A 226115-nucleotide genomic window follows, 5' to 3' on the forward strand; every position below is an offset into this window, starting at 1 on the left:
TGCGTTATCTGGCCCAGTAATCCAGCACCAGCGATTTGGCGAGAGAAGGCTTGAGCATCTCGACAAAGCGCTGGTGCGCCGGATGCACGAGATAGGCGTCGCGGTCTTCGGCTTGAGCGAACGTCAACGTGAAGCAGTGCGTGAAGCCGTCGTTCAGGCCTTCCGGGCTCACGTTCGTGCCCCATTCGTAGGCCGTGATGCCGGGGATGGCCGCAGGCAGGGCGGCGAAGCCGGTCACGATGGCGTCGACGTCGTCGTACGAGGCGTCGTCCTTGAACGCGAACAGGACGACGTGGCGGAGCAGTTGGCTGGACATGGGGTGGTCGGATAAGTTGACGAGGCGTCATCTTACATCAGGGCGCGAGGGCGATCACATCGTCGCCCGGCAGCGGCTCGCAGCCCGGCCCCAGTGGTTCCCAGCCGCGGTGCACGACGATGTGGCGCTCGTCGTGGCACAGTTCCACGCGGCGCGTATGCGGGGACTCCCGCCGTACGAAATCCTCGATCGCCGTCGGCACGCTGATGTGCAGCGCGAGCGCGTGGATGTCGTCGAGCGGATGGTCGCCCACGTGCACGAGGGGCACGAACTGGCCGGCGAACATCAGCCAGTGCGACGGGATGCGGACGGGCGTGTCCGCATAGCCTTGCGCGCGCAGCCACGCCTGTGCGCGCGCGCGCGCGGGATCGGCCGGATCGAGGCGGCCCCACGCGAATGCGATCAGCTCCGCCACCCACTGGTTGCAGTTCTGGTAGCGCGTGCCGAACGCGTACGCGTTGGCGCTGTAGCGTGTGCCCAGCAGCGCGAGGGCCAGCGGCTTGTCGAGCGCGGCCCGTTCAAGCAGCGCGCTGTCCTGCTCGGGCGGGAACAGCAGGGCGACGTGGCCATGCGTGGGCGCGTCGGCGCCGAGCACGAAGCCGGACATGCCCTGGTCGAACAGGCGCGGACGCGATTCGTCGCACGCGTAATACAGCTGGCGCACGGCCCACGGCCCGCCGGGATTGTTTTTCAGCGCGATGCCCGCGTGCGAATACAGCAGGCCGAAGCGGGAGAGGTCCAGGCCCGCGCGCGCGACGAGGGCGAGACTGCTGCCGGAACGCGCCAATTCATCCTTCACCGCGGCGGCGAAGCGCAGCACGCGGTCCTGGTCCGCGGCCGTGACCTTGCCGGCGCGGTCGCAGAAGGTCGGGATGCCGGCCGATGCCCCCGCGCTCGCGCACAGCAGCAGCGCGGCCGCGAGGAACCGCCGGAACATCAGATCGTCACTTTGCGCGACGCGAGGTCGCGGTACCAGTCGTCCTGCAGCGCGAGGAAGAACGGTTTCTTCGTGTCGCCGTACGCGAATTCGTAGCCGTACACGCGCTCGTTCACTTGCACGACTTCATCCTTGGCGACGCGGCGCTCGGCCAGCGCGCGGTCGGGTACGTCGACCCAGAACTGGGTGGCGGCATCGCCCGCGACGGCGCGCAGCGTGATACGCGTTCTTGCTTCCTTGCCCGCCTTGGCCGGTGCCACGGCGACGTCGATCACGCGGTACGGGCCGGTCTCCGCGCGCTTGTTGTCGCCGCTCGAGCTGTTGCTGGAGCCGCCGATCGAATCGGAGATGCTGCCCGACGATGCGGAACCCGCGCTGGACGCGGACGACGCGAAGCTGTCGGCTTGAGCGGGTACGGACACCACGGCGGCGGCGGCCAGCGCCAGGGCGAGCGCACGGGTGAAATTCGTGTAGGTCATTGCGAAATCTTTCTTAAGCACATTGGATAACGCAATGGTACAAGTGCCGTGTGCCGCTGAGAAGGCGAACGTGGTTTTGTTACAAACGACCCGCCGCGGCGGGATCAGTCGATTTCGGTGACGAACTGGTCGAGCGGGCGGCGCACCTTCGGCAGGTTGACCAGCCAGTCCTGCTCGGCCTTGCGGTAGCCCAGCGGCAGCATGACGACGCTGCGCAGGTGTTGCTCGCGCAGCTTCAGGATGGCGTCGACGGCGGCCGGGTCGAAGCCTTCCATCGGCGTCGCGTCGACTTGCTCGAACGCCGCCGCGATGACGGCCGCGCCGAAGCCGATGTAGGCCTGGCGTGCGGCATGCTCGAAGTTCACCTGCGCGCCGCGGCCCGGATAGGTCGACAGCAGTTGCTGGCGGTACGCTTCCCAGCCTTCGTTGCGGAAGCCGCGCACTTCGTTGGTCAGGTCGAACATGTGGTTGATGCGTTCCGGCGTGTAGTCGTCCCAGGCGGCGAACACCAGCAGGTGCGACGCATCCGTGACCTGTGCCTGGTTCCACGCCACTTCACGGATCTGCGCGCGCAGTGCCGGATTCTTGATGACCAGGATCTCGTAGGGCTGCAGGCCGGACGACGTCGGCGCCAGGCGGGCGGCCTCGATGATGCGGTCGATCTTGTCCTGGGCGACCGGACGGGTCGGATCCATTGCCTTGGTGGCGTAGCGCCATTGCAATTTATTCAGTAATTCCATGAGTGACCTTATGAGTGGTGAGTGGTGACATTGTATTTTCTCCTCGCGGTGCAATAAACTAGGCGATCAGCAAATGATTTGTTCGCGAAAGGTGAAGATGGCCCGCAAGTTCGATCACTTGTCGGATGTGGAGGTGTTGCTCAGCGTGATCGAACACGGGTCATTCAGCGCCGCGGCCGTGGTGCTGTCGACCACGGCGTCGGTACTGAGCCGCGCCATCTCGCGGCTGGAAACCCGCCTGGGCGCGCAGTTGCTGCGGCGTAGCACGCGCAGCCTGAGCCTGACCGATGCCGGCCGCCGCTACGCCGAGGAGGTGCGCGGCGCGTTCGCGCAGATCGAGCAGGCGGAACGCACGATCCGCAGCACGACGGTGCAACTGAGCGGCAAGGTGCGCATGAGCGTGCCCACCAGCTACGGCAGGCAACGCCTGCCCGCGCTGCTCGCCGCCTATGCGCGCGCCTATCCGCTGGTCGAACTGGAGGTCGACATCAGTAACCGCAACGTCGACCTGGTGGCGGAAGGGTTCGACCTGGCCATCCGTTCCGGCCCGCTCCCCAGCAGCAGCATGGTGGCGCGTCCGCTCGAAGTGTCGCCGCTGTGCCTGGTCGCCGCGCCGGACTACCTGGAGGCGGCGGGACCGTTGTGCGGCCTCGCCGACCTGGCGCGCCAGCGTTGCATCGCCTTCATCCGTCCCAGCACCGGACGCGTGATCCCGTGGCATTTGCGCGACGACGGGCGCGACATCGACTGGATGCCGCCGGCCGCCGTCACGGTGGCGACGGACGTCATGGGCGTCGTGTGGTTCGCGGAGCAGGGGATGGGCATCGCGCTGTGCCCGCGCATCTTTGCCGAGGATAGCCTGGCCGCAGGCCGCCTGACCGAGGTGTTGCCCGGCCTGGGCGGGCGCACGCGGACATTCTCTCTGGTCTATCCGGCCCACCGCAGCCTGTCGGCCGCCTCGCGCGCGCTGATCGACATGCTGGTGGCGGGCCACACAGGAATTTCTTGAGGGATCAGGCCGGATACAGCGCGCCGAGGATGCGCGGCCCGGCGGCGCCCGTCACGGCCGGCAGGTTGCCCGGCTGGCGGCGCAGGAAGCGGTAGCCGAGCCAAGCGAACGCGAGGGCTTCCACGCGGTTCGGCGCGACGCCCAGCGTCGCCGTCGACGCGACCGGGATAGTACCGCCGAGCGCGTCGGCGAGGTCGCGCAGCAGCACGCCGTTATAGGCGCCGCCGCCGCACACGTAGACGGCTTGCGCGTCGGCCTCCGCCTGGATGGCGCGGGCGATCGTCACGGCCGTCAGGCGCGTCAGGGTGGCCTGCACGTCGGCGGGTGAGGCTCCCGGCCGCTGCGCCAGCTTCGCATCGAGCCACGCCGCGTGGAACAGGTCGCGGCCCGTGCTCTTGGGCGGCGGCTGGCGGAAATAGGGTTCATCCAACAGCAGGTCGAGCAGGGGCGCGTCGACGGTGCCCGTCGCGGCCCAGGCGCCGTCCTGGTCGTAGGCCTTGCCCTGGTGGCGTGCGATCCACAAGTCCATCAGCACGTTGCCGGGGCCGGTGTCGTAGCCGCTCACGCGGCCGTCGCCGTGCAACACGCTGATGTTGCCGATGCCGCCGATGTTGACGACGGCGCGCACCTGGTCGCGCTTGCCGAACCGGGCTTCGTGGAACGCGGGGACGAGCGGGGCGCCCTGGCCGCCGGCGGCGACGTCGCGGCTGCGGAAGTCGGCGATGACGTCGATGCCGGTGAGCTCGGCCAGCAGCGCCGGATTATTGGTCTGGCGGGTAAAACCCAGTTCGGGGCGGTGGCGGATCGTCTGGCCGTGCACGGCGACGGCGCGGACCGGGCCCGGCGCCGCGGCGGCCAGCGTCTTGACGCACTCGGCGTAGCAACGGGCCAGCGCGTTGGCGGCGAGCGCTTCACGCTCCAGTTCGTTGGCGCTGGCGGCCTGCAAGGCCATCAGTTCGGCGCGCAGGTCGGCCGGGAAGGGCGTGAAGGCAGCGTCCAGCGTGCGGATGCCGCGGCCGTTGAAATCGGCCAGCACGCCGTCGACGCCGTCCAGGCTGGTGCCGGACATCAGCCCGATGTAGAGAGTGGATGCCATTATCGACTCCTGAAAGCAAAACGCCTTGCACGCATGTCGACGTGCAAGGCGTTCGTTGAACGACGCTGAAGGATCAGCGCGCAGCCATCGCGTTACCGGCCGGCGACAGCAGCGAGAAGCGGTGCGACATCTCGGCCGCGGCCATTTTGAAGCGGGTCATTTCGCCCGGCGTCAGCGGCTGCTGCTGCAGGTTCTTCATTGCCATCGGGTCGGTGGCGCGGCCGCCGATGCGGAATTCGTAGTGCAGGTGCGGGCCCGTTGCCCAGCCCGTCGTGCCCACGTAGCCGATCACGTCGCCCTGCGACACTTTCTGGCCGCGGTGCAGGCCGCTGGCGAAGCGGCTCATGTGGCCGTACGCGGTACTGTAGTTGGACCAGTGCTTGAGCACGACAAAGTTGCCGTAGCCGTTCTGGGTGCCGACGAATTCGACGACGCCGTCGCCCGATGCCTTGATCGGGGTACCCATCGGTGCGGCCATGTCGACGCCTTCGTGCTTCTTCCAGGTGCCGAACACCGGGTGCACGCGCATCGAGAAGCCCGACGAGATGCGGTTGAACGCCACCGGCGACTTCAGGAATGCCTTCTTCAGCGACTTGCCGTCCAGGCTGTAGTAACCGCCCTGGTGGGTGACGGGGTCTTCGTACCAGACGGACTGGTAGGCGACGCCGCGGTTGACGAATTCGCCGGCCAGGATGCGGCCCGTGCGCACCATCTCGCCATCCAGCCAGAAGGTTTCGTAGACGACGTTGAAACGGTCGCCGCGCTTCAGGTCCGAGCGGAAGTCGATGCTCGTCGAGAACATCTCGATGATCTGGTTGACGACGGAATCGGGGATCTGGCTGCCGTCGACGGCATCGTCGGTGGCGGCGTACAGCGAGCTGGTGATGTTGCGCGAACGCATCTCAACGCGGCGCTCGAGCTGTGCAGGCGCGGAATTCGATACGAATTTGTCGCCCTTGCGCGTGATGGTGACGGTCTTGAACTGGTCCTTGTCGGCGATCGTCGCGTGCAGGGTCAGCAGCAGGCCGTTCTCGTCGGTCTCGGCCTGGATGCGCTTGCCGGTCTTGAGCGAGAGGATGGAGCGGGCGGTCTTGTCGCTGCGGACGAAGGCCTGGGCTTGCTGGTCTTCGATGCCGAGGCGGTTGAACACGGTGCCGAGCGAGTCGCCGGCACGGATGCGTTCTTCGTGGATGAATTGCTGCTGGTCTTGCTGGAGGGCGGCGATCTGGTCTGCCAGGTTCGGCAGTTGCAGGTCTTGCGCGACTGATTTGACCGGCATGTCCGACGCGTCCGGAGCGATCGGGGCGACTGCGGTGGCGCCGAAGGCGCACAGTGCCAGGGCTGCGGCACCCCCGGCTACGATGCGGGTTTTGCGGCTCGTTTCAGCCAGACCAAACCAGCGCTTGCCGGCGATTTTCTGTAATGGGTTCATGCAATCAGTTAAAATTTACCGCTTGAACAGCCCAAGACACCGTGATTTTTTTGTCGTTGTTATTAGTGTTGTCGTTGAAACTTTTCGTGCGGCAAGATTGACGGGATCGCGAATTATATCAAAATACCGGGTCTTACAACCGCTTTAGTCCTTTTCCTACAAATTTTTTATGACTTCTCCAGAAATTTCTGGTAATGCAAAAATTGCAACGCCAGCAGCCGGTCCGGCTCCTCTGCCCCTGAGCGACGCCGTCCAGGAAGCCCTCGCCATCACCAAACGCGGTGTGGACGAGCTGCTGATCGAGAGCGAATTTGCCCAGAAACTGGCCCGTTCGGAGCAGAGCGGCACCCCGCTGCGCATCAAGCTGGGCCTGGACCCGACGGCGCCCGACCTCCACCTGGGCCACACGGTGGTGCTGAACAAGCTGCGCCAGCTGCAGGACCTGGGCCACCAGGTGATCTTCCTGATCGGCGATTTCACGTCGATGATCGGCGACCCGTCGGGCCGCAACGCGACCCGTCCGCCGCTGACCCGCGAGCAGATCGAAGCGAACGCCACCACCTATTTCAAGCAGGCGTCGCTCGTGCTCGACCCGGCGCGCACGGAAATCCGCTACAACTCCGAATGGTGCGACGCCCTCGGCGCGCGCGGCATGATCCAGCTCGCCTCGCGCTACACCGTGGCCCGCATGATGGAGCGCGACGACTTTACCAAGCGCTACAAGAGTGGGACTCCCATCTCGGTCCACGAGTTCCTCTATCCTTTGATGCAGGGCTATGATTCCGTCGCTTTGAAAGCGGATCTTGAGCTGGGTGGAACGGACCAGAAATTTAATCTGCTGGTCGGCCGTGAACTGCAGAAAGATTACGGCCAGGAACCTCAGTGCATCCTGACGATGCCGCTGCTGGAAGGCCTGGACGGCGTCGAGAAGATGTCCAAGTCCAAGAACAACTACATCGGCATCACGGAACCGGCCAACACGATGTTCGGCAAGCTGATGAGCATCTCGGACGTGATGATGTGGAAGTACTACGAGCTGCTGTCGTTCCGTTCGATCCAGGACCTGGCCGCGTTGAAGGCCGAAGTCGAGGGCGGCCGCAACCCGCGCGATGCGAAGGTGGCGCTGGCCCAGGAAATCGTGGCCCGCTTCCACTCGCAGCAGGCGGCCGAGGATGCGCTGGCCGACTTCGTCAACCGCTCCAAGGGCGGCATTCCGGACGACGTGCCGGAAGTGGCCGTCTCGGGCGCACCGCTGGGCCTGCCGCAACTGCTGCGCCAGACGGCCTTGTGCGCCTCCAGCTCGGAAGCGATGCGCATGATCGACCAGGGCGGCGTGCGCATCGACGGCACGGTCGTCTCCGACAAGGCGCTGCAGGTGCAGGCCGGCACGTTCGTGCTGCAGGTCGGCAAGCGCAAGTTCGCCCGCGTGACGTTGAGCGCATGATCGGCCTGCTGCAACGGGTCGGCGAGGCCAGCGTCACGGTCGACGGCGAGGTCACGGGTGCGATCGGGCGCGGCCTGATGGTGCTCGTGTGCGCGGAAAAGGGCGACACCGAGCGGGAAGCCGACGCGCTGCTCGCGAAACTGCTGACCTACCGCGTGTTTGCCGACGACGCCGGCAAGATGAACCGCAGCGTGACGGACGTGGCGGGCGGCCTGCTGCTCGTGCCGCAGTTCACGCTGGCGGCGGACACCCGCTCCGGCACCCGCCCGTCGTTTTCGCCCGCCGCCGCGCCCGAGGACGGACGCCGGCTGTTCGACCATGTCGTGCGCCAGGCGCGCGAGCGTCACGGTATCGTCGAAACCGGCCGTTTCGGCGCCGACATGAAGGTGGCGCTGATCAATGACGGACCGGTGACGTTCTGGCTGCGCATTGATCCACCCCGTGTCGCGCACTGAAACCGGAAACCGCGCGCCGCGGCGAGAGTCTGAGGCTAAGGATGCAGGGAGAAAGAACATGAAGATCTGGAGCGATTCCTTTACCGAGGGCGACATGATTCCGCCCAGATGTGCGTTCGCCGAGATGGACCCCGGCAACCACATCAAGCTGTCGACCAACCGCAGCCCGCACATCGCCTGGGACGACGTGCCGGCCGGTACGCAGTCGCTGGTCCTGCTCGTGCACGACATCGACGTGCCGACGGACGGCACGGACGTGAACAAGGAGGGCCGGAGCGTGCCCGATGCGCTGCCGCGCACGGACTTCTATCACTGGTCCCTCGTCGACATTCCCGTGTGCCTGAAATCCTTCGCCGAGGGCAAGTTCTCGGACATGGTCACGCCGGGCGGCAAGAGCGGGCCGCTGGTGCCGTTCACGATCAAGAACGGCACGGAACACCAGCTGCGCCACGGCGTCAACGATTACACGGGCTGGTTCGCGAACGATCCCGACATGGCGGGCGAATACTATGGCTACGACGGCCCGTGCCCCCCATGGAACGACGAACGCGTGCACACCTATGTCTTTACGCTGTACGCCCTCGACATCCCGCGCCTGCCGCTGGCAGGCCGCTTCACGGGCAAGGAAGTGCGCCTGGCGATCACGGGGCACATCCTGGACGAGGCGAAGATCTTCGGCGTGTACTCGCTGAACCCGGACGTGACGGGCAACCTGATCGGCCAGCCTTCCTGATTTTTTTGACAAGCTACGCTTGAATGATCGCTCCGCGGTGCGGAGCGGCGCATCCGCATGACGACAACGAACGCATCCGCAGCACCCACCGACATCCTCCTGATCCGTCACGGCGAAACGGCCTGGAACGCCGAACGCCGCCTGCAAGGCCACCTGGACATTCCACTGAACGACGAAGGCGAGCGCCAGGCCGCACTGCTGGCGGGCGCGCTCGCGGGCGAGCCTCTCGACCTCATCGTCGCGAGCGACTTGCGCCGGGCGCACCAGACCGCCCAGGCCGTGGCCGACCACCGCGGACTGACGGTGGCCATCGACCCGGCGCTGCGCGAGCGCGGCTATGGCGGCTTCGAAGGCTTGCTGTACAGCGAGATCGAAGAACGTTTCCCACGTGAATTCGCCGCCTGGCAGGCGCGCGACGTCGATGCGCAACTGCCGCCGGGCCGCAACGTGGGCGAGAGCTTCCGGTCGTTCTTCGACCGCGCGACCGGCGCCATCCTCGCGCTGGCGGCGGACCATCCCGGCAAGACGATCGCGCTCGTCGCGCATGGCGGCGTGCTGGAATGTGCCTACCGCCTGGCGCGCGGGCTGCCGCTGGAGACGCCGCGCGACTTCAAGGTCTACAACGCCAGCATCAACCGTTTCCGCTTCGACCCGGCCGATCGCAGCCTCGTCCTGGGTAGCTGGGGCGAGGTCGATCACCTGCGTCCGGCCGTGCTCGACGAGCTTCCCTAAAAGGCATGCTGGTGGGGTTGGCAAGCGTTTTCTGGCGCGTGCGCAACAATCCCATAAAAAAATGTGCTGATAAATTGAGCAGCGCTTCGGGTAAAATAGCGAGTTCCCGTCGCTTCCCGTGAATTTTCTGCCGTGCAAATTGGTCCTTATACGCTGCGTAACAATGTCTTCGTCGCCCCGATGGCCGGGGTGACCGATCGTCCGTTCCGCCAGTTGTGCAAGACGCTGGGCGCGGGCTATGCGGTGTCCGAGATGGCCGCGTCGAATCCGCGCCTGTGGGCCAGCGAGAAATCGTCGCGGCGCACGGACCACGCGGGCGAGATGGAGCCGAAGGCCGTGCAGATCGCCGGTGCCGACCCGCACGACCTGGCCGAATGCGCCAGGTTCAACGTCGAGCGCGGCGCCCAGATCATCGACATCAATATGGGGTGCCCGGTCAAGAAGGTGTGCAATAACTGGTGCGGTTCGGCGCTGCTGCAGCACGAAGACCTCGTGCAGCGCATCCTGGACGCCGTCGTGAACGCCGTCGACGTGCCCGTCACCCTGAAATTCCGCACCGGCTGGGATCGCCAAAACAAGAACGCGCTGACGATCGCCCGCATGGCCGAGGAGGCCGGCATCGCGATGCTGACCCTGCACGGCCGCACCCGCGCCGACGGCTACAAGGGCGATGCGGAGTACGACACCATCGCCGCCGTCAAGGCCGCCGTGAAGCTACCCGTCGTGGCCAACGGCGACATCACGACGCCGGACAAGGCGAAGTTCGTGCTGGATTACACCGGCGCCGATGCGGTGATGATCGGCCGCGCCGCCCAGGGCCGTCCCTGGATCTGTCGCGAAATCGATTACTTCCTGCGCACGGGGGCGTACCTGCCGCCGCCGCTGGTCGAAGAGGTGCGCGAGCTGATGCACGAACACCTGCCGGCCCACTACGCCTTTTACGGCGAATACCTGGGCGTGCGCACGGCGCGCAAGCACATCGGCTGGTATGTCGAAGACCTGCCCGGCGGCGAAGAATTCCGCCAGCGCATGAACCGTTTGGAATCGACCGCTGAACAATTATCCGCCGTCGATGAGTTTTTTAAATCGCAACACCGGTATGGCGACCGGTTACAATACCGGCCCGCGCATCCTGACGATGACGCGATTGCCGCCTAAAAGGAGGCCCGTAAACCTGCTGCGCGTTGCAATTTGGTCCTGCGATGCTCGCTGTACTGGCGTACAGCTGTGCTTCTCGAACAAAATTACTGCCGCTCGCGACGGTTTCCGAGACTCCTTTAAACAACAATTAGAAGAACGTCGGAGACAAACGCTGCCAAAAGCAGCATTTAACCAGGATGAAGCTGTAAACCATGAGCAAAGAAAGTATCCAGGAAGTCGTTCAAAAAAGCCTCGAAGACTATTTCAACGACCTGGGCGAGCAGAAACCGACGAACATCTACGACATGATGCTCCTGACCGTCGAAAAACCGATCCTGCAAGTGGTGATGACGCGGGCGGAGGGCAATCAGTCGCATGCCGCCCAGATGCTGGGCATTAATCGCAATACATTACGCAAGAAGTTGCAGGAGCACGGGCTGCTGTAAGCGCCGGCGGAGGGGCCGGGGCGTGCAGGCGTGCGTCGGGCCCTTTGTCCGGCGTGCGCGAGCCCGTCCAGATTTTTTTCAACAGGCCACTCCCATGATCAAACAAGCACTCATCTCCGTTTCCGACAAAACCGGCGTCCTCGATTTCGCGCGTGCGCTGTCCGCCCTCGGCGTGAACATCCTGTCCACTGGCGGTACCGCTAAACTGCTGCAGGACAATGGCGTGCCGGTCACCGAAGTCGCAGACTACACTGGCTTCCCGGAAATGCTCGATGGCCGCGTGAAGACGCTGCATCCGAAGGTCCACGGCGGCATCCTGGCCCGCCGCGACTTCCCGGAACACGTTGCCAAGCTGGAAGAGCACGGCATCCCGCAGATCGACATGGTGGTGGTCAACCTGTACCCGTTCCAGGCCACCGTCGCCAAGGAGCAATGCTCGCTGGAAGACGCGATCGAGAACATCGATATCGGCGGCCCGACCATGCTGCGCTCGGCGGCCAAGAACCACCGCGACGTCGTCGTCATCGTCGACCCGGCCGACTACGGTCCGGTGCTGGCCGAGATGAAAGGTACCGGCGAAGCGGCCGGCAGCGTCGGCTACGAGACGAAATTCCGCCTGGCCAAGAAAGTGTTCGCGCACACGGCGCAATACGACGCCGCCATCACGAACTACCTGACGAGCCTTGGCCCGGACAAGGATCACACGAACCGCGCCGCCTACCCGCAGACGCTGAACCTGCACTTCGAAAAAGTCCAGGACATGCGCTACGGCGAAAACCCGCACCAGACGGCCGCGTTCTACCGCGACCTCGTGCCGGCCGCCGGCAGCCTGGCCAACTACCGCCAGCTGCAGGGCAAGGAACTGTCGTACAACAATATCGCCGACGCGGACGCGGCCTGGGAATGCGTCAAGTCGCTGGGCGGCTTCAACATGCCGGCCGGCTGCGTGATCATCAAGCACGCGAACCCGTGCGGCGTCGCGATCGGCGCCGACGCGCTGGACGCTTACCAGCGCGCCCTCAAGACCGACCCGACGTCGGCCTTCGGCGGCATCATCGCCTTCAACGTGCCGGTCGACGGCCCGGCGGCGGAAGCCATCGCCAAGCTGTTCGTGGAAGTCCTGATCGCCCCGGCGTTCACGGCCGAAGCGCTGCAGATCATGTCGGCCAAGCAGAACGTGCGCCTGCTGGAAATCGCCCTGGGCGACGGCCAGAACGTGTACGACGTCAAGCGCGTGGGTGGCGGCCTGCTCGTGCAGTCGCCGGACGCGAAGAACGTCGGCATGGGCGACCTGCGCGTCGTGTCGAAAAAGCAGCCGACTCCGCAGCAGATGCAGGACCTGATGTTCGCGTGGCGCGTGGCCAAGTACGTGAAATCGAACGCGATCGTGTTCTGCGCCGGCGGCATGACCCTCGGCGTGGGCGCCGGCCAGATGAGCCGCATCGACTCCGCACGCATCGCCTCGATCAAGGCGCAGAACGCCGGGCTGTCGCTGGTGGGCTCGGCCGTGGCGTCGGATGCGTTCTTCCCGTTCCGCGACGGTCTCGATGTCGTCGTTGACGCGGGCGCGACCTGCGTCATCCACCCGGGCGGCTCGATGCGCGACCAGGAAGTGATCGACGCGGCGGATGAACGTGGCGTGGTCATGCTCTATACTGGTACGCGTCACTTCCGCCACTGATTTGCCGACGTTGGCATTGCGTTGACGTTCGCGTGGGCTCGGGGAGCCCACCCTACGCCGGTGAGTGATCGTAGTTCGCGTGGGCTCGGGGAGCTCACCCTACGCCGGTGGGTGATCGTAGGGTGGGCACCCTGTGCCCACGCGATGGTTTTGCCATCGACCTGTGTTTTTGCACAGTATTTTTCCCACGAAACACCCGCGCCGGTATAACATTCGATAATGATTATTCTCGGCATCGACCCGGGCCTGCGTACGACAGGGTTCGGCGTCATTGAAAAGCAAGGCAACCGGTTGCGCTACATCGCGTCCGGTACCATCAAGACGGGCACCGAGGGCGCGCTGCCGCCGCGGCTGAAAGTCATCCTGACCGGCGTCAGCGAAATCGTCGCCACCTACCAGCCGGCCTGCGCGGCCATCGAAAAAGTCTTCGTCAACGTCAATCCGCAGTCGACCCTGCTGCTCGGCCAGGCGCGCGGCGCCGCGATCACGGCCCTCGTCGGCGCCGACCTCGACGTGGCGGAGTACACGCCCACGCAGGTCAAGCAAGCTGTTGTCGGCACGGGCAAGGCCGTCAAGGCGCAGGTGCAGGACATGGTTGCGCGCCTGCTCAAGCTGCCGGGCCTGCCGGGCGCGGATGCGGCCGACGCGCTCGGCATTGCCATCTGCCATGCCAACAGCCAGGATGCGCTGGCACTGATCGGCACGCTCGCACCTGGCAATCCGAAAAAGCCGACGCTGCACATGAAGCGCGGCCGCCTCGTCTAATTATTGAAAGGTCACCATGATCGGTCGTCTCTCCGGAGTCCTGCTGGAAAAGAACCCGCCGCAAGTGCTCGTCGATTGCCAGGGCGTCGGCTATGAAGTCGACGTACCGATGAGCACGTTCTACAACCTGCCGCACACGGGTGAGAAGGTCACGCTGTTCACGCATTACGTCGTGCGCGAGGATGCGCACCTGCTGTTCGGCTTCGGGTCGGCGAACGAGCGCGCCGTGTTCCGCCAGCTGATCAAGATCACCGGCGTCGGCGCGCGCACGGCGTTGTCCATCCTGTCCGGCATGACTGTGAACGATCTCGCCCAGGCCGTGACGTTGCAGGAAGCAGGGCGCCTGGTCAAGGTGCCGGGCATCGGCAAGAAGACGGCCGAGCGCCTGCTGCTGGAACTGAAGGGCAAGCTGGGCGCCGACATCGGCGTCGCGGCCGGCACGCCGCACGACGATGCGCAGGCAGACGTGCTCAATGCGCTGCTGGCTTTGGGGTATTCTGACAAGGAAGCCCTCATCGCCATCAAGAACATGCCGGCCGGGACCAGCGTGTCCGACGGCATCAAGCTGGCGTTGAAGGCGTTGTCCAAGGCGTAATTTGGCAGGGGGCACCACGTGCCCACGCGGACGTCCGCGGTCCGCAAACGTAACGCGTGGGCGGAGGCCGCCCACCCTACGTGACACCGGCACCATTTAAGATAATGTAATGAGCATCCAGACCGACAATTTCACCGAGCAGCGCATCATCGACGCCGCGCCGGCCTCGCCCAACGAGGAGGCGATCGAGCGCGCGTTGCGTCCCAAGCATCTGGACGAATACGTCGGCCAGGAAAAGATCCGCGACCAGCTCGAAATCTTCATCCACGCGGCCAGGAAGCGCCGCGAGGCGCTCGACCACACGCTGCTGTTCGGCCCGCCGGGCCTCGGCAAGACGACGCTGGCGCACATCATCGCGCGCGAGATGGGCGTCAACCTGCGTCAGACGTCCGGCCCCGTGCTGGAGCGCCCCGGCGACCTGGCCGCGCTGCTGACGAACCTGGAAGCGAACGACGTCCTGTTCATCGACGAGATTCACCGCCTGTCGCCCGTGGTCGAGGAGATCCTGTACCCGGCGCTGGAAGACTACCAGATCGACATCATGATCGGCGAAGGCCCGGCCGCGCGTTCCGTGAAGCTCGACCTGCAGCCGTTCACGCTCGTCGGCGCCACGACGCGCGCGGGCATGCTGACGAATCCGCTGCGCGACCGCTTCGGCATCGTCGCCCGGCTGGAATTCTACAACGTCGAGGAATTGACGAAGATCGTCGCCCGCAGCGCCGCGCTGCTGGAGGCGCCGACCGACGAAGAGGGCGCGCGCGAAGTCGCCAAGCGCGCCCGCGGCACGCCCCGCATCGCCAACCGCCTGCTGCGCCGCGTGCGCGATTATGCGGAAGTGAAGGGCAATGGCGAGATCACGCGCGAGATGGCCGACCGCGCGCTGCGCATGCTCGACGTGGATACGGTCGGCTTCGACGTGATGGACCGGAAGCTGCTGGAAGCGGTGCTGTTCAAGTTCGCCGGCGGCCCGGTGGGCATCGGCAACCTGGCGGCCGCCATCGGCGAAGCGGCGGATACCATCGAGGACGTGCTGGAACCGTTCCTGATCCAGCAGGGTTATCTGCAGCGCACGCCGCGCGGGCGCATCGCCACGCCGCTGGCCTACCGGCATTTCGGCGTCGCCGCGCCGCGCATCAGCCCGACCGGCGACCTGTGGGACAACCTCCCGCCTGCCTAGTTCACGTCAGGGCAGCGCCGGCTCCTGCCGGTCGCGCTTGCGCATGGGGCGCTGGCTTTCAGGGAAGCCCGGGAAGACGAAGCTGATGAACATCAGCACCGCGGCCGCGAGCAGCGCGCCGCCGGCCAACAGCATCTCTTCCTGGGTACGCGTCAGGAGGACGGCAATGCTGGCGGCCATCGGCAGCAGCAGCAGCAGGCCACCCAGGATGCGCAGGATGATGGACCGGCGCATGCGCGACCCCAGCAGGGCGATGTACAGGAAGCTGCCGGAAACGAGGCTCATGCCGAACAGGCCGCCCAGCACGGGCCAGCCGGGCATGCCGCGGGTGCTGACATCGGAGAGCACGAGGGGCAGCGCCATCGGGATGACAATGCCGATCAGGAACGACAGGAGCCGCAGGAAGATCATGTGAATGCCAATTGGTTGAATGAAACATTCATCAGATTAGCATAGCGGCACTGGACGTGGCGCGCACGACACGTCCTGTTGTATTTACGAATGTCGTTATTCCTGGCGCAGCCAGACCTGCGACCGCCCGAACATCGGCACGCCCACATAGCCCCGCACTTCGAGCTTCTTGCCGCCTTCGTGGACGCTCAGCTTGCTCTTGTAGACCTTGCCGTTCTTCGGGTCGAGGATCTCGCCGCCCGTGTACTCGTCGCCGTTCTTGCGCAGGCCCGACACGATGGTCATGCCGACGATCGGCTGGTCCTTGCGTGCGCCCTGGCACAGCGTGCATTTCGGGTTCTGGTCCTCTTCCGGCGTGCGGAACAGTTTTTCGATCTTCCCCTGCAGTTCGCCCTGGTTGTCCGTGATACGGATCAGGGCGGTCGGCTTGCCGGAGGCATCGTCGATGGTCTTCCACAGTCCGACGGGAGAAGCGTCCTGGGCCCAGGCGAGCGGGGCGGCGAGAGCGGCGGCAAACGTAAGGATGGCGGCGTGGGCGAGATGGCGCATTGTGTCTCCTGTTGGAATATGGTTGCGTGCTCTGCCAGTGTAGCAAACTGCACGGTCGTTCGGTAAACGACAGCGTGGCCTCAGGAGCCGTTTTGCCGGGCTTTCAGGCCGGCGATCGTCGAGGTGGCTTCGGGCGGCAGTGCCGCGCCGAGGCGGTGCAGGACGAACGGCGTCTTGTCCGGGCCCGTGCACGTGAAGGAGGGCGCGGACGCGTCGTAGCGGCAGGTCATCGCGACGTCCGTCGCCGGCGCGCCTTTCGGCAGGTAGGGCCGCAGCAGCAGCGTGTCGCCGTCCAGCGCCGCGCGGACCGGGAAGCCAATGATGGGGCGCGCGTTGCCTGCCTCCGTGGCCGGCGGTGCGGAGCCGGCCATCAGGCCATCGCCGTCGGCCTGCAGGTACATGACGGTTTGCGCCGCGCCCCAGCTGCCGGCGACGTGGGCAGGCAGGGGATCGGCCGCGTGGGCGGACACATGCCATGCAAAGGCGAACAACAGCGGGATCCGGCGTTTCATGCGTCCTCTCGATGGATGAAGTCCGGACGAGTATAGCGAAGCGCGTGCGCTGTATTGACTCACATTGTCACATCGGGCGGCAACCGCAGCCGGACGGTTCCGTAAGGACGCTTGTAAATCGATATGCGAAGTGTCGTTTTTTTCGTTTTACAAAAAAATTTCCGTGCGGCACCAAAAAAATTGCGCTAATGTTCCGATTCTCGTCGTTTCTGCAAAGCAGGAAACTGGCATCAGGCTACACATGCGCAGCGGGTTTTCCATCGCGCGCTTCACTACATCGTAATGCGAGGAGTCTCCATGAAACACCCTCTCGACCGAGTGCCGGGCACGGAAACCCGGGCGATACTCGCCCTCGCGGACGGCAGCATCTTTCGCGGACATGGCATCGGCGCAACCGGTCACACCACTGGCGAGGTCGTCTTCAACACCGCGATGACTGGCTACCAGGAAATCTTGACCGATCCCAGCTACATGCGCCAGATCGTCACGCTGACCTATCCGCACATCGGCAACACCGGCGTCAATCCGGAAGACGGTGAATCGTCCAATGGTCCCGCAGCGCGGGTCCACGCCGCGGGCCTGGTCATCAAGGATCTGCCGCTGCTGGCATCGAACTTTCGCTCGACCCAGGCACTCTCGGATTACCTGAAGGCCCAGGGCGTGGTCGCCATCGCCGGCATCGACACCCGCAAGCTCACGCGCATCCTGCGCAGCAAGGGGGCGCAGAACGGCGCCATCGCCGTCGGCTTGTCCGCCGAGGAAACGGTCGCGCTGGCCCGTGGCTTCGAAGGCCTGGGGGGCATGGACCTGGCCAGGGTCGCCAGTGTCCGTGAGCGCTACGAGTGGCGCGAAACGGAATGGCGCCTTGGCGCAGGTCATGGTGTCCAGGATGCGCCGCGCTTCCACGTGGTGGCGTACGACTTCGGCATCAAGGCCAACATCCTGCGCATGCTGGCCCAACGCGGCTGCCGCGTGACCGTGGTGCCGGCGCAAACCGGTGCCGCCGAGGTATTGGCGCTCGATCCGGACGGCGTGTTCCTGTCGAACGGCCCCGGCGATCCGGCCCCGTGCGACTATGCGATCGCCGCGTCGCGCGACATCATCGAGCGGGGCGTGCCGACCTTCGGCATCTGCCTCGGCCACCAGATCATGGCGCTCGCTTCGGGCGCGCAGACCGTCAAGATGAAGTTCGGCCACCACGGCGCCAATCACCCCGTGCAGGACCTGGCCAGCGGCCGGGTCATGATCACCTCCCAGAACCACGGTTTCGCGGTCGACGCGGCCACGCTGCCGCCCAATTGCCGGGTAACCCACGTGTCGCTGTTCGACGGTTCGTTGCAAGGCTTCGAGCGTACCGACAGGCCGGCCTTCTGTTTCCAGGGCCACCCCGAGGCCTCCCCCGGTCCGCACGACCTGGGCACCCTTTTCGACCGTTTCATCTCGCTGATGGAGGCAGGCCATGCCCAAGCGCACTGATATCAACAGCATCCTGATCATCGGCGCCGGTCCGATCGTGATCGGCCAGGCGTGCGAATTCGACTACTCGGGCGCCCAGGCCTGCAAGGCCTTGCGCGAGGAGGGCTACAAGGTCATCCTGGTCAACAGCAATCCCGCCACGATCATGACCGACCCCGACATGGCCGACGTCACGTACATCGAGCCGATCCAGTGGGAAGTCGTGGCGCGCATCATCGCCACCGAAAGACCGGACGCCGTCCTGCCCACGATGGGCGGCCAGACGGCGCTCAACTGCGCGCTCGACCTGCATCGCCACGGCGTGCTGGCCGAGCATGGCGTGGAACTGATCGGCGCGACGCCAGACGCCATCGACAAGGCCGAGGATCGCTCCCGGTTCAAGGAGGCGATGACGAAGATCGGCCTGGGCTCGGCCCGTTCGGGCGTGGCCCACGACATGGCCGAGGCCTGGGCCGAGCAGGCCAAGCTGGGCTTCCCCGTCATCATCCGCCCGTCGTTCACGATGGGAGGAAGCGGCGGCGGCATCGCGCACGACGCGCGTGAATTCAACGCCATCTGTGCGCGCGGCCTGGAACTGTCGCCCACCTCCGAACTGCTGATCGAGGAATCGCTCGTCGGCTGGAAGGAATACGAGATGGAGGTCGTCCGCGACAAGAAGGACAACTGCATCATCGTTTGCTCGATCGAGAACCTGGACCCGATGGGCGTGCACACGGGCGACTCGATCACCGTCGCGCCGGCGCAGACGCTGACGGACAAGGAATACCAGATCATGCGCAACGCGTCGCTCGCCGTGCTGCGCGAGATCGGCGTCGACACGGGCGGCTCGAACGTGCAGTTCGCGGTCAACCCGGCCGATGGCCGCATGATCGTCATCGAGATGAATCCGCGCGTGTCGCGTTCGTCGGCGCTCGCTTCCAAGGCCACCGGCTTTCCGATCGCCCGCGTGGCGGCCAAGCTGGCCGTCGGCTTCACGCTCGACGAACTGCGCAACGAGATCACTGGCGGCGCGACCCCGGCCTCGTTCGAGCCGGCTATCGATTACGTGGTCACCAAGATTCCGCGCTTCGCTTTCGAAAAATTCCCCGGTGCCGACACAGGCCTGACCACGCAGATGAAATCCGTGGGCGAAGTGATGGCGATGGGCCGCACCTTCCAGGAGTCGTTCCAGAAAGCGTTGCGCGGCCTGGACATCGGCGTCGATGGGCTGCGCCGCAGGAAATCGTACAGCGAGGTGATCGATGCGGAACTCGCGGCGCCCGGTCCGGAGCGAATCTGGTTCGTGGGCGACGCGTTCGCCCAGGGATATTCGCTGGACGACGTGCATCGTCTGTCGCGCATCGATCCGTGGTTCCTGGCGCAGATCCAGGACCTGGTCGAGGTCGAACTGTGGCTGGAGACCCAGCGCCTCGGCGCCCTGAACGAACCCATCCTGCGCAGGCTGAAGCAACAGGGTTTCTCGGATCGCCGCCTGGCGGCGCTGCTGAAGACCCACGAAGACGAGGTCCGGGCGCGCCGCCACCAGCTGGGCGTGCGCCCCGTGTACAAGCGCGTCGACACCTGCGCCGCCGAATTCGCCACCCGCACCGCGTACCTGTATTCGACCTACGACGACGAGTGCGAAGCCGAACCCACCGACAAGCGCAAGATCATGGTGCTGGGCGGCGGCCCGAACCGCATCGGCCAAGGCATCGAATTCGACTACTGCTGCGTCCATGCCGCCATGGCGCTGCGCGAAGACGGTTACGAGACCATCATGGTCAACTGCAATCCGGAGACCGTCTCGACCGACTACGATACGTCGGACCGCCTGTACTTCGAATCGCTCACCCTGGAAGACGTGCTGGAAATCGTTGCCCTGGAAAAGCCGGAAGGCGTGATCGTCCAGTACGGCGGGCAGACGCCGCTGAAGCTGGCACTGGCGCTGGAGGCCAACGGCGTGCCGATCATCGGCACGTCGCCCGACATGATCGACGCGGCCGAAGACCGCGAGCGCTTCCAGCAGCTGCTGAACAGGCTGGAACTGCGCCAGCCGCTGAACCGCACCGCGCGTACCGAGCTTGACGCCGTGCGCATGGCGGAGGAAATCGGCTATCCGCTGGTGGTGCGCCCATCGTACGTGCTGGGCGGGCGCGCGATGGAGATCGTGCATGAACAGGCCGACCTCGAACGCTACATGCGCGAAGCCGTCAAGGTGTCGCATGATTCGCCGGTGTTGCTGGACCGCTTCCTGAACGACGCCATCGAGTGCGACGTCGACTGCGTCGCGGACGGCACTGACGTCGTGATCGGCGGCGTGATGGAACATATCGAGCAGGCGGGCATCCATTCGGGCGACTCGGCCTGTTCGCTGCCGCCGTATTCGCTGGCGCCGGAGACGATCGCGGAACTCAAGCGCCAGACCTCGCGGATGGCACGCGGCCTGAACGTCGTCGGCCTGATGAACGTGCAGTTCGCGATCCAGCAGGTCAAGGTGGACGGCAGGCTGCGCGACCATGTCTACGTCCTGGAAGTGAACCCGCGCGCCTCGCGCACGGTGCCGTTCGTGTCGAAGGCCACGGGACTGCAACTGGCCAAGATCGCGGCGCGCTGCATGGCGGGGCAGTCGCTGGCGAGCCAGGGCGTGACGGCAGAAGCTGTCCCGTCCCGCTTCTGCGTCAAGGAATCCGTGTTCCCGTTCGCGAAATTCCCCGGCGTCGATACCATCCTCGGCCCGGAAATGAAATCGACGGGCGAAGTGATGGGCGTGGGAGCCACGTTCGGCGAAGCGTTCCACAAGGCGCAACTGGCGGCCAACGTACGCCTGCCGCGCGCAGGCCGGGTCTTCATGCGCGTCAAGCGCGGCGACCAGGCGCGCGCCGTGGCGCTGGCCCGTCAGTTGCACGCGGCCGGTTTCACGCTGTGCGCCAGCCACGTCACCGCGACCGTGATCGCGGCGGCCGACATTCCCGTCGCGACCGTGGACGACGCCGAGGTGCTCGATCTGATGCGCGCTCGCGAGATCGCCCTGGTCGTGTTGACCGTGGACGAGAAGCGCGCCGCCATCTACGCGTCGAGCGCGCTGCGCGTGGCCGCGCTGGCATGCGGTGCGCCGTGCTACACCACCATCGCCGGCGCCGAAGCGGCGCTGGAGGGAATCCGCCACATCGACAACTATGGCCTGTATTCCTTGCGTACGCTGCACGGCGAGACCCCCGCGACGCCGTCCGCGCGCGGCCGCCTGGCGCCGACCGAGTCCGACCTGGCGGCGGCCGCGGCCACGATTCCCGAGCGCCGCCGGCACGAGCGCAAGCGCGTGGCGGGTGCCGAGCCGCTGAAGGTGTTCATCCGCCAGCCGTTCACCGAATCGGACGCGCGGCAGCAGCGCATGATCAGCGACATCATGCACCTGATCGACAGCGCCAACGGGGCACCGTATGCGTTCGATTACCTGACCGGCACGCAGGCCGAAAGCGCCCTCACGTTCAAGCACTCCTTCGAACGCGAGCAGCACATGCCGTTCACGCCCCGGAACTTCCGCAATCACCGCCTGGGATTGCTGGACCACGCGGACGTGATGGTCAACATCCGCGTCGGCATGAGCGAAAGCAGTGCCTTCGAACTGAGTTACCACATCTTCAAGGGACGGCGCACCCCGGTGCTGTTCCTTGTGTGGAAAGGCGCACCGATCAAGACGACCCTGATCCGCGAACTCGAGGACCTGGTCGACGTGACGTACGTCGAATTCGACGAGGTGGAGGAGCTGCGCGCGTCCATCCACCAGTTTTTCAACAGCCGCCGCTTCGATGGCGTATCGAGCCGCGCGCTAAACGATTAAGAACGCCGAGGAATGAAAATGTTAAATAATATGAAGATTAAGACGCTCGTCGTGACGGCATTGAGCTTGCTCGTCGCGATGATGCTGGTGATTGGTGTCATGGGCTTGTACGGCGCGGACCGGTCGGTCGGCCTGATCCGCCACGTGATCCTGGCGGACCAGAAAAGCGCGTACGACCAAAAGTCGATCCGCCTCGACATGGAGCTGGCGCGCAGCCAGATCCTCCAGGCCTTGCAGCATAACCCGACGCTGTCCTGGTCGCAGCTGCATGACCACGCGCTGACCGTGCATTTCTCCCAGATCGACGCCCTGGCGAACGCCACGAACGAGAAGTGGACGAAGTACAGCGGGTCGATCGGCAATGCCGCGGAAAAGCGCCTGGCCGACGAATGGTTCGCCAAGAGCGATAATCTGGGCGTGGCGCATATCAAGGCGGCGGCCGACGCGATCCGGGCGGGTGACTGGGACGGTGCGGAAGCCATCCTGATCAAGAAGATCAATCCGTCGTACCGGGTCGGTGACGAAGCCATGGCGGCGCTCACGCGCGCGTCGAAGGCGCGCGCGGCCGCCAACGAGGCGGACGTCGCCGACAGCCTGCGCCACACCGCGTATTTTGCGGGGGGCGTGCTGTTGCTGGCCGCGCTGGTCGGCGTCGCCGTGGGCGCGGCGATGATCCGCGGGATCTCGGCGCCGCTTGGCGAAGCGACCGCCATCGCGTCCCGCGTTGCCGCGGGCGACCTGACCGGACGGATCGAGGTGCGCGGCAACAACGAAATCGGCACCTTGCTGGCGGCGCTATCGCAGATGAAAGCCAACCTGGCCGGTATCGTCGCGGAAGTGCGCACCAGTACTCACACCATTTCCAGCGCCTCCTCCCAGATCGCGGCCGGCAACATGGACCTGTCGGAACGTACTTGTGGCCAGGCCAGTTCGCTGGAACAGACCGCCGCGTCGATGGAAGAGCTGACCGGCACGGTACGCCAGAACGCCGACAACGCGCGCCAGGCCAATCAGTTGGCGGTATCGGCGTCGGAAGTGGCGGTGCGCGGCGGCGGCCTCGTGGCGCAAGTGGTCGACACGATGGGTTCGATCAACGAGTCCTCGCGCAAGATCGTGGACATCATCGGCGTCATCGACGGGATCGCGTTCCAGACCAATATCCTCGCGCTGAACGCGGCGGTGGAGGCGGCCCGGGCCGGCGAGCAGGGCCGTGGCTTCGCCGTCGTCGCGTCCGAGGTGCGCAACCTGGCCCAGCGCTCGGCCGGCGCCGCGAAGGAAATCAAACAACTGATCGGCGATTCCGTCAGCAAGGTGGACAGCGGCGCGCGCCTGGTCGACGAGGCCGGTGTCACCATGAAAGAGATCGTCAGCGGCATCCAGCGCGTGACGGACATCATGGGCGAAATCACCCAGGCGAGCCAGGAACAGACTTCCGGGCTCGACCAGATCAACGAGGCGATCGGCCAGATGGATTCGATCACGCAGCAGAACGTGGCCCTGGTCGAGGAAGCCACTGCCGCCGCCACTTCGCTGCTGGACCAGGTCGGTGCGCTGAGCGGAGTCGTGGACGTGTTCGTGCTGGACGAGGTGCCGGGCCAGCGGGATCTTCATCGTGCGTCCGCCACGCGTCCGGGAACGAAGCCGGACGCCCCGGTGCGCGCACTGTCCGCGCCCGCGCGGCGCGCGACCGGCGCGGGTGCGCCGTCCGCCGTGAAGCGGACGACCGCGGTGGAGGACGAGGCGTGGGAAACGTTCTGATGGCGTAGGTGCGCGCAGGTTATGCGGCGAGCATCAATATGCCGCCGCAGCGCATTCTTGCACTGCTTGCGTGGACGGCCGTCGGCCGTCGCACGTTCGATTTTCCCGGGACTGGCCGGACTGCCGCCGCGTAAGCGCCATCCGCGTCAAGCCACGTCCGGCAACAGCAGGAGGATGTCCGTCGGACCGACGTCGATGCCCATCTGCGAGAACAGCGTCGTGGCCTGGCCCCGGTGATGCGTCTGGTGGTTGAACACGTGCAGCAGGACGTCGCCCAGTCGCTTCGTGCTCGCGATGCCCTTCATCGACGTCCACGTGAACGCGCCGTCCAGGTGGGCGGGCGTCACTTCGGCGCTGAACGCGAGGATGGCGGCGTCCAGTTGCCTGCGCAACGCGTCCAGTTCGGGCAAGGTCGCGCATAGGCGCGCGTCCAGCGACGCCGGCCGGGGCAGCTCCTCCAGGCACTGCAGCGATGCCAGGCCCGGCACGCCGGCCGCGATGCGCTTGAACCAGATGCGGTCCGCGATCACGAGGTGGTTCAGCGTCCCGAAGACCGACCCGAAGAACGCGCCCCGGTCCTCATGCAGGCGCTCCGCCGGCAGCGCGGCGGCCGCGGCGTACAGCTTCCGGTTCATCCATTCGTTGTAGGTGGCCAGTTGTGCGAAGTGGGAAATCGTCATGAGCGTGATCCGATAAAAAAAAACGCGCCGGTGTCGAGCCGGCGCGTCGTTCATGGAAGAGCGTGCGACATCATGCCGGCGGCAGCTTGGCGAACTGCTCGTTCAGCTTGGCCAGGGTGGCACTGAAGTTGTCCAGGCGCTCGCGTTCCTGCGCGACGACGGCTGCCGGTGCGCGGGCGACGAAGCTTTCGCTGGACAGCTTGCCATTCGCCTTGGCGATCTCGCCTTCGATGCGCGCGATCTCCTTTTTCAGGCGCTCGCGCTCGGCGGCGACGTCGATCTCCACCTTCAACATCAGCTTGGTCGTGCCGACGATGGCGACGGCGGCCGGCGAATCCGGCAGCGCGTCGACGATCTGCACTTCCGACAGCTTGGCCAGCAGCGCGACGTACGGCGCGAAGCCTTGTGCGGCCGCGCGGTCGGCATCGTTCGCCGGTTCGACGATCAGCGGCACGCGCACGGACGGCGACAGCTTCATTTCACCGCGCAGGTTGCGGGTCGCGTCGGTGACCTTCTTGAACTGCTCCATCCAGCTTTCCGCATCCGCGTCGATCAGCGACTCGTCGGCGATCGGGTACGGCTGCAGCATGATGGTGTCGCGATTGTCGCCCGATCCTTTGCCGGCCAGCGGCGCGACGGCCTGCCACAGCGCTTCGGTGACGAACGGGATGATCGGATGCGCGAGGCGCAGCACGACTTCCAGCACGCGCAGCAAGGTGTGGCGGGTGGCGCGCTGCTGCGCTTCCGTGCCCTGCTGGACCTGCACCTTCGCCAGTTCCAGGTACCAGTCGCAGTACTCGTCCCAGACGAAGCTGTAGATGCTGTTCGCGATGTTGTCGAAGCGGTAGTCCTCGAAGCCCTTCGCGACGTCGAGCTCGACGCGGTTCAGGCGCGAGATGATCCAGCGGTCGGCCTGCGAGTAGTCGGCGGCATCCGGCTTGCCGCAGTCCTTTCCTTCCGTGTTCATCAGCACGAAGCGGGTCGCGTTCCACAGCTTGTTGCAGAAGTTGCGGTAGCCTTCGCAGCGGCCCAGGTCGAAGTTGATGTTGCGGCCGAGGGACGCGTAGCTCGCCATCGTGAAGCGCACGGCGTCCGTGCCGAAGGCCGGGATCCCGTCCGGGAATTCCTTGCGCGTCGCCTTGGCGATCTTCTCGGCGGCCTTCGGGTTCATCAGGCCCGTCGTGCGCTTGGCGACGAGCGATTCCACGTCGATGCCGTCGATCAGGTCGATCGGGTCGAGCGTGTTGCCTTTCGATTTCGACATCTTCTGGCCCGACGAATCGCGCACGAGGCCGTGCACGTACACGGTCTTGAACGGGACCTTGCCGGTGAAGTGCGCCGTCATCATGACCATGCGCGCGACCCAGAAGAAGATGATGTCGAAGCCGGTGACGAGCACGGAGGAGGGCAGGAACATCTCCATGTCCTTCGTCTGTTCCGGCCAGCCGACCGTCGAGAACGGGACGAGCGCGGACGAGAACCACGTGTCCAGCACGTCGTCGTCGCGCTTCAGTTCACCCTGGACGCCGGCGGCAAGCGCCTTCTGCCGCGCTTCTTCCTCGTTGCGGGCGACGACGACTTCGCCGTTCGGGCCGTACCAGGCCGGGATGCGGTGGCCCCACCACAGCTGGCGCGAGATGCACCAGTCCTGGATGTTGTTCAGCCACTGGTTGTACGTGGTCGTCCAGTTCTCCGGGACGAACTTGATCTCGCCGCTCGCGACCTTTTCCAGCGCCACGTCGGTGATCGACTTGCCCGGGTTGTGCGTGCCTTCCGGCGCCGGCTTGCTCATCGCGACGAACCACTGGTCCGTCAGCATCGGCTCGATCACGACGCCCGTGCGGTCGCCGCGCGGCACCTGCAGCTTGTGCGGTTTGACTTGTTCCAGCAGGCCTTGCGCTTCGAGGTCGGCGACGATCTTCTTGCGCGCTTCGAAGCGGTCCAGGCCGCGGTAGGCTGCCGGCGCGTCGTCCGTGATCTTCGCCTCGAGCGTCATGATCGACGGCATCGGCAGGTTATGGCGCTGGCCGACGGCGTAGTCGTTGAAGTCGTGCGCCGGCGTGATCTTCACGCAGCCGGTGCCGAACGCTTTATCCACGTAGGAATCGGCGATGACGGGGATCTCGCGGCCGACGAGCGGCAGCTTGAGCATCTTGCCGTGCAAGTGCGTGTAGCGTTCGTCGGTCGGGTCGACGGCGACGGCGACGTCGCCCAGCATCGTTTCCGGACGCGTCGTCGCGACCGTCAGGTGGCCGCTGCCGTCCGCCAGCGGGTACTGGATGTACCACATCGAGCCGTCTTCTTCTTCCGACACCACTTCGAGGTCGGAGACGGCCGTGCCCAGCACCGGGTCCCAGTTGACGAGGCGCTTGCCGCGGTAGATCAGGCCTTGCTCGAACAGGCGCACGAACACTTCGGTCACGGTCTTCGAGCGCGGCTCGTCCATCGTGAAGTATTCGCGGTTCCAGTCGGCCGAGGCGCCCAGGCGGCGCATCTGGCCCGTGATGGTGCTGCCCGATTTTTCCTTCCACTCCCAGACCTTCTCGACGAAGGCTTCGCGGCCCAGGTCGTGGCGCGAGATCTTCTGCGCGTCGAGCTGGCGCTCCACGACGATCTGGGTGGCGATGCCGGCGTGGTCAGTGCCCGGGATCCACGCCGTGTTGAAGCCACGCATGCGGTAGTACCGGGTCAGGCCATCCATGACGGTCTGGTTGAAGGCGTGGCCCATGTGCAGGGTGCCCGTCACGTTCGGCGGCGGCAGCTGGATGCTGAACGACGGCTTGCCGTCGTCCATTGACGCGGCGAAGTAACCGCGCTGTTCCCATTCCGTGCGCCAGAATTGTTCGATGTCGACTGGCTCGAAAGACTTGGCTAATTCCATGATGTGGCTGTAGTGGCTGTATGGGCTGAAAATGCGAAAACGACCATTATAGATGACGGCGAACGGCCTGCGCCGGCAGAGCCGGCGAGAATTTGTAGGGTGGGCGGCCCGCCGCCCACGCGGACGCTCGCATCTTGCATAGCTGAGCGTGGGCTCGGTGAGCCCACCCTACGACAAACGGGCGCTGCATGCAGCGCCCGTTTGTCGTGGCATATGAGACGCGAATGATGGGCTATTTACCGCAGCCCAGCGCCTTGATGCGATCGTACGCCGCCTTGGCCTGCACGAGACCGTAGCCGTACTTCGTGTCGCGGCCGGCCGTGCCCAGGTCGAGCGCGCTGTTGTCCAGCGACGTACGGATCTGAGCGCCCGTGCAGGTCGGGAAGTAGCTCCACACCAGTGCGGCGACGGCCGACACGTGCGGCGTGGCCATCGAGGTGCCGTCGAAGTAGGCGTAGTTCGATGCCTTCACGGCCACCGTCGCGCTACTACCCAGCTGGGCCTTCATCGCGGCGCCGTCCGTGTCGGAGGCGGTCAGCGACGGGATCGTCGTGACGGTCGTGCCCAGCGTGCCGCCGAATGCGCCCGCCACGTTGTTGTAGACGATCGCGCCCACGCCGCCGCTGTTCTGGCAGTTGGCGACCTTGGTCGCGAAGTCGACGGTGCCGCGCTGGATCAGGCAGACCTTGCCGGAGACGGACGAGTTGACGGTGTCGCCGATGCCGAAGTCGGCCAGCGGCGCCGTCGCGGTCTTGACGGGCGAGCCTTCCATCGCCGACGAGGCGTAGTTCGTCGAGCCGACCGTCAGCGCGGTGTCGACGCCGGTGCCCATCGGGACGGTCGACAGCACGGCCACACCGGGACCGGCGATCTCGACATCCTTGTTGTATTGCGAGAACGAGGCGACGACCTTGTTCTCGTCCACGGCCGCCACCGACATCACGCTCGTGTAGCCGGCCGGGTACGACGTCGTCGAATTGCCGTCGTTGCCCGCCGCCGCGATCGAGAGGACGCCCTTGGTCTGCAGGTTGTCGAACGCGCGCTGCTCGGTGATGCTCCTGGCACCGCCGCCCAGCGACATCGTGATGACGTTCGCGCCCGCCGCGCCGCATTTATTCGCCGCGTTGGCCAGGGTCGAAGAATACGTCCACGCGCCATCCTTGCCGAACACTTTCACGATGTGCAGCTTGAGCTGCTTGTTCGGGTTCACGCCGACGACACCCAGGCCGTTGTTCACGCCGGCGATGGTGCCGAACACGTGGGTGCCGTGGTGGGTTTCGTCCGTGTACCACCAGCCCGTGCCGGAATCGTATTCGCCGGTGACGTTGGCGCCGTTGTTCTTCAGGTCTTCATGGCTGAAATCGACACCGGAGTCGATGATGCAGATCTTGCGGTTGCTCGTGTTCGCATCGGACAGCTGGTCGGCCTGCACCTGCTTGATGCCGTACGGCACCAGCTGGCCGGACGTGTACGGTACGCCGGTCGACGGTGTCGTCAGCGCGAACGGTTTGCGGATCACGTCTTCCTCGACGTACTCGACGTTCGGATTGTGCTGCAGGCCCTGCAGCGCGGCCGTCGGCACTTCGATGGCCATCGCGTTCATGTTGAAGATGTCCTGCTTGACCGTGCCCCGGGCGGCCGCGACGGCGGACTTAATGTTGGCAGCCGCGCCGGGTTTGAAGGCGACGATCACGCGGGTCGTGTCGGGCGCGGCCGACACACTGCCCGAGAACGCGACGGCCAGGGCCGCCACGCACAGCCCGAGGACCGGGACCATCTTCGATGCGCGAGTGATTTTCTGATTCATCGGTGTTTTCTCCGTCTAAGAAAATATCGTTATCGCAGCTGGCCTTGTGGGCCGCCGCTTATTGGTCGTACTCCTTTAACTACCGATACATCTTCGCTACCCGCTTTGGGTAGCGAAAATCAGTTTATTTTGAGAAGTTATACATATGCAATCGGATTTCAATCGTGCGCAACAGTTGTTGCGTAAGCGCAGAGATTGTGAATTTCTTTGACGAGACGGCTTGTCAACGTGCTATATTTTTGGCGCGCCGCAGGCGCCCATGCGACCGCGCGCCGCAACGGTCGCGTGCAACCTCTCGCTGCGAGAACCATAACAATGAGCGCGTACCCGCCTCCCCGCCGGCTGATCCTGCTGGTCGACGACGATCCCCTCCTGCTCGATTACCTGAAAACCGTACTGGACCATTCCGGTTACGAGACGATGACGGCCGAATCGGCCGCCGAAGCGCTGCAGCGCGTGGCCGAACGCGAAGCCGACATCGCGCTGGCCCTGCTCGACATCAGCATGCCCGGCATGTCCGGCCTCGACCTGGCGCGCCGCCTCAGGGAGCACACGTCGGTCGCGTTCATGTTCCTGTCGTCGGTCGACGATGCCGAGACGGCGCGCCAGGCCGCCAGCCACGGGGCCGTCGGCTTCGTCGTGAAGCCGGTCGATGCCGCGCGCCTGATTCCCGCGTTCGAATCCGCGCTGGCCCGCGCCGACGAGATCCGCCAGTTGCGCCGCACCGAAGCGAACCTGAACGCCGCGCTGGCGGCGGGTCGCGAGACGAGCCTGGCGGTGGGGCTGCTGATGGCGCGCTACCAGACGGACCGCAACACGGCGTTCGAGGTGCTGCGCGACCATGCGCGCTCGAGCCGGCGCAAGGTCAACGAAGTGGCGGAGCAGCTCGTGGCGGCGGAGGAATTACTTAACGGCCTGCACGGGGCGTTCGCGGGACGGTTGAAGGGAAAGTAGGTTTTGTGCCGGCTTGGTATCATGCCGATCATTCTTTCATCATCTTCCAGGGACCGTAAACATGAAAACCAGGGCCGCGATTGCATGGCAGGCAGGGAAACCGCTGACGATCGAAGAGGTCGAACTCGAGGGCCCGAAGGCGGGCGAGGTGCTCGTCGAAGTCAAGGCGACGGGCATCTGCCATACCGACTACTACACACTGTCCGGCGCCGACCCGGAAGGCATCTTCCCGGCCATCCTGGGCCATGAGGGCGCGGGCGTCGTCGTCGACGTCGGCCCGGGCGTGACGAGCCTCCGTAAAGACGACCACGTCATCCCGTTGTACACGCCGGAATGCCGCCAATGCAAATTCTGCCTGTCGCAAAAGACGAACCTGTGCCAGGCCATCCGCTCGACGCAGGGCCGCGGCCTGATGCCGGATGCGACGTCGCGCTTCTCGCTGGACGGCAAGCCGATCTACCACTACATGGGCACGTCCACCTTCTCGAACTACATCGTGGTGCCGGAAATCGCGCTGGCGAAAGTCCGTTCGGACGCCCCGTTCGACAAGATCTGCTACATCGGCTGCGGCGTCACGACGGGCATCGGCGCCGTGATCTTCACGGCGAAGGTCGAGGCGGGCGCGAACGTCGTCGTGTTCGGCCTGGGCGGCATCGGCCTGAACGTGATCCAGGCGGCGAAGATGGTCGGCGCCGATAAAATCATCGGCGTGGACCTCAACCCGGGCCGCGAAGAGATGGCCCGTAAATTCGGCATGACGCACTTCGTCAATCCGAAGGAAGTCGAGAACGTCGTCGACACCATCGTCCAGCTGACGGACGGCGGCGCGGACTACTCGTTCGAATGCATCGGCAACGTCACGACGATGCGCCAGGCGCTGGAGTGCTGCCACAAGGGCTGGGGCCAATCGATCATCATCGGCGTGGCGGAAGCGGGCAAGGAAATCGCGACGCGTCCGTTCCAGCTCGTTACGGGCCGCGTGTGGAAAGGCTCGGCGTTCGGCGGCGCGCGCGGCCGTACGGACGTGCCGAAGATCGTCGACTGGTACATGGAAAACAAGATCAATATCGATGATCTCATCACCCATCACCTGACGCTCGACCAGATCAACGATGGCTTCGACCTGATGAAGAAGGGCGAGTCGATCCGGTCGGTCGTGGTGTTCTGATCCCGCCAACGTCCGCGTGGGCGGCAGCGCCCACGTTTCTTCCGTCTGTTCCGCGTTTCGTGCGGCCGGTATGTCGTGCGGGATCCCGCCGTCCAGGCTGCGCACCATGCCGATCACGCCGTCCGGCAAGCCGTCGATGAAGACGGTCGCGCCGCGGCGCGGATCTCGTCCAGGAAATCCGTCGGCGTAATGTCGGCATCGTCGAAGCGCATGCCGTCCAGGCCGAAGCGTTCGACCCAGCGGCACATCGTATCGACCAGGTAGCGGCGCAGGTCGGGATTGCTGAAATCGAAGCCGGCAAAATACTCGCGGTGCGGCACGGCATACATCACCTTGCCTGCGCGGTCGCGCTGGAACCAGCCGGGGTGAGTCACCGTCAGCGGATGGTCGACGCTGCTGCGGTTCAGCGTCCAGTCGAACACGATGCGCATGCCGCGCGCGTGGATCGCGTCCACCAGCCGCCGCAGGCCGTCTTCGTCGCCGAGCGCCGGGTCGATGGCCTCGAAGTCGCGCACCGCATACGGGTCACCCAGGCTGCCGCGCCGGCAGGCCACGCCGATCGGGTGGATCGGCATCATCCAGATCGTGTTCACGCCCAGGTCGGCAAGGTGGCCGAGGCGCGCACGCACGCCGTCGAAGTCGCCGCCGAACGCGCGTACCGACAGCTGGTAGACCACGGCGTCGGGCAGCCACGCGAGGCTCGTCAACGCTTGATGATTCCGGTACAGCGCGCCCGGCGCTTCCGCACGCAGGCCGCGCCGGCGCAGGAACACGGTGCCGTCCAGGCAGACGGTGACGCAGGAATTGCCCTGCCCATCTTCGGACATCCACGGGTTGGCGGGATCGGCGATCCAGTGCGTATCGTCCAGCACGAATTTGTACAGGTGGCGGCCGGGCGGCAGCGGCAGGGTGCAGGTCCAGCGGGTCGGCGTCACGCGTTCGAGCATGCGGGCATCGCCCACCCAGCTGTTGAAGGTGCCGGCCAGCGCGACGGCGCGCAAGTCGGCCGGGCCATCGAAGACGAAGCGCACGCCGCCGGCGGCGAGAGCGGGGAGCAGGGCGGGATCGGCGTCGCGGGCGATGTGCATCGGGCATTCTTGGTGTTGTTCTTGTTATTGAACTACATAATTGATGCTTAGTAAACAGTAGCAATACTACATTTTCATTTCCTGTAAATATTCTGGAACTTTTCCCTCGCCCCGTTCAAATAAAAGAAAAGAACGAACGAACCCGACGTGAACGAGACCGACGACTTACAACTGCTGCGCGCGATCCGACAGGGCGACGAGGCCGCATTCCAGACCCTGTACCGGCGCCACCGCAGCGGCTTGTACAGTTTCGCGCTGCTGCACAGCGGCGCGCCGGACGTGGCGGCGGACGTCGTACAGGACGTGTTCATGGGCCTCCTGAACGACATTTATGGCTTCGATCCGTTGAAAGGCATGCTCGCCAATTTCCTGTACGGCGTGGCCCGCAACCTCGTGCTGAGCCATGCGCGCCAGAACAGCCGTTGGGTGCAGGCCGCGGGCGACGGCGACGAGGACGACGGCTGGGAGGTGGCCGATCCGGCGGCGGGGCCGCTGGGCAAGCTGCTCGACGACGAAGCGGTCGAGCAGCTGCGGCGCGGACTGGCCGTGCTGGCGCCGCATTACCGCGACGTGGTGATCTTGTTCGAGCTGCACGAAAAGTCGTACCAGGAAATTGCCCAGATCTGCCAGCTGGAGATCGGCACCGTGAGATCGCGCCTGGCGCGCGGCCGTGCCGCGCTGGCGCAGGCGCTCGCGCCGTACCGGGCCATCGCAAAGGACATCGCATGAACAGGTTGGAATTCGAAGACGGGAATGGCAAGGCTCCGGCGCCGGCATGGCGGGACGCGCGCCGCGTGCTCGCGCAGGCGGCGCCGCCGGACCGTGTGGAACAGGCGCTGCTGCGCGCTTTCAGGCAACGCCACGCGCCGCGGCCGTGGTATCGCCGGTGGAGCGCCGATGCGGTCGCGTCCTGGGCCGGCATCGGCGCGGCGGCGTGTGCGCTGGCCATTGCCGGCATGAGTTTGCTGCCCACGGCAGCGCCATCGCCCCGCGTGGTGCGCGTGCTGGCGGCGGCCGACGTCGGGTTCGTGCCGCTCGTGCCGCCGGAGCGCATGGCGGCCGCGCCGAATCCGCAATTGAAGCAGGCGAACCTGCCGCGCGCGGCCCTCGTGCAGATGGGGATTCCGATCGTGGCGGACGCACCGCAGGAACTGGTCCACGCGGAACTGCTGGTGGCGGGGACGGGCGAACCGCTGGCGATACGGCTGGCCGTGAACTGAAGTTTTTTCCAAGGAGGAGTGATGAAACGGACTTTCCTGTCCGCCGGCCTCGCTTTGCTTGCGCTGGCGCCGCTGGCCCATGCGCAGCAGGGCGGGGCGGCGAATGAAGCGCTGGAATTGATGCTGCTGCAGACCAGCGCGTCGACCCGCTGTACCGACGATTGCACGGTGCGCAGCCTGCCGTATTCCGCCGAGCGCGTGACGGAAACGGTCAAGGTGCTGGCCGACGGCAACCGCATCGTCCGGCGCAACACGGAGAAGCTGTACCGCGACAGCGATGGACGCACCCGGGTCGAATCGGAATGGAATGGCAAGCCGCTCGTGCAGATCCAGGATCCGGTCGGGGGCATGAGCTACCGCCTGTATCCGGACACGAAGACGGGCTACCGGATGGCCATCGCGGCGCCCGCCGGTCCGGCGGCATCCGTGCCCGGTGCCGCGAAGGTGGCCGAGCAACTGGCGCCGGCGCTGAACGTCGACGCGGCGGGCACGGTAGCCCAGTCGCGTTCGCTCGGCACGAAGCAGATCGAGGGATTGACGGCCACCGGCACCCACACGACCGTGACCGTGCCGGCGGGGGCGAGCGGCAACGTCAAGCCGATGATCAGCACGACGGAAGTGTGGATCGCGCGCGACCTGTGGATTCCCCTCGAGATGAGGATGTCCAACCCGTTCATGGGGGACAGCGTGATGCGCGTGCGGAACCTCTACCGCCTCGAACCGCCGACGGCCCTGTTTGCCGTGCCGGCCGACTATACGGTGCGCGAAATCGTGCGCCGCTGATTGCTTACCAACGAAAGGGAAGACCATGAAAGTTTCCGCAATCCTGTTCAGCCTGCTGGTCGCGTGCCAGATCCTGCCCGCCGCTGCCCAGACTGGCGACATGACGCGGCCCGACGTCACCGGCATCATGCAGGCGCATCATGCCGATCAATTCAGCCCCCAACGCCTCCGCGTCGAGTACAACGCTGCCGTCGCCAGGCTCAGGATCCTTGCCGGCGCCGGCAAGCCGCTGGCGTACACCTACGATTACGTGACGGACACGAGCATCGCGCTCGCCGGCGGCAATGCGCAAAAGTCGCAAACGAAGACGTCGTATGCTTACGACAAGGATGGCCGCTCGCGTACGGTGTCGTCGTCGTTCGGGCTGGCGCGCATCGTCATCGCCGATCCGACGCAACATGCGGTCTACCTCGTCTGCCCGGAGCGCAAGGAAGTCCTGCGCCTGCAGGGGGCCGCGCTGGACGAAGCGGCGCCCGTACAGCCGCCCGTCGCGCCGGGCGCGACGACCGACCTGGGCGAGAAGGTGATCGCCGGCGTCAAGGCGAACGGCAGCCGTTCGGAATTCACCGTGCCCGCCGGCGCCCAGGGCAACGAGAAGCCCCTGGTGCACAAGGTCGAAACGTGGTTTTCGACCGATCTGGCGACCGTCGTGTACCTCCAGTTGAACATGCCGGAGTTTGGCGACATCGTCTCGCATGTCGACAACCTCAAGTTCGGCGACGTCCCGGCGTCCACGTTCGCCTTGCCGGAGGGTTACGCGATCCGCGATATCGCATTGCATGAATGATCACAGCATGGCAGCATGAGGGGTCATTCTTACCAGGAATATTCATGCGCTTGTCCCTTCGTCTTGCCGTCTGTGCCGTCCTGGCCGGATGCGCCTCCATCGCCACCGCCCAGACGCCGGCCGAGCGTCCCGCCACGTCGTTCCCGTACACGCCGGGCCTGGACGTGAACTCGATGGACCGCAGCGCCGACCCATGCGTCGATTTTTACCAGTACGCGTGCGGCGGCTGGATCAGGAACAATCCGATCCCCGCCGACCAGGCGCGCTGGTCCGTGTACGGCAAGCTGGCGCTGGACAACCGCCGCTACCTGTGGGGCATCCTCGAAGACCTCGCGCAGCGCCAGGATGGCCGTAACGCGAACCAGCAAAAGATCGGCGATTACTTCGGCGCCTGCATGGACGAGAAGGCGATCGAAGCGCGCGGCGCCGCGCCGCTGACGCCGTATTTCGACGAGATCGCGACCATCCAGTCGAACCGCGACCTGCCGCGCGTGCTCGCGCGCCTGCAACTGGCGCTCGCGGATCCGGGCCTGTTCTTCGGTTTCTCGTCGAGCCAGGATTTCGCGGACTCCTCGCGCGTGATCGCGTTCGCCGTCGCGGGCGGCCTGGGCCTGCCGGACCGCGACTCTTACCTCAAGACCGACGCCAAGTCGAAGGAAATCCGCGCCAAATATGTCGCGCACATCGCGAACACGTTCAAGCTGCTGGGCGATACGCCCGCGGCGGCGCAACGCAACGCGGCGCGCGTGATGCGGATGGAGACGACGCTGGCGAAGGCATCGCTGTCGGCCGTCGACAAGCGCGACCCGCATAAACTGTTCCACAAGGTCGACGCACAAGGCCTGCAGGCGTTGACGCCGGGCTTCGACTGGCACGCCTACCTCGACGAGCTGGGCGAGGGCAGCCTGGGCACGTTCAACGTCACCGAACCCGCGTTCTTCAAGGCGCTCGGCAAGATGTGGAAGACGAACGGCGCGGACGCCACCCGCACCTACCTGCGCTGGCACGTGGCGCGCAACATGTCGCCGGTGCTGGCGTCGAACTTCGACAACGAGCACTTCGATTTCTTCAGCAGGACGCTGCGCGGCGTGCAGCAGCAGCAACCGCGCTGGAAGCGCTGCGTGGCGCTCGTCGACCACCAGCTGGGCGAGGCGCTGGGCCAGGAATTCGTCGGCCGCGCATTCGCGCCCGAGCTGAAGGACAAGGCGCTGCACATGACGCGCCAGATCGAAGACGCGATGAAGAAGGACATCGACGAACTCGACTGGATGAGCGCGGAGACGAAACGGCAGGCGCAGAATAAACTGGCCGCGATCGTCAACAAGATCGGCTACCCGGACAAGTGGCGCGACTACAGCGCCTACGTCGTGAAGGCGGGCGATTTCGCCGGCAACGTCGAGCGCGGCAACCGGTTCGAGGCACGGCGCCAGCTGGCCAAGATCGGCAAGCCGCTCGACCGTTCGGAGTGGGGCATGACGCCGCCGACGGTGAACGCGTACTTCGATCCGCAGATGAACGACATCAACTTCCCGGCCGGCGTGCTGCAGCCGCCGCTGTTCGATCCGAAGATGGACGACGCACCGAACTACGGCAACACGGGCGGCACCATCGGCCATGAACTGACGCACGCCTTCGACGACGAAGGCCGCCAGTTCGACGCCGACGGCAACCTGAAGGATTGGTGGACGAAGAAGGATGCCAAGGCGTTCGAGGAGCGCGCCCAGTGCATCGTCGACCAGTACGCGCAGTACACGGTCGTCGACGACATCAAGATCAACAGCAAGCTCACGCTGGGCGAGGATGTCGCCGACCTGGGCGGGCTGATCCTCGGCTGGATGGCGTGGCAAACGGAGATGGCGGCGATGCCGCAGAAGGCGCAACCGCAGCCGTTGCGCGACGGCCTCACGCCGGAGCAGCGTTTCTTTGTCGGCTACGCGCAATGGGCTTGCGAAAACAATCGTCCGGAAAACCTGCGCGTGAGCGCGATGACGGACCCGCACTCGCCGGGACGTTACCGCGTCAACGGGCTGATGGTCAATATGCCGCAGTTCCAGCAGGCGTTCCAGTGCAAGGCGGGGCAGCCGATGGTGAAGGAAAAGCGCTGCAGGGTTTGGTAAATATTGTTGGCTTAAGCACGTCGTCCCCGCGCAGGCGGGGACCCAAGTACTGAGCGGGCTTGCACATAAATTAGGCCCCCGCCTTCGCGGGGGCGACGACGCTAGCGCCGCGAGGCCTGATCGCTCAGCTGCGCCTGCATATGCACGAGATTGGCCTCGAAGGCCTGCATCTCCAGCCCGATCGACGTCAGGTCGAGCGCGGCCTGCTTGAGTTCGGGGAACAGCTGTTCTTCTTCCTGGCGGATATGGCTCAGGACGGCATCGATGAGTTCGCGTACCAGCGGCTCGGTGCGGGCTTCGTCCAGCGACATGCCTTGCAGCGTGGCCAGCAGGTCGTCGACGGCGAGGTGGTCTTCCTCGAAGCGGGCGATCAGGTTCGGGTCCACCCGGCGCACGCCGGGATAGAACACGCCTTCCTCGAGGCGCGAGTGCATGTGGATCGCCTGGATCAGCTGGGTCGCCGCCTGCTTCCGGACGTCGGCGCTTTGCGTGTTCCGGTACGCGTCGGCGAGCTTGCGTACCAGGTCGTGGTCGCGCAGCAGGGCCTGAACGGGATTGTCGACGGGGAACGCGTCCTGCGTCCTCGACCGTACGGGGTCGTCTGTCGTTGCCATGGGTTTCTCCTCAACGGTTGCCCGGCATATTCCGATATGCCGTCAGGGTTTCATCCTACTCCCCGGTCGCCCATGTACCGTGTTAGGTAACGCACCGTCGGTCGTGTCCGCAACGTCCGCCTGCCAAAAAAAAAGCGCCGCCCGGCGGGCGGCGCTCATGAGAGGCGTCGTGCTCAGTGCTGCGCGATGCTGCCGCGCCATGCGCCCGTTTCCTTGCCGCGCTTCTCGAGCAGGTCCTTGAACTTCTGCAGGTTGCCGCGGGCTTCCAGGCGGACGGCGCCGAGGGCGTCGCCGATCTTCTCGATCGGACCTTCCGGCTCATAATCCATCTGCAGGGTGATGCGTGTGGCGTCGTCGGACAGCTTGTGGAAGGTCACCACGCCGCCGTTCGGCACGCCGCTCGTGCTGCGCCAGGCGATGCGCTTGTCCGGGATCTGTTCCGTGATCTCGGCATCCCATTCCTTTTCCTCGCCGGCCACGTTGGCCTTCCAGTGCAGCCGCTTGTCGTCCAGCTGGCGGATCTCGTGGACGCTGCCCATGAACTGCGGGAAGTCCTCGAACTGGGTCCACTGGTTGTAGGCGGTACGCACGGGGACGTTGACCTCGATGGTTTCGATGATCGACGAGCCCATGCCCGATTTATTGCCTTTGAGTTTTTTGGACAGCATCATGCCGCCGACGGCCAGCGCGGCGACCGTCACTACACGGTTCAGCATTTGTTACCTCCTTATGCCATAGCGTTCGCTTGCGTTACACAAAACCGGTCCATGCCCGCATCCGGAGCTGGACCGCATCTGTCGTCAAAAGTACGTCAAAAGTGATGAACACGGCGCTCGCGAGCCTTGCGGAAACAGTGACACTGTATATATCATCAGTAAAAATCCTGCCGCGGCGATGCCGAGGGCGTCCCGACGTTTTATAATGTCCGCATGAATCTCCTCGACAATCTGAACCCCGAACAACTGGCGGCCGTTACGCTGCCGTCCCAGAGCGCCCTCATTCTCGCGGGCGCCGGGTCCGGCAAGACGCGGGTGTTGACCACCCGCATCGCCTGGCTGATCCAGACCGGGCAGGTGTCCCCGGCCGGCATCATGGCCGTGACCTTCACGAACAAGGCCGCCAAGGAGATGCTCACGCGCCTCTCGGCGATGCTGCCGGTGAATACGCGCGGCATGTGGATCGGCACGTTCCACGGCCTGTGCAACCGCCTGCTGCGCACGCACCACCGCGACGCCGCGCTGCCGCAGACGTTCCAGATCCTCGATTCGCAAGACCAGCTGTCGATGATCAAGCGCATGCTGAAGGCGCTGAACGTGGACGACGAGAAGTACCCGGCCAAGGACCTGATGTACTTCATCAACAACGCCAAGGACCGGGGCCAGCGCGCGCACGAGGTCGAGGCATACGACCACGTGCAGAAGCGCATGGCCGAGCTGTACGACTTGTACGACCAGCAATGCCAGCGCGAAGGCGTCGTCGACTTCGCCGAGCTGCTGCTGCGCGCTTATGAGCTGCTGCAGCGCAATCACCCGCTGCGCCAGCATTACCAGATGCGCTTCCGCCACATCCTCGTCGACGAGTTCCAGGATACCAACGACCTGCAATACAACCTGTTGAAGCTGCTGGCGGGCCACGGCGAGCAGCGCGGCGGCGCCCTGTTCGCCGTCGGCGACGACGACCAGAGCATCTACGCGTTCCGCGGTGCGAACGTGGGCAACATGCAGGCGTTCGAACGCGACTTCGAGGTGAAGAACCTGATCAAGCTGGAGCAGAACTACCGCTCGCACGGCAATATCCTCGACAGCGCCAACCACCTCATCTCGAACAACGCGAAACGCCTCGGCAAGAACCTGCGCACGGACGCGGGGCTGGGCGAGCCGGTGCGCATCTACGAAGCGTCGTCCGACCTGGAAGAGGCGCAGTGGATCATCGACGAAGCCAAGAGCCTGATGGCCGAAGGCGTGTCGAAAAGCGAGATCGCCGTGCTGTACCGCTCCAACGCGCAGAGCCGCGTGATCGAGCACGCGCTGTTCGCGGCCGGCCTCCCGTACACCGTGTACGGCGGCCTGCGCTACTTCCAGCGTGCCGAGGTCAAGCACGCCATCGCCTACCTGCAGTTGATGGACAACCCGCACAACGACTCGGCATTCCTGCGCGTCGTGAACTTCCCCACGCGCGGCATCGGCGCCCGCTCGATCGAGCAGCTGCAGATGGCGGCGGAGTCGTACCGCGTGTCGCTGTACGCGGCGGTCCCGTACATGACGGGCAAGGCCGGCACGGCGCTCGGCAACTTCGTGAAGCTGATCGAGAGCGCGCGCTTCGAGACCCAGCAATTGCCGCTGCCGGAAATGGTGCGCGTCGTGCTCGAGCGTAGTACCTTGCTCGCGCACTATGGCAACGAGAAAGAGGGCCAGGAACGCATCGAGAACTTGCAGCAGATGGTCGGTGCGGCCACGCAGTTCGTGCAGGAAGAAGGCTTCGGCACGCATGCGCCTGCCCACCTCGGCCCGCAGGCGGTCGCGGCGAGCGGCACGGCGATCGTCGACGGCGACGGCGTCGAGGTACTCGATGGCGATGCGCCGCTGGCGGCGGTGATGTCGCCGCTGTCCGCCTTCCTCGCGCACGCGTCGCTGGAAGCCGGTGATGCCCAGGCGCAGGCCGGCCAGGAAGCGATCCAGCTGATGACCGTGCACTCGGCGAAGGGGTTGGAATTCGACGCCGTGTTCATCACGGGCCTGGAAGAGGGCCTGTTCCCGCACGAGAGCAGCGCGCGCGAGATGGATGGCGTGGACGAGGAACGCCGCCTGATGTACGTGGCGATCACGCGCGCGCGCCGGCGCCTGTACATGAGCTTTACGCAGCAGCGCATGCTGCACGGCCAGACGCGCTTCAACATGAAGTCGCGCTTCTTCGACGAGCTGCCGGAGCACGCGCTGAAATGGCTGACGCCGCGCGTGCAGACGAACTGGTTCGCGGGCCGCAAGTCGACGACGGCGTGGGACGATGCCGAGTTCCGCGAAGGCGGCAGCGACAATCATATCGCCAGGCAGATCGCGCAAAAGTCGGCCGGCGGCAACGGCACCGGCTGGCGCATCGGCGAATCGGTCAGCCACGCGCGCTTCGGCGAGGGCGTGATCGTCAACATCGAAGGCGGCGGCAGCAACGCGCGCGCGCAGATCAATTTTGGCGCGGCGGGGATGAAGGTGCTCGACCTGTCGGTGGCCAAGCTGGAACGGATCGGCCGATAACCGGTCGTTGGGTGGGGTTATCGATGCCGGGGGCATCGATCACGTGCCCACGCGGACGTATGCGGCGTGCAAACGTCCGCGTGGGCGGAGGCCGCCCACCCTACGGCTACCTGATCGCCATTTTAGCCGTAGGGTGGGCTCCCCGAGCCCACGCGAACGTATCACGCAGGCTGCGGTGCCTTTTCCATCGGCTTGCCGAAAATGGTGCGGTAGCCGGCATACATCGCGCACTGCAGCAGCAGCATGAACAGGAAGATCAGCCACATCAGCACGACGCGGCCCAGCGCCGCGTCGCCGAATACCAGCGCGGCGACGATGCACACGCCGAAGAAGATGCCGAACCACGCCGCCAGCAGCACGAGGAACGGGCGCGCCGTGCGGATGACGGCGAAGAAGCTGTAGAACGTGGCCTTGCCCGGTCCCATGTGCTTCCAGTAGGTGAGCGGGGCGGCGAAGCACAGCGTCACCAGCACGGCCACGTCCAGCAAAAAGACGCCGAACAGGGCCAGCATGTGCGACGTCTGCACGTTCGGCGGCGTCTTGGCGTCCGGCCGCGGCATCATCTGCATGATCACCTCGGGCGGAATCGCCAGCCGGGTGATCACCATCATCAGCAGCGACACGGCCAGGTAGACGAGCCCCAGCTTGCACAGCGCGGCCAGCGCCGGCTGGCGGAAGCCCGTCAGCAGCACGGCCGGCGTGACCCGGTCGCCGTTCTCGATCATCAGGCACGCCTGCATGAACGCCATCGTGAACGACGGAATCAATACGACCGCAAGTACCGAACCCAGGATCGGCACGGCCGACAGGCCGATGCTGAACAGGATATTGGCGAAGAGAAGCGTCGTCAGGGCGGCAGGCTGTTTGCGGAACAGGCCCATGCCTTGTTTCAGCCACTCCCATCCGGTACGTGCGGGTAAATCGTTCATGCTGTGAGGTCGGGGGCGCCTAGCGCGATGCGCTCGCGCAGGACGCGTTCGAAGTGGGTCGGATCGTGCGGCGTGAGCATCTCGGCTTCGCGCGGACGGTGATAATCATACAGGCGCGACAGCCAGAAACGCAGCGCCGCTGCGCGCAGCATCGGCAGCCATGCCGCGTGGTCGGCCGCCGTGAATGGACGGACCGCGTGGTAGGCGCGCGTCAGCGCCACGACGCGTGCCTCGTCGAGGCGGCCGGTGTCCAGGTCGATGCACCAGTCGTTGACGGTGACGGCAAGGTCGAACAGCCAAGTGTCCCAGCCGGCAAAATAAAAGTCGAAGCAGCCGGACAGGCGTTCGCCGACGAACATCACGTTGTTGCGGAACAGGTCGGCATGGACGGGGCCGCGCTCGAGCTCGGCATACGTCGAGCCAGCCGCGAAGTCGCGCTGGAATGCGAGTTCGGATTGCAACAGCGCGGCCGTCTCCGCGTCGAGGAACGGCAGGACCTTCGGCACCGTCTCGACCCACCAGTCCAGCCCGCGCAGGTTCGGCTGGCGCAGCGCAAAGTCGCGGCCGGCCAGGTGCATCTTCGCGAGGATCGTGCCCACTTCGGCGCAGTGGACGGGCTGCGGATCCATCTGCGAGCTACCGTCGAGCTTGCTGACGATGGCGGCCGGCTTGCCGTGCAATGCCACGACGAGCTCGCCGGCGTCGTTCGCCACCGGCGCCGGCACGGGAATGCCGCGCTCGGCCAGGTGGCGCATCAGCTGCACGTAGAAGGGCAGTTGCTCGAAGCTCAGGTTTTCGAAGATGGTGAGGACGTACTCGCCGCGTTCCGTCGTCAGGAAGAAATTACTGTTTTCGATACCGCTCGCGATGCCCTTGAGCGCGAGCGCTTTGCCAAGAGGAAATTGCTTGATCCACTGGGAGAGGTCATCCAGCGTGACCGGGGTGAAGACTGCCATTGTGTAAGTAGGAAAAGTCGCGGGTGCGGTCGCCGCGGGCGACCGGGCTGGTTACTTCTTCTCTGGCTCGGCGGTAGCCGGCATGGGAGGAGGAGGCGGCGCGTCGGCCGTCGTCGGGGCGTTGGTACCGGATTCGCTCGTGGCTTTCCGCTTGCCCGACAGGTCGAATTCACCCACCTTCCACTGCGGCGCGCGGATCGAATTGGTCTGCGCGTTGCCGGGCTGGGTGTTCGGTTTCATGTAGTAATGGCTGCCACCGGGCGTGGTGACTTCGACTTCGGTGACCTGGCCGCCGTCGCGCGTTTCCTTGATCTGGGTGCCGCGCTTCGGCGGAATCGTGGTCGCGGGGACGTCGCTGCCCGGCTCGATACGCTCGAGTTTCGGCGGTGCCGGGCTCGGGGTCGGCTGCGTGGTCTGCTGCTGGGCCACGGCCAATCCTGCCTGGCAAGTCAGGAACAGCGCGAAAGTGGCGAGGTGGATAGGGGTACGCGGCATGATGATCACCTTTGTCGTTTAGTTCATTGTAACAAACGGCGCCACTTCTCTGTGAAAAGTGTGGCTTCGTCCCCATCTGGATGACATCGCCTGCCCAGCTTTTCTCCATTCCCGATTCTGCGATAATGGCGCACGTTTTGCCGTGCCGCCGCGGCCCACTTTTTACTCTGCCCTATGGACAACACCCTGCTTCTCGTCGACGGTTCCAGCTATCTCTACCGCGCTTTCCACGCACTGCCCGACCTGCGCAGCCCGGACGGCTACCCGACCGGCGCGATGCACGGCATGGTCAACATGCTGCGCCGCCTGCGCGCGGACTTCCCGGCCGCGTACATCGCCTGCGTGTTCGACGCGAAGGGCAAGACCTTCCGCGACGACCTGTATCCCGAATACAAGGCGACGCGCGCCTCGATGCCGGAAGACCTGGCCAGGCAGATCGAGCCGATCCACGAAGTCGTGCGCCACATGGGCTGGCCGATCCTGATGGTGGAGGGCGTCGAAGCGGACGACGTCATCGGCACGCTCGCGGCGCAGGCGACGGCACGCGGCCTGAACACCGTCGTCTCGACGGGCGACAAGGACCTCGCCCAGCTCGTCAACGACAAGGTCATGCTGATCAACACGATGAGCAACGAAAAGCTCGACGAAGCGGGCGTGCTGGCCAAGTTCGGCGTGCCGCCGAACCGCATCATCGACTACCTGACCCTCATCGGCGACACCGTCGACAACGTCCCCGGCGTCACCAAGTGCGGCCCGAAGACGGCCCTCAAGTGGCTGACCCTGCACGGCTCGCTGGACGGCGTCATCGAGAACGCGGCGTCGATCACGGGCGCCGTCGGCGAGAACCTGCGCGCCGCGCTGGACTGGCTGCCGAAAGGCCGCGAACTGATCACCGTGAAGACGGACTGCGACCTGGCGGGTCACGTGGTGTCGATCGAAGAGACCCTCATCGGCCGTCCCGAGGACAAGGACGCGCTGCGTGACTTCTTCCAGCGCTACGGTTTCAAAACGATGCTGCGCGAGATCGGCCCCGGCAACGCGGGCAAGTACGGCATGCCCGGCGCGTCCGGTGCGCCGGCGCTGAATTCGCCGGAAGGCGCGGCGGGTACCCAACCGGGCATGCCGATCATCAAAGGCGAGTACGAGACGGTGACCACGCAGGAGCAGTTCGAGCGCTGGCTGGCGCTGATCGATAAAGCCGAGCTGACGTCGGTCGACACGGAGACGACGTCGCTCGACCCGATGACGGCCGAGATGGTCGGCATCTCGCTGTCGGTGGAGGCGGGCAAGGGTGCGTACATCCCCCTCGCGCACCGCTACGCCGGCGTGCCGGAGCAGCTGAACCGCGAAGAGGTCCTCGAGCGCATGAAGCCGTGGCTGGAAAATCCGGACAAGCCGAAGCTGGGCCAGAACCTCAAGTACGACAGCCACATCTTCGAAAACCACGGGGTGAAACTGCGCGGCATCGTGCACGACACCCTGCTGCAGTCGTACGTGTTCGAATCGCACAAGCCGCACGACATGGACACGATGGCGCTGCGCCACCTGGGCTACACGACGATTCCCTTCGTCGACGTGTGCGGCAAGGGCGTGAACCAGATCTGCTTCGACCAGGTGGAGCTGGGCCGCGCGACGGAGTACGCGGCCGAGGACTCCGACATCACCCTGCGCCTGCACCACGCGATGATCGGCCACGTGGAAAGCGACAAGGGCCTGGACTATATCTACCGCAGCATCGAGCTGCCGACGTCCGTCGTGCTGCAGAAGATCGAGCGCAATGGCGTGCTGGTCGACGCGGACAAGCTGGCGGCGCAGTCGAACGAGCTGGCGGCGCGCATCATGGAACTGGAGCAGCAGGCCTACGAACTGGCCGGCGGCCCGTTCAACCTCGGCTCGCCCAAGCAGATCGGCGAGATCTTCTTCGGCAAGCTGCAGCTGCCCGTCATCAAGAAGACGGCGACCGGCGCGCCGTCCACCGACGAAGAAGTGCTGCAAAAGCTGGCGGAAGACTATCCGCTGCCAAAGATCCTGCTGGAGCACCGCGGCCTCTCCAAGCTGAAGTCGACGTACACCGACAAGCTGCCGAAGATGGTGAACCCGAAGACGGGCCGCGTGCACACGAACTACGCGCAGGCCGTCGCCATCACGGGCCGCCTCGCGTCGAACGATCCGAACCTGCAGAACATCCCCGTGCGCACGAGCGAAGGCCGGCGCATCCGCGAAGCGTTCGTGGCGCCGGCGGGCAGCGTGATCGTGTCGGCCGACTATTCGCAGATCGAGCTGCGCATCATGGCCCACATCTCGGAAGACGAGGCGATGCTGCGCGCGTTCGCGGCCGGCGAGGACATCCACCGCGCCACCGCCGCCGAGATCTTCGGCCTGCCGCCGGAAGAAGTGCAGGGCGAGCAGCGGCGCTACGCGAAGGTCATCAACTTCGGCCTCATCTACGGCATGAGCGCGTTCGGCCTCGCGCAGAACCTGGGCATCGAACGGGGCGCCGCGAGCAACTACATCGAGCGCTACTTCCAGCGCTTCGCTGGTGTCAAGCGCTACATGGACGAGACCCGCCTGCTCGCGAAGGAGCGGGGCTATGTGGAAACGGTGTTCGGCCGCCGCCTGTGGCTCCCGGAGATCAACTCGCCGAACGGCCCGCGCCGCGCCGGCGCCGAACGCGCCGCGATCAATGCGCCGATGCAGGGCACCGCCGCGGACCTGATCAAGCTGGCGATGATCGCCGTGCAGGACTGGATCGAGAAAGACGCCCTGCGCACCCGCATGGTGATGCAGGTGCACGACGAACTGGTGCTGGAAGTGCCGCAGGAGGAGCTGGAACTCGTCAAGCGCAAGCTGCCGGAACTGATGGGCGGCGTGGCCACTCTGAAGGTGCCGCTGGTGGCCGAAACCGGTGTTGGAACGAACTGGGAAGAGGCCCACTAGTAGGGTGGGCACCCCGTGCCCACGCGTGACGCTGGCATATCGCCAGTGTTCGCGTGGGCGGAGGGCCGCCCACCCTACGCGTCCAAAAATTCCTCGGCCAGTTGGGCGACCGCCGTCGTCGCCAGCAGGTTGTAGTGCGTCGTCCCCGGCACGATGGCCAGCCGGGCGGCGGCGCGCAATGACCCATCCAGCCCCGCGTCGCGCTGCCCGCCGCCGAGCGCCTTGTAGAACCCGGCGATGTGTTCCAGCGTGATCGCATCCGCATCCGCGAACACCAGCATCGTCCGCGCCTGGATGTCACTCACCTGCGGCATCCAGTCGTAGTCGCGGCTCTGCAATTCTCCCATCTTGCGGAAAGCCGTTTCCCAGTTCACGGCCGGATACAGCTTGCCCAGCGGCGACTGCGCAACGTGCGCGCCGATCTGCGCGGCCTGCGTGTCCATGTGGTCGAAGGCCGTGCGCACTTCCGGATAAAAACCGTCGCGGCTGGCTGCCGCCGACACGACGATCAGCCGGTCGACGACGTCGGGATGCCGGATCGCCGTCTGCAGCGCGACGCCGCCGCCGAACGAATACCCCAGCAGATCGGCCTTGCCCAGGCCGAGTTCCAGGATCACGCCCGCGACGTCGTCCGCCAGCGTTTCGAAACGCAGCGGGCGGTCCACGTCCGGCGTGTGGCCGTGGCCTTGCAGGTGGATGGCGATCACGCGGCGGCCCTCGGCCAGCGCGGCGATGTTCGGGCCGAACGCTTCGCTGGCCATGATCCCGCCGTGCAGCAACACGAGCGGCTTGCCGCTGCCGCGTTCTTCCACGTGGATCTGCATGCCGTTGACGGTGATGGAAGTATTCATGGTGGTTCTCGCAAGTGGGTGAGTGCCATGCAGAATACTCAGCCATATTATGTTGTCAAACATATCTGGAAGCGTGGCGTCACACGGGGTTTTTTCCTCGCTGCTAAGATAGCAAGCCTTTCAAGACCCAACGAAGGAAGGCGATGAACGACAACGCAAGCGGCTTCGCGGCGGCCGCCCAACCCATCGCGGCGCAGTCCGTGATCCACACCGAGTCCGACGGCCTGGCCGTCGGCACCATTCGCCTGGCCGTCGGCGGCCAGGCAGTGCCCGTCTATGTCGCCCGTCCGGCGGGGCAGGACAAGCTCCCGGTGATGATCGTCGTGTCCGAGATCTTCGGCCTGCACGAACACATCGTCGACGTCGCGCGCCGCTTTGCCAAACAAGGCTATCTCGCGCTGGCCCCCGACTTCTTCATCCGCCAGGGCGATCCGTCCACGCTCCCCGACATGGCCACGATCCTGGCAAAAATCATCCGCAAGGTGACGGACGCCCAGGTGATGGGCGACATCGACGCCTGCGTCGCGTGGGCCGGCGAGAACGGCGGCGATATCGACCGGCTCGGCGTCAACGGCTTTTGCTGGGGTGGGCGCATCACGTGGCTGTACGCGGCGCACAACCCGCGCGTGACGGCAGCCGTGGCGTGGTACGGCAAGCTGGTGGCCGATCCGAATCCGCCGGGCCAGCCGAAGCACCCGATCCACGTCGCGTCCACGCTCACCGTGCCCGTGCTCGGCCTGTACGGCGCGAAGGACACGGGCATCCCGGTCGCCACGGTCGAACGGATGACGGCCGCGCTGGGTGAGGGGACCAGCGATTCCGCGATCGTCGTCTACCCGGACGCGGGCCACGCCTTCTACGCCGACTATCGCCCGAGCTACAACGCGAAGGATGCCCGCGACGGCTTCGCGCGCGCGCTGGCCTGGTTCCGCGAACACGGCGTCGGCTGACGGCGGCACGCCCGTCGGGTTACAATCAACGGTTTGCGCCCGGGGCGTGTGCGTCCGCACGCCCCCAGAAAAAGAAGAGGCTTCCAGATCGACCCGATTCTCATCTCCATCCTGCTGGCCACCGGCCTGGCGGGCGTGGTCAGCATCACGGCCGCCGCGGTGTTTTCCTTTACGCTGCTGTCGAAGGTCGTCGAACGCATGGTCAGCCTGTCGGTCGGCATCATGCTGTCGACGTCGCTGCTGCATGCGTTGCCGGAAGCGTTCGAGTCGAAGGCCGACACGCATGCGCTGTTCGCCACCCTGCTGGGCGGCCTGCTCGCGTTCTTCCTGCTGGAGAAGGTGGCGCTGCTGCGCCATTCGCACCACCACGAGGGCGATGGGCACCATCACGCGCATGGCCACGACGCGCGCCAGGCCGGCCGCGCGGGCTGGATGATCCTGATCGGCGACGGCATGCACAACTTCACGGACGGCATCCTGATCGCGGCCGCCTTCCTCGCCAATCCGCAACTGGGCATCGTCACGGGCGTGGCCATCATCGCCCACGAGATCCCGCAGGAGATCGGCGACTTCATCGTGCTGCTGAACGCCGGCTTCTCGCGCGTGCGCGCCTACGTGTTCAACCTGTTGTGCAGCCTGCTGGCCGTGCTGGGCGGGATACTCGGGTATGCGACGCTGGACCGCGCCAGCGACCTGATTCCCTACGTGCTGGTGTTCGCGTCGTCCGGCTTCATCTACATTGCCGTGAGCGACCTGATGCCGCAGATGCAGCGCCGGGCCACCGTGCGCGAATCCATTCCGCAGGTCCTGCTGATCGGCCTGGGCGTCGTCATCGTGCTGGTCCTGACGCACGGCCATTAAGATACTAAACGCTGCGCCCTGCGGTTGACAGGGCGATTCCTTGCGACCTATGCTGGGCCGTTAGCTGAACGGAGGCCGGTATGGCGAAGCTCTTGAGTGAATGGATTGCAGCATTGCGCGACAAGCCGTCGCGCTTCGCCTACGTGGTCGTGGCCCTCGTGCTGTCGGTCGTGTTGTTCACGCTGGCGGACTTTTTGCCCGCCCCGTACGACTTCAGTCATTAATTGACGCGGCCCATGAACGTCGCCCCTGCGAAGGCAGGGGCCCGATTTTGCAAGCGCTGCCACTACGCGTGAAACTTGGGTTCCCGCCTTCGCGGGAACGACGGCTTAGCTGAACATTCAGGCCGTCTCCGTCGCCACCGCCCGCCGCGGATCCGCCGTCCACTCGCTCCACGATCCCGGATACAGCGCCGCACCCGGCATCCCGGCCACTTCCAGCGCCAGCAGGTTGTGGCACGCGGTCACGCCGGAACCGCATTGCATGATGGCGTCCTGCGGATCGCCCACCGCCACTTTCAATTCCGCTTTCAGCTGATCCGGCGCCTTGAAGCGGCCGTCCGCCTGCAGGTTGTCCTTGAAGAAGCGGTTCTTCGCGCCCGGGATGTGGCCGCCGACCGGGTCGATCGTTTCGTTCTCGCCGCGGAAGCGGTCGGGCGCGCGCGCGTCGACGATCGTCTTGCCGCCGTGTTCCACGTTGTGCAGGATCGCGTTCACGTCGACCGTCGTCACGAGGGCCGGACGGGAAGCGATGCTGCCGCGGGCGCGCGCGACCGGCGCGTCGGTGACGACGGGCTGGCCCGCCGCCTGCCAGGCGGGCAGGCCCCCATCCAGCACGGCGACGGCGCCATGGCCGACCCAGCGCAGCATCCACCACAGGCGCGCGGCGTACATGCCGCCGTGCGCGTCGTACGCGACGACCTGCGTGTCGTCGTCCACGCCCCAGCCCCGCAGCAGCTCGATGAACGCGTCCTGTTCCGGCAGCGGATGGCGGCCACGGAAATTGCCGGCGGCGTCGCGCCTGGCGCCCGACAGTTGCGTTTCCATGTCGGCGAAGACGGCGCCCGGGATGTGGCCGGCCGCATAGGCGTCCCGGCCGGCGGCGAGGTTCATCAAGTCGTGGCGGCAGTCGACGACGACCCACTTCGAGTCGTTCATGTGTGCGGCCAGTGCGGCGGGTTCGATCAGGGTCGTGAAGCTGGACATGGCACTCCTTTATTCGCTGGCGATGGGATCGGTTTCCTTGACGACGGCGCCGCGCGCCGTGCGCGTCGTATTGTAGAACGTCGCGGCGATTCCCGAGACGAGGATCACGCCCATGCCCAGCCAGACATGCCAGTCGAACACGTCGCCCCACAGCATCATGCCCCACAGGCTGGAAAAGACGATGCCCGTGTACTGCAGGTTGGCGACGACGAGCACCTTGCCGATGCGGTAGGCGCGCGTCATCGCGATCTGGGCGCCCAGGCCGCTGGCGGCGATCGCCAGCAGCAGGCCCATGCCGTGCCACGATTGCGGGCGGAACGTATTCATGCCGTTGCCGAGCAGCGAGCCGACGAGGCCCGCCAGGCCCATCGTGACGGAAAAATAGAACACGACGCGGTATTCCGGCTCGCCCATCTGGCCGAGGCGGCGCACCTGCATATAGGCCATCGCGGCGATCACGGACGAGCCGATGGCGACGAGGCCGCCGACCCATTCATGCGTCTCGACGGCCGGCCGCAGCACGAGCGTCACGCCGACGAAGCTCATGGCGATGGCGAGGGCCAGCGGCCATTCGGGCAAGCCCTTGCCGCGCCACCAGCCGGTGACGAACATGTAGGCGGCAAGCCAGATCGGCGCCATGTAGTTGAGGGTGACGGCGGTGGCCAGCGGCAGCTTGGCGATCGCGTAGAACCACATCCACAGCGAGACCACGCCGACGACGCTGCGCCACAGGTGTTCTTTCGGGAAGGCGGTCCTGAACGAACCGCCCTGCAGGCGGATCATCGGGAACAGCAGCAGGGCGCCGATGAGACCCCGGTACATCACGATTTCCGAGGTCGAGTAGAGCGAGGAAGCCAGCTTCACTGCCGCGCCCATGGCGGCGAACAGGAAGCTGGCGAACAACATCCAGAGTGGGGCCATCAGCGACTAACCATCACATCCCCGGAGGAATATTGTCGATCTTGCTGCGATACCACTCGTGGAAGTGCTGCATGCCGTCTTCCATCGGCGACTGGTACGGGCCCGCCTCGGTCACCCCGCGCTCCATCAGCGCCTTGCGGCCGGCGTCCATGCGCAGGGCGATCTCGTCGTCCTCGACGCACGTCTCCATGTAGGCGGCGCGTTCCGCGTCCACGAAGCCGCGCTCGAACAGCACGAATTCTTCCGGGTAGTAGAACTCGACGACGTTGCGCGTCTTCTGCGGACCCAGCGGCCACAGGGTCGACACGACCAGCACGTTCGGATACCACTCGACCATGATGTTCGGATACAGGGTCAGCCAGATCGCGCCGTATTTCGGTGCCTGGCCGTTGTTGAACTTCAAGACCTGTTCCTGCCATGCCTTGTAGGCCGGCGAGCCGGACTTCTGCAGGCCGCGATGCACGCCCACGGTCTGGACGCTGTAGTCCGGACCGAATTCCCAGCGCAGGTCGTCGCAGCTGACGAAGTTGCCCAGGCCAGGGTGGAACGGCTCGACGTGGTAATCCTCCAGGTAGACCTCGATGAAGGTCTTCCAGTTGTAGTCGCAGTCGTGCACCTCGACGTGGTCGAACATGTAGCCCGAGAAATCCAGGTCCTTCGTCACGGACATGTGCTTCAGCTTGTCCATCACGTCGTAGCCGTTCTGTTCGAACAGCAGGCCGTTCCAGTTCTGCAGCGGCGTCCTGGACAGGTTCAGGCAGGGCGTGTCCGCGAAATGCGGTGCGCCGATCAGCTCGCCCTTGAGGTCATAGGTCCAGCGGTGCAACGGGCAGACGATGTTCTTGGCGTTCCCCCGGCCATTGAACATCAGCGCCTGGCGGTGGCGGCAGACGTTCGACATCAACTCGATGCCCTGTGCGTTGCGCACCAGCATGCGACCCTCGTTCTCCGATTTCAGGGTCGCGAAATCGCCCTTCTCGGGAACCATCAACTCGTGCCCGACGTAGCGGGGCCCCTTGAGAAACAATTGCTGCAATTCACGCTGCAACAGCGCGTCGTCGAAGTAGACATTTACCGGAAGCTGGGCGAGCGAACGCGCCAGCTTGGCGTGGGTAGCCAGATCGGACATCCCAACCCCCCTTTACAGAATTTCAGCCAAAGAAGAGAAAGAATCCGAGAACCAGTATTTTTAGGGGAGCATCGAGATTTCCAGGGCGAGCAGCAACGTGGTCGAGCGGGCGCGCTCGAGGCGTCGCATCCCGACCAACAGTGCTGCCGCAAATTCGGAGTTCTCGCTCCTTTAAAGAGCGGAATACGGTATTTCGGAGACAGAACCGGAGATTATAGCCTGTAAACGCCCCTCCAGTCCCGGGCCGGCTCGTGGTTGTGGTACGTGGGTGTTCAAAAATTGCCTAAACGGCATCGTTTTCATGAATCCCGGGGCGCTTTGCGATAAAATGTATCCTTGCTTGCAAGTTGGCGGCGACAGGCGCACCGTTCATGTCGAAACAGGATTGTTTAGAATAAGCGATTAGACTGGCATGCCGCGCACGGGTTGCGTATGGTGTCGCCCAGCCCCGAATCGATCAAACTCATTATGCCAAATAAAACAAACGCGGAGAGCGCCGCACCACCGGCCGCCGCGATGAGCGCAGCGGCGCCCGCACCTCCGGAGTCCTTCGAGCAGGCGATGGCCGAACTGGCCCAACTCGTGACGCAAATGGAAAGTGGGCAATTGCCCCTGGAAGCCTCGGTCGCTGCCTATGCACGCGGGTCCGAGCTCGTGCGCTATTGCGCGGCCCAGCTGGAAAAAGTCGAATCCCAGGTGAAGGTCCTGGAAGGCGAGATGCTCAAGCCGTTCAGCGCCGACGGCGAGGACGACGTATGAGCGCGCCGCCGGATTTCCAGGCCTGGGTGAAGGCCGTGCAGGCCGACGCGGAGTCTGCCCTCGACCGCTTCCTGCCGGCTGAGAGCCAGGTGCCGGCCAAGCTGCACGAAGCGATGCGCTACACGGCGCTGGGCGGCGGCAAGCGCGTGCGTCCGCTGCTCGTGCATGCGAGCGGCGCGCTGTTCGGCGCGGATGCGGATGCGCTCGCGCGCGCCGCCAGCGCCGTCGAGATGATCCACGTGTATTCCCTCGTGCACGACGACATGCCGTGCATGGACGACGACGCCCTGCGCCGCGGCAAGCCGACGGTGCACGTGGCGTACGACGAAGCGACGGCGCTGCTCGTGGGCGACGCGCTGCAGGCGCAGGCCTTCGAGGTGCTGGCCGGCACGACGACCGTCCCGGCCGCGCGCACCGTCACGATGCTGCGCCTGCTGGCCGAAGCGGCCGGCAGCAAGGGCATGTGCGGCGGCCAGGCGATCGACCTGGACAGCGTCGGCCTCAGCCTCACGCTCGAGCAGCTGGAACGCATGCACCAGCTCAAGACGGGCGCCATGCTGCGCGTGTCCGTGCTGCTGGGCGCGCTGGCCGGCCGCGACCTCGCATCGCACGAGCAGGAAGCCTTGGGCGCGTACTCGCGCGCCATCGGCCTCGCGTTCCAGGTCGTGGACGATATCCTCGACGCGACCGCCGACTCGGCCACGCTGGGCAAGACGGCCGGCAAGGACGCCGCCGACAACAAGCCGACCTATGTGTCGATCCTTGGGCTGGCGCCGTCGAAGGCGCTGGCCGAACAATTGCGGCAGCAGGCGCACGACGCGCTCGCGCCGTTCGGAGAACAAGCACTGCGGCTGCGCGAGATCGCGGACCTGATCGTGCAGCGGAAGGCATAAATGAAACTGCTAGATACCATCAACGACCCGGCCGACCTGCGCAAGCTGCCGCGCACCCAGCTCACGCCGCTGGCCCATGAACTGCGCCAGTTCCTGCTCGATTCCGTGTCGAAGACGGGCGGCCATCTGTCGTCCAACCTCGGCACCGTCGAGCTGACGATCGCGCTGCACTACGTGTTCAACACGCCGGAAGACCGCATCGTGTGGGACGTCGGCCACCAGACCTATTCGCACAAGATCCTCACGGGCCGGCGCGAGCGCATGCCGAGCCTGCGCCAGCTGAACGGCCTGTCCGGCTTCCCCAAGCGCGACGAAAGCGAGTACGACACGTTCGGCACCGCGCACTCGTCGACGTCGATCTCGGCGGCCCTGGGCATGGCGACGGCCGCGAAGATCAAGGGTGAGAAACGCAAGGCCATCGCCGTCATCGGCGACGGCTCCATGACCGCCGGCATGGCGTTCGAGGCGCTGAACAACGCGGGCGTCGAGGACGACGTCGACCTGCTCGTCGTCCTGAACGACAACGACATGTCGATCTCGCCGCCGGTCGGCGCATTGAACCGCTACCTGGCGCGCCTGATGTCGGGCCAGTTCTACGCGGCCGCGAAAAACGTCGGCAAGACGATGCTGCCCGCGCCGATGCTGGAACTGGCGAAGAAGCTGGAAGAACACGCGAAGGGCATGGTCGTCCCGGCCACGATGTTCGAGGAATTCGGTTTCAATTACATCGGCCCGATCGACGGCCATGACCTCGATTCGCTGATCCCGACGCTGGAAAACATCAAGAAGCTCAAGGGCCCGCAATTCCTGCACGTCGTGACGAAGAAGGGGCAGGGCTACAAGCTGGCCGAAGCCGAGCCGATCCTGTACCACGGCACGGGTAAATTCAATCCGAGCGAAGGCATCAAGCCCGCCAAGGCGACCAGGATCACGTACACCGAGGTGTTCGGCAACTGGCTGTGCGACATGGCGCATGTCGACAAGCGCCTGGTCGGCATCACGCCGGCGATGCGCGAAGGCTCGGGCATGGTCCGCTTCAACCAGGAATATCCGGACCGCTACTTCGACGTCGGCATCGCCGAGCAGCATTCGGTGACGTTCGCGGGCGGCCTGGCAACGGAAGGCATGAAGCCCGTCGTCGCGATCTACTCGACGTTCCTGCAGCGCGCCTACGACCAGCTGATTCACGACGTGGCGCTGCAGAACCTGGACGTGACGTTCGCGCTGGACCGCGCGGGCCTCGTCGGCGCCGACGGCGCCACGCACGCCGGCAACTACGACATCGCCTACCTGCGCTGCATCCCGAACATGGTCGTGATGGCGCCGTCGGACGAGAACGAGTGCCGCAAGATGCTGACGACGGCCTACCGTTTCGACGGCCCGGCCGCCGTGCGTTATCCGCGCGGTGCGGGTATCGGCGCGGCCATCGAGCCGGCGCTGGACGTCATCGAGATCGGCAAGGGCGTCGTGCGGCGCGAAGGCAAGGGCGTCGCGATCCTGGCCTTCGGTTCGATGGTGGCGCCGAGCATCAAAGCGGCCGACGGCCTGAACGCGACCGTCGCCGACATGCGCTTCGTGAAGCCGCTGGACGTGGAACTGGTGAAGCAGCTGGCGCAGAACCACGACTACCTGGTGACGGTGGAAGAGGGCTGCACGATGGGCGGCGCCGGTTCCGCCGTGGCCGAGGCGCTGGCGGAGGCGGGCATCGCCAAGCCGCTGCTGATCCTGGGCCTGCCCGACCGTTTCATCGACCACGGCGACCCGGCGCTGCTGCTGGCGTCCGTCGGCCTGGATGCGCACGGCATAGCCTTGTCGATCCGCGAACGCTTCAGCATCGGCGAACCGCGCCTGGTGGTCAACAACACCTGACCCTGCGCAGTTTGCCCCTCTGAAAAACGCCATCCCGGCCCGTCCGGCGGTGGCGTTTTTTTCTATGGCGAATCGGCCGACGCGTCCGTTGCGGGAAGCCTATAATTCCGCTTCATCGACTTCCGAAAGCACCGTTCATGCTTTCCCCCGCCCTGTTCGAAGCCGTCTTCACTCATTCCCCGAGCGGGCATTACCTGCTGTCGCCCACGCCGGAGGCCACCATCCTCGCCGTCAACGACGCGTTTTTGAAAGCGTCGGGGCGCACGCGCGAGGAGCTGGTCGGCGTCAGCCTGTTCGAAGCCTTTCCGCGCAACCCCGACGACCCGGCCGACACCGGCGAAACGGTCTTGCGCCGTTCGCTCGCCCGCGTCGTGGCGACGGGCCAGCCGGACCGGCTGCCGGCCCAGCGCTACCCGATTCCCGTCGTCCTGCCGAACGGCGAGACGGGCTACGAGGAACGGTTCTGGACCGCTGTCAGCACGCCGGTCTTCGGCACGGACGGCGCCATCCTGTGCATCTCGCACACGACCAACGACGTGACCGAGCAGGTGCGTTCGGAAGCCGCACTCCGCGAGAGCGAAGCACGCTACCGGGCATTGACGAATGCGACGGCGGACGTCGTGTACCGCATGAGCCCCGACTGGAGCCAGCTGCGCCAGCTCGATGGCCGCGGGTTCCTGAAGGACACGGCCGACGCGAGCCGCTACTGGGTCGACGACTACATCCCGGCGGAAGACCAGGCGCGCGTTCACCAGGCGATCGCCGCGGCGACCCGCGCCAAGTCCACGTTCGAGCTGGAACACCGCGTGCGCCGCCTGAACGGCAGCGTGGGCTGGACGTATTCGCGCGCGGTGCCGATGCTCGACGCGCGCGGCGACATCGAGGAATGGATCGGCGCCGCCAGCGACATCACGGAACGCAAGCTGGCCGAGGAAAAGCTGAAGGAATCCGACCGCCGCAAGGACGAGTTCCTCGCGATGCTGGCGCACGAGCTCAGGAACCCGCTGGCGCCCATCGGCGCGGCCGCCGCGCTGCTGCAGCGCGCGCGGCTGGACGAAGGTCTCGTGCGCAAGACGAGCGAGATCATCGGCCGCCAGGTCGCCCACATGACGGAGCTGATCGACGACCTGCTGGACGTGTCGCGCGTCACCCGCGGGCAGGTCGAGCTGGACGAGGCAGCGCTGGACATGCGCGACATCGTGGCCGACGCGGTGGAGCAGGCGATGCCGCTCGTCCGTACCCGGCACCAGCAGCTGGACGTGGACGTCCCCGCGCAGTCCATGCCGGTGATGGGCGATGCGAAACGCCTCGTGCAGATCCTCGCCAACCTGCTCAACAACGCCGCCAAGTACACGCAGGAGGGCGGCCGGCTGCGGCTCGCGGCCAGGGTGCGGGGCAACGAGGTCGTGGTGGACGTCGTCGACAACGGCATCGGCATGGCACCGGAACTGGCGGCGCGCGCGTTCGACCTGTTCGCCCAGGCCGAGCGCACGTCGGACCGCGCCTCCGGTGGCCTGGGACTGGGCCTGGCGCTCGTGCGGAGCCTCGTCGAGCTGCACGGCGGCACCGTCTCGTGCGCGAGTGCGGGGCCGGGCCAGGGCAGCCGGTTCACCGTGACCCTGCCGCTCCTCGCGGCAGGCGCCGCGCCGGCCGCGCCGTGCGACGAGGCGCAGGCGGCGCAGGAACGCGGCCTGTCGATCATGGTCGTGGACGACAACGTCGACGCGGCCGAGACGCTCGGCCTGCTGCTGGAAGCGTCCGGACACCGCGTGAGCATCGAGCACGATCCGCTGCACGCGCTGGAGCGGTCGCGCACGGAGGCGCCGCAGGTATGCCTGCTCGACATCGGCCTGCCGGGCATGGATGGCTATGAACTGGCGCGGCAGCTGCGCGCGCAACCTTCCACCGCGCACGCGTTCCTCGTCGCCATCACCGGCTACGGCCAGGACAGCGACCGCCGGCTCGCCGCGGAGGCAGGTTTCGACAGGCACCTCGTCAAGCCGATCGATCTCGAGTCGCTGCGGGACGCGCTGGCCGGCGCGTCCCGCCCTACTTGAACAGGTCCTCGGCGCGGCGGTACAGGATCCACGACGTGGCCACGACCTTGTCGCCGCTCGTCGCGACGTGGCCCTTGTGCGTGTGGGTAAAGCCGGCCGGGGCGATGACCAGCCGGCCCTGGCGCGCCTCGACCTTGCGGCCCTGGTACAGGAATGCCGTCTCGCCGCCCTCCGCCACGTCGTTCAGGTAGAACTGGAACAGCAGCACGCGGTGCAGGGTTTCGCAGCTCGCGTTCTGCGGATAGATCTCGGAATGCCAGTGGTGGTAGCCGCCGCTGCCGCGCAGGTACTTCTGCAGGTTGATGGCGCCGAGACGGTACATCGCCTGGACCAGCGCATCGAGGTGCGGGCGGCCGCATTCGTCGAAGTTGTCCAGCGAGAGCGCCACCGGCTGGCCCGTGGCGGGATGCGCGACGGTCGGCGCGAGGGCGCCCAGCAGCAGGGCGCGGTAACGGTCCATGTACTCGACCAGGTGGCGCCGCACGGCCGTCGCCATCAGGTTGCACACGTCGTGCCATTCCTTGTGCTGGCTGATGGTGATGTCCCAGCTGTCCTTCTTTGCCACGTCCACGCCCATGCCCGTGCGGCCGCGCTGGTGCTTGTCGCTGGCCTCGAAGCGGTCGAGGATGTGGGCGCATTGCCCGGGCGTGAGGGCGCCGTCGTAGATGCCGATGAAATTGTCGCTCATGTGGTTTGCTCCGCAGGCACGTGGAGCGAGCGGGCCAGCAGGTGGCCGGCCAGCCAGCCGCCGATCAGCCCGCCGATGTGGGCCGCGTTGTCCGTGTGCGGATACAAAAAGCCTGCCGCCAGGTTGAACGCCAGGAACGGCAGCAGCGTGCCGCGCAGGTCGTTGACGACGGTGGGCGGGATGCCGCTGTTCTCGCGCCGCATGAACGCGAACAGGCCGCCGACGATGCCGAAGATGGCGCCGGACGCGCCCACGCTGTTCACGTGCGGATTCCACATCACGCTGGCGATGCCGCCGCACAGGCCGGCGACCAGGTACAGCGCGCTGAAGCGCAGGCTGCCGAACAGGCGCTCGACGAGCTGGCCCACCTGCCACAGCGCGATCATGTTGAATGCGAGGTGCAGCAGGCTGCCGTGCAGGAACAGCGACGTGAAGAGGCGCCACGGTTCGCCGTGCAGCGTCCTGTCGCCCAGGTTCGAGCCCCAGTTGACGAGTTGGGCCGAGCGCAGGACCGCATCGTAGTTCGAATTCCAGCCCCAGCCCAGCATCGATCCCATCACGCCGCCGGGCAGGCTGCTGCGCACGAGCCACATGAGGAAGTAGATGCCGATGTTCAGCGCCAGCAAGGTCCAGATCACGGGCGTCGACGGACTCCAGTAATCGATCCGGTCGTGGAATTCCTCGCGCTCGGCGTGGGCGATGGCGAAGTCCTCGGTGCGACGTTGCGGCAGCAGGGCCGCGAGCCGCACCGCCGCCGCCGCGTCCTTCATGGCAAAGCCGATGACGAGATTCTCGCGCACGCCCAGCACGTGGAACATCACGTTTTCGCCGTCCGTCTGGACGTTGACGATGTCGACCATGCGCAGCCGGTGTTCCGCACGCTTGGCCAGGCGGAACGATCTGTGGATCTTGCCGCGCACGAGCACGAAGTCGGGTTCGACGACGACCCGGCCCTTGCCCCGGAAGTGGAACGAATTCGCGTGGAAGCGGACGTCGAAGGCTGCCGTCATCCGCACTCCGTCAGGTGCGCTTGCGTTCGTGCTGCCACAGCACGTCGCTGCCGCCCGCGTGGCGGTTCAGCACGCGCGCCAGCACGAACATCAGGTCCGACAGGCGGTTCACGTACTGGCGCGGCTGCGCGTTGATCGTTTCGAGCTTCGACAGCGTCACGATGGCGCGCTCGGCGCGGCGGCACACGGTGCGGCACACGTGCGCGAGCGACGCGGCGCGCGAGCCGGCCGGCAGGATGAATTCCTTCAGGACCGGCAGGTCGGCGTTGTACTTTTCCAGCAGCGCGTCCAGGCGCGCCACCTGCTCGTCCTTGATCAGCTGGTAGCCCGGGATGCACAGCTCGCCGCCCAGGTCGAACAGGTCGTGCTGGATCGTGACGAGTTCCTCGCGCAGCTCGCCCGGCATTTCCTCGCACAGCAGCAGGCCGACGAAGGAATTCAGCTCGTCGACGTCGCCCAGCGCCGCGATGCGCGCGCTGTCTTTACCGGTGCGGCTGCCGTCGCCGAGGCCGGTGCTGCCATCGTCGCCCGTGCGGGTCGCGATCTTCGAAAGTCGATTGCCCATGCTGATATCCTGCCCACGAAAAAAGATAGCCGGAGCATACGCCAAATCCTTGGGATTGTGCTTACAATCGTTCCATGATTCCCTCGATTCCAGTCGACCCCGGGCGGAGGCGGCAGGTGGCCGCCGCACTGCGTGCCGTCCTGCCCGCACGCGCCGTCCTCGCCGATCCCGAGGACACCCGTCCTTACGAATGCGACGGCCTGGCCGCCTACCGCCAGCTGCCGATGGTCGTGACGCTCCCCGACGACGAGGCGCAGGTGCTCGCGATCCTGAAGGTATGCCGCGACCTGGGCGTGCCCATCGTTCCGCGCGGCGCGGGCACGGGCCTGTCCGGCGGTGCGCAGCCGCTGGCGGACGGCGTCGTGATCTCGACGGCGCGGCTCAACCGCATCCTGCGCGTGGAGCCGTATGCGCGCACGGCCGTCGTGCAGCCGGGCGTACGCAATCTCGCCATCTCGGAAGCGGCCGCGCCGTTCGACCTGTACTACGCGCCGGACCCGTCGTCGCAGATCGCCTGCACCATCGGCGGCAACGTGGCCGAGAACTCGGGCGGCGTGCACTGCCTCAAATACGGCCTCACCGTGCACAACGTGCTGCGCGTGCGCGTCTGTACGATCGAAGGCGACGTCATCGAGCTCGGTGGCGCATCCCTCGACGCGCCCGGCCTCGACCTGCTGGCCGTGTTCATCGGCTCGGAAGGCATGCTGGGCATCGTCACCGAAGTGACCGTGAAACTCGTGCCGAAGCCGGCGCAGGCGCAGGTGATCATGGCGTCGTTCGACGACGTGGCGACGGGCGGCAACGCGGTCGCCAGCGTGATCGCGGCCGGCATCATCCCGGCCGGCCTGGAGATGATGGACCGGACGTCCTCGCGCATGGTCGAGCCGTTCGTGAAGGCGGGCTACGACCTGGACGCGGCGGCCATCCTCCTGTGCGAGGCGGACGGCACGGCGCTCGAAGTGGCGGAAGAAATCGCGCGCATGACGGAGGTGCTGCGCGAGGCCGGCGCCAGCGCGATCACGGTGTCGCAGACCGAGTCCGAGCGCCTGCGCTTCTGGTCCGGCCGCAAGAACGCGTTCCCGGCCGCCGGCCGCATCTCGCCCGACTACTACTGCATGGACGGGACGATCCCGCGCAAGCAGCTCGCGCACGTGCTGGCGCGCATCGAGGAGATGGAGACGACGTTCGGCCTGCGCTGCGCGAACGTTTTTCATGCGGGCGACGGCAACATGCACCCGCTGATCCTGTTCGACGCCAACCAGCCGGGCGAGCTCGATCGCGCGGAAGCCTTCGGCGCCGCCATCCTCGCGCTGTGCGTGGAAGTGGGCGGCACCATCACGGGCGAACACGGCGTCGGCGTCGAGAAGATCGATTCGATGTGCGTGCAGTTCGGCGCCAGGGAGCTCGACGCATTCTTCACGGTGAAGCGCGCGTTCGATCCGGGCATGCTCCTCAATCCCAACAAGGCCATTCCAACACTCCACCGCTGCGCGGAACTGGGCCGCATGCGCGTCAGCGGCGGCGTGCTGCCGTTTTCCGATCTGCCGCGCTTCTGATCATGCAGAATCTCGTCGAACACTTTCAGGAACTGGTGCGCAACGGGCGCCCCTTGCGCATCCGCGGCGGCGGCACCAAGGACTGGTACGGGCAGCGGCTCGAAGGCGACGTCCTCGATACGCGCGACTACACCGGCATCGTCGACTACGAGCCGACGGAACTCGTGATCACGGCGCGCTGCGGCACGCCGCTGGCCGAGATCGAAGCGGCCCTTGCGGAGCGTGGGCAGATGCTGGCGTTCGAGCCGCCGCATTTCGGCGCGCAAGCCACATTGGGCGGCGCGATCGCGAGCGGTTTATCGGGACCGCGCCGCGCGAACAGCGGCGCCGTGCGCGACTTCGTCCTCGGCTGCAAGCTCCTGGACGGCAAGGGCGACGTGCTGTCGTTCGGCGGCCGGGTGATGAAGAACGTGGCCGGCTACGACGTGTCGCGCCTGCTGGCCGGGTCGCTCGGCACCCTGGGCCTGCTGCTGGAAGTGTCGATAAAAGTGCTGCCGCGCGCGCCGCGCGAAGCGACGCTCGTGTTCGAGGGCGTGAACGAGGTCGACGCGATCCGCAGCCTGAACGAATGGGCCGGCCAGCCGCTTCCGGTCTCCGCCAGCTGCTGGCACGACGGCATGCTGGCGCTGCGGCTGTCCGGCGCGAATGCCGCCGTCGACAATGCCATCCGCACGCTCGGCGGCGACGTGATGCCGGACTGCGCCCGCTTTTGGGCCAGCCTGCGCGAACAGCAGCACGCATTCTTTGAAGGGAACATGCCGCTGTGGCGCCTGTCCGTGCCGTCGACGGTCGGCGCCATCGTGCCGGGCAGCCCGCAACTGATCGAGTGGGGCGGGGCGCAGCGCTGGCTGCGCGCGCCGGGTGACGCGGCGACGGCGGAACGCATCCGTGCGGTCGTCGCGGCGTGCGGCGGCCACGCGACCTTGTTCCGCGGCGGCGACGGGCGTGCAGGCGTGTTCCAGCCGCTGGCGCCGGCCATCGCCCGCATCCACGAGCGCCTGAAAGCCGGGTTCGACCCGGCCGGCATCTTCAATCCCGGCCGGATGTATTGAGAGACCATGCAAACGAATCTCGCCGATTTCATCAAGGACACGCCCGAGGGCATCGAGGCCGATGCGATCCTGCGCGCCTGCGTGCACTGCGGCTTCTGCACCGCCACGTGTCCGACCTATCAGCTGCTGGGCGACGAGCTGGATGGCCCGCGCGGCCGCATCTACCTGATCAAGCAGGTGCTGGAGGGCGAGACGCCCACGCGCAAGACGCAGTTGCACCTCGACCGCTGCCTCACGTGCCGCAATTGCGAGACCACGTGCCCGTCCGGCGTGAAGTACGGGCGCCTCGTCGACATCGGCCGCAAGGTGGTCGAGGAACGCGTGGCGCGTCCGTTGGCGGACAGGGTGAAACGCGCGACGCTGAAGGAATTCCTGCCGCGTACCGGTCTGTTCAAGCCCGCGTTCAGGGCGGGGCAGATGGTGCGCCCGCTGCTGCCGTCCGCGTTGCAGGACAAGCTGCAGCCGGCGCGCGCGCCCGGCCGCTGGCCCGTGCGCGACCACGCGCGCAGGATGCTCGTGCTGGCGGGCTGCGTGCAGCCGGCGATGGCGCCGAACGTGAATGCCGCGACGGCGCGCGTGCTCGACGCGCTCGGCATCCAGCTCGTCGAAGCGCCGCGAGCCGGCTGCTGCGGCGCCGTGCGCTTCCACCTGAACGACCAGGACGGGGGACTGGCCGACATGCGCCGCAACGTCGACGCTTGGTGGCCGTACGTGGAGCAGGGCGGGGTCGAGGCCATCGTGATGACGGCATCCGGCTGCGGCGTGACGGTCAAGGACTACGGCCACCTGCTCGCGCACGATGCGGCGTATGCGGCAAAGGCGGCGCGCATCTCGGCGCTGACGAAGGACCTGTCCGAGATCATGTGCGACTTCGAGGGCGAGATCGCGCGGCTTCTTTCGGGCCGCATCCATGAGCGCGTCGCGTTCCACCCGCCGTGCACCCTGCAGCACGGCCAGCAGATCCGCGGCAAGGTCGAGGGCGTGCTGCGCGCGGCCGGCGTCGATGTCGTGCCGTGCGCGGAAAGCCATCTGTGCTGCGGCTCGGCCGGCACGTATTCCGTGCTGCATCCCGAGCTTGCGCACGCCCTGCGCGACCGCAAGCTCGCCAACCTGGAAGCGACGGGCGCGCGGGAATACGTCTCGGCCAACGTCGGCTGCATCGCGCACCTGCAGTCCGGGACGGCGACGCCGGTGACGCACTGGATCGAGCTCGTGGACCGGGCGCTGTCGGGCCGGTGATTCGTCCTATAATGGTCTTGCCGTTGCGTTCATCCAGAGCGCATTCTTTCAGGACGTATCCGCATGGCCGAACCGCTTCCATCCTGCCGCACTTCACGCAAACCCGCGTACCGCGTCTCCACCGGGGTACCCGGGCTGGACGACATCCTCGGCGGCGGCCTGACCGGGGAGCGGGTGTACCTCGTCGAAGGCACTCCCGGCACGGGCAAGACGACCCTGGGCATGCAGTTCCTGCTCGACGGCGTTGCCAAGGGGGAAGCCGGGCTATACATCACCCTGTCGGAAACGGCGGATGAGCTCGATGCCGTCGCGGAAAGCCATGGCTGGTCGCTGGACCAGCTGGCGATCTTCGAACTGGCCAGCGACGGGGCGCTCGATCCGGAGGCGCAGCAGTCGATCCTGCACCCGGCCGAGATCGAGCTGGGCGAAACGGCGCGGGGCGTGATGGAAGAAGTCGACCGCATCAATCCGGTGCGCGTCGTGTTCGACAGCCTGTCGGAAATGCGCCTGCTGGCGCAGAATCCACTGCGTTACCGGCGCCAGATCCTTGCACTCAAACAATTTTTTGCGTCGCGCGCGTGCACTGTGCTGATGCTGGACGACAAGACCAACCAGTCGGACCAGCACCTGCACAGCATCGCACATGGCGTCATCAGCCTGGAACAGATCGCGAAGGAGTTCGGCAAGGAACGCCGCCGCGTCAATATCATGAAGATGCGGGGCATCAAGTTCCGCGGCGGTTACCACGACTACATCCTCGACACGGGCGGCCTCCGGATCTTCCCCCGGCTCGTCGCGGCGGAACACTTCACGAAGTTCACGCCGGTGACGCGCTCCACGGGATCCGATGGACTCGACATGCTGCTGGGCGGCGGCCTTGTTGCCGGGACCAATACGCTGTTCGTCGGGCCGTCGGGCGTCGGCAAGACGACCGTCGTGGTCCGCTGCATGCTGGCGGCGCTGGAGCGGGGCGAGAAGGCCTCGTACTACCTGTTCGACGAAGGCATGGGGACGTTCTTCACGCGCGCGGCCACCCTCGGTCTGGACCTGGCGCCGCACCTGGAGTCCGGGCTGCTGACGGTGCGCCATGTCGATCCGGCCGAGCTGGCGCCGGGCCAGTTCGCCCAGATGCTGCGCGACGCGGTCGAAATCGACGGTGCCGCCTTCATCGCCATCGACAGCCTCAACGCCTACCTGCAGGCGATGCCCGGCGAGCAATTCCTGCTGCTGCAGATGCACGAGCTGCTCGCCTACCTGAACCAGCAGGGCGTAACGACGGCGCTGATCCTCGCCGAGCATGGCGTCGTCGGCGAGGGCGCCCGCGACGTCGACCTCAGCTACCTGAGCGATGCGGCGATCCTGCTGCGTTACTTCGAATCCGGCGGCAAGCTGCGCCGCGCGATCACCGTGTCCAAGAGCCGGACAGCGCACCATGCGCTGACCATCCACGAGCTCCAGCTCGGTCCTGACGGCGTCGACGTGGGTGCCGCGCTCGAAGGCTTCGAAGGCGTGTTGACGGGCTTGCCCACCTACCGCGGCTCGACGCCCATGATGGCCGCATCCGACGCCAATGCCTGATCATCGCGAACAGCGCGTCCTGGTCCTCGCCCCGCACGGGCGCGACGCCGACGTGATCGCCGGCGTCGTCGAGCGCGACGGCGTCGGGTGCGAAGTCATTCCCGGTGCCGATGCGCTGGTCGACGCGATCGGGCAGGGCGCGGCGGCGGCCATCGTGGCGGAAGAGGCGCTGTCGGCGCGCACCCTGGCGCGCATCGCCGGGTGGCTCGCGCAACAGGAACCGTGGTCGGATTTTCCATTCGTCGTCCTGCTGGCCAAACGGTACGGCGCCGCGCCGGCGCAACTGAAGGCGACCTTCGCCGCCCTCGGCAACGTCCTCCTGCTCGAACGGCCGTTGAGCGCGGACACGCTGGCCACGGCGGCAGGGGCCGCGCTGCGCGCGCGCCGGCGCCAGTACGAGGCGCGCGAGGTGCTGGCGCAGCTCGAGTCGCTGAACGCGAACCTCGAGGCGCGCGTCGAGGAGCGCACGCGGGCGCTGGCGCAGGCCAACGACCGGCTCACGGCCGAAATCATGGAGCGCGAACGCGCGCAGCAGGCGATGGCGCAGGCGCAGAAACTCGAATTCCTCGGGCGCTTCACCGGCGGCGTCGCGCACGACTTCAACAACCTGCTGAACGTCATCCAGGGGAACATGGAGCTCATCGGCATGTTCTCGCGCGAAGAATCGACGCTGGCCCGCGCGAAGACGGCGCAGGCGGCGTGCCGGCGCGGCGCCAAGCTCACGGGCCAGCTGCTGACGTTCGCGCGCGACCAGTCGCTGGACCTGCGCCCGCTGCTGGTGCGGACACTGTTCGAGAGCGTCGAGGAGCTCGCGCGTCCGGTGCTGGGGGCGGGTGTCGAGCTCGTGCTGTCGGTCGACGACGACGTGGACAGCGTGCTGGCCGACGCGAGCCAGATGGAAATGGCCCTGCTCAACCTGATGATCAACGCGCGCGACGCCATGAGCGGACGGGGACGTATCCGCCTGCAGGCGTCGTGCGCGCAACCGCCCGCCGGGACGCTGGCGACGGGCGACTACGTCCGCGTCGCGGTGTCCGACAACGGCCCTGGCATGTCGCCGGAAGTGGCGGCGAAAGTCTTCGAGCCGTTTTTCACGACCAAGGCCGTGGGCAAGGGCACGGGCCTGGGCCTCAGCCAGGTGTATGGCATGGCCCAGCAATCGGGCGGCGCGGCGTTCGTGCACAGCGTCCCGGGCGAGGGCGCGACGATCGAGATCTGGATGCCCGCCGCGCATGACGCCACGGCGTCGGAACGGCCCGCCGCGGTCGACCGCCGCAAGCTGGCCGGCCTGCGCGTGCTCGTCGTCGAGGACGACGAATCCGTGCGCGCGGGGATCGTCGATGCCCTGCTGGCCCTCGGCTGCAACGTGTCGCAGGCGGGCGACGGCGGGGAAGGGTTGGCGGCACTGGAGGGAGACCGGCCCGGCCTGCTGCTGACGGACTACCTGATGCCAGACATGACGGGCGTCGACCTGGCGGTGCGCGCCCGCGCGCTGTTCCCGAGCCTGCCCGTGCTGGTGGCGACGGGGTACGCGGACATGGGCGCGATCGAACACGCGATCGGCAGCGATGCCGTGCTGCGCAAGCCGTTCCAGCTCGCCGAGCTGGGCGCGGCCGTCGCCCGCGTGGCCAACCTTGGCTAGGGTCTGTCTGACTGAGTGAACGAAATTTTGTTTGGTTGGTCAGATGGCGATGAGCCGAACTGATCTAACTGAACAGCAATGGCGGCAGCTGGAGCCACATTTGCCGCCCAATCCACGTCACGGTCATGCGTATGTCGGGCATCGACATGTGATCAACGGGATCTTGTGGCGATTGCGAACTGGCGCGCCCTGGCGCGACATTCCGCCTCGCTACGGTCCCTGGCAGACCTGCTACGACAGGTTTGTGCGCTGGTCGCGCAACGGTACATGGCACCGCCTTCTCAAGATCATGCAAGCGGCAGCGGATGCGTCTGGCCGCATCGACTGGGATGGCGCTGCGCTTGACGCGACCCATGTGAAGGCGCAACGAAGTGCGGCCGGCGCCCGGAAGACGCTTCCTTCGTCAGAAAAAAGGGGGATGTAACTGACGAGTGGCTGGGACATTCGCGTGGTGGCCTCACCAGCAAAATCCATCTCTGCGTAGACGGGCATGGCTTGCCTTTATCTTTCGTAGTCACAGCCGGGCAATGCAGCGACGCGGCGAACATCGGCACCGTCCTTGATGCCATCTCCGTGCCCCGATCGGGACGAGGGCGTCCGCGCAAACGCCCGACGTGCCTACGTGTCGACCGGGCATATGGCGCGCGTCATTATCGGCGAGAGATCCAGCAGCGGGGAATTCGCTGCGTCTGCCCGGAACGACTCGATGCACAGAAAAACCGGCTGCGCAAAGGGCGTCGGGGCGGATCGCCACCGCGCTTCGACGCTGAAGCGTACAAGGGGCGTAACGTCGTCGAGCGCGCCATCAACCGATTAAAAGACTTCCGCGCCGTCGCAACGCGATACGATAAACGCGGCCATAACTTCTTCACCGCCGTGCTTGTGGCGACAATTGTTTTATGGCTGCTCTGAGGTCAGTCAGACACGCCCTAGCGCAATCGGTGGTATAGTCCATCGACCACGCAGTTCATCTCCGATGCCTCTCGGTCGGCGCAAGACTTTCATAGCCCGACCCGACCAGGAGCCACCGATGATTCCCCAATCCCATGCCGTCCATCTCGGCCAGTTGGTGCGCGACCACCAGGCGGCGTTGTGCGCCGCGTGGCTGGAACGCGCCGGCGCGCCGTCCGTCCCTGCGCACTGCGAGCGCTTCCTGCAGGCCTTCGCCGAGGCGGTCGACGATCCGCAGGCCGGCAACATCGAAGGCCGCGCCTGGCGCGCCATGCGCGACACGCTCGACGACATCACGACGGCCCGGGCCGGGCGCGGCTCGACGGCGGCCGCGGCCGTGGCCTTCGTGTTCGCGGTCAAGCAGCCGCTGGCCGACCTGCTGCGGACGCACCACGCTGCCGCGCCCGCGGCGCTGCGGGCCGTCGACACGTGGGTGGACCAGATGGGCATGTATGCGCTCGACGCCTTCCAGCGCAGCCGCGAGCAGATCATCGCGCGCCAGCAACGGGAATTGCTGGAGCTGTCGACGCCGGTCATCAGCCTGTGGGAGGGCGTGCTGGCCTTGCCCCTGATCGGCACGCTCGACAGCGTCCGCGCGCAAGTCGTGATGGAAAGCCTGCTCGACCGGATCGCCGCGACCCATGTCCATACGGCCATCATCGACATCACGGGCGTCCCCACCGTGGACACGATGGTTGCGCAACACCTGATGAAGACCATCGCGGCGGCCCGCCTGATGGGCGCCGACTGCATCCTCAGCGGCATCCGGCCGCAGATCGCCCAGACCATCGTGCATCTCGGCGTGAACCTCGCCGGCGTCGTCACGAAAGCGACGCTGGCCGACGCGTTTCTGCACGCGACCGGGACGGCGGCCAACTGAAAAAGGCGGGCCGTGGTAGCATCGGCGCCCTGTTTCAGTGATCGATGGAGGACCCGGTGAGTTTCGTGTTTCGGCTGATATCCCAGGACGAGGATGCGGCGCCGTCCGTCGCCTTCCAGGACAGCATCAGTCCCGGCTACGTCCCGCTGTGGGAAGAGGTCGGCGTGTACGACGCCTTGTACAACAGCGACGGCCGCGAGGCCCGCGACATCTCGCGCGCGATCGCGTACGGCGTCGACCGCATCGCCGGCGACGAATCGCTGGGCCGCATGCTGCCGTCCTCGTGCCGCCAGGAGGAAGCGCTGCGTTTCCTGGAAAACGTGCACCGGGGCTGCACGATCCACGTGTCGGCGCGTGTCGAGACGCGCTGATTCCATGTCCCGCACCACCGTTACCCTGAGCGGCGAACAGGTCGGCCGCGCACGCATCGACGCCCTGCTGGCGGAAGACACGCTGCTCGTGCTCGAAGACTGCGACCTCGCCGGCGCGGACCTGTCGCGCCTGAACCTGCAGGATTGCGCATTCATCCGCTGTGCCGTATCCGAGACGTCGTTCTATGCCGCGAACCTGGCGCGCACGCGCTGGCAGCGCTGCCGCGGCGGCCATGCGGATTTCGAATCGGCCGACCTGGTCGATGCGAAGTTCGACGGCTGCGACTTGAACAACGCCGGATGGCGCCGCACGAAGCTGGCATCCGTGGCGTTCCGCGGCTGCAAGCTGACGGGCGCGCGCTTCGAGGAGGTGAGCCAGCTGGGTCTCTCGTTCGAAGACTGCCTGCTGGTCGGCGCCGACCTGCGCCGGATGTCGTTCCGCAAGGCGGTGCTGCGCGGGCTGGATTTCGCCGATGCCGATCTGTCGGGCTGCGACTTCCGCGAGGCCGTGTTCGAAGAAGGCTGCAGCCTGCGCGAGGCCCACATCAAGGACACGCGCTTCGATGCGGCCGATCTGCGCGAGGCGGATCTGGGCGGCCTGAAGCTGTCGAATGCCAAGCAGTTCGCGGGCGCGACGATCTCCACGCGGCAGGCGGCGGAGCTGGTGCGGGGGCTGGGATTACACGTGGGCTGAACTGACCGGGCTACGCGCGTCAGGCGGGACGCGCAACCTGGCCATGAAAACGGCGGCCGTCCAGTGCGCAAATCCAGTCGAGCCGCACCGTCGGCCCGCCACGCAGCCGCAGATATTCGGCGCCGGTGTCGGCGTAGACATCCTCGATCACGCCTGCCAGCTTCTCGAACGTGCCATCGGGACGTTCCACGTCCAGCGTGCACGGGCGGCGCAAGGTGGCCAGCGCCAGCAGTTCGTCATGGCGCTCGCAGTCGATCGGGATGTAGGGCTGGTCCATGTCTTACTCCAGTGCCGTGCCGCCGAGGATCCTCGACGAGATACGGGGTTCATTGGCCACGATGGCGTCCAGCAGGCTGAAGAGATCCGGAATCACCCCGTCTTCCAGCAGCTCCTTGCGCGTGAGTACCTTACCCAGGGATGCGCTGCCACCCCAAGGGGCCTGTTCGGGGTCCAGCACCGTATAGATCAGCTGTTCCCCATCGCCGCGGCCGGACACTACTGCAAGGCCGGCGACGTTTCCACCGTGCTCGTCCAGCGCGCAGATGCCGATCGTGAAGCGGGATTCGTGTCCCTCGGCCCAGCGGTAGCCATAGTGCGCCAGTTCACGGCTGTCGGATTCCAGGACGCCTTCGCCCTCGTAGACAGGTCGTCCACAGCACGGACACGCACTCTCCTGTTCAGCGGTGATTGCCGTCGTCGACACCGATACGTCGTCCATGGGTGTTCCATCCAGTCCATTGCCAACGCTCAGTGTACCAGCGTACCAAACCGCAGAGCTGTGTAGTAATATTACATTTCAATTCTCGAGCCGGCCTGACGTACCGCCCAGTTGACAGGAGTGTAAAGATGCGTGTCCATTCCCTCGTGCTTGCCGCGATGTTTCTAAGCTACATGGCGGCCCCGACCACCAGGGCGCAAACCGTCGTGGCCACGGCCAGCTCGCCGGGCGGCGTGCTGACCGTCGACGTCCAGCTCGACGACATGGGCAAGCTGGCCTACGACATCAAGCGCAAGGGCAAGGAGATCATCGCCCCGTCGCATCTCGGCTTCAACCTCGCCAATGCGCCCAAGATGGACGACGGTTTCACGGTGAAGGACAAGCACGTCAGCGAGCATGACGACACATGGGAACAGCCGTGGGGCGAGCGCCGCTACGTGCGCAACCATTACCGCGAGCTGCGCGTCGACGTCGAGCAGACGAACCGCTCGAACCGCCGGCTCGCCATCGTCTTCCGCATCTACGACGACGGCATCGGTTTCCGCTACGAATTCCCCGACCAGCCGCAGCTGCGCGACGTCGCCATCACGGACGAGCTGACGGAATTCGTCGTCGCCCGGCCCGCGACGGCGTGGTGGATCCCGGCCGGTGAGTTGTCGGGCCTGGAGCAGATCGTCGAGAAGGCGCCCCTGGCCGAGATCGGCACGGCCAACACGCCGCTGACGCTGCGCCTGGACGACGGCACGCACATCGCCCTCCACGAAGCGGCGCTGGTCGACTACGCGACGATGTGGGTGCGCAAGGTCGCGGGCCAGAAGCTGCGCGCGCAGCTGGCGCCGTCCACGACCGGGGCGGCCGTCGTGCGCCATGGCGCGTTCACGACGCCGTGGCGCACCCTGCGCATCGCGGACGATGCGCCCGGCCTGTACATGTCGGACCTCGAGCTGAACCTGAACGAGCCGAACAAGCTGGGCGACGTGTCGTGGGTCCACCCGTCGAAATTCGTCGGCGTGTGGTGGGAAATGCACCTGAACAAAGGAACGTGGAACGCGGGGCCGAAGCATGCCGCGAACACGGCCAACGTCAAGCGCTACATCGACTTCGCGGCCGCCAACGGCTTTCGCGGCGTGCTGGTGGAGGGCTGGAACCGCGGCTGGGAAAGCGACTGGGGCCACGGCGGCGCGGACTTCAGTTTTACGCAGCCTTACCCCGACTTCGACCTGCCCGCGCTCGCCGCGTACGCGAAGCAGAAGGGCGTGCGCCTGATCGGCCACCACGAGACGGGCGGCAACGTCGCGGCCTACGAAAAGCAGATGGATGCGGCCTATAAACTGTATGCGAAGCTGGGCGTGGACAGCGTCAAGTCGGGCTATGTGCACGAAGCGGGCACGATGCAGTTCCCCGGCCCGGACGGCAAGGTCCACTACGGGAACTACGATTCGCAGGAAGGCGTGCGGCATTTCGTGAAGGCCGTGACGGAGGCGGCGCGCTACCGCATCGCCATCGACACGCACGAACCCGTGAAGGACACGGGCCTGCGCCGCACGTACCCGAACTGGCTCGCGCGCGAGGGCGCACGGGGCGTCGAGTACAACGCGTGGGGCGAGCCGCCGAACGCCGCCGACCATGAAGCGAAGCTCGTGTTCACGCGCATGCTGAGTGGCCCGATGGATTACACGCCCGGCGTGCCCAGCCTCGTCGGCGCGGGCGGCAAGACGTTCAATTCGACGCAGGCCAAGCAGCTCGCCAACTACGTCGTCATCTATTCGCCGCTCGCGATGGCGGCCGACCTGCCGGAGAACTACGCGAAGTATCCGGCCGCCTTCAAGTTCATCCGCGACGTGCCGACCGACTGGGCCGACACGCGCGTGCTGAACGGCGCCGTCGGCGAGTACGCGACCATCGCGCGCAAGGACCGCCGTTCGGACGCCTGGTACGTGGGCGCCGTCACGGACGGCACGGCGCGCACGGTGGCCGTGCCGCTGGCTTTCCTCGCCCCGGGCAGGCAGTACGTGGCCGAGATCTACCGCGACGGCGAGCAGGCCGATTACCGCAACGAGCACCGGTTCGATCTCGTGACGGAGACGAGGACCGTGGCGGCGAAGGACGTACTCGACGTGCGGCTGGCGCCGGGCGGCGGGCTGGCGGTGCGGATCGTGCCGAAACAGTGATTTTTCGATAGGCTGCGAGGGCGCCGTTCGTGGGATGATCACGTCCATGAACAAACACTTACTCGCATTCTTCGGCGGCATCCTGCTCGCCGCCTCGGCGGCCCACGCCGCGCCCGTAGTGCAGCAGGAACCGCTGGAATTCGGCAAGGCCGCCGCCACGCGCTTCACGGTGCAGCGCGACGGCGCGCCCGCCATCCGCTACGTCATCTCGCAACCCGCGCACAAGGCGCCGCTCGTGCTGTTCGTGCAGGGTTCCGGCTGCACGCCGCCGTTCGTCGGCCTGGGCACGCCGAACCGTTACTCGACCGTCTTCAATTTCGTGCCGCTGGCGCAGCGGGGCGACTACGCCGTGATGGTGGTCGACAAGCCGTACCAGCCGGAGGCCCCGCCCCAAGCGCCGCCGGGCGTGGCGACGGGATGTCCGGCCGCGTTCAACGCCAACTTTTCCTACGACAGCTGGCTGGACACGCTGCGCGGCGCGCTGCGCCATGCGCTGGCCTTGCCGTGGGTCGACGGCAGCCGCGTGCTGGTGTTCGGCGTGTCGGAAGGCGCCGTGATGGCAGCGGGCCTCGCGCGCGCGTTGCCCGAGGTGACGCACGTGGCGCTGATCGGCGGCACCGGCACGAGCCAGTTGTTCGACTTCGCCGCCAACGCCTATCGTGCGGGGACGAACGACGACGACACGCTCGCGCGCCTGCGCGACATCGACGCGACCGTCGACGCCATCAACGCGGACCCGCGCAGCAGCGTGAAATTCGCGTGGGGCCACACCTATCTGCGCTGGAGTTCCTTCTTCGCGCAGGCGCCCGGCGAGAACCTGGTCCAGTCGAAGGCGCGGGTCTGGCTGGCCAGCGGCATGCGCGACGACAGCGTACCGGTCCTGTCGACCGAGGTCGCGTACGCGCGCCTGCGCGCGCTCGGGCGCGACGTCACGTTCCGGCGCCTGCCGCGCGCGGGCCACAACCTGATGGCGGAAGGGGGCTCGATGGCGGACGTGCAGAAGGAATACGACGCCGTCATGGCGTGGTTCGACCGCCGCTGAGCGTTGTCGCTTACGGCTGCAGTGCCTTCTCGATATCGCCCGCGATCTCTTCCGGCTTGGTCTGCGGCGCGTAGCGATGCAGCACGGTGCCGTCGCGGCCGACGAGGAACTTGGTGAAGTTCCACTTGATGCCCTCGGTGCCCAGCACGCCCGGCGCCGCGTTCTTCAGGTATTTCCACAGCGGGTGCGCCGCATCGCCGTTGACGTCGACCTTGGCGAACAGCGGGAACGACACGCCGTAGTTCTTTTCGCAGAACGCGCCGATCTCCGATTCCGTGCCCGGCTCCTGGCTGCCGAACTGGTTGCAGGGGAAGCCCAGCACTTCCAGGCCGCGCGCGTGCAGTTCGCGGTACAGGGCCTCGAGGCCCTGGTATTGCGGCGTGAAGCCGCATTTGCTGGCGGTGTTGACGATGAGGAGGACCTTGCCGCGGTACTGGGCCAGGTCGACCGGCTTGCCGTCGAGGGAGGTGGCCTGGAAGTCGAACACGTTCATCGTTGGCTCCTGTAAGCTTGGGTTGATTCGAAGGCAACAGTGTAAGGCAAAGGAGACATCGATGCAGTCCACCGTGAACATTCCCCTGGCCGCGGGCGCGCTGCTCAGCGCCGTCGCCGCGCTGCTCCACCTGGGCATCGTCGCGGGCGGTCCGGCGTGGTACCGCTTCTTCGGCGCGGGCGAACGGTTCGCGCGGGCGGCCGCGCAAGGGCGCCGGTATCCGGCCCTCGTCACGCTGGGGATCGCCGCCGTGCTGTTCACGTGGTCCGCGTATGCGCTGGCGGGCGCCGGTGTCATCGGCGGGCTGCCGTTCCTGAAGGCGGCGCTGGTCGCCATCACGGCCGTCTATCTCGTGCGCGGGGCGGCGTTCGCGCCGCTCGTTCTCGCCAGGGGCGGCGCGATCACGCCGTTCGTCGTGTGGAGTTCGGTGATCTGCTTCGGCTTCGGCGTGGTGCACCTCGTCGGTCTCGTGCAGCGCTGGGCGGCGCTGTAGCCGAAGCGGATCAGAGGAGACCGAGCGTCTCGGTGCCCGCGGAGAAATCGCGGTTCTTCGCGTGCTTGCTATTGAGCTTGATGTTCAGGCGCAGGTCGTTCACGGAGTCCGCGTTGCGCAGCGCATCCTCGTAGGTGATCTTGTCCGCCTCGTACAGGTCGAACAGGGCCTGGTCGAAGGTCTGCATGCCCAGTTCGCGCGACTTCTTCATGATCTCCTTGATCTCGTGGACCTCGCCCTTGAAGATCAGGTCCGAGATCAGCGGCGAATTCAGCATGATCTCCATCGCGACCACGCGTCCCTTCGCTTCCTTCTTCGGAATCAGGCGTTGCGAGATCAGGCCCTTCATGTTCAGCGACAGGTCCATCAGCAGCTGCTGGCGGCGCTCTTCGGGGAAGAAGTTGATGATGCGGTCCAGCGCCTGGTTGGAGCTGTTCGCGTGCAGGGTGGCGAGGCACAGGTGGCCGGTTTCGGCGAACGCGATCGCGTGTTCCATCGTCTCGCGGTCGCGGATTTCTCCGATCTGGATCACGTCCGGCGCCTGGCGCAGGGAGTTCTTCAGCGCTGCCTCGAAGCTGTCCGTGTCGACGCCGACCTCGCGCTGCGTGATCACGCAGTTCTTGTGCGGGTGGACGAATTCGACGGGATCCTCGATCGTGATGATGTGGCCGTAGCTGTTTTCGTTGCGGTAGCCGACCATCGTCGCGAGCGTCGTCGACTTGCCGGAACCCGTGGCGCCGACCATGATCACGAGGCCGCGCTTGGTCATGATCACGTCCTTCAGCACCTCCGGCAGGTCGAGGTCCTCGAACTTCGGGATCGTCGTCGTGATCACGCGCAGCACCATGCCCACGGCGCCCATCTGCATGAAGGCGGAAACGCGGAAGCGTCCCAGGTCGCCGGGGCTGATGGCGAAGTTGGCTTCCTTCGAGAGCTCGAAGCCGGCGGCCTGCTTGTCGTTCATGATGGCGCGCGCCAGGTCGGCCGTGTGCGAGGCCGTGAGGGCCTGGCTGGACACGGGCGTCATGCGGCCGTCGATCTTCATCGCGGGCGGGAAGCCGGACGTGATGAACAGGTCGGAACCGCCCTTGCTGACCATCAGGCGCAGCAGGTCGAACATGAATTTGGAGGCCTGGTCGCGTTCCATGTGAATCCTTAGCCCGGGAAGTTTTCAGGGATCTTGGCGGCAGAGCGTGCAGCCGCGGACGAGATCACGTTGCGGCGCACGAGGTCCGTCAGGTTCTGGTCCAGGGTCTGCATGCCGACGTTGGAGCCGGTCTGGATCGCGGAATACATCTGCGCGATCTTCGCTTCGCGGATCAGGTTGCGGATGGCCGGCGTGCCGATCATGATCTCGTGCGCGGCCACGCGGCCGGCGCCGTCCTTCGTTTTCAGCAGGGTCTGCGAGATCACGGCCTGCAGCGATTCCGACAGCATCGCGCGCACCATCTCCTTTTCCTCCGCCGGGAACACGTCGACGATACGGTCGATGGTCTTCGCGGCCGACGACGTGTGCAGGGTGCCGAACACGAGGTGGCCGGTCTCGGCGGCGGACAGTGCGAGGCGGATCGTCTCCAGGTCGCGCAGCTCGCCGACGAGGATCGCGTCCGGGTCTTCGCGCAGCGCCGAGCGCAGCGCGTTGTTGAACGACAGCGTGTGCGGACCGACTTCGCGCTGGTTGATCAGGCACTTCTTCGAGTCGTGCACGAACTCGATCGGGTCCTCGATGGTGAGGATGTGACCGTACTCGTTCTCGTTCAGGTGGTTGACCATCGCGGCGAGGGTCGTCGACTTGCCGGAGCCCGTCGGACCCGTCACGAGCACGAGGCCGCGCGGCTTCAATGCGAGGTCGGCGAAGATCTTCGGCGCGTTCAGTTCTTCCAGCGACAGGATCTTGGACGGAATCGTCCGCAGCACGGCGGACGCACCCCGTTCCTGGTTGTACGCGTTGACGCGGAAGCGCGCGAGGCCGGGGATCGCGAACGAGAAGTCGCACTCCAGCATCTCTTCGTACTGCTTGCGCTGGCCGTCGTTCATGATGTCATAGATCATGCCGTGCACGTCCTTGTGCTCCAGCGGCGGCAGGTTGATGCGGCGTACGTCGCCATGCACGCGGATCATCGGCGGCAGGCCGGCCGACAGGTGCAGGTCGGAGGCTTTGTTCTTGACCGAGAAAGCGAGCAGTTCGGAGATGTCCATTTATAATGATCCTTTGACGCGGAGCTAGAACACCGTCGTTCCCGCGCAGGCGGGAACCCAATTGCTGCGTGCATGCAGGCTGAGCTTGGATCCCCGCCTGCGCGGGGGTGACGATGAGATATCGCACCGCCAGGCTAGAAAAATATTTCCTGAAGAAAACCATTATGTCCACAATCGCAGCCAACTTGCAAGCTGTCGAAGCGACAATCCAGGCCGCTTGCGAGGCCGCGAACCGGCCCCGTTCCACGGTCCAGTTGCTGGCCGTTTCGAAGACGTTTCCGGCGGAAGCCGTGCTGGAAGCGATCGAAGCGGGCCAGCGCGCGTTCGGCGAAAACTATGTGCAGGAAGGCGTCGACAAGATCGCCGCTGTGGCAAAAGCGCGACCGGGCCTGATGCTTGAATGGCATTTCATCGGCCCGATCCAGAGCAACAAGACGCGGCCCATCGCGACCAGCTTCCAATGGGTGCACACGGTCGAACGTTTAAAGATCGCGCAGCGGCTATCGGAACAGCGCCCGGCCGAACTGGGCCCGCTGGACATCTGCCTGCAAGTGAACATCAGCGGCGAGGCCACCAAAAGTGGCGTCAAGCCGGAGGAGTTGCTGGACCTGGCGAAGGCCGTCGTCCAGCTGCCGAACCTGCGCCTGCGCGGGCTGATGGCGATCCCGGAACCGCAGGCCGATCCGGCCCTGCAACGCGCCCCGTTCGCACGCCTGCGCGCGCTCGCGCAAGACACCGTCAAAGCCGGCATCCACCTCGACACGCTGTCGATGGGCATGTCCGGCGACCTGCAATCGGCCGTGCGGGAAGGCGCGACCATCGTACGCATCGGCAGCGCGATTTTCGGCGCGCGCCATTATGAGTGAATGAAAAAGCGCGCATCACGCGCGCCTAACCCCGGGACTCTCATGAAAATCAGTTTCATCGGCGGCGGCAACATGGCCACCGCCCTCATCGCCGGCCTGGCCGGCAAGGTCGCGCAGGCGGCGGACATCCACGTCGTCGACCCGAACGCGGACGCGCTCGAGCGCCTGCGCACGCAATACGGCGTGACGACGTCGCCGGACATCGGCGCGGCCGTCGCCGCCAGCGACGTCATCGTGCTCGCGGTGAAGCCGCAGCAGATGCGCGACGTCACGGTGCACCTGCAGTCGCAGCTCGCGAACAAGCCGCTGCTGCTGTCGATCGCGGCGGGCATCCGCGGCGCCGATCTGTCGCGCTGGCTCGGCGGCTACGGCGCCATCGTGCGCACGATGCCGAATACGCCGGCACTGATCGGGCAGGGCATCACGGGCATGGTGGCGATGGCCGGCGTCGGCGCCGCGCAAAAGGACGCCGCCGACAGCATCATGCGCGCCGTCGGCCAGACCGTCTGGCTCGATGAAGAAAGCCTGATCGATCCGGTGACGGCGGTGTCGGGCAGCGGCCCCGCCTACGTGTTCTACTTCCTCGAAGCGATGCAGCAGGCGGCCGCGGAAATGGGGCTGTCGGCGGAGCAGGGCAAGGCGCTCGCGCTGGCCACGTTCACGGGCGCGGCCCAGTTGGCGGCGCAATCGGACGAACCCGTCGACGTGCTGCGCCAGCGCGTGACTTCGAAGGGCGGCACCACGCATGCGGCCATCACGAGCATGGAGGCGGCCGGCGTCAAGCAGGCCATCGTCGAGGCCATGAAGGCGGCGGCGGCGCGCGGGCGGGAGCTCGGCGAGGAACTGGGCAAGGACGCCTGACAACCGCCGATGATGCCTGCGATGCCGCGCCCGCCGCTCGTCCTGATGCTTGCCGTAAGCCTGATGGCGAGCGGGCCGATGCCGTGCATGGCTCAGTCGCGGCCGGCGATCGACGGGATCGTCCTGGAGGGCGGCAAACCGGTTGCTGGCGTGGCGCTCTTCCTTGGCAAGTTTCCGGGCAAGAATGAGCCTTGCACCGACGTGGGGGAGGTCATTCCCGTGGCGGCGGACGGCGGCTTTTCATGGACGCCGCCGCGGGAACGCGAACGCACGGATGCGCCGGCCGATGCGGGGGCGGCGATCGCCACGCTGACGGCTTTCTGCATCCGTCATCCGGTGAAAGGTGTGCTGATCGGGGCGATGTTGTTCATGGGGCGGCAGGAACCCGTCGCGATCCGCCTCGATTGCGACGTGGCGCGCCCGCACCGCGGCGGCAACGGACCGCATACAGTGTCGTCGATGCTCGGGCAGCCCCAGTACTGCGCCGTTGCGCCGGCGAACTAGCGGTTTTGCCAGACCCACTTCAAGCCGCGCATATAGCCTTCGGCCTTGCTGGTGCCATGGCCCATTCCCTCGATCGTCACACTCTGCAGTTGCAAGCCCTGGTACTGGTGCGATGCCAGCTGCTTTTCGAATTGCTCGATCGCGCCGCGATACTGGGCCTGTTCGATCGAGCCGACGGAAATGAACATGCGTGCCTTCAAGGGCCGGTTCTGCCTGGCCAGCGCTTCCTCGAGCTTGAACACGGCACCGCCGTCCCAGACGACGGTGGGACTCAGCGCGATATAGCCCGTGAAAAAGTCCGGCGTCTTCATGGCGGCGCCCAGCGTGAACAGGCCGCCCAGCGAGGCACCGGCCAGTGTGCGGTTGTCCTTGTCGCCGTGGTACTTCGATTCGATCAGCGGCGCGACTTCCTTTTCCAGGAAATTCAGGAATTGATCGCCTTTGCCCGAGCCGGGCGCCATCCACATCGACGTATAGGTGTAATCGCGCACGCTGGCGCTGCCGTAGTCCGTGCCGTCCGGGTACGACAGGCCGACCATGATGAACTCCGGCGCCATCTTGTCGTACACCAGGTTGCCGTAGGCGCCGGCGAGCAGCGGCGTGTCCCAGTAGCCGTCCGTGAAATACAGGACCGGATATTTCTTGTTCGGATTGCTCCAGTAGCTGTCAGGGTAGACGATGATCAGTTCGTGGGTCTGGCGGTATAGGCCGACTTCACGGACACGATGTCCGAATTACCGAACACGAATTTCTTCGACGTTGGCTCGGCGAGTGCGGCGGACGCCAGGCCAACGGACAGCAGCAGGACGAGCAGCGCTTTTTTCACGGACGCCCTTCGAGTTGCGGTGGTTGTGCCGGCCGCTTGCCCAGCAGCGCCCAGAGCGAATAGACGCCGATCGCGGTACCGAACGGGAAGTTGAGCAGCCCGAGCACGCTGAATATGATCGTGAACACCCGTCCCGTCGGCGATCCTTTCAGCAGCGCGATCCCGGCGATGGCTTCCGCCGCCAGCAGCAGCGCGAAGAATCCCGCCACTACCGCACCGAAGCCGAAGAAGAAGTTCGCCACGGCGCCGTCGCTGCCGGCCGAGTCGGCGATGAAGTGGCCGATCCAGTTGGTGCCGAGTGCGAAGATCAGCATCATGCCGGCGCCCAGCACGCCGATGACGATGTGAAGCGCGGCGGTAATGCGGGTGTGAATGTCCATGGCGTGCCCATTGATAAAGGCGCTTAGTGTATTTCGTTTTCACCCCGCATAAATACGCACAAAGTCACATCAGGGCGTTGGCGCCTTCAGCCGGAACGAGACATCCCGGTCGCGGTCGACCTCGAGCCGGCCATCCTTGAACACCAGCTCCGCCACCTGGATGACCGTGCGCTGGTGCCAGCGCGCATCCGTCGCCGCTTCCGGTTCGTTTTCCTGATGGACGAAGTAATAGATGAACGCGCGGTCGCCATCGACGACGACGTCCGCGTGCTGTCCCTTGGCCCGGTCGGTGGCCTTGTGGCCCGGTTCGCCGAGGATGTAGCCTTTCTGTTCCGTCCAGGTACGCGCATCGTCGGACCGCAGCACCATCAGGCCCTTCCACACGTCGACGACCATCCAGTAATAGCCCTTGAAGCGGAACACCTTCGGTCCCTCGCCCGTGGTCGGATTGACCGGCTCGTCGCTCACCTTCTTCCACGTGCGCAGGTCCTGGCTGTCGGCGGCCAGGATCTTGCTGCCGGCGCGCTCGTCCTTGTACCACATCCGGTAACCCTGTCCGAGCTTGATGACGGTCGGGTCGATCATGCGGCCGGTGTCCAGCTTCACGGTGCCTTCGCACTGCCATTTGGACAGGTCCGTGCTGGTCAGGTGCTCGATGCGGCCATCCGCGCCGGGGCCGCCCCACCGGTGGAAGATACCCGGGACGATCGTGAGCCACATGTGGTACGTGCCGTTTTCATAGTAGATCTCGGGCGCCCAGAGCGTCACGTCCGTACACGCCTTGGGAAACTCGGCCGTGCCCTGGTAGCGCCAGTGCATGCCGTCCGGGGACGTCGCGATGCCGATGGCCGTGCCGTGCACCCACTCGACGTCCTTCGGGTCGGGCAGCTTCATCGTCGCCCGGCGATTGGTATAGAACATCTTCCACAGCTTGGCGGCGCGGTCGTACACGATCGACACATCCGCGGCGCCGTCGTACACGGGGTCGCGGTACACCGGTTTCGGTGCGACGTCGGCCGCGCTGGCCGCCAGCGGCAGCACAAGGGCCAGGGTGGCGAGGAACGATTTCATGGGATCTCCGGTGGACTCAGAACTTGATCGATAGCGGTTTGCCGGCATACGTGACCGACTTCGTCGCGCCCGCCGGTTCGATGGCGGTCGCGTTGTCCCGGCCGACGACGACGACATTCAGCTTGCGCGTCCCGACCAGGCCCTTGAACGTGCCCTTGCGGGCGCCGATGGTCAGGGTGCGCGCGGCGTCGTTCCATGCCAGGTCGTACGTGGCGTACTTGCCCTTTTCGTAGTCGTACGTTTCGTTGTCGTCTTCATAGACCGTGAACTTGCCGTCGGCGCCCGGATAGACGCGGATCTCGTACGGCGCATCCGGCCGCTCGGTCGCGTACTGGACGACGGGACCCATCGGCACGATCGCGCCGGCGCGCACGTACAGCGGGAAGACGTCGAGCGGCACGTCCTTCGCGACGGTCGTGCCGCCGTGGAAACGCTCGTGCGTCCAGAAGTCGTACCAGTCGGTGCCGGCGGGCAGGTAGGTCTGCATCGTCGTGTCCGGCTTGCCCGACGGTTGCGCCTGCGCGGCCAGCTGCGATGGCGTGCGCCATGCCAGGCGCAGGCTGCGCTCCGACGTGGCATTGAAATACTCGAGGGTGATGGGGAGGCTCTGGCCCTTTTTCAGCACGACCTTGGTGCCGGCGTAGCGCTTGCCGCCGTTTTTCCAGTCCTCGACGGCGAGCTTGCCGTCGACGTACAGGCGGTAGCCGTCGTCGCCTTCCGCACCCAGCTCGTATTCGCCGTCTTCCGGCGCCACGACGGCGCCCGTCCAGCGCGCGGAGAAGTTGTCGAGGCTCGCCAGGCCGGCCGGCATGTCGGCCAGCGGCGGGCCGGGCCACTGGAAGTCGATGGTGGCATCGACGGTCTTGCCGTGCGGCGTCTCGAAATTGGTGCCCGCGAAGTATTGACCGGCCAGTCCGGGCTTGCCGTCGGGCGTGCGCAGCGCGGTCGCCGGGATGGTGGCGGGCGGCGGCGGCTGGAAACGGTACATCTGGCGCGTGACCGGATGGACGAGGAGGGACGGGCCGAACTGGAAGGCGTCGTTGATGTCGCGGACGCGCGGGTCGTCCGGGAAATCCATCGGCAGGGCGCGCATCAGCGTGTAGCCGTCGCGGGTGACTTTCCCGGCCAGGCTGTACGTGTAGGGCAGCAGCCGGTAGCGCAGGCGCACGGCATCGTACAGCGCCTTGTACATCTCGGGATCCGTCTGCTTGAAGAGGTAGGGCTCGCGCTCGATGTCGGTGCCGTGGATGCGCATCAGCGGATTGAAGGCGGCGTATTGCAGCCAGCGGGCATACAGTTCGCGGTACGACGCATTCTTTTCGCCGCCCGGGAATTCACCGCCGATGAAGAAACCGGCGGTATCCTGCGTCCAGTACGGGTTGCCCGTGATGGTGACGTTGACGCCGCCGTTGATCTGCTCGAGCAGGGTTTTCCAGCTCGCCCGCGTATCGCCCGACCACGAGGCCGCCGCGGTCCGTTGCGCGCCGGCCCAGGCCGAGCGCGTCAGCGTGAACACGCGCTTGTTGCTGGTCGCGCGTTGGCCTTCATAGGTGCCGAGCGTCGTCATCAGCGAGTACGGATTGAGGTAGCGGGCGAAGTCGCCCATCGCGTTGTTGCCGAGTCCCTTGATGTCGCGCTCGTTGTCGGCGGCGTTGTGCGCGGCCGTGCCGACTTCGACCTCGGTGCCGTCCATCCACAGCGCGTCCACGCCCACGTCGAGCAGGCCCTTCTTGACGTGCTTGAAGTAGATCTTGCGGCCTTCGGGGCTGAAGGCGTCGTAGATGCGCGCCTTTTTCGAAATCCAGTGCAGCGGCTCGAAGCGCAGCTTGTGTTCGTCGAGCTCGTGCGCCAGCGCGGTGTCGTTGCCGATCGACGGCCAGATCGACACCATGAGCTTCAGGTGCATGTCGTGGATGGCCTTCGTCATGCCTTTCGGATCGGGGAAGCGCTCGCGGTTCCACGTCATGCCGCTCCAGGTACCGTCCTTGTCGCTGCCCCAGTACTGCCAGTCCTGCACGATGTAGTCGAGCGGGAACTGCTCCTTGCGGAAGGTGCGTGCCACCTCGACGAGGCGGTCCTGCGTCTGGTAGCGCTCCTTGCTCATGAACAGGCCGAACGCCTGCTTCGGCACCATCGGCGCCGCGCCGGTGAGGTCGCGGTAGCCGGCCACGACGTCGTCCAGCGTGGCGCCGGCCATGAAGTAGTAATCGACGCCGCCCGGCGCGCTTTCCGCCCACAGCGACGCGCCGTCGGCGTTATCCGTGAAGCGCATCTTCGAATACGTGTCCCACAGGATGCCGTAGCGTTCCGTCGACACCATGACGGGGATGATGATGCCGACATTCGTCTGCACCAGCAGCAGGTCCTTGTTGCGGCGGTTGATGTCGCCTTCGCCCACGAAGCCGAACCCGTAGATGCCCTCGCCGGGCTTCAGGGTGAACGTGTTGCGCGCTTCATAGGTCGGCGCGCCGGCCAGCTCGATTTTCTTCAGCGTCTGCGGCGCGCTGCGCTTTTCCTGCGTGTAGATCTTGCCCTGCGCATCCTGGAACGTGATGGCGCCGGTCGACTTGTCGATCACGATGCGCAGCCGTTTGCTTTCCAGCGTGAGGGAGTCGGCGCCGTCGCGCGTCGTGAAGGCGACGGGCGCGGGCGCGTGCGTCACGACGATGCTCGGATGACGCCAGTAGTTTTCGCCGAGCGTCGTGTTCACGCGCACCGTCGCCGGGCCGTAGAAGATCACGTTCTTGGTCACGCCGCCGACGCGGACCTGCACGCCGTGCGCGATGGGCGCATACGAAAAGGCCGACGTCGCGGCGGCGACCGGCAGCAGGTGGCCGTTGGCGTCGAGGCCGGCGAGCGGCGCCGCATGCGCGCTCCCGGCAAGCATGGCGAGCAGCGTGAGCGCCGGCAGTGCGGTGTAGGTTTTCATGACATTCCTGATCTGGATGGCTGAGGTTAACGCGAGACGTTAGCAGAATAATTTGTTCGGTGATATTACAAATTTTCACTAAAACCATAACGAAAACGGCATGGCACAGCCCGCGTATGTGCCCCGAGACGATGAGATAGCGCTATCATCGAACGTTGATCCCTATAACAACAACGGAGACTTCAATGAAAAAGCTGCTCATCACATCCATCTACGCCCTGGCGCTGAGCGTCGCCGTCCCGGCCTGGGCACAGCAGCCCGCCACCCAGGCGCCCGAGCGTCACTTCGTGCTGGAGAACACGCAGATCATCCCCGTGCAGTCGCAGTCGACGGGCAGGGCGCACGAGCTGGTCGTCGTGCTGCCGTCCAGCTACGCGGCGCATCCGGAAAAGCGCTATCCCGTGCTGTACTACCTCGACGCGTACTGGGACACGCCGCTGCTGACCGCCACCTACGGCAACCTGATCTACGATAACCAGGTCCCCGAGTTCATCATGGTGGGCCTGTCGTATCCATCCGGCGCCAACTACGACGTCGAGCGCCGCCGCGACTACACCATCACCGCGACGGACGCCGATTCCGGCAAGGCCGACGCCTTCCTCGGCTTCATCACGAAGGAAGTCGCGCCGCTGATCGAGAGCCGCTTCCGCGCCGAGAAGACGGACCGCGTGATCTCCGGCAGCTCGCTGGGCGGCCTGTTCGCCATCGCGGCCGCGTACAAGGCGCCGGGCTTCTTCGCGGGCCATATCGCGATCAGCCCCGCGGCCGGCTGGGACCACGGCGCGCTCGGCAAGCTCGATGCCGCCTACGCCCGCGACCACAAGGCACTGTCCACGCGCATGTTCATCTCGCACGGCAGCATCGAATATCCCGCATTCCAGCAGCCCATCGCGGCGTTCCAGAAGCAGCTGGGCAACCGCAACTACCGGGGCCTGGCGCTGCAGACCTGGACGATGGAAGGGCTCGATCACACGGCCGTGAAAGGCGACGGCTACGTGCGCGGCCTGATGTGGGTATGGAAGCCGAAGAAGCCGGCCGGGCCGAGCGGGCTGACGAAGGCGATGCAGCAGCAGGGCGAGTAGGGTGCCGGTCAGCGTCCGCGGAAGTGCGACGCCTGCAGGAAGCGCAGGCCGGCGAGCACCTGGTCCACGCGTTCGCTGGACAGCCGGCCGATGCGTGTCCCTAGCCGTGCTTTCGGGATTGCGCTGATCTGCGAAGGCAGGACGACGCTGCGCTTCTCGAGTCCGCCCTCGCCGGGTTCCAGCGGCACGCAACCGGGCTCGCTTGCCCGCCTGAGGTTCGTCGTCAGGGCGCAGACGATCACGGTGTCGATGCGCGAATGATTGAACAGGTCATCCTGCACGACGAGGTGCGGATGGGGATACCCGGGCACCGAGCCGCGCGTGCCGTCCGGCGCCACCCAGTAGAGCTCACCCCTGTCGATGCGCCGCGCGGGCGTGTGGTCGTTGTCCATGTGGTTTCCAATCAGTGGAATGATAGGATAGCGCTTTACGCACCATCCAGAGGAAGCCATGACCATATTCGCCATGCCCGTATTCGACGCCACCGTCATCTACGAAGGCAACGAGCTGTTCAAGGGCCAGGGCGCGGCGCGCGGCTGGGCCGAGAAGCTGGCCAGGGAAATCGAGACGCCCGTCACGGTCGAGAAGATCGGCACCGGCTGGGCGCTGTGCGCGCAGCTGGACGGCGTCGCTTGCCGCTGGGGCATCCTGGGCCAGCGACTGAAGCGGCTGGACTGATGGCCGCGTTGACGGTCTCGCGGATCCTGCATGCGGGCTACGTGTTCGCATGCGAGGGTATGCGCATCGCCTTCGACACTATCTTCGAAAACCCGTTCAGCCGCAACTGCCACGCGTTCCCGGACGTGCGCTTCGACGCAGCGCTGATCCGGCGCCAGCGCTTCGACGCCGTTTTCATCTCCCACTTCCACGACGACCACTGCTCGCTCGAGAGCCTGGACCTGCTGGACCGCGCGACGCCGCTGTACATCTACTGCCTGTTCGACGAATTGTTCGACATGGTGCGCGAACTGGGTTTTACGCGCGTCCACGCGCTGCAGCTTGACGTGCCCGTGGACGTCGGCCCGTTCCAGGTCGTGCCGCGCGAAGCGATGGATGCCGAGGTCGACTCGATGTTCCAGGTTCGTGCCGCCGGCCTGAACGTCCTGAACGTGGTCGACTCGTGGATCGACGATGCGGCGCTCGCACGCCTCGTCGCCGAAAAGCCATGGGACCTCGTGCTGTTTCCGTTCCAGACGATGCGCGAGATCGAGGTGCTGGCCCCGACGCGCGCCGAACCCGCGCCGCCGGCGCTGCCGGAGGAATGGCTGGAGCAGTTGCAGGCCCTGGACCCGCGCTTCGTCGTGCCGAGTTCATGCCAGTTCCAGCTCGAACCCTGGTCGTGGTACAACCGCGCGTTCTTCCCGATCTCGTATGCCCGTTTCACCGCCGAGGTGCAGGCGGTGCTGCCGCGGGCGCGCGTCGTGCGCATGGATCCGTCGGTCTCGATGCAGCTCGATGCGGACGGATTGCGCGCGGCGCCGCCGCTGGACTGGGTCATTCCCGTCGGCGCACAGGACGTCGACTACATGTATGAGGGCAATGCCGACGCGCCGCCCACGGCCGACATCGCCCGCCACTTCCCTGCGCTGACGGCGGACCAGTGGACGCGCGTGCTGGACTTTTGCCGCACGGGCCTGGCGGACCGGTATGCCGCGCTGGATGACGAGAGCGAGTATTTCGACGGGCCGCGCGTCTGGCAGCTGTCGATCCACGATCATGCCGGCGAGGTGACGCGCTTCCGCTACCGGCTGTCGCCAGGCAGCGCGGACCCTGTCGACGATGATGGGCCACTGGGCTGGACCACCGGGATCCCGGCCGCGAAACTGTACGCGGCGCTGGAACTGGGCGAGTCGCTGACGTCGCTGTACATGCGCATCAACGATGCCGTGTTCGATGCGGACACGGAGCGTGACCTGGCGCAGGCCGACGTGATCGAGGATCCGCTGATCCGCTGCCTGTTCAGCGAGGGCTTCGGCGCCTACCAGCGGGCGCAATTGCGGCGGCTGCTCGCGCGCTAGCCCGGCCCGAAGTCCAGTTGTGATTGTTCCGGCGGATACGTGATCCGCAGGCCCTCGACGTGCGCGAAGGGCGTCAGCTTGTGCGGCTTGCGCTGGCGCGCATCGATGATGTCGTCGACGGGCACGCCGCGCACCAGCAGCGCATCGGCGACGAGCGAGCGGTGGCAGCGCCACGGCACCGCTTCAGCGCACATCAGCGCGCAGGGCCGGGTCTGCGCGAGTTCGATGACCGCATCGACGTTGGCCGCGAATTCGTCGGTCTGCATGTAGTCCGCGTAGCCGCGGAACGACGTGTTGCGCCAGGCGGCATTCGGTGAATCCTTGAGCGGGCGGCGCAGGCCGCCGAGGCCTTTCATGTATCGGTATTCGATGCCGGCATCGAGCAGCGAGGCCGCGAGTTCATCCTGCCCGAACTGCGGATTGTGGCGCGATTTGGGGACGGTCCGGATATCGAGCAGGCAGGCGATGCCGTTCTGCCAGAGCAGTCCGATGAACTCCTCGATCGTACGGTTCGAATGCCCGATGGTGCAGACGGGTGCGGGTGTCATGACGCTATTCTGGCACGGCCGCGCGGGGCGGGGCGCCCGCTTCCTTACAGACTGAAACGTCTCTTACAGCGACCGAACAGAGCGTTTCTGGCGCGCGCGCTACGATGAAGTCATCCACTTCAATCGGGAGAACAAAATGACACTCAATAATCGCCCCCTCCTGCGCATCGCCGTCATCCTGGCCTTGAGCGCCGCCACCACGTCCGCGTTCGCGCAGAGCGCCGAATATCGCCGCGGCTATGACGACGGCTATGCCGCCGGCCTGCGCGAAGCCGGCGGCGGTCGCGGTGAAGGCCGCGGCTCGCGCATCTTCGTCGAAGACGCGGAATACGGCACGCATTTCGCGTCCTGCGACGCACGCCGCGCCGTGCGCTATCAGGTCGAACGCAATCGCGGCGCCGTCCGCGCGGATAACCAGCTGTGCGGCGATCCGGCGCGCGGGGAGCCGAAGCGGTTGCGCATCGTGTATCGGTGCGGTGACAGCGAAGCCGTCCGCGTCGTTGCGCGCGAGAATGAGACGGTGCGGTTGAGCTGCAGGCGCTGAGTGGGTGCGCACGGTGTACAATGTTGCAACATTGACACCATTGCGTACCATCATGACGAGTATCTTGCGGCCCCTCGGCCTGTCCCTGCTGCTGGCCACCTCGATCGCGAACGCCGCCGACGCGCCGTTCTACTTCATCGACATTGCCAACACGGGCAAGGCCGTCCTGTACAGCGAGTCCCAAACCGCACCGAAGGGCGACCTGTCGTATGCGCTGGTCGAGCAGGTCGGCATGGGATGCTGTTTCAGGGCTACCGGACGCAAGCCCGCCCGCAAAGGGGATGACGACACGGCCAGGTTCGTGGCGGACGACGACAAGCCCATCTTCAGCCACGCCGTCCAGTTCAGCAGCGCAAAGAAGCCCGAACTGGAACAGGCCTACGGTTTCGAAGGCATGCAAACGGTAACGAAGAAAGGTCGCGACACCTACCAGGTCACGCTGCAGGCCGGCGACCCGGTGTTCGTTCGCACCTGCTACTCGGGCGAAGGGCTGCGGGTGCGGCTGTTCCGCCGGCTGGCCGACCGGAAGCCGTACGCGAGCTATTACTACTATCTCGGATACGACGTGGAGCCGACCTGCCGCTAGTGCGCCGCCAGCGTCAGCGCAATCCCCATTTCCCGATATGGCCGCAACACTTCCTCGCCAGTCGTTGCCGGCACCACGAGCCCACTGATCTCGGCCAGCCCGACGATCCGGTACGGCGACGCGGTGGTCAGCTTCTCCGACGACGCCAGCACGACGGTCTCCGCCGCCGCATGGCATAGCGCCCGCTTGATGCAGGCTTCCTCGTAATCGCCGGTCGACAGCCCGCTCTCGGGATGCACGCTCGTCACGCCCATGAAGTACGTGTCGGCGCGGATTTGCGCGATGGCTTCCAGCGTCGCCGCACCCACGCCGACGGCCGAGTGGCGGAACAGGCGGCCCCCGAGCATGATGACTTCGATGTCCGGATGGTCCATCAGCTCCATCGCGATGGACGGGCTGTGCGTGACGACCGTCGCTTTCAGGCGCCGCGGCAGCGCGCGCACGAGTTGCGCGCACGTGGTGCCGCCGTCGACGAACACGACCTGGCCCGGCTGCACGAGCGCGGCGGCGGCGCGGCCGATGGCGGCCTTGTCGTCGGTGGCGATGCTGTGGCGCGTCGCGAAGTCCGCCAGCACCGGGCTGGCGGGCAGGGCGCCGCCGTGCACCCGCTGCAGCAGGCCTTCCTTCGCCAGCTCGCGCAGGTCGCGCCGGACCGTGTCCTCCGAAACGCCCAGTTCCGCGCTCATCTTCGTGGCGACGATCTGGCCGTCGCGGCGCAACATCACTCGCTTGTGGGATGCGTTCATGAGCCCCGGCAGCGTGACGGAGCGCCTGCACTTCTTCGTGGCCGAGTACGAGGCGCGCGACCGCGTGGGACCCGGCGGCGGCGTGGCGGCCGAGGGCGAACGTCTGGACGTGCTGGAACTGGACATCGACGCGGCGCTGGTCATGATCGGCACGGGCATCGTCGACGGCAAGACGATCATGCTGCTGCAGTACGCGCGCTCGCACCTGTTCGCGCCGCGCGGGATGATGATCCTGGTCGCGGGCCCGTACCGGTCGGGCACGGACGGTGATCCGGACCGTATCGCGGCTAACGTCGCGGCGATGGAAGCGTGCGTGATGCCGCTGTACGACGCCGGGCACCTGCCCGTGCTGGGCGAATGGCTCGCGTTGCCGACGGTGCGCCTGGCCGGATCGCAGGCGCCGGGGGACGCCGTGTTCGACGCCCTGTTCCACCCGCATGCGCAGCGCCTGCTGGAGCGGTGCGACGCCGTCCTGCGTATCGGGGGCGCGTCGGAAGGGGCGGACCTGATGGTGGCGACGGCGCAGAAGCTGGGCAAGCGTGTGTTCGCGTCTATGGAAGAGATTCCACCCGCGCCCAGCCTTGGTACAATCACATCACCATGAACAAGACTGCCATCTCCCTCGTGCTGGGCGCGACGCTGGTCGCATCGCTGTCCGCCTGCAGCAGCAAGACGTCGGCCAACGAAAAGAACTTCGGCCTCACCGTCTCCCAGTATTTCGACAAGAAAGGCGACCTGTGCCTGGATCCCATCAAATGGCCGGTCGACGTGTATGAAACCGACATCCGCCAGCAGAAGATGTACCCGGACGGCGTGGCCGGCCAGATGTCGGCGCTGGAATCCGTCGGCCTCGCCAGGAGCGAGGACGTGGAATTACCCGGCGCCATCGTCAATGGCAAGGCGAGCGGGGTGAAGGTCAAGCGCTACACGATGGCCGATGCCGCGAAGCCCTACCTGCACGCGAACGCCGGGAAGCAGCCGCGCATCTGCTGGGGCCGCAAGTCGCTGAGCAAGGTGCTCCGCTGGGCGGACCCGGCCAAGGTCGGCGACCACGAGGAAACCAGCGTGATCTACACCTATCAGCTGTCGAACGTGGCCGAGTGGGCCCGGAAGCCGCAGGTCAAGGAAGCGTTCCCCGAAGTCGGGCGGAACGTCGACGGCGAGCGCTCCCAGAAGGAAAAACTGTACGTCAAGCTGACGCCGAATGGCTGGGAAGCGCTCGGCCTCAACGACTAGCGGCGCAGCTGCGCGAGAATGCCCAGCGCGCCGCGCGCCATCTTCACCGCCGACAGGGCCGACGTGACGAGCCCGGCCAGGCGCTTGCGGCGCATGAGGACGAGCCCCAGCACGGCACCGGCCGCGCCCAGCACGAGCTTGCGGTTGGCGGCGACATAGCCCATGACCGGATGCCCGGCCAGTGCATTCGACGGACGCAGCGCCTTCAGCTCGTAGGCGAGGCCCACGCGCTGTTCGGCGCATTGTTCGATCAGGGCCGCGCGGCGGGTGGCGAGATCAGGCTTGTTCATCGGTTGCCTCCGCATGATGTTGGGCCAGGCCATGGCGCAGGTAGTCGACGTCGTTGCGCAGTTCGGCCAGCGTGGCCGAGAGCAGCGGCGCTTCCGCGGTCATGCTGGCGCGGACTTTCATGAGGATGATGCCGGCCAGCGCGCCGAACAGGACGGCCATGCCGCCGACGGCCTGCAGGCGGTACGTGTCCCAGAAGATGGCGATGACGAACAGCGCGGCCAGCAGGAGGGCGCCGGCCGCGAGGAACACGGCCAGCAGGGTCCACGCGAGGTGGCCCAGCAGGCGGCGTGCGTCTTCCTGGAATTCGAGCGCGGCCAGTTCCAGCCGCGTGCCCGCCATCGCGACGAGAGTCGCACCGATCCGGCCTGCCGCCGCGAAGACGCCAGCCATCATTACTTACGGGCGATCAGCATGCCGATCACGACACCGACTGCGGTGCCCAGGCCGACGGCCTTCCACGGATTCTCCTTGACGTATTCGTCGGTGGCCTTGGCGGCGACCTTGGCTTTTTCGACCGCGGCTTCTTCCAGGCGGACGATGTCTTCCTTGGCCTTGACCAGGGTGCGCTCGAACTTGACCTTGGCGGCCTTGAATTCTTCGCCGGTCAGGTGGCCGCTGTGGCGCAGCCACGCTTCCGCGTCCTGGACGACGGTCTTCAGGTCGGACAGCAACTGGTCGCGGGCGCCGGACTGGGTCGGGATTTTTTCCATCATTGGGGGAACCTCTCGTTATGGGTTATTCAAGGGACAATATTATCCTAATGCATAGTCTAACGCGACGCCAGCAAACACGGCCGCACCCAACCAATTGTTGTGGTTGAACGCGGCAAAACACTTCATGCGGTCGCGGCCGCGGATCAGGGTGTAGTGGTAGACGGCCATCCCGGCCGCGACGGCGATGCCCGCCACGAACCACCAGCGCAGGCCCAGCGACCAGCCGCACACGAGGTCGATGAGGAGCGTGGCCGCGTAGCTCACCATGATCGCGGCGACGTCGTAGCGGCCGAACGTGATGGCGGACGTGCGGATGCCGATGACGAGGTCGTCGTCGCGGTCGACCATGGCGTATTCGGTGTCGTAGGCCAGCGACCAGAACACGTTGGCGACCAGCAGCCACCACGCGACGGCCGGGACGTGGTCCTGCACGGCTGCGAACGCCATCGGGATGCCGAAGCCGAACGCGATGCCGAGGTAGGCCTGCGGCAGCGCGAAGAAGCGCTTGAAATACGGATAGCTGCCCGCGACGATCACGGCCACGACGGAGAGCTGCTTCGTCAGCGTGTTCAGCGGCAGGATCAGCAGGAACGAGACGACCGCGAGCACGGCCGCCACCATCAGCGCTTCCCAGCCCTTGATGCGTCCGCTCGTCAGCGGGCGGTCGACCGTGCGCTTGACGTGGCGGTCGAAGTCGCGGTCGGCGTAGTCGTTGATCGCGCAGCCGCTTGATCGCATCAGCGCCGTGCCCACGATGAAGATGGCGAGGATCATCGGATCGGGATGGCCGTTCGATGCCATCCACAAGGCCCACAGCGTGGGCCACAGCAGCAGCAGGATGCCGATGGGCTTGTGGGCCCGGACCAGGCGGAAATAAAGCGCCAGCTTGTTCATTGTGCGTTCGAATTGAAAATCTGCAAGGTCAGGATTGTAGCCTGTCGGGGCGCGCCCGGCTGTACGGCGCAGGACGATACGCGGCGATCATGCGCACGTCGACGATGCACAAGGCATGGCGCACGGGCGCGCTCTACGATGCCGGCTTCGGATCAAGGAGAATGCATATGCGATGCGTAACCATGGTGGTGGCCGGAATCGGACTTGGAAGCTGCCTGCTCGCGCAGGCCGGCGGGCAGGAGCAGGGCGCGTGGACGGAGGCGCGGTCGCTGCGCGAGCTCCCGGCCGGCATCCAGGCGCTGCTGGGCGTGGGACTCGGGCTCGCGGGCATCGCCGACCGGGGCGGCGATTTCAGCGAGACCGACGCCAGCGACGACAGCATGCCGCGCCGCCGCTTCGTGCTCGGGGTCGTGAACGGCGGCACGGCGCTGATCGCGCTGGAGCAGGGCGGCCGCGTCTATGCCGTGCGCGCCGTCGAATTCAAACAGGAAGGCAGCACGTGGGATGCGGTGCGGTGCGCGCCGCTGGTGTCGGTGCCGCAGCGGGGCGCGGAACTGGTCGGCGCGCTGTCCGGAAAGCAGGCGGGGCCCTGCGGCGGCATCGGCATCCGGACGGACGATGCGGACGCGGCACCCCCTGTGGCCGCGCCGGTCCTGCCCGCGCGCGTCAGGCCGCGGCCTGGAGCGTGACCATCTCGACGCCGGGCAGCCCGCAGTCGGCCACGGCCTTGACGACGGCATCGATGGCGGCGCGGCGCGTAAAACTCTTGCGCCATACGATCACGACGCGGCGCGACGGGACCGGATCCTGGAACGGGACGAAGGTCAGCATGCCGTTCGGATCCTTCATGTCCGGCACGGAGGCGCGCGGCAGCACGGTCAGGCCGATGCCGCTCGCGACCATGTGCCGGATCGTCTCCAGCGACGAGCCCTCGAAGGTGCGCTGCATGCCGTTGCCCGGCGACGAAGAAAAGCGCGCCATCTCCGGGCAGACTTCGAGCACCTGGTCGCGGAAGCAGTGGCCGGCGCCCAGCAGCAGCATCGTCTCGCTCTTGAGGTCCTCGGCCGCGATCTCGGTGCGAGTCGACCACGGGTGGTTCTTCGGCATCGCGACGACGAACGGTTCGTCGTACAGCGCCTGCACGGCCATGCCGTGTTCCGGCAGCGGCAGGGCCATGATCGCGGCGTCCAGCTCGCCCTGGCGCAGCAGGTCGAGCAGTTTTACCGTGAAATTCTCCTGCAGCACGAGCGGCATCTGCGGCACGTTCGCGATCAGGTTTTTCACGAGCGGCGGCAGCAGGTACGGACCGATGGTGTAGATCACACCGAGGCGCAGCGGGCCGGACAGCGGATCCTTGTTCTGCTTGGCCAATTCCTTGATGGCGGCCGTCTGCTCGAGCACGCGCTCGGCCTGGGCGACGATCTGCGCGCCCAGCGGCGTCACGGACACTTCCGAGCCGCCCCGTTCGAACAGCGTGACGCCGAGTTCGTCCTCGAGTTTTTTGATCGCGACGGACAGCGTGGGCTGGGCGACGAAGCAGGCTTCGGCCGCATGCCCGAAATGGCGGGCGCGTGCGACGGCGACGATGTATTTCAGTTCGGTCAGTGTCATGGGATCGGAGTTGATTGAACGGCCGTGTTCTCGAAGACACGTTTGCCTGCCTTTTAAGCAGTCTGTCACTATTTTACCGGTAAAGCCATGGATATAATGGCCGGGCAGGCGATGTTGCCTTGCGTTAATAGGAAGACATCCATGTCCTCGACCTTCGGCCCGGCGGAAGCCCAGGCTTATATGCACAAGCTGCTCGCGGTCATGCACCAGCAGGGCGGCTCCGACCTGTTCATCTCGGCCGACTTTCCGCCCAGCATGAAGCATCAGGGCGCCATGAAACCCCTGAGCCAGCAGCGCCTGACGGGCGACATCACGCGCGCGCTGTCCCTCTCCCTCATGAACGAGCGGCAGCGGGCCGAGTTCGAAGCCGAGATGGAATGCAATTTCGCGATTTCCCTGCCGGGCGTGTGCCGGTTCCGCGTGAACGTGTTCGTGCAGCAGCAGAGCGTGGGCATGGTCGTGCGGACCATCGCATCCGAAATCCCGAACTTCGAAAAACTCGACCTGCCCGAGGTCTTGAAAGACGTCGTGATGACGAAGCGGGGCCTCGTGCTCGTCGTCGGCGGCACGGGTTCCGGCAAGTCGACGACCTTGGCGGCGATGATCGATTACCGCAACAGCAACTCGGCCGGCCACATCATCACGGTCGAGGATCCCGTCGAATACGTTCACAAGAACAAGAGCTGCCTGATCACGCACCGCGAGGTGGGCGTCGACACGCTGTCGTGGCACAACGCGCTGAAGAACACGCTGCGCCAGGCGCCGGACGTGATCCTGATCGGTGAGATCCGCGACACGGAAACGATGGAACACGCGATCGCGTTCGCCGAAACGGGTCATTTGTGCCTCGGCACGCTGCACGCGAACAACGCGAACCAGACGATGGACCGCATCATCAACTTCTTCCCGGAAGAGCGGAGGAATCAATTGCTGATGGACTTGTCGTCGAACCTGCGCGCCATCGTCTCGCAGCGCCTCGTCCGCACGGAAGATGGCAAGGGGCGCAAGGCTGCCATCGAGATCCTGCTGAACACGCCGACGATCGGCGAGATGATCCTGAAGGGCAACTTCCAGAGCATCAAGGAGATCATGCACAAGTCGCGCGAGCTGGGCATGTGCACGTTCGACCAGGCGCTCTTCGAACTCTACAACAAGGGCTACATCAGCTACGACGAAGCCATCCGCAACGCCGATTCCGCGAACGGCCTGCGCCTCCAGATCAAGCTGTCGGGAGAAAGAAAAGCGCCGGGGGAGGGCGGCGGTGCCGCGAAGCCGGCCGAGCTGTCCATGTTGATCGACGAGCCGGAAGAGGAACCGCCGGCCGCAAGTTAAAATGCACGCCATGGCTACCTTCGAACAAAAACTCTGCACCCGCGCCACCTTGCCGCAACGCATCGCCGAACTGCCGAAACCCGTCGTGCTGACGAACGGCGTGTTCGACATTTTGCACCGCGGCCACGTGACGTATCTCGCCCAGGCCCGCGAACTGGGCGCGTCGCTCGTCGTCGCCGTCAACACGGACGCGTCCGTGAAACGCCTGGGTAAAGGTGACGACCGCCCGCTAAACACGCTGGCCGACCGCATGGCCGTGCTCGCCGCGCTGGAATCCGTCAGCCTCGTCGTGGAATTCGACGAGGACACGGCGCTGGAAGTCGTCCAGGAAGCCCGTCCGGACATCTATGCCAAGGGCGGCGACTACGTGATGAGCGCCATTCCGGAAGGGAAGGAAGTGATCGCCTACGGCGGCAAGGCCGTCGCGATCGATTTCGCGCACGACCGCTCGACGACGAAGCTCGTCGCGAAGATTCGGCAGTTCGGCTGATCGGGAATTAGCCGCGTCCCGCATGGTCGAATGAGTATTCCGACGGGATACTCATGACGACGATGTTCGCCGTCTTACCGGAAGAGCGCCAGGCCATGAGGGCCAGGCTAGGCCGGCATGCCCACGGAAGAGCGCGAACGGCATCTACAAATGATGCAGCAGATGTGTCACTGATCGGCATCATCGGCAGGCCGATGCGCTGGGTTGTTGCGACCAGCGGCACTCTCTATCGCGCCGATGAAACGCCCAGATAATTTCCGAGTAAACCAACAATCATCGACGCCCGCCGGGCTGTAAATCGCGCGGCAGTGGATCGAGAGGCAGAGCCCTACGGGCTACAGGTCTGCCGATGTCATTCAACTTTCTCCAATTACCAATAGTTCTGGCGTTCTGGCGCCTCTTCGGCATTTCCTGGCTGGGTTTCGCTCTGCATCATTAATTTGATCCGGCAAACTGCGTTCGCTGTTTTATCGATCGGCCCAAGCATTAAAAATATTGATAATTCTCGCCCCTGATTTCTAACGCAATGTAACTTCTTGATCGCTTTTTCACCAAGATTTTTATGCTGATGTTTATCGTGTGCTACTGGACAAGACACAGATGCTGTTGTTAAACTTTCCGCCGTTAAATTTATATAACTTGAACAAATCAAATTGCGCGGACGAATATTCGACCTGATTGCAGACTAACTGCCATTGCCGGCAATTAGTTAATTTGAGTTTTCAGATTGCAATAAATAGAGAAATTTTGCAACATTAGTTTAGATTACTTCAATGCGAAAAGGCAGGGTGCCACGTTTCGGCAGGGGCATATGGCGTCTTGTTCGACTCCTCGATCTCACCGCAGTATTCGCGGTTATTTTCTCGTGACGACGGCCCAAAAGCTCAATTCATGCCCAATAAGCATGGGGCCACAGAATAATTGTCATGCGATTTCGAGTGCGGTGTCGAGTTACTGTCTGACGATCCTGATATCGCTCTAAAGGGGATGCAGAGCAAGCTGCTGAATAATGGACTAACTAGCAGAATGATTGAGATATCGCCCCCGATGTCGACCTTTACGCGCTTTACCTGCGTTGCCTCCAATCCTACCAATCGATACCGTTGACATGAACTCGCGCGATCTCGCCGGAGCGTTCCTAAGTGCGCTCACCCAAACCAACCGCCCGATTCGTCTTCGTCTGGAAGGCGAGCGAAAGCTCCTGGATGATGTACTGCTGGTCAAGCGCGTTGTCGGGAACGAGTCCATGTGCGGGGGCTTCGAATATCGCCTGCAATGCGTATCAGCCCAGTCCGGACTGGCATTGAAGGATTTCATCGCACTGCCGATTGAACTGCAACTGGTCACCGACCGGGGTGAATTGCGCTCTGTCTGCGGCGTCGTCACGCATGCGTTCGCGGGACAAAGCGACGGCGGGTTGGCCACGTATCAGCTGGTTGCACGTGATGCGCTCGCAATCATGGAACAACGCGTCAACACACGAGTTTTCCGAAACAAGAACGAAGTCGACGTTGCACTGGCGATTCTCGACGAATGGAAGCAGACGAACGCTGTCCTCGCGAAAGCATTCGATGTTGACACGGCCCAGTTACGGGGGAGTTACCCGGCCCGCGAATTCATCATGCAGCACAATGAATCGGACGCTGCCTTTCTGCGTCGTTTGTGGAAGCGCCAAGGCATTGCGTGGTTCATGCGGCCGGGGCGGGCAAGCCAGGACGACAGCAACGACATGCCGGCCCACACGCTGGTGTTATTCGACGACGCAACCGGGCTGGCTCAGAATTCCGCCGGCATCGTGCGCTACCACCGCGATCACGCTACCGAATCACGGGACAGTATCACTACCTGGACCGCCATGCGTAGCCTGAAACCCGGAGGCGTTACGCGCCACAGCTGGGACTACGCAAGCGTCCGTCTCATGGAAACGCAGGCGCTGACGACCATGCAGCAAGGACCGATGGGGGACCAGCTCGCTGCCGGCATCGACGAATACGTGGTCGATGTGCCTCACGCTGGCGACGACATGAACGATTACCGCCGTTTGGGCGACCTTCGCATGCGTCGACACGAGTACGAAGCGAAGTGCTTCCACGGCGAAAGCGGCGTACGTGACCTGTGCGTCGGCGAATGGATTGGACTGTCCGGCCACCCGGAAATCGACACGCATCCGAGCGATGAGAGACAGTTCGTGATTACCGAGCTCTCGGTCCTGGCTGACAGTAACTTGCCCAAAGCGGTCGACGAGAAAATCCAACGGCTGTTCTCAGCCAATGGATGGCAAACGGAACTGTCAACCTCTACTCTGCTCCAGGCCAATGAAGAACGCGAAGTACGCTACAGCAATCGGTTCACGTGCGTACGTCGCGGCATTCCGATTGTGCCGTCGTTCGATCCTCGCACTGATCTGCCGGTAGCAACGTTACAGAGCGCGTTGGTTGTCGGTCCGGACGGCGAGGAAGTGCATTGCGACGCAATGGGTCGGGTCAAGATCCGTTTTCCGGCAACCCGGCAACAAGACCACGCAGGCGCCGGCGCGAGCGACACCGACAGCGATTCCGCCTGGGTGCGGGTCGTCAGCACGTGGGCGGGTGGTCAGCGCGGTGCATTCACACTGCCGCGGGTTGGCGATGAAGTGATCGTCGATTTCCTCGGTGGCGATCCTGACAAGCCGCTTATTGTTGGCCAGGTCTACAACGGCGCGGCATTGCCGCCCAAATTCAACCATACCGGCACCCTACCGGAGAACAAATATCTATCCGGTATCAAGAGCAAGGAAGTGCAAGGGGGCCGCCTGAACCAGCTTCGTCTGGACGATACGCCCGAGCAAATCAGCGCACAGCTTGCGAGCGAGCACGGCTACAGCGAGTTGAACCTGGGCTGGCTGACACACCCACGGCAGGGCGGCAAAGCCCGTCCCCGAGGTGAAGGAGCAGAACTGCGCAGTGATAACTCGGTCGTCATCCGCTCGGCCCAGATGTTGCTGTTGACGACGCAGGCCATGCTGCGAGCACAGGGCGATCAACTGGAACGCGGCATGCTTCAAGGACTGCTTGAGAGCTCGCAGGCACTCCTGAAGGAGTTGGGGGAGTTTGCTGAACAGAATCAGGCCATGGCCGTGGACCAGGAACCACACAAGGACCTGAACGAGAACTTGCGGAATGCCGAGAAAGGCACCAACACGCAGAGCGGCGGGGAAGTCGACACCGCTTCGCCGCTTATCGCGCAATACGCACACGGCGGTTTCCTCAGCGCAACCCCTTATTCTTCCGTTAGCTATAGCGGCCAACAGCACAATGTGATCGCACAACAGAACATCCAGGCGGTCGCGGGTGAGCGCGTCAACATTAATGCTCGACAGGGTATCTCACTCTTCTCGCAGAAGAACGGGATGAAGTACATCGCGCACACCGGAAAAGTCGACATCCAGGCACAACACGACAGCATTGGTATTGCCGCGGGAAACGACATGACGATTACCGCGAGTGAAGGCGAGATTACGATTGCTGCCCAAAAGAGCATCAGTCTGATTTGTGGTGGCGCATACATCAAGATAGCGGACGGCAAAATCGAACTGGGTTGCAGTGGCGATTTCACTGTCAAGGCAGGCATGCACAAATGGGATGGCCCAGGCCGGATGTCGTTCGATCTACCGCACTTCTCTGGTGAAGGAAAACCGCCGGCACAATGGATCGGTCTGGACTATCGGGATGCCGACACCGGAGAGGGAGTCGATGGAGCGGAATACGAAATCCATTTCGACAAGGGACCCGTCTTGAATGGAACGCTGGACGCAAACGGCAAGACCCGACGGGAAAACGTCGCCAACAAGCCCGTGAAAAAAGTGATTTATAAGCCGCGCACGGCGGGAACGGATAAGCCAGCAGCACCGCTGAGCGATTTGTTGCAAGAATAAAGCATAACGAATATCGACAATATTGGTAGCGAGCATACTGAATGGCTGAAGTCAATACAACACAAATGCGCGACGCCTTGGCATGGGCGACAAATGACAGGGAAAAAGCCAAGGAGCCGAGTACGAATCCAATCGTATGGTTCTGGGAGGCGATCGAGGGCGACTTCAACGAAGATCGATCGACCGCCCAACTGCTCACCGACGCGGCAATTTCGATGATTCCGTTAGTCGATCAAATTTGCGACCTACGCGATCTCATAGCAAACTGCAAAAAGCTCAGTCATGATTACAAGGACAAGGCGGCATGGCTGGCTTTGGTCCTGACCCTTATTGGCCTGTTTCCGACACTCGGCTCATTGCTCAAGGGTGTACTCAAAATCATCTTTGCGCACGTCAGGCGTGCCGGCATCGACCAGGCGGCAAAGGCTGTCGAAAGGGGAATGTCGTGGGTGATCGTATATTTGCGAAGGGAAGAGGTTCAAAAATACATCAAGGCCCGCAAAATCGATCGCCTGTTTGCATGGCTTGCAACTGGCGTTAAAGAACTTCGCGGTCGGGTAAATACCAAGGCGCTGCTCGCCGCATTTGATACGGGAATTTCTGCGCTTGAGGGGATGGTTAACAAGGTCAGGCTTGTACCGACCATCTATCGCAAAGCCAAGGCTGCATTGGAGCAGGCCAAAGCGATACGGTTGGCGGCTAACCAGCACATGGAAGAGACGCTGAAACCTGTCCACGATATATTGACCACGATTATATTGAACCTGGAGCGCCGAACTCTCGAGAGAGAGCATGCAATCTTAAATGCGAGCAATATTCACTTCTGTGGTGCGCTTCCGGAAGCGGATGCGATCACCTTGATGCGGCAACATCAGCCGCCATGGTTAAGTAAAACCGGTGATAAGTTTATTGATCCAGCACAGGTCATAGATTATCAAGGCAAGGTAGACAACCTTTCAGCGAAACTTGACGCAGCTGGCAATCCTCGGCCGAAAGAAGATATTTTTCCTCACTTATCCGAGCAAAATATCCGGTCCTTCCATACTCTACAGGCGCACACAATCAAAGGTCCTGCTCGTCTGTATCGCATCCTTGCTCCGAACAGTCGTGGCATGAGCGATTGTTGGGTGTCAGAAGAGGTCTTCAATAAATTGCAGAATTCTCCTAATCCAAAGGAGGCTTGGCGTCGATATTTGGCCGTTTGGCCGGATTGGAACGTCAACGGGCAATTCGTCATCTACGATGTAAAAGCAGGCGAATCATTGAATGTCTGGCGTGGTCCGGCTTCAAGCCAAAAAAAGGATGGGCTTGTAGGTAACTTCCTCGAGGGCGGTTGGGAGCAAATTGTTTTTAAGATCGAACGTAGCGACCCGGGCAACGACACGATGATGTATTATGAGTTGCTGAAAAGTCCCAAAGGTACGACACTGGGCCCGCCACTGACCCAGGCTCACATCAACCACGTTACGGCATCGATGAATAAGTCTGAAAAAGATAAATTTCTTGCCCGGCACATTGGGCTGCGCCTGCAAATTAATCATCCAAACATTAGTGGACCGTTTGATACCGGATGGGGATACACAGAATTCGACGGAGTCTGGACGTCAGACAAAATTGGCCTGCCGGCTCTGCCTGGACAGACAACTGCAATTGCTAAGAGGGCGATATGAGCACACCAAGAGATCAATTTTCGTTATCGGCATGGCACAAGGCTCAGGCGGCCATGCTTTACCATTACGCCTCGCTGGACTACTTGAAAGGCTTGCACCAAATGGTGAGTGAACTAATGGATGGCGAGATTGATCCGTTAATCAATCTAGCGAGGGCGCAGGGACGGGATGCCGTATTGATGGATGCACGGTGGGGTAACAGGAATACCGTGCAGAATTGGGCAAACAGTGCGTGGCCTTTTTTAAGCGATTTTCGACAATCGCTTACAAGAGACATCGCGATGCGCACCACGGACCAATATAAAATCACTGGTGCCAACCAATGCTTACGCGGCTTGAATGAGTTCTCAATGAATTGGGCAACACCAGATGAAGAGGCGAAGGTTCAGTCAATATTGCAAAAAATAGGTCGTTACGCAAATAAAATTGACGATACGTTAAATGATTGGCCAACTAGTCGATGGCGCGATTTCAACTTTGCATATTATTATTCAGAATTTTCGGCGCAGTTTCCACGCATTCCGAAGTTTCGCGTTCGTACGGATGTGACGGCGGAAAGTTCCAAGACGCCGCCACGCACTGGAGTTTACGTTTCATCAGATGATCCCAATGCCGCGTTACAATTTGCGTGGAACGGAGGCGGGGGTGGAAAACTTCGTCCAGCGTCTACGTTCAATCAGATCGGTCTGGATGCTCTCCAGCAGGTCGGCCGAAGAGATCTTTGGTTCGATGAAGGGAAGATGCTCGCGTTTGTCCAATCGCAGAAATATGCACCGTTATTCGCAAACGAGATAGTGATTGACGGCAAGCCGGCCCCATCCCTTGCTTCACCGGCAGTAGCACGGTCCGCTTTTACCGCGGCCCCTTCGCATTGGTATTTCGTCGAAATCATCAATGACGAATTCGAAGACATCGCCGTTGTCAGCGAAGATGATAGCCGCACCATAAACACTCCAGAACGTTTGCGCGTCGAAGGAGGTCATACCTGCGCGCGTGCTGGATATTGGTTCACGCCAGCAAAAGCAGGATCACGTCGTTACTTCAAGGACGGTGAAATCATGCCAGCCTTCGGCACGGATTACGGCGTTACATTCTGGCAATGGGACGAGAATCAGCAATAAAGTTATTCGTCACTAGAGCGTGTTAAATGTTAGTCCCATTTGATCGGAAATGCGTTAATTAATCATTCTGTGCGCTGCTTCTGCCATTCCTTGAGGGCCGGGATAGGCGTTTTTGCGTCGAGCGCACTTTGCGGATGTGGCGGTAGTACGGCTCAAATAGTTCATCAAGGTCGCTTCCAGGTCGGCCTTGCTGTCGAAGCGGGTCTGCTGTAGCAGTTCGTTGATGCGACCATCAAGGCGTTCAACCATACCGTCCGTTTGTGGATGACGGCAATACCAAGCGACGTTCGACGGCGATCGAGGCGTAGCTTCGTCGAAGGCGTGCTTGCCGCTGGGTTTCTTGTCTTCGGTGGCGAAACAGTCGGTGACTTGCGAGCCGTCATCGGTCAACATCCTGTTGTCTACCGATCCAAGGGCGACATGTCTTCGCGCTTGAGTCACTTCGCGTCCGTCGTCCGCATGATGCCGAAGACCTTCTCCGTATGACGATTCGACAGGCCAGAGTACTTGATTTCCTGCCGGACTTTCGGGGTTGTGTTTGATACCGGATGGAGTTACACAGAATTTGACGAAGTCTGGAGGTCGGACAAAATAAGCTTGCCAGCGCTGCCTGGGCAAGTGACAGCAATTGCAAAGGGGGCGATGTGAGCACACCAGGAAATCAACTTTCATTATCGGCATGGCACAAGGTTCAGGCGGCCATGCTTTATCATTACGCCTCGCTGGACTACTTGAAAGGCTTGCATCAAATGGTGAGCGAATTAATGGATGGTGAGATTGATCCATTAATAAATCTAGCGAGGGCGCAGGGACGGGATGCCGTATTGAGGGATACACGGTGGGGCGACAGAAATACCGTGCAGAACTGGGCAAACGGCGCGTGGCCTTTTTTAAGAGATTTTCAACAATCGCTCACAAGAGACATCGCTTTGCGCACCATAGATCAATATAAAATCACTGGCGCCAATCAGTGCCTACGTGGCCTGGATGAATTCTCAATGAACTGGGCAACACCGGATGAAGAAGAGAAAATTCAGTCAGTATTAAAAGAGATAAGTCGTTATGCAATGAATATAGACTATACCATGGATGATTGGCCAAAAAGCCGGTGGGACGATTACGGCTTCGCATATAACTATCCTGAATTTTCGGTTCAGTTTCCACGCATCCCGAAATTTCGGGTGCGTACCGACGTGACGGCGGAAAGTTCCAAAGCTCCCCCCCGTACTGGAGTTTACGTCTCTTCAGATGATCCCCATGCCGCGTTGCAATTTGCATGGACCGGTGGCGGGGGCGGCAAACTTCGTCCCGCATCCACGTTCAACGAGATCGGCCTTGATGCCCTCCAGTACGTCGGCCGAAAGGATCTTTGGTTTGATCAAGCAAAGATGTTGGCATTTGTCCAATCGCAGAAGTACGCGCCGTTGCTTGCCCGTGAGGTGGTGATTGATGGCAAGCCGAATCCATACCTTGCTCCCTCAGCGGTGGCATGTTCCGCCTTTACTGATATCCCTTCAAATTGGTATTTCGTCGAAATCATCAATGACGAATTCGAAGACATCGCCGTTGTCAGCGAAGATGATAGCCGCACCATAAACACTCAAGAACGTTTGCGCGTCGAAGGAGGTCACGCCTTTGTGCGTGCCGGATATTGGTTCACGCCAGCAAAAGCAGGATCACGTCGTTACTTCAAGGACGGTGAAATCATGCCAGCCTTCGGCACGGATTACGGCGTTACGTTCTGGCAGTGGGACGAGAATCAGCTATAAAGTTATTCGTTACTAGAAAGTTAAATGTCCAGTCCCATTTGATCGGAAATGCGATTGACCAATCATTCTGTGCGCTGTTTCTGCCATTCCTTGAGGGGCGGAGTAGGGGTTTTTGCGTCGAGATTACGGTGCGGAATGTGGTGGTAGTACGGCTTCAAATAGTTCATCAAGGTCGCTTCCAGGTCGGCCTCGCTGTCGTAGCGGGTCTGCTGTAGCCGTTCGTTGATGCGACCATCAAGGCGTTCAACCATACCGTCCGTTTGTGGATGACGGCAATGTCAAGCGGCGTTCGACGGTGATTGAGGCGCAGCCTCGTCGAAGGCGTGCTTGCCGCTGGGTTTCTTGTCTTCGGTGGCGAAACAGTCGGTGACTTGCGAGCCGTCATCGGTCAACGTCCTGTTGTCTACCGATCCAAGGGCGACATGTCTTCGCGCTGGAGTCACTTCCGTCCGTCGTCCGCATGATACCGAAGACCTTCTCCGCATGACGATCCGACAGGCCAGAGTACTTGATTTCCTGCCGGACTTTCGGCGTTGTGTTTGATACCGGATGGAGTTACACAGAATTTTACGAAGTCTGGAGGTCGGACAAAGTAAGCTTGCCGGCTCTGCCTGGGCAGACAACTGCAATTGCAAAGGGGGCGATGTGAGCACACCAGGAAATCAACTTTCATTATCGGCATGGCACAAGGTTCAGGCGGCCATGCTTTATCATTACGCCTCGCTGGACTACTTGAAAGGCTTGCATCAAATGGTGAGCGAACTAATGGATGGCGAGATTGATCCATTAATAAATCTGGCGAGGGTGCAGGGACGGGATGCTGTATTAAGGGATGCACGGTGGGGCGACAGGAATACCGTGCAGAATTGGACAAACAGCGCGTGGCCTTTTTTAAGCGATTTTCGACAATCCCTCACAAGAGACATCGCCTTACGCACTATGGAACATTATGAAGTCACTGGCGCCAATGAGTGCCTGCGTGGTTTGAATGAATTCTCAATGAATTGGGCAGCGCCGGATGAAGAAGAGAAAATTCAGACAGTATTAAAAGAGATAAGTAATTACGCTAGAAACATAGACTACACAATGGATGATCGGTCGCGCAGCCGATGGACTGATTTTAACTTTGCATATAACTATCCTGAATTTTCGAAACGGTTTCCATGCATCCCGAAATTTTGGGTGCGTACCGACGTGACGGCAGAAAGTTCCAAAGCTCCCCCCCGTACTGGAGTTTACGTCTCATCTGACGATCCCAATGCCGCGTTACAATTTGCATGGACCGGCGGTGGCGGTGGCAAACTTCGTCCCGCATCCACGTTCAATGAGATCGGCCTCGATGCCCTCCAGCAAGTTGGTCGAAAGGACCTTTGGTTTGATGGCGCGAAAATGTTCGCGTTTGTTCAATCGCAGAAATATGCATCGTTCTTCGCAGGCAAGATGATTATTCCTGGCAAGCCGGATCCATACCTCGCCCCCTCACTGGTGGCACGTTCCGCCTTTACTGAAATCTCTTCGAATTGGTATTTCGTCGAAATCATCAATGACGAATTCGAAGACATCGCCGTTGTCAGCGAAGATGATAGCCGCACCATGAACGCCCAAAAACGTTCGCGGGCCGAAGGAGGTCATGCCTGTGTGCGTGCCGGATATTGGTTCACGCCAGCAAAAGCAGGATCACGTCGTTACTTCAAGGACGGTGAAATCATGCCAGCCTTCGGCACGGATTACGGCGTTACGTTCTGGCAGTGGGACGAGAATCAGATGTAAAAGTATTTACGACAAAGACCTACTAAACTGCACAGGAGAACGTCCATGAAAGGCGTGATTCGATTGGGCGATCTGACCAGTCACGGTGGCAAGGTTGTGATCGCATCCGCCACCTCTTTGGTCAACGGCCTTGCCGTTGCACGGCAAGGTGACGCATGTGTCTGCCCCATCCCCGGGCATTCGATATGCGTGATCATTGAGGGTGACCCGTCCGTGTTGATCGGCGGGGTTCCGGTTGCCTTTCACGGCCACAGGACGTCATGCGGTGCAAGCCTTATCTCTTCCGCCTTCACCTCGGGAACACCGTAAATCACGCGTATGGGAGAGTGTCGGGTAAAGACGGCCCGACGGTCCAGCCGCCTTAGCCCCCGCCGGCGTACCCGTTCTGGCGCCACGCCTCGTAGACGACGACGGCCACCGTGTTCGACAGGTTCAGGCTGCGGTTGCCCGGCATCATCGGCAGGCGAATGCGCTGGGCCGGCGGGAACGATTCGCGCAAGGCCGGGTCCAGGCCGCGCGATTCGGCGCCGAACACGAATACGTCGCCCGGGCGGAACGCGGCATCCGCGAACGGCGACGAACCGTGCGTCGTCATCGCGAACATGCGCGTGCGGTCCGGCTGTGCGTCGGCCAGGAAGGCGTCCCAGTTCTTGTGGACCTTCATCGTGGCGTAATCGTGGTAGTCGAGACCGGCGCGGCGCATCTTGGCGTCGTCCAGCGGGAAGCCGAGCGGCTCGACCAGGTGCAGCTGCGCCCCCGTGTTCGCGCACAGGCGGATGATGTTGCCCGTGTTGGGCGGGATCTCGGGTTCGACCAGTACGACGTGAAACAAAATCAATCTCCTCAATTTTGTCATTGCCTCCGCGGCAAATGACTCCCCGGGTAGGCGGGGATCCAGGTTATTTATGGGGCGGCGTGCGCGCAAATACAAAATTCGTCACGCGCGCCGCGCCGAACCGTTTAAAAGTGGCGGCCAGTTCGCCCAGCGTGTGGCCGCTCGTCATCACGTCGTCGACGAGGCCGACGTGGCGGCCTTCGACGAGGTCCGGATCCTCCACGGCGAACGCGCCGTGCACATTCTTCGCCCGCACGCTCGGCGCGACGCCCGACTGCGCCGGCGTGTCGAGCGTGCGCAGCGCCAGCGCCGGATGACATGCTACCCCGAGCGCCGCCGCCAGGGGCCGCGCGATTTCCAGCGCCTGGTTGAAGCCGCGTTCGACGAGCCGGCCCGGCCCCAGCGGGACCGGGCACAGCAAATCGGGCAGCGGCAGGCCGGGGCGGGCCAGCACGGCATCGCGGATCTGGCGCGCGAACCAGGGCGCGAGCGCGAGGCGGGCGCCGAATTTTAATTGAAGCACGAGCTGGTCGAGTGGAATTGCGTAATCGACGGCGGCGATCGTGGCGTCGAAGGCCGGTGGGTCGCGCAGGCAGGAGCCGCAAATGTTATCGTCGTGCTCGCGCTTATCAACGTCGTCCCCGCGCAGGCGGGGATCCAATTTTTCATGCGTCGTCGGCAGCGCGAAATCGGGCTCCCGCCTGCGCGGGAGCGACGGTTCTTGTGCCGCATGTAGCGCAAACCCCGGCATCGGGTTCGCACACTGCCCGCAACGCACCCGCCGCACCCCCGCATACGCATCCCGGCACGCAGTACATACGACGTCGTCGCTGCCGCTCCCGCACAGGGCGCACATCGACGGCATCAGCACGCGCAGCCAATGCCGCAGGGACAAATAACGGGCCGTCATCGTAAGTTCCACCCATCATGTACACTCCCGCCATTATCCCATTCACCGCAGCCCCATCATGGTTTCACCCCAAGCCCCGTCGAAGATGAGCGCCCCGATCGATCCGGTCCGTGTGCGCCAGCTGTTCGCCGACCCCGTCCGGGTCGCCCCTTCCGATTTCCTGCGGCGCGAGATCGCCACCCGCATGTTCGACCGCCTGACGCTCGTCAAGACGGCGCCGCGCCAGGTGCTCGACGCCGGCTGCGGCGCCGGCGTCGATATCGCCGAATTGCAGAAACGCTATCCGGCTGCGCAGGTGCTCGGCCTGGACGCCGTGGCGGCCATGCTGGCGACCGCCACGGCCGCCACGTCGGCGCCGCGCTCCTTGTTGAGTCGTTTGCTGCCGGCCAAAGCCGGCATCGATCTCGTTTGCGGCGACTTCGGCAACCTGCCGTTCGGGCCGAACTCGCTCGACCTGGTCTGGTCGAACCTGGCATTGCACTGGCATCCCCAACCCGACCGCGTGTTCGCCGAGTGGCGTCGCGTGCTGCGCGTGGATGGCCTGCTGATGTTCTCGAATTTCGGTCCGGACACGTTCCGCGAACTGCGTGCCGCGTTCGCGGCGATGGACGAGACCCCGCACACGTTGCCGTTCGTCGACATGCACGACTTCGGCGACCAGCTCGTGGAAGCGGGGTTCACGACGCCCGTCATGGACATGGAACAGATCACGGTGACGTACGACACGGCCGACAAGCTGCTGGCCGACGTGCGCGCGTTCGGCGGCAACCCGCTGGCCACGCGCCGCCGCGGCCTCGTCGGCCGGGCGGCGTGGCAACGCATGCGCGACGCGCTGGAAGCGGGCCGCCGCGCGGACGGCAAGCTGGCGCTGACGTTCGAGGTCATCTACGGCCACGCGTTCCGGCCGGCACCGAAGACGACGGCCGCGGGCGAGGCGATCGTCCGCTTCCAGCCGCCCAAGCCGCGGTAAGACCCATGCATCCTGTATACGATCGCGGTAATTTTCCTTGAATAAAAATTACCGCTTTCAGTATAATCAAACACACTTTTTTCGACTGGATCAAAAAAGCGCTAAAAAATTAAGCATAAAGGCGTCAAGTCGAGGGTTGGAGCATCACCCGGGGATACAAGGCAGCGTATCGGGTATCCCCCGCAAGCAAGGTTTGAAGACATCGTTCATCGAGGATGCCAGACGGCATCCGGCTGGACGGTGTCGAGTCCCGAAGCGCCCGCCGGCGCGACGGGAAGTGGTTGCGTTTAGTTTAAAAAGGATTTCAGAACGGAAGTTGTCTTCCGTGGTTCCTCCATGGCGAGCCAGAGGAGGGCCGCTTCCGTTCTAGAAATTTCTCTTCTAAAGGTGGTTGGGGACAACATGACATATGCAAAACGATTCAAAGCGTTGATGCTCGGTCTCGCAGTAGCGGCCAGCATCCCGGCGATGGCGGCTACCGAGCCCGTCATTACCGGTCGTCCGGTGGAACATCAGCTCAACATGCAGGCGCCCGTGACGGGCATTGCGGCTTATATCTATAGCCTGCATAACTGGATGATGGTGGTCTGCCTGGTCATCTTCATCGGCGTGTTCGGCGTCATGTTCTATTCGGTGTTCAAGCACCGCAAGTCCCTCGGCCACAAACCGGCCACCTTCCACGAATCCACCACGGTCGAGATCGCCTGGACCGTCGTACCGTTCCTGATCGTCATCGGCATGGCCCTGCCGGCCACGCACGCCGTCGTGCAGATGAAGGACACGTCCAACCCGGACCTGACCATCAAGGTCACCGGCATGCAGTGGAAGTGGGGCTATGACTACCTGAAGGGCGAGGGCGAAGGCATCTCGTTCCTGTCGAACCTGGCCACGCCGCGCACGCAGGTGGGCGAGCCGGGCATCGCACCGACCGAGAAGCGCACCGAGAACTACCTGCTCGAGGTCGACAATCCCGTCGTCGTCCCGGTCGGCAAGAAGGTCCGCCTCGTGCTGACCGCCAACGACGTGATCCATTCGTGGACCATCCCCGCGTTCGCCGTCAAGCAGGATGCCATTCCCGGCTTCGTGCGCGACACGTGGTTCAAGGCCGAACAGGTGGGCACCTACCGCGGCAACTGCGTCGAGCTGTGCGGCAAGGAACACGCGTTCATGCCGATCGTCGTGAAAGTCGTCTCGGCCGAGGACTACACGGCGTGGGTGGGCGGCGAGAAGAAACGCATGGCCGCGCTGGCCGACGACCCGAACAAGGTCTGGACCATCGACGAGCTCAAGACGAAGGGCGAGAAAGTCTACGCGGCCAACTGCGTGGCCTGCCACCAGGCCAACGGCCAGGGCGTGCCGAGCGCATTCGCACCGCTGGTCGGTTCGCCCGTCGTACTCGGCCACAAGGCCGAACAGATCGCCGTGCTGCTGAATGGCAAGCACAGCGGTAAGTATCCGTCGGCAATGCCGTCGTGGAAGCAGCTGTCGGATTCCGAGATCGCTTCCGTCATCACTTATACCCGCAACAACTGGACCAACAAGGCCGACGAGAACATCGTCCAGCCTTCCGAAGTCCTGGCTGCCCGCGGCAAATAAGACAAGACAAGCAACAAGCGTTTGGATTACAGGGACCGGGCCGTCACCGCGTCACCGCACCACGGCCTTGCTGTCCCGCACGACTAGGATACTGACATGACTTCCCCTACTATCGATCACACTCATACCGGAACAAATGAGCATGGCCACGACCACGCGCACGACCATCCGGTCGGCGCGCGCCGCTGGCTCTTTGCCACCAACCACAAGGACATCGGTACGCTGTACATGTGGTTCGCGTTCATCATGCTGCTCTCGGGCGGCGTGCTGGCGCTGATGATCCGCACCGAGCTGTTCCAGCCCGGCCTGCAGTTCTTCCGTCCCGAATTCTTCAACCAGCTGACCACCATGCACGGCATCGTGATGGTGTTCGGCGCGATCATGCCGGCCTTCGTCGGCTTCGCCAACTGGATGATCCCGCTGCAGATCGGCGCATCCGACATGGCGTTCGCCCGCATGAACAACTTCTCGTTCTGGCTTCTGCCGCCGGCCGCGATCCTGCTGGCGACGTCGTTCTTCGTCCCGGGCGGCGCCACCGCCGCCGGCTGGACGCTGTACGCGCCGCTGTCGACGCAGATGGGCCCGGGCATGGACATGGCGATCTTCGCCCTGCACATCATGGGCGCCTCGTCGATCATGGGTTCCATCAACATCATCGTCACGATCCTGAACATGCGCGCGCCGGGCCTGACGCTGATGAAGATGCCGATGTTCTGCTGGACCTGGCTGATCACCGCCTACCTGCTGATCGCCGTGATGCCGGTTCTCGCGGGCGCCATCACGATGACCCTGACCGACCGTCACTTCGGCACCTCGTTCTTCAACGCGGCCGGCGGCGGCGACCCGGTCATGTACCAGCACATCTTCTGGTTCTTCGGCCACCCCGAGGTCTACATCATGATCCTGCCGGCCTTCGGCATCGTCTCGCAGATCATCCCGGCCTTCGCCCGCAAGCCGCTGTTCGGCTACGCATCGATGGTGTATGCAACCGCTTCCATCGCGATCCTGTCGTTCATCGTGTGGGCGCACCACATGTTCACCACCGGCATGCCGGTGACGAGCCAGCTGTTCTTCATGTACGCGACGATGCTGATCGCGGTGCCGACCGGCGTGAAGGTCTTTAACTGGGTCGCCACGATGTGGAAGGGCTCGATGACGTTCGAGACCCCGATGCTGTTTGCCGTCGGCTTCATCTTCGTGTTCACGATGGGCGGCTTCACGGGCCTGATCCTGGCCGTGACCCCGATCGACATCCAGGTGCAGGACACCTATTACGTCGTCGCCCACTTCCACTACGTGCTGGTCGCCGGCTCGCTGTTCGCCCTGTTCGCCGGCTTCTACTACTGGGCACCGAAGTGGACCGGCCACATGTATCCGGAAGGCCGCGGCAAGACGCACTTCTGGCTGTCGCTGATCACCTTCAACGTCACGTTCTTCCCGATGCACTTCCTGGGCCTGGCCGGCATGCCGCGTCGTTACGCCGACTATGCCGTGCAGTTCACGGACTTCAACCAGATCGTGTCGATCGGCGCGTTCGGCTTCGGCCTGTCGCAGGTGTACTTCCTGTTCTTCGTCGTGCTGCCGACCATCCGTGGCGGCAAGCCGGCCGAAGCCAAGCCGTGGGAAGGCGCCGAAGGCCTGGAGTGGACCGTGCCGAGCCCGGCGCCGTTCCACACCTTCGAAACGCCGCCGCTGGTGAAGTGAGAGCGCGATGAACGATGATCGTTCGCAGCAGATCAGGAAGAACAACCGGCGCACGGCCCTGTGGCTGGCCGGGCTCGCGCTGTTCTTCTTCGTCGTGCTGTTCGTCAAGCGCCTGTGGCTGAACTGAGGCTGTCATGCAAGCGGAAACGAATGCGGGCCGCCACGAGGACAGTGGCCGCCTGCGTCTGAACCGGACCACCCTCATCAAACTGGTGGTGGTCGCCGGCATCATGTTCGGCTTCGGCTATGCGCTGGTGCCGATCTACCGCCAGGTGTGCGAGGCGCTCGGCATCAACGTGCTCACGCAGAAGGACGGCACGGTGGCTCGGCCTGCCAACACCCAGGTCGACCTCGCGCGCACGATCACGGTGGAACTGGACGGCAACGCCCAGGGCCCGTGGCGCTTCCGCCCGACGCAGCGCAGCATCGACGTGCACCCGGGCGAGATGGCGACCGTCGTCTACGAAGTGGTGAACACACAGGACCGCACGGTGAAGGCGCAGGCCATCCCGAGCTACGCGCCGCAGTCCGCGACGCCGCATTTTAAAAAGGTCGAGTGCTTCTGCTTCAAGGAACAGATCCTGAAGCCGCACGAGGCGCGCCAGATGCCGGTCGTGTTCTTCATCGACCCGGAGCTGCCGCGCGAAGTGAAGAACATCACGCTGTCGTACACGTTCTTTGAAATCGGTGGCGCCGTGACGGCGCAAAAATAATGGCCAACGACGATCCACGCGAACCCGTAAAAACCGCGTCGTTCGGCGCCACGATGAAGGCCGTGTTCTGGTCGTTCTTCGGCGTGCGCAAGCGCCGCGACTACGAGCACGACGCGGCCAACCTGAACCCGATCCACGTGATCGTGGGCGGGCTGATCGGGGTGGCGCTGTTCATCGGCATCCTGGTGTTCGTCGTGCGCATGGTCGTCGCCAAGAGTTAAAACTATATAAGCAACACGAAAGCAGGGAAGCGCAGTACCCCGGAATTCGAAACAATGCTTGATTGAGGAGATATACATGAGTTCACCCCATACCGCGCCGTACTATTTTGTCCCCGGTCCCTCCAGGTGGCCGCTGGCAGCCGGCATCTCGATGCTGGTCACGATGGCCGGCGCGTCCGGCTGGGTCAACGGGGCCGCCTGGGGACCCGGCGTGTGCACGGCCGGCATCGTCGCGATGCTGATCGTGCTGTACAACTGGTTCGGCGACGCCATCGGCGAGTCGGAATCCGGCAAGTACGGCGAGCGCATCGACCTGTCCTACCGCTGGTCGATGAGCTGGTTCATCTTTTCCGAGGTGATGTTCTTCGGTGCCTTCTTCGGCGCGCTGTTCTACGCCCGTGCGATCTCGATGCCGTGGCTGTCCGACCTCGACCACAAGGTCATCTGGCCGGATTATTCGGGCCACTGGGGCAACATCGGCCCGGCCGGTACCGTGGAGCAGTTCAGCACCATGGGCCCGTTCCCGATCCCGACCATCAACACGGCACTGCTGCTGACGTCGGGCGTGACGCTGACGATCGCCCACCATGCCCTGCGCGCCGGCCACCGTGCCCGCACCGCGCTGTTCCTGTTCGCGACGATCCTGCTGGGCGCCATCTTCATGGGCTTCCAGGCCTACGAATACCACCACGCGTACAGCGAACTGAACCTGAAGCTGACCTCGGGCATCTACGGCTCGACGTTCTTCATGCTCACGGGCTTCCACGGCTTCCACGTGACGATGGGCGCGATCATGCTGTCGGTCGTGCTGTACCGCGTGCTGCGCGGCCACTTCACGCCGGAACATCACTTCGCGTTCGAAGGTGCGGCGTGGTATTGGCACTTCGTCGACGTGGTGTGGCTGGGGCTGTACGTCGTCGTGTACTGGCTGTAGGGTGGGGCATTCAAGCCGGGGGCTTGAATGCGTGCCCACGCGTGACGTTGGCATCAGGTTGGCGTAACGCGTGGGCGGAGGCCGCCCACCCTACGCATCCATGAAGCGTCGTTCCCGCGAAAGCGCGAACGACGTTTTTAATGCAGTCCCTTCGGCTGGATCCACCCCATCTTGTACGAGAACAGCACCAACAGGAACAGCGTGATCGACAGCCCGACCCGCATCGCCAGCGCCTGCACGGTGCGGTTGCTGCGGCCCTTGTCGCGCATCAGGAAGAACAGGGCGGACGCGAGGCTGCCGATGATGAGCACGAAGGCGATGGCGACGACGGTTTTCATGGGCGGCCAGTAGAGAGTTGTTTGGGTTGTACGATCATTGTATGCGACTGCGCTTCCGTTTCAGAACCATTCCTTTCCTCGCGACGCTCGTGCTGGTCGCGGTCGGCATCCTGCTCGGTAACTGGCAGGTGCGCCGCGCCGCGGAGAAGACCGCGCTGCAGGCCCGGCTCACGCAGCGCGCTGCGTTGCCGCCGCTCGTGCTGGACGGGAAGCCGGTCGATCCCGCCGCCATCGAATATCGCCGTGTGATTGTGACCGGGGAATTCGTCACCCACTGGCCGCTGTTCCTCGACAACCGGCCATTCGAAGGCCGTACCGGATTCGTTTTGCTGATGCCGTTTAGAATAGCGGGTGCCGACGCGGGTGCAAGCGATGTTGTCCTCGTCGCGCGCGGCTGGGTTCCGCGCGATCCGGCCGTGCACGACCGCGTACCGCAGGTGGCAACGCCAAGCGGCCGCACGACCATCGAAGGCCTGGCGATCCTGCATCCGGCGCGCGTGATGGAACTCGGCAAGGCGCCGCCGCCCCGGCCCGGCGCCATCGTCCAGAATGTCGATCCGGCGGGCTTCGCCCAGGCCAGCGGCCTGCGCACGCTGCCCGTGCTGGTCGAGCAGACGAGTGCGGACGACACCGGAGCCGCCGGGCTCATCCGCAAATGGCCTGCCCCCGCGGTCGACGTCGACCGCAACAAGGGCTATGCATTCCAGTGGTATGCGCTGGCGGCGATGGCCTTTCTATTTTTTGTGATAACAGGATTTCGAAGTGGAACCAAACAAGCTGGCTGAACCGGCAATCGACCCGAAGAGCGCCCGCAAGCGCGGCCGCTGGATGCTGTGGCTGGTGCTGCTCGTGTGCGCGTCGCCGATGATCGCGTCGTACTTCACCTATTACGTCATCAAGCCCGAAAAGCGCAACAACTACGGCACCCTGATCGACCAGCGCGCCCATCCGGTCCCCGCGATGGCGACGACCACGCTGGACGGCCGTCCGCAGGCGCTGAAACAGTTCAAGGGCAAGTGGGTCATGTTGATGGTCGGGCCGGGTGCATGCCCGGACTCTTGCCGGAAGCAGCTGTTCGCGCTGCGCCAGCTGCGCCTGATGCAGGGGAAGGAAGCGGACCGCATCGAGCGCGTCTGGCTCATCACCGACCAGGAACCGCTGGACACGCTGATCATCCGCGAATACGACGGCACGCACATGCTGCGCGCCGACGCCGCGACGGTGACGCAGTGGCTGCCGGTCGATGGCGGCACGACGCCGGCCGACCACATCTACCTGATCGACCCGCTGGGCCACCTGATGATGCGTTTCCCGAAGGATCCGCAGCTGCAGGAAGTGCGCAAGGTGTACAAGGACATCAACAAGTTGTTGAAGGCATCGGCCGTCGGGTAACGCGCAATGGAAGTCTCGAATTTCATCCTGCTGGCCCTGACCGGCATCCTGGCGGCCAGCGTGCCGCTCGCGCTCGTGTGGACGGCGACGGGCACCCACAAATACCGCAAGCTGGCGTGGGTGATCGCGTTCTTCACGTTCGACCTGATCGTGTTCGGCGGTTTTACGCGCCTGACGGACTCCGGCCTCGGCTGCCCCGACTGGCCCGGCTGCTACGGCGAAGCGAACCCGTTCCTCGCGCATGAACACATCGCCGCGGCCGAGGCGCTGATGCCCACTGGACCCGTGACGAAGGTGAAGGCCTGGATCGAGATGATCCACCGCTTCCTCGCGATGGGCATCGGCTTCCTGATCATCGGGTTGATGGTGGCGTCGTGGCTGGAATGGCGCCGTGCGCGGGCACGCGGTGTGCGGCCCACGCATGGCCCGGCGTTGCCGACACTCCTTTTCCTGTGGGTGTGCGTGCAGGGCGCGTTCGGCGCGTGGACCGTCACCCTGAAACTGCAGCCGGTCATCGTCACGCTGCACCTGCTGTTCGGCCTGACCCTGCTGGCGCTGGCCGTGTGGCTGGCCGGACGCGAAGACAACCTGCTGGCCCCGCCGCCGGCCGTCCCGCCCACCGTGCTACGCAAGCTGCGTCCGCTGGCCTGGCTGTCGGGCGCCGTGCTGCTTGTCCAATTGGCATTGGGCGGGTGGGTGAGTACCAATTACGCGACACTCGCGTGCAGCGATTTCCCGCTTTGTAATGGACAAATTGTCCCAGAGATGGATTGGCAACATGGTTTCACCTTGTGGCGCGAGCTGGGCAAGACGGCGGCCGGGCATTACCTGCCGTTTTCCGCGCTGACGGCGATCCACTGGGTGCACCGCAACTTCGCACTCGTCGTCGTCCTCGTACTGGGCTATACGGCGTGGCGCACCTGGCGTTTGCCGGGCCTGCACGGCACGGCGCGCAACCTGGCGCTGGTGCTTGTCGCCCAGGCAACGACCGGCATCGCGACGGTGTTCCTGAACTTTCCGTTGCCGATTGCCGTGCTCCACAACGCGGGGGCGGCTGGCCTCGTCCTTCTGGTGACCATGTTAAACTACAAGGTACAGTATCAACTCGAGCTGGCGCTGCGCAGTCCACGACGTGAGGCGGCGACGTCCGCGAGCCACCCATGATTACGCAAACCGCCATCCACAAACCGCCCAGCCGCGTCACGCAATATTGGGCGCTGACCAAGCCGCGCGTCACGCAGCTGGCCGTCTTCTGCGCCGTGATCGGCATGTTCCTCGCCACCGACGGCTTTCCGGGCTGGCACGTGCTCGTCTGGGGCACGATCGGCATCTGGCTGCTGGCCGGCGCCGCGTTCGCCGTCAACTGCCTGATCGAGGCGGAAGTCGATGCCCGCATGGCCCGCACGGCGCGCCGCGCCACCGCGATGGGCGAGCTGTCGACCACGCAGGTCCTGATTTTTTCCGCGATCATCGGCGGTGCCGGCATGGGCATCCTGTACACGATGATCAATCCGCTGACGATGTGGCTGACGTTCGTCACCTTCGTCGGCTATGCGCTGATCTACACGGTCCTGCTGAAACCGAACACACCGCAGAACATCGTCATCGGCGGCCTGTCGGGTGCGATGCCGCCGGCCCTCGGCTGGGCCGCCGTCGCGAATACGGTGCCGATGGAAGCCTGGCTGCTCGTATTGATCATCTTCGTCTGGACCCCGCCGCATTTCTGGGCCCTGGCGATGTACCGCCGCGACGACTACGTGCGTTCCGGCCTGCCGATGCTCCCCGTCACGCACGGCATGCAGTACACGGGCCAGCAGGTGTGGCTGTACTCCGTCGCGCTGGCGGCCTGCACGCTGTTCCCGTTCGCCGTCGGCATGAGCGGCGTCGTGTACCTGGCGGCGGCCATCGTGCTGAACGCGATCTTCCTGCGCCATGGCTGGCTGATCCACAAGCACTACAGCGACCAGGTCGCGCGCAAGGCCTTCGCCTGGTCCATCGTCTACCTGTCGCTGCTGTTCGCGGCGCTGCTCGTCGACCACTACGTCAAACAATACCTGCCGATCTGATGATGAAAAAACTGCTGCCCGTCCTCGTCGCCGCCTGCGCGCTGACCGTCTCCCTCGCCGCATGCGACAAGCTGCCGGGCAAGCAGAAGGAATCGTTCCAGAACACCGACGTCACCGGCCTCGATTACGCGAAAGGCTTCACGCTGACCGACCACACCGGCAAGCCGCGCACGCTGGCCGACTTCAAGGGCAAGGCCGTCGTCGTCTTCTTCGGCTACACGCAATGCCCGGACGTGTGCCCGACCACGATGGCGGAAATGGCCGCCGTGATGCAGAAACTCGGGCCGCTGGCCGACCAGGTGCAGGTGCTGTTCGTCACCCTCGACCCCGAGCGCGACACGCAGGAACTGCTGGCCAACTACGTGCCCGCGTTCGACAAACGCTTCCTCGGCCTGCGCGGCACGCCCGAGCAGACGGCGAAGACGGCCAAGGAATTCAAGGTGTTCTACTCGAAGGTGCCGGGCACGGACCCGGGTAGCTACACGATCGACCACACGGCCGGCAGCTACGTCTTCGACCGCGACGGCCGCCTGCGCCTGTTCATCCGCCATGGCCAGGGCCCCGATCCTATCGTGCACGATCTGCGTGAGTTATTATCCTGACATCGTAAACACCCGATGATCAGGCTGAATGGACAAACGACCAGGTAGAAACTACACGCGTGCCGCCGTCGTCATCCTGCTGACGCTCGGCTGCCTCTACGTCCTGCAACCCTTCCTGGCCGCGATCCTGTTCGCGGCCGCCGTCGTCATCTCGTCCTGGCCCCTGTACCAGCGCCTGCTGCTGCGCCTGCGCGGCCGGCGCACGCTCACTGCGCTGACGATGACGCTCTCCCTCACGCTGCTCGTGATCATCCCGCTGGCGCTCGTCGCGTACAACCTCGCGGACAACGTCGCGTCGTCGTTCGACCAGATCCGCGCCGCTTTGAACCAGGGCGAGCTGCTGCCGCCCAAGTGGATCCGCGACATCCCGCTCGTCGGCGACCAGCTCGACAACTACCTGCGCCAGCTCGTCGCCAGCCGTGACCGCATGATGGAACTCGCGCGGCGCATGGTCGAACCGGCACGCCACGCGCTGCTGTCCGGCGGGATAATGCTGGGGGCGGGCGTCGCGCAGATGAGCCTCGCGGCATTCGTCAGCTTCTTTTTCTATCGCGACGGCGAAGCGCTGATGGCCGTCATCAGGGCCGCCATGCACCGCATCATGGACGAGGAGGCGGAATCGGTCGCGGAGACCGTCAGCCAGACCGTGCGCGGCGTGATGTACGGCCTGCTCGGCACGGCGCTGGCGCAGGCGCTCGTCGCCGCGCTGGGCTTCTTCATCGCGGGCGTGCCCGCGGTGCCGCTGCTGTCCGTGCTCGTGTTCGTGTCGTCGCTGATTCCCGTCGGGCCGCCGATCGTGTGGGGCGGGGCGGCCATCTGGCTGTTCGCGCAGGGCGAGACGGGATGGGCCATCTTCATGCTCGTGTGGGGCTTCTTCCTGATCAGCGGCGTCGACAACGTCGTGCGCCCGATGCTGATCAGCCGCGGCTCCAGCCTGCCGTTCCTGCTGACCTTGTTGGGCGTGCTGGGCGGCGTGATCGCGTTCGGCTTCGTCGGCATGTTCATCGGACCCACGCTGCTCGCGGTAGGTTATTCGCTGATGAGCGGGTGGACCCATACGAAGGATCCGATCGTCAGGCAGAACGGCAACGGCGTCTAAAGTGATATTTCGTTAGTTTCTTTGGTGATTAATGGACTATTAACGTTCGTCTCCTGAATGCACAATTGTTCGATCCACTACGAACAAAAACGGAGACGACGATGCAATTGAAAAAAACGCTGGCCCTGACGCTGGGTCTGCTGGTCTCGCTCGGCGCGAACGCCGAGACCTACCGCTGGGACAACGTTGCAATGGGCAGCGGCGGTTTTGTCAGCGGAATCATCCCAAGTAAACTCGAGCGCGGCGTGATCTACGCCCGCACCGACGTGGGCGGTTCCTACCGTTGGGATGCCCATAACGAACGCTGGGTCGCGCTGACGGACTGGATCAGCGAAAGCGATACCGGCCTGATGGGCGTCGAGTCGATCGCGGTCGACCCGCGCAACCCGGGCACCGTCTACATGCTGGCCGGCACCAGCTACTTCAGCAACGGCAAGACCGTGATCATGCGCTCCACCGACTACGGCCAGCATTTCGACCTGGTCGATGTGACGGCCCAGTTCAAGGCCCACGGCAATGGCATGGGCCGCTCGAACGGCGAACGACTGCAGGTCGACCCGGGTTCGAGCAACGTCCTGTTCGTCGGTACGCGCGACAACGGCCTGTTCAAGAGCGTCGATTCAGGCGCGACCTGGACTCACGTGAACGGGCTGAACGTGGCCTCGACGCCCAACGGCAACGGCATCAGCTTCGTGCTGCTCGATCCGACCAGCGTCAGCGGCGGGACGGCCAAGCGCATTTTCGTCGGCGTATCGCGTTACGGCTCGGTCGGACCGAACCTGTACATGAGCAAGGACGGCGGCATCACCTTCGCCCCGGTCGCGGGTGCGCCGGCGAACCTGATGCCGCAGCGCGCGGCATTGACGAACAAGGGCCGCCTGTACCTGACCTATGCCAACGGCGCCGGACCGCACGGCCAGAACGACAGCGAACCGATGACCGCGGGCCAGGTCTGGGAATACAACATGGTTGGCGGCGCCTGGACCAACATCACGCCGGCCGGCATGACCAATGCGTTCGCCGGCATCAGCGTCGACCCGAGCAATCCGAAGCACCTGATCGCGTCGACCACCAACATGTACTGGCTGCAGCACAAGAACCCGGACGGGTACGGCGACCACATCTTCACCTCCTACGACGCCGGCCGTTCCTGGGTCGACCTGATGCAACGCGGCATGGAGATCGACCCGAACGGTATCGACTGGGTCAAGGAATCCTCGATCCACTGGGCCGGCGACGTCGAGTTCGACCCGTTCGATCCGAAGACCGCGTGGGTGATCTCGGGTAACGGCGTGTTCAGGACCACCGATCTCGACGCAACGACGAGCGTCTGGAAGTTCGACGTGAAAGGCATGGAAGAAACCGGTTCGTTCGCCGCCGAGGCCATCCCGGGCGGCCCGTTCGTGTCCGTCATCGGCGACTACGACGGCTTCACCCAGCCCGATCCGTCCCAGTACGCGCTGCGCCATTCGCCGGGCGTCGGCACGACGACCGGCCTGGCCGTGGCGCCGCAGGCGACGCACGTGATGGCGCGGGTCGGCTCGAACGCCATGTACATCTCGACCAATACGGGCGCGAGCTGGCAAAAGGCGCCGACCATGAACGGCAAGTTCGGCAACCTGGCGCTGTCGGCCGACGGCGCCGTGCTGCTGCACAGCCCGGAAGGTTCGCCCACCACGTATCGCTCGACCGACTTCGGCGCCAACTGGACGCCGGTGGCCGGTCTGTCCGTGAAGGACGCCTATCCGGTCGCCGACCGGGTCAACCCGGCCAAGTTCTACGTCTACGACATTAGCACGGGCAAGATGCTGGTCAGCACCGACGGCGGCGTGTCGTTCGACGCCAAGGCCACCCTGCCGGCCGGCGGTAACAGCCTCGTGCGCGCCACGCCCGGCATCGAGGGCGACGTGTGGGCCTGCGTGGGTTCGAAGGGCATCTCCCATTCGACCGATTCGGGCGCCACATTCACCAGCGTCGGCGGGATCAGCTCCTGCGGCACCATGGGCCTGGGCAAGGAAGCGCCTGGCGCCAGCTATCCGACGCTCTACATGTGGGGTACGGTGGGCACGTCGCGTGGCCTGTTGCGCTCGATCGACAAGGGCGCCCACTGGGACCGCGTCAACGACGACGCCCATCAATACGGCGGCACGCTGGGACGCTGGGTCACCGGCGACATGAACACGTATGGCCTGGTCTACATGAGCACCAACGGCCGCGGCATCGCCTACGGCAAGATCGATCCGACCGGCGACGTGCAAGTGGTTCCGCAGGTTCCGGTCAAGCCGGCGCCCACCGCCGTGTGCAAGTACGAACTCTCCAGCACCTGGTGGGGCGGCGGCATGGCCACCGTCTCGATCACCAACCAGGGCACGGAGACGCTGCATGGCTGGGAGGTGTCCTGGACCTACAGCGATGGCACGTATGTGTCGGGCAGCGCGTGGAACGGGGTCGTGACGGGCACCGCACCGACATTCACGGCGTCGGACGGCGGCGGCTGGAACAAGGACATCGCGCCGGGCGGCACGGCCTCGCTCGGCTTCGTCATCGCGGGCCAGGACGCGCTGAACGCGAATGTCCCGCAAGTGACCGGCGACATCTGCAAATAACGAACCCCGATACAGCAAAGGTATTCCCATGAAAAAGACTCTGTTCGCATTGATCGCCAGCGCCAGCCTGATGCTGGCCGGCGCCGCCAACGCCGGTATCGTCGGTTTCGAGGACGTGGCCACGGACGGCGACTTCGCCGGCCTGGCCGATCTCAATCCGTATGCCGGCCTGACCTTCAGCGACGACTGGTATGCAGGCGACACCGGCATCGACGGCTACGGCAACGGCGCCCACGGCGGCACGCATTTCGCCGTGAACGGCTTCGGCTCCGACGGCGCCACCATCGGCAGCGCCACGCCGTTCAACTTTGCCGGCGCGTGGTTCGCGGCGCCGATTGGCGCCGCGGACAAGGCGTCGTGGATCGCCATCTCCGCCTATGACGCCTTCAATCACCTCATCGGCACGACCGGTCCGGTCGCGATCGGCAGCAGCTACACGTGGGCGGCCGCGGCATTCGACAACGTGTCGTCGCTGACCATCACGCGCGATACCGGCTGGTTCGTCATGGACGACTTCACCACCGCCGTTTCCGTTCCCCCCAGCGGCACGGTGCCCGAGCCGGCCAGCCCGCTGGTGCTCGGCATGGGCGCGTTCGCCCTGATCCTGGGCCGCGCGCGCCGCCGCAAGGCGCCTGGCGCGGCGGCGTGAAGTAAATCGTCAGGCCGGCTGGGCACGTCTGTTCCGTCGAGTCTCGCCCACGCGAGGCTCGACATGACGGTAGCATTGCCATGGAAGCCGACGATGTCCGCCCTGCAGTTCCAGCATGGCGGGCTCTCCACGGTGGCGATGATGCCACTGTAGACCTGCCCTGATCAGCGCACGCCGGCCGTGCGATGGAATGCGTTGTCGGCGGTATGAGCGGTGGTCAGGCGCGCGCGCAGCCGCATGAACGGCGTCTCCACGCAGCGGTACAGCACCCAACCGCCGGCGCAGCCCGCGCCCATGACGGCGACGACGGTGAGCGGTGCGCCCGCATCGATGTGCAGGCGCTCGATGTGCGGCCGCAGCGCCATGAACACGGGCTTGTGCACGAGGTACACGGCGTACGACCACAGCGCCAGTTGCGACGCGCCGGGAATGTCGATGCGATTCAGGATGCACGCCGGGGACAGCGCCGCGCACGTCATCAGCGCGCAGCCGATCGCAAGCAGCGAGAACCCGAACGTCGACGTCAAGGCTGTCGTTGGCCAGTCGAGGTGGATGCAGGTCAGGATGCCGACGCCCAGCGCGAGGCCCGCCGCGCACAGCGCGTTCGCGTGGCGCAGAAGGCGAGTGAATGCGTGCGGATGGAACTTGCGCAGCAGGGCGATGGCGACGCCGGGCAGCAGTTCGTCGGCGCGGCATAAGCTCGAATAATAGACCTCGGCCATGAACGCATCGTGCCCGTGCAGCGCATACGCCGCGGCGCGCGTGGCCATGCCCGCGACGATGCCGCCCACGAGCAGGCCCCACGCGAACCGCACGGGAAAGCCGATGCGTGCGAGGGCCAGCACGACGAGGGGCAGCAGCACATAAAACTGCTCCTCGATGCACAGCGACCAGGAGTGTGTAAACGTCTGGCCGTAGGCGAGCCCGAAGTTCTGCGTGAACGTCAGGAAGCGCCACGGGTCCGCCATGCTGGAACCGCCGAGCGGCGCGCCGGGAAACAACCAGAGGATTAGAAAATAAGCGGCGAGCACGACGTAGTAATTGGGCAGCGTCCGCAGCAGGCGCCTCATGAAGAAGGTCTTCAGCGACAGGGATTCCCCGCGCGCGGCCGGGGCCAGCAGCTGGTTACCGATCAGGTAGCCGCTCAGCACGAAGAACAGGTCGACGCCGGCCCAGCCGACCTGGCCGACGACGCCGAACGTGGGCGCGTGGCTGACGAAACCCATGTAGTGGCTCATCAGGACGAGCAGGATGGCGGCGGCGCGCAGCAGGTCGAGGCCGCGCAGGCGGGCAGTGAAGGCAGATTGGATCATGGATGCGCAAGAAGGGTCAGCGCCTGCGTCAGCGCAGGCATGTACGTTCGGCTCGCGCGCAGCAAAGTGCCGTCGCGCAGGCGCAGCATGGCGTCGCGGTTCGTCAGCGCACGCAGTTCGGCGACGACGTTCAGGCGCACGATGCTGGACCGGTGCACGCGCTGGAACCGGGCCGGATCGAGGCGCCGGGCCAGTTCCTGCAGCGGTTCGCGCACGAGGTAGGTCTTGCCGCCCGCGTGCAGCGTGGCGTAGTCGCCGTCGGCCTCGATGCGCTCGACGTCGGCCGCGTCGACGAGCACCGTGCGGGTACCCACGCGCACCGTGAAGTTGCGCGTCCATGCGGGCGTTGGCGCGGGACGCATGTGCGTCATGGCCGTGCGGGCGCGGTCCAGTGCTTCGTCCAGGCGGTCGTCGTCGACGGGTTTCAACAGGTAGTCGAGGGCGGCCAGGTCGAAGGCGCGCACGGCGAAGGTGTCGTGGGCCGTGAGCAGGATCGCCAGCGGCCGCGCGGCGCGGGGCAGGGCGGCCAGCATGTCGAGGCCGTTCTTGCCGGGCATCTCGACGTCGACGAACACGAGGTCGGGCCGGATGGCCGCGAGGCCGGCGGCGGCCGTGTCGCCATCGCCGTATTCCGCCACCAGTGCCAGGTCCGCGTGGCGCGCCAGTCGCGCCTTCACGGCGAGCCGGGCCAGCGGTTCGTCGTCGACGATCGCGACGCGCATCATGCCGCCACCCCAGTGCTCACCCTGAGGGGCAACGTCAGCGACACGTGGAAGCGGCCGTCGCGCCAGCCCGCGTCGACCCGCTGGGCATCGCCGTACAAATGGCGCAGGCGGTTCGCGACGTTGGCGAGGCCGATGCCGCCGCCGCCTTGCGTCGGCTGGGCGCCGTCGTTGCGCACGTCCACGCACAGGCGGTCGTCCGCGCGGTCGACGCGGATGTCGATGCGGCCCGGCGCGGCGAGCGGCGCGATGCCGTGGCGCACGGCATTCTCGACGAGCGGCTGCAGCATCAAATAGGGCACGGCGGCATCGAGCAGGTCGGGCCCCGCATGCATCGCCAGTTGCAGGCGCTCGCCGAGGCGCGCTTTTTCGATGTCGAGATAGGCTTCCGTCAGCGCCAGTTCTTCGGCCAGTGTGTGCTCGTGGCGGCCGTCGTGCGCCAGCGTGGCGCGGAGAAAATCGGACACGCGGGCGAGCATGCGGTTCGCGTCGCGGTTCGCGCCGGCCGCGACGAGGGCCGACACCGCGTTCAGCGTGTTGAACAGGAAGTGCGGATTGACCTGCAGACGCAGCGCGCGCAGTTCGGCGTCGCGCGCATCCGCGAGCGCCTGCGCGAGGCGCAGCCGGATGCGTTGCAGCGACAGGTAGTACACGGCCACCGCATGCATCGCGCAGAACGCGACCAGCGCGAGCCAGCAGCCGTCCAGGCCGCGCAGGAGGTCGTCCCAGTGGTAGCCCGTCTCCAGCCCGAGCGCGATCGACAGCCACTGGCCCAGCAGCGAGTTCGCGACCGCCATCGCATACGACGCCGCGAGCAGGACCAGCGTCATCGCCCACCACGCGCGGCCCTGGCGCCACAGCGCGCGCTGCAGCAGGACCAGCGGCACGGTCCAGACGGCGCACGCGACGAAGAACAGCGTGCGGAACATGGGCGCGTAACCATGGCCCAGCGCGGGCAGGCCGAGGATCACCATGCAGGTGAATACCGGCAGGGCGGCGAGGACGGGGACGAGCAGGGGCGTGTCTTCTTTCACGGCGGCGTGGCGTGTGGACGGATCGGCCATTCTAGCCCGCGTCACTGGTGGACGGAATACAGCATCGCGACAATTTTCCAGCCATCGTCCGTGCGCACGAGCTGCCACGTTTCGCTGCCGCGGTTCGTCACCTTGCCGTCGGCGAGGAAGTCGAAATCGAACCACACGGAAGCGACGGTGCCGTTCGTGCGGACGCGCACGTCGTAGAAGCGCTCCTCGATCGGCCTGGCGCTGTGCGAGACGAATTCGGCGAACTCCTGCCATGTCGATGGCTCCAGGCGCCGCGCGGCCGGATTGCGCGCCTTGGCCGCCGCATACGTCGGTTCGTCCAGCACGGACCACCAGCTGCCGCCTTCCTGCACGAACAGCGACCCGAGGGTCTTGCCGTCGCGCGCGACGATGGCGGTCTGGAATTGCTGCACGAGCTGGCGGATGGCCGCGTCTTCGGCATTGGCCGCGTGCGCCGGACCGGCGAGGCAGAGGGCGAGGAAGAGAGAAAACAAGGCGCGCATGGCGGCTCCCGATATGGAAAGACACCACGATAGGCGTGTCCGCGCGCGCGGGCCAGCACGCTGCGCCGGACCGTGCGCGCCGTGCGGCGAACCGGTAGCGGCTCAGCGCAGCAGCGCGGCCAGCGCCGCGCACGCGGCCTGCGCCCGCCCGGGCGGCACGTTCGTCACGCCCAGCAGCAGGCCGCCGGGCGCATCGTCTTCTTGCGCGCGCCACCACGACAGGGCGGACGGCGCGAGGCCCACCGTGCGCGCCCGCGCGGCCAGCGCGGCATCGTCGACGCCGTCCGCCAGCGGCAGCAGCACGGACAGGCCGGCCTCGGCATGCGCCAGGCCGAGATCGCGCAGGCAGGCGCACAGCGCGGCACGGCGCTCGGCGTACACGCGCTTCATGTGGCGCAGGTGGCGCAGGTAGTGGCCGTCGCGCAGGAATTCCTCGATGGCGAACTGGATCGCGGGTGCCGGCGCCGCCGCGGCGACATCGGCCACGCCGGCAACCGCGGGCGCCAGCGCGGGCGGCACGACGAGGAAGGCGACGCGCAGCGCCGGGGCGATCGTCTTGCTGAAGGTCCCGATGTGCAGCACGCGGCCGGCATGGTCGCGCGCGGCGAGCGCCGGCGTGGCGCGGGCTTGCAGCTGCAGCTCGCCCAGGTAGTCGTCCTCGACGATCCACGCGCCGGCATGCGCGGCCCAGTCGAGCAGCGCATGCCGGCGCGCCAGCGACAGGGTCATGCCCAACGGCGCCTGCTGGCCCGGCGTGACGACCGCCAGTGCCGCCTTCGGAGAGGATGCGATGCCCGCCGCTACGTCGAGTCCCTCCGCATCGACGGGCGCCGGAGACGGCGTCACGCCATGTTGCGCGAGCACGGTACGCGCCGACGCGTAGCCGGGATCCTCGACCCACGCGGTGCGTCCTTCCAGGCGCAGCGCGCGCAGGGCGAGGCCGAGCGCGGCGGCATGGCCGTTCGCGACGAACACCTGCGACGGGTGGCATGCGACGCCGCGCGCGATGCCGAGGTAGGCCGCGATGGCGGCGCGCAGCACCGGTTCGCCGCGCGGATCGGGATACCCCAGCGGCTGCGCGGCCGCGGCGCGCGCGGCACGGCCCATGATGCGCGACCACGTCTTGAAGGGGAACACGTCCTGGCCCGGCACGCCGACCTGGAACGGGACCGGTGCGGCGAGGCGCGGCGGCGGTGTAGCCGGGCGTTCGGGCGCGGTGCCCGCACGCACCGCCTGCCGCGCCACGCGCGTGCCGGCCGCGCCGGCGGTGACGATGAGCTGTTGGTCGCGCAGGCTGTCGTAGGCGGCGCGCACGGTGCCGCGTGCGACGCCCAGCTGCACGGCCAGGTCGTGCCAGGACGGCAGCCGGGCGCCGGGAGCGAGACGGCCGTCGTGGATGGCGGCGCCGATCGCGGCGGCGATCTGGCCGGCGACGGGTGTACGTGCGCCGCGGTCGATGTTGATCGAAAGGTCCATGCGGTGAATGGTACAGGGATTCATGCAATTCTTGCGTCTTTGGCCTGATCCAAGTGGCGACTACGATGAAAGCCTCATCCACCGTCACCATGAAGGATCCCATGACCCTCATCCACTTCATCTCCGCCCTGGCCACCGCGCTGTTCGCCTGCGCGACCTGCGGGGCCGCGGACGACGGCGCCAGCCGCGCCGCGCACGCCGGCCAGCCGCTGATCGGCCAGCCGGCGCCGGCCGCCGTCCTGCGCACGCTCGACGGCGGCACCATCGACCTCGCCACCCGCTACGGCAGGAAGCCCGTCTACCTGAAATTCTGGGCCACGTGGTGCGCGCCGTGCCTGCAGCAGATGCCGGGCTTCGAACGCATCCACCGGCAGTACGGCAAGCGCATCGACGTCATCGCCGTCAATGCGGGCTTCAGCGACACCGAGGCCGACGTGCGCGCCTACCGCGCCCGCCACGGCCTCACGATGCCGATCGCGCTCGACGACGGCACCCTGGGGCGCCGCCTGAACCTGCGCGTGACGCCGCAGCACGTGCTGATCGGCGCCGACGGCCGCATCGCGTACGTGGGCCATCTCGACGATGCGGCCCTGCATGCGGCGCTGGATCGGGCCGCGCAAGGCCGGGCCGCGGCGGCGCCGGCGCAACCGGTCGCGCTGGCACCGCAGGCGCAGGCGGCGCGCGTGTTCCATGTCGGCGACAAGGTCGAAGGTGTCGACCTGCCCGCCGGCGCGGCCGGCAAGCCGCGCGCGCTCGTGTTCTTTGCGCCGTGGTGCGAGACGTATCTGCGCGAGACCCGTCCGGCCACCTCACAGGCCTGCCGGCGCGTGCGCGAGGACGCGACGCGCCTGATGAAACGGGGCGGCGTGGACTGGCTTGCCGTCGCCGCGCCGCTGTGGACGTCGACCGCCGAACTGGCGGCCTACGCGAAGGCGCATCCCGGCACGCCGCCGGTCGCGCTCGACCGCGACGGCGCGGTGTTCGCCGCCTTCGGCATCCGCGCCATTCCGAGCGTCGTGCTGATCGACGCGGAGGGCCGCGTGGCGCGCGTGCTGGGGCCGGAGGAACGCGGCCTCGATGCGGCGCTGCGCGCGGCGAGGGGGCAATGATGAAGAAGAGCGACATTGCCTGCCTGACGGCGCTGGCCGCGCTGTGGGGCGCATCGTATCCATTCATGCGCGTGTGCGCCGGCGAGTTCGGCGCGCTGACCTTGGCGGGTGCCCGCGCCGCCATCGCCGCCGCGCTGTTGCTGCCGCTGCTGGCCGGCGACTGGAGTGTACTGCGCCGGCACTGGAAGCCGGTGCTGCTCGTGGGCCTGACGAATTCCGCGCTGCCGTTCGTGCTGTTCGCGCTGGCGGCGCAGGGCATCAACGCGAGCCTGTCCGCCATCTTCAACGCGGCCACGCCGTTGTACGCGGCCGTCATCGGGCGCGCGTGGCTGGGCGAGGCCATCGGCCGCACGCGCGCCGCCGGGCTGGCGCTCGGGTTCTGCGGTGTCGTGTGGCTCGTGGCGGACAACGCCGGTTTCAAGCCGGGGGCGACGGGATGGGCCGTGCCGGCATGCGTGGCGGCCACGATGCTGTACGCGTTCTCCGCCCATTTCAGCAAGCGTTATTTCGCGACCGTGCCGCCGCTGGCCGTCGCCGCCGGCAGCCAGCTGGCCGCCGCGCTCGTGCTGGCGCCGGCAGCACTGGCCCTGCATCCGGCCGCGCTGCCTTCGCCCCGTGCGTGGGGCGCGCTGCTGTGCCTCGGCGCGCTCTGCACGGCGCTCGCGTACGTGCTGTTCTTCCGCCTGATCGCCCGCGTGGGCGCGGCGAAGACGATGGCCGTGCCGTTCCTCGTGCCCGCGTTCGGCGTGCTGTGGGGCGTGCTGTTCCTCGGCGAGACTGTTACGACCGCGATGGCGGCCGGCAGCGCCCTGATCGTGCTGGGGACGGCGCTGGCGACTGGCCTCGTCAACCCTGTGCGGCCGCGAGCAGCGCATCCGCTTCCGCGGCCCGGCGCGCGGCCGGACGTGAACTGACGCGGTCGATATAGGCCATGATCTCGGGCAGCTCCGGCACCAGCTTGAACATCGTGGCCCAGCCGAGCGAGATGCCCCACAGGACGTCGGCGGCGCAGAAGCGTTCGCCCAGCAGGTACGGGCCCGCGCGCAGCTGGGCCGTCAAGGTGGCCAGCATCGTGTCGAAGTCGCCGTACGGGCACATCATCGGCGGCGTGGGTTCGCGCTTCATCGCGAGGTCGGTGATCGCCGGCTCGAACGACGAGCCGTAGAACGCGAGCCAGCGCAGATAGGGACCGCGCAGCGGATCGCCTAGCGCGGGCGCGAGGCCGGCTTGCGGGAACAGGTCGGCCAGGTAGATGAAGACGGCCGGCTGCTCCGTGACGAGGGCGTCGCCGTGGCGGATGGCGGGAACCTTGCCCATCGGGTTGATGGCCAGGTACGCCGGCGCGCGCTGCTCGTTCTTTTTGAGGTTCAGCACATGCAGGTGGTAGGGCGCGCCGAGTTCTTCGAGCAGGATGCGGGTCGCGCCGGAGCGCGAATTCGGAGCGTGGAACAGGGTCAGGTTCATGGGGTCCTCGTGATGGCGGTGAGCGGACAGAGTAGGCTTGCCTGCCGCTGCCGTCTTGGAAAAACGCGAATGCTAGAATGGTCCGATGACCACGCCACCCCCCGTCACCGACCGCGCCAAGGGCGTCGTCGCGCCGGCGCTCGCCGGCAAGATGTTCCGGCTCGGCCGCTACCTGCCGCCGCCGGATCTGGCGCCGTTCCTCGATCATTACTGGATCGTCGAGTGGGACTTGCAGGGCCGCCCGCCGCACACGCAGCGCACCTTGCCGTACCCGTGCGTGCACATCGTGTTCGACCGCGCCCGCACGGGCATCTGGGGCCTGACGACGGGCTCGTTCGATTACGAATTGAAGGACGCGGGGAAGGTCTGCGGGCTGCGTTTCCGGGCGGGCGCTTTTCGCGCGTTTCTCGGCCGGCCGCTGCACACGATCACGGACAAGGTGCTGGTGCTCGGCGACGTATTCCCGTGGGACGAGGGGGCCGCGCAGAATGCGGTCTTGAATACGACGGACGATGCCGCGATGATCGAGGCGGCGGGGGCGCTGCTGCGCTCCGTACTGCCGGCACCCGATCCGCAGGTCGACCGGATCGCCGCGATCCTGCGCGCGGTGGAATCGATGCCCGGATTGACGCAGGTGGAGGCGCTGGCCGCGACGGCGGGCATGAGCGTGCGCAGCCTGCAGCAGCTGTTCAGCGAGTACGTGGGCGTGAGCCCGAAATGGGTGATCCGGCGGTTTCGGTTGCACGAGGCGGCGGATCGCCTGGCGCAAGGCGCGGACGTCGACTTGGCCGCGCTGGCGCAGGGGCTCGGGTATTTCGACCAGGCGCACTTCACGTCGGATTTCCGGCGGCTCGTGGGCAAGTCGCCGGGGCGGTATCGCGAGGAAGCGCGGCAGGCGCTCGGCGCGTGACCTGTTCAAGACGCATGGAGCAGTGTCCAGCGCCGCATCCGCGTACCGCCGATGCGTAGCTAATACAAAAAAGACGACACTCGGCGTCGATTGATGCACGTCGTGAATATCAGTGACTTTTCCGGCTAGGCTACCTGCTTTGCTGGATGGTTTGCATTGTTAATTGTCGCTCGCGCGGCCGCAAACATGTCACTCCCTCACCTTTCGCATCCCAAGTACCGGCGCGACATCGACGGTTTGCGCGCCGTCGCGGTCCTGTCGGTGGTCGCCTTCCACGCCTTCCCGGAATGGATCAAAGGCGGATTCATCGGCGTCGACGTGTTTTTCGTGATATCGGGTTATTTGATCTCGACGATTATCTATGAAAACCTCGACCGCGGGACATTCAGTTTTACCGAGTTTTATCTCCGTCGCGTCAAGCGCATTTTCCCGGCGCTGCTGCTCGTCCTGGTGTTCTGTTACGCGTTCGGCTGGTTTTCCCTGCTGGGCGACGAATACATGCAACTCGGCAAGCATATCGCCGGCGGCGCCGGCTTCGTTTCCAACCTCGTGCTATGGAGCGAATCCGGTTATTTCGATAACGCGGCCGACACCAAGCCGCTACTGCACCTGTGGAGCCTGGGTGTCGAGGAGCAGTTCTACATCGTCTGGCCACTGTTGCTGTGGTTCTCCTACCGCGTACGCCTTGACCTGCTCAGTATCGGCATACTGGTTGCCCTGTTGTCCTTCGGCTTGAATCTGCACCAGGTCAAGGTAGACGCCATTGCGGATTTCTATTCGCCGCAAACGCGTTTCTGGGAGCTGATGCTGGGAAGTATTCTCGCCTGGGTGACGCTGTACAAGCCCAACTTCACGGCCGCGAACGCGCCTCGGCTGGAACGATGGTCCAGCACCATGTCCGTGGTTGCGGCCCTGCTGCTGGCATTCGGTTTCTGGCACATCGACAAACGCGTCGGCTTTCCAGGCAAATGGGCGCTCGTCCCTGTACTGAGCGCGGTGCTGCTGATCTTCGCGGGTCCTGGCGCCTGGGTCAATCGCGTGATCCTGTCGAACCGGATCGCGGTATGGATCGGGCTGATCAGTTTTCCACTGTACCTTTGGCATTGGCCATTGCTGACGTATGCCCGAATTCTCCACAGCAAAGTGCCGGCTGCTCCGGTGCGCGGCGCGATCGTGCTGGTGTCCATCGTCCTTGCCTGGCTGACTTACCGGCTGGTCGAAAGGCCCGTACGGCTGGGCCGCCGCCGCGCCGGGTTCAAGGTGGCAGCGCTGGTGGCCCTGATGCCGGTCGTCGGGGTGGTGGGCTACGACACGTTTGTCAGGTACGGGCTCGCTTTCCGCGAGGTCGTGAAGATCAATACTTCGATCGCTACCGGCAACGACGGCGGTCCGGGCGTGGAACTCGTGCACGATTGTGGATTGAGCGAGACCGACAAAGCCTTGTTCTTCGGCTGCTTCAAGGATCCGCGCGGCCCCGTCAAGTACGCGTTGCTGGGCGACAGCAAGGCAGGCGCGCTGTGGCCCGGCGTCGTACGTACCTCGAGCGCCGCGGGGCGCTGGCTCTTGATCGGCGATAACGGACCCGGCGGCGGTTCCGTGCCGATCTTGTCCGACAACCGTATCTTCAATCCCTACCGGACTGTTGCAACGTCCATGGTGAACGCGGCGGTGGCGAATCCGGACATCCGGGTAGTCGTCATTGCGACATCTGCGCGCGCAATGTTTTCGCTGGAGCACGACTACACCATCGAAGACCTGCCTACGAGTAACAATCGCGATGCGGTCGCGGCAGGCTTGCGTAACACCGTCGAAAAGATCGTTCGCGCCCGCAAGAAAGTCGTGCTGGTCGTCGACAACCCGACATTGGCCCATCCGGAGGATTGCCTTGGCCGCATCACGTCGATTCCTGTCGTGAACAAGCTGTTTGTCGCAGAAAATGAGAAATGCAGGATTTCGTTGGATCGGCAACTGCAGTTGTCGCAGAAATACCGTTCCGTCCTGGAGGATGTGCGCGCAGTATTTACCGACGACGTGGCGCTGTTCGAGACGGCGAAATATCTGTGCGACGACGTGACCGGTTATTGCGGCATGCGCAAGGACGGCCGTTTCCTGTACGGCCATACGGACCACATATCGGACTATGCCGCCGGGCTGATCGGCAAAGATCTCAACGCATTCCTCGACGCGAACAGGTCAGGAACTGCTTCTCTCAGTCCAGATCGTCTTCATCCGCCCCCCGCTCCAGCTGCGGAATGACTTTGACGAGCAGGATGCGCGGCCCGTTGGTCTTCTTGACGACGACGTCGAATTTCGGGAATTCGATGCGCTGCCCCTGCTTGGGAATATCCCCCAGCTTGGCCATCAACAGCCCGCCGACGGATTCGACTTCATCGAGCCCCATCTCTTCGTTGTCGATGTCGATGCCGAGCACGCGTTCGAGCGAGACGATCGGCAGGCTCGCCTTGCCGATGTAGGTGCCGTCGCCCTGCGGCAGCCAGTCGTTTTCGTTGAGGCGGAACTCGTCGCGGATTTCGCCGACGATGGCGCCCAGCAGGTTGTCCAGCGTGATGAAGCCGACCGGACGCTTGCCTTTCTCTCCGATCAGCGCGAAGTGCGGGGCGCCGCTGCGGAACCGGCGGAACAGCTCGATGGCCGGCGTGCGCGCCGAGATCAGGTCGACGGGACGCAGGTAATCCGTCAGGTCATCGACGTCCTTGCCGGACTGCTCGGCGAAAAACAGGTCCTTCAGGTGGATCACGCCCAGCACTTCCTCGCCGTCCTCGTCGAAATACGGGTAGCGCGAAAAGCGGTTGCGGCGCATCGTGTCGAGGTTCTGCTCGAGCGAGCGGCTCGCGTACAGCGCGCTTACCTCGTTAATGGGGCGCATGAGGTCCGCCACCGTGTGCTGGGCGAACTCCAGCGACTGCGCGAGGATGTGGCGCTCGTCGTGCGTGAAGCGTTCGGCCGGCGTGCCCGTGTTGGTGCGCAGGATCAGTTTGAGTTCGTCGTTCGAGTAATGCGTTTCGTGGCCGCCCACGCCCGAGAGGCCCGCGACGCGCAGCACGAGGTTGGCGCTTTCGTTCAGCAGCCAGATGGCCGGATACATCGACCAGTAGAAGCCGTACAGCGGCACGGCGCTCCACAGGCCCACGGCTTCCGGCACGCGGATCGCCAGCGACTTCGGCGCCAGCTCGCCCACGACGATGTGCAGGAACGAGATCACGCTGAACGCCACGACGAACGACACGCCGTGGATGATCTGCGGGCTCGTGACGCCGAGCAGCGAGAACACGGGTTCCAGCAGGTTCGCGAACGCGGGTTCGCCGACCCAGCCCAGGCCCAGCGACGCGAGCGTGATGCCCAGCTGGCACGCGGACAGATAGGCGTCGAGCTGGCTGTGGACCTTGTAGAGGATGCGTCCGCGCAGGCCGCCCGTTTTGGCGATGGCGCGCACGCGGGTCTTGCGCAGGGTGACGATGCCGAATTCGGCCGCCACGAAGAAGCCGTTCAGCGCCACCAGCAGCAGCGAGAGAACGACGAGCAATACGTTTTGCATAGAAGGTATGTTTACTCGAAAGGCAAAAGCCGAGCTGCATTGTAACGGTCAGGCCGCCGGGTGCGTCGCTTTTTGCGATCCCGCCAGGATGGCCTCGACCGCCGGGTGCATGATCTTGCGGTCGCTCGAGATCATGTAGAACTGTTCGCGCACCGTCGGAACAAGCCCGACCCGCACGGCGCCGAACTGCTCGGCGACATCGTCCGCCAGTGCGGCCGGCGCGAAGAACAGGCCCAGGCCGCGCCGGCCGAACGTGTTGAGCAGCGCGTTGTCCTCGAACTCCCCGACCACGTCCGGCCGCACGTGGTGCTGTACGAACCACTCGTCGATCTTGCCGCGCAGGGCATTATTACGTGCCGGCAGCAGGAACGGCGCGCCGTTCAGATTCTTCGGGAACTCGTCGTCCGCGCCGCCGTAGCGCTGCGCGAGCGCGGGCGTGCCCACGACCACCATCTCGCTGTCGAACAGCTGGTGGCTGAACACTTTCAGGGTCGCGCCGGCGCGCACTTCACGGTCGGTCAGCACGACGTCCAGCTTGTGCAGCGCGAGGTCGGCCAGCAGCGCCTCGAACTGGTCTTCGTAGCAGACGATGCGCACGGGGCGGTCCATGCGCGTGACGGCTTCCAGCATGCGGTAGGCCGACAGCTTCGGCAGCGAGTCCGAGATGCCCACCGTGAGACGCGTGCGGCCGCTGTCGAACTCGTTCAGCGCCTCCTGCATCTGCTCGCCCAGCAGGAAGATCTGGTCGGCATAGCCCAGCGCCAGCCGGCCCGCTTCCGTCAGCACGAGGCGCCGGCCCTGCTGCGCGAACAGCGTCTTGCCCAACGATTGCTCGAGCAGCGTCAATTGCGAACTGACCGTCTGCACGGCGAGGCCCAGCCGTTCGGCGGCACGCGTGATGCCCCCTTCGTTGGCCACGACCCAGAAGTAGTACAGGTGGCGGAAATTGATGTCGGATTTCATTATCACGTGAATAACGCAGGTTTTTTCGAAGTGATTCTCTTGTTATCTTCGCTTTTTCGATTGGATCATCGCCTCTACACTGCGCCTTGTCAACAACACATATCCCAAGAAGGGACATAAGAATGAAGCATTTTAGGGTGTCATTCATCGTCACGGCGCTGTGCCTGCTGGGCTCGGCATGGTGGGGCTACGAGCATGCCGGCGTGGCCGGCGCGCTGACGGCGATGGGTATCGCCGCGATTCTCGCGGTCATGGAAGTCTCGCTGTCGTTCGACAACGCGGTGGTCAACGCCTCCGTGCTGAAGACCTGGGACGCGTTCTGGAAAAAGCTGTTCCTGGGCGTCGGCATCATCATCGCCGTGTTCGGTATGCGCCTGCTGTTCCCGCTCGTGATCGTCGCGGTGGCGGCCGACCTGGGCCTGATGGACGTGTGGAACATGGCCTTGCAGGATCCGAAGCAGTACTCGATGCACCTGACGAACCACCACGCGGAAGTGGCGGCATTCGGCGGCATGTTCCTGCTGCTGGTCTTCCTGAACTTCCTGTTCGATGAAGAGAAGGAACACCACTGGCTCGGCCACTTCGAAGCCAAGCTCGGCTCGCTCGGCAAGGTGTCGTCGATCGCCGTGATGATCTCGATCGGCGCGCTGATGGCCAGCCTGTCGCTGGTGCCGGAAGCCCAGAAGATGGTCGTGCTGATCTCGGGCCTGTGGGGCATCCTGATCTACGTCGGCGTGGACGTGCTGTCGAACCTGCTCGAGAAGTCGGAAGAGGGTGGCGGCGACGTCGGCGAGATGGTCAAGCGCGGCGGTATCGGCGGCTTCCTGTACCTGGAAGTGCTGGATGCATCGTTCAGCTTCGACGGCGTGATCGGCGCGTTCGCCATCACCAACGACGTCGTGATCATCATGCTGGGCCTGGCGATCGGTGCGATGTTCGTGCGTTCGCTGACGGTGTACCTGGTGGAAAAGGGCACGCTCGACCAGTTCGTGTACCTGGAGCATGGCGCTCACTACGCGATCGGCATCCTGGCCTTGATCATGCTGGCGAGTATGAAGTTCCACGTGCCGGAACTGGTCACGGGCCTGGCGGGTGTCGCGTTCATCGGTGCCTCGGTGTGGTCGTCGATCCGGTATCGCAAGAAGCACGAAGCGTTGGGATCGGATCGTAAAGAGTTAGCAGCAGTGGAATGACGTAGGGTGGGGCGGCCCTCCGCCCACGCGGACGTTTGCGGTTCGCCGGCGTTCGCGTGGGCACGGGGTGCTCATCCTAAGGCAAATGAATAAGCGGCGAACGGCAGAACACCAGTTCACCGCATGTGGCAACCAGGGTGTTCACATCAAAACGAAGGAGAATCATCATGGCAATCAGCTTGCAAAAAGGCGGTAACGTCAACCTGTCGAAGGAAGCACCGGGCCTGTCCAGCCTCAAACTGGGCCTCGGCTGGGACGTGCGCGCCACCGATGGCGCCGCGTTCGACCTGGACGGCGTCGCGTTCCTGCTGAACCAGTCGGGCAAGGTCCGCTCGGATGCCGACTTCATCTTCTACAACAACGCCAAGTCGTCCGACGGCTCGGTGACCCACTCGGGCGACAACCGCACCGGCGCCGGCGAAGGCGATGACGAGACCCTCAACATCGACCTCACGAAAGTCCCGGCTGACGTCGACCGCATCGTGCTGGCCGTGACGATCCACGAGGGCGATACGCGCCGCCAGAATTTCGGCATGGTCGGCAAGGCGTTCATCCGCTGCATCAACGCGGCCAACAACAGCGAGATCGCCCGCTACGACCTGTCCGAAGACGGTTCGACCGAATCGGCCATGATCTTCGGCGAGGTGTATCGTAACGGCGCGGACTGGAAGTTCCGCGCAGTGGGCCAGGGTTTCAACGGCGGCCTCGGCCCCCTCGCCAAGAACTATGGCGTGAGCGTCTAATTTAAAACGCCGGCCTGAAAGGAAGCTAGAAATGCCAGTGTTTACCGTGACCGGGGACGTCGATCCCTTCCTGCATGTATCGCTGAAGCGCGGTGAGACCATCTACTGCGAATCGGATGCGATGGTCATGATGGAATCGACCCTCGACCTCAAGGGCAAGATGAAGGGTGGCCTGGGCAGCGCGCTGATGCGCACCTTCGCCAACGGCGAGTCGTTCTTCCAGCAGCACATCGAAGCGACCCGCGGCGACGGCGACTGCCTGCTGTCTCCCACGTTGCCGGGCGCGATGCAGGTGGTCGACTGCGGCCCGAACCAGTTCATCATCAGCGACGGCGCGTTCGTCGCGGCCAGTTCCGGCGTCGACCTGCGCGTGCGCACCCAGAGTCTCGGCAACGCGTTGTTCGCCCAGAGCGGCGGCTTCTTCGTGACCGAGACGTCGGGCAGCGGCCAGGTGGTCGTCTCCGGCTTCGGCTCGATGAACGTGCTCGATGTGGAACCGGGCAAGGACGCGATCATCGACAACTCGCACGTCGTCGCCTGGGACAGCACCCTGCACTACGAGGTCTCGATCACGACCGGCACCAGCGGCGGCTTCCTGGGTAACCTGATCAACAGCCAGACCAGCGGCGAGGGCCTCGTCCTGCGCTTCTCCGGTCGCGGCAAGATTTATGTCTGTTCGCGCAATCGCGCCACGTTCAAGGCGTGGATGCAGGCGCCCGGACGCTGACAATCAAAGGAGTATTAGCTATGGCAGTCAATCTGCAGAAGGGCCAGAAGATCTCGCTGGAGAAGGAAGCCGGCGGCGCCTTGTCCCGCGTGACGATGGGCCTCGGCTGGGACGTCGCGAAGTCCGGCGGTTTCTTCGGCTTCGGCGCGAAGAGCCAGGCGGTCGACCTCGACGCGTCGGTCGTGATGTTCGACGAATCGAACCGCCCGGTCGACGTGGTCTGGTTCCGCCAGCTGAAAAGCCGTGACGGCAGCATCACGCACACCGGCGACAACCGCACGGGGGCCGGCGACGGCGACGACGAACAGATCGTCGTCGACCTGCGCACGGTGCCGGAGAACGTGAGGTCGCTCGTCTTCACCGTCAACAGCTTCACGGGCCAGAATTTTTCGACGGTCCAGAACGCGTTCTGCCGCCTGTTCGACACGAGCAACGGCAAGGAAATCGCGCGCTACGACCTGTCGGTGCAGGGTTCGCACACGGCCCAGATCATGGCCAAGCTGTACCGCCATAACGGCGAGTGGAAGATGCATGCGATCGGCGAGAACGGCACTGGCCGCACCTTCGACGACCTGATGCCGCTGATCGTCCCGCACCTCTGATGTAATTTTTTTGTCGTCCCTGCGGACCAGTCTCCGTCCGCAGATCCAACGTGGGCGGCTTGGCGCCCACGCCCTTTAACGGCTCCCTCGTGGAGCCGTCTTTTTTTGTAAATATCGCTTGACGGCGATACGCCTCGGGCGTACTGTATTACTCAATTAATACAGTAGACACCATGCCCGCACACACCGCCAACCTGTTTTCGATCGCGACCGGCTCGTCCGAACCGATCTACCGCCAGCTCGTCGAGCAGGTGCGCCGCCTGTCCGCCAGCGGCCAGCTTCGTCCCGGCGACGAGATGCCGTCCGTGCGCGAGATCGCACAGGCGCTGGCACTCAATCCGATGACCGTCTCCAAGGCCTACGGCCTGCTGGAGATGGAAGGCGTGCTGGCGCGCCGGCGCGGCCTCGGCATGGTGGTCGCCGAGTCCGCATCCACGCAGCCGGCCGACCGCGCCGATCTGCTCCGTCCCACGCTCGAGCGTGCCGCCGTCGAGGCGCGCCAGCTCGAGCTCGATCCAGAAACCGTCCTGTCCCTGTTCGCAACTATTCTGAAGGAAACAAAATGAGTGCCGCCATCGTTCGCATGTCCTCGGTCAGCAAGTATTTCGGCAGCCAGCGGGTGCTTGCCGATCTCGACTGGCAGATCGCACCCGGCCAGGTGGTCGGCCTGCTGGGCCGCAACGGCGCCGGCAAGTCCACGCTGCTCGAATGCATGCTCGGATTGCGCGAGGCCGACGCCGGCAGCGTTGCGCTGTTCGGCGAAGACGTGGCGAGGCTGTCGGACGACGCACGGGGCCGCATCGGCTATGTCCCGCAGCGCACCGACTTGTTCGACTGGCTGACGCCCGTGCAGATGTTCGATTACTTCCGCGCGATGTACCCGCGCTGGAACACCGGCAAGGTCGACGGCCTGCTGTCGCGCTGGGACTTCGGCCCCGAGCTGCGCAACAAGCCGATCAAGCGCCTGTCCGGCGGCGAGCAGCAGAAACTGGCCATCATCCGCGCGCTGGCGCACGAGCCGGAACTGCTGATCCTCGACGAGCCCGTGTCCGCGCTCGACCCCGTCGGCCGGCGCGAATTCCTGCGCGAGCTGGTCGACCAGGTGATCGAGCGGGGGACGGCCGTCGTGTTCTCCACGCACATCTTGTCCGACCTGGAGCGCGTCGCGTTCGACCTCGCGTTCTTGAAAGATGGCCGCATCGCGCTGCAGGGCCAGACGGACGCGCTGCTGGAAGGCGCGCGCCGCGTCGTCGTGCCGGCCGCCACGTTGCCCGGTGCGCCGCTGGCGGGGGAGGTGCGGCGGCGCCAGGAGGGGGGCATGACGAGCGTGATCGTGCAGGCGCAGGGCGACGACGTCGCGCGCCTCGCGCGCGAGCCGGGCGTGCGCGTGGAACCGCTGACGCTGGAAGACCTGTTCATCGAGGTGACGCAATGAACGCCGCGCTGCAGGATTGTCGGGCGATCTGGCGCGCGGCGGCGGCGCAGCGCGAACCGGGGTCGCTGCGCGGCGTTTATCTGGTGGCCGGCGCCATCGCCTCATGCGGCATCATCGTGGCCGTGCTGGGCGACCTGTCTCCCTTGCAGGCGCTGCGCTTTGCCATCGCCGTCGTCTTCATGGCGCTGGCGTTCATCTGGACCTTCCTGTTCGTACCCGGTTCCATCCGCCTGAATTCGCCCATGAACGCATGGCTGCTGCCGCGCCAGCGCCGCCGCCTGCTGCAGATGACGGCCGCGTACTTGTGCATCGCCACGCTCGGCATTGCGTACGGCCTCGGCAACTGGGCCGTGCTGCCGATCGTCGCGCTCGGCACGCTGTGCCTGGCGTTGATGATGGCGGGGAACAAGTACGTCGTGGTCTTGCTCGTGTTGGGCGGCAACGGACCGTGGCTGGTGCACTTCATACTGCCGCCCGCGTGGGTGGAAGGGATGACGGGCAACGCCGCCTTCTGGGTCATGAGCATCCTGGTCCCGCCCGCCGCGGTGTGGGGCCTGCGCTGGATGTATCCGGCCGGCGGCGACGCTTTCCTGGCGCGGCGCGGCGACCAGATCAGGCGCCTGAACCACTTCGCCTTCCGCACGGAACAACGACAGCCGATGCCCGACGGTATGGCGTGGCAAGGCAACTTGTCGTTGTACCGCGTCGCGCTGCGTTGCGAGCGCCGGCGCGCCGATCCGGGCACGATGCTGATGCATGCGCTGGGACCGATGGCGCACTGGACTTCCTGGGGCGGCGCCATCGTCGTGGTCATGGTCGTCAGCGTCATCGTGCACATGGTGCTGGCCGTGCCGCGCGGCGCGGCGGCGCAATCGTTCGCCGGCGTGTTACTGGACGCCGGGCCGGCCATGATGGCGCTCCTCGTCGCATTCAGCACGGCCCAGTATGGCCAGCAATTGCGCCGCACGCAGGGCGAGCAGGCCTTGCTGCGCCTGACGCCGCTGGCCGGCGATGCCGCGCTGCTGAACCGGCGCCTCGCCACGCGGCTGCTGCGCCTGGCGCTGGCGGTATGGGCCGTGTTGACGGCAGTCTTGATGGGCGCGTCGTTCGTGTTCGGCACAGGGCCGGATGGGTTGCTGCGCCAGCTGGGCCTGTGCTGCCTGGCGGGCCAGGTCGCGATGATGGGCCTGCTGGGCGACTATGCGGGCAGCCGCGGCGGCTGGAACTGGGCCCTGGGCCTGCGCGCTGGCGCGTATGCCCTCGTGCAGGCGCTCGTGGCTGTGGCCCTCGGCAAGCTGACCGGCACCACGGCCTGGCCGTGGCTGATCGAACTCTCGCTGGCCGTCTGCCTCGTGCAACTGCGGCTCGACTGGAAGCGCATGCTCGCCGCGGCGCCGGCCTTCCCGGCAGGCCGGCTGGGTTGATCAGTGCCCGCGCTTCTGCACGAGCGCCGTGCCGATGCCGTGGCGGTGGCCTTCGCTGACCGCCGTCACGGTGCCGTCGGGATTGAACACGATCGCGTTGGCGGCGCCGATCTCCTCGGGCTTCGCTTCCCACTTGTGGCCGAACTGTTCCAGCGCCTGGGCCTGCGGGGTGCCCGCAAAACCCGGTTCGACCGAGGTCTCTTTCGCGTTGCGCTGCGATAGGCGGGGCGCGTCGATGGCCTGGTCCATCGTCATGCCGAGGTCGATGTAGTTGACGATCGTCTGCAGCACCGTCGTGATGATCGTCGCGCCGCCCGGGCTGCCGATGGTGAAGGCGGGCTTGCCGTCCTTGAAGGCGATCGTCGGCGCCATGCTGCTGCGCGGGCGCTTGCCGGCTTCGGGAATGTTCGGCGCCGGCCCCGTGAAATCGAAGTCGGTCATCTCGTTATTCAGCAGGAAGCCGTAGCCCGGCACGACGATGCCGCTGCCGCCCCACGACTCGATCGTGAACGTGTAGGCCACGACGTTGCCCCATTTGTCCGACACCGTCAGGTGCGTCGTGTGCGTGCCTTCTTTCATGATCAGGTTCTGCTGCGGACGCAGGGGGAAGCTCTGGTCGTTCTCGTACAGGAACGCGTCGCCGGCGGGGACGACGCCCGCCGCGCGGTCCGGCCGGATCAGAGAGCGGCGCTGCGCCGCGAACTGCTTCGACAGCACGCCTTCGATGGGCGCGTCGACATATTCCGGGTCGCCGAGGAAGGCGTTGCGGTCGGCAAAAGCGAGGCGGCTCGCTTCCAGGTACAGGTGTTCGACGTTCGCGCGCGGCATCGACTTCAGGTCGAAGCCTTCGAGGATGTTGAGGGCCTCGGCCACCGTCACGCCGCCGCTGCTGGGCGGCGGCATGCCGTAGATGTCGTAGCCGCGGTAGGTGGAGCGGATCGGCTGGCGGATGCGCGCCTCGTAGTTGGCCATGTCCGCGAGGCTCATCGTGCCGGGGCGGACCTGGACGCCCGCCGTGACGGGCGGGCGATTGACCGCGGCGACGACGGCCTGCGCCAGCGGGCCTTCGTAGAACACCTTGTAGCCTTTCGCCGCCAGCTCGCGGTAGGCCCTGGCGAGGTCCGGGTTCTTGACGACGGTGCCGGCCGGCAGGGCCTTGCCGTTCTTGAGATACAGCTTGCTCGTCGTCTCGAACATGCCGAATTTTTTCTCGTTCTCGACGATCAGGCCGTGCATCGTGTCGCTGACGGGGAAGCCCTTCGTCGCGACCTGGATCGCGGGCGCCAGCACCTGCTTGAACGACATCGTGCCGTAGCGCTCCAGCGCCTCGTGCCAGCCGCGCACGGTGCCCGGTACGCCGACCGATGCGCCGCTGGCGACGGCCGTGTCGAAATCGATCGCCTTGCCGTTCTCCTGGAAGACGGAAGGACTGAACGACGCGGGCGCCGTCTCGCGGTGGTCGATGGTGACGACACGCTTGTCCTTGGCGAGGTACACGACCATGAAGCCGCCGCCGCCGATGCCGCAGCTGAACGGATCGGTAACGCCCAGCGTGGCCGCCGCCGCGACGGCCGCGTCGATGGCATTGCCGCCCTTGTTGAGGATCGCGAGCGCGGAGGCCGACGCCTTTTCGCTGATCGTGGCGACGGCACCGCCGGTGCCCGTCGCGACCGGGGTCTTGGCCAGCGCGAGCGGCGGTGTCAGGACGATGGAGAGGATCAGGCCGCAGGCGAGGGTTTTGGCGGAAGTGGTCGACGTGGTCATTTGGCGGAGATCTTGAGCGTGACGGGAATGATGTCGCTGGGGCGCAGCGTGCCGGCCGCGCGCGCGGGCGGGATCGCGGACGTGTCGAGCGTGACGCGGGCCCCGTGCAGCGCCGCGGGCGTGGCCGTCGGCTGGTCGGGACCGAGCGTGAATTCTTCGGCGCCGTTCGGGCCGTCGATGAGGAAGCGGAAAATCAGCCGTCCGGCCCAGACGCAGCGCGTGTTCGCGGGACAGCGGCTGTCGCTGTAACTGTCGTACGTGAGCACGGCGCCGCGCGCGAGGACGACGCTTTGCTCGGGCCGGAGCGGGTACACGGCGTCCTGCGGCGGAGGGGAGGCGCAGCCGGCCAGGATCGGCATCGACACGGCCGCCGCGAGGGCGGCCAGGGACGGCAGTTTCATTGGGCGTCCGGTTGTTGGTGTGAAACCAATCATAGCAAAATCGCCAGTCCAGGCCGGCGCGCTTGCCGTTCAGTGGCGCTCAGACGAGCGGATAGCGCTGGAAGACCGGCAGCGCCTCCGCACGCGAGGTCCAGGCGGCCAGGCGCGGGAAGTGGTCGGGCGACACGATCTGCGGCACCATCAAGCGGACGAACGACCACGTGACGGCGGCCGTGACGGCGGCCTGGTCGAGTGCGTCGATGTCGAACGCGTCCGTCTCCGCTTCCAGCAGCCCGAGCGCCGCGAGCAATTGCTGCTGCACGCGGTCGAGCCACGGCTGGTGCTGTTTTTCCTGCGGGCGCAGCGAGTACTCGTAGACGATTTGCGCCGTCTTTTCGCAGGCCGCCAGCGCCAGGCCGATGGCACGCAGCGCCTGCGCCCGCGCGGCCGGGGCGGCGGGCAGCAGGGAGTTGCCCGCCAGCGCGTCGCCGTATTCGAGCATCAGCGTGGAATCGATCAGGAAGGAACCGTCGTCCAGCACGAGCGTCGGCGCCTTGACCGTCGGATTGATGGCGGAGAATTCGTCGAAGTTGCGGAACACGGACAGTGCCTTGTGCTCGAACGGAATGTTCTGCAGGTCGAACGAGATGGCGACGCGGCGGACGAACGGTGAATCGAGCATGCCGATGAGTTGCATGGAATCTCCTGGTGGGTTGCGGTGGTCTTCCATTCTATTTCCTTCTGGACAATGATGTGCGTTATGCATCATGACTTGACGATGGCACGTCCCGCGGCGCATATTTGAAATCGATTTCATACATGGGGAACAGCATGGAAAAGCCAGCACCTTCCACGCCGCGCGTGACCGCCATCGACCTGCTGCGCGGCCTCGCCGTGATGGGCATGATCATGGTCGCGTACGCGGGCGGCTGGGACCGGCGTTTCACGTTCCTGACGCATGCCGACTGGCGCGGCTTCGCCATCGCCGGCATGATCTTTCCGGCCTTCCTGTTCTGCGCAGGGGCGGCGCTGCCCTTTGCGCTCGCGCGGCGCGCGGGCCGGGGGAGGGCGGCCCTCGTCGGCCACGTGCTGCGCCGCTCGGCCGTGCTCGTCGCGCTCGGCGTCGTGCTGAACCTGCTGCCGGGCTTCGACTTCGCCCATGTCCGCCTGCCGGGCATCCTGCAGCGCATCGGGCTGTGTTATGCCATCGTGGGTACGGGGTGCGTGCTGGCGTTGCGGCGCGACGGACTGCGGGTCTCGGTGCCGGTGGCGGCCAGCGTCGCGCTGCTGGTGGGCTATGCCGCGCTGCTGCTCGCGTGGGATGCGCCCGGCTGCGGGCGCGCGTGCTTCGACTCCCTGCACGCGCTGCCGGCCGTCGTCGACCGCGCCGTGTTCGGCGTCCCGCACCTGTGGCCGTGGGGGAAGACCGGCGACGTCGTCACCTTCGACCCGGAAGGCCTCGTGTCCACCCTGGGCGCGCTCGTCAACGTGCTGTTCGGCGTGGCGGCGTCGCTGCTGTTGATGCGGTCGCACAAACGCGCCACGCTGACGGCCCTCGCGATCGCCGGCGTGGCCTGCCTGCTGGCCGGCTTCCTGCTCGATCCGCTCGTGCCCATGGTGAAAAAACTGTGGACGCCCAGCTTTGCGCTGGCGTCCGGCGGGTTCACGCTGCTGTCGCTGCTCGTGCTGATGCGCCTCGTGCCGCCCGGCCAGGAGGCGCCCGCGTGGACCCGGCCGGTCCTCGCCTTCGGCACCAATGCGACGCTGGCCTTCGTCGGCATCACGCTGATCGATACGGTGATGCAGCTGCCGCTCGGTGCCGGCAGCCTGCACGACCTGCTGGCCGCGTGGCTGGCGCAGGCGATTCCCGAAGCGCGGGTGGCCTCGGCCGCGTATTCGGCGTTGCTGCTGCTCGTGCTGGGGGCAGGGCTGTGGCAGCTGTTCAAGAGGCGCATCGTCATCCGGATCTGAAGTATGCTGGCGCTCTTGAACCCGACAGGAGGCTGGACATGACACGTTTGACCGCAGCGGATTTCGACCCCGAGGTACTGAAACTGTTCGACGGCTATGTGCACGGCCGCGTGTCGCGCCGCGATTTCCTGTCGCGTGCCAGCCGCTATGCCGCCGGCGGCACGACGGCCGCCGCGTTGCTGGCGCAGTTGTCGCCGTCGTTCGCCGCGCCGCTCGTCGCGCCCGCGGACGCGCGCCTGAAGACGCGGTACGTCGACTTCCCGTCGCCGCAGGGCTACGGCAAGGTGCACGGCTACCTGGCCGAGCCGGCCAATGCGAAAGGAAAGCTGCCGACGATCCTCGTCGTGCACGAAAACCGCGGCCTGAACCCGCACATCGAGGACGTTACCCGCCGCGTCGCGCTTGACGGCTATGTCGCCTTCGCCCCGGACGCGCTGACCCCGCTGGGTGGCTATCCGGGCGACGAAGACAAGGCCCGCGAACTCTTCCCCAAGCTCGACCAGGCGAAGACGCACGCCGACTTCATCGCCGCCGCCCACGCGCTGGCCGCGCTGCCGCAGGGCACGGGCAAGGTGGGTGTGGTGGGCTTCTGCTACGGTGGCGGCATCGCCAACTACCTCGCGACGCAGTTGCCGGACCTGGCCGCCGCCGTGCCGTTCTACGGCATGCAGCCGCCCGCGGCCGACGTCGCCCGCATCCGCGCGCCCCTGCTGATCCATGACGCCGGCAAGGACGAGCGCATCTTGGCCGGCTGGCCCGCGTACGAGGCCGCGCTGAAGGCGAACCGCGTCGACTACCAGCACTTCGTCTACCCGGGCGTGGAGCACGGTTTTAATAACGACACGACGCCGCGCTACGACGAAGCGGCCGCGACACTGGCGTGGGGCCGGACGATGACGTTCTTCAAGGCGAAGCTGGCATAGCGGCGCGTTTGATAATTGGTGAGTCTTGCGCTCGTCCGGCCGTGCTATCTTGCCCTCCGCACCCTATCGTTAATGACTTGTGGAGAGAACGTTGAAGATGTTGCTGAGCTATTTCAAGCGCCCATCCCCGGTGTCGAACAAAGACGAGGCAGCCGACGCTCCCGAACCTGCCATGGAAGCGTCCGAGGCGCCCGAGGTGACCGACGCGCCCGACGCGCCCGACGCCGATGGTCCCGGTCACGTGACGACGGACATTGGTGGCAAGTACTACCGTATCGAGTCCGACGACAACTACCTGGACCACATCCGCGGGGTATTCGAACCCCACATGGTCCAACTGTTCGATTCATTGGTGGCACCGTCCGACACCGTCCTCGACATCGGGGCCAATATCGGTTGCACGTCGATCCTGTTCGGCAGCCGCGCGCGCCGGGTCGTCAGCTTCGAACCGTCCCCGACCACGTTCGGGTTCCTGAAAAAGAACCTGGACGCATCGGGATTGCACAACGTGACCGCGCTGAACCTCGGGCTGGGCAAGACCGAAGGGCGTTTCGAGCTGACGTTTTCCGCCAATAACCGTTCAGGTGGATTCGTATCGAACAAGATGCAGGCATCGGCGGGGCACCAGGTCGAGGCGATCGAGATTGCCCAGGGCGATACGTTCATCAAGGGCGCCAACCTGGACGGCGTCGATTTCATCAAGATCGATGTCGAAGGATTCGAGCGCGACGTCATCGAAGGCCTGCGCGACACGCTGTCGACCTGCAAGCCGACGGTCACCCTCGAACTGAACCATTGGTGCCTGAACGTATTCCAGCGCATCCCCATCCCCGATTTCTTCGATTTCCTGCGGGGCGTCTTTCCTTACCTGTACGCGGTCGACATGGATGACATCCGCGACCTCCACAATGCCGACGATGCCTACCACGTCATGTATCACCACGTCGTCGGGGGCTTCAGGTATCCGAACATCGTGGGCGCCTTCGACCCTGCCAGGCTCCAGGCATTCGCCGGCAAATTCGGGCGCACGATTTCGTAGACGGCATGTCCAAAAAACAAAAGGCACCCTGGGGTGCCTTTGTCGTTGGGCAGCAAACGGCTTACACGTAAGCCGCCAGCGCGGTTTTCATCTTCTTCAGCGCGGCCGATTCGATCTGGCGGATACGCTCGGCCGACACGCCGAATTCCTCGGCCAGCGTGTGCAGCGTGGCGCCCGAGCCGTCGTCGTTGGCCAGCCAGCGCGCTTCCACGATGCGGCGCGAGCGCGGGTCGAGTTTCGACAGGGCCGTTTCCAGGCCTTCCGATTGCAGGCGCACCACTTCTTCGGCTTCCAGGACCTTGGTCGGTTCCTGCTGGTCCGAGGACAGGTAGGCGATCGGCGAGAACTTGTCGTCTTCGTCGTCGGTCGGCGCTTCCAGCGCGATGTCGCGGCCGGACAGGCGCGTTTCCATCTCGATCACTTCTTCGCGCTTCACGTCGAGCATCTTCGCCAGGTCGTCGACTTGTTGCGGCGACATGGCGTCCAGGCCCTGTTTGTTGCTGCGCAGGTTGAAGAACAGCTTGCGCTGCGCCTTGGTCGTTGCAACCTTGACCAGACGCCAGTTCTTCAAGATGTATTCGTGCATCTCGGCCTTGATCCAGTGCATGGCGTAGGACACCAGGCGGACGCCCTGGTTCGGGTCGAAACGCTTGACTGCCTTCATCAGGCCGATATTGCCTTCCTGGATCAGGTCGGCGTGCGGCAGGCCATAGCCCAGGTAGCCGCGTGCGATCGACACGACCAGGCGCAGGTGCGACAGCACCAGCTTCTGGGCCGCGTCCAGGTCATTCTTTTCCTGCAGGCTCTTAGCCAGGGAAACTTCTTCCTCGTGGGACAGCATCGGCAGGCGGTTCACTGCCGAGATATAGGCGTCGATATTACCGAGATTGCCACTGAAACCCAGTCCCAGTGCATGACTGCCGGCCGGAACCAATGCGGATTGTGCGGACATAGTCACTCCCTCGTAGATAAACTGCTGCATCGTCTCGCCATCTCCAGAGCCCCGAAGGCGCAGCTGGCTGGCTTGTAGTCGGGATGCTGACGGTGCTATCAAAACCATTTCCCGCGATAGTCTGACGTAATATTAGCACTCTCTTGAGGTGAGTGCTAGGCGCCACCATATCCCTTACGATGGGTTTAAGTTTCATTAAAGTATTGCCCGCAGGAATCAAAAAAAACGGTTCGATTCAACTGTAGAGCAGGTACGCGCGGTTCAGTTGATACGGCTCAAATGTGACGCTCATATCGTTTGAAATCGGTAGAAGACAGGTTAGGCGACGCGTGCTGCGCTTTCTGTTGGCTGGCGCACGTTGCCATGTAGGTGGATGCCTCGCGTCCGCTGCCGGATTTGACTGGCCAGCAGCGGACGGGTTCACGGGGCGGGCGAAAAAAGAATGCTTACTTGAGCCGCGCCAGATGCCTCTGCACCGACAACATGGCCCCAACGAGGCCCAGCCCGGCACTGATCGCCAGCAAGGCCGCCATGCCCAGCGGCGGCAGCGGCGTCAGCTGGAATTCCGACGCGTACAGCCGGGCGAACTCGGCGATGGCCGTGTTCAGCGGACGCAGCGCCAGCGTAACGGCACCCAGCGCCACCGCACCCGCGCACAGGCCCAGCAGGGCGCCCGTGTAGTAGAACGGGCGGTGGATGAAGTTGTCGGTCGCGCCCAGCAGTTTCGAGACGGCGATTTCCTCGCGCTGCGTCAGCACCTGCAAACGGATCGTGTTGAACACGACGGCGATCACGACGACGCCCAGCGTGATCGCGAGCAGCAGCAGCGCCAGGCGCAGTATGCCCAGCAGGGCTGCGAGGCGCTTCACCCAGGCCGAGTCGATCTGCACGGAGTCGACGTCCGGCAGGGCGCGCATTTGCTCGGCCAGGCCGTCCACGCGCGCGGCGTCGGCGCCGCTGGCGAAGCCTTCCAGCTTCATCACATAGCTGTCCGGCAGCGGGTTGTCGCCCAGCGTCTCGATCACGTCCGTGAGACCGCTCTTTTCCTTCAGGCTCGCCAGCGCCTGTTCGCGCGGCACGAAGCTGACCTTCGCATGGCTGCCGTGCAGGATCTGCTGCAGCTGCGGCGCGAGGGCCTGGGCCTGGTCGCGCGGGGTGTCGGCCTTGAGGAACAGGCTGATTTCCGGATCGACAGACAGTTCTTGCGATAACGGGCGCACATTGTCGAGCAGGGTGACGCCAGCGAAGGGCAGGGCCAGCGCGACGGCGACGACGAGCACGTTGAACAAAAAGCTGCCCGGCGCCTTGCGCACGTGGGACAGCGCGGCGCCGAGGGCGAAGCGGTGCTGGCGGAACCAGATGTTCATGCGCCACCTCCCGTCACATGGCCGTGTTCGAGGCGGATCACGCGCGCGGCGCTGTCCAGAATCTGGTCGTCGTGGGTCGAGATGACGCACGTGACGCCCACGGCGTGGAATGCGTGCAGCGCGTCGATGACCTTGTCGGCCGCGGCGCGGTCGAGGTTCGCGGTCGGTTCGTCGGCCAGGATGATCTGCGGGCGGTTGACGATGGCGCGGGCGATCGCCACGCGCTGCTGTTCGCCGCCGGACAGTTCCATCGGCAGGGCGAAGGCGCGGTCGAGCAGGCCGACCTTGTCCAGCGCCGCGCGGGCACGCTGTTCGGCTTGCGCCCTGTGCGCGCCGGTGACGATCAGCGGCAGCATCACGTTGGCCAGCAGGTGACGGTCGTTCAGCAGGCGCTGGTTCTGGAAGATCAGGCCGAGGTTGCGACGCAGGAAGGGGACGCCGGCCTTGCGGATGCGGCCGACGTCCTGCCCGTTCACGATCACGCGGCCGGACGTCGGGCGCTCGATGGCGGCCACCATTTTCATCAACGTGGACTTGCCGGCGCCGGACGGGCCGGCCAGGTACACCAGCTCGCCCTTGGCGATGTTCAGGGATACGTCGGACAGCGCGAGCGTGTCGGCGGAATCCGAGTACTTCTTGGAGACGGACTGGAATTCGATCATCGTGCGTATTATCCCAGCAGCGCCTCGGCGAATTCGTCGGCGCTGAAGGGTTGCAGGTCCTCCAGCTTTTCGCCCACGCCGATGAAGTACACCGGCACCGGACGGGTGCGTGCGATGGCGGCCAGGATGCCGCCCTTGGCCGTGCCGTCCAGCTTCGTGATCACGAGACCGGTCAGCTGCAGCGCGTCGTCGAACGCCTTGACTTGCGCCAGCGCATTCTGGCCCGTGTTGCCGTCGATGACGAGCAGGATTTCGTGCGGCGCGTCTTCCATGCCCTTGCCGATCACGCGCCTGATCTTCTTGAGCTCTTCCATCAGGTGCAGCTGCGTGGGCAGGCGGCCGGCGGTGTCGACCATGACGACGTCGACGCCGCGCGCCTTGCCCGACTGGACGGCGTCGAACGCGACGGCGGCCGGGTCGCCCGACTGCTGCGAGATCACGGTGACGTTATTTCTCTGGCCCCACACCATCAGCTGCTCGCGCGCGGCGGCGCGGAACGTGTCGCCGGCGGCCAGCAGCACGGATTGTTCATGGCGCTGCATGTGCTTGGCCAGCTTGCCGATGGTCGTCGTCTTGCCGGCGCCATTGACGCCCGCGATCATCATCACGAGCGGCTCATGGCGGCCCAGCTCGAGCGGCTTTTCCAGCGGACGCAGCAGGTCGACCAGCAGGCCCTTCAGCGCCACCTTGACGGCGGCCGCGTCGAGCAGCTTGTCTTCCTTCACCTTACGGCGCAGGTTGTCCAGCAGGAATTGCGTGGCGTCCATGCCGGCGTCGGACATCAGCAGGGCGGATTCGAGTTCCTCGTACAGGTCTTCGTCGATGCGCGCGCCGACGAACAGCAGCGACAGGTTGCTCGACGTCTTGGCCAGGCCGGCCTTCAGGCGCGACATCCAGGAACGCCTGGCTTCCGCTTCGCTGACGGGACGTTCGGCGGTTTCGGGGAACAGCTGGCCTTCGTAGGCCGTCGAAGCGCCCGCAACAACTTCCTCGGGCGCGGCGGGTGCGTCATCGCCACCGCCGAACAGGCGGCGCAGGAAACCCGGCTGCTCGGCTGGCGCGGCGACGCCCGGCGCTTCAGCCTCCGGGGCCACGGGCGCCGCGGGTTCGACCGCAGCCGGCGTCTCGGCTTCAGGTTTTTTCTTTTTGAAGAAACTAAACATTGTGTATTCGGGAGGGCGGCGGAATGCCGGATAGGGTCGCGCGTATTCTACCAGAGCGGGAACACACTTCTGAGGTGCGCCTGCTCGACCATATTGTGGCTAGAATACAGCTCAACAATACCACTCCGCTCACCGTGCTGGAATTTAGTACGTAACGGGTGTAAATTGTGACCATCGATAAGAAGACGCGTCACCGAGGGACGATCGTGAACGTATCCAGGTTTATCAAGAGGCTCATCGCCGGCGATCACGTGGTGGGCAGTTCGGCGCCATCGCTGCGCAACGTCATCGTCTGGCTCTTCATTGCCCTTGTCGCCCTGTTCCTGACCCATCCATCCAGTCCCGCCAGCGCCTTCGACGCGCCGGTGCCGTGGCCGGCCGAACTGGGACTCGACGGTAACCTCGGCATGTAATCTGCGCTGCTGGTATCCTGTTATTTCCGAAGGACACCTTGCGGTTGCAGCGCCATGAAACACAGACTTTTTCTTTTCGACCTCGACGACACCCTGCTCGACTTCAAAGCTTCCGAACAATTGTCGTTCGACCGCACGATGCGTGCACAGGGCCTGGCCGCGCTTCCCGACGGGCTGTTTGCCCGCTACCAGGCCATCAATACGGCACTGTGGCGAAGCTTCGAGACGGGCACTGTCTCCAAGGATTTCCTGAAGGTGGAACGCTTCCGCCAGACCTTCGCCGCGAGCGGTCTCGACCTCGATCCGGAAGCGGCCAGCCGCCTGTACCTCGAATCGCTGTCGGACACGGTCGTCCTCATCGACGGCGCGAAGGAACTCTGCGCGACCCTGGCCGCCATCGGCGAGGTGGGCATCATCACGAACGGTGTCGAGCAGATCCAGCACCGCCGCATCGCCAGTGCCGGGCTGCGCGACCATGTGTCGTTCGTGGCGACGTCGGAGGCGTGCGGCCATGCGAAGCCGGACAGCCGCTTCTTCGACTACACCGTCAGGATGGCGCGCGCGTTCACGCATGCGGAAACGATCATCGTCGGCGACCGCCTCGATGCCGACATCCTCGGCGCCAACCGCTTCGGCATCGAAAGCTGCTGGTTCAATCCCGGCGGCCTCGCCAACGACACGCATGCGCTGCCCACCTTCGAAGTGGCGCGCCTGCATGACGTCGTCCCGGCCCTGCGCGGCCTCGTCGCTGCCTGAAACGTCAGCCTGCCTTGGCCGCCTGCGCGTTGCGGCGGATGGTGTCCAGGGTGGCGCCCGGCGTGATCAGGTTGCCGTCGTAGCGCAGCTCGATCAGCGCCGGCAGCCTGTGCGTGCGCGTGAACGCGATGGCGCGTTCGAGCGCCGGGCCGAAACCGGCCGTCGTCTCGACCGCCTCGCCGTGGCCGCCGTACGCTTGCGCCAGCGCGGCGAAATCCGGATTGTGCAGCTGCGTGCCCGACACGCGGCCCGGGTATTCGCGTTCCTGGTGCATGCGGATCGTGCCGAACATGCCGTTGTTGAAGACCAGGAAGATGACGCCGGCGCCGTACTGCACCGCGGTCGCCAGTTCCTGGCCCGTCATCATGAATTCGCCGTCGCCCGCGAAGGTGACGACGGTGCGCTCCGGCCGCACGATCTTGGCCGCCACGCCGGCGGGAACGGCATATCCCATCGCGCCGCTCGTCGGGGCGAGCTGCGTGCGCATCGCGCCGTAGCGCCAGAAGCGGTGCGCCCACGTCGCGTAGTTGCCGGCGCCGTTCGTGATGATCGTGTCGCGCGGGAGGGCGGCTTGCAGGTCCTGCACCATCTGCCACAGGTCCAGCGGCGCGGTGCCGTCCTTGAAGATCGGCGGCTGCTCCTGCCACGCGCGCAGCTCGGCCTTCGCTTCCTCGACCGTGTGGCGCCATGCCGATGCATCGACCGGCTCCATCGCCGCCAGCATCGATGCCGCCTGCGGCGCGCCGCTCGCGATCATCAATTCGGCCTGGTAGACGCTGCCCAGTTCTTCCGGATCGGGATGGATGTGCACGAGGCGCTGGCGCGGCACGGGCGATGCCAGCAGCGAGTAGCCGCTCGTCGTCATCTCGCCCAGGCGCGGGCCGAACGCGATCAGCACGTCGGCCTCTTTTACACGTGCGGCCAGCTTCGGATTGATGCCGATGCCGACGTCGCCCGCGTAGTGCGGGTGCTCGTTGTCCAGCAGGTCCTGGAAGCGGAACGCGCACGCGACGGGCAGGGCGTTCGCCTCGGCGAATTTCTGCACGTCGGCGCACGCCGCATCCGTCCACGTGCCCCCGCCCAGCAGCAGCAGCGGTTTTTTCGCACCCGCCAGCAGCGTGCGCAGTTGTGAGATCTGCGCGGCAGACGGCGCGCCCTGCGTCGGCTGGTAGCGGCGCGTATCCGCGACTTGCGCGCGGGCCACGAGCATGTCTTCCGGCAGCGCGAGGACGACCGGGCCGGGACGGCCGCTCGTCGCCACCTGGAACGCGCGCGCCATGTATTCGGGGATGCGTTCCGCGCGGTCGATCTGCGCGGCCCATTTCGCCATCTGGCCGTACATGCGGCGGTAGTCGATTTCCTGGAACGCTTCGCGGTCCATGAAGTCGGTGCCGACCTGGCCGATGAACAGGATCATCGGCGTGGAATCCTGGTACGCGGTGTGCACGCCGATGGAGGCGTTCGTTGCGCCGGGGCCGCGCGTGACGAAGCAGATGCCGGGCTTGCCCGTCAGCTTGCCGTAGGCCTCGGCCATGAACGCCGCGCCGCCTTCCTGGCGATTGATGACGAAGCGGATGTTCGAGTCGTGCAGCGCGTCGAGCACGTCGAGGTAGCTTTCGCCGGGCACGCCGAAGGCGGTGTCCACGCCGTGGACCTGGAGCGCATCGACCAGGATCTGGCCGCCGCTGCGGGAGGGGTGCGTCATGGTGAGGTCATCCTTATCACGATGGAATCCGGGCATTCTATGCAACTCGCCCTGGGCTGGCTTTTCAAATAGCGACACCACCTTTCACAAATGGCAGCTACGTAATCCTGTACAATGCAGCCCGTGAAGCAGGCCAGACAGCCGCTGGTCCACGCCGCAAGGTCGTGGGCGGGAGGAAGGTCCGGACTCCACAGAGCGGGGTGACGGTTAACGGCCGTCCGCCGAAAGCCCGGCGCAAGCCGGGTATAAGGCGAGGAATAGGGCCACAGAGACGAGCGTATTAAGTTACGGTGAAACGCGGTAACCTCCACTCGGAGCAATTCCAAATAGGCACGCGTTGATGTTGCTCGCGGAGCGTGCGGGTAGGAAGCTTGAGCGCCGGAGTAATTCGGCGCCTAGAGGAATGGCTGTCATAGCGTCCGCAAGGACGTTACACAGAATCCGGCCTATCGGCCTGCTTTACACATGATTCACGGTCCGGGGAGCTCGACGACGATGCGTTACATCCTCGCCCTCGACCAGGGCACCACCAGTTCGCGCGCCATCCTGTTCGACCGCGAGGGCCAGGTCGTGCGCATCGCCCAGCAGGAATATCCCCAGCATTTCCCGCAGCCCGGCTGGGTCGAACACGACCCGCTCGACATCTGGAACAGCCAGCTCGCATGCGCGCGCCAGGTGCTTGCGGAGGCCGGCATCGATGCGGGCGACGTCGCCGCCATCGGCATCACGAACCAGCGGGAGACGACCGTCGTGTGGGACCGCCGCACGGGCGAACCGCTGTGCCACGCCATCGTCTGGCAGGACCGGCGCACGGCCGAACTCTGCGACGACCTGCGCGCCGCGGGCAAGGCCCCCCTCATCCAGCGCAAGACGGGTCTCGAACTGGATGCCTATTTTTCCGCGACCAAGCTGCAATGGCTGCTCACGCACGTGCCGGGCGCGCGCACGCGCGCGGAGCGGGGCGAGCTCGCGTTCGGCACCGTCGACAGCTGGCTCACCTATAAATTGACGGGACGCCACGTCACGGACACGAGCAACGCGGCGCGCACGATGCTCTTCAATATCAACAGCCTGCGCTGGGACCCGGAACTGCTGTCCCTGTTCGGCGTGCCGGCGTCGATGCTGCCGGAAGTCGTGCCCAGTTCTGGTATCGTGGCCGACGCCGACCCGGCCTGGTTCGGCCGCGCCATCCCCATCGCGGGCATCGCGGGCGACCAGCAGGCGGCCACGTTCGGCCAGGCCTGCCACCGGCGCGGCATGGTCAAGAACACGTATGGCACCGGCTGCTTCATGCTGATGCACGCGGGCGACACGCCGCCGCAGTCGCACAACCGCCTGCTCGCCACCGTTGGCTGGACCGTGGGCAACCACACCGACTACCTGCTCGAAGGCAGCGTGTTCATGGGCGGCGCCACCGTGCAATGGCTGCGCGACGGCCTCGGCATCATCAAGCAGTCGGCCGACGTCGAGGCGCTCGCCCTGTCGGTGCCGGACAGCGGCGGCGTGATGCTCGTGCCGGCCTTCGTCGGCCTCGGTGCGCCGCACTGGGACCCGTATGCGCGCGGCACCATCGTCGGCATGACGCGCGGGACGACGGCCGCGCACATCGCGCGCGCCGCCGTCGAAGCCATCGCCTACCAGAGCGCGGAACTGCTGGCCGCCATGCAGAAGGACGCCGCCTGCGTCGTGCACGAAGTGCGCGCCGACGGCGGCGCCGCGCGCAACGACCTCCTGATGCAGTTCCAGGCCGACCTGCTGGGCGTGCCCGTCGTGCGGCCGCAGGTGACGGAGACGACGGCCCTCGGCGCCGCCTGCCTTGCCGGTCTCGCCGTCGGCTTCTGGTCGTCGCGCGACGAGATCGCGGCGCAGTGGAAGAGCGAGCGCCGGTTCGAGCCGCAACTGCCGGCCGCGCGGCGCGACGACATGATGGCGCGCTGGTCGCGCGCGGTCGCGCATGCGCGCGCGTGGGCGGTGCCGGAACACCACTGACGCTCGCGTGCGGCCGCGCCGGCGCGGTTCGGGCACAATCGATGCAACCTTGTCATCGATGCGTTGCGACCGGAGGCGTCTTTGAAATTCCTGAAGGTTTTCTTTTCGACCGCGCACGCGGTGCTCGGCTTCCTGTTCGTGCTCGTGTCCGTGCTGATCACGGTATTGGCCGTGCAGACCGGCTGGCAGGCGGTCGGTGCCGGGGCCGAGGAGAGCGCCGAAATGGCCATCGAGGCGATCGGCCTGCTGGCCATCGCCGTCGTCTCGCTGCAGATCGCGCAGACCATCACCGAGGAAGAAGTCGTGCGCGACGCCCACATCAGCGCGCCCACGCGCGTGCGCCGCTACCTGTCGCGCTTCATGGTCGTCGTCGTGGTCGCGCTGTCGATCGAGGGGCTGGTCGGCACGTTCAAGGCCTTGCACGAGGAACCGGAACTGCTGCCGCACGCGGCGTCGGTGCTCGTCGCGGCGGGGCTGTTGATGGCCGGCTGGGGCGTGTTCATCCGCATGAACAAATCGGCGGAAGTGCTCGAGCCGGAGGCGATGGAAGCGGCGAAGAGCGAGGATGCGAAGGTGGACGAGTAGGGCTACGTGCCGCGCAGGATCGCGAGGTTCGCCGTCATCCGCGCGTGCAGCGTCGTGCGCCAGTCGTCCGTGAGCCGCGCGGCGGACAGCGGAAACGCCGCCTCGATGCGCGCCAGCAGCGCGTCGAGATACGCCGCGCAGGCGTCGCGCCCCGTGAAACCGAAGCGGACGGCGTCGCCGAGGACGGCGTCCCGCGCGATGTCGAAGCGCCCCCTGGACAGTTGCATGACCAGGCGGCGCGGCGTTTCTGCCGGATTCGGCACGACGTCGAACGCCGGCGCGAGGCGCCAGCCCTTGCGGCCTTGCCCATGGACGATCGCGTGGTTGCGCACATGGTCGTCGTCGTTGCCGCAGACGGCGTTGAAGACCATGCGGCCGAACAGTTCGATACCATCCTCCGGCGGTGCGCCGACCCGGCGCAGTTCTTCGGCCAGGCGCGGGTAACTCCAGCGGTCGGTGTGGGCCGGATTGTCCGGATATTCCGCCTGCAGCAGGGACGCCGCGCTGACGCACATGAAGCGCCGGCCGCCGTCGCGATCGAAGCGGCGCACGCGCAGGACGCTGCGGCCTCCCGGCCCTGGATGCAGGACGGTTTCCACCACATCCAGCCCGCTCGCCGCGCCCCATTCGAGGGCGAAGTGTTCGAGGCGGGGGATGTCGGCCGGGTCCATCGGCATCCGCGGCTTGACCAGCCAGAAGGCGCCGGCGTCATCGCGTACGGTCGTCTTCGGACGCGCGCCGCCGACGCTGGCCGTCTGCACCAGCCGCCGCCGGATGGCGGGCCGGACCGGTGGCCGGTGTTCCGCCAGCGCGGCCAGTTCCTCGACCAGCTGGTCGAGCAGGGGCAAGGGAGGACTGTTCAGCGCCGCGCCGGAAAACCGGGGTGTCGACCCGACGGCGAGCGCGCCCCAGCGATCGATATTGCCGGTCTTGATCAGGTATTGCAACGGCGGGGCGTCGGCGGGCAGGTTGTATTCGCGCCGCAGCAAGGCCTGGCCCCAGGCATCCGGACACGCGTCGCGCAAGACGTCGTGCAATCCCCGGTAACGCCGGGTCCTGTACTGGGTGCCGGGTACGAACGGCAGGTTCACGGGATCGATCGCCCACGCAAGTCCGCTGTCGACATACGACGGCGCATACATGAACGTGCCTTCGCCGGGCGCGCTGGCCACGTAGCGGCCCACGGTGACCCATGCGCCGTCGTCCGGGCGCTGCAGGTACACGTACAACGGCTTAGAAATAATCGGCATCGGATGTGGCGCCTTGCTCCTGTCGCGTCGGCCGGACCCGCTTGCCCGGGGCCTTGCGCCAGAGTTCGGGTTTCAAGGCTGGCGTGGCTTCATCCGCCATGCCCAGGGTCAGCAGCGCATTCAGGTAGGCCCCGGCACCGACGCCGGGATCACCCCGTTCCATGCGCCGCAGCGTGGCTTCCGAAATGCCCAGCCGGCGGCACAGGTCGGCCGCCATGATGCGCTGCTGCATACGCTGCACATTGACGCAGCGGCCCCATTCGACCAGGCGCTCCTGCACGAGCGTCGGCCACATGTCGGCATTTGAAAGTTTTTTTGGCATGTTTCGAGGCTATCAAAGAACGCGTCTTACAGCAAGTAAGCGGTTATCTATAAAGACTTTTTCTAAGAAATGGTTTCATAGATAGCGTTTTATGGACTATAAACCGTTATCTATGAATGCCATGAGCAACGTTCGCAGACCCGTATGCAATCTGAACAGTGCGATTCCTTTTAATGGTGAAATTGTGAGAGCTTTTCGTTCACTTTGATCGATATACTGCCCGGTAATATTTCTTACCTTTCTTTTATGTTTGATGGGCAAATCATCCTTCCCGACCATGCCGATTTCGCGTGCCTGCTGAACCAGGTACTGGCCTGGTGGCCGGAGGAATTGACGGGAGATCCCGGCGCCGATGCCGAGGCGCGGCAATCGTCGGTGGCCCGGCTGTACGAAACGAGTATTGCGCCGCGGGCGATCCAGTCGGCCAGCATGCTGCTGTTACAGCTCGACTGGATCCTGTTCGGGATCGTCATGGATTTATCGCGCAAGGTGTCGCGGGTGCGCGTGCGGGATATCCGGCCGCAACTCATCAAGGATAGATTCCACGCGCTGCTGACCCACAGCGCATTGCCGCAACTGCTAGGCGAAAAACAGTGGGATGGATCGTTCGAGCGCGATGAACTCGTCAATTATTTGCGGGTCGAGGACATGGCGACAGTGTGATGGCGCACACGCAGACCGGGCATGCAAAATCGATGATGGCATCAGGGCGCGGCGGACCCGAGAATCGGGTTTTCCTCATTCTCGAGAATGCTCATGTCCGCAGTATCGATGGTTGCGCTCGCGTGTATCGCCCTGAATTTCGTACGCGCGGGCTGCGCTCACTTTCTCCGTTTCCGTGAAATGTGCAGTATGCTGGCCGTCCGCGGCTGGTCCGCGCCCCGGGCGATGCTTGCCGCCGGGTCGGCCGTGCAGATCGTGGCCGGCCTGGGGTTGCTCTGGCAGCCGTCGCGCCACGCCAGCGCGATTGCATTGCTCGCATTTACGACCTGCGCCAGCGTAACCCTGCTCGACTTCTGGCGCCTGTCGGGCCGGGAGCGCGTTGGCGCCGCGAACGGTTTTTTCAGCAACGTGGCGGTCTGCGGAGGCTTGCTGCTGGCGTCGATTTTGTGAGGATGGCACACATGACGATCGGACCCGACTGGGATGACCTGCGCGTCCTGCTCGCGGTTGCGCGGCATGGTTCGCTCAACGGTGCCGCGCGCGTCCTCGGCCTGACCCAGCCGACCGTGAGCCGCCGCGTGGCCGCCATCGAAGGGCGTCTCGCCATCCAGCTGTTCGACCGCGACATGTACGGCATGGTGCCGACCGCCGCCTGTGCCGGACTGCTCGCCGGCCTGGAGCGCATGGATGCCGAAGCACAAGGTGTACTGCGTAAGCTGGCGGCGACCGGGGACGGCCTTGAAGGCGCGCTGACGATTACCAGCATCGACTGGCTCGGCGCCGCCTTCGTGGCGCCCCTGCTGGCACGCTTCGGCGCGCAGCACCCCGGGTTGACGCTGCGGCTCATCAACGAAAAGCGCAATTTCAATCTGGCGGCCCGTGAGGCGGACTTGAGCGTGTCGTTCCGCCGGATCGAACAGGACAACCTCATCCAGCGTCGCCTCGCCACCGTTCCCTACAGCCTGTTCGCCGCTCCCGGCTACATCGAACGCCACGGTCTGCCGGACCCGGCGCAGCAGGGGCGCGGCCACCGCCTCGTGTTGATCGAACCGCGGGAGGACGTCTTCCTGCACGACGCATGGATCCGCGCGGTGCTGCCCGATGCGCACGTCATACTGCGGGCCGGCGACATGCATACGGTCGTGGCCGCGACGCTGGCCGGGGAGGCGATCGGACACGTGCCCCGTCCGCTGGGCGAATCGTTCGCGCAGTTGCACCGCCTCGTTGTTCCGGCGTCCGATCCGGCACTCGACCTGCGCCTCGGCTTCCACGCCGACATGCGCGAGAACGTCCGCTTGCGCGCGCTCGTCGATTTCCTGGCGGCGGAATTGCCGGCCCGGCTGGAGCGCACGCCGTCCTGACGCGTCCGCCCTGCACGCGCGTGGCCGGGGCATGCAAAATCGATGATGGCGGAGGCGCCGGCGCCGCTTCGATAATGCCCGTGTCAACAGGAGGAACCCATGACCGACACGACATCATCGACGTCCGCGCCGCGCGGGCGCCACCTCGCCGCGCTCGCCTTGCTGGCATTTTCCCACCTCATCATCTCGCTCGACTACACGATCGTCTTCGTGGCCCTGCCATCGATCCGCACGGAGCATGGCTGGGACGCGGCGCCCATCCTCGCGGCGGGGCTGGCGGCCGTGCTGCTGCTCGCGGGATTCGTCGCCATCGAACGGCGCGCCCGCGACCCGCTGCTGCCGCCGTCCCTGTTCGCGGCACCTGGCCTGGCGCCGGGCCTTGCCGTGATCCTCATGTTCAGCGCCACGTTCGGCTCGCTGTTGTATTTCCTGGCCCAGTATTTTCAAGCCGTGTTGCGCTTCCCGGTATGGCAGGCCGGACTGGCCTATGTACCCCTGTACTGCGTCATCATCGTGATGTCGTCGCTGGGTGGACACGTTGCGGGCCGCCTGGGCCTACGGCACGGTCTGCTGATCGGCCTGGTGTCCGGGGGCGTCGGCATGCTGCTGACGGCCTGGGCGATGGCAGGCGCGAGCGGTTATACCGGATTGCTGCCTGGCCTGCTGTTGTACAGTGCCGGCATGGGCATGACGTTCACGGTCATGTTCGCGACGGCGACGACGGGCGTGCCGGCCCATCGGCAAGGCGTCGCTTCCGGTGCGGCGTCGACCTGCCAGCAGCTGGGCAGTGCGGTGGGCATCGCGCTGCTCGTGCCGCTGTCGCAAGGCGGACCGGACATGGCGCACGCGCTGGCAGCCGTCCACGTCACGGCTGCGCTGGGCGTCGCCGCCATGATCGCGATCGTGGTATGGCGTGTGCAGCCGCGCCTGCCGGCCGGCCGTGAGATCACGCTGGACATTGAAGTGCATAAATAGATATCGATGAGGATCCAAATGACACTCCTGGCACGACCCGACGATGCACCCCACGCATTCCAGGCCATCTGGAACAGCCATGACATGACAGCCTTGCGGACGTTGTTCCACGACGATGCGACCTTCGTGAACCGGTTCGGCCGCTACGTACGCGGCATCGACGCGATCGTCGACATGCATGTCCCGATCCACGCCACCGTCTACAGCGATTCCACGCTCGACAACGAATTGATCGACGTGATCCCGATCGGCGCCGACGCGGCGGTCGTGCACTTCTGGAGCCGCCTCGCGGCCGGTCCGGCGCATCCGGCCGGTGCGCACGCCGTCGATACCCTGATTCTTGCCGTGCTGACGCGGCAGGCCGGCGCCTGGCGCATCAAGGCGCTCGAGAACGTCACGCTGACGAATCCGAAAACGGGGGAAACGGTTCTGAGAAACACCGCCTGAGATTTTCGTACTGGCAACATCGACAGGTATCAAACAATGCTTTATTGCAATCATGTATGCTGCTGGCTGGTCCTGACGAATGGAAGGCGGCATGAATATCAAACACTGGAAAATTGGTAATCGGCTGGGCGGCGCATTCGGACTGCTGCTCGTGTTGCTGGGGGCATGCATCTGGTTCGGCATTGCCAGCCTGCACTTGTTGAACGAAGGTACGTCGAAGATCGTCGACGAGGATTATCCGAAGACGGTCCTCGCCTACGAAAGCCTCGACGTCGTGAACCGCAATGCCCGCGCCATGCGCAATATGCTGTTGTGGGACAAACCGGAGGAAGTGGCGCGGGAACGGCAGACCGTGCTCCAGAACAGGCAGGAAAACACCGTCAATCTCGACAAGCTGGCGGCACTGATCAAATCCGACGAAGGCAAGGTCAAGCTGAAAGCCGTGCAGGATGCGCGGGAGGTGTACCGCACGTCGCAGCAGGCCTTTCTCGACATGATGGATGCCGGTAAAAAACCGGAAGCCGCGGCCTTCCTGCTGACCCAGGTGCGCAAGGACCAGCGCGGCTATTTCGACGCCGTGCGGGAATTGATCAAGTTTCAGGATAGGCGCGTGCTCGACAGCGGCCACCGCGCCGAGGAGACCTACCAGTCGACGATCGCCTGGCTGATGGGATTGGCGGCCGTCGCGCTCGTGCTCGGCACGGTCGTGGCCGTCTGGATCACGCGTTCGATCACGCGGCCGCTGCGGCAAGCCGTCGACGTGGCGCGCACCGTGGCCACCGGCGACCTCAGCACGCGGATCGAGGTGCACTCGGCGGACGAAACCGGCCAGTTGCTGCAAGCCCTGCGCGACATGAACGAAGCGCTGGTCAATATCGTCGGAGAAGTGCGTAGCGGCACGGAGACCATCGCGTCCGCGTCGCAGCAGATCGCGTCCGGCAACGCCGACCTGTCGTCGCGCACCGAGGAGCAGGCGTCGTCGCTGGAAGAAACGGCGTCGTCGATGGAAGAACTGACGTCGACGGTGAAACAGAATGCGGACAATGCGCGCCAGGCGAACCAGTTCGCCGTATCCGCATCGGAAGTGGCGGAGAAGGGCGGCGCGGTGATGGCGGAAGTGGTCGACACCATGGGCGCGATCAACGAATCGGCGCGCAAGATCGTCGACATCATCGCGGTCATCGACGGCATCGCCTTCCAGACCAATATCCTCGCGCTGAACGCGGCCGTCGAAGCGGCGCGCGCCGGCGAGCAGGGACGGGGTTTTGCGGTGGTGGCGTCGGAAGTGCGCAGCCTGGCGCAGCGCAGCGCGGCGGCCGCGAAGGAAATCAAGGCGCTGATCGACAACTCCGTCCAGAAGGCGGACGACGGCAGCAGGCTCGTCGACCAGGCCGGGACGACGATGCGCGACGTGGTCGAGAGCATCCGCCGCGTGGCGGACATCATGGGCGAGATCAGCGCCGCGAGCCAGGAACAGACCGACGGCATCGGGCAGGTACAGCTCGCGATTTCCCAGATGGACCAGGCCACGCAGCAGAATGCCGCGCTCGTCGAGGAAGCGGCCGCCGCGTCCGAGCAGCTGCGCGAGCAGGCATCCAAGCTGTCGCAGACCGTCGCCGTGTTCCGGCTGGGCGGTGCGCATGACCGGGCCGCGACTGTGCCCGCCGTGCAGCCGAAACAGGCGGCGCCGGCCATCGCGCCGCCGGTGCGGAAGAAGCCGGCCGCGCCGGCCAAGGCGTCGGCAGAGCGGCCGCGTGCCAGGCATCTGGCCGGCGCCGGCGCGGGCGACGAGTGGGAAGAGTTCTGATCTTTGATTAAAACCCGATCCGCCCCTTGCCCGGCGTGGGCTTGAGGCGGATGTCGTCCACCTTCACGTGCGCGCGCCCGTCCGCGACCGCATAGCCAAGCCCATCCAGTAACGTCTTGCGCAGGTCGCGCGGCGACACGCCCGCGAGCTTGTCCAGCACGCCGTCGCCCAGGAGCGGATCGAACGCCGCCAAATTCAGCTCGCGCAGCAGCCCGGCATACATGCGCTGGGCGATGCCGGCGGCCTGTTCCGGCGTCGGTGCCGGGACTTCGTAGACGGCCATCCGGTTCAGCAGCGGGTGCGGAATGCCTTCGGTGGAGTTCGCGGTCAGCACCCAGAAGATCTGCGAAGCGTCGATGTCGACGTCGATGAATTCGTCGCGGAACGCGCTGGCCGTTTCCGGCTCCAGTAACTGATACAGCGCCGCGAGCGGGTCGGATTGCGAAGAGCCCGTCGCCTTTTCCACCTCGTCCAGCACGATCACCGGATTCGCGAACTGCCCGCGCACGAGGCGTTCGGCCACCTTGCCGCACTTGGCCCCGCGCCAGCTGGCCGAGCTGCCCGTGATGACGAAGCCGGCCGACAGCGCATTCATGCTGATCAGCTCGCAGTCCGTGTGCATGACCTTCGCCAGGCGCTTGGCGAAATGGGTCTTGCCCACGCCCGGGCCGCCCAGCAGCAGGATCGGCATGACGTTAAAACCCTTATCGCCGGCATGGGCCAGGCGCAAATAGCGCGCGAGGTCGTCCAGCACTTCGTCAAAATTCGGACATTCCTCGAACAGCGGGTCGAGGGCGTCGATGGAAGAGGGGGTGGTGACGAAACGTTCGGCGCCGGTCTCGAGCATGCGTTCGTAGAACGCTTCGAGCTCGGGCGAACGTCCGCGGCTACGGTCGAGCGCGCCCTGTACTTCATTGAGATCGTAGACGGCACGGCTGCGGGCCAAGGTAAGGCTCATGGCAAAACTCCTGCGCGATAGTACGGACTCACTTATACTACTGGGCTCCCCGAAAAAAACCGCCAAGCGAGCCGGAAACGGCCGGGTGATCGCCTCGCTTTCATTCTAACGCGCACGTGATCGAATCGCGCTTTCTGCCGTGCTGTCTGTGTTGCCATATGGCAACCTACCGACAGTCAAGTCTTGTCCTTTATTAAGGGTGAAACACATGTGTGCAGATGAGGTCGCACATGCATTGTTTTACCTAAGTGCCTAATTTTGCTCAACATTTTTACTTGAGGTTCCGTCAAGTAAGTTCGCTAAGTCATTGGTTTCATTGGCAATTTCGCCGTTTTCTAAACGTGAATTCGCTTGACCACAGACAACGCTTCCTCTAAAGTGGGAAACGGTGGCAAAAAGTGCAGTTTTGTGGGAGATCGGTGTATCTCCCGGCGCCTAAAAATAATCAGACTGATAACTCTCCAAAACTAGGTACAACGTGTTTCAGGGCGCGTCAGCGATCAATCTCGATGCCAAAGGACGGATGTCAATACCGGCCAAGCATCGCGACGCCTTGATGCAGCAATGTGAAGGCCGTATGACGCTCACGAAACACCCACATGGTTGCCTGTTGTTCTTCCCGCGCCCGGTGTGGGAAGAGCATCGCGAACAGATCGCCGCCTGGCCGATGTCGGCGCGGGCGTGGCAACGCATTTTCCTGGGGAACGCCTGCGATGTCGAGATGGACGGCGCGGGTCGGGTGCTCATTTCGCCCGAACTGCGCAATGCAGTTGGATTGGAGAAGGAAGTGATGATGCTCGGGATGGGGACCCATTTCGAGATCTGGGACGCCGCCAAGCTGGCGGAAAACGAGGCCCAAGCCGTCGCGGGTGGCATGCCCGATGTCCTTTCCAATTTCTCCTTCTAAGGCGCCGCATGAATGTGACTCAGCCGGTGCCCGGTTTGCAGCATCGTACGGTGCTGCTGGATGAAGCAGTCGATGCACTCGCCCTCGAAGGCGAGCGCGCTGCGGGTACTTATATAGATGGCACGTTCGGCCGCGGCGGTCATAGCCGGCTGATCCTGTCGAAACTGGCGCCCGAGGGGCGCCTGATCGGTTTCGACAAGGATCCCCAGGCGATCGCGACGGCCGAGCAGATGAACGATCCGCGCTTCTCGATCGTGCACGACAGCTTCGCGACGATGCGCGAAGCGCTGGCGGCACGGGGCGTGCACCAGGTCGACGGCATCCTGCTGGACCTGGGCATCTCCTCGCCCCAGGTCGACGATGCGAGCCGCGGGTTCAGCTTCCGCAACGATGGTCCCCTGGACATGCGGATGGATACGACACGGGGCATTTCCGCCGCCGCCTGGCTGGCCGAAGTGCCGGAGAGACAACTGGAAAAGGTGATTCGGGATTATGGAGAAGAACGGTTTGCTTTTCAGATTGCAAAGGCGATTGTTGCTGGCCGGGCAGTCGAACCAATTTCAACCACACGACAGCTTGCCGCAATCGTGGCAAACGCGGTCAAAACCCGGGAGAAAGGCAAGGATCCGGCAACCCGCACCTTTCAGGCTATCCGGATTTTCATCAATCAAGAGCTTGAGGACCTTGAAGCAGGTCTGAACGCCGCCTTCGAACTGCTGAAGCCCGGCGCTCGCCTGTCGGTGATCAGCTTCCACTCGCTGGAAGACCGCATGGTCAAGCAGTTCCTGGCGTCGAAGGCCAGGGTCGAGCAACCGGATCGCCGGTTGCCGATCCGCGCCGTCGACTTGCCCAAGCCCTTGATGAAGTTGATCAGCAAGACGAAACCGTCCGACGTGGAAGTCGGCGCCAACCCGCGCGCCCGTTCGGCGGTGCTGCGCGTGGCCGAGCGACTGGGCGTGGACGCGCCGGAGGGAGCCCGATGAGCGGCAAGCTGAACGTCGTGCTGACGGTGCTCCTCGTCGGCTGCGCGCTGTCGGTCGTGAACGCGCGCTACCAGGCGCGCCACCTGTTCATCGACCAGGAAAAGCTGCTGCAGCAGCAGCGCCAGCTCGAGATCGACTGGGCGCAGCTCCAGCTCGACCAATCCACCCTCGGCAAGAACGAGCGCATCGAACAGATCGCGCGCTCGCAGCTGGACATGGCACCGCTGTCCCCGGCGCGTACCCAATACCTGACGGAAGGCGGTAAATGAAGGCCGGCACCAACGGATCCCGCGTCGCCGCCGCCAAGGGCGTGGCGTTTTCCAAGAGCCCCGTGCTGGCCGTGCGCCTGCCCGACTGGCGCTCGCGCGTCGTCCTGTTCGTGCTGTTCGCCGCGTTCCTCGCGCTGGCCGGGCGCGCGCTGTGGCTGCAAGGCGTCTCCAACCAGTTCCTCCAGAAGCAGGGCGCGAGCCGCTACGAGCGCACGCTCGAACTGCCGGCCACGCGCGGCAAGATCTTCGACCGCAACGGCATCGTGCTCGCGTCGTCGCTGCCCGTGAAGGCCGTGTGGGCGATCCCCGAGGACGTGCTGAATTCGCCGCGTCCGAAGCTGCGCGAACTGGCGCAGCTGCTCGACCTGCCGGAGGCCGACCTCTTGAAGAAGCTCGATTCCGACCGCACCTTCGTCTACCTGAAGCGCCAGGTGGAGATGGACGTCATCGCCAAAATCGAGAAGCTCGGCATCGACGGCATCGACACCCGCAAGGAATACAAGCGTTACTACCCGCAGGGCGAGGTGATGGCGCACATCGTCGGCTTCACGAACGTCGAGGACGTGGGCCAGGAAGGCATCGAGCTCGCGCAGCAGAAGAACCTCGTGGGCCAGACCGGCAGCCGGCGCGTGATCAAGGACCGCCTGGGCCGCATCGTCGAGGACGTGGGCCTGTCGCGCGAGCCGCACGACGGCAAGGACCTCACGCTGTCCGTCGATTCCAAGCTGCAGTACATCGCCTTCAACAGCATCAAGGACGCGGTGGAGAAGTTCCACGCCAAGGCCGGCGCCGCCCTCGTGCTGGACGTGCACACGGGCGAGGTGCTGGCGCTGGCCAACTGGCCCACGTATAACCCGAACGACCGCTCGCGCCTGACCGGCGAGCAGCTGCGCAACCGCGTCATCACCGACACGTTCGAGCCGGGTTCCACCTTGAAACCGTTCACCGTCGCGCTGGCGCTGGACAAGGGCCTGATCAAGCCAACCACGCTGTTCGACACGGGCAACGGCCGCTACATGACCGGTGGCCATCCGATCCGCGACACGCACCCGCACGGCGTCATCGACGTCACCACGATCATCCAGAAGTCGTCCAACATCGGCACGACCAAGATCTCCGAGCTGCTGTCGGCCCAGGAGATGTGGGAGATGTTCACCAAGGTCGGCTTCGGCCAGGCGCCGCGCTACGGTTTCCCCGGCGCCGCGGCCGGTCGCGTGCGTCCCTACAAATCGTGGCGGACCGTCGCCAAGGCCAACATGTCGTTCGGCCAGGGCATCTCGATGTCGCTGCTGCAGCTGGCGCATGCCTGGCTGATCTTCGCGCGCGACGGCGACGTCATCCCGCTGTCGTTCCAGAAGGTGACCGAGAAGCCGGTCGGCCAGCAGATCATCTCGCCGAAGACCGCGGCCCAGGTCCGTACGATGGTGGAATCGGTGGTGAGCCCGCAGGGTACGGCGTCGCAGGCGCAGGTCGCCGGCTACCGCGTCGGCGGCAAGACCGGCACGGCGCAGAAAGTCATCAACGGCCGCTATTCGCAGACGCACTACGTCGGCAACTTCGTCGGCATCGCGCCGATGTCGAACCCGCGCTTCGTCATTGCCGTGATGATCGACGATCCGTCCGGACCGTTCCACACCGGCGGCGCGGTCGCGGCGCCGACGTTCGCGGCGCTGGCCGCGAATGCGCTGCGGGCCGCCAACGTGCCGCCCGACTCCACGGTCACCGACATCATCATTCCGGAACATCCGCTCGAGGAGAGTAATTGATGGCCGAGACGCCGAACATCGTCCAGTGGATCAAGGCCGCCGCACCAGGCGGCCGTCTCGTTTCCGACTCGCGCCGCGTGCGCGGCGGCGACGTGTTCTTCGCCTATCCGGGCGAGGCCGCCGACGGCCGCCGCTTCATCCGCTCCGCCATCGAGAACGGCGCCGCCGCCGTCGTGTTCGACGACCGCGATTTCGCCTGGGAGTCGGACGCGCAGGCGTTCGACAAAACGCTGGATGTGCCGCATCTCGCTGCGCGGGACCTGAAAAAGAACGCCGGCCCGATCGCGCATGCGGTCTACGGCGCGCCCGATGCAGCCATGTTCACCATCGGCGTCACGGGCACGAACGGCAAGACGTCGTGCGCGCTGTGGACAGCGCAGGCGCTCGCTCACTTGAACGAGACCACGGCCGTCATCGGCACGCTGGGCGTCGGCCTCGTGCGCGGCCGCGCCGAACCGGAATTCGACGTCACCGGCTACACGACGCCGGACGCCGTGCTGCTCGCGTCGGAACTCGCCAGGCTGCGCGACGCGGGCGCGACGTCGCTCGCGATCGAAGTGTCGTCGATCGGCCTCGTCGAACACCGCACGGCGGGCATGCACTTCGACGTGGCCGTGTTCACGAACCTCACGCGCGACCACCTCGACTATCACGGCGACATGGCGGCGTACGAAGCGGCGAAACGCCAGTTGTTCGACTGGCCGGGCCTGAAGACGGCGGTCGTCAACCTGGACGACGAAGCGGGCGTGCGCATCGCGCGGCACCTGCGTTCCGCGCGTCCCGATGTCGCCGTCCTCGGCTACACGCTGCGCGCGGTGCACAAGGGGGGGCAAATGCGACCGGAGCTGGACGGCGTCGCCGTGCTGCGCGCATCGAGCCTGCGCAGCCGCCCGAACGGCAGCGAATTCCACATCGAGTCGCCGTACGGCAGCGCGGTCGCGCGCACGCACATGGTCGGCCACTTCAACGCGAGCAACGTGCTGGCCGTGCTGGGCGCGCTGCTGGCGAAAGGCGTCGACTTGCGCGCCGCGCTCGACGCCGTCGAGGCGCTCGTGCCGGCGCCGGGCCGCATGCAGCAGCTGGGCGGCCAGGATACGCCGATGGTCGTGATCGATTATGCGCACACGCCGGACGCGCTGGAAAAGACGCTCGAAGCGCTGCGCCAGGTCGCGCAGGAGCGGGGCGGCCAGCTGTGGTGCGTGTTCGGCTGCGGCGGCGACCGCGATCCGGGCAAGCGTCCGCAGATGGGCCGCATCGCCCAGATGGCCGAGCACGTGCTCGTCACGAGCGACAACCCGCGCAGCGAGGAGCCGCGCGCGATCATCGAGCAGATCGTGGCCGGCATGGACCCGCACCATCCGGCGTCGACGCACCAGGCCATCGAGGACCGCGCCGCCGCGATCCTGTCGGCCGTGAAGCATGCCGCCAGGCCGGACGTGATCCTGCTGGCGGGGAAGGGCCATGAGCCGTACCAGGAAATCAAGGGCCGGAAGATTCCGTTTTCCGATGCCGACCACGCCGCGCTGGCGCTGACCGCGCGGCTCACCATGATGAGGACTGTCTGATGATTCGTGGCTCGATCGAGCAAGTGATGTCGTCCATCGAGGGCGCGCGCGTCACGCGCGACGCGTACTTCCAGGGTGTGTCGACCGACAGCCGGCAGGTGATGCCGGGGTCGCTGTTCGTCGCCCTGCGCGGCGACCGCTTCGATGCGCACGACTTCCTCGGCCAGCTGGTCGACAAGCCCGTCGCCGCCGTCGTCGTCGAAAAGCTCCCCGACCACTATCCGCTGCCGGCCATCGTCGTGCCGGACACGCTCGTCGCGCTGGGCCGCATCGGCAACTTCTGGCGCCGCCGCTTCGCCATCCCCGTCATCGGCGTCACCGGCAGCAACGGCAAGACGACGGTCAAGGAAATGATCGCGTCCATCCTCACGGCCGCCTTCGGCGCGGAGGGACGCCTGGCCACGCAGGGCAACCTGAATAACGAGATCGGCGTGCCGCTGACCGTGACGCGCCTGACGGAAGCGCACCAGGCCGCCGTCGTGGAACTGGGCATGAACCACCCGGGCGAGATTGCGCGCCTGGCCGCCATCGCCGCGCCGACCGTCGCCCTCGTCAACAACGCGCAGCGCGAGCACCAGGAATTCATGCACACCGTGGAAGCTGTCGCGCGCGAGAACGGCGCCGTGCTGCAGGCGCTGCCGGCGGACGGCGTGGCCGTGTTCCCGGGCGACGACGAATACACCGACCTGTGGCGCGGGCTGGCGGGCGAGCGCGAAGTGCTGACGTTCGGCCTGACCGACGATTGCGATGTGCGCGCGACGTACACGACGACAGATTTCGGCAGTGAGCTCAAAGTTACGTCGTTCCCGCGGAAGCGGGAACCCATGCCGAGCGCGCAGGACCAGCAAAATGCGCCTCAACCCGACGTCAGCATGGGCCCCCGTTTTCACGGGGGCGACGCGGCCGAGTTTACGATCAAGTTGAACGCCGCCGGCGTCCACAACGTCCGCAACGCGCTGGCCGCCACCGCCTGCGCGCTCGCGGCGGGCATCCCCGTCGATGCCGTCGTGCGCGGCCTGGAAGCCTTCGCGCCCGTGAGCGGCCGCCTGCAGCGCAAGCAGGCCGCGAACGGCGCCACGATCATCGACGATACGTACAACGCCAACCCCGACTCAGTGCGCGCCGCCATCGACGTGCTCGCGCAGTACCCGTCGCCGCGCATCCTCGTGCTGGGCGACATGGGCGAGGTTGGCACGCAAGGACCTGAGTTTCACCAGGAAATCGGTGCGTATGCCGCAAGCCGCGGCATCGACACCGTGCTCGCGACCGGCGAACTGGCTCGCCACATGACCGGATCGGGAGCGCAACACCACGAGCAGTTCGACGAATTATTGGCAGCACTGGATCAAAAACTGGGCAGCAAATCTGACGCAACTGTGTTGGTGAAGGGCTCGCGCTTCATGAAGATGGAACGCGTGGTCCAACACCTGACCGCATCAACCAACACCGGCAAGGAAGCCCACTAGACTTATGCTGCTTTGGCTCGCACAATATTTTCAGGACTATCTGGGTCCGCTGCGCGTTTTTAACTACATCACGTTCCGCGCCGTCTTCGCGACCATCACCGCGATCAGCATCGGCATGCTGTGCGGTCCGGCCGTGATCCGCAAGCTCACCGAGATGAAGGTCGGCCAGGCCGTGCGCACGTACGGTCCGCAGACGCACCTGTCCAAGCACGGCACCCCGACCATGGGCGGCGTGCTCGTGCTGATCGCGATCGGCGTCTCGACGCTGCTGTGGTGCGACCTCTCGAACCGCCTGATCTGGCCAGTCCTGGTCGTCACGCTGGGCTTCGGCGCCATCGGCTGGGTCGACGATTACCGCAAGGTCGTCTACAAGGACCCCGAGGGCATGCGCTCGGGCGAAAAATACTTCTGGATGTCGCTGATCGGCATCACCTCGTCGCTGTACCTCGCGTTCTCCGTGTCGGCCGCGACGCCGTGGGAAGTGTGGCAGCTGTTCTTCGCATGGGTGCAGTCCGGCTTCTCGATGGACCTGCCGCCGAAGGCCGACCTGATCGTCCCGTTCTTCAAGACCATCAGCTATCCACTGGGCGTGTGGGGCTTCATCGCGCTCACGTACTGCGTGATCGTGGGTGCCTCCAACGCCGTCAATTTCACCGATGGGCTCGACGGCCTCGCCATCATGCCGACCGTGATGGTCGGCGGCGCGCTGGGCCTGTTCGCTTATCTCACCGGTAACGCGACGTATTCGAAATACCTGTTCATCCCGCACATCCCGGGCGCCGGCGAACTGCTGATCTTCTGCGGCGCGATGGCCGGTGCGGGCCTCGCGTTCCTCTGGTATAACGCGCACCCCGCGCAGATGTTCATGGGCGACGTGGGCGCGCTGGCGCTGGGCGGCGCGCTCGGCACCATCGCCGTCATCGTGCGCCAGGAGATCGTCCTGTTCATCATGGGCGGCGTGTTCGTCGCCGAGACGCTGTCCGTGATCATCCAGGTCAGCTGGTTCAAGTACACCAAGAAGCGCTATGGCACGGGACGCCGCGTGTTCCTCATGGCGCCGCTGCACCACCATTTCGAACAGAAGGGCTGGAAGGAGACCAAGGTCGTGGTGCGGTTCTGGATCGTGACGATGATCCTGGTCCTCGTCGGTTTCTCAACCCTCAAGCTGCGCTGATAACGGGGTAACCGAGATGAACTACGACGGCAAAACCGCACTGGTACTGGGACTCGGCGAATCGGGCCTGGCGATCGCGCTGTGGCTCGCGCGCCGCGGCGCCCGCGTGCGCGTGGCCGACACGCGGGCCGAACCCGCGCGCCTGCCCGCGCTGCGCGCTGCGGTGCCGGATGCGGACTTCGTCGCCGGCCCGTTCGCCGCGAACCTGCTGGACGGCGTGGACTTCGTCGCCGTCAGCCCGGGCCTCGCCCCGAACCGCGAACTCGCGGAGATCGCGCCGGCGGCCGTCGAACGCCACGTGCCGCTGTGGGGCGAGATCGAGTTGTTCGCGCAGGCGCTGTCGGCGCTGAAGGCGGAGCAGGGGTATTCCCCGAAAGTCATCGCCATCACGGGCACCAATGGCAAGACGACGGTGACGAGCCTCACCGGCCTGCTGTGCCGCCGCGCCGGTCTCACGACGAAGGTCGCGGGCAACATCAGCCCCGCCGCACTGGACGTGCTGCGCGAGGTGCTTGATGCGGATGAGCTCCCGCAGGCCTGGGTGCTGGAACTCTCCAGCTTCCAGCTGCACACGACGTACAACCTGAACCCGGACGCGGCGACGGTCCTGAACATCACGCAGGACCACCTCGACTGGCACGGCAGCATGGCCGCCTACGCCGCCGACAAGGCGCGCATCTTCGGCGCCGACACCGTCCGCGTGCTGAACCGCGACGACAGCGTCGTGATGGGCATGACGGCGCCGGGCGCGACGATCACCACGTTCGGCACGGGCGAACCGGATGCGCCGGGCAGCTTCGGTCTCGTGAACGAGCGCGGCGTGCTGTGGCTTGCGAATGCGAATCCGGGTGAAGAACCCGAGAAGAAGAAAAAGAAGAACGAGCCGGTGGAGCCGATCGACGTGATCGTCAATCGATTGATGCCGGCCGACGCGCTGCGCATCCGCGGCCTGCACAACGCCTCCAACGCGCTGGCCGCGCTGGCGCTGTGCCGCGCTTGTGGCCTGCCGCTGGCGCCGCTGCTGCACGGCCTGCGCGATTACCAGGGCGAGCCGCACCGCGTCGAACTGGTCACCAGCATCGACAACGTCGAGTACTACGACGATTCCAAGGGCACGAACGTGGGCGCGACGGTCGCCGCGCTGGAAGGCCTCGGTAAAACGTTCGGCGAGACCGATCGCCAGATCCTGCTCATCGCCGGCGGCGACGGCAAGGGCCAGGATTTCAGCCCGCTCGCGGGCCCGTGCGCGCGCTACGTGCGCGCCGTGCTGCTGATCGGCCGCGACGGCCCCGCCATCGGCGCCGCATTGGCCCCCACCGGCGTGCCGTGCTTCGACCTCCCGGACTTGCCTAGCGCCGTGCGCCGCGCGAGCGGCCTGGCGAAATCGGGTGACGTCGTGCTGCTGTCGCCCGCGTGCGCGAGCCTGGACATGTTCACGAACTACGCGCACCGCGCCCAGGCCTTCGTCGACGCCGTGCGCGACATCGCGCTCGAGAAGGGACAGGATCTCTGATGGCCTTCCAGATTCCCTTCAAGTTCGGCGGCAGCTCCAGCGACGCGGGAAACAGCGCGATCGCGACGCGCGCACGCCCGTCGCGCATGATGGAATACGACCAGCCGCTCGTGTGGGTCGTGCTGCTGCTGATGCTGTTCGGGATGGTGATGGTGTACTCGGCGTCGATCGCGCTGCCGGACTCGCCCAAGTTCGCCTACCTCGCCGGCAAGAATAACTACTTCCTGGTGCGCCAGGCCATGTTCATCGTGATCTCGATGGTGACGGGCCTGTTCGTCTTCCGTATTCCCGTCGCGACGTGGCAGCGCTTCGCGCCGCTGATGTTCGTCGCCACGCTGGTCCTGCTGGCGCTCGTGCTGATCCCCGGCGTCGGCGTCGTCGTCAACGGCGCGCGCCGCTGGCTGTCGCTGAAGATTTTCAATTTGCAGCCGTCCGAGATCATGAAGGTGGTGTCCGTGCTGTACGCGGCCGACTTCACGGTGCGCAAGCAGCAGTACATGCACAAGCTGACGAAGGGCTTCATGCCGATGGCCGCCGCGATGGCGCTCGTCGGCGCGCTGCTGATGCTCGAACCCGACCTCGGCGCGTTCGGCGTCGTCGTCTGCATCTCGATGGGCATCCTGTTCCTCGGCGGCTTCAACATGATCTGGTTCGGCGGCATCGGCGCCATCCTCGTGCTGGTGTTCTCGACCATCATCGCGCTGTCGCCGTTCCGCCGCGCGCGCATGTTCGCGTACATGAACCCGTGGGAAGAGGGCAATGCGCTGGACAAGGCGTACCAGCTGACGCACTCGCTGATCGCGTTCGGCCGCGGCGAATTCTTCGGCGTGGGCCTGGGCGGTTCCGTCGAGAAGCTGCACTACCTGCCGGAAGCGCACACCGACTTCATCATGGCCGTCATCGGCGAGGAACTGGGTCTCGTCGGCGTGCTCATCGTGATCGGCCTGTTCTACTGGCTCGTCAAGCGCGCGTTCGACATCGGCCGCCAGGCCATCGCGCTGGAACAGCACTTCGCCGGCCTCGCCGCGAAAGGCATCGGCATCTGGATCGGCGTGCAGGTGTTCATCAACATGGGCGTGAACCTGGGCCTGCTGCCCACGAAGGGCCTGACGTTGCCGCTGATGAGCTATGGTGGTTCCGGCGTGCTGTTCAACTGCGTGGGTCTCGCGATCCTGCTGCGCATCGATTACGAAAACCGGGTACGGATGCGGGGAGGCCGTCAATGACCAGGAAGCTCATGATCATGGCCGCCGGCACCGGTGGCCACATCTTTCCCGGCATCGCCATCGCGCAATCGATGCGCGAGCGCGGCTGGGAAGTCTCGTGGCTGGGCACGCAGCACGGCATGGAAAAGGATATCGTGCCGAAGCACGGCATCCCGATGGATTCCATCGACTTCGCCGGCATGCGCGGCAAGGGCATCGCGCACACGGTGTCCGGCGCGTTCAAGCTCGTCGCCAGCTTTGCATCAATCCGCAAGTACCTCGCATTGCGCCGCCCGGACGTCGTGCTGGGCATGGGCGGCTACGTGACGGTGCCGGGCGGGATGATGGCGCGCGCGCGCGGCATCCCGTTGGCGCTCGTGAACGCGGATGCGGCCCTGCTCCTGTCGAACAAGACCTTGAGCCCGCTCGCGCAGCGCGTGCTGTTCGGCTTCCCGGCCGATTTCGGCAAGGCGGCAGGTAAAGCCGTCGTCACCGGCAACCCGGTGCGCAAGGAAATCCTCGAGATGCCCTCGCCGGGGCACCGCTTCGCCGGCCGCACCGGCCCGCTGAACATCCTCGTCGTCGGCGGCAGCCTCGGTGCGAAGGTGCTCAACGACAGCGTGCCGGCCGCGCTGGCGCTGATCCCGGAAGGGCTGCGTCCGACCGTGACCCACCAGTCGGGCAAGAAGAACATCGATGCGTTGCGTGCCGCGTACGCGCAGGCGGGCGTGCAGGCGAACGTGGTCGACTTCATCGACGACATGGCGGCGGAATATGCGAACGCGGACCTCGTGATCTGCCGCGCCGGCGCGATCACGATCTCGGAACTGACGGCGGCCGGCGTCGCGAGCGTGCTCGTGCCGTTCGTCGCCAGCACGACGAGCCACCAGCGCGACAACGCGATCTGGATGGCGGGGCAGAAGGCGGCCGTGCACCTGCCGCAAGGCGAACTGAATCCGCAGCAGCTGGCAAAGCTGCTGCAAACCACCACGCGCGACGACTGCCTGGCGATGGCCGAGGCGGCGCAGGCCGTGGGACGGCGCGACGCCAATGCGGCGATCGCGCGCGTACTTGAAGAACTGGCGAACGGCGGACAATGAAACACAAGATCAAACACATTCACTTCGTCGGCATCGGCGGCAGCGGCATGAGCGGCATCGCGGAAGTGCTGCTGAACCTCGGCTATAAAGTGTCGGGCTCGGACCTCGCGTCGAACGCGGCCAGCCAGCGCCTGCAGCAGCTGGGCGCGGACGTGCGCATCGGCCACGCGGCGGACAACATCGCCGGCGCGGACGCCGTCGTCACGTCGACCGCCGTCAACGAAGCGAATCCGGAAGTCGTCGCCGCGCGCGCCGCGAAAGTCCCCATCGTCCCGCGCGCGATCATGCTGGGCGAGCTGATGCGCCTGAAGCGCGGCATCGCCATCGCCGGCACGCACGGCAAGACGACGACGACGAGCCTCGTCGCGTCCGTGCTCGCGCAGGGTGGCCTGGACCCGACGTTCGTCATCGGCGGGCGCCTGAACAGCGCGGGCGCCAACGCGAAGCTGGGCACCGGCGACTACATCGTGGCCGAGGCGGACGAATCGGATGCGTCGTTCCTGAACCTGTCGCCGATGATCGAGGTGATCACCAACATCGACGCCGACCACATGGACACGTACGAACACGACTTCGAGAAGCTGAAGGGCGCGTTCGTCAACTTCACGCACCGCCTGCCGTTCTACGGCCGCGCGATGATGTGCATCGACGACGCGAACGTGCGGGCTATCCTGCCGCAGGTGACGAAGCCCGTGACCACGTACGGCTTTTCGGAAGACGCCGAAGTGCGCGCCCTGAACGCGCGCGCCCAAGGCATCCAGATGCATTTCACCGTGCGCCAGCAGGGTTATCCGGACACGGACTTCGTGCTGAATCAGCCGGGCATGCACAACGTGCTGAACGCCTGTTCCGCGATCGCGATCGCGCGCGAGATCGGCGTGCCGGACGAAGCGACGGCGCAGGGCCTGCGCGAATTCAACGGCGTGGGCCGCCGCTTCACGCGCTACGGCGAGATCGAACTGCCGCAGGGCGGCAGCTTCACGCTCGTCGACGACTACGGCCACCACCCGGTGGAAGCCCAGGTCACGCTGGCCGCCGCGCGCGCCGCGTATCCGGGCCGCCGCCTCGTGCTGGCGTTCCAGCCGCACCGCTATAGCCGCACCCGCGACCTGTTCGAGGACTTCGTCAAGGTGCTGGCCGCGCCGGACGTGCTGCTGCTGGCCGAGGTGTATCCGGCCGGCGAAGCCCCGATCGTGGCGGCGGACGGCCGCGCGCTCGCGCGTGCGCTGCGCGCGGGCGGCCAGGTCGAACCGATTTTCGTGGAAGCGATCGCCGACATGCCGGCGACGATCCTCAAGGTGGCGCGCGACGGCGACGTCGTGCTCACCATGGGCGCCGGCTCCATCGGCGGCGTTCCCCATCAACTGACATCGCATCAGAAGGTAGCGCAGTAAAAGGTCCAACTATGAGTATTACTGAAACCGAAGCAAAAGCCCTGGGCAAGGTCGGCGTGCTGTTCGGCGGCCGCTCCGCCGAGCGCGAGATTTCGCTGATTTCGGGCGGCGGCGTGCTGCAGGCGCTGAAATCGAAGGGGATCGACGCGCATGCGTTCGACCCGGCCGAGCGCTCGCTGGCCGAACTGGCCGCGGAAAAATTCGACCGCGTGTTCATCGCGTTGCACGGCCGCTACGGCGAGGACGGCACGCTGCAGGGCGCGCTGGAACTGCTGGGCATCCCGTACACGGGCAGCGGCGTGATGGCGTCCTCCGTCGGCATGGACAAGGTCACGACCAAGATCGTGTGGCTGGCGGCCGGTGTGCCGACGCCGCGCTACGTCACCATCGCCGCCGGTGCGAACGTCGACACGGACGCCATCGTCGCCGAACTGGGCCTGCCGCTGATCGTCAAGCCGCCGCTCGAAGGTTCCACGATCGGCATCACCAAGGTGACCGACGCGGCAGCGCTGCAGGCCGCCGTCGACCTGGCGCGCCAGTACGACAAGGTGGTGCTGGTCGAGCAGTTCATCCAGGGCCGCGAATTTTCCGTGCCGGTGCTGGGCAGCGGCCCCACCGCGCGCGCGCTGCCGATCGTGGAGATCGTCGCGCCCGAGGGCAATTACGACTACCAGAACAAGTACTTCACGGACGACACCAAGTACCACTGCCCGGCGCCGCTGGATGCGGCGACGACGGCCGCGATCCAGGCGCACGTGGTGAACGCGTACCGTGCGCTCGGCTGCGAAGGCTGGAGCCGCATCGACGTGCTGCTGCGCGCGTCGGACAACGAGCCGTTCCTGCTGGAGGTGAACACGTCGCCGGGCATGACGACGCACTCGCTCGTGCCGATGGCGGCGCGTGCCGAGGGCACGAGTTACGAAGACCTGTGCGTGGACATCCTGCGCTCCGCCAGCCTGAAAGCTGGCCAGGCCAAGAAGGGATAAGGAAGCAAAGATGTGGCATGACGTGCGAGCTCTGAATGCAACCGCCAGCGCGCTCACCGCGCTGGTGGTGCTCGCGTGTGTGGCGTCGGGAGTGTGGTGGCTGTCGCAGCGCCCGATGTTCACGTTGCGCGCGGTGCGGGTCGAGAGCATGTACGGGCTGGACCTGCAGCACGTGAACGAGCTGACGGTGCGTAACGGGGTGCTCGGGAAGATCAGCGGTAACTTCTTCACGACGGACCTCGAACAGGTGCGCACCACCTTCGAGGCCGTGCCGTGGGTGCGCAAGGCCAGCGTGCGCCGCGAGTGGCCGAACCAGCTGATCGTGCAGGTGGAAGAGCACGAGGCGCTCGGCACCTGGGGCGGGGACGGCAAGCTGTTGTCGGTGAAGGGCGACGTGTTCACGGCCAACCTGGGCGAGGCCGAGGCCGACGAGGACCACGCACTGCCTGCGTTCGATGGTCCTCCCGGCAGCGAGAAGGAAGTGCTGACGCGCTTCGCGGAACTGCGCCGCTGGTTCGCGCCGATCCGCCTGATGCCGGAGTCGATCAGCCTGTCGAACCGCTACGCCTGGACCGTGAAGCTGAACAACGGCATGAGCGTGGAGTTGGGGCGCGAGAAGGACAAGGACACGCTGCACGGGCGCGTGCAGCGGCTGGTGAGCATTTACCCCCAGCTGGTGGCTAGACTGCAGGAGGGGCGCATCGATACGATCGACATGCGCTATCCGAACGGTCTCGCATTGTCCTCGGCGGCATTGACCGTGCCGGCGGATGCGACCAAGCCCGTGAAGGCGGCAGTGAAGAAAAAAACAAATACCAAAACTACAAAGCAGATCTAATTTAAGCAGGCGACAGCAAACATGACAAAAGACGCGAAGAACCTGATCGTCGGCCTCGACATCGGTACCTCGAAGGTGGTGGCGGTAGTGGCCGAAGTGATGGCCGATGGCCGCCACGAGGTGATCGGACTGGGCCAGCACGAATCCAAGGGTTTGAAGAAGGGCGTTGTCGTCAACATCGAAGCGACCGTCGAATCCATCCAGCGCGCGCTCGAGGAAGCCGAGCTGATGGCCGACTGCAAGATCCGCAACGTGTATGCGGGGATCGCCGGCAGCCATATCCGTTCGTTCAACTCGAGCGGCATGGTCGCCATCAAGGACAAGGAAGTGACGGCCACGGACGTGGCGCGCGTGATCGAGACGGCGAAGGCCGTGAACATCCCGACCGACCAGCAGCTGCTGCACACGGTGCCGCAGGAATTCATCGTCGACAACCAGGAAGACGTGCGCGAGCCGATCGGCATGAGCGGCATCCGCCTCGAGGTGCGCGTGCACATCGTCACCGGTGCGGTGTCCGCGGTCCAGAATATTGTAAAGTGCGTGCGCCGCTGCGGCCTCGAGGTCTCGGACCTGATCCTGCAGCCGATGGCGTCGGCCGATTCCGTGCTGACGAACGACGAGAAGGAACTGGGCGTCGTGCTGATCGACATCGGCGGCGGCACCACCGACATCGCGGTGTTCAGCGACGGCGCGATCCGCCACACGGCCGTGCTGCCGATCGCCGGCGACCAGATCACGAGCGACATCGCGATGGCGCTGCGCACGCCGACGGGCGAGGCGGAAGAGATCAAGATCCGCTACGGCGTGGCCAAGCAGGTGCTGGCCGATCCGGGCGAGTCGCTGGAAGTGCCGGGCCTCGGCGACCGCGGACCGCGTTCGCTGTCGCGCCAGGCGCTGGCTGCCGTGATCGAGCCGCGCGTGGAAGAACTGTTCGCGATGGTGCACCAGGTCGTGCGCGAGTCCGGCTACGAAGGCGTGCTCTCGTCGGGCATCGTGCTGACCGGCGGCTCGTCGATCATGCCGGGCATGATCGAAATGGCGGAAGACATCTTCCTGAAGCCGGCGCGCCTCGGCACGCCGGAATACCGCGGCCAACTGGCGGACGTCGTGCGCAGCCCGCGCTACGCGACGGTCCTCGGTCTGCTGCTGGAAGCGAAAAAACAGTACCTGCGCGGTCATATCGTCACCCGTCAGGACGGGTCGGTGAAGGCAGTGTGGCAACGAATGAAAGAGTGGTTCCTCGGGAATTTCTGAGGCGGCGGAGGACCGCAGCGCGCGTGAGCCAGGATGGGAACAACGTAAACGCAACGCGTGGCGGGTTTTTCGGAGTGGTTGTAACAGCTAGTAGCAGATTTGCTTGGTAACGGACACGAAACATTTTTAAAATAGTGGCGCGTTTCCAATCTCGAGTCCTGGCGATGTCCGCGAGGATTCGGGCTTGGAAACGGCTCATCGAGATTAGGAGTTCATCATGGAGTTCGATATGGTCGATAACGCAGCATTGGGCACGGTCATCAAGGTCGTCGGCGTTGGCGGCGCGGGTGGCAATGCGGTCCAGCATATGATCAACAAGGGCGTCGCCGGCGTGGAGTTCATCGCGGCGAATACCGACGCCCAGGCGCTGGCCGCATCCAGCGCCCACAACATCATCCAGATCGGCGAGTCCGGCCTGGGTGCGGGCATGCGTCCGGAAATCGGCCGCCAGCTGGCCGAGCAATCGCGCATGCGCATCGAAGACGCGCTGCGCGGCGCGCACATGGTCTTCATCGCCGCCGGCATGGGCGGCGGCACCGGCACCGGCGCCGCGCCGATCGTCGCGGAAGTCGCCAAGAGCCTGGGCGCGCTGACCGTGGCCGTCGTCTCGAAGCCGTTCTCGTACGAAGGCCAGAAGTGCATGGACGTCGCCGAAAACGGCCTGAACGAACTGACCAAGCACGTCGACTCGCTGATCGTCATCCTGAACGAGAAGCTGGAAGACATCTACGAAGACGAATCGATGCTGGACTGGATGAAGCATGCGGACGATGTGCTGAACAACGCCGTCGCCGGTATCGCCGAGATCATCAACGTCCCGGGCCACATCAACGTCGACTTCAACGACGTGAAGACCATCATGAGCGAGCAGGGCAAGGCCATGATGGGCACCGCGACCGCGTCGGGCGTCGATCGCGCGCGCATCGCCGCCGAACAGGCCGTCGCTTCGCCGCTGCTGGACGGCATCGACCTGTCGGGCGCGAAGGGCGTCCTGGTGAACGTCACCGCGTCGCGCGGCCTGAAAGGCAAGGAGATCAAGGAAGTCATGGCCGCCGTGCGCGCCTTCGCGGCACCGGACGCCGCGATCGCACAAGGCATCGCCTACGACGACGAGATGGGCGACGAACTGCGCGTGACCGTCGTCGCGACGGGCCTGGGCAAGAACAAGGCCAACATCTCGCTGGTGCAGCCGCAGCAGGTGCTGCGCACCGGCACGTACGGCGCGCCGATGATGTCGGGCACCCCGGGCGTGACGGCCGGCGTGACCATGGGTACGGCGACCGCCGGCGCGATGGACGGCATGAAGCAGCCGGCCGTGTGGCGCCGCGAGCAGGCCTCCGAGCAGGTGCGCGCGATGCAGAACAACGGTGTCGAGACCTACGACATCCCGGCGTTCCTGCGCAAGCAAGCCGACTAAGTAGCAGACTCCAACGCCGGCTGACCACCGGCGCTCCATGATGCGGGGCCAGGCTGTTCCAAGCAGCCTGGCCTTTCGTTTTTGAGAACCGGGGTCAGAGCCCGATTTTTGGAATTGGCTCGTGGGCAGTTGCCAAAATAAGGGCTCTGACCCCGGTTTGGGCTGGATCAGGCATACTTGCGGGTTCTTGAAACTTGAAAGGAATACCACCATGACGATCCAGATCGGCGACCGCCTGCCGGAAGGCGCCCTGCAAGAATTCATCGACGTCGAAACCGAAGGCTGCGCACTCGGTCCGAACACGTTCAACGTGGCCGACCTCGTGAAAGGTAAAACCATCGCCATCTTCGGCCTGCCGGGCGCCTTCACCCCGACCTGCTCCGCGCAGCACCTGCCCGGCTACATCCAGCTGGCCGACCAGCTGAAAGCCAAGGGCGTCGACGAGATCTGGTGCATCTCCGTGAACGACGCGTTCGTGATGGGCGCGTGGGGCCGCGACCAGAAGGCCACCGGCATCGTGCGCATGATGGCCGACGGCAGCGCCACGTTCACCAAGGCCCTGGGCCTGGAATTCGACCTCGTCGCCAAGGGCTTCGGCGTGCGCTCCAAGCGCTACTCGATGCTGGTGCAGGACGGCGTCGTCAAGCAGCTGAACATCGAGAACGGCGGCTTCGACGTGTCGTCGGCCGAGACGCTGCTCAAGCAACTGGGCTGATCGACCCTTGATCATCAACACCGAAACGCCGGACCAGCCCGAGGTGCGCGACATGCTCGCGCGCCTCGACGCGTACTGCGCGGCGCTGTATCCGGCCGAGAGCAACCACCTGATGGACGTCGCGTCGCTGATGCAGGGCGACGTGCTGTTCCTGGTCGCGCGCGACGTCGACGGTGCGGCGGTCGGGTGCGCGGCGCTCGTCAACCAGCAGGAGTATGGCTCAGTTTATGGTGAGATCAAACGCATGTTCGTGGACGAGCGCAAGCGCGGCCTCGGCACCGGGCGCAAGCTGCTCGAGCACCTCGTGATGTTCGCGCGGATGTCCGGCCTGTCGGTGCTGCGCCTGGAGACCGGCATTCACCAGCCGGAAGCCATCGGGTTGTACGAGCGTCTCGGCTTCGAGCGCCGCGCGCCGTTCGGCGATTACCGGGAGGATCCGCTGTCGCTGTTCATGGAGATGCCGCTTTGAGAGATCGCCCATGAGCCGCCTCGCCGGGAACATGCGCAGCATTCGCGCGATGCTGGTCTGCGTCGCCATGTTCTCCATCATGGACATGACGATGAAGCTCCTGTCCGCGCACTTCCCGGCGATGCAGGTGGCGTCGATCCGCGCGTTGTCCGCGCTGCCGCTCGTCGGCGCTTATTTATTCTGGCGCGGCGGCCAGCGGTCGCTCTGGCAGATCCGCTGGCCGCTGCACCTGCTGCGCGGCGCGATCGGCATCGCGATGCTGGCGCTGTTCACGTACGGCCTCAAGACGCTGTCGCTGGCCGAAGCGTATTCGATCTTTTTCATCGGCCCGATCCTGATCACGGTGCTGTCCGTGTTCGTGCTGGGCGAGCGCGTGAACGGCGCGCGCTGGATCGCGATCGGCGTCGGCATGGCCGGCGTGCTCGTCGTGCTGCGGCCGACCGGCGCCGGCTTTTTCTCGCTGGGCGGACTCGCGGTGCTGACCGCGGCCGTGTGCTATGCCGTGTCGGCCGTGGCCGGACGCGTGCTCGCGCGCACGGACCGGGGCGAGCACATGATGTTCTGGCTGATGGTGCTGATGGCGATCGGTGCGACGCCCATGGCCGCGCCCGCGTGGGTGCCCGTGCAGGCCGGGCACTGGCTGCTGATCCTGATGCTGGCCGTGAGCGGCTTTTTCGGCCAGCTGGCGCTGACGGAGGCGTTCAGCCACGGCGAGGCGTCCGTGGTGGCGCCGTTCGAATACACGGCGCTGGCCTGGGGCGTGGCCATCGACTGGCTCATGTGGAAAACCTTGCCAGATGAATACACTTTACTGGGCGCCGCCATCATCATCGGCAGTGGCCTGTACCTGATCCGCCACGAAACCACTCACGCGGAAGCCGAGCATCCTTGAAAACGTGGTGTTCCTGCCACCGGGGCAGGCGGGTCCCGGCAAGGCTGTAAACGCTACGATATAATCGAACGATGCTCAAACAACGAACCATCAAACAACTGGTGCGCACGACAGGTGTCGGCTTGCACTCCGGCACCAAGGTCGAGCTGACCCTGCGTCCGGCGGCCGCCGATATGGGCATCGTGTTCCGCCGCGTCGATCTCGACCCCATCGTCGAGTTCCCGTCGAATGCCGATATCGTGGGCGATACACGCATGGCGTCGGTGCTCACGCAGGGCAATGCGCGCGTCTCGACCGTCGAGCACCTGATGTCGGCCTGCGCCGGCCTCGGCATCGACAACCTGTACGTCGACGTCACGGCCGAAGAGATTCCGATCATGGACGGTTCCGCGTCGTCGTTCGTCTTCCTGCTGCAGCAGGCGGGTGTGCAGGAGCAGGCCGCGCCCAAGAAATTCATCCGCGTGCTGAAACCCGTGGAAGTCCGCCAGGGCAGCGGTGCCAACGAGAAATGGGCGCGCCTGACCCCGTACGACGGCTTCAAGCTCGACTTCTTCATCGAATTCAACCACCCGGCCGTGGACGGCACGACGCAGCGCGCGATCGTCGACTTCGGCAAGGTCTCGTACGTGCACGACGTGGCGCGTGCCCGCACGTTCGGCTTCATGCAGGACGTGGAAAGCCTGCGCGGCATGGGCCTGGCGCGCGGCGGCTCGCTGGAAAACGCGATCGTGATGGACGAGTACCGCATCCTGAATGCGGACGGCCTGCGCTACGACGACGAGTTCGTGCGCCATAAAATCCTCGACGCGATCGGCGACCTGTATCTCGTCGGCTCGCCGCTGCTGGCCAGCTACGAGGCGCACAAGTCGGGCCACGGCCTGAACAACCTGCTGCTGCGCGAGCTGCTGGCGCATCCGGAATCGTACGAGATCGTGACGTTCGATGCGCAGGAGCGGGCGCCCGTGTCGTATGGGGCGCAGATGGAAAGGGAGTGGGCGCTGACCTGAGGCGCCGGCTTTAGCTTACCCGCGTCCCCAAACAACGTCGTTCCCGCGCAGGCGGAAACCCAATGCAGGCCGGCACTGCGCTAACGCACTTGGATGCCCGCCTTCGCGGGAAGTCATTTCCGGCAGTGCCGGGAATGACGGTGTTAAGGTAACGGCGCTTGTTACTTTCACGACGGTCTCGCAGTAACGACGCTCCTATTTCTTCCGTCTCTCCGCCAGCCTCTTGATTGCCGCGATCAGCCCCGCGTTCTGCGGCGTTTCTGGCAACGTCTCCCCCAACTGCTCGAACGCATCCACCGCCGTCGGCGGCAAGGTCAGCGAGGACGGCTTCAGCTCCTCGCGCACGGGCACGTTCGGCCGCATCTGGATCTTGATGCGCACGTTCTCCACCTGCCATCCCTTTTTCTGCAAACCCGCCTGCAGCTTGGGCAGCTGCTGCTTGAGCTTGGCCGCGACGGCGGAAGAGGGCACGGCGAGGGTCAGCACGGCATCCTGGAACGACAGCACGTCGCAGCCGGCGTACATCGGCGGCAGGATCGCTTTGACGTCGCGCTGCAAATTGCCCACGCGCAGGGCGGTCGGCATCAGGGCGGCGAGGCGGTCGTTGGCGCGCAGGAAGTCGGTCGCCACGAACGACGTCTTGCGGTCGCGGGTGCCGTAGATATGGAAGGGACGCTGCTGATTGTTCGTGGACTGCATGCTCGGAACATACCACAGCCGCCGGCCCTGCCGCGAAGAATCGTGCGTCTTGTGTGAAATCGAATGCAGTTTGATAACATTTTTTGCCAGCCGCACTTGTGATCCGCCGGGCGACCCCCAAGTGTGGCCGGATCGCATGATAAAATCGGTGGCTTTTTGCCATTGGTGCTCTCGGGGAGATATGTTTTTGCTATCATCCTGGGCTCCTCGGACCTTTTTCGCGGCGTACTTTTGAAGAACACAGCATGTCATTCCTGACCAAGATTTTCGGCAGCCGTAACCAGCGTCTGCTCAAGCAATACCAAAAATCCGTACGCGAGATCAACGCGCTCGAGCCGCAGATGGAAGCGCTGTCCGATGCCGATCTCCAGGCAAAGACAAACGAATTCAAGCAACGCCTGGCCGGGGGCGCCACGCTGGACGACATCCTCGTGGAAGCCTTCGCCGTCTGCCGCGAAGCCGCCAAGCGCGTCATGAAGATGCGCCACTTCGACGTGCAGCTGATCGGCGGCATGGTCCTTCACTACGGCAAGATCGCCGAGATGGGCACCGGCGAGGGTAAAACGCTGATGGCGACCCTGCCCGTGTACCTGAACGCGCTGTCCGGCAAGGGCGTGCACGTCGTGACGGTCAACGATTACCTGGCCCAGCGCGACGCCGAGCAGATGGGCCGCCTGTACGGCTGGCTCGGTTTGACGACGGGCGTGAACCTGTCGCAGATGGATCACGACAGCAAGCAGAAAGCCTACGGTTCCGACATCACCTACGGCACCAACAACGAATACGGCTTCGACTACCTGCGCGACAACATGGTCTACGAGATGCGCGAGCGTGTGCAGCGTGGCCTGAACTTCGCCGTGGTCGACGAGGTGGACTCGATCCTGATCGACGAAGCGCGTACGCCGCTGATCATTTCCGGACAGGCCGAGAACCACACGGAGCTGTACCACAAGATCAACGAAGTCCCGCCGCTGCTGACCCTGCAGATCGGCGAGGAGACGCCGGACGGCAGGGGCAACATCGAAGTCCCGGGCGACTACACGAAGGACGAGAAGGCGCACACCGTGCTGCTGACCGAGGCCGGCCACGAAAAGGCCGAGGCCATCCTCACGAAGATGGGCCTGCTGCCGGAAGGCGCGTCGCTGTACGACGCCGCCAACATCACGCTGATCCACCACCTGTACGCCGCCCTGCGCGCGCACGTGCTGTACCACAAGGACCAGCACTACGTCGTGCAGAACAACGAGGTCGTGATCGTCGACGAATTCACCGGCCGCCTGATGACGGGCCGCCGCTGGTCCGACGGCCTGCACCAGGCCGTGGAAGCGAAAGAGGGTGTGCGCATCCAGAACGAGAACCAGACGCTGGCCTCGATCACCTTCCAGAACTACTTCCGCATGTACAGCAAGCTGTCGGGCATGACGGGTACGGCGGACACGGAAGCGTACGAATTCCAGGAGATCTACGGCCTGGAAACCGTCGTCGTCCCGCCGAACCGTCCGTCGCAGCGCAAGGACCGCCAGGACCAGGTGTACAAGACGGCGCAGGAAAAATACCAGGCGATGGTGAACGACATCCGCGACTGCTACGAGCGCGGCCAGCCGGTCCTCGTCGGTACGACGTCGATCGAGAACTCGGAACTGCTGTCGGGCATCCTGGACCAGGCCAAGCTGCCGCACAACGTGCTGAACGCGAAGCAGCACGCCCGCGAGGCGGAGATCATCGCGCAGGCCGGTCGTCCGAAGATGATCACCATCGCCACCAACATGGCCGGCCGCGGTACCGACATCGTCCTGGGCGGCAACGTCGAGAAGCAGATCCAGTTCATCGAAGCGGACGAATCGCTGTCGCCGGAACAGAAGGCCGAGCAGTCGGCCAAGCTGCGCGAGGAATGGCAATCGCTGCACGACCACGTCGTCGCGCAGGGCGGCCTGCACATCATCGGCACCGAACGCCACGAGTCGCGCCGCGTCGACAACCAGCTGCGCGGCCGTTCGGGCCGCCAGGGCGACCCGGGTTCGTCGCGCTTCTACCTGTCGCTGGACGACCCGTTGCTGCGCATCTTCGCGGGCGACCGCGTGCGCGCCGTGATGGACCGCCTCAAGATGCCGGAAGGCGAACCGATCGAAGCGGGCATGGTCACGCGCTCGATCGAAGGCGCGCAGCGCAAGGTCGAGGCCCGCAACTTCGACATCCGCAAGCAGCTGCTGGAATACGACGACGTCGCCAACGACCAGCGCAAGGTGATCTACACCCAGCGTAACGAGTTGCTGGAAGCGGCCGACATCTCCGAGCTGATCGCCAGCTTGCGCATCGGCGTGTTCACCGACGTCGTGCGCACCCATGTGCCGGCGGAGTCGGTGGAAGAGCAGTGGGACATCCCGACGCTGGAGCGCGTGCTGGCCGACGAATGGGCCCTGCCGGTGCCGCTGGCGAAGATGCTGGAGGAAGAGCCGAACCTGAACGACGACGACATCCTCGAGCGCGTGCTGGCCGCCGCGGAGAGCTCGTACGAAGCGAAGGTCGGCATCGTCGGCAAGGAAGCGTTCGGCGGCTTCGAGCGCAACGTCATGCTGCAGAACATCGACACGCACTGGCGCGAGCACCTGGCCGCGCTGGACCACCTGCGCCAGGGCATCCACCTGCGCGGTTATGCGCAGAAGAACCCGAAGCAGGAATACAAGCGCGAAGCGTTCGAACTGTTCGGCGCGATGCTCGACCAGATCAAGAACGAAGTCATCCGCACCATCATGACCGTCCGCATCCAGACCCGCGAGGAAGTCGAGGCGGCGGAAGCGGCGATGCAGGCAGCGGCTGCACACCTGGAAAACGTCAACTACCAGCACGCCGACTTCGACCCGACGGCGGCGCCGGAAGAACTGTTGGCGCCGCTCGCAGTCACTCCAGGCACGACGGCGATGGCGGACGATCCGGCCACCACCTACATGGGCGTGAAGGTCGGCCGCAACGACCCGTGCCCGTGCGGCAGCGGCAAGAAGTTCAAGGCTTGCCACGGCAAGCTGGCGTGATGCCGTAACCCCCAAAAAGAAGGCACCCGCGGGTGCCTTTTTTGTTGCTTAAAACCGGGCTCTGACCCCGGTTTTAAGCAATTGCTTCAGGTACTTAGCGCCTTGCGCAGCCAGGCCAGCGTCGCGTCGCCGATGCCCGGCCCCATGCGCAGCAGGGGTTCCGTCGCCGTGGCCTTGCGGAACGCGTCGACGTCTTGCGGGTCCGTGCCGACCATGTCGTGGAACAGGGCCATCCATTGGCGTCCCAGGTCGCGCGCGCGCGGGCCTGTTGCGTCCGGATCGGCCTTGATCTCGGCCTGTACTTGCGCGATCAGCGGCGTCCATTCGTGGCCGCGCGCGGCGATGTGGCGGCGCATGCGGTCGAGGACTTCCGGCCGCAGGTATTTCGCCCACGTGTCGGATTTCAGCTCGCCGACGGCGGCCTTCACGTAGTCGAAAATCTGCGCGGGCATGCCGACGGCGTCCTTTTCGCGCTCGACCATCGCGTTCAGCTTTGCCTGCAGCGCCGCGTCGCCTCCGGTGTCGCGGTCGAATGTCTGCAGCCAGCGCAGTGCAAAAGCCTTGGCGGCATCCGAGCCGGGGGGCACTTGCGATTCGATCAGGCCGCGCACCTGTTCGACCATCGCCTGCCATTGCGCCTGGGCGGCGTCGCTGCGGACCATCGGCAGCCGTTCCAGTTCCTCCTTGGTGAAATAGCGTTCGTACACGTTGATCATGTCCATGGTGTTCTCCAATGTGGTGAGCCACGTGGACAGGTCCGGCGCGCTGCCTTGCACGAGTTGCGCGCGCACGCGCAGCAGCTGGTCGCGCAGGCGCCTGGCTTCCGCCATGCGCGTTTCGAGCGCTTCCAGCTGGCGGTCGACGATCGCCAGCGGCGAGCCGGCCGGACTGTCCAGCGTGAGGGCGATGTCGGCGAGGCTCAGGCCGAACGCGCGCAGGGCCTGGATGCGGTGCAGGCGGGCCACGTCGTCGCGGTCGTAGAGCCGGTAGCCGGCATCGGAACGCGCGGAAGGGCGGAGCAGGCCGATGCCGTCGTAGTGGTGCAGGGTGCGCACCGTCAGGTTGGCCAGGGCGGCCAGCTCTCCTACTTTCAGCATCGTTCGTCTCCGTTCTTCAGCGTGCGGACAGTCTCGGGCCTCACGTTAGGTGAGGGTCAAGCGGTACGCGCCTCGCGCAACGCGCGCGCCTCGTGCCACAACGTGACGAACAAGGTCATCACGACGGGCCCGACGAACAGCCCGATGAGACCCAGCGTCTCGACGCCGCCGAGGATGCCCAGCAGGACGGCGACGAACGGCAGCTGCGTCGCATTGCCGATCATCGCCGGCCGCACGAAGTGATCCGCGATGAACAGGATGATGGCGCCCCACACGAGGATCGCGATCGCCGCGATCGTCGCGCCCTGGTACGCGAGCAGCGCGGCGGCGGCGCCGAAGGCGAGCGGGGCGCCGAACGGGATGATGGCGAGGACGCCCGTCGCGGCGGCCCACAGCACGGCCGACGGCAGGCCCGCGATCTGGTAGCCGATGCCCAGCAGCACGCCTTCCGCGAGACCGACGAGCACCAGGCCGTTGACGGTGGCGCGCACCGCGACGGGCACCTTCAGCGAGAACAAGGTCCAGCGCCGCGTGCCGATCAGGTGCGCGCCGATGGCGTCCGTCTGGCGCTGCAGCGCGGCCCCGTCCTTGTAGAAGAAGAACAGGCACAGGAAGGCGAACAGCATGTCGACGAGGCGGTGCATGACGCCGCTGCCGACCCGTTTCAGCACTTCGCTGGCGGTCTGCATGCGACCCACGGAGCCGTCCTGCAGCAGGTGCGCGAGGCCGTGCGGCTGGCCGAGCGTGGCCAGCCACCAGTTGTAGATGGCGTCGCCGGCGAACGGGATGCCGTGCAGCCACTCGGGCGCCGCGAGGCCTTCCGTATTGGCGCTCGCGACCAGCTGCGCCAGCGCGGGCGCCTGGCGCGCGGCCGACGTGACGCCCAGCGCGAGCGGCGCGATGAACACGATGGCGACGATGACCGTGACGAGGGCCGCCGCGACGATCGTGCGCCCGCCCAGCGCCGTGCGGACGCGCGCGTACAGCGGCCATGTGGCGATGCACAGGATCGCGGCCCACAGCAGCGGCAGGATGAAGCGCTGCGTCACGAACAGGGCACACAGGACGATCGCCAGCGAAAAGCCGGCGCTCATTACGTCGCGTTGGTTGTCGGTCATTACTCCTCCGGTGGATGGGCCATCTTACCAAAGCGTCATCGCCGGGTAAGTAGTGTTGCCGATTATTAAGTGGTCGACTTAAGCGTGTATTAACAGCGGCTGCCCGTCCGTGCATGTCGCCCGCAGGCGGTACAATACCGGACCTTCTTTCCATCTTTTCATTAGAGAACGCCATGGCCGTCAATTCCCCCCTGCCCGTCGCCGCCGAACTGAAACCCGTCGCCGGCATCGAACTCGGTTACGCCGAAGCCGGCATCAAGAAGCCGAACCGCAAGGATGTGCTGGTGATGAAGCTCGCCGAAGGGGCGACCGTCGCCGGCGTGTTCACCAAGAACCGCTTCTGCGCGGCGCCGGTCCAGGTGAGCAAGGCGAATCTCGAAGCGGTCAAAGGTGGCGGCAAGCCGATCCGCGCGCTGGTCGTCAACACGGGCAACGCGAACGCGGGTACCGGCGAGCCGGGCCTGCAGAACGCGCAGGCCACGTGCGCCGAAGTGGCACGCCTGCTGGGTCTCGACGCGCAGCAGGTGCTGCCGTTCTCCACCGGCGTGATCCTGGAACCGCTGCCGGTGCAAAAGATCGTCGCGGGCCTGCCGGCCGCCATTGCGAACCTGAAGGCGGACAACTGGTTCAACGCGGCCGAAGCCATCATGACGACGGACACGCAGCCGAAAGCGGCGTCGCTGACGACCACCATCGGCGGCCACGCCGTCACGATGACCGGCATCAGCAAGGGCGCCGGCATGATCAAGCCGAACATGGCGACGATGCTGGGCTATCTCGCCTTCGACGCGAAGGTCGCGCAACCCGTGCTGGACGAACTCGTGAAGTACGCGGCCGACCGCTCGTTCAACAGCATCACGATCGACGGCGACACGTCGACCAACGATTCGTTCATCCTCGTCGCCACGGGCGCGGGTTCGCTCGTCGTCGATTCGACCGACAGCCCGGACTACGCAGCGCTGCGCGACGCCGTCACCGGCATCTCGCGCCATCTGGCACAGCAGATCATCCGCGACGGCGAAGGCGCCACCAAGTTCATCACGATCACCGTGGAGCAGGGCCGCGACATGGAAGAATGCCGCAAGATCGCCTACGCCATCGCCCACTCGCCGCTCGTGAAGACCGCGTTCTTCGCATCGGACCCGAACCTGGGCCGCATCCTGGCCGCCATCGGCTACGCGGGCGTCGACGATCTCGATACGGCGAAGCTCGACCTGTACCTGGACGACGTCCTCGTCGCCAAGGCCGGCGGCCGCAATCCCGAGTACAAGGAAGAGGATGGCCAGCGCGTGATGAAGAAGGCCGAGATCCTCGTGCGCGTCGTGCTCGCGCGCGGCGAGGCGGATGCCACCGTGTGGACCTGCGACCTGTCGCACGACTACGTCTCGATCAACGCCGACTACCGTTCCTGACCCGATGAACCAGCTGGAGAATTTCCTGCACCGCGCCGAAGCCCTGCTGGCGCGCGTGGAGGCGTTATTGCCGCCCGCGGCGCCGCGCGATCCGGATTTCCGCCACGGTTACGCCTACCGCTGGCGCAAGCGCCCGGGCGCGGGCAACGTCAAGTACCTGCAGGCCGTGGCGCACACGGCCAGCATCCGCCTGGACGACCTGCAGCACATCGGTCCGCAGAAAGAGCAGATCGAGCAGAACACGCGCCAGTTCGTGACCAAACGCCCCGCCAACAACGTGCTGCTGACGGGCGCGCGCGGCACCGGTAAATCGTCGCTGATCAAGGCGTGCCTGAATCAGTTCGCGCCGCAGGGCCTGCGCCTGATCGAAGTGGACAAGGCCGACCTGGCCGACCTGCCGGACATCGTCGACCTCGTCGCGGGCCGGCCGGAGCGCTTCGTGATCTTTTGCGACGACCTCAGTTTCGAAGAGGGCGAGGCGGGCTACAAGGCGCTGAAGGTGGCGCTCGATGGCAGCATTGCGGCGCAGTCGGACAATGTGCTGATCTACGCGACGTCGAACCGCCGTCACCTGATGCCGGAAAAATTCTCGGACAACGCCGGCTACAAGCACGTGGCCGACGACGACCTGCACCCGGCCGAGACGGTCGAGGAAAAGATTTCGCTGTCCGAACGCTTCGGCCTGTGGCTGTCGTTCTATCCGTTCAAGCAGGACGACTACCTGGACATCGTCGGCCACTGGCTGGCGAGCTTCGGCTGCACGCCGGAGCAGATCGAGGGCGCGCGCGGCGATGCGCTGCGCTGGGCGCTGGGCCGCGGCTCGCGCTCGGGCCGCGTCGCGTGGCAGTTCGCCAAGGACTACGCGGGCAAGCTGCCGCCCGCGCCGGACCAGGAACAGGTCGATGTCTGAGAAGCCGGTCGATGTGGCCGTGGGCGTGCTGATGCGCCCGAACGGCGACGTGCTGCTGGGCCAGCGCCCGGACGGCAAGCCGTATGCCGGCTACTGGGAATTCCCGGGCGGGAAGGTCGAGCCGGGCGAGGACATCTTCCACGCGCTGCAGCGCGAATTCGTCGAAGAACTGGGCGTGACGGTGATCTCGGCGGAGCCGTGGTGCTGCGTCGAACACGTGTACGAGCACGCGCACGTGCGGCTGTATTTCTACATCAGCCGCGAGTGGGAAGGTGAGCCGCAAAGCCTGGAAGGGCAGGCGTTCGCGTGGCAGGGCGCGTATGCCGTCAGTCCTCTGCTGCCGGCGACGATTCCGCTGCTCGAGTGGCTGGACCAGGTGCGGTACGCGGGGCATTCCGGCGCCTGATCCGTTCCGCCGCCGCATCCAGGTCACGCGTGTCGTGCCGGCGGCGGCGCTCGCGCCAGCGTTTCCACGCGTCGCAGCCGTCGCAGACATCGCACAGATCGCACGCGTCGCAGGGTAGATGCCGCGGCACGCCGCCGCAGTGGTGGTGGCCGTCGCACGGAAAATGGCAGTGGCCGGGGCCGTCGCAGGGCACGTCGCACGGCGCGTCGCAGAATCCCTGCTGGCGTCGCACGCGCGGATGGAGCACGGGCGCGGGCGGGCGCGGCATCTGCCGGTGCACGTGGCCGCACAGCGCGAGGCGGCGGTCGAGCAGTCCGAGTCCGCGCCTGAGCCCGAAGCGCGCGATGACCGCGTGGCCATACGCCGAGCAGCTGTCACCGCCCGTCGCCACGCGCAGCGCGCAGGAAAAGCCCTTGTACGGAGAGATGAAACGCTGGTAGAAGCGGATGGCGGCCAGCGCCAGTGCGGCGGCCTTCACGCGAACTTATTCTTTCGAGACGGATTCGTCGTCGGCATCGCCCGGCGGCGCGCCGGGAATCGTGTATTTCTCTTCGGCCCAGGCGCCCAGGTCGATTTGCTTGCAGCGTTCGGAACAGAATGGGCGGAATTTGTTTTCCGGCTTCCATTCGACCTTCTTGCCGCAGGTGGGGCAGGATACGACGGTCATGGTGTGCTTCTAAAAATTGCAGAGTGTGAGTTCGAACGGGACGTCTTCTTCCAGCGGCTTCGGTTTCAGGTCGCCGCCCTGGGTCGTGAAGCGTACCCACAGCATGTACTTGTTGGCGGAGATTTCCGGGATCGCGCCGAGCGACTCGTCCACCGACAGGCGCAGCATCTGGTACACCTTACCTTGCAACATCTGCTGGTAGCTGCCGGACGAGGCGATCATCTTGACGGGGCCGCCGGAATTGCGCAGCAGGCGCAGCACGAGGGCCAGGGCCTCGAACAGCGGAGCCAGCGGGGCGAACCACGCCATGATGTCGGCGTGGCGTTGTTCGGTCGGGCGCCGCTGCCACGCGTGGTAGGACGGCAGGTCGAATTCGCAGGCGCCGCCGGGGATGATCGTGCGGCCGCGGATGCTCATCAGCCATTCGTTGTCGCGCACGTTCTGGCCCGTCTTGCCCTGGGCGTTGACGAGGGCGTTGCTGACCGTGTCGAGCTCGGCCAGTACGGCGTCGAGCATGTCCCTGGCGACGGCGGGATTGCTGCGGTAGCCCAGCAGGCTCTGCTTCTGGCGTTCGAGTTCCTGCAGCAGGTCGGACTTGAGGTCCGCGCGGCCCGCCACTTCCAGCATGTCGAAGATCGTCGCGAGCGCGACATGGTGCTGCAGAGGATGTTCCTGGGCTACAAAGAATTTGAACTTCTCGTACAGGTCCTCCAGCCGCAACAACGTGCGAATTCGCTCGTTGAATGGGTATTCATAGACGATCAAAATGTCATTCCTCTCATTCCCCTGAATGTAGGCTGGCGAGTAACCTCGTGATTCTGAACCATGATGCACAAAATTACAAACGCTGGCTTGGCGGCATTGTTAATCTTGCCGCTTCGTCAAGATAAAAGCGGTGCAAGCGTTCCACTTGCGGCAACAGGGCGTCGATGCCGGCGTCGTTCAGGATCACGTCGTCCGCTTCTTCCAGGCGGCGCGCCCGCGTCACCTGGGCCGCCATGATGGCACGGACCTGGTCTTCCGCCATGCCGTTGCGGGCCATCACGCGTGCAACCTGCGTTTCTTCCGAACAGTCGATCGCGAGCACGCGCGCGACGCGCTCGCGCCAGGTGCCCGATTCGATCAGCAGCGGCACGACGAAGATCGTGTAAGGACCATCCGCGAGCAGGGCGGCGGCGGCCGTCGCGTCGCGGATGCGGGGATGCAGGATGCCCTCCAGGCGGGCGCGCGCGGATGGGTCGGAGAACACGAGCGCGCGCATTTTCGCGCGGTCGAGGGCGCCGTCCGGCGTGGCGTAGTCGGGACCGAATGCCGCGATCAGCGCGGGCATCGCGGCGCCGTGCGGGGCCGTGAGGCTGTGGGCGATCTGGTCGGTGTCGATGACGGCGGCGCCGCGCGCGGCGAACAGGTCGGCCACGGTCGTCTTGCCGCAGCCGATGCCACCGGTGAGCCCTACCGCAAAACGTGAAGCTGTCTCCATGCGATCCTCGGGCCCGGCGCGAGGCTAGACCAAGAAACCCTGCGCGTAGCGGGTGAGTGGTATTCCGTACAAGAGTGCGATCATACCAGCCGCGGCGAGATACGGTCCGAAGGGAATCGGATTGTTGCGGTCGCGGCGGGCGAACACGATCAGCGAGATGCCGACGAGGGCGCCGACGACGGACGACAGGATGATAATGGTCGGCAACATCGCCCAGCCCATCCACGCGCCCAGCGCGGCGAGCAGCTTGAAGTCGCCGTAACCCATGCCTTCCTTGCCGGTGGCGAGCTTGAACAGCCAGTACACGGCCCACAGCGCCAGGTAGCCGGCCATGGCGCCGATCACGGCGTCGCGCAGCGGGACGATGGTGCCGTTCAGGTTCACGAGCAGGCCCAGCCAGAGCAGCGGATACGTGAGGTCGTCCGGCAATGTCTTCGTGTCGTAGTCGATCAGCGTCATCGCGATGAGGAAGTACGCGAACGCGAGGCTCGCGAGGCCCAGCCAGCCGCTGCCGAAATGCCAGACCAGCACGGCCGACAGCAGGCCCGTGACGGCTTCCACGATCGGATAGCGGGGCGAGATCGGCGCCTTGCACGCGCTGCATTTGCCTCGTAGGGCCAGCCAGCTGACGATCGGGATGTTTTCCAGCGCCGTGATCTGGTGGCCGCAGTGCGGGCAGGCGGAGCGGGGCACCATCAGGTTGAAGCGGTCCGGGTGCGGCAGGTCCTTGCCCGCTTCGTGCGCGATGTAGTTGTCGAGTTCGCGCTGCGCCATCACGGGCAGGCGGTACACGACCACGTTCAGGAAGCTGCCGATCAACAGGCCGAACAAGGCGGCGGCGAGGGTCGCGGCGAGGGTCGCCGGGGCGGCGAAGAGCAGGGTTTCCATGAGTACGATGATCCGATGGGTGGCTGATTCCGTGGATCAACTATTCTAGGGGTTTTCCCGCTCTTTGGGCAGCACAATGAGGCGCCGCCGCCACGTTCAAGCCGCCTGCGGCTGCGCGATCAGGTCGAACAGGCGCTCCAGCGGCACCGGCCGGCCCGGCAGCCAGCCCTGCACGAGGGGACAGCCGAACTGGCGCAGATAGCCCAGCTGGGCATCGGTCTCGACGCCTTCCGCGACCACCGTCAGCTTCATGTGCCGGCCGAGGTCGAGGAGCGAACGCACGATGGCGCAATCGTTGCGGTCGTACGGCACGCCGGCCATGAACAGCCGGTCGATCTTGAGCGAGCCGATCGGCAGGTTCTTCAGCAGCGACAGCGACGAATAGCCCATGCCGAAGTCGTCCAGGCCGATGCCGAAGCCGCGCCGGCGCAGTTCGCGCATGATGGCGATCGATTTATCGGCATGCTTCATCACGACGCCTTCCGTCAGTTCGAGGCAGATGCCGCGGGGATCGACGCCGGCCGCCGCGGCGATGGCCGTCAGCCGGTCCGGCAGTTCGGCATCGATGAATTCCGGCGCCGCCATGTTGACGTGCACGCGCACGCGGGTCAGCCCGGCCGCGCGCAGGCGGGCGAGGTCGTGGCAGGCCTGGCGCACGACCCAGCGGCCGATGTCGACGATCAGGCGGCTCTGCTCCGCCAGCGGAATGAACACGTTCGGCGGGACGATCTCGCCGTTCGGCCGGCGCCAGCGGATCAGCGCCTCGACGGCCTCGATGTCCATGTCGGTGGTCGTGCGGATCGGCTGGTACTCGAGGAAGAATTCGCCGCGCCGGATCGCGCAATGCAGGTCGGTCAGCAGGCCGATGCGGTGGCCCGCGTCGGCCGGCGCGCCGTCGCCGCTGAAGCGGCTGGCCAGGTTGCGCCCGTTCCGCTTGCTGGCGTACATGGCGGCATCGGCCGCGTGCAGCAGTTCGCGCGTGCAGCCGCCGTGGTCGGGATACGTGCTGATGCCGATGCTCGCCGACACCGCGAGCCGGTGCTCGCCGTAGACGAAGCGGCGCCGCGCCGCGTCCAGCACCGACTCGGCGACACGTTCCAGTTCCTGCGGCGCGACGCCGGGCGCCGACAGCAGCGCGAACTCGTCGCCGCCCAGGCGGCCGATGCGCCAGCCGGGCGGCGCCAGCGCGCGCAGGCGGGACGCGAACGCCGTCAGCACGACGTTGCCGGCGTCGTGGCCGAAGGCATCGTTGATGGGCTTGAACTGGTCGAGGTCGACGAACAGCACGCCGAACGTCTGCCCGGCCCGCGCGTCGCGGCACTGGCGGTCGACCTGGTCGTAGAAATGGGCGCGGTTGGCCAGGCCCGTCATCTCGTCCGTCTGCGCACGCACGCGGATGCGCTCCTGCTGCGTCATGCGCTCGACGGCCTGGGCGATCATCGCGGAGATCGATTTCGCCAGGCCCGGCAACTGCGCGTCCGGCTGGCGCTGCTGGACGCTGAAGAATTCGAGCACGCCGGGCCGCATCAGGCACGCGTCCGACGCGACGAACGTCACGGGGAAGAAGTACGCCGACTGCAGGCCGCACGCGCGCGCCGCCTCCGCCCGCAACAGGTCGGCCGTGCCGCTCGCATCCTCGATCCAGCGGGCCTCGCCGCTGTCCCACACGGTGCCGATCAGGCCTTCGCCGGGCGCCATCGTCAGGCGCGCGCTCGCGGCCCGGAACGGTGCCAGCGCCTGCCGCGGCGCCTGCCACGCGTAGCGGCAGCGCAGCGTGCCGGTGCGGTCGTCGAGGGCCCAGAATGCGCCCCATTCCCAGCCCAGTTCCTCGCACACGAGTTGCAGGATGCCGGTGACGGCGTCGTCGATGCTGTCGGTGCCCACCAGGTATTGCGTGAGCGCGAAATTGAACCGCTCGCGCGCGGCGGCCTGCCGGGCGGCCGTCACGTCGACGAGGATGCCCGTGGCGGACGTGTCGATCTGCTGCAGGCGCAGCCAGCGCAGGCCGAGTCCATCGGTGTGGACGCGGAATTCGCATTCGGCGCCGGCGTCGCCTTTCTTGATGCGGTCGAGGGTGGTATGCACGGCGGCGCGGTCGTCCGGCTCGATGCGCGCGAGGCAATCCGGATGCCGGCCGGTGCCGAAGAACGATGCGGCCACGGCCGACAGCGTGATGCCGCCACCCGCGCGGTCGAGCCACCAGCGGCCGAGTCCGGCCAGGCGGTCGCCCGCGTCGTCATGGAGGAGAGAGATGTCGATGTTCTGCATGTAATGTCAGGCGTGCACCAGAACCGGACGGGCGGTTTCGATTTGCACTGAAACGGGCTGGTTGCCATCGTAGTATTGGACTACCCCGTACAATGCAAGTTACATGCCGGTGTCCGATCCGGCCTATTGGAGCCACCATGAAACGCCATTTTGTCCTGCTGTTGACCGCACTTGCCGCCGCCACCGCATTCGCCCAGACCACCGTGCCGAACCCGCTGGCACCGGACAAGGGCGCGCCGACCGCGCCCGCGGCCAGCAAGCCCGCGCCGAAGAAAGAAGCGTCCGGCGGCGGCGCGGGCAAGGTGTGGGCGAACAGCGCCAGCAAGGTCTACCATTGCGAGGGCAGCAAGTACTACGGCAAGACCAGGAAGGGCGAGTACATGACGGAAGCGGACGCCAAGGGGAAGGGCTATCACGGCGTGGGCGGCAAGACCTGCGGCTGACGGGCCGCGGGCCATGCCGATACGCCCACCGCCGCGAGCACGAACGCGATGCCGGCGAATTGCCGCGGTCCCACCGGCTCGTCCAGCAGCAGGGCCGCCAGCAGCAGCGCGGCCACGGGTGCCAGCGCCGTGAACAGTGCGGCCTCCGTCCCGCCGACGCGGGCGGTGCCCGCATACCACAGCAGGAACCCGCCGACCGTCGGCAGCAGCGCATAGTAGCCGACGGCGAGCAGCGCGGCCGGCGTCACGGCCGCCATCGAACCGCGTTCGGCCAGCGCGAACGGTAGCGACGCGGCGAGGCCGATGGCGCTCATCAGCGTCGACAGGGCGAGCGGAGACATCGCGATCCGCACCCGCTTGTTGAGCAGGATGAACAGGGCTTCGCACAGCACGGCGCCGAAGACGAGTGCATTGCCCGTCAACGACCCCGCGCCGCCGGCCGCCGGCTGCAGCACGGACAGGCCGACGCCCGCGAGCAGCACGGTCGCGATCAACGCGGGCCGCGGCCGCTCGCCGAGCACGAGCACGGCCACGACGGCCGACACGACGGGCAGGGTGCCGAGGATGACGCCGGCATCGAGCGCCGACGTCGCGCGCAGCCCGGCCATCAGCAGCGCCGTGTACCCGGCCGTGCCGGCCAGCCCCTGCACGAGCAGGAGGGCGCCGTCGCGCCAGCCCGGCCGCGGCAGGCGCTGGCCGGAGACGCGCAGCAGCACGAGAAAACAGGGCAGCGCGAGCGCGAAGCGCAGCGCGGTGGCCGTGAACGGCGGCAGGCCGGCGGCGGCGATCTTGCTGGCCACGACGGTGCTGCCGACGAGTACCATGGCCAGCGTCAGGTACAGGTAACCCAGGGTTTTAGCGGACACGGCGTTCTCCTCGTCATCGACATGGGAACGCAGGTTAGTCCTCGTGTGCGCGCCGGTATTGAACGAAATTGCAGGCGTACGCGCCGGGCGTGATGCCGTAGGTGCGGATGAACAGGCGCGTCATGTGGCTCTGGTCGGCAAAACCGCTGGCGGCGGCCGCGTCCGCCAGCGTCGACCCGCGCGCCAGCAATGCACGGGCCGCGTCGATGCGGCGCTGGATCAGGTAGGCGTGCGGTGTCAGCCCCGTCGCCCGCGCGAACTGCCGCACGAGCTGGAAGCGGCTGAGCCCACAGGCTGCAGCCAGGTCGGCGAGACTGGGCGCGGCGGCCGGCGCGTCGTCGATCATTGCCCGCGCCCGCGCGATCGCGGCCGTGACCGACGTGGGCCGGTCGGGTCGTGCATCGCCTTGCAGGCCATGCAGCAATTCGAGAAGCAATTGCTCGCGCAGGAGGGCGGTCGCCTCGCCCGTGACGGCCGCGTACAGCCGCCGGAAACAGTCGGCCAGTGCGGCATGGTGGGCGACCGGCAGGTGAAACGCGTAATCGCGGCGGGCGCCTTCGCTCAGGTCGGCCGCGACGGTATCGGCGAGATGCGGCGGCAGGTACAGCATGCGCCACGCGCGGGGCGCGCCGCCGAGCGGGGCGCCGTCGTGCACTTCGCCCGGATTCACCGTGATGATGTCGCCGGCCAGCGCCTCGACCTGGCCGCGCCCGCTGCTCGACGTCTGGCCGCCGGCCAGCATGAGGCCGACGCCGTACTGGTCATGGCTGTGGCGCGCGAAGACGTGGTCGCTGCGCGCTTCCACGGCCTGCACCCCCGGCACCGCGGCACGGACGATCCTGAAATCGGCGCTTTTCCTGGACTTGGGCATCTACTCAGTGTACCAGCCGTGCAAATCGGGCAACTGCGCGATCGCCTCGGCCATGGCGCGGTAGCCCGCATCCCCCGGATGCAGGTGATCGCCCGAATCGAAACCGGCCCGCAGGCGGCGCGGCCGGGCAGGGTCGCGCAGGACGGCGTCGAAGTCGACGACGGCATCGAACACGCCGGCCGTGCGGATCCAGTCGTTCAACTGCCGGCGCAGGCGTTCCTTGGCGGGACTGTAGTGGCCGGCGTACGGCGTGCCGGCGAGGGCGCCTTCGAACGGCGGCAATGTCGCCGCCGTCACGCGTACGCCCCGGACGTGGCTGGCAGCGACCAATTGCCGGTACGCGGCCGTGAGTTCCTCCAGCGTGGCGGGACGCTCGCCCGGCGCGAACGGACTGCCGGGCCAGCCGATGTCGTTAATGCCGAGCAGTACGATGACATCCGACACGCCGGGCTGGCTCAATACATCCTGTTCGAGGCGGGCGAGGGCGCTCGCGCCCATGCCGTCGCGCGCCAGCCGTCCGCCCGAGATGCCGGCATTGGCGACGGCGATGCCGTGCGGCGCCAGCCGTTCGGCCAGGATGTCCGGCCAGCGGCGGTCCGCGTCCGGCGTCGAGCCGTTGCCGTCCGTGATCGAATCGCCGAGCGCGACGACGGTGCGCGCGGGTTGTGGGGTCTCGACCAGGACGGCGCTCAGGAACAAACGGCCGCCGACATTGGCGCTGTCGATCTGCACGGTCTGCTGCGCGCCCCAATGGAAACTGGCGACGTTCGTCGGCGCGGGCAGCCGCGTCGTCACGGCCAGCCGGGACAGCGGCCGCACGGGGAGGGCGAGCGGATCGCTCGTCACCGTGGCGCCCGGCAGGATGGATGCGCCCGATTGCCCGGAAAACGTCAGCGCCCGCGCCGCGTGCGGGTCGTCGGCGGGGCCGACGCGCACGGCGCCGAGCCTGACCGGTTCATGACCGTACCGGTTCGAGAACACCAGCCGGATGCGCTGCCCGCCCGCGCTCAGGCGGACGGTCTCGCGCAGGGTCGCGTTGTCGAGCCTGGTGGGGACATTCATCGGCAGCGTGAAACTGCCGTCCCAGGCGGGTTGCGGGGCCGCGTACCAGGACGTGGCCCAGTGCTCGCCCGCCGGCGCGTCGGGTGCGGCGAGCAGCAGGGAGAGAGTGAGTGCGGCGATCGGTTTGGACATGGTGGGCTCCTTGGTTGAGGACTCCACATTAGGTCATTCTGGAGTGGCGATGAAGATGGTAGGATCGATGGTCACTCATTCCAATTTAGAATAGATGGATACGCTCCACGCGCTGCGCGTCTTCGTACGCACCCTCGAACTGGGCAGCCTGTCCGCGGCGGCCCGGGAATTCGGCACGACGCAGCCCACCGTCAGCAAATGGCTGGCCCAGCTGGAACGGCAGCTGCGCGTACGCCTGGTCGAACGCAGCACGCGCGGGCTGTCGCCGACGGAGCAGGGCCAGCGCTTCTACGCCGACGCCAAACGCATCGTCGAGCAATTCGACGCGGCCGTGGGCGACGTGCAGGGCATGACGGGGCAGGCGGCAGGACTCTTGCGCATCAATGCGCCGGTCGCGCTGGGCCAGTTCCGCATCAATGCGATGGTCCAGCGCTTCCTGGCCGACCACCCCGCCATCGACGTCGAACTGATTCTTAACGACCGCTTCGTCGATCTGGTCGAGGAAGGCGTCGACGTCGCGTTCCGGCTGGGCGGCACGCTGCCGCCGGAGGCCATCGGCCGGCACCTGGCGACCGTGCCGCGCTTCCTGGTGGCGGCACCCATGTATCTCGCGCGGCGGGGCGTGCCGTCGATGCCGGACGACTTGCCGGCGCACGACGTCGTCCGCTTCGCCTGGACGCCGGGCAACACGGTGGAATTGTTCCGAGGCGAAGAGCGGGCACGGGTGCCGACATCGAGCCGCTTCCGGGTGAACAATGCGCTGGCGATACGGGAGGCGCTGGTGCTGGGCGGCGGGATCGGCGTGTGTCCAGACTGGCTCGTCCGGGATCTGCTGGACAGTGGGGAACTGGTGCGGGTGCTGGACGGGTGGGCCGCGCGGCCGCAGGATTTAACGCTGCTGTATCCGTCGCGGCAGTTTCAGCCGCTGCGGACGCGGCTGTTCATCGACTTCGCGGTCGGGCAATTCAGTGGGATTGCTGGCTTTGCAGGCGGTTCAGGATGAAGCGCGCGGTCCGGCTCGATGCGCGGTGCTTTGCGGCCAGTGTCATGAGCTTCGGGAAGACGACGGAGCGTTCGCCGCAATCGCTGCACAGGATGTGCTGGCTGCTCCACAGGATACGCATGAGGGGCGTACGCGGGATGCGGCGTACGTAGGAAGAACCACATTCGGGGCAAGAGGCCATGAGATACCGGTTAGTGTTGAAGAATCGTCAACTAAAATACCAGTCATGGCTGAGCTGGACCGTGCGGTGGCGCACACATCCGCGCTCACGCATGGTGCGTTAGGCAGATCACGGTCAGCCATCGTTGCGCTTGCTAATCTGCAAACATGGCACTCCCGGTATCCGATCGAAAACTCTATGCGATGAAGCGCATGTCGCTCGCGCTGCAACGTGCGGCGGCGGCGCGGCCGCTTGGGCCGTCCACGGACCGCGCGTTGCGCTGGGCCGCCATCTGGGGCATCGTGGCCGGCATCCGGACGCCGCATTCGCGAGTCCGGTTGCGGCGCACGACGCTGGCCGGCACCGCCTTCAGACCACCGACCCCAGCTTGAAGATCGGCAGATACATGGCAATCACGAGACCGCCGATCAGCACCCCCAGCACGACCATGATCATCGGCTCCATCAGCGACGACAGCGTCTTGACGGCCTCGTCCACTTCTTCCTCGTAGAAGTCGGCCACCTTGCCCAGCATGCCGTCCAGCGCGCCGGATTCCTCGCCGATGGCGACCATTTGCGTGACCATGTTCGGGAAGACATTGGCGTTCTGCATCGCGGCCGTCAGGCTCGTGCCCGTGCTGACTTCCGTCTGGATCTTTTTCGTGGCTTCCAGGTAGACGTTGTTGCCGGATGCGCCGCCGACGGAGTCCAGCGCTTCCACGAGCGGCACGCCGGCCGCGAACATCGTCGCCAGCGTGCGGGTCCAGCGGGCAATCGTCGCCTTCCGGATCACTTCGCCGAACACGGGGAGGCGTAGCAGCACGCGGTCCATGAACTGCTGCATTTTCAGCGACCTGCGCCAGGACTGGAAGAAGAAGTACAGCGCGCCGAAGATCGAGCCGAAGATGATGTACCACCATTTCACGACGAAATCCGAGATGCCCATCACGATCAGGGTCGGCGCCGGCAGGTTCGCGCCGAAGCTGGAGAACACGGATTTGAACGCGGGCACCACCCAGATCATGATCACGGCGGTGACGATGAAGGCGATGGCGATGATCGCGCAGGGGTACATCAGCGCACCCTTGATCTTGCTCTTCAGCGCGAGCGTCTTTTCCTTGTAGATCGCCAGGCGCGTCAGCAGGTCTTCGAGGATACCGGCCTGCTCGCCGGCGCCGACGAGGTTGCAGAACAGCGGGTCGAAGTACAGCGGATATTTGCGGAACGCGTTGTTCAGGCTGGTGCCCGTCTCGATGTCGGCGCGCAGGTCCATGATCAGCTTGGACATCGACGGGTTCGAATGGCCCTTGCCGACGATGTCGAACGATTGCAGCAGCGGCACGCCGGCCTTCATCATCGTGGCCAGTTGGCGCGTGAACAGCGTGAGGTCCTTGTCCTGGATCTTCTTGCCGCTGCGGTACACCTTTTTCTTGACCTTGGTGACCATGATGCCCTGGCGGCGCAGGGTCACGTTCACGATGGTCGCGCCGCCGGCGCGCATTTCGCCGCGCACGGTCTTGCCGGTCTTGTCTTTGCCTTCCCAGGCGAAGATGTGTTCCTTGATCTGCGCGCTGGGCGCGCGGCGTGCCGGGGCGGATGTCGTTGCCATGGTGGATCCTTATTCGTTCGTGCAGCCGAGCACTTCTTCGAGGCTGGTGAGGCCTTGTTTCACTTTCAGCAGGCCGGAGCGGCGCAGCGAGTTCACGCCCTCGGCCTCGGCCTGGGCGGCGATCTGCATCGCGTTGCCGTGCGCGAGGATCAGCGCCTCGATCGCGGGCGTGATCGGCATGATCTGGTAGATGCCCACGCGGCCCTTGTAGCCGGAGCCCAGGCAGCGTTCGCAGCCGACGGGGCCGTAGGGTTTCCAGTCGCCGTCGAAGTCGGTGTCGCGGAAGCCCGCGGCCTTCAGCGTGTCGCGGCCGATGTCGAGCGGCTGCTTGCACGTGCACAGGCGGCGCGCGAGGCGTTGCGCGGTGATCAGGATGACGGACGAGGCGATGTTGAACGGCGCCACGCCCATGTTCATCAGGCGCGTCAAGGTCGACGGCGCATCGTTCGTGTGCAGGGTGGAAAACACCATGTGGCCCGTCTGCGCCGCCTTGATGGCGATGTCGGCCGTTTCCAGGTCGCGGATCTCGCCGACCATGATGATGTCCGGGTCCTGGCGCAGAAAGGCTTTCAGCGCGACGGGGAACGTGAGGCCCGCTCTTTCGTTGACGTTGACCTGGTTCACGCCGGGCAGGTTGATCTCGGCCGGGTCTTCCGCTGTGGAGATATTGATCCCCGGCTTGTTCAACAGGTTCAGGCAGCTGTACAGCGACACGGTTTTACCCGAACCCGTCGGGCCCGTCACGAGCACCATGCCGTACGGGCGCGTGATGGCGTCGATCAGCAGGGCTTTCTGGTCGGGGTCGTAGCCGAGCGCGTCGATGCCCATCTGGGCCTGCGTCGCGTCGAGGATACGCATGACCGTCTTTTCGCCGAACAGCGTGGGCAAGGTGCTGACGCGGAAATCGATCGTCTTCGTGGGCGACAGCACGAGGCGCATGCGGCCGTCCTGCGGCACGCGCTTTTCCGAGATGTCGAGCTTGGCCAGCACCTTGATGCGCGAGACGAGCTTGTCGCGGATCGACAGCGGCGGGGCGAGATGGTCGCGCAGCACGCCGTCCACGCGCAGGCGGATGCGGTACTGCTTTTCGTAGGGCTCGAAGTGGATGTCCGACGCGCCCAAGGTAATTGCATCCATCAGCACCTTGTTGAGGAAGCGCACGATGGGCGCGTCCTCGACTTCCGCCGCCTGCGTCTGCGGTTCTTCGTCGGCGAATTCGATGTCGCCTTGCTCGCCGGCCAGCTCGCTCAAGTCCTGTTCGGCGCTCTTGGCGATGTTCGCCAGCAGCGCCAGCAGGGTGTCGTGGGCGACGATCACCGGCTCGACCGTCGACTCGCTCTGGAACTTGATCTGGTCGAGCGCCTGCGTATTCGTCGGATCGGACACCGCCACCGACAATTTGTTGCCCCTGCGTGCCAGCGCGACGACGCGCTGGGCCTGCATCAGTTTCGGGTCGATCGCGTTGACGGGCAGGGCGTCGGGGCTGAAGGTGCTCAGGTCGAGCAGGGGATAGCCGAACGTCTCGGCGCAGAACGCCGCCAGGGATTTCGCATCGATGGAGCTGCTGCCGAGCAAGGTGTCGATGAAACCGGCCTTGTCGGCGGACGCCTTCTTTTGCAAGGTGTCCGCTTGAGGCAAGGTCAGCCGTCCGGCCTGCACCAGTGCACGCGCCAGCCCGGGCAACGCCGTGCCAGGGGTGGTGTTGGGAAGGACTGCTGCCATATGGTCAGGTTTGGAAGGACGACAGGAAGCCGGGCAGGATGGACGGCCCCGGCGGATCGTCTCGATGATGCCCGTAGGCATCAAATCGGTCAAGACTTTGTCGTAGGGAAAGATGCGTGCATACCACGTGGATGAAATGGCATGTAACCGGCTCGCAATGTCGTGTGAACAACATCGTTATTCCTCGTGCAAGAACAAGGGCTTACCGCCGGTTCGTGGCCGGCGGCGCTCGGCCGGCGAGGCCCGATCAGGCTGCCAACCAGCGTTTGACCGCGACCGGCCGCAACAGTTTCACGACCTTGATGGCCTGGTTCTGCACCTGCACGACTTCGATCACGCAGTTGCCGATCCTGAGGGCGATGGGGAATTCCGGGATCTCCTGCAGCTGTTCCAGCAGCAGGCCGTTGACGGTCTTCGGCCCGTCGAGGGGCAGGTCGAGACCGAGCTTCTTGTTGATGTCGCGCAGCGGCGTCGTGCCTTCCAGCAGGACTTCGCCCTGGGCATTCCACGCCATCGCATCGCTGCGGGCGGCGCCCGGCGTCGAGGTCGTGAAGTCGCCGATCATTTCCTCGATGATGTCTTCCAGGGTCACCAGGCCCTGGACCTCGCCGTATTCGTCCACGATGATGCCCAGGCGCTCCTTGTTTTCCTGGAAATACTGGAGCTGCGTGAAGACGCCCGTGTCCTGCGGAATGAAGTAGGGCTCCGTCAACAGTTCGCGGAAGTGCTCGATCGTGAGGTCGTCTTCCTCGTTCAGCAGCGCGACGGCCTTGCGCACGTGCAAGATGCCGACGATGCGGTTGATCTCGCCCTCGTACACGGGCAGCTTGTTGTGGTAGCAGGTGGTCAGCTCGGCCTTGAGGTCGTCGACCGGCAGCGCGAGGTTCAGCGCTTCGATCTGGCTGCGCGGCGTCATGATGTCTTCGACCGAGATCTTTTCCAGTTCGAACAGGTTCAGCAGGATGCTCTTGTGCTTTTGCGGGATGTAGCTGCCCGCTTCCAGCACGACGGAGCGCAATTCCTCCGGCGACAATCTCTGCTGGGCATCCGCATGGCCCACGCCCACGCCGCGGATGCGCAGCACGCGCAGCAGGCCGTTGACGAACAGGTTGACGAACCAGATCGCCGGCTTCGCGACCTTCATCAGCGCACGCAGCACATAGCTGGATCCGAGCGAGATGCGCTCCGGATACGTGGCGCCGATGATCTTCGGAGAGATCTCCGCGAACACGATCAGCAGGAACGCGACGACGGCCGTGGCGATCGTGATCACGCTTTCCTCGTGGCCGAAGAACAGGATGGCGATCGCGGTGACGAGCGCCGTCGCCATCGCATTGATCAGCGTATTGGCGATGAGGACCAGCGACAGCAGCTTGTCCGTGCGGTCCAGCAGCCACAGCGTGGTGATGGCGGCGCGGTTGCCCCGTTTCGCGAGATGGCGCAGGCGATATTTGTTGGCCGCCATCAGGGCGGTTTCCGCCATCGCGAAGAAGGCCGAACAGAGGATCAGGAGGGCGAGTGCGAGGATGAGCACCCAAAGTGGTACGGTTTCCAAGGATCACCGTGAAGAATCGTCGGGAAACTGGCGAAGGCCAGCGCAGAGGTCGATTCTAAGACAAGGGGAGGGGGCTTGCAAGTTTGGCTAGGGAGGCGCGGTGCCCGGATTCAGGCTGTCGACCATCGAACTGGGGATCAGGATGGTGGCGCCGCGCTCCTTCGTCGTTTCATAGATGATGTTCATCGCCCGCAGTTGCAGGGCCGCCGGATGGCCGGCATACATGTCGGCCGCTTCCACGAATTTCCCGGCGATGGCGGCCTCGGCGGAACCGAGGATGACGCGGGCCTGCTTCTCGCGTTCCGCCTGGGCCTGGCGCGACATCGCATCCTGCAGCACGACGGGAATGGCGACGTCGCGGATCTCCACCGAACCGACGGTAATGCCCCACGGCGCCGTCTTCCGGCCGATCGATTCCTTCAGTTGCGCGTCCGCCTCCTTGCGCTCGGACAGCAGCGCCGTCAGCATCGACATGCCGATCATCTCCCGCAGCGACGTCTGGGCGACCCGGTCGATCGCCTCGCGGTAGTTGGTGATCGCCAGCGCGGCCTTCTCGGCATCGTGCACGTGCCAGAAAATGATGGCATCGACGTTGACCGGCACCGTATCCTTGGTCAGCGCCTGCTCGGCGTTGAAGGCCGTCGTCTGGATGCGCACGTCGATGACGGCGATCACGTTGTCGATGACGGGCACGATGGCGAACAGGCCGGCGCCCTTGACGCTATGGAGCTTCCCCAGCCTCAGGATGACGAATTTTTGCCAGGTGTTCGCCATTTTCAGCGAGAACGCGATGATCACGGCCAGCACGACGAACAGCAACCCGGGCAGCGGATTGACCCACCAGGTCAGGACGATGCCGATGCCCAGGCTGACGGCGACCAGGAACGATGTGACCGGATTCATGATGTCAGTGATGCATCCGTTCCCAGCCATGGCGCATGGCCAGCTTGACCTTGTCCCAGGCGGACGCCGCGCTGCCGGGGTGCCGGTATTCCCACTCGCGCTTCAGCGCGGGCTCGACGTCTTCCCAGGCCTGGTCGGACTGCGGCGCCTTGGCGCCGGCAGGGGCGGCCCACGTGGCGTCCTCGTCCGGGTTGTCCCACCGCGCGATGCTGCCCATCGTCTCCTTGAACGTGTTGCCGGCGGGCGGGGCGTCGGCGTCCTGGGTGCCGAAATAATGGCTGTCTTCGTGCGGATGGTGCTGCAGGGCGCCGGGCGCGGTGCCCGGCGGGTAGTCGCGGCGCGACGCGACGGTCCCGGTCCAGGCGGCGGGATCGCCCTCGTCAGGGATGTCTTCGACGCCGGCCGGGCGGTACTGCCCCATGATCCCGGTGGCGCGCGCGGCTTCCGGATCGGTGCCTGTCGTGAGCGTGACGATGTGGCGTTCGCGCGTGTCGCCTGGCTGCGCGTGCCGGTGGTACAAGGTGCCGAGCAGCCGCGCGGCGGTATGCCGGAGCGAGGTGTCCGGTTCCGTCGTGCGCATGTTCGAGAGCGCCATGTCGGCGCGTGGGTAGCCCGATGCCAGCAATGCGTCCAGGGCGTGCTGGGCATCGCTGCGTTGGTCGAAGACGGCTTTCAAGGTGTGACGCATGATGATCTCCCCGTTGTCTCATGGAGAGCGTCGTGCCGGCGAGTGGCCGCCGCTGGCGGCCGGGTTCCGTGCGTTGCCGTTGATTCCGCGCGACCAGGTCGGTCACTGCATGCAGTACGGCGCTTGTAATGACAGCATACGCCGAATCCGGACAGGATGTGCACTGTCCATTGCGAATTGCGCGCCGCCGTTCAGCCGCGCGCCAGCGCCAGCCGTGCCTGGCCCGCCGCCGGGGCCCCCAGCGCGTGCCCGGCCGCCAGCTTGAACTGCGCCAGCGCACCCGACAACTGTTCCGTCTGCTCCGCGAGCGATTCCGCCGCGGCCGACGCTTCCTCGACGAGCGCCGAGTTCTGCTGCGTCATCTGGTCCATGTCGTCGATCGCGCGGCCGATCTGTTCGATGCCTTCGGCCTGGCGCTGGCCCGCGACGCTGATCTCGGCCATGATGTCGTGCACCTTGCGCACTGACGCGACGATCTGTCCCATCGTGGCGCCCGCTTCGTCGACGAGCGCGCTGCCCGCGTCGACCTTGGCGACGGAATCGCCGATCAATTGCTTGATTTCCTTGGCGGCGGCGGCCGAGCGCTGCGCCAGGTTGCGTACCTCGCCCGCGACGACGGCGAAGCCGCGGCCCTGTTCGCCGGCACGGGCCGCTTCCACCGCGGCGTTCAGCGCAAGGATATTCGTCTGGAAGGCGATGCCGTCGATCACGGAAATGATCTCGACGATCTGCTTCGCGGACGCGTTGATGGCGCCCATGGTGGACACCACGTTGCCGACCACTTCACCGCCGCGGGTGGCGATGTCGGTGGCGGACACGACGAGCGCGTTCGCCTGGTTCGTGTTGGCCGCGTTCGTGCGGACCGTATCGGTCAGCGATTCGACGGCGCGCGTCGTGTGCTCCAGGCTGCCGGCCTGCGATTCCGTGCGGCTGGCCAGGTCGGCGTTGCCGCTGGCGATTTCGGCGCTGGCCGAGGCGATGGTCTCGGCCGACGTCTTGATGCCGGACACCATCGTCGCCAGGCGCGTGCGCATTTCCTGCAGCGCGGCGAGCAGGCTGTGCTGGTCGCCGGCGTCGAGGCGGATGTCCATCGACAGGTCGCCGGCCGCAACAAGCCGCGTGATCTCGCGCGCGTACTCCGGCTCGCCGCCCAGCTGCTGCCAGATGGTGCGGATGACGAACCACGACACGCCGATCAGCGTGGCGATCACGATCAAGGCCGTGATGATGGTGACGGACAGCACGCGGCGCACGCTCGAGCTGCTGCGCGCGATGCCGTCCTTGAAATTCTGCTGGGCCTGGTCGTTGAGCCTGGCGACGTCGGCATTGAGCACCGTCAGCGCGCCCTGCATGCGCTGCACGGTCGCCTGCGGATCGCCCTGCTCGAGTTCGAGCATGATTTTGGCGGCGGAGACGGCCGGCGCATAGTAATCCTCGAATTCCTTCGTGAGGCGCTTGCCGGTGGCGTCCATGCCCGGGATCTTCGTCACGTCGGCCAGCTTGGCGCGGACCTTGTTGGCCTGGTCGCCGATCTGGGCGATGCGGGCCTTGTCGCCTTCGGAGACGGCATCGCGCAAGCCGTCGGTGATGCCCTGCAGGTCCGCCGTCAACGCCTTCGCCGTGCCCAGCGCCGGGTAATCCACGGCTTCGGTCGTGCGGATCGAGTCCAGGGCGCCGCTGGCGATGCTGGCGGAGACGGCCACGCCGAGGCCGAAGATGATGGTCGAGATGACGGGGAGTGCCCAGATCTTGCGCTTGATGCTCATGCCGTTTCCTTAAGTTCAACAACCCGCCGCCGGATAACACCGGGGCGGGTGGGTGGGGATGCTTACGGTGTGTAGATCACTTTGACCGAGGCATCGACTGCGCTCTTTTCGATGTAGCCGATGGCCTTCGGGTCGCTGGCCACCATCTTCTTGACGGCGGCGCTGTCGGCGGCTTCCTTCGGCATCGTGGCCTTGCCGGTGAACACCAGCTTGGACCACAAGGCCTTGACCTGGGAGCCGTCCTTGTCCGTCACCTTTTTATAGAACTCGGCGCGGACGGGGGCGCTTTCAGGCTGGTCGATCGGGCTCATCGCGCCCGATTTGCCAAGAAAATACTGCGCGATCTGGTCTTTCGTCATCGAGGCGTCGGCAGCCTTCGGGTTCACGACGACGACCACGTCGGCGATGGCGGGCAGGGCGAGGCACAGTGCGGCGGCGGCGAGGCCGGCCTTGATCGGATGTTTCATCGTCGTCTCCTTAGAACACGAAGTCGAGCGCGACGGCGCCGACGGTCACCGGACCCTTGAAGCCCGGCTGCGCATTGACCAGCAGGCCGGCGGTCTTGTTCGGACGCACGTGGTCGAACTGCACCTTCAGGGCCACGGAGGAGCGGACATCCCAGCGCAGGCCGATCGTGTCGGTTTGCTGTTCGCCCTGGCTCACGCCGGTGTAGCGCAGGTTCGACACGATGCCGGAAAGCGTGGCCAGCGTCGGGGTGCAGGCGGCCGGGTAGCCGGCCGGGCAGGCCGCCGGCATGCCGTTGTGGACATTGCCGTCGATCGACAGCCTGGCGTGGCTGTAGTACGGCAGGAATTTGCCGATGCGATAGCCGCCCATCACGTACCACGACGTGGTGTCGTTGATGTAGCTGTCCGTCTTGCGCTTCGCGTACTCGCTCTGCACGACGATGTCGTTCCAGTCGAGCGTCGCGCCGAGGGACGTGAACGAGGCCTTCTTGTCGCGCACGTCGATGTCTTTGGCGAGCTGGGCCGCCTGCGGGAACTTGTAGCCGGCAGCGACCGTATTCAGCGTGTTCAGCAGCGCCGTCAGCGACGCCGAGCCGTTCAGCGTCAGGCGACCATCGACGCGGCCGAAGCGCACCGTCAGCGGGCCGTGCTCGGCCACGAGGTTCAGCGCCGTCACGCGGCGGCCGTCCAGGCTCGGGCCGCCGGCGACGTCGGCCTTGGTCTTGCCGACCGCGAATTGTGCGGTGTACGTCGTGGCGGCATCGCTGTGCTGCCAGGTGACGTCGGCGCCGTCGACCGTGTTGAACAGCATCTGCGAATACACTTCCGCCGGCGGACGCAGCATCGTGTTCGCGTAGCCCACGTTGCGGTAGTCCGAGATCATGAATGCCGGCAGGCCCATGCGGCCGACGCGGATCGAGACGTCGTCCGACACCTTCGCCTTGGTGAATGCCCATGCCAGCTCGGCGCCGAAATCGTCCTGCGCATCCTTGCGCACGAGGCCCTGGCCCGTCACGGACAGCCAGCTGTTGACGGCGTAGTCGGCCTGCACGCCGAAGTTCGAATCGACGCCGGTGGTGACGTCCTTCGTGGCACCGCCGGCCTGGTTCGGGCGGCCGAACTCGGCCTTGTCGGTGTTGGTCCAGGTGAGGGCGCCGGTGCCGAAACCGCTGATGCGGACGGCATTCTGCGCGAATGCGCAAGGCGCGACAAAAGACAAGGCGAGCGCACTCGCGACGATGCGTTTTTTCATGGGGGGTCCCTGCTGAAGACGGCGGGTGGAGGTTCTTGTTATGGAAGCACTGTGACGGCGCGCGTCAGGCCGTGTAACGAATCTGTAGTGAATTGTAGAGTTGCAGCAAAAATTGCAGCAAGGAAAAACTCACGAATAGTCACTCTATTCAGTTGTGACCGCTATCTTTGTTGTGCAGATCAGACAGGGTGTCCTGTCAGAATTGGATGATGTATTTAATTCCACCAATGCGTCGTCGTGCCGGCTTCCGGCAGGCGCGCCTGCCGCGCCGCGTGCACGATGCCGGCCTCGACCGCTTGCTCGGCCGTGTAGATGCGGGCGCTGCCCGTCAGGTAGGTTCGAATGTCGTGGGCGCCGGGTGCGCCGCGGGTGGCGTCTTCGTAGATGGCGGCATAGCGCTCGGCGTCGAAGTCGAGGCAGTCGCGCCATTCGGAGATGCGGGCGTGGTCCGCCGCCACGAGGTTGCCGAAGCCCCAGTGCAGCGGGTGGATGAGGAAGCGCGTGCCGGGACAGGCATAGCGTTGCTGCCCGGCCAGGAAGATGGCGACGCCGACGGACTCCACGCTGCCCACGTTCCACGTCGTGAGCGGCAGCGGCAGCGATTTCAGGAAGTAGTACAGGGCGAAGCCGGCCGTCATGTTGCCGCCTTCGGTCGACATGTGCAGCTCGATCTCCGTCGCGCCGCTCTGCAGTGCCTGCAAGCAAAGGTTGCGCACGGTACAGGCGGAATTTGCGTTGATCGGTCCGATGAAATGTACGATGTGCAAAGCCATGACGCCTCCATTGACGGCTCAAGCATAGCAAGTTTCACAAGCCCACGTCGCGCTATTGAAAATATCTGATATTCAAAATCGGTATTCCGATATATCTAGCCTGCCCCCCGGTGCTACTCTTGCATCCAGTTAGTCATAATTTTCACAAGATCCTTTCCGAGGCGATGATGTCCACACCGATCCGATTTTTCTACCGCGGCGCCGTCCATGAAGTGAACGACGTCGCGCCGACGCAGACCATCCTGCAGCACCTGCGCGAGGACCTGCACTGCACCGGCACCAAGGAAGGCTGTGCCGAGGGTGATTGCGGTGCCTGCACCGTCGTCGTCGGATCGCTGGAGAACGGCGAACTGCAGATGCGCTCCGTGAATTCCTGCATCCAGTTCACGCCCACCCTGGACGGCAAGGCCCTGTTCACCGTCGAAGACCTGGCGCAGCAGGATGGCAACCTGCACCCCGTGCAGCAGGCCCTCGTCGAATGCCACGGCTCGCAATGCGGCTTCTGCACGCCGGGTTTTGCGATGTCGCTGTGGGGCATGTATTTGAAGCAGGAAGGCCGCGAGCCGAGCCGCTGCGAGATCGACGATGCCCTGTCCGGCAACCTGTGCCGCTGCACGGGCTATCGTCCCATCATCGACGCCGCCAGGCGCATGGTCACGCTGCCGCGCGTCGATTTCGACCGCGCCGCCGTCACCGAACAACTGCGGGCGCTGCAGCGTGACGCGGGCGCCACCTATGAATACGATGGCCAGACCTTCCACGCCCCGCGTACCCTGGATGAACTCGTGGCCGTGCGCGCCGCGCATCCGAAGGCGACGATCCTCGCCGGTTCAACCGACGTCGGCCTGTGGGTCACGAAGCAGATGCGCGACCTGACGGACGTCATCTACCTGGGCCATGTGGCCGAACTGAAGACCGTGCGCGAGCAGGATGGCTACGTCGAGATCGGCGCCGGCGTCTCCCTCGAAGATGCGTATGCCGCCATCTGCAAGCATTACGAGACGGCGCTGGGCGAGTTGTGGCAGCGCTTCGCATCGCTCCCGATCCGCAACGCGGGCACGCTGGGCGGCAACGTGGCGAACGGTTCGCCGATCGGCGACTCGATGCCGTGGCTGATCGCCATCGGCAGCGAACTGGTGCTGCGCGGTCCGGACGGCGAGCGCACCATGCCGCTCGAGAACTTCTACCTCGGCTACCAGGTGAAGGACTGGCGCGACGGCGAATTCGTGCAGGCCGTGCGCGTGCCGCTGCCGCGCAGGAACGTCGCGTTCCGCACCTATAAACTGGCCAAGCGCTTCGACCAGGACATCTCGGCCGTCTGCGCCGCCTTCGCCTTCACGCTGGAAGACGGCATCGTGGTCGAGGCCCGCATCGCCTACGGCGGCATGGCCGCGACGCCGAAGCGCGCCGCGCAAGCCGAGGCTGTCCTGAACGGGCGCGCCTGGGACGAAGCGGCCGTGACGGACGCGATGGCCGCGCTGGCGCACGACTACGCACCGCTGTCCGACATGCGCGCCTCGAGCGCCTACCGCATGAAGACGGCGCAGAACCTGCTGCGCCGCTACTGGCTCGAAACGCGCAAGGACAACCCGCTGCCGCCTGACGCGGTCAACCCGTTCGCGAAGATTGAAATTAAAAGCGCGCCGACCGCACTGGCTTGAGGAGATACACATGAACGACGCAGGATCCCCCGCTCTGACCAAGGCCGAATGGAAGCAGGTCGGCCTCGGCAAGACGCATGAATCGGCCCGGCTGCACGTGCTGGGCCAGGCCGACTACACCGACGATATCGCCGAAGTGCGCGGCACGTTGCACGCGGCGCTTGGCCTGTCGGGCAAGGCGCACGCCCGCATCCTCGACATCGATTTTACGGACGTCCTGGCCAGCCGCGGCGTGCGCGCCGTGCTCACGGCAAAGGACATCCCGGGCACCAACGATTGCGGCCCGATCATCCACGACGACCCGATCCTCGCGGACGGCCTCGTGCAATACATCGGCCAGCCGATCTTCGTGGTCGTGGCCGACAGCCACGACCTGGCCCGCCGTGCCGCGAAGAAGGCGAAAGTCAGCTACGAAGAACTGCCGGCGATCCTGACGCCGCAGGCCGCGCGCGCCGCCGGCTCGTACGTGCTACCGCCGATGCGCCTGACGCGCGGCGATGCCGCAACCGCATTCGAACGTGCCCCGCTGCGCGTGAAGGGCGAGTTGTACGTGGGCGGCCAGGAGCAGTTTTATCTCGAAGGCCAGATCTCGTACGCGATCCCGCAGGAAAACGACGGCATGCTCGTGCTGTGCTCCACGCAGCACCCGAGCGAGATGCAGCACGTCGTGGCGCATGCGCTGGGCCTGCACTCGCACAACGTGGTGGTGGAGTGCCGCCGCATGGGCGGTGGCTTCGGCGGCAAGGAATCGCAGTCGGCGCTGTGGGCCGCTTGCGCCTCCATCGCGGCGAAACGCCTGGGCCGCGCCGTGAAGCTGCGTGCGGACCGCGACGACGACATGATGGTCACGGGCAAGCGCCACTGCTTCCACTACCTGTACGAAGTGGGCTACGACGACGCCGGCCGCATCCTCGCGGCGAAGGTCGACATGGTGAGCCGCGCCGGCTACTCGGCGGACCTGTCCGGCCCTGTGGCCACCCGCGCCATCTGCCACTTCGACAACACGTATTATTTGTCCGATTGCGACATCCGCGCGGCGGCAGGCAAGACGAACACCCAGTCGAATACGGCATTCCGCGGTTTCGGCGGTCCGCAGGGCGCCATCGCGATCGAGTACATCATCGACGAGATCGCGCGCAACCTCGGCAAGGATTCGCTCGACATCCGCAAGCTGAATTTCTACGACAAGATCGACCGCAACGTGACGCCGTACGGCCAGCCCGTCGTCGACAACGTGATCCATGAACTGGTGGGCGAGCTGGAACAGACGAGCGAATACCGCGCGCGCCGCCAGGCCATCAATGAGTACAACGCGACGAGCCCCGTGCTGAAGAAGGGACTCGCGCTGACGCCCGTAAAATTCGGCATCGCGTTCAACGTGACGCACCTGAACCAGGCCGGCGCGCTCGTGCACGTGTACGTGGACGGCTCCATCCTCGTCAACCACGGCGGCACGGAGATGGGGCAGGGCGTCAACACCAAGGTGATGCAGGTGGTCGCGCACGAACTGGGCGTCGACCTGACCCGCGTGCGCATCGCCGCGACCAACACGAGCAAGGTCGCCAACACGTCGGCGACGGCGGCATCGACGGGCGCGGACCTGAACGGCAAAGCTGCGCAGGATGCGGCGCGCCAGATCCGCGAGCGCCTCGCCGCGTTCGCCGCGAAGCAGTACGGCGGCGCCGTGGAAGACGTGCGCTTCGTCGCGGACACCGTGTTCGCGAACGGCCACGAAGTCCCGTTCGGCGAACTGGTGGCGAAAGCTTATCTGTCGCGCGTGCAGCTGTGGTCGGACGGTTTCTATGCGACGCCGAACCTGCACTGGGATCCGAAGACGATGACGGGCAACCCGTTCTTCTACTTCGCATACGGCGCGGCGGTGGCGGAAGTCGTCATCGACACGCTGACGGGCGAGTGGAAACTGCTGCGCGCCGATGCGCTGTACGACGCCGGCAACTCGCTGAACCCCGCCATCGACATCGGCCAGGTCGAAGGTGCGTTCATCCAGGGCATGGGCTGGCTGACGACGGAAGAATTGTGGTGGAATGCGCAGGGCAAGCTGATGACGCATGCGCCGTCCACCTACAAGATCCCGGGCGTGTCGGATTGCCCGGACGCGTTCACGGTGAAGCTCTTCAACAACCGCAACGTGGCCGATTCGATCCACCGCTCGAAGGCCGTCGGCGAACCGCCGCTGCTGCTGCCGTTCTCCGTGTTCCTCGCGATCCGCGACGCCATCTCGGCCGTGGGCGACCACAAGGTGAACCCGCCGCTGCGCGCGCCGGCGACGAGCGAGGCGATCCTCGACGCCGTGTCCTTCGTCGAACAGGCCGTGCAGGAATCGAAGGGGCCCTAGCATGGACGACTGGCTCATCCCCACCGCGCAGCCGGCCGTCCTGATCACGGTCGCGAAGGTCGACGGTTCCGTACCCCGCGAACCGGGCGCGCGCATGCTCGTCGACGCCGGCGGGCAGTGGGGCACCGTCGGCGGCGGCCACCTCGAGCTGCGCGGCATCGAGACGGCGCGCGCCATGCTCGCCGCCGGCGCCAGCGAGGCGCGCCGCATCGAACGCTTCCCGCTCGGCCCGAGCCTGGGCCAGTGCTGCGGCGGCGTCGTGCACCTCGCGTTCGAACTGGTCGACCGCGACCAGTGCGCCGAGCTGGCAGCGCGCCGTCATGAAGACGTGTGGCGCGTCGTCGCCCTGGACGGCGAACCCGATCTCGCGCTCGTCGACGCGCTGGGCCACAACATCCAGCGCAAGGGCGGCCGCTACCCGGATTTCGAGCGCAGCGGCGGCACTCGCGTGCTGCTCGATGACGCGGGACGGCGCTGGCTCGTCGACCACGTCCCGGCGCCGCGCGCGCACGTGATGCTGTTCGGCGCCGGCCACGTGGGCGCCGCCATCGTGCGCCTGCTGGCGGACCTGCCGTGCAAGGTGACGTGGGTGGACGAACGGGAAGACCTGTTCCCGGCCACCGTCGCCCCGAACGTCGTCGTGGAAGCGACCGACCTGCCGGAAGCCGTCGTGCGCGCGGCGCCCGCCGGCACGAGCTTCCTCGTCATGACGCACAACCATGCGCTCGACCAGCGCCTGACCGAAGCGATCCTCCGACGGCCCGCGCACCAGGACTGGTTCGGCCTCATTGGATCGGAAACCAAACGCAGGCAGTTCGAGCACCGCCTGCGCGACCGCGGCATTTCCCGCGCGCGCCTGGACGACATGGTGTGCCCGATCGGCGTCCCCGGCATCAAGGGCAAGGAACCCGCCGTGATCGCCGTGGCCGTCGTCGCGCAACTGCTGATGGTCTGGGAGGCGGCGGCCCTCGCCGCGCCCGCGACCGCAACCGAAGTCCCACTGGAACAAGACTGAGATGTCCAACGATACCCGTACCGCGCAGGCCTACCGAGCGAGCCTGCTGCACTTCCACGCCGATCCGGCCTTCGCCGAGAACGCCCATGCCTGGCACCAGGACGGCCTGCTCGTCGTGGAGAACGGCCGCGTGCTCGCCGCCGGCGACTACGACAAGCTGGTCGCCACGCTGCCCGACGGCACCGACGTCGTCGACTACCGCGGCCAGATCATCACGCCCGGCTTCATCGACACGCATCTGCACTTCCCGCAGACCGACATGATCGGCTCGCCCGCGCCGGACCTGCTGCCGTGGCTGGAGAACTACACGTTCCCGACCGAGCGCCAGTTCAAGGACCCGGTGCACGCGCGCACCGTCGCCGAATTCTTCCTCGACGAACTGCTGCGCAACGGCACGACGACGGCGCTCGTCTACTGCACGGTGCACAAGGAATCCGTCGACGCGTTCTTCGAGGCGAGCGCCGCGCGCAACCTGCGCATGGCCGGCGGCAAGGTGCTGATGGACCGGAATTGCCCGGACTTCCTGCAAGACACGGCCGACCTGCGCGAGAGCGAAGAGCTGATCCGCCGCTGGCACAATCACGGCCGCGCGATGTACGCGATCACGCCGCGCTTCGCGCCGACGTCGACTCCGGCCCAGCTGGCCGCGGCGGGCGAGCTGGCGCGCGCGTTCCCGACCACGTACATCCAGACGCACGTGTCGGAAAGCCGCGACGAATGCGCGTGGGTGAAAAGCCTGTACCCGGACAACCGCAGCTACCTGCAGGTCTATGAACACTTTGGCCTGATGCGCCCGCGCGCGATGTTCGGCCACTGCATCTGGCTGGACGACGTCGACTTCGCGCTGATGGCCGACACGGGCGCCGCGATTTCCCACTGTCCGACGTCGAACCTGTTCCTCGGCAGCGGCCTGTTCGACGTCGCGAAGGCGGACAGCGTGCATGCCCACGTGTCGCTGGGGACGGACGTCGGCGCGGGCACGTCGTTCTCGATGTTGCAAACAATGAATGAAGCGTATAAAGTTGCGCGGTTAAAAGGCAGCTATCTCCCGGCCCTGCGCATGTTCTATCTCGCCACGCTGGGCGCCGCGCGCAGCATGCAGCTCGAAGGGACGATCGGCAATTTTGCCGCCGGCACCGAGGCGGACTTCATCGTCCTCGACCCGAAGGCGACGCCGCTGCTGGCGCGCCGCACGGCGAACGGCGACTCGCTCGAGGAAACCCTGTTCGCGCTGGCGCTGCTGGGCGACGACCGCGCGATCCGTGCCACGTATGCGGCGGGCAAGCGGGTGCACGAGCGGGCGCAGTAAGCGAAGAGCATGAAACCGAACGTGTGAGTAACGTGAGCTCATGAATCGTCGCCCCCGCGAAGGCGGGGGCCCAAGTTTTGTTTGCATCTCGACTGCGCATACAAGCTTGGATCCCCGCCTGCGCGGGGATGACGGTTTTGAGGTTTGCGGTCCTGTAGTTCGTGTTCTGCGACTCGGCGGCTGATGAGATACTGTCAACAACCACTCACCAGTCGAGACCGACATGACAAAAACCCTGAGCAGCAGCCTGCTGATCACCCTGGCGGCCCTCGCGGCCGCCGCTTCCGCGCGCACCCCGGCGTCCGGCCCCAATGAAGCGGCCACCGCGCGCCACTACGCGTCCCTGATCGCGGGCGCCCAGCCGAAGACGGCGGAGCTGGTCCTGTTCTTCTCGCAGATGCCCAAGGGCGGCGACCTGCACCACCACTACTCCGGCGCGATCTATGCCGAGACTTATGTCGACTGGCTCGACAAGCAGGGCTATTGCGTCAACAAGCTGACCTACAAGATCGAGACCGACAGGAGCGTCGTCGAGCACGAGCGCGCGAAGCAGCCGAAGGACCGCGCCTGCCTGTCGTCGTCCGACGTGTATGCCGACGACGCCACGTGGCGCGAGCTGCTGCAGCGCTGGTCGAGCAAGGATTTCAATAATCACGGCGCCATCCAACCGCCGCCGGACCGCCAGTTCTTCCAGACCTTCGGCTACTTCGGCCCCATCTCCGACCGCAACTTCCACGAAGGCCTCGTCGAGCTGAAGAACCGCGCGCTGGCCGAGAACGTGGCCTACATCGAGACGATGTTCAAGAGCCCGGACACGGTCTCCGATCCCGAATTCGACAAGCGCGCCTGGGACAGCGCACGCGACGAGGCGAAATTCGCCCAGCTGCTGGAATCCGCGCGCCAGAAGCTGAACGCGACGCCGGCGTTCCGCGCCTCCGTCGACACGTTCGTCCGCACCGTCAACGAAGCGGCGCAGGGCATCGACGACGAGAACTTCACGATGCGCTACCAGACCTATGTCGTGCGCCTGTTCTCGCCGTCGCGCGTATTCTCGTCGATGCTGGCCGCGTTCGAATCGGCCGCGCGGGGCGGCAAGATCGTCGGCGTGAACATCGTGGGCCAGGAAAGCCAGATGGTCTCCATGCGCGACTACACCTTGCACATGCAGATGTTCCGCTACTTGAAGAAGGTGTACCCGAAGGTCAACGTCGCGATGCACGCGGGCGAGCTGGCGCTGGGCGACGTGCCGCCGGAAGACCTGAAATACCACATCGACCAGGCGCTGAACGTGGCGGGCGCGCAGCGCATCGGCCACGGTATCGACCTCGCGCACGAGACGAACGCCGTCGGCATCATGAAGACGATGCGCGCGAAGGACATCCCGGTCGAAATCAACCTGACGTCGAACGCGTTCATCGAGGGCGTGCAGGGCGAGAACCACCCGATCACGCTGTACCGCAAATATGGCGTGCCGTACGTGATCTCGACGGACGACGCGGGCGTCACGCGCCACAACCTGGCCAACGAATACGTGCTGTTCGCCAGCCGCTACAAGCCGAGCTATGCGGAAGTGAAAAAGGCGTCGTACAACAGCATCCGCTACAGCTTCCTGCCGGACTCCGACAAGCAGCGCCTGACGCGCCTGCTCGATGCACGCTTCGCGCGCTTCGAGTCGGACGTCGCCGCGCTCGAACGCACCGCCGTGAAGCATTGAGTTTTATCCTCCCGCCGGCGGCGGTCCCGCCGCCGGCATCCTTCCTCCGAACCGCAGTTGCCACCCGACTATGTGGAACAGGCACCGCATATGCCGCCCCTGTGGCCAACTCGCGACAGAATGGATTAATTGTCATGTCGTTTGCTTAAAAACCAAGCTAAACAATTTCATTCGAGAACGCCCCATTTATCATCCCGACCTGTCCGTTTCTGAGGGAAAATGCATCCCGCACGCGACCGCCTGCTCACTTCTTGAGCAACTTATACGCGCAAGCTATAAATTCCGAAGTGAAAACGTATTTGTCTCGATAAACGGCTTCATGCCATATTGGCCTTTTATTAAGCCAACGTCCGAGAAAATGCGTGGTTTTGGGTGTAATAGCCTGGAAACAATTAACCGCTAGACTCGCGTGCGCTGCTTTTTGCTGGTGCATTGTCATCCACATCCGCACCATCGAACAGCATGCAGAAAGAACGAGAGACCGGGCGTCATGAGCGGCCGGTCGAGGATTGCAGTACTCAAGAGGGGGGAACTCCGTTCCCAACCATAACTATCAAGTCTATTTGGGGTTAATCCAATGATCTATCAAAAACGGATCCAGCTGACGAAGCTGGCGCTGGCTCTGTCGATTGCGCTCGCGGGGGCGCCGGCCCTGGCGCAGAACACGACGTCGGCTGTCGGCGGTCGTATCTCGAGCGCTGACGGCCGACCGGCCGCCGGCGCCGCAGTGCAAATCGTTCACACCGAATCCGGTTCGGTCAGCAACGTCGTCACCGATGCGCAAGGCCGCTACATCGCGCGCGGCCTGCGTACCGGCGGTCCGTACACGATCATCATCACCAAGGACGGCGTTACCGAAAAACGCGAAGGCATCTACCTGCAGCTGGCGGAAACCGCCACCGTCGACGCGACCGTCGGCGCGCCGATGCAGACCGTGACCATCGCCGGCAACCGCGCGCGTTCCGACATCTTCAACAACAGCAACATGGGCGCGGGCACCGCCATCAGCGCCACCCAACTGCAGACCCAGGCCTCGATCAACCGCAACCTGCAGGACTATGCCCGCGCCGACCCGCGCGTCTCGCAAACGGACAAGGAACGCGGCGAGATGTCCGTCGCCGGCCAGAACTCGCGCTACAACACGATCACCATCGACGGCGTGAACGTCAGCGACACCTTCGGCCTCGAGTCGAACGGCAGCCCGACCGCGCGCCAGCCGATCTCGATCGAAGCGATCCAGTCGGTGCAGGTCAACGTCGCCAACTACGACGTGACCCAGAAGGGGTATACCGGCGGTAACATCAACGCCGTCACCAAATCCGGCACCAACAAGTGGAAGGGCGGCGTCTACTACGTCTACCGCAACGACAAGTGGGCCGGCGACCGCTACGACATCACCAAGGATACCTACAGTGCGCCGCCGTCGTTCGACGAGACGACCAAGGGCGTCTGGGCCAGCGGTGCGCTGGTCAAGGACAAGCTGTTCGTCTTCGCGTTGAGCGAAGAATTCGACAGCACCCGCGCCTCGTCCAACTACGGCCCGCTCGGCAGCGGCGCCGCCACCACGGTCGGCATCACCCAGTCGTCGATCGCCTCGGCGCAGCAGATCGCCAGGAGCGTCTACGGCATTGACATCGGCAGCCCGACGGCCGG

At 65.4% G+C, this 226115-nt stretch carries 219 protein-coding genes, 1 other RNA gene and 2 pseudogenes (1 of these 222 running past the window's edge); 133 read left to right on the forward strand and 89 right to left on the reverse strand.

All coding sequences use genetic code 11. The features are described 5' to 3' along the window. Window positions 1-4: 4 nt before the first annotated feature. From ACEN98_RS20050 to ACEN98_RS20065, 4 genes are all read right to left on the reverse strand, one after another. Window positions 5-316: a Dabb family protein gene (locus ACEN98_RS20050; protein WP_413340723.1), complete on the reverse strand. Its 312-nt coding sequence runs from the start codon at window positions 314-316 to the stop codon at window positions 5-7. A gap of 37 nt (window positions 317-353) precedes the next feature. Then, window positions 354-1253: a DUF2145 domain-containing protein gene (locus ACEN98_RS20055; protein WP_413386675.1), complete on the reverse strand. Its 900-nt coding sequence runs from the start codon at window positions 1251-1253 to the stop codon at window positions 354-356. Next, on the reverse strand, window positions 1253-1732 hold the full coding sequence (locus tag ACEN98_RS20060; protein ID WP_413386677.1) for a hypothetical protein: 480 nt from the start codon (window positions 1730-1732) through the stop codon (window positions 1253-1255). Before ACEN98_RS20060 ends, ACEN98_RS20055 begins: the two co-directional genes overlap by 1 nt. A gap of 104 nt (window positions 1733-1836) precedes the next feature. Further along, window positions 1837-2472: an NAD(P)H-dependent oxidoreductase gene (locus tag ACEN98_RS20065; protein ID WP_413386679.1), complete on the reverse strand. Its 636-nt coding sequence runs from the start codon at window positions 2470-2472 to the stop codon at window positions 1837-1839. Between the two features lie 73 nt (window positions 2473-2545). Here ACEN98_RS20065 and ACEN98_RS20070 point away from each other — a divergent pair, with 73 nt between their 5' ends. Beyond that, complete coding sequence (locus ACEN98_RS20070) at window positions 2546-3481, forward strand: LysR family transcriptional regulator (protein ID WP_413386681.1); 936 nt, start codon at window positions 2546-2548, stop codon at window positions 3479-3481. A 4-nt stretch (window positions 3482-3485) separates the two neighbouring features. Here ACEN98_RS20070 and ACEN98_RS20075 read toward each other — a convergent pair whose 3' ends face one another. After that, window positions 3486-4577 (reverse strand): anhydro-N-acetylmuramic acid kinase, encoded by a 1092-nt coding sequence (locus tag ACEN98_RS20075; protein ID WP_413386683.1) that lies wholly within the window; start codon window positions 4575-4577, stop codon window positions 3486-3488. A gap of 73 nt (window positions 4578-4650) precedes the next feature. Continuing rightward, window positions 4651-6009: a peptidoglycan DD-metalloendopeptidase family protein gene (locus ACEN98_RS20080; RefSeq protein ID WP_413386685.1), complete on the reverse strand. Its 1359-nt coding sequence runs from the start codon at window positions 6007-6009 to the stop codon at window positions 4651-4653. Between the two features lie 169 nt (window positions 6010-6178). Between ACEN98_RS20080 and tyrS the strand changes: the two genes are divergently transcribed. From tyrS to ruvB, 10 genes are all read left to right on the forward strand, one after another. Continuing rightward, on the forward strand, window positions 6179-7453 hold the full coding sequence (tyrS, locus tag ACEN98_RS20085) for a tyrosine--tRNA ligase (RefSeq protein WP_413386687.1): 1275 nt from the start codon (window positions 6179-6181) through the stop codon (window positions 7451-7453). After that, window positions 7450-7908, forward strand: a complete 459-nt coding sequence (dtd, locus tag ACEN98_RS20090; protein WP_413386689.1) for a D-aminoacyl-tRNA deacylase — start codon at window positions 7450-7452, stop codon at window positions 7906-7908. Before tyrS ends, dtd begins: the two co-directional genes overlap by 4 nt. 58 nt (window positions 7909-7966) lie before the next feature. Continuing rightward, on the forward strand, window positions 7967-8641 hold the full coding sequence (locus ACEN98_RS20095) for a YbhB/YbcL family Raf kinase inhibitor-like protein (RefSeq protein ID WP_413386691.1): 675 nt from the start codon (window positions 7967-7969) through the stop codon (window positions 8639-8641). Between the two features lie 57 nt (window positions 8642-8698). Beyond that, window positions 8699-9373 (forward strand): histidine phosphatase family protein, encoded by a 675-nt coding sequence (locus ACEN98_RS20100; protein WP_413386693.1) that lies wholly within the window; start codon window positions 8699-8701, stop codon window positions 9371-9373. A 132-nt stretch (window positions 9374-9505) separates the two neighbouring features. Then, on the forward strand, window positions 9506-10531 hold the full coding sequence (gene dusB, locus ACEN98_RS20105; protein WP_413386695.1) for a tRNA dihydrouridine synthase DusB: 1026 nt from the start codon (window positions 9506-9508) through the stop codon (window positions 10529-10531). A 194-nt stretch (window positions 10532-10725) separates the two neighbouring features. Next, complete coding sequence (locus tag ACEN98_RS20110; RefSeq protein WP_036235444.1) at window positions 10726-10959, forward strand: helix-turn-helix domain-containing protein; 234 nt, start codon at window positions 10726-10728, stop codon at window positions 10957-10959. Between the two features lie 94 nt (window positions 10960-11053). Then, on the forward strand, window positions 11054-12640 hold the full coding sequence (gene purH, locus ACEN98_RS20115; RefSeq protein ID WP_413386697.1) for a bifunctional phosphoribosylaminoimidazolecarboxamide formyltransferase/IMP cyclohydrolase: 1587 nt from the start codon (window positions 11054-11056) through the stop codon (window positions 12638-12640). 219 nt (window positions 12641-12859) lie between these two features. Then, on the forward strand, window positions 12860-13405 hold the full coding sequence (gene ruvC / locus ACEN98_RS20120; protein ID WP_413338757.1) for a crossover junction endodeoxyribonuclease RuvC: 546 nt from the start codon (window positions 12860-12862) through the stop codon (window positions 13403-13405). A 16-nt stretch (window positions 13406-13421) separates the two neighbouring features. Then, entirely contained in the window at window positions 13422-14000 is a 579-nt protein-coding gene (gene ruvA / locus ACEN98_RS20125) for a Holliday junction branch migration protein RuvA (RefSeq protein ID WP_036235449.1), read from the forward strand. A 109-nt stretch (window positions 14001-14109) separates the two neighbouring features. Beyond that, window positions 14110-15177, forward strand: a complete 1068-nt coding sequence (gene ruvB, locus ACEN98_RS20130) for a Holliday junction branch migration DNA helicase RuvB (RefSeq protein WP_056122374.1) — start codon at window positions 14110-14112, stop codon at window positions 15175-15177. Between the two features lie 6 nt (window positions 15178-15183). Here ruvB and ACEN98_RS20135 read toward each other — a convergent pair whose 3' ends face one another. From ACEN98_RS20135 to ACEN98_RS20145, 3 genes are all read right to left on the reverse strand, one after another. Continuing rightward, entirely contained in the window at window positions 15184-15588 is a 405-nt protein-coding gene (locus ACEN98_RS20135) for a hypothetical protein (protein WP_413386700.1), read from the reverse strand. Window positions 15589-15684: 96 nt separating this feature from the next. Beyond that, the gene (locus ACEN98_RS20140; protein WP_413386702.1) at window positions 15685-16137 is read right to left on the reverse strand and encodes a DUF2147 domain-containing protein; all 453 of its coding nucleotides are present in this window, start codon (window positions 16135-16137) and stop codon (window positions 15685-15687) included. An 80-nt stretch (window positions 16138-16217) separates the two neighbouring features. Then, complete coding sequence (locus tag ACEN98_RS20145; protein WP_413386705.1) at window positions 16218-16649, reverse strand: hypothetical protein; 432 nt, start codon at window positions 16647-16649, stop codon at window positions 16218-16220. Between the two features lie 297 nt (window positions 16650-16946). Between ACEN98_RS20145 and carA the strand changes: the two genes are divergently transcribed. Genes carA through ACEN98_RS20160 form a run of 3 tightly spaced genes read left to right on the forward strand, consistent with a single transcriptional unit; the run spans window position 16947 to window position 23700 of the window. Next, window positions 16947-18125 (forward strand): glutamine-hydrolyzing carbamoyl-phosphate synthase small subunit, encoded by a 1179-nt coding sequence (gene carA, locus ACEN98_RS20150; protein WP_413386707.1) that lies wholly within the window; start codon window positions 16947-16949, stop codon window positions 18123-18125. After that, complete coding sequence (gene carB / locus ACEN98_RS20155) at window positions 18109-21942, forward strand: carbamoyl-phosphate synthase large subunit (RefSeq protein WP_413386709.1); 3834 nt, start codon at window positions 18109-18111, stop codon at window positions 21940-21942. The genes carA and carB overlap by 17 nt, the downstream gene beginning before the upstream one ends. Before the next feature lie 30 nt (window positions 21943-21972). Then, complete coding sequence (locus tag ACEN98_RS20160; RefSeq protein WP_413386711.1) at window positions 21973-23700, forward strand: methyl-accepting chemotaxis protein; 1728 nt, start codon at window positions 21973-21975, stop codon at window positions 23698-23700. A gap of 146 nt (window positions 23701-23846) precedes the next feature. Here the strand turns inward: ACEN98_RS20160 and ACEN98_RS20165 are convergent, their stop codons facing one another. From ACEN98_RS20165 to ACEN98_RS20175, 3 genes are all read right to left on the reverse strand, one after another. Continuing rightward, window positions 23847-24380: a DinB family protein gene (locus ACEN98_RS20165; protein WP_413386713.1), complete on the reverse strand. Its 534-nt coding sequence runs from the start codon at window positions 24378-24380 to the stop codon at window positions 23847-23849. Window positions 24381-24450: 70 nt separating this feature from the next. Continuing rightward, window positions 24451-27261, reverse strand: a complete 2811-nt coding sequence (locus ACEN98_RS20170) for a valine--tRNA ligase (protein WP_413386715.1) — start codon at window positions 27259-27261, stop codon at window positions 24451-24453. 232 nt (window positions 27262-27493) lie between these two features. Beyond that, entirely contained in the window at window positions 27494-29068 is a 1575-nt protein-coding gene (locus ACEN98_RS20175; protein WP_413386717.1) for a S8 family serine peptidase, read from the reverse strand. Window positions 29069-29383: 315 nt separating this feature from the next. Between ACEN98_RS20175 and ACEN98_RS20180 the strand changes: the two genes are divergently transcribed. Next, complete coding sequence (locus tag ACEN98_RS20180) at window positions 29384-30022, forward strand: ANTAR domain-containing response regulator (RefSeq protein ID WP_413386719.1); 639 nt, start codon at window positions 29384-29386, stop codon at window positions 30020-30022. Between the two features lie 61 nt (window positions 30023-30083). Next, on the forward strand, window positions 30084-31190 hold the full coding sequence (locus ACEN98_RS20185; protein WP_371766092.1) for an S-(hydroxymethyl)glutathione dehydrogenase/class III alcohol dehydrogenase: 1107 nt from the start codon (window positions 30084-30086) through the stop codon (window positions 31188-31190). Between the two features lie 113 nt (window positions 31191-31303). Here the strand turns inward: ACEN98_RS20185 and ACEN98_RS20190 are convergent, their stop codons facing one another. After that, entirely contained in the window at window positions 31304-32278 is a 975-nt protein-coding gene (locus ACEN98_RS20190; RefSeq protein WP_413386721.1) for an alpha-amylase family glycosyl hydrolase, read from the reverse strand. A 147-nt stretch (window positions 32279-32425) separates the two neighbouring features. Between ACEN98_RS20190 and ACEN98_RS20195 the strand changes: the two genes are divergently transcribed. From ACEN98_RS20195 to ACEN98_RS20215, 5 genes are read left to right on the forward strand one after another with little or no spacing between them, the layout of a single operon-like run. Then, the gene (locus ACEN98_RS20195) at window positions 32426-33007 is read left to right on the forward strand and encodes an RNA polymerase sigma factor (RefSeq protein ID WP_413386723.1); all 582 of its coding nucleotides are present in this window, start codon (window positions 32426-32428) and stop codon (window positions 33005-33007) included. Then, the gene (locus ACEN98_RS20200; RefSeq protein ID WP_413386725.1) at window positions 33004-33498 is read left to right on the forward strand and encodes a hypothetical protein; all 495 of its coding nucleotides are present in this window, start codon (window positions 33004-33006) and stop codon (window positions 33496-33498) included. Before ACEN98_RS20195 ends, ACEN98_RS20200 begins: the two co-directional genes overlap by 4 nt. A gap of 21 nt (window positions 33499-33519) precedes the next feature. Further along, window positions 33520-34281: a hypothetical protein gene (locus ACEN98_RS20205; protein WP_413386727.1), complete on the forward strand. Its 762-nt coding sequence runs from the start codon at window positions 33520-33522 to the stop codon at window positions 34279-34281. Window positions 34282-34306: 25 nt separating this feature from the next. Next, window positions 34307-35068 (forward strand): hypothetical protein, encoded by a 762-nt coding sequence (locus ACEN98_RS20210; RefSeq protein ID WP_413386729.1) that lies wholly within the window; start codon window positions 34307-34309, stop codon window positions 35066-35068. Between the two features lie 44 nt (window positions 35069-35112). Continuing rightward, the gene (locus tag ACEN98_RS20215; RefSeq protein ID WP_413386731.1) at window positions 35113-37185 is read left to right on the forward strand and encodes a M13 family metallopeptidase; all 2073 of its coding nucleotides are present in this window, start codon (window positions 35113-35115) and stop codon (window positions 37183-37185) included. Window positions 37186-37286: 101 nt separating this feature from the next. Here ACEN98_RS20215 and ACEN98_RS20220 read toward each other — a convergent pair whose 3' ends face one another. Next, a complete protein-coding gene (locus ACEN98_RS20220; RefSeq protein ID WP_413386733.1) occupies window positions 37287-37799 on the reverse strand; it encodes a hemerythrin domain-containing protein in 513 nt (170 codons plus the stop codon). A gap of 173 nt (window positions 37800-37972) precedes the next feature. Beyond that, window positions 37973-38515 carry an SRPBCC family protein gene (locus tag ACEN98_RS20225; protein ID WP_413339763.1) on the reverse strand — a complete coding sequence of 181 codons (543 nt, stop codon included), beginning with the start codon at window positions 38513-38515 and terminating at the stop codon, window positions 37973-37975. 213 nt (window positions 38516-38728) lie between these two features. Between ACEN98_RS20225 and ACEN98_RS20230 the strand changes: the two genes are divergently transcribed. Further along, window positions 38729-41047 (forward strand): UvrD-helicase domain-containing protein, encoded by a 2319-nt coding sequence (locus ACEN98_RS20230; RefSeq protein WP_413386735.1) that lies wholly within the window; start codon window positions 38729-38731, stop codon window positions 41045-41047. Window positions 41048-41208: 161 nt separating this feature from the next. On the opposite strand, the gene ACEN98_RS20235 is transcribed toward ACEN98_RS20230, so the two are convergent. From ACEN98_RS20235 to ACEN98_RS20245, 3 genes are read right to left on the reverse strand one after another with little or no spacing between them, the layout of a single operon-like run. Beyond that, a complete protein-coding gene (locus ACEN98_RS20235) occupies window positions 41209-41976 on the reverse strand; it encodes a BPSS1780 family membrane protein (RefSeq protein ID WP_413386737.1) in 768 nt (255 codons plus the stop codon). After that, window positions 41973-42932, reverse strand: coding sequence for a homoserine kinase (locus ACEN98_RS20240; RefSeq protein WP_413386739.1), 960 nt, complete (start codon window positions 42930-42932; stop codon window positions 41973-41975). The genes ACEN98_RS20235 and ACEN98_RS20240 overlap by 4 nt, the downstream gene beginning before the upstream one ends. A gap of 51 nt (window positions 42933-42983) precedes the next feature. Next, window positions 42984-43427 (reverse strand): DUF2782 domain-containing protein, encoded by a 444-nt coding sequence (locus ACEN98_RS20245; RefSeq protein WP_413386741.1) that lies wholly within the window; start codon window positions 43425-43427, stop codon window positions 42984-42986. A 174-nt stretch (window positions 43428-43601) separates the two neighbouring features. Between ACEN98_RS20245 and polA the strand changes: the two genes are divergently transcribed. Then, a complete protein-coding gene (gene polA, locus ACEN98_RS20250; RefSeq protein WP_413386743.1) occupies window positions 43602-46364 on the forward strand; it encodes a DNA polymerase I in 2763 nt (920 codons plus the stop codon). Window positions 46365-46438: 74 nt separating this feature from the next. Here the strand turns inward: polA and ACEN98_RS20255 are convergent, their stop codons facing one another. After that, on the reverse strand, window positions 46439-47215 hold the full coding sequence (locus ACEN98_RS20255; protein WP_413386745.1) for an alpha/beta fold hydrolase: 777 nt from the start codon (window positions 47213-47215) through the stop codon (window positions 46439-46441). A gap of 143 nt (window positions 47216-47358) precedes the next feature. Here ACEN98_RS20255 and ACEN98_RS20260 point away from each other — a divergent pair, with 143 nt between their 5' ends. From ACEN98_RS20260 to ACEN98_RS20270, 3 genes are all read left to right on the forward strand, one after another. Further along, window positions 47359-48165 carry a dienelactone hydrolase family protein gene (locus tag ACEN98_RS20260; protein WP_413386747.1) on the forward strand — a complete coding sequence of 269 codons (807 nt, stop codon included), beginning with the start codon at window positions 47359-47361 and terminating at the stop codon, window positions 48163-48165. 159 nt (window positions 48166-48324) lie between these two features. Continuing rightward, entirely contained in the window at window positions 48325-49026 is a 702-nt protein-coding gene (locus tag ACEN98_RS20265) for a ZIP family metal transporter (protein WP_229411932.1), read from the forward strand. 80 nt (window positions 49027-49106) lie between these two features. Next, a complete protein-coding gene (locus tag ACEN98_RS20270; RefSeq protein ID WP_156403652.1) occupies window positions 49107-49250 on the forward strand; it encodes a hypothetical protein in 144 nt (47 codons plus the stop codon). Window positions 49251-49367: 117 nt separating this feature from the next. Here the strand turns inward: ACEN98_RS20270 and ACEN98_RS20275 are convergent, their stop codons facing one another. From ACEN98_RS20275 to ACEN98_RS20285, 3 genes are read right to left on the reverse strand one after another with little or no spacing between them, the layout of a single operon-like run. Next, window positions 49368-50231: a sulfurtransferase gene (locus ACEN98_RS20275; RefSeq protein WP_413386749.1), complete on the reverse strand. Its 864-nt coding sequence runs from the start codon at window positions 50229-50231 to the stop codon at window positions 49368-49370. A 9-nt stretch (window positions 50232-50240) separates the two neighbouring features. Then, window positions 50241-51152: a DMT family transporter gene (locus tag ACEN98_RS20280; RefSeq protein WP_413386751.1), complete on the reverse strand. Its 912-nt coding sequence runs from the start codon at window positions 51150-51152 to the stop codon at window positions 50241-50243. Between the two features lie 13 nt (window positions 51153-51165). Continuing rightward, on the reverse strand, window positions 51166-52281 hold the full coding sequence (locus ACEN98_RS20285; protein ID WP_413386753.1) for an aromatic ring-hydroxylating oxygenase subunit alpha: 1116 nt from the start codon (window positions 52279-52281) through the stop codon (window positions 51166-51168). Between the two features lie 468 nt (window positions 52282-52749). On the opposite strand from ACEN98_RS20285, the gene ACEN98_RS20290 reads away from it, so the two are divergent. The 4 genes from ACEN98_RS20290 to ACEN98_RS20305 all read left to right on the forward strand — a co-directional run bounded on the left by ACEN98_RS20290 (window position 52750) and on the right by ACEN98_RS20305 (window position 57859). Continuing rightward, window positions 52750-53040, forward strand: coding sequence for an exodeoxyribonuclease VII small subunit (locus tag ACEN98_RS20290; RefSeq protein WP_413386755.1), 291 nt, complete (start codon window positions 52750-52752; stop codon window positions 53038-53040). Further along, the gene (locus tag ACEN98_RS20295; RefSeq protein ID WP_413386757.1) at window positions 53037-53933 is read left to right on the forward strand and encodes a polyprenyl synthetase family protein; all 897 of its coding nucleotides are present in this window, start codon (window positions 53037-53039) and stop codon (window positions 53931-53933) included. The genes ACEN98_RS20290 and ACEN98_RS20295 overlap by 4 nt, the downstream gene beginning before the upstream one ends. Next, window positions 53934-55802, forward strand: coding sequence for a 1-deoxy-D-xylulose-5-phosphate synthase (gene dxs, locus ACEN98_RS20300; protein ID WP_413386759.1), 1869 nt, complete (start codon window positions 53934-53936; stop codon window positions 55800-55802). A 137-nt stretch (window positions 55803-55939) separates the two neighbouring features. Continuing rightward, a complete protein-coding gene (locus ACEN98_RS20305) occupies window positions 55940-57859 on the forward strand; it encodes an ATP-binding protein (RefSeq protein WP_413386761.1) in 1920 nt (639 codons plus the stop codon). Here ACEN98_RS20305 and ACEN98_RS20310 read toward each other — a convergent pair. Genes ACEN98_RS20310 through ACEN98_RS20320 form a run of 3 tightly spaced genes read right to left on the reverse strand, consistent with a single transcriptional unit; the run spans window position 57852 to window position 60122 of the window. Then, window positions 57852-58547, reverse strand: coding sequence for a 2OG-Fe(II) oxygenase (locus ACEN98_RS20310; RefSeq protein ID WP_413386763.1), 696 nt, complete (start codon window positions 58545-58547; stop codon window positions 57852-57854). The genes ACEN98_RS20305 and ACEN98_RS20310 overlap by 8 nt on opposite strands. Beyond that, complete coding sequence (locus ACEN98_RS20315) at window positions 58544-59557, reverse strand: rhomboid family intramembrane serine protease (protein ID WP_413386765.1); 1014 nt, start codon at window positions 59555-59557, stop codon at window positions 58544-58546. The genes ACEN98_RS20310 and ACEN98_RS20315 overlap by 4 nt, the downstream gene beginning before the upstream one ends. Window positions 59558-59567: 10 nt before the next feature. Beyond that, the gene (locus tag ACEN98_RS20320; RefSeq protein ID WP_413339609.1) at window positions 59568-60122 is read right to left on the reverse strand and encodes a cob(I)yrinic acid a,c-diamide adenosyltransferase; all 555 of its coding nucleotides are present in this window, start codon (window positions 60120-60122) and stop codon (window positions 59568-59570) included. A 74-nt stretch (window positions 60123-60196) separates the two neighbouring features. On the opposite strand from ACEN98_RS20320, the gene ACEN98_RS20325 reads away from it, so the two are divergent. The 9 genes from ACEN98_RS20325 to ACEN98_RS20365 all read left to right on the forward strand — a co-directional run bounded on the left by ACEN98_RS20325 (window position 60197) and on the right by ACEN98_RS20365 (window position 70085). After that, the gene (locus ACEN98_RS20325; protein ID WP_413386767.1) at window positions 60197-61678 is read left to right on the forward strand and encodes an FAD-linked oxidase C-terminal domain-containing protein; all 1482 of its coding nucleotides are present in this window, start codon (window positions 60197-60199) and stop codon (window positions 61676-61678) included. Window positions 61679-61680: 2 nt separating this feature from the next. After that, the gene (gene glcE / locus ACEN98_RS20330) at window positions 61681-62730 is read left to right on the forward strand and encodes a glycolate oxidase subunit GlcE (protein ID WP_413386769.1); all 1050 of its coding nucleotides are present in this window, start codon (window positions 61681-61683) and stop codon (window positions 62728-62730) included. Window positions 62731-62736: 6 nt separating this feature from the next. Continuing rightward, window positions 62737-63969 (forward strand): glycolate oxidase subunit GlcF, encoded by a 1233-nt coding sequence (gene glcF / locus ACEN98_RS20335; RefSeq protein WP_413386771.1) that lies wholly within the window; start codon window positions 62737-62739, stop codon window positions 63967-63969. 63 nt (window positions 63970-64032) lie between these two features. Continuing rightward, the gene (locus tag ACEN98_RS20340) at window positions 64033-65547 is read left to right on the forward strand and encodes an ATPase domain-containing protein (RefSeq protein WP_413386773.1); all 1515 of its coding nucleotides are present in this window, start codon (window positions 64033-64035) and stop codon (window positions 65545-65547) included. Next, window positions 65540-67189 (forward strand): ATP-binding protein, encoded by a 1650-nt coding sequence (locus ACEN98_RS20345; protein ID WP_413386775.1) that lies wholly within the window; start codon window positions 65540-65542, stop codon window positions 67187-67189. Before ACEN98_RS20340 ends, ACEN98_RS20345 begins: the two co-directional genes overlap by 8 nt. 49 nt (window positions 67190-67238) lie before the next feature. Further along, window positions 67239-68101 (forward strand): IS5 family transposase gene (locus ACEN98_RS20350; protein WP_413381855.1). Its coding sequence is split into 2 segments (ribosomal slippage): window positions 67239-67581 and window positions 67581-68101, totalling 864 coding nucleotides; the frame shifts between segments, so codons are not numbered across the junction. A gap of 118 nt (window positions 68102-68219) precedes the next feature. Beyond that, entirely contained in the window at window positions 68220-69020 is an 801-nt protein-coding gene (locus ACEN98_RS20355; RefSeq protein WP_413386777.1) for an STAS domain-containing protein, read from the forward strand. A gap of 56 nt (window positions 69021-69076) precedes the next feature. Continuing rightward, window positions 69077-69391 (forward strand): hypothetical protein, encoded by a 315-nt coding sequence (locus ACEN98_RS20360; RefSeq protein ID WP_413337102.1) that lies wholly within the window; start codon window positions 69077-69079, stop codon window positions 69389-69391. A 4-nt stretch (window positions 69392-69395) separates the two neighbouring features. Further along, a complete protein-coding gene (locus tag ACEN98_RS20365; RefSeq protein WP_413386779.1) occupies window positions 69396-70085 on the forward strand; it encodes a pentapeptide repeat-containing protein in 690 nt (229 codons plus the stop codon). A gap of 19 nt (window positions 70086-70104) precedes the next feature. On the opposite strand, the gene ACEN98_RS20370 is transcribed toward ACEN98_RS20365, so the two are convergent. Continuing rightward, window positions 70105-70362 carry a hypothetical protein gene (locus tag ACEN98_RS20370; RefSeq protein ID WP_413386781.1) on the reverse strand — a complete coding sequence of 86 codons (258 nt, stop codon included), beginning with the start codon at window positions 70360-70362 and terminating at the stop codon, window positions 70105-70107. Window positions 70363-70365: 3 nt separating this feature from the next. Then, on the reverse strand, window positions 70366-70803 hold the full coding sequence (locus ACEN98_RS20375; protein ID WP_413386783.1) for a hypothetical protein: 438 nt from the start codon (window positions 70801-70803) through the stop codon (window positions 70366-70368). Between the two features lie 128 nt (window positions 70804-70931). Here ACEN98_RS20375 and ACEN98_RS20380 point away from each other — a divergent pair, with 128 nt between their 5' ends. Both ACEN98_RS20380 and ACEN98_RS20385 read left to right on the forward strand, forming a co-directional pair. Then, window positions 70932-72974 carry a glycoside hydrolase family 97 protein gene (locus tag ACEN98_RS20380; RefSeq protein WP_413386785.1) on the forward strand — a complete coding sequence of 681 codons (2043 nt, stop codon included), beginning with the start codon at window positions 70932-70934 and terminating at the stop codon, window positions 72972-72974. Between the two features lie 46 nt (window positions 72975-73020). Further along, window positions 73021-74016, forward strand: a complete 996-nt coding sequence (locus ACEN98_RS20385; protein ID WP_413386787.1) for an alpha/beta hydrolase family protein — start codon at window positions 73021-73023, stop codon at window positions 74014-74016. A 10-nt stretch (window positions 74017-74026) separates the two neighbouring features. Here ACEN98_RS20385 and ACEN98_RS20390 read toward each other — a convergent pair whose 3' ends face one another. Continuing rightward, window positions 74027-74509 carry a glutathione peroxidase gene (locus tag ACEN98_RS20390; protein ID WP_413386789.1) on the reverse strand — a complete coding sequence of 161 codons (483 nt, stop codon included), beginning with the start codon at window positions 74507-74509 and terminating at the stop codon, window positions 74027-74029. A gap of 61 nt (window positions 74510-74570) precedes the next feature. Here ACEN98_RS20390 and ACEN98_RS20395 point away from each other — a divergent pair, with 61 nt between their 5' ends. Further along, the gene (locus ACEN98_RS20395) at window positions 74571-75002 is read left to right on the forward strand and encodes a hypothetical protein (RefSeq protein ID WP_413386790.1); all 432 of its coding nucleotides are present in this window, start codon (window positions 74571-74573) and stop codon (window positions 75000-75002) included. A gap of 10 nt (window positions 75003-75012) precedes the next feature. Here ACEN98_RS20395 and ACEN98_RS20400 read toward each other — a convergent pair whose 3' ends face one another. Both ACEN98_RS20400 and ACEN98_RS20405 read right to left on the reverse strand, forming a co-directional pair. Beyond that, window positions 75013-76149 carry a PilT/PilU family type 4a pilus ATPase gene (locus tag ACEN98_RS20400; protein ID WP_056122526.1) on the reverse strand — a complete coding sequence of 379 codons (1137 nt, stop codon included), beginning with the start codon at window positions 76147-76149 and terminating at the stop codon, window positions 75013-75015. 8 nt (window positions 76150-76157) lie between these two features. After that, entirely contained in the window at window positions 76158-77201 is a 1044-nt protein-coding gene (locus ACEN98_RS20405) for a type IV pilus twitching motility protein PilT (protein ID WP_413386792.1), read from the reverse strand. A gap of 164 nt (window positions 77202-77365) precedes the next feature. Here ACEN98_RS20405 and ACEN98_RS20410 point away from each other — a divergent pair, with 164 nt between their 5' ends. From ACEN98_RS20410 to ACEN98_RS20420, 3 genes are read left to right on the forward strand one after another with little or no spacing between them, the layout of a single operon-like run. After that, complete coding sequence (locus ACEN98_RS20410) at window positions 77366-78067, forward strand: YggS family pyridoxal phosphate-dependent enzyme (protein ID WP_413386794.1); 702 nt, start codon at window positions 77366-77368, stop codon at window positions 78065-78067. 42 nt (window positions 78068-78109) lie between these two features. After that, the gene (gene proC / locus ACEN98_RS20415; RefSeq protein ID WP_413386796.1) at window positions 78110-78928 is read left to right on the forward strand and encodes a pyrroline-5-carboxylate reductase; all 819 of its coding nucleotides are present in this window, start codon (window positions 78110-78112) and stop codon (window positions 78926-78928) included. A gap of 9 nt (window positions 78929-78937) precedes the next feature. Then, on the forward strand, window positions 78938-79432 hold the full coding sequence (locus tag ACEN98_RS20420) for a hypothetical protein (protein WP_413386798.1): 495 nt from the start codon (window positions 78938-78940) through the stop codon (window positions 79430-79432). Here ACEN98_RS20420 and ACEN98_RS20425 read toward each other — a convergent pair. From ACEN98_RS20425 to ACEN98_RS20445, 5 genes are all read right to left on the reverse strand, one after another. Beyond that, a complete protein-coding gene (locus ACEN98_RS20425; RefSeq protein ID WP_413389064.1) occupies window positions 79429-80118 on the reverse strand; it encodes an alpha/beta hydrolase in 690 nt (229 codons plus the stop codon). The genes ACEN98_RS20420 and ACEN98_RS20425 overlap by 4 nt on opposite strands. Continuing rightward, window positions 80115-80258 carry a hypothetical protein gene (locus ACEN98_RS20430; RefSeq protein ID WP_413386800.1) on the reverse strand — a complete coding sequence of 48 codons (144 nt, stop codon included), beginning with the start codon at window positions 80256-80258 and terminating at the stop codon, window positions 80115-80117. Before ACEN98_RS20430 ends, ACEN98_RS20425 begins: the two co-directional genes overlap by 4 nt. Next, a complete protein-coding gene (locus ACEN98_RS20435) occupies window positions 80255-80638 on the reverse strand; it encodes a hypothetical protein (RefSeq protein ID WP_413337119.1) in 384 nt (127 codons plus the stop codon). Before ACEN98_RS20435 ends, ACEN98_RS20430 begins: the two co-directional genes overlap by 4 nt. A 69-nt stretch (window positions 80639-80707) precedes the next feature. After that, a complete protein-coding gene (locus tag ACEN98_RS20440) occupies window positions 80708-81709 on the reverse strand; it encodes a family 43 glycosylhydrolase (RefSeq protein WP_413386802.1) in 1002 nt (333 codons plus the stop codon). 16 nt (window positions 81710-81725) lie between these two features. Further along, on the reverse strand, window positions 81726-84638 hold the full coding sequence (locus tag ACEN98_RS20445; RefSeq protein WP_413386804.1) for a TIM-barrel domain-containing protein: 2913 nt from the start codon (window positions 84636-84638) through the stop codon (window positions 81726-81728). Window positions 84639-84823: 185 nt separating this feature from the next. On the opposite strand from ACEN98_RS20445, the gene ACEN98_RS20450 reads away from it, so the two are divergent. Further along, window positions 84824-85720: an alpha/beta hydrolase gene (locus ACEN98_RS20450; RefSeq protein WP_413386807.1), complete on the forward strand. Its 897-nt coding sequence runs from the start codon at window positions 84824-84826 to the stop codon at window positions 85718-85720. Between the two features lie 8 nt (window positions 85721-85728). On the opposite strand, the gene ACEN98_RS20455 is transcribed toward ACEN98_RS20450, so the two are convergent. Next, window positions 85729-86112, reverse strand: coding sequence for a type II toxin-antitoxin system PemK/MazF family toxin (locus tag ACEN98_RS20455; protein WP_413337123.1), 384 nt, complete (start codon window positions 86110-86112; stop codon window positions 85729-85731). Between the two features lie 58 nt (window positions 86113-86170). Between ACEN98_RS20455 and ACEN98_RS20460 the strand changes: the two genes are divergently transcribed. Both ACEN98_RS20460 and ACEN98_RS20465 read left to right on the forward strand, forming a co-directional pair. Beyond that, window positions 86171-86398: a hypothetical protein gene (locus ACEN98_RS20460; protein WP_160409665.1), complete on the forward strand. Its 228-nt coding sequence runs from the start codon at window positions 86171-86173 to the stop codon at window positions 86396-86398. Beyond that, window positions 86398-87738 (forward strand): MBL fold metallo-hydrolase, encoded by a 1341-nt coding sequence (locus ACEN98_RS20465; RefSeq protein ID WP_413386809.1) that lies wholly within the window; start codon window positions 86398-86400, stop codon window positions 87736-87738. The genes ACEN98_RS20460 and ACEN98_RS20465 overlap by 1 nt, the downstream gene beginning before the upstream one ends. Here the strand turns inward: ACEN98_RS20465 and ACEN98_RS20470 are convergent. Continuing rightward, window positions 87735-88286 (reverse strand): DUF488 family protein, encoded by a 552-nt coding sequence (locus tag ACEN98_RS20470; protein WP_413386811.1) that lies wholly within the window; start codon window positions 88284-88286, stop codon window positions 87735-87737. The genes ACEN98_RS20465 and ACEN98_RS20470 overlap by 4 nt on opposite strands. Window positions 88287-88422: 136 nt before the next feature. Here ACEN98_RS20470 and ACEN98_RS20475 point away from each other — a divergent pair, with 136 nt between their 5' ends. Beyond that, window positions 88423-88830, forward strand: coding sequence for a hypothetical protein (locus tag ACEN98_RS20475; protein ID WP_413386813.1), 408 nt, complete (start codon window positions 88423-88425; stop codon window positions 88828-88830). 52 nt (window positions 88831-88882) lie between these two features. Beyond that, a complete protein-coding gene (locus ACEN98_RS20480) occupies window positions 88883-89416 on the forward strand; it encodes a hypothetical protein (RefSeq protein ID WP_413386815.1) in 534 nt (177 codons plus the stop codon). Here the strand turns inward: ACEN98_RS20480 and ACEN98_RS20485 are convergent. Continuing rightward, window positions 89413-90162 (reverse strand): DeoR/GlpR family DNA-binding transcription regulator, encoded by a 750-nt coding sequence (locus ACEN98_RS20485; protein WP_413386817.1) that lies wholly within the window; start codon window positions 90160-90162, stop codon window positions 89413-89415. The two genes, ACEN98_RS20480 and ACEN98_RS20485, sit on opposite strands and share 4 nt — an antisense overlap. On the opposite strand from ACEN98_RS20485, the pseudogene ACEN98_RS20490 reads away from it, so the two are divergent. Next, window positions 90152-90367: pseudogene (locus ACEN98_RS20490) on the forward strand (GDP-mannose pyrophosphatase); the annotation flags it as partial. The gene ACEN98_RS20485 and the pseudogene ACEN98_RS20490 sit on opposite strands and share 11 nt — an antisense overlap. 395 nt (window positions 90368-90762) lie before the next feature. Then, a complete protein-coding gene (locus tag ACEN98_RS20495) occupies window positions 90763-91398 on the forward strand; it encodes a hypothetical protein (protein WP_413386819.1) in 636 nt (211 codons plus the stop codon). Here ACEN98_RS20495 and ACEN98_RS20500 read toward each other — a convergent pair. From ACEN98_RS20500 to ubiA, 4 genes are read right to left on the reverse strand one after another with little or no spacing between them, the layout of a single operon-like run. Then, window positions 91395-91688 (reverse strand): hypothetical protein, encoded by a 294-nt coding sequence (locus ACEN98_RS20500; RefSeq protein WP_056122581.1) that lies wholly within the window; start codon window positions 91686-91688, stop codon window positions 91395-91397. The genes ACEN98_RS20495 and ACEN98_RS20500 overlap by 4 nt on opposite strands. Continuing rightward, a complete protein-coding gene (locus ACEN98_RS20505; RefSeq protein ID WP_413386821.1) occupies window positions 91675-92082 on the reverse strand; it encodes a phage holin family protein in 408 nt (135 codons plus the stop codon). The genes ACEN98_RS20500 and ACEN98_RS20505 overlap by 14 nt, the downstream gene beginning before the upstream one ends. Then, window positions 92082-92402, reverse strand: coding sequence for a DUF883 family protein (locus ACEN98_RS20510; protein ID WP_413337132.1), 321 nt, complete (start codon window positions 92400-92402; stop codon window positions 92082-92084). Before ACEN98_RS20510 ends, ACEN98_RS20505 begins: the two co-directional genes overlap by 1 nt. A gap of 39 nt (window positions 92403-92441) precedes the next feature. After that, window positions 92442-93296 (reverse strand): 4-hydroxybenzoate octaprenyltransferase, encoded by an 855-nt coding sequence (gene ubiA, locus ACEN98_RS20515; protein WP_413386823.1) that lies wholly within the window; start codon window positions 93294-93296, stop codon window positions 92442-92444. 167 nt (window positions 93297-93463) lie between these two features. Here ubiA and ACEN98_RS20520 point away from each other — a divergent pair, with 167 nt between their 5' ends. Continuing rightward, the gene (locus tag ACEN98_RS20520) at window positions 93464-93985 is read left to right on the forward strand and encodes a hypothetical protein (protein ID WP_413386825.1); all 522 of its coding nucleotides are present in this window, start codon (window positions 93464-93466) and stop codon (window positions 93983-93985) included. On the opposite strand, the gene ACEN98_RS20525 is transcribed toward ACEN98_RS20520, so the two are convergent. Then, window positions 93963-94907 (reverse strand): hydrogen peroxide-inducible genes activator, encoded by a 945-nt coding sequence (locus tag ACEN98_RS20525; protein WP_413386827.1) that lies wholly within the window; start codon window positions 94905-94907, stop codon window positions 93963-93965. The two genes, ACEN98_RS20520 and ACEN98_RS20525, sit on opposite strands and share 23 nt — an antisense overlap. 141 nt (window positions 94908-95048) lie before the next feature. On the opposite strand from ACEN98_RS20525, the gene ACEN98_RS20530 reads away from it, so the two are divergent. The 5 genes from ACEN98_RS20530 to ACEN98_RS20550 all read left to right on the forward strand — a co-directional run bounded on the left by ACEN98_RS20530 (window position 95049) and on the right by ACEN98_RS20550 (window position 103433). After that, window positions 95049-96239, forward strand: coding sequence for a PilT/PilU family type 4a pilus ATPase (locus tag ACEN98_RS20530; RefSeq protein ID WP_413386829.1), 1191 nt, complete (start codon window positions 95049-95051; stop codon window positions 96237-96239). Between the two features lie 10 nt (window positions 96240-96249). Further along, window positions 96250-96729: a D-glycero-beta-D-manno-heptose 1-phosphate adenylyltransferase gene (rfaE2, locus tag ACEN98_RS20535; protein ID WP_413386831.1), complete on the forward strand. Its 480-nt coding sequence runs from the start codon at window positions 96250-96252 to the stop codon at window positions 96727-96729. A 1108-nt stretch (window positions 96730-97837) separates the two neighbouring features. Continuing rightward, window positions 97838-100642, forward strand: coding sequence for a type VI secretion system Vgr family protein (locus ACEN98_RS20540; RefSeq protein ID WP_413386833.1), 2805 nt, complete (start codon window positions 97838-97840; stop codon window positions 100640-100642). 41 nt (window positions 100643-100683) lie between these two features. Further along, entirely contained in the window at window positions 100684-102312 is a 1629-nt protein-coding gene (locus ACEN98_RS20545; protein ID WP_413386834.1) for a hypothetical protein, read from the forward strand. Beyond that, entirely contained in the window at window positions 102309-103433 is a 1125-nt protein-coding gene (locus tag ACEN98_RS20550; RefSeq protein ID WP_413386835.1) for a hypothetical protein, read from the forward strand. Before ACEN98_RS20545 ends, ACEN98_RS20550 begins: the two co-directional genes overlap by 4 nt. 54 nt (window positions 103434-103487) lie before the next feature. Here ACEN98_RS20550 and ACEN98_RS20555 read toward each other — a convergent pair whose 3' ends face one another. Then, the gene (locus tag ACEN98_RS20555) at window positions 103488-103826 is read right to left on the reverse strand and encodes a hypothetical protein (protein ID WP_413386836.1); all 339 of its coding nucleotides are present in this window, start codon (window positions 103824-103826) and stop codon (window positions 103488-103490) included. A gap of 251 nt (window positions 103827-104077) precedes the next feature. Between ACEN98_RS20555 and ACEN98_RS20560 the strand changes: the two genes are divergently transcribed. After that, window positions 104078-105202 (forward strand): hypothetical protein, encoded by a 1125-nt coding sequence (locus ACEN98_RS20560; protein WP_413386837.1) that lies wholly within the window; start codon window positions 104078-104080, stop codon window positions 105200-105202. A gap of 62 nt (window positions 105203-105264) precedes the next feature. Here the strand turns inward: ACEN98_RS20560 and ACEN98_RS20565 are convergent. After that, a pseudogene (locus ACEN98_RS20565) lies at window positions 105265-105462 on the reverse strand (IS481 family transposase); the annotation flags it as partial. Window positions 105463-105847: 385 nt separating this feature from the next. Here ACEN98_RS20565 and ACEN98_RS20570 point away from each other — a divergent pair. Both ACEN98_RS20570 and ACEN98_RS20575 read left to right on the forward strand, forming a co-directional pair. Further along, entirely contained in the window at window positions 105848-106972 is a 1125-nt protein-coding gene (locus ACEN98_RS20570) for a hypothetical protein (protein ID WP_413386838.1), read from the forward strand. Between the two features lie 45 nt (window positions 106973-107017). Next, window positions 107018-107281 carry a PAAR domain-containing protein gene (locus ACEN98_RS20575; RefSeq protein WP_413386839.1) on the forward strand — a complete coding sequence of 88 codons (264 nt, stop codon included), beginning with the start codon at window positions 107018-107020 and terminating at the stop codon, window positions 107279-107281. A gap of 52 nt (window positions 107282-107333) precedes the next feature. On the opposite strand, the gene trmL is transcribed toward ACEN98_RS20575, so the two are convergent. Continuing rightward, window positions 107334-107804 carry a tRNA (uridine(34)/cytosine(34)/5-carboxymethylaminomethyluridine(34)-2'-O)-methyltransferase TrmL gene (trmL, locus tag ACEN98_RS20580; RefSeq protein WP_413386840.1) on the reverse strand — a complete coding sequence of 157 codons (471 nt, stop codon included), beginning with the start codon at window positions 107802-107804 and terminating at the stop codon, window positions 107334-107336. 67 nt (window positions 107805-107871) lie between these two features. After that, window positions 107872-108717 carry a double zinc ribbon domain-containing protein gene (locus ACEN98_RS20585; protein WP_413386841.1) on the reverse strand — a complete coding sequence of 282 codons (846 nt, stop codon included), beginning with the start codon at window positions 108715-108717 and terminating at the stop codon, window positions 107872-107874. 58 nt (window positions 108718-108775) lie between these two features. Here ACEN98_RS20585 and ACEN98_RS20590 point away from each other — a divergent pair, with 58 nt between their 5' ends. The 7 genes from ACEN98_RS20590 (at window position 108776) to ACEN98_RS20620 (ending at window position 114855) form a co-directional block, all read left to right on the forward strand. After that, window positions 108776-109687, forward strand: a complete 912-nt coding sequence (locus ACEN98_RS20590) for a methyltransferase domain-containing protein (RefSeq protein WP_413386842.1) — start codon at window positions 108776-108778, stop codon at window positions 109685-109687. A 402-nt stretch (window positions 109688-110089) separates the two neighbouring features. Then, window positions 110090-111283, forward strand: coding sequence for a cytochrome c oxidase subunit II (gene coxB, locus ACEN98_RS20595; RefSeq protein ID WP_413386843.1), 1194 nt, complete (start codon window positions 110090-110092; stop codon window positions 111281-111283). Window positions 111284-111379: 96 nt separating this feature from the next. Then, window positions 111380-112987, forward strand: coding sequence for a cytochrome c oxidase subunit I (gene ctaD, locus ACEN98_RS20600; RefSeq protein WP_413386844.1), 1608 nt, complete (start codon window positions 111380-111382; stop codon window positions 112985-112987). A 7-nt stretch (window positions 112988-112994) separates the two neighbouring features. Then, complete coding sequence (locus ACEN98_RS20605; protein ID WP_229411904.1) at window positions 112995-113114, forward strand: cytochrome oxidase small assembly protein; 120 nt, start codon at window positions 112995-112997, stop codon at window positions 113112-113114. A gap of 7 nt (window positions 113115-113121) precedes the next feature. Beyond that, window positions 113122-113700 (forward strand): cytochrome c oxidase assembly protein, encoded by a 579-nt coding sequence (locus ACEN98_RS20610; RefSeq protein ID WP_413386845.1) that lies wholly within the window; start codon window positions 113122-113124, stop codon window positions 113698-113700. After that, entirely contained in the window at window positions 113700-113921 is a 222-nt protein-coding gene (locus ACEN98_RS20615; protein WP_413338804.1) for a DUF2970 domain-containing protein, read from the forward strand. The genes ACEN98_RS20610 and ACEN98_RS20615 overlap by 1 nt, the downstream gene beginning before the upstream one ends. Before the next feature lie 76 nt (window positions 113922-113997). Beyond that, complete coding sequence (locus ACEN98_RS20620; protein WP_413386846.1) at window positions 113998-114855, forward strand: cytochrome c oxidase subunit 3; 858 nt, start codon at window positions 113998-114000, stop codon at window positions 114853-114855. A gap of 137 nt (window positions 114856-114992) precedes the next feature. Here ACEN98_RS20620 and ACEN98_RS20625 read toward each other — a convergent pair whose 3' ends face one another. Beyond that, a complete protein-coding gene (locus ACEN98_RS20625; protein WP_036230020.1) occupies window positions 114993-115193 on the reverse strand; it encodes a twin transmembrane helix small protein in 201 nt (66 codons plus the stop codon). 41 nt (window positions 115194-115234) lie between these two features. Between ACEN98_RS20625 and ACEN98_RS20630 the strand changes: the two genes are divergently transcribed. The 8 genes from ACEN98_RS20630 to ACEN98_RS20665 all read left to right on the forward strand — a co-directional run bounded on the left by ACEN98_RS20630 (window position 115235) and on the right by ACEN98_RS20665 (window position 123607). Further along, a complete protein-coding gene (locus ACEN98_RS20630; protein WP_413386847.1) occupies window positions 115235-115978 on the forward strand; it encodes an SURF1 family protein in 744 nt (247 codons plus the stop codon). Further along, window positions 115956-116585 carry an SCO family protein gene (locus tag ACEN98_RS20635; RefSeq protein WP_413338809.1) on the forward strand — a complete coding sequence of 210 codons (630 nt, stop codon included), beginning with the start codon at window positions 115956-115958 and terminating at the stop codon, window positions 116583-116585. Before ACEN98_RS20630 ends, ACEN98_RS20635 begins: the two co-directional genes overlap by 23 nt. Window positions 116586-116591: 6 nt before the next feature. Then, window positions 116592-117749, forward strand: coding sequence for a COX15/CtaA family protein (locus ACEN98_RS20640; protein WP_413338811.1), 1158 nt, complete (start codon window positions 116592-116594; stop codon window positions 117747-117749). Continuing rightward, window positions 117746-118651, forward strand: coding sequence for a heme o synthase (gene cyoE, locus ACEN98_RS20645; RefSeq protein WP_413338813.1), 906 nt, complete (start codon window positions 117746-117748; stop codon window positions 118649-118651). Before ACEN98_RS20640 ends, cyoE begins: the two co-directional genes overlap by 4 nt. 2 nt (window positions 118652-118653) lie before the next feature. After that, window positions 118654-119253, forward strand: a complete 600-nt coding sequence (locus ACEN98_RS20650) for an SCO family protein (RefSeq protein ID WP_413389065.1) — start codon at window positions 118654-118656, stop codon at window positions 119251-119253. A 28-nt stretch (window positions 119254-119281) separates the two neighbouring features. Next, window positions 119282-120352 (forward strand): AI-2E family transporter, encoded by a 1071-nt coding sequence (locus tag ACEN98_RS20655; RefSeq protein ID WP_413386848.1) that lies wholly within the window; start codon window positions 119282-119284, stop codon window positions 120350-120352. Window positions 120353-120453: 101 nt separating this feature from the next. Continuing rightward, the gene (locus ACEN98_RS20660; RefSeq protein WP_413386850.1) at window positions 120454-122958 is read left to right on the forward strand and encodes a cellulose binding domain-containing protein; all 2505 of its coding nucleotides are present in this window, start codon (window positions 120454-120456) and stop codon (window positions 122956-122958) included. A 28-nt stretch (window positions 122959-122986) separates the two neighbouring features. Then, entirely contained in the window at window positions 122987-123607 is a 621-nt protein-coding gene (locus ACEN98_RS20665; RefSeq protein WP_413386851.1) for a PEP-CTERM sorting domain-containing protein, read from the forward strand. 164 nt (window positions 123608-123771) lie between these two features. Here the strand turns inward: ACEN98_RS20665 and ACEN98_RS20670 are convergent, their stop codons facing one another. The 5 genes from ACEN98_RS20670 to ACEN98_RS20690 all read right to left on the reverse strand — a co-directional run bounded on the left by ACEN98_RS20670 (window position 123772) and on the right by ACEN98_RS20690 (window position 128664). Beyond that, a complete protein-coding gene (locus tag ACEN98_RS20670) occupies window positions 123772-124920 on the reverse strand; it encodes an acyltransferase family protein (RefSeq protein ID WP_413386852.1) in 1149 nt (382 codons plus the stop codon). Next, window positions 124917-125645: a LytR/AlgR family response regulator transcription factor gene (locus ACEN98_RS20675; protein WP_413386853.1), complete on the reverse strand. Its 729-nt coding sequence runs from the start codon at window positions 125643-125645 to the stop codon at window positions 124917-124919. Before ACEN98_RS20675 ends, ACEN98_RS20670 begins: the two co-directional genes overlap by 4 nt. Further along, window positions 125642-126706 carry a sensor histidine kinase gene (locus ACEN98_RS20680; RefSeq protein WP_413386854.1) on the reverse strand — a complete coding sequence of 355 codons (1065 nt, stop codon included), beginning with the start codon at window positions 126704-126706 and terminating at the stop codon, window positions 125642-125644. The genes ACEN98_RS20675 and ACEN98_RS20680 overlap by 4 nt, the downstream gene beginning before the upstream one ends. Before the next feature lie 11 nt (window positions 126707-126717). Beyond that, window positions 126718-127188 (reverse strand): nuclear transport factor 2 family protein, encoded by a 471-nt coding sequence (locus ACEN98_RS20685; protein ID WP_413338827.1) that lies wholly within the window; start codon window positions 127186-127188, stop codon window positions 126718-126720. Window positions 127189-127290: 102 nt separating this feature from the next. Then, complete coding sequence (locus ACEN98_RS20690) at window positions 127291-128664, reverse strand: PLP-dependent aminotransferase family protein (protein ID WP_413386855.1); 1374 nt, start codon at window positions 128662-128664, stop codon at window positions 127291-127293. A gap of 65 nt (window positions 128665-128729) precedes the next feature. Here ACEN98_RS20690 and ACEN98_RS20695 point away from each other — a divergent pair, with 65 nt between their 5' ends. Beyond that, the gene (locus ACEN98_RS20695) at window positions 128730-129773 is read left to right on the forward strand and encodes a TlpA family protein disulfide reductase (protein WP_413386856.1); all 1044 of its coding nucleotides are present in this window, start codon (window positions 128730-128732) and stop codon (window positions 129771-129773) included. Beyond that, on the forward strand, window positions 129770-130687 hold the full coding sequence (locus tag ACEN98_RS20700) for a DMT family transporter (RefSeq protein ID WP_413386857.1): 918 nt from the start codon (window positions 129770-129772) through the stop codon (window positions 130685-130687). The genes ACEN98_RS20695 and ACEN98_RS20700 overlap by 4 nt, the downstream gene beginning before the upstream one ends. Here ACEN98_RS20700 and ACEN98_RS20705 read toward each other — a convergent pair. After that, window positions 130620-131237: a glutathione S-transferase family protein gene (locus ACEN98_RS20705; protein WP_413386858.1), complete on the reverse strand. Its 618-nt coding sequence runs from the start codon at window positions 131235-131237 to the stop codon at window positions 130620-130622. The genes ACEN98_RS20700 and ACEN98_RS20705 overlap by 68 nt on opposite strands. 85 nt (window positions 131238-131322) lie before the next feature. Here ACEN98_RS20705 and ACEN98_RS20710 point away from each other — a divergent pair, with 85 nt between their 5' ends. Both ACEN98_RS20710 and ACEN98_RS20715 read left to right on the forward strand, forming a co-directional pair. Then, the gene (locus ACEN98_RS20710) at window positions 131323-132147 is read left to right on the forward strand and encodes an AraC family transcriptional regulator (RefSeq protein ID WP_413386859.1); all 825 of its coding nucleotides are present in this window, start codon (window positions 131323-131325) and stop codon (window positions 132145-132147) included. 186 nt (window positions 132148-132333) lie between these two features. Then, window positions 132334-134403 carry an acyltransferase family protein gene (locus tag ACEN98_RS20715; protein ID WP_413386860.1) on the forward strand — a complete coding sequence of 690 codons (2070 nt, stop codon included), beginning with the start codon at window positions 132334-132336 and terminating at the stop codon, window positions 134401-134403. On the opposite strand, the gene ACEN98_RS20720 is transcribed toward ACEN98_RS20715, so the two are convergent. Continuing rightward, the gene (locus ACEN98_RS20720; protein WP_413386861.1) at window positions 134357-135703 is read right to left on the reverse strand and encodes a hemolysin family protein; all 1347 of its coding nucleotides are present in this window, start codon (window positions 135701-135703) and stop codon (window positions 134357-134359) included. The two genes, ACEN98_RS20715 and ACEN98_RS20720, sit on opposite strands and share 47 nt — an antisense overlap. Before the next feature lie 48 nt (window positions 135704-135751). After that, window positions 135752-136666 carry a LysR family transcriptional regulator gene (locus ACEN98_RS20725; RefSeq protein ID WP_413386862.1) on the reverse strand — a complete coding sequence of 305 codons (915 nt, stop codon included), beginning with the start codon at window positions 136664-136666 and terminating at the stop codon, window positions 135752-135754. 122 nt (window positions 136667-136788) lie between these two features. Here ACEN98_RS20725 and ACEN98_RS20730 point away from each other — a divergent pair, with 122 nt between their 5' ends. The 7 genes from ACEN98_RS20730 (at window position 136789) to ACEN98_RS20760 (ending at window position 142790) form a co-directional block, all read left to right on the forward strand. Further along, on the forward strand, window positions 136789-137859 hold the full coding sequence (locus ACEN98_RS20730) for a DUF475 domain-containing protein (protein ID WP_413386863.1): 1071 nt from the start codon (window positions 136789-136791) through the stop codon (window positions 137857-137859). Window positions 137860-138026: 167 nt separating this feature from the next. Beyond that, window positions 138027-138602, forward strand: a complete 576-nt coding sequence (locus ACEN98_RS20735; RefSeq protein ID WP_413386864.1) for a TerD family protein — start codon at window positions 138027-138029, stop codon at window positions 138600-138602. A gap of 31 nt (window positions 138603-138633) precedes the next feature. Continuing rightward, window positions 138634-139329: a TIGR00266 family protein gene (locus ACEN98_RS20740; RefSeq protein WP_413386865.1), complete on the forward strand. Its 696-nt coding sequence runs from the start codon at window positions 138634-138636 to the stop codon at window positions 139327-139329. A gap of 20 nt (window positions 139330-139349) precedes the next feature. Further along, window positions 139350-139931, forward strand: a complete 582-nt coding sequence (locus ACEN98_RS20745) for a TerD family protein (protein ID WP_413386867.1) — start codon at window positions 139350-139352, stop codon at window positions 139929-139931. Between the two features lie 173 nt (window positions 139932-140104). Further along, window positions 140105-140497 (forward strand): GntR family transcriptional regulator, encoded by a 393-nt coding sequence (locus ACEN98_RS20750; RefSeq protein WP_413386868.1) that lies wholly within the window; start codon window positions 140105-140107, stop codon window positions 140495-140497. Then, on the forward strand, window positions 140494-141366 hold the full coding sequence (locus ACEN98_RS20755; protein ID WP_413386869.1) for an ABC transporter ATP-binding protein: 873 nt from the start codon (window positions 140494-140496) through the stop codon (window positions 141364-141366). The genes ACEN98_RS20750 and ACEN98_RS20755 overlap by 4 nt, the downstream gene beginning before the upstream one ends. Further along, entirely contained in the window at window positions 141363-142790 is a 1428-nt protein-coding gene (locus ACEN98_RS20760; RefSeq protein ID WP_413386870.1) for a hypothetical protein, read from the forward strand. The genes ACEN98_RS20755 and ACEN98_RS20760 overlap by 4 nt, the downstream gene beginning before the upstream one ends. Here ACEN98_RS20760 and ggt read toward each other — a convergent pair whose 3' ends face one another. The 3 genes from ggt to ACEN98_RS20775 form a co-directional block, all read right to left on the reverse strand. Beyond that, window positions 142791-144554, reverse strand: a complete 1764-nt coding sequence (ggt, locus tag ACEN98_RS20765) for a gamma-glutamyltransferase (RefSeq protein ID WP_413386871.1) — start codon at window positions 144552-144554, stop codon at window positions 142791-142793. It abuts the gene before it with no gap. After that, window positions 144551-144955 (reverse strand): hypothetical protein, encoded by a 405-nt coding sequence (locus ACEN98_RS20770; RefSeq protein WP_413386872.1) that lies wholly within the window; start codon window positions 144953-144955, stop codon window positions 144551-144553. The genes ggt and ACEN98_RS20770 overlap by 4 nt, the downstream gene beginning before the upstream one ends. A gap of 79 nt (window positions 144956-145034) precedes the next feature. Continuing rightward, window positions 145035-145631, reverse strand: a complete 597-nt coding sequence (locus tag ACEN98_RS20775) for a glutathione S-transferase (RefSeq protein WP_413386873.1) — start codon at window positions 145629-145631, stop codon at window positions 145035-145037. 134 nt (window positions 145632-145765) lie between these two features. Between ACEN98_RS20775 and ACEN98_RS20780 the strand changes: the two genes are divergently transcribed. The 3 genes from ACEN98_RS20780 to ACEN98_RS20790 all read left to right on the forward strand — a co-directional run bounded on the left by ACEN98_RS20780 (window position 145766) and on the right by ACEN98_RS20790 (window position 148867). After that, entirely contained in the window at window positions 145766-146905 is a 1140-nt protein-coding gene (locus tag ACEN98_RS20780) for an acyltransferase family protein (RefSeq protein ID WP_413386874.1), read from the forward strand. A gap of 38 nt (window positions 146906-146943) precedes the next feature. Further along, entirely contained in the window at window positions 146944-147828 is an 885-nt protein-coding gene (locus ACEN98_RS20785) for a dienelactone hydrolase family protein (protein ID WP_413386875.1), read from the forward strand. Between the two features lie 97 nt (window positions 147829-147925). After that, a complete protein-coding gene (locus ACEN98_RS20790; RefSeq protein WP_413389066.1) occupies window positions 147926-148867 on the forward strand; it encodes an FkbM family methyltransferase in 942 nt (313 codons plus the stop codon). 61 nt (window positions 148868-148928) lie between these two features. On the opposite strand, the gene rpoH is transcribed toward ACEN98_RS20790, so the two are convergent. The 4 genes from rpoH to ftsY all read right to left on the reverse strand — a co-directional run bounded on the left by rpoH (window position 148929) and on the right by ftsY (window position 153011). Continuing rightward, window positions 148929-149819, reverse strand: a complete 891-nt coding sequence (rpoH, locus tag ACEN98_RS20795; RefSeq protein ID WP_413337570.1) for an RNA polymerase sigma factor RpoH — start codon at window positions 149817-149819, stop codon at window positions 148929-148931. Window positions 149820-150265: 446 nt separating this feature from the next. After that, on the reverse strand, window positions 150266-151186 hold the full coding sequence (gene ftsX, locus ACEN98_RS20800) for a permease-like cell division protein FtsX (protein WP_413386876.1): 921 nt from the start codon (window positions 151184-151186) through the stop codon (window positions 150266-150268). Beyond that, window positions 151183-151848 carry a cell division ATP-binding protein FtsE gene (locus tag ACEN98_RS20805; protein WP_413386877.1) on the reverse strand — a complete coding sequence of 222 codons (666 nt, stop codon included), beginning with the start codon at window positions 151846-151848 and terminating at the stop codon, window positions 151183-151185. Before ACEN98_RS20805 ends, ftsX begins: the two co-directional genes overlap by 4 nt. Window positions 151849-151856: 8 nt before the next feature. Beyond that, a complete protein-coding gene (ftsY, locus tag ACEN98_RS20810; protein ID WP_413386878.1) occupies window positions 151857-153011 on the reverse strand; it encodes a signal recognition particle-docking protein FtsY in 1155 nt (384 codons plus the stop codon). 206 nt (window positions 153012-153217) lie between these two features. Here ftsY and ACEN98_RS20815 point away from each other — a divergent pair, with 206 nt between their 5' ends. Both ACEN98_RS20815 and ACEN98_RS20820 read left to right on the forward strand, forming a co-directional pair. After that, complete coding sequence (locus ACEN98_RS20815) at window positions 153218-153424, forward strand: hypothetical protein (protein WP_413337565.1); 207 nt, start codon at window positions 153218-153220, stop codon at window positions 153422-153424. 54 nt (window positions 153425-153478) lie between these two features. After that, window positions 153479-154180 carry a YjjG family noncanonical pyrimidine nucleotidase gene (locus ACEN98_RS20820; RefSeq protein WP_413386879.1) on the forward strand — a complete coding sequence of 234 codons (702 nt, stop codon included), beginning with the start codon at window positions 153479-153481 and terminating at the stop codon, window positions 154178-154180. A 4-nt stretch (window positions 154181-154184) separates the two neighbouring features. Here ACEN98_RS20820 and ACEN98_RS20825 read toward each other — a convergent pair whose 3' ends face one another. Next, a complete protein-coding gene (locus ACEN98_RS20825; protein WP_413386880.1) occupies window positions 154185-155885 on the reverse strand; it encodes a thiamine pyrophosphate-binding protein in 1701 nt (566 codons plus the stop codon). Between the two features lie 125 nt (window positions 155886-156010). On the opposite strand from ACEN98_RS20825, the gene rnpB reads away from it, so the two are divergent. The 3 genes from rnpB (at window position 156011) to ACEN98_RS20840 (ending at window position 158459) form a co-directional block, all read left to right on the forward strand. Beyond that, window positions 156011-156350: RNase P RNA component class A (gene rnpB / locus ACEN98_RS20830), an RNA gene on the forward strand. A gap of 30 nt (window positions 156351-156380) precedes the next feature. Further along, on the forward strand, window positions 156381-157874 hold the full coding sequence (gene glpK, locus ACEN98_RS20835; RefSeq protein WP_413386881.1) for a glycerol kinase GlpK: 1494 nt from the start codon (window positions 156381-156383) through the stop codon (window positions 157872-157874). An 81-nt stretch (window positions 157875-157955) separates the two neighbouring features. Further along, window positions 157956-158459, forward strand: a complete 504-nt coding sequence (locus ACEN98_RS20840) for a hypothetical protein (RefSeq protein WP_413386882.1) — start codon at window positions 157956-157958, stop codon at window positions 158457-158459. 2 nt (window positions 158460-158461) lie between these two features. Here ACEN98_RS20840 and ACEN98_RS20845 read toward each other — a convergent pair whose 3' ends face one another. Together ACEN98_RS20845 and ACEN98_RS20850 are read right to left on the reverse strand one after the other, a co-directional pair. After that, window positions 158462-159709, reverse strand: coding sequence for a type II toxin-antitoxin system HipA family toxin (locus ACEN98_RS20845; RefSeq protein WP_413386883.1), 1248 nt, complete (start codon window positions 159707-159709; stop codon window positions 158462-158464). Then, window positions 159693-160031, reverse strand: a complete 339-nt coding sequence (locus ACEN98_RS20850) for a hypothetical protein (RefSeq protein WP_413386884.1) — start codon at window positions 160029-160031, stop codon at window positions 159693-159695. The genes ACEN98_RS20845 and ACEN98_RS20850 overlap by 17 nt, the downstream gene beginning before the upstream one ends. 204 nt (window positions 160032-160235) lie before the next feature. On the opposite strand from ACEN98_RS20850, the gene ACEN98_RS20855 reads away from it, so the two are divergent. The 6 genes from ACEN98_RS20855 (at window position 160236) to ACEN98_RS20880 (ending at window position 165284) form a co-directional block, all read left to right on the forward strand. Continuing rightward, complete coding sequence (locus ACEN98_RS20855) at window positions 160236-160694, forward strand: hypothetical protein (protein WP_413386885.1); 459 nt, start codon at window positions 160236-160238, stop codon at window positions 160692-160694. 93 nt (window positions 160695-160787) lie between these two features. After that, window positions 160788-161144 (forward strand): hypothetical protein, encoded by a 357-nt coding sequence (locus tag ACEN98_RS20860; RefSeq protein WP_413386886.1) that lies wholly within the window; start codon window positions 160788-160790, stop codon window positions 161142-161144. Between the two features lie 11 nt (window positions 161145-161155). Then, window positions 161156-162055, forward strand: coding sequence for a LysR family transcriptional regulator (locus tag ACEN98_RS20865; RefSeq protein ID WP_413386887.1), 900 nt, complete (start codon window positions 161156-161158; stop codon window positions 162053-162055). A gap of 99 nt (window positions 162056-162154) precedes the next feature. Continuing rightward, entirely contained in the window at window positions 162155-163030 is an 876-nt protein-coding gene (locus ACEN98_RS20870) for an MFS transporter (protein WP_413386888.1), read from the forward strand. A gap of 18 nt (window positions 163031-163048) precedes the next feature. Further along, window positions 163049-163477 (forward strand): YybH family protein, encoded by a 429-nt coding sequence (locus tag ACEN98_RS20875; RefSeq protein WP_413386889.1) that lies wholly within the window; start codon window positions 163049-163051, stop codon window positions 163475-163477. 91 nt (window positions 163478-163568) lie between these two features. Next, on the forward strand, window positions 163569-165284 hold the full coding sequence (locus ACEN98_RS20880; RefSeq protein ID WP_413386890.1) for a methyl-accepting chemotaxis protein: 1716 nt from the start codon (window positions 163569-163571) through the stop codon (window positions 165282-165284). 7 nt (window positions 165285-165291) lie between these two features. Here ACEN98_RS20880 and ACEN98_RS20885 read toward each other — a convergent pair whose 3' ends face one another. Next, on the reverse strand, window positions 165292-166242 hold the full coding sequence (locus ACEN98_RS20885; RefSeq protein ID WP_413386891.1) for an AAA family ATPase: 951 nt from the start codon (window positions 166240-166242) through the stop codon (window positions 165292-165294). A gap of 478 nt (window positions 166243-166720) precedes the next feature. Here ACEN98_RS20885 and mraZ point away from each other — a divergent pair, with 478 nt between their 5' ends. From mraZ to lpxC, 19 genes are all read left to right on the forward strand, one after another. Next, window positions 166721-167149, forward strand: coding sequence for a division/cell wall cluster transcriptional repressor MraZ (gene mraZ / locus ACEN98_RS20890; RefSeq protein ID WP_036229930.1), 429 nt, complete (start codon window positions 166721-166723; stop codon window positions 167147-167149). An 8-nt stretch (window positions 167150-167157) separates the two neighbouring features. Then, window positions 167158-168132: a 16S rRNA (cytosine(1402)-N(4))-methyltransferase RsmH gene (rsmH, locus tag ACEN98_RS20895; protein ID WP_413386892.1), complete on the forward strand. Its 975-nt coding sequence runs from the start codon at window positions 167158-167160 to the stop codon at window positions 168130-168132. Further along, the gene (gene ftsL / locus ACEN98_RS20900; protein ID WP_413339737.1) at window positions 168129-168401 is read left to right on the forward strand and encodes a cell division protein FtsL; all 273 of its coding nucleotides are present in this window, start codon (window positions 168129-168131) and stop codon (window positions 168399-168401) included. The genes rsmH and ftsL overlap by 4 nt, the downstream gene beginning before the upstream one ends. Further along, entirely contained in the window at window positions 168398-170167 is a 1770-nt protein-coding gene (locus tag ACEN98_RS20905; protein ID WP_413386893.1) for a peptidoglycan D,D-transpeptidase FtsI family protein, read from the forward strand. The genes ftsL and ACEN98_RS20905 overlap by 4 nt, the downstream gene beginning before the upstream one ends. Next, window positions 170167-171732: a UDP-N-acetylmuramoyl-L-alanyl-D-glutamate--2,6-diaminopimelate ligase gene (locus ACEN98_RS20910; RefSeq protein ID WP_413386894.1), complete on the forward strand. Its 1566-nt coding sequence runs from the start codon at window positions 170167-170169 to the stop codon at window positions 171730-171732. Before ACEN98_RS20905 ends, ACEN98_RS20910 begins: the two co-directional genes overlap by 1 nt. Next, the gene (locus ACEN98_RS20915; protein WP_413386895.1) at window positions 171732-173198 is read left to right on the forward strand and encodes a UDP-N-acetylmuramoyl-tripeptide--D-alanyl-D-alanine ligase; all 1467 of its coding nucleotides are present in this window, start codon (window positions 171732-171734) and stop codon (window positions 173196-173198) included. Before ACEN98_RS20910 ends, ACEN98_RS20915 begins: the two co-directional genes overlap by 1 nt. A 4-nt stretch (window positions 173199-173202) precedes the next feature. Beyond that, complete coding sequence (gene mraY, locus ACEN98_RS20920) at window positions 173203-174372, forward strand: phospho-N-acetylmuramoyl-pentapeptide-transferase (protein WP_056122815.1); 1170 nt, start codon at window positions 173203-173205, stop codon at window positions 174370-174372. Window positions 174373-174388: 16 nt separating this feature from the next. After that, complete coding sequence (murD, locus tag ACEN98_RS20925; RefSeq protein WP_413386896.1) at window positions 174389-175885, forward strand: UDP-N-acetylmuramoyl-L-alanine--D-glutamate ligase; 1497 nt, start codon at window positions 174389-174391, stop codon at window positions 175883-175885. After that, on the forward strand, window positions 175885-177111 hold the full coding sequence (gene ftsW / locus ACEN98_RS20930; RefSeq protein WP_413339092.1) for a putative lipid II flippase FtsW: 1227 nt from the start codon (window positions 175885-175887) through the stop codon (window positions 177109-177111). The genes murD and ftsW overlap by 1 nt, the downstream gene beginning before the upstream one ends. Continuing rightward, window positions 177108-178190 carry an undecaprenyldiphospho-muramoylpentapeptide beta-N-acetylglucosaminyltransferase gene (murG, locus tag ACEN98_RS20935; protein WP_413386897.1) on the forward strand — a complete coding sequence of 361 codons (1083 nt, stop codon included), beginning with the start codon at window positions 177108-177110 and terminating at the stop codon, window positions 178188-178190. Before ftsW ends, murG begins: the two co-directional genes overlap by 4 nt. Beyond that, on the forward strand, window positions 178187-179584 hold the full coding sequence (murC, locus tag ACEN98_RS20940; protein WP_413386898.1) for a UDP-N-acetylmuramate--L-alanine ligase: 1398 nt from the start codon (window positions 178187-178189) through the stop codon (window positions 179582-179584). The genes murG and murC overlap by 4 nt, the downstream gene beginning before the upstream one ends. Before the next feature lie 11 nt (window positions 179585-179595). Further along, window positions 179596-180570 carry a D-alanine--D-alanine ligase gene (locus tag ACEN98_RS20945; RefSeq protein ID WP_413386899.1) on the forward strand — a complete coding sequence of 325 codons (975 nt, stop codon included), beginning with the start codon at window positions 179596-179598 and terminating at the stop codon, window positions 180568-180570. Between the two features lie 10 nt (window positions 180571-180580). Continuing rightward, a complete protein-coding gene (locus ACEN98_RS20950; protein ID WP_413386901.1) occupies window positions 180581-181408 on the forward strand; it encodes a cell division protein FtsQ/DivIB in 828 nt (275 codons plus the stop codon). Between the two features lie 21 nt (window positions 181409-181429). Further along, the gene (gene ftsA, locus ACEN98_RS20955) at window positions 181430-182662 is read left to right on the forward strand and encodes a cell division protein FtsA (RefSeq protein ID WP_056122830.1); all 1233 of its coding nucleotides are present in this window, start codon (window positions 181430-181432) and stop codon (window positions 182660-182662) included. A 217-nt stretch (window positions 182663-182879) separates the two neighbouring features. After that, window positions 182880-184079 carry a cell division protein FtsZ gene (gene ftsZ, locus ACEN98_RS20960; RefSeq protein ID WP_056122832.1) on the forward strand — a complete coding sequence of 400 codons (1200 nt, stop codon included), beginning with the start codon at window positions 182880-182882 and terminating at the stop codon, window positions 184077-184079. A gap of 211 nt (window positions 184080-184290) precedes the next feature. Then, window positions 184291-184794 (forward strand): peroxiredoxin, encoded by a 504-nt coding sequence (locus tag ACEN98_RS20965; RefSeq protein WP_413339101.1) that lies wholly within the window; start codon window positions 184291-184293, stop codon window positions 184792-184794. Window positions 184795-184801: 7 nt separating this feature from the next. Continuing rightward, on the forward strand, window positions 184802-185263 hold the full coding sequence (locus ACEN98_RS20970; protein WP_413339103.1) for a GNAT family N-acetyltransferase: 462 nt from the start codon (window positions 184802-184804) through the stop codon (window positions 185261-185263). Window positions 185264-185273: 10 nt separating this feature from the next. Then, window positions 185274-186155 (forward strand): DMT family transporter, encoded by an 882-nt coding sequence (locus ACEN98_RS20975; protein WP_413386902.1) that lies wholly within the window; start codon window positions 185274-185276, stop codon window positions 186153-186155. Window positions 186156-186226: 71 nt separating this feature from the next. Beyond that, window positions 186227-187162: a UDP-3-O-acyl-N-acetylglucosamine deacetylase gene (lpxC, locus tag ACEN98_RS20980; protein ID WP_413386903.1), complete on the forward strand. Its 936-nt coding sequence runs from the start codon at window positions 186227-186229 to the stop codon at window positions 187160-187162. A gap of 195 nt (window positions 187163-187357) precedes the next feature. On the opposite strand, the gene ACEN98_RS20985 is transcribed toward lpxC, so the two are convergent. After that, window positions 187358-187861, reverse strand: a complete 504-nt coding sequence (locus ACEN98_RS20985; protein ID WP_413386904.1) for a DciA family protein — start codon at window positions 187859-187861, stop codon at window positions 187358-187360. Between the two features lie 245 nt (window positions 187862-188106). Here ACEN98_RS20985 and secA point away from each other — a divergent pair, with 245 nt between their 5' ends. Beyond that, window positions 188107-190890 carry a preprotein translocase subunit SecA gene (gene secA, locus ACEN98_RS20990; RefSeq protein WP_413386906.1) on the forward strand — a complete coding sequence of 928 codons (2784 nt, stop codon included), beginning with the start codon at window positions 188107-188109 and terminating at the stop codon, window positions 190888-190890. A gap of 86 nt (window positions 190891-190976) precedes the next feature. Here the strand turns inward: secA and ACEN98_RS20995 are convergent, their stop codons facing one another. Both ACEN98_RS20995 and ACEN98_RS21000 read right to left on the reverse strand, forming a co-directional pair. Further along, on the reverse strand, window positions 190977-191987 hold the full coding sequence (locus ACEN98_RS20995) for a MerR family transcriptional regulator (protein WP_413386908.1): 1011 nt from the start codon (window positions 191985-191987) through the stop codon (window positions 190977-190979). Window positions 191988-192043: 56 nt separating this feature from the next. Next, entirely contained in the window at window positions 192044-193105 is a 1062-nt protein-coding gene (locus ACEN98_RS21000; RefSeq protein ID WP_413386910.1) for an AI-2E family transporter, read from the reverse strand. A gap of 173 nt (window positions 193106-193278) precedes the next feature. Between ACEN98_RS21000 and argJ the strand changes: the two genes are divergently transcribed. Genes argJ through ACEN98_RS21015 form a run of 3 tightly spaced genes read left to right on the forward strand, consistent with a single transcriptional unit; the run spans window position 193279 to window position 195833 of the window. After that, window positions 193279-194517, forward strand: a complete 1239-nt coding sequence (gene argJ, locus ACEN98_RS21005) for a bifunctional glutamate N-acetyltransferase/amino-acid acetyltransferase ArgJ (protein WP_413386912.1) — start codon at window positions 193279-193281, stop codon at window positions 194515-194517. Between the two features lie 4 nt (window positions 194518-194521). Then, on the forward strand, window positions 194522-195427 hold the full coding sequence (locus tag ACEN98_RS21010; RefSeq protein ID WP_413386913.1) for an ATP-binding protein: 906 nt from the start codon (window positions 194522-194524) through the stop codon (window positions 195425-195427). After that, the gene (locus ACEN98_RS21015) at window positions 195420-195833 is read left to right on the forward strand and encodes an NUDIX domain-containing protein (protein ID WP_413386914.1); all 414 of its coding nucleotides are present in this window, start codon (window positions 195420-195422) and stop codon (window positions 195831-195833) included. Before ACEN98_RS21010 ends, ACEN98_RS21015 begins: the two co-directional genes overlap by 8 nt. Here the strand turns inward: ACEN98_RS21015 and yidD are convergent. From yidD to ACEN98_RS21045, 6 genes are all read right to left on the reverse strand, one after another. Beyond that, on the reverse strand, window positions 195754-196311 hold the full coding sequence (gene yidD / locus ACEN98_RS21020) for a membrane protein insertion efficiency factor YidD (protein ID WP_413386915.1): 558 nt from the start codon (window positions 196309-196311) through the stop codon (window positions 195754-195756). The genes ACEN98_RS21015 and yidD overlap by 80 nt on opposite strands. A gap of 6 nt (window positions 196312-196317) precedes the next feature. Further along, window positions 196318-196500: a DNA gyrase inhibitor YacG gene (gene yacG, locus ACEN98_RS21025; protein WP_371763541.1), complete on the reverse strand. Its 183-nt coding sequence runs from the start codon at window positions 196498-196500 to the stop codon at window positions 196318-196320. A 9-nt stretch (window positions 196501-196509) separates the two neighbouring features. Continuing rightward, complete coding sequence (zapD, locus tag ACEN98_RS21030; protein WP_413342473.1) at window positions 196510-197265, reverse strand: cell division protein ZapD; 756 nt, start codon at window positions 197263-197265, stop codon at window positions 196510-196512. 73 nt (window positions 197266-197338) lie between these two features. Next, a complete protein-coding gene (gene coaE / locus ACEN98_RS21035) occupies window positions 197339-197980 on the reverse strand; it encodes a dephospho-CoA kinase (protein ID WP_413386916.1) in 642 nt (213 codons plus the stop codon). 24 nt (window positions 197981-198004) lie between these two features. After that, the gene (locus ACEN98_RS21040) at window positions 198005-198868 is read right to left on the reverse strand and encodes a prepilin peptidase (protein WP_413386917.1); all 864 of its coding nucleotides are present in this window, start codon (window positions 198866-198868) and stop codon (window positions 198005-198007) included. Between the two features lie 96 nt (window positions 198869-198964). Then, window positions 198965-201136 carry an EAL domain-containing protein gene (locus tag ACEN98_RS21045; protein WP_413386918.1) on the reverse strand — a complete coding sequence of 724 codons (2172 nt, stop codon included), beginning with the start codon at window positions 201134-201136 and terminating at the stop codon, window positions 198965-198967. A 137-nt stretch (window positions 201137-201273) separates the two neighbouring features. Between ACEN98_RS21045 and ACEN98_RS21050 the strand changes: the two genes are divergently transcribed. Then, complete coding sequence (locus ACEN98_RS21050) at window positions 201274-201579, forward strand: hypothetical protein (protein ID WP_413386919.1); 306 nt, start codon at window positions 201274-201276, stop codon at window positions 201577-201579. Here ACEN98_RS21050 and ACEN98_RS21055 read toward each other — a convergent pair. The 3 genes from ACEN98_RS21055 to ACEN98_RS21065 are packed head-to-tail and all read right to left on the reverse strand — an operon-like array spanning window position 201549 to window position 204510. Continuing rightward, entirely contained in the window at window positions 201549-202445 is an 897-nt protein-coding gene (locus ACEN98_RS21055; RefSeq protein WP_413386920.1) for a DMT family transporter, read from the reverse strand. The genes ACEN98_RS21050 and ACEN98_RS21055 overlap by 31 nt on opposite strands. A 34-nt stretch (window positions 202446-202479) precedes the next feature. Then, window positions 202480-203316, reverse strand: coding sequence for an AraC family transcriptional regulator (locus tag ACEN98_RS21060; protein ID WP_413386921.1), 837 nt, complete (start codon window positions 203314-203316; stop codon window positions 202480-202482). After that, on the reverse strand, window positions 203317-204510 hold the full coding sequence (locus tag ACEN98_RS21065; RefSeq protein ID WP_413386922.1) for an SGNH/GDSL hydrolase family protein: 1194 nt from the start codon (window positions 204508-204510) through the stop codon (window positions 203317-203319). It lies immediately after the preceding gene. A gap of 94 nt (window positions 204511-204604) precedes the next feature. Here ACEN98_RS21065 and ACEN98_RS21070 point away from each other — a divergent pair, with 94 nt between their 5' ends. Next, window positions 204605-205513: a LysR family transcriptional regulator gene (locus ACEN98_RS21070; protein WP_413386924.1), complete on the forward strand. Its 909-nt coding sequence runs from the start codon at window positions 204605-204607 to the stop codon at window positions 205511-205513. Here ACEN98_RS21070 and ACEN98_RS21075 read toward each other — a convergent pair. Continuing rightward, entirely contained in the window at window positions 205476-205634 is a 159-nt protein-coding gene (locus ACEN98_RS21075; protein ID WP_413386925.1) for a hypothetical protein, read from the reverse strand. The two genes, ACEN98_RS21070 and ACEN98_RS21075, sit on opposite strands and share 38 nt — an antisense overlap. Before the next feature lie 206 nt (window positions 205635-205840). Between ACEN98_RS21075 and ACEN98_RS21080 the strand changes: the two genes are divergently transcribed. After that, a complete protein-coding gene (locus tag ACEN98_RS21080) occupies window positions 205841-206065 on the forward strand; it encodes a hypothetical protein (RefSeq protein WP_413386926.1) in 225 nt (74 codons plus the stop codon). Here ACEN98_RS21080 and ACEN98_RS21085 read toward each other — a convergent pair. The 9 genes from ACEN98_RS21085 to ACEN98_RS21125 all read right to left on the reverse strand — a co-directional run bounded on the left by ACEN98_RS21085 (window position 206043) and on the right by ACEN98_RS21125 (window position 216407). After that, complete coding sequence (locus tag ACEN98_RS21085; protein ID WP_413340978.1) at window positions 206043-207281, reverse strand: type II secretion system F family protein; 1239 nt, start codon at window positions 207279-207281, stop codon at window positions 206043-206045. The genes ACEN98_RS21080 and ACEN98_RS21085 overlap by 23 nt on opposite strands. Before the next feature lie 9 nt (window positions 207282-207290). Next, window positions 207291-209003 carry a type IV-A pilus assembly ATPase PilB gene (pilB, locus tag ACEN98_RS21090; RefSeq protein WP_413386927.1) on the reverse strand — a complete coding sequence of 571 codons (1713 nt, stop codon included), beginning with the start codon at window positions 209001-209003 and terminating at the stop codon, window positions 207291-207293. Window positions 209004-209250: 247 nt separating this feature from the next. Beyond that, window positions 209251-210558, reverse strand: a complete 1308-nt coding sequence (locus ACEN98_RS21095; protein ID WP_413340974.1) for an HlyC/CorC family transporter — start codon at window positions 210556-210558, stop codon at window positions 209251-209253. An 87-nt stretch (window positions 210559-210645) separates the two neighbouring features. Then, entirely contained in the window at window positions 210646-211461 is an 816-nt protein-coding gene (locus ACEN98_RS21100; RefSeq protein WP_413386928.1) for a slipin family protein, read from the reverse strand. 4 nt (window positions 211462-211465) lie between these two features. After that, complete coding sequence (locus ACEN98_RS21105) at window positions 211466-212149, reverse strand: hypothetical protein (protein ID WP_413386929.1); 684 nt, start codon at window positions 212147-212149, stop codon at window positions 211466-211468. A 191-nt stretch (window positions 212150-212340) separates the two neighbouring features. After that, window positions 212341-213915 (reverse strand): methyl-accepting chemotaxis protein, encoded by a 1575-nt coding sequence (locus ACEN98_RS21110; protein WP_413386930.1) that lies wholly within the window; start codon window positions 213913-213915, stop codon window positions 212341-212343. Between the two features lie 62 nt (window positions 213916-213977). Then, window positions 213978-214382, reverse strand: a complete 405-nt coding sequence (locus ACEN98_RS21115; protein ID WP_413386931.1) for a hypothetical protein — start codon at window positions 214380-214382, stop codon at window positions 213978-213980. Window positions 214383-214392: 10 nt separating this feature from the next. Further along, entirely contained in the window at window positions 214393-215634 is a 1242-nt protein-coding gene (locus ACEN98_RS21120) for a hypothetical protein (RefSeq protein ID WP_413386933.1), read from the reverse strand. A 215-nt stretch (window positions 215635-215849) separates the two neighbouring features. Then, a complete protein-coding gene (locus ACEN98_RS21125) occupies window positions 215850-216407 on the reverse strand; it encodes a ClpP family protease (protein WP_413386934.1) in 558 nt (185 codons plus the stop codon). A gap of 167 nt (window positions 216408-216574) precedes the next feature. Here ACEN98_RS21125 and xdhA point away from each other — a divergent pair, with 167 nt between their 5' ends. The 6 genes from xdhA to ACEN98_RS21155 form a co-directional block, all read left to right on the forward strand. Continuing rightward, window positions 216575-218068, forward strand: coding sequence for a xanthine dehydrogenase small subunit (gene xdhA, locus ACEN98_RS21130; RefSeq protein WP_413386935.1), 1494 nt, complete (start codon window positions 216575-216577; stop codon window positions 218066-218068). A 10-nt stretch (window positions 218069-218078) separates the two neighbouring features. Beyond that, the gene (gene xdhB / locus ACEN98_RS21135; protein WP_413386936.1) at window positions 218079-220424 is read left to right on the forward strand and encodes a xanthine dehydrogenase molybdopterin binding subunit; all 2346 of its coding nucleotides are present in this window, start codon (window positions 218079-218081) and stop codon (window positions 220422-220424) included. A gap of 1 nt (window position 220425) precedes the next feature. Next, the gene (gene xdhC, locus ACEN98_RS21140; RefSeq protein WP_413337741.1) at window positions 220426-221439 is read left to right on the forward strand and encodes a xanthine dehydrogenase accessory protein XdhC; all 1014 of its coding nucleotides are present in this window, start codon (window positions 220426-220428) and stop codon (window positions 221437-221439) included. A 1-nt stretch (window position 221440) separates the two neighbouring features. After that, a complete protein-coding gene (gene guaD / locus ACEN98_RS21145; RefSeq protein WP_413386937.1) occupies window positions 221441-222748 on the forward strand; it encodes a guanine deaminase in 1308 nt (435 codons plus the stop codon). Window positions 222749-222971: 223 nt separating this feature from the next. Beyond that, entirely contained in the window at window positions 222972-224462 is a 1491-nt protein-coding gene (locus tag ACEN98_RS21150; RefSeq protein ID WP_413386938.1) for an adenosine deaminase family protein, read from the forward strand. A 577-nt stretch (window positions 224463-225039) separates the two neighbouring features. Beyond that, on the forward strand, window positions 225040-226115 hold the start of the coding sequence (locus tag ACEN98_RS21155; protein ID WP_413386939.1) for a carboxypeptidase regulatory-like domain-containing protein. Its footprint extends 2338 nt past the window's final position; 1076 of the gene's 3414 nt are visible here — the first part of the coding sequence; it begins with the start codon at window positions 225040-225042; its stop codon lies beyond the right edge, outside the window.

It is taken from the genome of Massilia sp. CT11-137, assembly GCF_047302885.1.
GTDB classification, from domain to species: Bacteria; Pseudomonadota; Gammaproteobacteria; order Burkholderiales; family Burkholderiaceae_D; genus Telluria; species Telluria orientalis.

Bases quoted from the DNA above. Each gene is read 5' to 3' on its own strand.
- ACEN98_RS20405 (WP_413386792.1), bottom strand. From the start codon at position 77,201: ATGGACATCTCCGAACTGCTCGCTTTCTCGGTCAAGAACAAAGCCTCC.
- dxs (WP_413386759.1), top strand. From the start codon at position 53,934: ATGAAACTGCTAGATACCATCAACGACCCGGCCGACCTGCGCAAGCTG.
- ACEN98_RS20245 (WP_413386741.1), bottom strand. From the start codon at position 43,427: ATGCCGCGTACCCCTATCCACCTCGCCACTTTCGCGCTGTTCCTGACT.
- ACEN98_RS20255 (WP_413386745.1), bottom strand. From the start codon at position 47,215: ATGAATACTTCCATCACCGTCAACGGCATGCAGATCCACGTGGAAGAA.
- ftsW (WP_413339092.1), top strand. From the start codon at position 175,885: ATGGCCTTCCAGATTCCCTTCAAGTTCGGCGGCAGCTCCAGCGACGCG.
- ACEN98_RS20695 (WP_413386856.1), top strand. From the start codon at position 128,730: ATGAAAGCCTCATCCACCGTCACCATGAAGGATCCCATGACCCTCATC.
- ACEN98_RS20950 (WP_413386901.1), top strand. From the start codon at position 180,581: ATGTGGCATGACGTGCGAGCTCTGAATGCAACCGCCAGCGCGCTCACC.
- ACEN98_RS20145 (WP_413386705.1), bottom strand. From the start codon at position 16,649: ATGAAACGCCGGATCCCGCTGTTGTTCGCCTTTGCATGGCATGTGTCC.
- ACEN98_RS20905 (WP_413386893.1), top strand. From the start codon at position 168,398: ATGAAGGCCGGCACCAACGGATCCCGCGTCGCCGCCGCCAAGGGCGTG.
- ACEN98_RS20780 (WP_413386874.1), top strand. From the start codon at position 145,766: ATGGAAAAGCCAGCACCTTCCACGCCGCGCGTGACCGCCATCGACCTG.
- ACEN98_RS20320 (WP_413339609.1), bottom strand. From the start codon at position 60,122: ATGGGCAATCGACTTTCGAAGATCGCGACCCGCACGGGCGACGATGGC.
- ACEN98_RS21060 (WP_413386921.1), bottom strand. From the start codon at position 203,316: ATGCCCAAGTCCAGGAAAAGCGCCGATTTCAGGATCGTCCGTGCCGCG.
- rfaE2 (WP_413386831.1), top strand. From the start codon at position 96,250: ATGGCTACCTTCGAACAAAAACTCTGCACCCGCGCCACCTTGCCGCAA.
- ACEN98_RS21045 (WP_413386918.1), bottom strand. From the start codon at position 201,136: ATGCAGAACATCGACATCTCTCTCCTCCATGACGACGCGGGCGACCGC.
- ACEN98_RS20985 (WP_413386904.1), bottom strand. From the start codon at position 187,861: ATGCAGTCCACGAACAATCAGCAGCGTCCCTTCCATATCTACGGCACC.
- ACEN98_RS20885 (WP_413386891.1), bottom strand. From the start codon at position 166,242: ATGAGCCTTACCTTGGCCCGCAGCCGTGCCGTCTACGATCTCAATGAA.
- ACEN98_RS21015 (WP_413386914.1), top strand. From the start codon at position 195,420: ATGTCTGAGAAGCCGGTCGATGTGGCCGTGGGCGTGCTGATGCGCCCG.
- mraY (WP_056122815.1), top strand. From the start codon at position 173,203: ATGCTGCTTTGGCTCGCACAATATTTTCAGGACTATCTGGGTCCGCTG.
- ACEN98_RS20345 (WP_413386775.1), top strand. From the start codon at position 65,540: ATGCCTGATCATCGCGAACAGCGCGTCCTGGTCCTCGCCCCGCACGGG.
- ACEN98_RS20095 (WP_413386691.1), top strand. From the start codon at position 7,967: ATGAAGATCTGGAGCGATTCCTTTACCGAGGGCGACATGATTCCGCCC.
- ACEN98_RS20165 (WP_413386713.1), bottom strand. From the start codon at position 24,380: ATGACGATTTCCCACTTCGCACAACTGGCCACCTACAACGAATGGATG.
- ACEN98_RS20305 (WP_413386761.1), top strand. From the start codon at position 55,940: ATGCTTTCCCCCGCCCTGTTCGAAGCCGTCTTCACTCATTCCCCGAGC.
- ACEN98_RS20080 (WP_413386685.1), bottom strand. From the start codon at position 6,009: ATGAACCCATTACAGAAAATCGCCGGCAAGCGCTGGTTTGGTCTGGCT.
- ACEN98_RS20310 (WP_413386763.1), bottom strand. From the start codon at position 58,547: ATGAGCGACAATTTCATCGGCATCTACGACGGCGCCCTCACGCCCGGG.
- ACEN98_RS20725 (WP_413386862.1), bottom strand. From the start codon at position 136,666: ATGAAATCCGACATCAATTTCCGCCACCTGTACTACTTCTGGGTCGTG.
- glcF (WP_413386771.1), top strand. From the start codon at position 62,737: ATGCAAACGAATCTCGCCGATTTCATCAAGGACACGCCCGAGGGCATC.
- ACEN98_RS20470 (WP_413386811.1), bottom strand. From the start codon at position 88,286: ATGACACCCGCACCCGTCTGCACCATCGGGCATTCGAACCGTACGATC.
- ACEN98_RS20865 (WP_413386887.1), top strand. From the start codon at position 161,156: ATGACGATCGGACCCGACTGGGATGACCTGCGCGTCCTGCTCGCGGTT.
- ACEN98_RS20385 (WP_413386787.1), top strand. From the start codon at position 73,021: ATGAACAAACACTTACTCGCATTCTTCGGCGGCATCCTGCTCGCCGCC.
- ACEN98_RS20055 (WP_413386675.1), bottom strand. From the start codon at position 1,253: ATGTTCCGGCGGTTCCTCGCGGCCGCGCTGCTGCTGTGCGCGAGCGCG.
- ACEN98_RS20860 (WP_413386886.1), top strand. From the start codon at position 160,788: ATGTCCGCAGTATCGATGGTTGCGCTCGCGTGTATCGCCCTGAATTTC.
- ACEN98_RS20975 (WP_413386902.1), top strand. From the start codon at position 185,274: ATGAGCCGCCTCGCCGGGAACATGCGCAGCATTCGCGCGATGCTGGTC.
- ACEN98_RS20445 (WP_413386804.1), bottom strand. From the start codon at position 84,638: ATGAAAACCTACACCGCACTGCCGGCGCTCACGCTGCTCGCCATGCTT.
- ACEN98_RS20655 (WP_413386848.1), top strand. From the start codon at position 119,282: ATGGACAAACGACCAGGTAGAAACTACACGCGTGCCGCCGTCGTCATC.
- ACEN98_RS20610 (WP_413386845.1), top strand. From the start codon at position 113,122: ATGCAAGCGGAAACGAATGCGGGCCGCCACGAGGACAGTGGCCGCCTG.
- murG (WP_413386897.1), top strand. From the start codon at position 177,108: ATGACCAGGAAGCTCATGATCATGGCCGCCGGCACCGGTGGCCACATC.
- ACEN98_RS20325 (WP_413386767.1), top strand. From the start codon at position 60,197: ATGATTCCCTCGATTCCAGTCGACCCCGGGCGGAGGCGGCAGGTGGCC.
- ACEN98_RS20100 (WP_413386693.1), top strand. From the start codon at position 8,699: ATGACGACAACGAACGCATCCGCAGCACCCACCGACATCCTCCTGATC.
- ACEN98_RS20785 (WP_413386875.1), top strand. From the start codon at position 146,944: ATGACACGTTTGACCGCAGCGGATTTCGACCCCGAGGTACTGAAACTG.
- polA (WP_413386743.1), top strand. From the start codon at position 43,602: ATGGACAACACCCTGCTTCTCGTCGACGGTTCCAGCTATCTCTACCGC.
- ACEN98_RS20620 (WP_413386846.1), top strand. From the start codon at position 113,998: ATGAGTTCACCCCATACCGCGCCGTACTATTTTGTCCCCGGTCCCTCC.
- xdhA (WP_413386935.1), top strand. From the start codon at position 216,575: ATGTCCACACCGATCCGATTTTTCTACCGCGGCGCCGTCCATGAAGTG.
- ACEN98_RS20200 (WP_413386725.1), top strand. From the start codon at position 33,004: ATGAACAGGTTGGAATTCGAAGACGGGAATGGCAAGGCTCCGGCGCCG.
- ACEN98_RS20740 (WP_413386865.1), top strand. From the start codon at position 138,634: ATGCCAGTGTTTACCGTGACCGGGGACGTCGATCCCTTCCTGCATGTA.
- proC (WP_413386796.1), top strand. From the start codon at position 78,110: ATGAAAATCAGTTTCATCGGCGGCGGCAACATGGCCACCGCCCTCATC.
- ACEN98_RS20995 (WP_413386908.1), bottom strand. From the start codon at position 191,987: ATGCTGAAAGTAGGAGAGCTGGCCGCCCTGGCCAACCTGACGGTGCGC.
- ACEN98_RS20205 (WP_413386727.1), top strand. From the start codon at position 33,520: ATGAAACGGACTTTCCTGTCCGCCGGCCTCGCTTTGCTTGCGCTGGCG.
- coxB (WP_413386843.1), top strand. From the start codon at position 110,090: ATGACATATGCAAAACGATTCAAAGCGTTGATGCTCGGTCTCGCAGTA.
- ACEN98_RS20575 (WP_413386839.1), top strand. From the start codon at position 107,018: ATGAAAGGCGTGATTCGATTGGGCGATCTGACCAGTCACGGTGGCAAG.
- ACEN98_RS20110 (WP_036235444.1), top strand. From the start codon at position 10,726: ATGAGCAAAGAAAGTATCCAGGAAGTCGTTCAAAAAAGCCTCGAAGAC.
- ACEN98_RS20455 (WP_413337123.1), bottom strand. From the start codon at position 86,112: ATGGACAACGACCACACGCCCGCGCGGCGCATCGACAGGGGTGAGCTC.
- ACEN98_RS21105 (WP_413386929.1), bottom strand. From the start codon at position 212,149: ATGCGTCACACCTTGAAAGCCGTCTTCGACCAACGCAGCGATGCCCAG.
- ACEN98_RS20075 (WP_413386683.1), bottom strand. From the start codon at position 4,577: ATGGCATCCACTCTCTACATCGGGCTGATGTCCGGCACCAGCCTGGAC.
- ACEN98_RS20440 (WP_413386802.1), bottom strand. From the start codon at position 81,709: ATGAAATCGTTCCTCGCCACCCTGGCCCTTGTGCTGCCGCTGGCGGCC.
- ACEN98_RS21070 (WP_413386924.1), top strand. From the start codon at position 204,605: ATGGATACGCTCCACGCGCTGCGCGTCTTCGTACGCACCCTCGAACTG.
- ACEN98_RS20450 (WP_413386807.1), top strand. From the start codon at position 84,824: ATGAAAAAGCTGCTCATCACATCCATCTACGCCCTGGCGCTGAGCGTC.
- ACEN98_RS21110 (WP_413386930.1), bottom strand. From the start codon at position 213,915: ATGAGCATCAAGCGCAAGATCTGGGCACTCCCCGTCATCTCGACCATC.
- ACEN98_RS20870 (WP_413386888.1), top strand. From the start codon at position 162,155: ATGACCGACACGACATCATCGACGTCCGCGCCGCGCGGGCGCCACCTC.
- ACEN98_RS20510 (WP_413337132.1), bottom strand. From the start codon at position 92,402: ATGATGGAAAAAATCCCGACCCAGTCCGGCGCCCGCGACCAGTTGCTG.
- ruvB (WP_056122374.1), top strand. From the start codon at position 14,110: ATGAGCATCCAGACCGACAATTTCACCGAGCAGCGCATCATCGACGCC.
- ACEN98_RS20495 (WP_413386819.1), top strand. From the start codon at position 90,763: ATGAACAAGACTGCCATCTCCCTCGTGCTGGGCGCGACGCTGGTCGCA.
- ACEN98_RS20790 (WP_413389066.1), top strand. From the start codon at position 147,926: ATGTTGCTGAGCTATTTCAAGCGCCCATCCCCGGTGTCGAACAAAGAC.
- ACEN98_RS20585 (WP_413386841.1), bottom strand. From the start codon at position 108,717: ATGACGGCCCGTTATTTGTCCCTGCGGCATTGGCTGCGCGTGCTGATG.
- ACEN98_RS21075 (WP_413386925.1), bottom strand. From the start codon at position 205,634: ATGCGTATCCTGTGGAGCAGCCAGCACATCCTGTGCAGCGATTGCGGC.
- ACEN98_RS21010 (WP_413386913.1), top strand. From the start codon at position 194,522: ATGAACCAGCTGGAGAATTTCCTGCACCGCGCCGAAGCCCTGCTGGCG.
- ACEN98_RS20730 (WP_413386863.1), top strand. From the start codon at position 136,789: ATGAAGCATTTTAGGGTGTCATTCATCGTCACGGCGCTGTGCCTGCTG.
- glcE (WP_413386769.1), top strand. From the start codon at position 61,681: ATGCAGAATCTCGTCGAACACTTTCAGGAACTGGTGCGCAACGGGCGC.
- ACEN98_RS21120 (WP_413386933.1), bottom strand. From the start codon at position 215,634: ATGAAAAAACGCATCGTCGCGAGTGCGCTCGCCTTGTCTTTTGTCGCG.
- ACEN98_RS20285 (WP_413386753.1), bottom strand. From the start codon at position 52,281: ATGTCCGATCTGGCTACCCACGCCAAGCTGGCGCGTTCGCTCGCCCAG.
- ruvA (WP_036235449.1), top strand. From the start codon at position 13,422: ATGATCGGTCGTCTCTCCGGAGTCCTGCTGGAAAAGAACCCGCCGCAA.
- ACEN98_RS20805 (WP_413386877.1), bottom strand. From the start codon at position 151,848: ATGATCGAATTCCAGTCCGTCTCCAAGAAGTACTCGGATTCCGCCGAC.
- ACEN98_RS20630 (WP_413386847.1), top strand. From the start codon at position 115,235: ATGCGACTGCGCTTCCGTTTCAGAACCATTCCTTTCCTCGCGACGCTC.
- ACEN98_RS20290 (WP_413386755.1), top strand. From the start codon at position 52,750: ATGCCAAATAAAACAAACGCGGAGAGCGCCGCACCACCGGCCGCCGCG.
- ACEN98_RS20065 (WP_413386679.1), bottom strand. From the start codon at position 2,472: ATGGAATTACTGAATAAATTGCAATGGCGCTACGCCACCAAGGCAATG.
- ACEN98_RS20590 (WP_413386842.1), top strand. From the start codon at position 108,776: ATGGTTTCACCCCAAGCCCCGTCGAAGATGAGCGCCCCGATCGATCCG.
- ACEN98_RS20825 (WP_413386880.1), bottom strand. From the start codon at position 155,885: ATGACGCACCCCTCCCGCAGCGGCGGCCAGATCCTGGTCGATGCGCTC.
- ACEN98_RS20845 (WP_413386883.1), bottom strand. From the start codon at position 159,709: ATGCCGATTATTTCTAAGCCGTTGTACGTGTACCTGCAGCGCCCGGAC.
- ACEN98_RS20530 (WP_413386829.1), top strand. From the start codon at position 95,049: ATGTCCTCGACCTTCGGCCCGGCGGAAGCCCAGGCTTATATGCACAAG.
- ACEN98_RS21125 (WP_413386934.1), bottom strand. From the start codon at position 216,407: ATGGCTTTGCACATCGTACATTTCATCGGACCGATCAACGCAAATTCC.
- murC (WP_413386898.1), top strand. From the start codon at position 178,187: ATGAAACACAAGATCAAACACATTCACTTCGTCGGCATCGGCGGCAGC.
- ACEN98_RS20685 (WP_413338827.1), bottom strand. From the start codon at position 127,188: ATGCGCGCCTTGTTTTCTCTCTTCCTCGCCCTCTGCCTCGCCGGTCCG.
- ACEN98_RS20375 (WP_413386783.1), bottom strand. From the start codon at position 70,803: ATGGACGACGTATCGGTGTCGACGACGGCAATCACCGCTGAACAGGAG.
- ubiA (WP_413386823.1), bottom strand. From the start codon at position 93,296: ATGAACAAGCTGGCGCTTTATTTCCGCCTGGTCCGGGCCCACAAGCCC.
- ACEN98_RS20275 (WP_413386749.1), bottom strand. From the start codon at position 50,231: ATGTCCAGCTTCACGACCCTGATCGAACCCGCCGCACTGGCCGCACAC.
- ACEN98_RS20520 (WP_413386825.1), top strand. From the start codon at position 93,464: ATGCGATGCGTAACCATGGTGGTGGCCGGAATCGGACTTGGAAGCTGC.
- dtd (WP_413386689.1), top strand. From the start codon at position 7,450: ATGATCGGCCTGCTGCAACGGGTCGGCGAGGCCAGCGTCACGGTCGAC.
- ACEN98_RS20230 (WP_413386735.1), top strand. From the start codon at position 38,729: ATGAATCTCCTCGACAATCTGAACCCCGAACAACTGGCGGCCGTTACG.
- ACEN98_RS20615 (WP_413338804.1), top strand. From the start codon at position 113,700: ATGGCCAACGACGATCCACGCGAACCCGTAAAAACCGCGTCGTTCGGC.
- ACEN98_RS20605 (WP_229411904.1), top strand. From the start codon at position 112,995: ATGAACGATGATCGTTCGCAGCAGATCAGGAAGAACAACCGGCGCACG.
- ACEN98_RS20295 (WP_413386757.1), top strand. From the start codon at position 53,037: ATGAGCGCGCCGCCGGATTTCCAGGCCTGGGTGAAGGCCGTGCAGGCC.
- ACEN98_RS20465 (WP_413386809.1), top strand. From the start codon at position 86,398: ATGGCCGCGTTGACGGTCTCGCGGATCCTGCATGCGGGCTACGTGTTC.
- ACEN98_RS20060 (WP_413386677.1), bottom strand. From the start codon at position 1,732: ATGACCTACACGAATTTCACCCGTGCGCTCGCCCTGGCGCTGGCCGCC.
- ACEN98_RS20410 (WP_413386794.1), top strand. From the start codon at position 77,366: ATGTCCACAATCGCAGCCAACTTGCAAGCTGTCGAAGCGACAATCCAG.
- purH (WP_413386697.1), top strand. From the start codon at position 11,054: ATGATCAAACAAGCACTCATCTCCGTTTCCGACAAAACCGGCGTCCTC.
- ACEN98_RS20710 (WP_413386859.1), top strand. From the start codon at position 131,323: ATGACCACGCCACCCCCCGTCACCGACCGCGCCAAGGGCGTCGTCGCG.
- ACEN98_RS20755 (WP_413386869.1), top strand. From the start codon at position 140,494: ATGAGTGCCGCCATCGTTCGCATGTCCTCGGTCAGCAAGTATTTCGGC.
- ACEN98_RS20270 (WP_156403652.1), top strand. From the start codon at position 49,107: ATGGCGAAGCTCTTGAGTGAATGGATTGCAGCATTGCGCGACAAGCCG.
- ACEN98_RS20690 (WP_413386855.1), bottom strand. From the start codon at position 128,664: ATGGACCTTTCGATCAACATCGACCGCGGCGCACGTACACCCGTCGCC.
- ACEN98_RS20315 (WP_413386765.1), bottom strand. From the start codon at position 59,557: ATGACGGCAGCCTTCGACGTCCGCTTCCACGCGAATTCGTTCCACTTC.
- ACEN98_RS20540 (WP_413386833.1), top strand. From the start codon at position 97,838: ATGAACTCGCGCGATCTCGCCGGAGCGTTCCTAAGTGCGCTCACCCAA.
- guaD (WP_413386937.1), top strand. From the start codon at position 221,441: ATGTCCAACGATACCCGTACCGCGCAGGCCTACCGAGCGAGCCTGCTG.
- ACEN98_RS21040 (WP_413386917.1), bottom strand. From the start codon at position 198,868: ATGGAAACCCTGCTCTTCGCCGCCCCGGCGACCCTCGCCGCGACCCTC.
- ACEN98_RS20850 (WP_413386884.1), bottom strand. From the start codon at position 160,031: ATGCCAAAAAAACTTTCAAATGCCGACATGTGGCCGACGCTCGTGCAG.
- ACEN98_RS20705 (WP_413386858.1), bottom strand. From the start codon at position 131,237: ATGAACCTGACCCTGTTCCACGCTCCGAATTCGCGCTCCGGCGCGACC.
- ACEN98_RS20965 (WP_413339101.1), top strand. From the start codon at position 184,291: ATGACGATCCAGATCGGCGACCGCCTGCCGGAAGGCGCCCTGCAAGAA.
- ACEN98_RS20435 (WP_413337119.1), bottom strand. From the start codon at position 80,638: ATGGACATTCACACCCGCATTACCGCCGCGCTTCACATCGTCATCGGC.
- ACEN98_RS20500 (WP_056122581.1), bottom strand. From the start codon at position 91,688: ATGAACAAGCCTGATCTCGCCACCCGCCGCGCGGCCCTGATCGAACAA.
- ACEN98_RS21065 (WP_413386922.1), bottom strand. From the start codon at position 204,510: ATGTCCAAACCGATCGCCGCACTCACTCTCTCCCTGCTGCTCGCCGCA.
- ACEN98_RS20745 (WP_413386867.1), top strand. From the start codon at position 139,350: ATGGCAGTCAATCTGCAGAAGGGCCAGAAGATCTCGCTGGAGAAGGAA.
- ACEN98_RS20770 (WP_413386872.1), bottom strand. From the start codon at position 144,955: ATGAAACTGCCGTCCCTGGCCGCCCTCGCGGCGGCCGTGTCGATGCCG.
- ACEN98_RS20700 (WP_413386857.1), top strand. From the start codon at position 129,770: ATGATGAAGAAGAGCGACATTGCCTGCCTGACGGCGCTGGCCGCGCTG.
- ACEN98_RS20475 (WP_413386813.1), top strand. From the start codon at position 88,423: ATGACACTCAATAATCGCCCCCTCCTGCGCATCGCCGTCATCCTGGCC.
- ACEN98_RS20180 (WP_413386719.1), top strand. From the start codon at position 29,384: ATGAGCGCGTACCCGCCTCCCCGCCGGCTGATCCTGCTGGTCGACGAC.
- ACEN98_RS20760 (WP_413386870.1), top strand. From the start codon at position 141,363: ATGAACGCCGCGCTGCAGGATTGTCGGGCGATCTGGCGCGCGGCGGCG.
- ACEN98_RS21115 (WP_413386931.1), bottom strand. From the start codon at position 214,382: ATGAAACATCCGATCAAGGCCGGCCTCGCCGCCGCCGCACTGTGCCTC.
- ACEN98_RS20775 (WP_413386873.1), bottom strand. From the start codon at position 145,631: ATGCAACTCATCGGCATGCTCGATTCACCGTTCGTCCGCCGCGTCGCC.
- ACEN98_RS20400 (WP_056122526.1), bottom strand. From the start codon at position 76,149: ATGGAACGCGACCAGGCCTCCAAATTCATGTTCGACCTGCTGCGCCTG.
- ACEN98_RS20675 (WP_413386853.1), bottom strand. From the start codon at position 125,645: ATGATGCGCGTCGCGATCGTCGACGACGAACCGCTGGCCCGGCTCGCC.
- ggt (WP_413386871.1), bottom strand. From the start codon at position 144,554: ATGACCACGTCGACCACTTCCGCCAAAACCCTCGCCTGCGGCCTGATC.
- coaE (WP_413386916.1), bottom strand. From the start codon at position 197,980: ATGGAGACAGCTTCACGTTTTGCGGTAGGGCTCACCGGTGGCATCGGC.
- carA (WP_413386707.1), top strand. From the start codon at position 16,947: ATGAAACACCCTCTCGACCGAGTGCCGGGCACGGAAACCCGGGCGATA.
- secA (WP_413386906.1), top strand. From the start codon at position 188,107: ATGTCATTCCTGACCAAGATTTTCGGCAGCCGTAACCAGCGTCTGCTC.
- ACEN98_RS21000 (WP_413386910.1), bottom strand. From the start codon at position 193,105: ATGACCGACAACCAACGCGACGTAATGAGCGCCGGCTTTTCGCTGGCG.
- tyrS (WP_413386687.1), top strand. From the start codon at position 6,179: ATGACTTCTCCAGAAATTTCTGGTAATGCAAAAATTGCAACGCCAGCA.
- ACEN98_RS20420 (WP_413386798.1), top strand. From the start codon at position 78,938: ATGATGCCTGCGATGCCGCGCCCGCCGCTCGTCCTGATGCTTGCCGTA.
- ACEN98_RS20190 (WP_413386721.1), bottom strand. From the start codon at position 32,278: ATGCACATCGCCCGCGACGCCGATCCCGCCCTGCTCCCCGCTCTCGCC.
- ACEN98_RS20625 (WP_036230020.1), bottom strand. From the start codon at position 115,193: ATGAAAACCGTCGTCGCCATCGCCTTCGTGCTCATCATCGGCAGCCTC.
- ACEN98_RS20370 (WP_413386781.1), bottom strand. From the start codon at position 70,362: ATGGACCAGCCCTACATCCCGATCGACTGCGAGCGCCATGACGAACTG.
- murD (WP_413386896.1), top strand. From the start codon at position 174,389: ATGAACTACGACGGCAAAACCGCACTGGTACTGGGACTCGGCGAATCG.
- ACEN98_RS20715 (WP_413386860.1), top strand. From the start codon at position 132,334: ATGTCACTCCCTCACCTTTCGCATCCCAAGTACCGGCGCGACATCGAC.
- ACEN98_RS20945 (WP_413386899.1), top strand. From the start codon at position 179,596: ATGAGTATTACTGAAACCGAAGCAAAAGCCCTGGGCAAGGTCGGCGTG.
- ACEN98_RS20915 (WP_413386895.1), top strand. From the start codon at position 171,732: ATGATTCGTGGCTCGATCGAGCAAGTGATGTCGTCCATCGAGGGCGCG.
- ACEN98_RS20365 (WP_413386779.1), top strand. From the start codon at position 69,396: ATGTCCCGCACCACCGTTACCCTGAGCGGCGAACAGGTCGGCCGCGCA.
- ACEN98_RS20640 (WP_413338811.1), top strand. From the start codon at position 116,592: ATGGAAGTCTCGAATTTCATCCTGCTGGCCCTGACCGGCATCCTGGCG.
- glpK (WP_413386881.1), top strand. From the start codon at position 156,381: ATGCGTTACATCCTCGCCCTCGACCAGGGCACCACCAGTTCGCGCGCC.
- ACEN98_RS20160 (WP_413386711.1), top strand. From the start codon at position 21,973: ATGAAGATTAAGACGCTCGTCGTGACGGCATTGAGCTTGCTCGTCGCG.
- ACEN98_RS20735 (WP_413386864.1), top strand. From the start codon at position 138,027: ATGGCAATCAGCTTGCAAAAAGGCGGTAACGTCAACCTGTCGAAGGAA.
- argJ (WP_413386912.1), top strand. From the start codon at position 193,279: ATGGCCGTCAATTCCCCCCTGCCCGTCGCCGCCGAACTGAAACCCGTC.
- ACEN98_RS20225 (WP_413339763.1), bottom strand. From the start codon at position 38,515: ATGCTGAACCGTGTAGTGACGGTCGCCGCGCTGGCCGTCGGCGGCATG.
- lpxC (WP_413386903.1), top strand. From the start codon at position 186,227: ATGCTCAAACAACGAACCATCAAACAACTGGTGCGCACGACAGGTGTC.
- ACEN98_RS20220 (WP_413386733.1), bottom strand. From the start codon at position 37,799: ATGGCAACGACAGACGACCCCGTACGGTCGAGGACGCAGGACGCGTTC.
- ACEN98_RS20215 (WP_413386731.1), top strand. From the start codon at position 35,113: ATGCGCTTGTCCCTTCGTCTTGCCGTCTGTGCCGTCCTGGCCGGATGC.
- carB (WP_413386709.1), top strand. From the start codon at position 18,109: ATGCCCAAGCGCACTGATATCAACAGCATCCTGATCATCGGCGCCGGT.
- ACEN98_RS21085 (WP_413340978.1), bottom strand. From the start codon at position 207,281: ATGGCAACGACATCCGCCCCGGCACGCCGCGCGCCCAGCGCGCAGATC.
- ACEN98_RS20670 (WP_413386852.1), bottom strand. From the start codon at position 124,920: ATGATCCAATCTGCCTTCACTGCCCGCCTGCGCGGCCTCGACCTGCTG.
- ACEN98_RS20665 (WP_413386851.1), top strand. From the start codon at position 122,987: ATGAAAAAGACTCTGTTCGCATTGATCGCCAGCGCCAGCCTGATGCTG.
- ACEN98_RS20170 (WP_413386715.1), bottom strand. From the start codon at position 27,261: ATGGAATTAGCCAAGTCTTTCGAGCCAGTCGACATCGAACAATTCTGG.
- ACEN98_RS20390 (WP_413386789.1), bottom strand. From the start codon at position 74,509: ATGAACGTGTTCGACTTCCAGGCCACCTCCCTCGACGGCAAGCCGGTC.
- yacG (WP_371763541.1), bottom strand. From the start codon at position 196,500: ATGACCGTCGTATCCTGCCCCACCTGCGGCAAGAAGGTCGAATGGAAG.
- cyoE (WP_413338813.1), top strand. From the start codon at position 117,746: ATGATTACGCAAACCGCCATCCACAAACCGCCCAGCCGCGTCACGCAA.
- rpoH (WP_413337570.1), bottom strand. From the start codon at position 149,819: ATGTCCGCACAATCCGCATTGGTTCCGGCCGGCAGTCATGCACTGGGA.
- ftsZ (WP_056122832.1), top strand. From the start codon at position 182,880: ATGGAGTTCGATATGGTCGATAACGCAGCATTGGGCACGGTCATCAAG.
- ACEN98_RS20880 (WP_413386890.1), top strand. From the start codon at position 163,569: ATGAATATCAAACACTGGAAAATTGGTAATCGGCTGGGCGGCGCATTC.
- ACEN98_RS20175 (WP_413386717.1), bottom strand. From the start codon at position 29,068: ATGAATCAGAAAATCACTCGCGCATCGAAGATGGTCCCGGTCCTCGGG.
- ACEN98_RS20910 (WP_413386894.1), top strand. From the start codon at position 170,167: ATGGCCGAGACGCCGAACATCGTCCAGTGGATCAAGGCCGCCGCACCA.
- ACEN98_RS20340 (WP_413386773.1), top strand. From the start codon at position 64,033: ATGGCCGAACCGCTTCCATCCTGCCGCACTTCACGCAAACCCGCGTAC.
- ACEN98_RS20460 (WP_160409665.1), top strand. From the start codon at position 86,171: ATGACCATATTCGCCATGCCCGTATTCGACGCCACCGTCATCTACGAA.
- xdhB (WP_413386936.1), top strand. From the start codon at position 218,079: ATGAACGACGCAGGATCCCCCGCTCTGACCAAGGCCGAATGGAAGCAG.
- ACEN98_RS21080 (WP_413386926.1), top strand. From the start codon at position 205,841: ATGGCACTCCCGGTATCCGATCGAAAACTCTATGCGATGAAGCGCATG.
- ACEN98_RS20555 (WP_413386836.1), bottom strand. From the start codon at position 103,826: ATGTTGACCGATGACGGCTCGCAAGTCACCGACTGTTTCGCCACCGAA.
- rsmH (WP_413386892.1), top strand. From the start codon at position 167,158: ATGAATGTGACTCAGCCGGTGCCCGGTTTGCAGCATCGTACGGTGCTG.
- ACEN98_RS20135 (WP_413386700.1), bottom strand. From the start codon at position 15,588: ATGATCTTCCTGCGGCTCCTGTCGTTCCTGATCGGCATTGTCATCCCG.
- ACEN98_RS20070 (WP_413386681.1), top strand. From the start codon at position 2,546: ATGATTTGTTCGCGAAAGGTGAAGATGGCCCGCAAGTTCGATCACTTG.
- ACEN98_RS20210 (WP_413386729.1), top strand. From the start codon at position 34,307: ATGAAAGTTTCCGCAATCCTGTTCAGCCTGCTGGTCGCGTGCCAGATC.
- ACEN98_RS20185 (WP_371766092.1), top strand. From the start codon at position 30,084: ATGAAAACCAGGGCCGCGATTGCATGGCAGGCAGGGAAACCGCTGACG.
- ACEN98_RS20680 (WP_413386854.1), bottom strand. From the start codon at position 126,706: ATGGCCGATCCGTCCACACGCCACGCCGCCGTGAAAGAAGACACGCCC.
- ACEN98_RS20750 (WP_413386868.1), top strand. From the start codon at position 140,105: ATGCCCGCACACACCGCCAACCTGTTTTCGATCGCGACCGGCTCGTCC.
- ACEN98_RS20240 (WP_413386739.1), bottom strand. From the start codon at position 42,932: ATGGCAGTCTTCACCCCGGTCACGCTGGATGACCTCTCCCAGTGGATC.
- ACEN98_RS20260 (WP_413386747.1), top strand. From the start codon at position 47,359: ATGAACGACAACGCAAGCGGCTTCGCGGCGGCCGCCCAACCCATCGCG.
- ACEN98_RS20395 (WP_413386790.1), top strand. From the start codon at position 74,571: ATGCAGTCCACCGTGAACATTCCCCTGGCCGCGGGCGCGCTGCTCAGC.
- ACEN98_RS20280 (WP_413386751.1), bottom strand. From the start codon at position 51,152: ATGGCCCCACTCTGGATGTTGTTCGCCAGCTTCCTGTTCGCCGCCATG.
- ACEN98_RS20660 (WP_413386850.1), top strand. From the start codon at position 120,454: ATGCAATTGAAAAAAACGCTGGCCCTGACGCTGGGTCTGCTGGTCTCG.
- ACEN98_RS20550 (WP_413386835.1), top strand. From the start codon at position 102,309: ATGAGCACACCAAGAGATCAATTTTCGTTATCGGCATGGCACAAGGCT.
- ftsY (WP_413386878.1), bottom strand. From the start codon at position 153,011: ATGTTTAGTTTCTTCAAAAAGAAAAAACCTGAAGCCGAGACGCCGGCT.
- ACEN98_RS20050 (WP_413340723.1), bottom strand. From the start codon at position 316: ATGTCCAGCCAACTGCTCCGCCACGTCGTCCTGTTCGCGTTCAAGGAC.
- ACEN98_RS21050 (WP_413386919.1), top strand. From the start codon at position 201,274: ATGAAACGCCATTTTGTCCTGCTGTTGACCGCACTTGCCGCCGCCACC.
- ACEN98_RS20720 (WP_413386861.1), bottom strand. From the start codon at position 135,703: ATGCAAAACGTATTGCTCGTCGTTCTCTCGCTGCTGCTGGTGGCGCTG.
- ACEN98_RS20355 (WP_413386777.1), top strand. From the start codon at position 68,220: ATGATTCCCCAATCCCATGCCGTCCATCTCGGCCAGTTGGTGCGCGAC.
- ACEN98_RS20505 (WP_413386821.1), bottom strand. From the start codon at position 92,082: ATGATGGCTGGCGTCTTCGCGGCGGCAGGCCGGATCGGTGCGACTCTC.
- ACEN98_RS21100 (WP_413386928.1), bottom strand. From the start codon at position 211,461: ATGAATCCGGTCACATCGTTCCTGGTCGCCGTCAGCCTGGGCATCGGC.
- ruvC (WP_413338757.1), top strand. From the start codon at position 12,860: ATGATTATTCTCGGCATCGACCCGGGCCTGCGTACGACAGGGTTCGGC.
- ACEN98_RS20820 (WP_413386879.1), top strand. From the start codon at position 153,479: ATGAAACACAGACTTTTTCTTTTCGACCTCGACGACACCCTGCTCGAC.
- ACEN98_RS20650 (WP_413389065.1), top strand. From the start codon at position 118,654: ATGAAAAAACTGCTGCCCGTCCTCGTCGCCGCCTGCGCGCTGACCGTC.
- pilB (WP_413386927.1), bottom strand. From the start codon at position 209,003: ATGGCAGCAGTCCTTCCCAACACCACCCCTGGCACGGCGTTGCCCGGG.
- ACEN98_RS20480 (WP_413386815.1), top strand. From the start codon at position 88,883: ATGACGAGTATCTTGCGGCCCCTCGGCCTGTCCCTGCTGCTGGCCACC.
- ftsA (WP_056122830.1), top strand. From the start codon at position 181,430: ATGACAAAAGACGCGAAGAACCTGATCGTCGGCCTCGACATCGGTACC.
- ACEN98_RS20485 (WP_413386817.1), bottom strand. From the start codon at position 90,162: ATGAACGCATCCCACAAGCGAGTGATGTTGCGCCGCGACGGCCAGATC.
- ftsL (WP_413339737.1), top strand. From the start codon at position 168,129: ATGAGCGGCAAGCTGAACGTCGTGCTGACGGTGCTCCTCGTCGGCTGC.
- ACEN98_RS20140 (WP_413386702.1), bottom strand. From the start codon at position 16,137: ATGCGCCATCTCGCCCACGCCGCCATCCTTACGTTTGCCGCCGCTCTC.
- ACEN98_RS20875 (WP_413386889.1), top strand. From the start codon at position 163,049: ATGACACTCCTGGCACGACCCGACGATGCACCCCACGCATTCCAGGCC.
- ACEN98_RS20380 (WP_413386785.1), top strand. From the start codon at position 70,932: ATGCGTGTCCATTCCCTCGTGCTTGCCGCGATGTTTCTAAGCTACATG.
- ACEN98_RS20545 (WP_413386834.1), top strand. From the start codon at position 100,684: ATGGCTGAAGTCAATACAACACAAATGCGCGACGCCTTGGCATGGGCG.
- ctaD (WP_413386844.1), top strand. From the start codon at position 111,380: ATGACTTCCCCTACTATCGATCACACTCATACCGGAACAAATGAGCAT.
- ACEN98_RS20235 (WP_413386737.1), bottom strand. From the start codon at position 41,976: ATGAACGATTTACCCGCACGTACCGGATGGGAGTGGCTGAAACAAGGC.
- ftsX (WP_413386876.1), bottom strand. From the start codon at position 151,186: ATGAACATCTGGTTCCGCCAGCACCGCTTCGCCCTCGGCGCCGCGCTG.
- ACEN98_RS20525 (WP_413386827.1), bottom strand. From the start codon at position 94,907: ATGACACTGACCGAACTGAAATACATCGTCGCCGTCGCACGCGCCCGC.
- xdhC (WP_413337741.1), top strand. From the start codon at position 220,426: ATGGACGACTGGCTCATCCCCACCGCGCAGCCGGCCGTCCTGATCACG.
- ACEN98_RS21150 (WP_413386938.1), top strand. From the start codon at position 222,972: ATGACAAAAACCCTGAGCAGCAGCCTGCTGATCACCCTGGCGGCCCTC.